This window comes from Ignavibacterium sp., from assembly GCF_025998815.1.
GTDB lineage: Bacteria > Bacteroidota > Ignavibacteria > Ignavibacteriales > Ignavibacteriaceae > Ignavibacterium.
The window spans coordinates 1,903,158-2,133,843 of the sequence record NZ_AP026678.1 but is presented as its reverse complement, the minus strand read 5'-3'; the positions used below and the strand labels follow the sequence as shown (position 1 = coordinate 2,133,843).

Annotated in this window: 223 protein-coding genes, 3 tRNA genes, 2 pseudogenes and 1 riboswitch (2 of these 229 only partly in view); of the genes and pseudogenes, 125 read left to right on the top strand and 103 right to left on the bottom strand. The window is 34.1% G+C overall.

Annotated elements, in window-relative coordinates; genetic code table 11:
- Positions 1-33: the 3' portion of a hypothetical protein gene (locus tag Q0X14_RS09260; protein WP_297837398.1), read on the top strand. 1,071 nt of this gene lie to the left of the window's left edge; the window shows 33 of its 1,104 coding nt (coding positions 1,072-1,104); the start codon falls outside the window, past its left edge; it ends in the stop codon at positions 31-33.
- Positions 34-234: 201 nt separating this feature from the next.
- On the opposite strand, the gene Q0X14_RS09255 is transcribed toward Q0X14_RS09260, so the two are convergent.
- The 4 genes from Q0X14_RS09255 to Q0X14_RS09240 form a co-directional block, all read right to left on the bottom strand.
- On the bottom strand, positions 235-714 hold the full coding sequence (locus tag Q0X14_RS09255; RefSeq protein ID WP_297837396.1) for a DUF2721 domain-containing protein: 480 nt from the start codon (positions 712-714) through the stop codon (positions 235-237).
- Between the two features lie 3 nt (positions 715-717).
- On the bottom strand, positions 718-1,143 hold the full coding sequence (locus Q0X14_RS09250) for a CBS domain-containing protein (protein WP_297837394.1): 426 nt from the start codon (positions 1,141-1,143) through the stop codon (positions 718-720).
- Positions 1,144-1,218: 75 nt separating this feature from the next.
- Positions 1,219-1,950, bottom strand: a complete 732-nt coding sequence (locus Q0X14_RS09245; RefSeq protein WP_297837392.1) for an ATP-binding cassette domain-containing protein — start codon at positions 1,948-1,950, stop codon at positions 1,219-1,221.
- Positions 1,951-2,071: 121 nt separating this feature from the next.
- Positions 2,072-2,764: a DUF4397 domain-containing protein gene (locus Q0X14_RS09240; RefSeq protein WP_297837390.1), complete on the bottom strand. Its 693-nt coding sequence runs from the start codon at positions 2,762-2,764 to the stop codon at positions 2,072-2,074.
- A 171-nt stretch (positions 2,765-2,935) separates the two neighbouring features.
- Here Q0X14_RS09240 and sppA point away from each other — a divergent pair, with 171 nt between their 5' ends.
- Positions 2,936-5,353 carry a signal peptide peptidase SppA gene (gene sppA, locus Q0X14_RS09235; RefSeq protein WP_297837388.1) on the top strand — a complete coding sequence of 806 codons (2,418 nt, stop codon included), beginning with the start codon at positions 2,936-2,938 and terminating at the stop codon, positions 5,351-5,353.
- Positions 5,354-5,795: 442 nt separating this feature from the next.
- Here the strand turns inward: sppA and Q0X14_RS09230 are convergent, their stop codons facing one another.
- The gene (locus Q0X14_RS09230; RefSeq protein WP_297837387.1) at positions 5,796-6,215 is read right to left on the bottom strand and encodes a cytochrome c; all 420 of its coding nucleotides are present in this window, start codon (positions 6,213-6,215) and stop codon (positions 5,796-5,798) included.
- Between the two features lie 26 nt (positions 6,216-6,241).
- Positions 6,242-6,973, bottom strand: coding sequence for an SIMPL domain-containing protein (locus tag Q0X14_RS09225; protein WP_297837386.1), 732 nt, complete (start codon positions 6,971-6,973; stop codon positions 6,242-6,244).
- 93 nt (positions 6,974-7,066) lie between these two features.
- Between Q0X14_RS09225 and Q0X14_RS09220 the strand changes: the two genes are divergently transcribed.
- Together Q0X14_RS09220 and Q0X14_RS09215 are read left to right on the top strand one after the other, a co-directional pair.
- Positions 7,067-9,145, top strand: coding sequence for a thioredoxin domain-containing protein (locus Q0X14_RS09220; protein ID WP_297837384.1), 2,079 nt, complete (start codon positions 7,067-7,069; stop codon positions 9,143-9,145).
- 68 nt (positions 9,146-9,213) lie between these two features.
- A complete protein-coding gene (locus tag Q0X14_RS09215; RefSeq protein ID WP_297837383.1) occupies positions 9,214-10,767 on the top strand; it encodes an RNA polymerase sigma factor in 1,554 nt (517 codons plus the stop codon).
- A 2-nt stretch (positions 10,768-10,769) separates the two neighbouring features.
- Here the strand turns inward: Q0X14_RS09215 and lpdA are convergent, their stop codons facing one another.
- The 5 genes and pseudogenes from lpdA to Q0X14_RS09190 form a co-directional block, all read right to left on the bottom strand.
- Positions 10,770-12,188: a dihydrolipoyl dehydrogenase gene (gene lpdA, locus Q0X14_RS09210; RefSeq protein ID WP_297837381.1), complete on the bottom strand. Its 1,419-nt coding sequence runs from the start codon at positions 12,186-12,188 to the stop codon at positions 10,770-10,772.
- 44 nt (positions 12,189-12,232) lie between these two features.
- Positions 12,233-13,906 (bottom strand): dihydrolipoyllysine-residue acetyltransferase, encoded by a 1,674-nt coding sequence (locus tag Q0X14_RS09205; RefSeq protein WP_297837379.1) that lies wholly within the window; start codon positions 13,904-13,906, stop codon positions 12,233-12,235.
- 168 nt (positions 13,907-14,074) lie between these two features.
- A pseudogene (locus Q0X14_RS09200) lies at positions 14,075-14,418 on the bottom strand (GxxExxY protein).
- Positions 14,419-14,469: 51 nt separating this feature from the next.
- A complete protein-coding gene (gene aceE, locus Q0X14_RS09195) occupies positions 14,470-17,148 on the bottom strand; it encodes a pyruvate dehydrogenase (acetyl-transferring), homodimeric type (RefSeq protein ID WP_297837378.1) in 2,679 nt (892 codons plus the stop codon).
- A gap of 230 nt (positions 17,149-17,378) precedes the next feature.
- Positions 17,379-18,227: a prolyl oligopeptidase family serine peptidase gene (locus Q0X14_RS09190; RefSeq protein WP_297837376.1), complete on the bottom strand. Its 849-nt coding sequence runs from the start codon at positions 18,225-18,227 to the stop codon at positions 17,379-17,381.
- 68 nt (positions 18,228-18,295) lie between these two features.
- Between Q0X14_RS09190 and Q0X14_RS09185 the strand changes: the two genes are divergently transcribed.
- The gene (locus tag Q0X14_RS09185) at positions 18,296-18,850 is read left to right on the top strand and encodes a DUF192 domain-containing protein (protein WP_297837374.1); all 555 of its coding nucleotides are present in this window, start codon (positions 18,296-18,298) and stop codon (positions 18,848-18,850) included.
- A gap of 8 nt (positions 18,851-18,858) precedes the next feature.
- Here the strand turns inward: Q0X14_RS09185 and Q0X14_RS09180 are convergent, their stop codons facing one another.
- The 6 genes from Q0X14_RS09180 to Q0X14_RS09155 all read right to left on the bottom strand — a co-directional run bounded on the left by Q0X14_RS09180 (position 18,859) and on the right by Q0X14_RS09155 (position 23,921).
- The gene (locus tag Q0X14_RS09180; RefSeq protein WP_297837372.1) at positions 18,859-19,443 is read right to left on the bottom strand and encodes a D-sedoheptulose 7-phosphate isomerase; all 585 of its coding nucleotides are present in this window, start codon (positions 19,441-19,443) and stop codon (positions 18,859-18,861) included.
- A gap of 38 nt (positions 19,444-19,481) precedes the next feature.
- Positions 19,482-20,240 (bottom strand): geranylgeranylglyceryl/heptaprenylglyceryl phosphate synthase, encoded by a 759-nt coding sequence (locus Q0X14_RS09175; protein WP_297837370.1) that lies wholly within the window; start codon positions 20,238-20,240, stop codon positions 19,482-19,484.
- A gap of 83 nt (positions 20,241-20,323) precedes the next feature.
- Positions 20,324-20,929, bottom strand: coding sequence for a hypothetical protein (locus tag Q0X14_RS09170; protein WP_297837368.1), 606 nt, complete (start codon positions 20,927-20,929; stop codon positions 20,324-20,326).
- Between the two features lie 14 nt (positions 20,930-20,943).
- Positions 20,944-21,468, bottom strand: a complete 525-nt coding sequence (locus Q0X14_RS09165; RefSeq protein ID WP_297837365.1) for an NUDIX hydrolase — start codon at positions 21,466-21,468, stop codon at positions 20,944-20,946.
- Positions 21,468-21,884, bottom strand: coding sequence for a YkvA family protein (locus Q0X14_RS09160; protein ID WP_297837364.1), 417 nt, complete (start codon positions 21,882-21,884; stop codon positions 21,468-21,470). Before Q0X14_RS09160 ends, Q0X14_RS09165 begins: the two co-directional genes overlap by 1 nt.
- Positions 21,885-21,896: 12 nt before the next feature.
- Positions 21,897-23,921, bottom strand: a complete 2,025-nt coding sequence (locus Q0X14_RS09155; protein WP_297837362.1) for a S9 family peptidase — start codon at positions 23,919-23,921, stop codon at positions 21,897-21,899.
- Positions 23,922-24,065: 144 nt separating this feature from the next.
- Here Q0X14_RS09155 and Q0X14_RS09150 point away from each other — a divergent pair, with 144 nt between their 5' ends.
- From Q0X14_RS09150 to Q0X14_RS09140, 3 genes are read left to right on the top strand one after another with little or no spacing between them, the layout of a single operon-like run.
- Complete coding sequence (locus Q0X14_RS09150) at positions 24,066-24,788, top strand: methyltransferase domain-containing protein (protein WP_297837360.1); 723 nt, start codon at positions 24,066-24,068, stop codon at positions 24,786-24,788.
- Entirely contained in the window at positions 24,785-26,110 is a 1,326-nt protein-coding gene (gene rlmD, locus Q0X14_RS09145) for a 23S rRNA (uracil(1939)-C(5))-methyltransferase RlmD (RefSeq protein ID WP_297837351.1), read from the top strand. The genes Q0X14_RS09150 and rlmD overlap by 4 nt, the downstream gene beginning before the upstream one ends.
- Positions 26,100-26,237, top strand: coding sequence for a hypothetical protein (locus Q0X14_RS09140; protein ID WP_297837348.1), 138 nt, complete (start codon positions 26,100-26,102; stop codon positions 26,235-26,237). The genes rlmD and Q0X14_RS09140 overlap by 11 nt, the downstream gene beginning before the upstream one ends.
- Before the next feature lie 21 nt (positions 26,238-26,258).
- Here Q0X14_RS09140 and Q0X14_RS09135 read toward each other — a convergent pair whose 3' ends face one another.
- The 7 genes from Q0X14_RS09135 to mgtE form a co-directional block, all read right to left on the bottom strand.
- Complete coding sequence (locus Q0X14_RS09135) at positions 26,259-27,224, bottom strand: GDP-L-fucose synthase (RefSeq protein ID WP_297837345.1); 966 nt, start codon at positions 27,222-27,224, stop codon at positions 26,259-26,261.
- Between the two features lie 4 nt (positions 27,225-27,228).
- Positions 27,229-27,693, bottom strand: coding sequence for a hypothetical protein (locus Q0X14_RS09130; protein ID WP_297837342.1), 465 nt, complete (start codon positions 27,691-27,693; stop codon positions 27,229-27,231).
- A complete protein-coding gene (locus Q0X14_RS09125) occupies positions 27,641-28,891 on the bottom strand; it encodes a hypothetical protein (protein ID WP_297837340.1) in 1,251 nt (416 codons plus the stop codon). The genes Q0X14_RS09130 and Q0X14_RS09125 overlap by 53 nt, the downstream gene beginning before the upstream one ends.
- Entirely contained in the window at positions 28,892-30,061 is a 1,170-nt protein-coding gene (locus Q0X14_RS09120; RefSeq protein ID WP_297837337.1) for a DegT/DnrJ/EryC1/StrS family aminotransferase, read from the bottom strand.
- 18 nt (positions 30,062-30,079) lie between these two features.
- On the bottom strand, positions 30,080-30,634 hold the full coding sequence (gene rfbC / locus Q0X14_RS09115) for a dTDP-4-dehydrorhamnose 3,5-epimerase (protein ID WP_297837334.1): 555 nt from the start codon (positions 30,632-30,634) through the stop codon (positions 30,080-30,082).
- Positions 30,634-31,509 (bottom strand): glucose-1-phosphate thymidylyltransferase RfbA, encoded by an 876-nt coding sequence (gene rfbA, locus Q0X14_RS09110; RefSeq protein WP_297837331.1) that lies wholly within the window; start codon positions 31,507-31,509, stop codon positions 30,634-30,636. The genes rfbC and rfbA overlap by 1 nt, the downstream gene beginning before the upstream one ends.
- Positions 31,510-31,580: 71 nt before the next feature.
- The gene (gene mgtE, locus Q0X14_RS09105; RefSeq protein WP_297837328.1) at positions 31,581-32,960 is read right to left on the bottom strand and encodes a magnesium transporter; all 1,380 of its coding nucleotides are present in this window, start codon (positions 32,958-32,960) and stop codon (positions 31,581-31,583) included.
- Positions 32,961-33,094: 134 nt separating this feature from the next.
- Between mgtE and Q0X14_RS09100 the strand changes: the two genes are divergently transcribed.
- Positions 33,095-34,222, top strand: coding sequence for a 4-phosphoerythronate dehydrogenase (locus tag Q0X14_RS09100; protein WP_297837326.1), 1,128 nt, complete (start codon positions 33,095-33,097; stop codon positions 34,220-34,222).
- A gap of 4 nt (positions 34,223-34,226) precedes the next feature.
- On the opposite strand, the gene Q0X14_RS09095 is transcribed toward Q0X14_RS09100, so the two are convergent.
- Both Q0X14_RS09095 and Q0X14_RS09090 read right to left on the bottom strand, forming a co-directional pair.
- The gene (locus Q0X14_RS09095) at positions 34,227-35,027 is read right to left on the bottom strand and encodes an energy transducer TonB (protein ID WP_297837324.1); all 801 of its coding nucleotides are present in this window, start codon (positions 35,025-35,027) and stop codon (positions 34,227-34,229) included.
- Positions 35,028-35,061: 34 nt separating this feature from the next.
- Complete coding sequence (locus Q0X14_RS09090; RefSeq protein WP_297837322.1) at positions 35,062-35,604, bottom strand: hypothetical protein; 543 nt, start codon at positions 35,602-35,604, stop codon at positions 35,062-35,064.
- A gap of 112 nt (positions 35,605-35,716) precedes the next feature.
- Between Q0X14_RS09090 and Q0X14_RS09085 the strand changes: the two genes are divergently transcribed.
- On the top strand, positions 35,717-36,949 hold the full coding sequence (locus Q0X14_RS09085) for a M14 family zinc carboxypeptidase (protein WP_297837320.1): 1,233 nt from the start codon (positions 35,717-35,719) through the stop codon (positions 36,947-36,949).
- A 436-nt stretch (positions 36,950-37,385) separates the two neighbouring features.
- Here the strand turns inward: Q0X14_RS09085 and gdhA (Q0X14_RS09080) are convergent, their stop codons facing one another.
- A complete protein-coding gene (gene gdhA, locus Q0X14_RS09080) occupies positions 37,386-38,729 on the bottom strand; it encodes an NADP-specific glutamate dehydrogenase (RefSeq protein WP_297837317.1) in 1,344 nt (447 codons plus the stop codon).
- Between the two features lie 339 nt (positions 38,730-39,068).
- On the opposite strand from gdhA (Q0X14_RS09080), the gene Q0X14_RS09075 reads away from it, so the two are divergent.
- Positions 39,069-40,259 (top strand): Xaa-Pro peptidase family protein, encoded by a 1,191-nt coding sequence (locus Q0X14_RS09075; protein ID WP_297837315.1) that lies wholly within the window; start codon positions 39,069-39,071, stop codon positions 40,257-40,259.
- 124 nt (positions 40,260-40,383) lie between these two features.
- Entirely contained in the window at positions 40,384-40,683 is a 300-nt protein-coding gene (locus tag Q0X14_RS09070; protein ID WP_297837313.1) for a T9SS type A sorting domain-containing protein, read from the top strand.
- A 449-nt stretch (positions 40,684-41,132) separates the two neighbouring features.
- Here Q0X14_RS09070 and gdhA (Q0X14_RS09065) read toward each other — a convergent pair whose 3' ends face one another.
- Positions 41,133-42,476 (bottom strand): NADP-specific glutamate dehydrogenase, encoded by a 1,344-nt coding sequence (gene gdhA, locus Q0X14_RS09065; RefSeq protein WP_297837311.1) that lies wholly within the window; start codon positions 42,474-42,476, stop codon positions 41,133-41,135.
- A 340-nt stretch (positions 42,477-42,816) separates the two neighbouring features.
- Here gdhA (Q0X14_RS09065) and Q0X14_RS09060 point away from each other — a divergent pair, with 340 nt between their 5' ends.
- Entirely contained in the window at positions 42,817-44,007 is a 1,191-nt protein-coding gene (locus Q0X14_RS09060; RefSeq protein WP_297837308.1) for a Xaa-Pro peptidase family protein, read from the top strand.
- Between the two features lie 194 nt (positions 44,008-44,201).
- On the opposite strand, the gene aat is transcribed toward Q0X14_RS09060, so the two are convergent.
- On the bottom strand, positions 44,202-44,801 hold the full coding sequence (aat, locus tag Q0X14_RS09055) for a leucyl/phenylalanyl-tRNA--protein transferase (RefSeq protein WP_297837305.1): 600 nt from the start codon (positions 44,799-44,801) through the stop codon (positions 44,202-44,204).
- A 97-nt stretch (positions 44,802-44,898) separates the two neighbouring features.
- On the opposite strand from aat, the gene arcC reads away from it, so the two are divergent.
- The gene (gene arcC, locus Q0X14_RS09050) at positions 44,899-45,843 is read left to right on the top strand and encodes a carbamate kinase (protein ID WP_297837302.1); all 945 of its coding nucleotides are present in this window, start codon (positions 44,899-44,901) and stop codon (positions 45,841-45,843) included.
- A 36-nt stretch (positions 45,844-45,879) separates the two neighbouring features.
- On the top strand, positions 45,880-46,812 hold the full coding sequence (gene argF / locus Q0X14_RS09045; RefSeq protein WP_297837299.1) for an ornithine carbamoyltransferase: 933 nt from the start codon (positions 45,880-45,882) through the stop codon (positions 46,810-46,812).
- A gap of 245 nt (positions 46,813-47,057) precedes the next feature.
- Here argF and Q0X14_RS09040 read toward each other — a convergent pair whose 3' ends face one another.
- The 3 genes from Q0X14_RS09040 to nifJ all read right to left on the bottom strand — a co-directional run bounded on the left by Q0X14_RS09040 (position 47,058) and on the right by nifJ (position 53,297).
- Entirely contained in the window at positions 47,058-48,200 is a 1,143-nt protein-coding gene (locus Q0X14_RS09040) for a metallophosphoesterase (RefSeq protein ID WP_297837297.1), read from the bottom strand.
- Between the two features lie 443 nt (positions 48,201-48,643).
- Entirely contained in the window at positions 48,644-49,633 is a 990-nt protein-coding gene (locus Q0X14_RS09035) for a dihydroorotate dehydrogenase-like protein (RefSeq protein WP_297837296.1), read from the bottom strand.
- A gap of 73 nt (positions 49,634-49,706) precedes the next feature.
- Positions 49,707-53,297 carry a pyruvate:ferredoxin (flavodoxin) oxidoreductase gene (nifJ, locus tag Q0X14_RS09030; protein WP_297837293.1) on the bottom strand — a complete coding sequence of 1,197 codons (3,591 nt, stop codon included), beginning with the start codon at positions 53,295-53,297 and terminating at the stop codon, positions 49,707-49,709.
- Positions 53,298-53,584: 287 nt separating this feature from the next.
- On the opposite strand from nifJ, the gene Q0X14_RS09025 reads away from it, so the two are divergent.
- Positions 53,585-53,875, top strand: coding sequence for a hypothetical protein (locus Q0X14_RS09025; RefSeq protein WP_297837290.1), 291 nt, complete (start codon positions 53,585-53,587; stop codon positions 53,873-53,875).
- A gap of 163 nt (positions 53,876-54,038) precedes the next feature.
- Here the strand turns inward: Q0X14_RS09025 and Q0X14_RS09020 are convergent, their stop codons facing one another.
- The 5 genes from Q0X14_RS09020 to Q0X14_RS09000 form a co-directional block, all read right to left on the bottom strand.
- The gene (locus tag Q0X14_RS09020) at positions 54,039-56,228 is read right to left on the bottom strand and encodes a DUF4623 domain-containing protein (RefSeq protein WP_297837287.1); all 2,190 of its coding nucleotides are present in this window, start codon (positions 56,226-56,228) and stop codon (positions 54,039-54,041) included.
- Positions 56,229-56,461: 233 nt separating this feature from the next.
- Positions 56,462-56,707: a GIY-YIG nuclease family protein gene (locus Q0X14_RS09015; RefSeq protein WP_297837285.1), complete on the bottom strand. Its 246-nt coding sequence runs from the start codon at positions 56,705-56,707 to the stop codon at positions 56,462-56,464.
- A 60-nt stretch (positions 56,708-56,767) separates the two neighbouring features.
- Positions 56,768-57,013 carry a GIY-YIG nuclease family protein gene (locus Q0X14_RS09010; protein ID WP_297837281.1) on the bottom strand — a complete coding sequence of 82 codons (246 nt, stop codon included), beginning with the start codon at positions 57,011-57,013 and terminating at the stop codon, positions 56,768-56,770.
- Positions 57,014-57,073: 60 nt separating this feature from the next.
- A complete protein-coding gene (locus Q0X14_RS09005; RefSeq protein ID WP_297837279.1) occupies positions 57,074-57,319 on the bottom strand; it encodes a GIY-YIG nuclease family protein in 246 nt (81 codons plus the stop codon).
- Positions 57,320-57,324: 5 nt separating this feature from the next.
- Positions 57,325-57,411 (bottom strand) — tRNA-Ser (locus Q0X14_RS09000).
- Positions 57,412-57,528: 117 nt separating this feature from the next.
- Here Q0X14_RS09000 and hisN point away from each other — a divergent pair.
- Positions 57,529-58,290, top strand: coding sequence for a histidinol-phosphatase (gene hisN / locus Q0X14_RS08995; protein WP_297837277.1), 762 nt, complete (start codon positions 57,529-57,531; stop codon positions 58,288-58,290).
- Here hisN and Q0X14_RS08990 read toward each other — a convergent pair.
- The 4 genes from Q0X14_RS08990 to Q0X14_RS08975 form a co-directional block, all read right to left on the bottom strand.
- The gene (locus Q0X14_RS08990) at positions 58,283-59,032 is read right to left on the bottom strand and encodes a hypothetical protein (RefSeq protein ID WP_297837274.1); all 750 of its coding nucleotides are present in this window, start codon (positions 59,030-59,032) and stop codon (positions 58,283-58,285) included. The two genes, hisN and Q0X14_RS08990, sit on opposite strands and share 8 nt — an antisense overlap.
- A gap of 84 nt (positions 59,033-59,116) precedes the next feature.
- Positions 59,117-60,289, bottom strand: coding sequence for a hypothetical protein (locus Q0X14_RS08985; RefSeq protein WP_297837271.1), 1,173 nt, complete (start codon positions 60,287-60,289; stop codon positions 59,117-59,119).
- A 15-nt stretch (positions 60,290-60,304) separates the two neighbouring features.
- Entirely contained in the window at positions 60,305-61,255 is a 951-nt protein-coding gene (locus Q0X14_RS08980; protein ID WP_297837268.1) for a hypothetical protein, read from the bottom strand.
- Positions 61,256-61,264: 9 nt separating this feature from the next.
- A complete protein-coding gene (locus Q0X14_RS08975; RefSeq protein ID WP_297837265.1) occupies positions 61,265-62,254 on the bottom strand; it encodes a hypothetical protein in 990 nt (329 codons plus the stop codon).
- Between the two features lie 370 nt (positions 62,255-62,624).
- Here Q0X14_RS08975 and Q0X14_RS08970 point away from each other — a divergent pair, with 370 nt between their 5' ends.
- The 4 genes from Q0X14_RS08970 (at position 62,625) to Q0X14_RS08955 (ending at position 65,445) form a co-directional block, all read left to right on the top strand.
- Positions 62,625-64,100 carry an alpha-amylase family glycosyl hydrolase gene (locus Q0X14_RS08970; RefSeq protein WP_297837262.1) on the top strand — a complete coding sequence of 492 codons (1,476 nt, stop codon included), beginning with the start codon at positions 62,625-62,627 and terminating at the stop codon, positions 64,098-64,100.
- An 89-nt stretch (positions 64,101-64,189) separates the two neighbouring features.
- Positions 64,190-64,423: a hypothetical protein gene (locus tag Q0X14_RS08965; RefSeq protein WP_297837259.1), complete on the top strand. Its 234-nt coding sequence runs from the start codon at positions 64,190-64,192 to the stop codon at positions 64,421-64,423.
- Positions 64,424-64,436: 13 nt separating this feature from the next.
- Entirely contained in the window at positions 64,437-64,973 is a 537-nt protein-coding gene (locus tag Q0X14_RS08960; RefSeq protein WP_297837256.1) for a TlpA disulfide reductase family protein, read from the top strand.
- 73 nt (positions 64,974-65,046) lie between these two features.
- On the top strand, positions 65,047-65,445 hold the full coding sequence (locus Q0X14_RS08955) for a response regulator (RefSeq protein WP_297837253.1): 399 nt from the start codon (positions 65,047-65,049) through the stop codon (positions 65,443-65,445).
- Positions 65,446-65,504: 59 nt separating this feature from the next.
- On the opposite strand, the gene Q0X14_RS08950 is transcribed toward Q0X14_RS08955, so the two are convergent.
- The 5 genes from Q0X14_RS08950 to Q0X14_RS08930 all read right to left on the bottom strand — a co-directional run bounded on the left by Q0X14_RS08950 (position 65,505) and on the right by Q0X14_RS08930 (position 70,350).
- Complete coding sequence (locus tag Q0X14_RS08950) at positions 65,505-66,542, bottom strand: PorV/PorQ family protein (protein ID WP_297837251.1); 1,038 nt, start codon at positions 66,540-66,542, stop codon at positions 65,505-65,507.
- Between the two features lie 268 nt (positions 66,543-66,810).
- On the bottom strand, positions 66,811-67,557 hold the full coding sequence (gene gpmA, locus Q0X14_RS08945; protein WP_297837249.1) for a 2,3-diphosphoglycerate-dependent phosphoglycerate mutase: 747 nt from the start codon (positions 67,555-67,557) through the stop codon (positions 66,811-66,813).
- Between the two features lie 87 nt (positions 67,558-67,644).
- Positions 67,645-68,970, bottom strand: a complete 1,326-nt coding sequence (nhaA, locus tag Q0X14_RS08940; protein ID WP_297837246.1) for a Na+/H+ antiporter NhaA — start codon at positions 68,968-68,970, stop codon at positions 67,645-67,647.
- Between the two features lie 69 nt (positions 68,971-69,039).
- A complete protein-coding gene (locus Q0X14_RS08935; RefSeq protein ID WP_297837244.1) occupies positions 69,040-69,339 on the bottom strand; it encodes an MTH1187 family thiamine-binding protein in 300 nt (99 codons plus the stop codon).
- A gap of 63 nt (positions 69,340-69,402) precedes the next feature.
- Entirely contained in the window at positions 69,403-70,350 is a 948-nt protein-coding gene (locus tag Q0X14_RS08930) for an AEC family transporter (protein WP_297837241.1), read from the bottom strand.
- Between the two features lie 44 nt (positions 70,351-70,394).
- Between Q0X14_RS08930 and Q0X14_RS08925 the strand changes: the two genes are divergently transcribed.
- Positions 70,395-71,027, top strand: coding sequence for a ThaI family type II restriction endonuclease (locus Q0X14_RS08925; protein ID WP_297837239.1), 633 nt, complete (start codon positions 70,395-70,397; stop codon positions 71,025-71,027).
- Positions 71,012-71,923 (top strand): site-specific DNA-methyltransferase, encoded by a 912-nt coding sequence (locus tag Q0X14_RS08920; RefSeq protein WP_297837235.1) that lies wholly within the window; start codon positions 71,012-71,014, stop codon positions 71,921-71,923. The genes Q0X14_RS08925 and Q0X14_RS08920 overlap by 16 nt, the downstream gene beginning before the upstream one ends.
- Here the strand turns inward: Q0X14_RS08920 and Q0X14_RS08915 are convergent.
- The 9 genes from Q0X14_RS08915 to Q0X14_RS08875 are packed head-to-tail and all read right to left on the bottom strand — an operon-like array spanning position 71,916 to position 80,063.
- Positions 71,916-72,539: a class I SAM-dependent methyltransferase gene (locus Q0X14_RS08915; protein ID WP_297837233.1), complete on the bottom strand. Its 624-nt coding sequence runs from the start codon at positions 72,537-72,539 to the stop codon at positions 71,916-71,918. The two genes, Q0X14_RS08920 and Q0X14_RS08915, sit on opposite strands and share 8 nt — an antisense overlap.
- Positions 72,539-72,976 (bottom strand): thioesterase family protein, encoded by a 438-nt coding sequence (locus Q0X14_RS08910; protein WP_297837231.1) that lies wholly within the window; start codon positions 72,974-72,976, stop codon positions 72,539-72,541. The genes Q0X14_RS08915 and Q0X14_RS08910 overlap by 1 nt, the downstream gene beginning before the upstream one ends.
- 13 nt (positions 72,977-72,989) lie before the next feature.
- The gene (locus Q0X14_RS08905; protein WP_297837229.1) at positions 72,990-74,327 is read right to left on the bottom strand and encodes an adenylate/guanylate cyclase domain-containing protein; all 1,338 of its coding nucleotides are present in this window, start codon (positions 74,325-74,327) and stop codon (positions 72,990-72,992) included.
- Positions 74,328-74,331: 4 nt separating this feature from the next.
- Positions 74,332-75,462 carry an ABC transporter permease gene (locus Q0X14_RS08900; protein WP_297837226.1) on the bottom strand — a complete coding sequence of 377 codons (1,131 nt, stop codon included), beginning with the start codon at positions 75,460-75,462 and terminating at the stop codon, positions 74,332-74,334.
- Entirely contained in the window at positions 75,459-76,619 is a 1,161-nt protein-coding gene (locus Q0X14_RS08895) for an ABC transporter permease (RefSeq protein WP_297837223.1), read from the bottom strand. Before Q0X14_RS08895 ends, Q0X14_RS08900 begins: the two co-directional genes overlap by 4 nt.
- Positions 76,616-77,536 (bottom strand): ABC transporter ATP-binding protein, encoded by a 921-nt coding sequence (locus tag Q0X14_RS08890; protein WP_297837221.1) that lies wholly within the window; start codon positions 77,534-77,536, stop codon positions 76,616-76,618. The genes Q0X14_RS08895 and Q0X14_RS08890 overlap by 4 nt, the downstream gene beginning before the upstream one ends.
- Positions 77,533-78,438, bottom strand: a complete 906-nt coding sequence (locus Q0X14_RS08885) for an ABC transporter ATP-binding protein (RefSeq protein ID WP_297837219.1) — start codon at positions 78,436-78,438, stop codon at positions 77,533-77,535. The genes Q0X14_RS08890 and Q0X14_RS08885 overlap by 4 nt, the downstream gene beginning before the upstream one ends.
- 18 nt (positions 78,439-78,456) lie before the next feature.
- Positions 78,457-79,431 carry an efflux RND transporter periplasmic adaptor subunit gene (locus Q0X14_RS08880; protein WP_297837216.1) on the bottom strand — a complete coding sequence of 325 codons (975 nt, stop codon included), beginning with the start codon at positions 79,429-79,431 and terminating at the stop codon, positions 78,457-78,459.
- Complete coding sequence (locus Q0X14_RS08875; protein ID WP_297837213.1) at positions 79,428-80,063, bottom strand: TetR/AcrR family transcriptional regulator; 636 nt, start codon at positions 80,061-80,063, stop codon at positions 79,428-79,430. Before Q0X14_RS08875 ends, Q0X14_RS08880 begins: the two co-directional genes overlap by 4 nt.
- Positions 80,064-80,219: 156 nt before the next feature.
- Here Q0X14_RS08875 and Q0X14_RS08870 point away from each other — a divergent pair, with 156 nt between their 5' ends.
- The 13 genes from Q0X14_RS08870 to menC all read left to right on the top strand — a co-directional run bounded on the left by Q0X14_RS08870 (position 80,220) and on the right by menC (position 98,132).
- Positions 80,220-80,582 (top strand): hypothetical protein, encoded by a 363-nt coding sequence (locus tag Q0X14_RS08870; protein ID WP_297837210.1) that lies wholly within the window; start codon positions 80,220-80,222, stop codon positions 80,580-80,582.
- 94 nt (positions 80,583-80,676) lie between these two features.
- Positions 80,677-81,771 (top strand): M20/M25/M40 family metallo-hydrolase, encoded by a 1,095-nt coding sequence (locus Q0X14_RS08865; RefSeq protein ID WP_297837208.1) that lies wholly within the window; start codon positions 80,677-80,679, stop codon positions 81,769-81,771.
- Positions 81,772-81,774: 3 nt separating this feature from the next.
- The gene (locus tag Q0X14_RS08860) at positions 81,775-82,620 is read left to right on the top strand and encodes a cyanophycinase (protein WP_297837205.1); all 846 of its coding nucleotides are present in this window, start codon (positions 81,775-81,777) and stop codon (positions 82,618-82,620) included.
- On the top strand, positions 82,617-84,029 hold the full coding sequence (locus Q0X14_RS08855; RefSeq protein WP_297837203.1) for a YfcC family protein: 1,413 nt from the start codon (positions 82,617-82,619) through the stop codon (positions 84,027-84,029). Before Q0X14_RS08860 ends, Q0X14_RS08855 begins: the two co-directional genes overlap by 4 nt.
- A gap of 41 nt (positions 84,030-84,070) precedes the next feature.
- Positions 84,071-85,171 carry a T9SS type A sorting domain-containing protein gene (locus Q0X14_RS08850; RefSeq protein WP_297837201.1) on the top strand — a complete coding sequence of 367 codons (1,101 nt, stop codon included), beginning with the start codon at positions 84,071-84,073 and terminating at the stop codon, positions 85,169-85,171.
- 50 nt (positions 85,172-85,221) lie between these two features.
- Positions 85,222-86,082, top strand: a complete 861-nt coding sequence (locus Q0X14_RS08845; RefSeq protein ID WP_297837199.1) for a MurR/RpiR family transcriptional regulator — start codon at positions 85,222-85,224, stop codon at positions 86,080-86,082.
- 21 nt (positions 86,083-86,103) lie between these two features.
- Positions 86,104-88,557, top strand: a complete 2,454-nt coding sequence (locus Q0X14_RS08840; protein ID WP_297837195.1) for a TonB-dependent receptor — start codon at positions 86,104-86,106, stop codon at positions 88,555-88,557.
- A gap of 27 nt (positions 88,558-88,584) precedes the next feature.
- Positions 88,585-91,341, top strand: a complete 2,757-nt coding sequence (locus tag Q0X14_RS08835) for a hypothetical protein (protein WP_297837192.1) — start codon at positions 88,585-88,587, stop codon at positions 91,339-91,341.
- Positions 91,342-91,374: 33 nt separating this feature from the next.
- Positions 91,375-92,367 (top strand): PorV/PorQ family protein, encoded by a 993-nt coding sequence (locus tag Q0X14_RS08830; protein WP_297837189.1) that lies wholly within the window; start codon positions 91,375-91,377, stop codon positions 92,365-92,367.
- A gap of 144 nt (positions 92,368-92,511) precedes the next feature.
- Positions 92,512-94,608 (top strand): Type 1 glutamine amidotransferase-like domain-containing protein, encoded by a 2,097-nt coding sequence (locus Q0X14_RS08825; RefSeq protein WP_297837187.1) that lies wholly within the window; start codon positions 92,512-92,514, stop codon positions 94,606-94,608.
- Between the two features lie 155 nt (positions 94,609-94,763).
- On the top strand, positions 94,764-95,267 hold the full coding sequence (locus Q0X14_RS08820; RefSeq protein ID WP_297837186.1) for a transposase: 504 nt from the start codon (positions 94,764-94,766) through the stop codon (positions 95,265-95,267).
- A gap of 78 nt (positions 95,268-95,345) precedes the next feature.
- Positions 95,346-96,830: a M14 family zinc carboxypeptidase gene (locus Q0X14_RS08815; protein ID WP_297837183.1), complete on the top strand. Its 1,485-nt coding sequence runs from the start codon at positions 95,346-95,348 to the stop codon at positions 96,828-96,830.
- Between the two features lie 195 nt (positions 96,831-97,025).
- Positions 97,026-98,132, top strand: a complete 1,107-nt coding sequence (gene menC, locus Q0X14_RS08810; RefSeq protein WP_297837181.1) for an o-succinylbenzoate synthase — start codon at positions 97,026-97,028, stop codon at positions 98,130-98,132.
- A 35-nt stretch (positions 98,133-98,167) separates the two neighbouring features.
- Here the strand turns inward: menC and Q0X14_RS08805 are convergent, their stop codons facing one another.
- From Q0X14_RS08805 to sufB, 9 genes are all read right to left on the bottom strand, one after another.
- Entirely contained in the window at positions 98,168-99,340 is a 1,173-nt protein-coding gene (locus Q0X14_RS08805) for an ATP-binding protein (RefSeq protein ID WP_297837178.1), read from the bottom strand.
- A 150-nt stretch (positions 99,341-99,490) separates the two neighbouring features.
- A complete protein-coding gene (locus Q0X14_RS08800) occupies positions 99,491-99,955 on the bottom strand; it encodes an Rrf2 family transcriptional regulator (RefSeq protein WP_297837176.1) in 465 nt (154 codons plus the stop codon).
- Positions 99,956-100,010: 55 nt separating this feature from the next.
- On the bottom strand, positions 100,011-100,544 hold the full coding sequence (locus Q0X14_RS08795) for a BrxA/BrxB family bacilliredoxin (RefSeq protein ID WP_297837174.1): 534 nt from the start codon (positions 100,542-100,544) through the stop codon (positions 100,011-100,013).
- An 88-nt stretch (positions 100,545-100,632) separates the two neighbouring features.
- Positions 100,633-100,962, bottom strand: a complete 330-nt coding sequence (locus Q0X14_RS08790; protein WP_297837172.1) for an SUF system Fe-S cluster assembly protein — start codon at positions 100,960-100,962, stop codon at positions 100,633-100,635.
- A 22-nt stretch (positions 100,963-100,984) separates the two neighbouring features.
- Entirely contained in the window at positions 100,985-101,443 is a 459-nt protein-coding gene (gene sufU, locus Q0X14_RS08785) for a Fe-S cluster assembly sulfur transfer protein SufU (RefSeq protein ID WP_297837170.1), read from the bottom strand.
- On the bottom strand, positions 101,443-102,702 hold the full coding sequence (locus tag Q0X14_RS08780) for a cysteine desulfurase (RefSeq protein WP_297837166.1): 1,260 nt from the start codon (positions 102,700-102,702) through the stop codon (positions 101,443-101,445). The genes sufU and Q0X14_RS08780 overlap by 1 nt, the downstream gene beginning before the upstream one ends.
- A 9-nt stretch (positions 102,703-102,711) precedes the next feature.
- Positions 102,712-104,025, bottom strand: coding sequence for a Fe-S cluster assembly protein SufD (gene sufD / locus Q0X14_RS08775; RefSeq protein ID WP_297837164.1), 1,314 nt, complete (start codon positions 104,023-104,025; stop codon positions 102,712-102,714).
- A gap of 11 nt (positions 104,026-104,036) precedes the next feature.
- Positions 104,037-104,801, bottom strand: a complete 765-nt coding sequence (sufC, locus tag Q0X14_RS08770; protein ID WP_297837163.1) for a Fe-S cluster assembly ATPase SufC — start codon at positions 104,799-104,801, stop codon at positions 104,037-104,039.
- A 101-nt stretch (positions 104,802-104,902) separates the two neighbouring features.
- On the bottom strand, positions 104,903-106,351 hold the full coding sequence (gene sufB / locus Q0X14_RS08765; protein ID WP_297837161.1) for a Fe-S cluster assembly protein SufB: 1,449 nt from the start codon (positions 106,349-106,351) through the stop codon (positions 104,903-104,905).
- 176 nt (positions 106,352-106,527) lie between these two features.
- Here sufB and Q0X14_RS08760 point away from each other — a divergent pair, with 176 nt between their 5' ends.
- The 9 genes from Q0X14_RS08760 (at position 106,528) to Q0X14_RS08720 (ending at position 116,107) form a co-directional block, all read left to right on the top strand.
- Positions 106,528-107,613, top strand: coding sequence for a glycosyltransferase family 2 protein (locus tag Q0X14_RS08760; protein ID WP_297837158.1), 1,086 nt, complete (start codon positions 106,528-106,530; stop codon positions 107,611-107,613).
- A 23-nt stretch (positions 107,614-107,636) separates the two neighbouring features.
- Entirely contained in the window at positions 107,637-108,446 is an 810-nt protein-coding gene (locus Q0X14_RS08755) for a methyltransferase domain-containing protein (RefSeq protein ID WP_297837156.1), read from the top strand.
- Positions 108,447-108,463: 17 nt separating this feature from the next.
- Positions 108,464-111,010: a YfhO family protein gene (locus tag Q0X14_RS08750; protein ID WP_297837153.1), complete on the top strand. Its 2,547-nt coding sequence runs from the start codon at positions 108,464-108,466 to the stop codon at positions 111,008-111,010.
- 5 nt (positions 111,011-111,015) lie between these two features.
- Entirely contained in the window at positions 111,016-111,492 is a 477-nt protein-coding gene (locus Q0X14_RS08745) for a hypothetical protein (protein ID WP_297837150.1), read from the top strand.
- Positions 111,489-111,809 carry a nucleotidyltransferase domain-containing protein gene (locus tag Q0X14_RS08740; RefSeq protein WP_297837148.1) on the top strand — a complete coding sequence of 107 codons (321 nt, stop codon included), beginning with the start codon at positions 111,489-111,491 and terminating at the stop codon, positions 111,807-111,809. Before Q0X14_RS08745 ends, Q0X14_RS08740 begins: the two co-directional genes overlap by 4 nt.
- Before the next feature lie 25 nt (positions 111,810-111,834).
- Positions 111,835-113,181, top strand: a complete 1,347-nt coding sequence (locus tag Q0X14_RS08735; RefSeq protein WP_297837146.1) for a flippase — start codon at positions 111,835-111,837, stop codon at positions 113,179-113,181.
- Entirely contained in the window at positions 113,171-113,878 is a 708-nt protein-coding gene (locus Q0X14_RS08730) for an FkbM family methyltransferase (protein ID WP_297837143.1), read from the top strand. The genes Q0X14_RS08735 and Q0X14_RS08730 overlap by 11 nt, the downstream gene beginning before the upstream one ends.
- The gene (locus tag Q0X14_RS08725; protein WP_297837141.1) at positions 113,875-114,783 is read left to right on the top strand and encodes a hypothetical protein; all 909 of its coding nucleotides are present in this window, start codon (positions 113,875-113,877) and stop codon (positions 114,781-114,783) included. Before Q0X14_RS08730 ends, Q0X14_RS08725 begins: the two co-directional genes overlap by 4 nt.
- 64 nt (positions 114,784-114,847) lie before the next feature.
- Positions 114,848-116,107 carry a YCF48-related protein gene (locus Q0X14_RS08720; protein WP_297837138.1) on the top strand — a complete coding sequence of 420 codons (1,260 nt, stop codon included), beginning with the start codon at positions 114,848-114,850 and terminating at the stop codon, positions 116,105-116,107.
- A 19-nt stretch (positions 116,108-116,126) separates the two neighbouring features.
- On the opposite strand, the gene Q0X14_RS08715 is transcribed toward Q0X14_RS08720, so the two are convergent.
- Genes Q0X14_RS08715 through Q0X14_RS08705 form a run of 3 tightly spaced genes read right to left on the bottom strand, consistent with a single transcriptional unit; the run spans position 116,127 to position 119,097 of the window.
- The gene (locus Q0X14_RS08715) at positions 116,127-117,239 is read right to left on the bottom strand and encodes a glycosyltransferase family 1 protein (RefSeq protein ID WP_297837135.1); all 1,113 of its coding nucleotides are present in this window, start codon (positions 117,237-117,239) and stop codon (positions 116,127-116,129) included.
- On the bottom strand, positions 117,233-118,501 hold the full coding sequence (locus Q0X14_RS08710; RefSeq protein ID WP_297837133.1) for a glycosyltransferase: 1,269 nt from the start codon (positions 118,499-118,501) through the stop codon (positions 117,233-117,235). The genes Q0X14_RS08715 and Q0X14_RS08710 overlap by 7 nt, the downstream gene beginning before the upstream one ends.
- The gene (locus Q0X14_RS08705; RefSeq protein ID WP_297837130.1) at positions 118,498-119,097 is read right to left on the bottom strand and encodes a class I SAM-dependent methyltransferase; all 600 of its coding nucleotides are present in this window, start codon (positions 119,095-119,097) and stop codon (positions 118,498-118,500) included. Before Q0X14_RS08705 ends, Q0X14_RS08710 begins: the two co-directional genes overlap by 4 nt.
- A gap of 139 nt (positions 119,098-119,236) precedes the next feature.
- Between Q0X14_RS08705 and Q0X14_RS08700 the strand changes: the two genes are divergently transcribed.
- Positions 119,237-119,611 carry a co-chaperone GroES family protein gene (locus Q0X14_RS08700; RefSeq protein WP_297844734.1) on the top strand — a complete coding sequence of 125 codons (375 nt, stop codon included), beginning with the start codon at positions 119,237-119,239 and terminating at the stop codon, positions 119,609-119,611.
- Between the two features lies 1 nt (position 119,612).
- Here Q0X14_RS08700 and Q0X14_RS08695 read toward each other — a convergent pair whose 3' ends face one another.
- From Q0X14_RS08695 to Q0X14_RS08675, 5 genes are all read right to left on the bottom strand, one after another.
- Positions 119,613-119,762 carry a hypothetical protein gene (locus Q0X14_RS08695; RefSeq protein WP_297837127.1) on the bottom strand — a complete coding sequence of 50 codons (150 nt, stop codon included), beginning with the start codon at positions 119,760-119,762 and terminating at the stop codon, positions 119,613-119,615.
- Positions 119,763-119,921: 159 nt separating this feature from the next.
- Positions 119,922-121,286, bottom strand: coding sequence for a sigma-54 dependent transcriptional regulator (locus Q0X14_RS08690; RefSeq protein ID WP_297837124.1), 1,365 nt, complete (start codon positions 121,284-121,286; stop codon positions 119,922-119,924).
- Positions 121,287-121,380: 94 nt separating this feature from the next.
- Entirely contained in the window at positions 121,381-122,616 is a 1,236-nt protein-coding gene (locus tag Q0X14_RS08685) for a hypothetical protein (RefSeq protein WP_297837121.1), read from the bottom strand.
- Between the two features lie 12 nt (positions 122,617-122,628).
- Positions 122,629-123,228 carry a hypothetical protein gene (locus Q0X14_RS08680; protein ID WP_297837119.1) on the bottom strand — a complete coding sequence of 200 codons (600 nt, stop codon included), beginning with the start codon at positions 123,226-123,228 and terminating at the stop codon, positions 122,629-122,631.
- Positions 123,229-123,239: 11 nt separating this feature from the next.
- On the bottom strand, positions 123,240-123,722 hold the full coding sequence (locus Q0X14_RS08675) for a hypothetical protein (RefSeq protein WP_297837117.1): 483 nt from the start codon (positions 123,720-123,722) through the stop codon (positions 123,240-123,242).
- 229 nt (positions 123,723-123,951) lie between these two features.
- Here Q0X14_RS08675 and Q0X14_RS08670 point away from each other — a divergent pair, with 229 nt between their 5' ends.
- Positions 123,952-126,213 carry an aconitate hydratase gene (locus Q0X14_RS08670; RefSeq protein ID WP_297837114.1) on the top strand — a complete coding sequence of 754 codons (2,262 nt, stop codon included), beginning with the start codon at positions 123,952-123,954 and terminating at the stop codon, positions 126,211-126,213.
- Between the two features lie 40 nt (positions 126,214-126,253).
- Here the strand turns inward: Q0X14_RS08670 and Q0X14_RS08665 are convergent, their stop codons facing one another.
- On the bottom strand, positions 126,254-126,727 hold the full coding sequence (locus Q0X14_RS08665) for a MarR family transcriptional regulator (protein ID WP_297837112.1): 474 nt from the start codon (positions 126,725-126,727) through the stop codon (positions 126,254-126,256).
- Between the two features lie 382 nt (positions 126,728-127,109).
- On the opposite strand from Q0X14_RS08665, the gene Q0X14_RS08660 reads away from it, so the two are divergent.
- From Q0X14_RS08660 to Q0X14_RS08635, 6 genes are all read left to right on the top strand, one after another.
- The gene (locus tag Q0X14_RS08660) at positions 127,110-129,221 is read left to right on the top strand and encodes a BatA domain-containing protein (RefSeq protein WP_297837109.1); all 2,112 of its coding nucleotides are present in this window, start codon (positions 127,110-127,112) and stop codon (positions 129,219-129,221) included.
- A gap of 53 nt (positions 129,222-129,274) precedes the next feature.
- Positions 129,275-130,537 carry a GTPase HflX gene (gene hflX / locus Q0X14_RS08655; protein WP_297837106.1) on the top strand — a complete coding sequence of 421 codons (1,263 nt, stop codon included), beginning with the start codon at positions 129,275-129,277 and terminating at the stop codon, positions 130,535-130,537.
- A gap of 146 nt (positions 130,538-130,683) precedes the next feature.
- Complete coding sequence (locus Q0X14_RS08650; RefSeq protein WP_297837103.1) at positions 130,684-132,207, top strand: aromatic amino acid ammonia-lyase; 1,524 nt, start codon at positions 130,684-130,686, stop codon at positions 132,205-132,207.
- Positions 132,208-132,243: 36 nt separating this feature from the next.
- Complete coding sequence (locus tag Q0X14_RS08645; protein ID WP_297837101.1) at positions 132,244-132,621, top strand: GxxExxY protein; 378 nt, start codon at positions 132,244-132,246, stop codon at positions 132,619-132,621.
- 47 nt (positions 132,622-132,668) lie between these two features.
- Entirely contained in the window at positions 132,669-134,027 is a 1,359-nt protein-coding gene (gene rmuC / locus Q0X14_RS08640; protein WP_297837098.1) for a DNA recombination protein RmuC, read from the top strand.
- A complete protein-coding gene (locus Q0X14_RS08635) occupies positions 134,024-134,452 on the top strand; it encodes a GNAT family N-acetyltransferase (protein WP_297837095.1) in 429 nt (142 codons plus the stop codon). Before rmuC ends, Q0X14_RS08635 begins: the two co-directional genes overlap by 4 nt.
- Before the next feature lie 5 nt (positions 134,453-134,457).
- Here Q0X14_RS08635 and Q0X14_RS08630 read toward each other — a convergent pair.
- A tRNA-Lys gene (locus Q0X14_RS08630) sits at positions 134,458-134,559 on the bottom strand.
- A gap of 5 nt (positions 134,560-134,564) precedes the next feature.
- The gene (locus tag Q0X14_RS08625; RefSeq protein WP_297837093.1) at positions 134,565-135,032 is read right to left on the bottom strand and encodes an EVE domain-containing protein; all 468 of its coding nucleotides are present in this window, start codon (positions 135,030-135,032) and stop codon (positions 134,565-134,567) included.
- A gap of 149 nt (positions 135,033-135,181) precedes the next feature.
- On the opposite strand from Q0X14_RS08625, the gene Q0X14_RS08620 reads away from it, so the two are divergent.
- From Q0X14_RS08620 to Q0X14_RS08610, 3 genes are all read left to right on the top strand, one after another.
- Entirely contained in the window at positions 135,182-135,838 is a 657-nt protein-coding gene (locus Q0X14_RS08620) for a peroxiredoxin (protein WP_297837090.1), read from the top strand.
- 135 nt (positions 135,839-135,973) lie between these two features.
- Positions 135,974-136,171: a hypothetical protein gene (locus tag Q0X14_RS08615; RefSeq protein ID WP_297837088.1), complete on the top strand. Its 198-nt coding sequence runs from the start codon at positions 135,974-135,976 to the stop codon at positions 136,169-136,171.
- 81 nt (positions 136,172-136,252) lie between these two features.
- Positions 136,253-137,281, top strand: coding sequence for a T9SS type A sorting domain-containing protein (locus tag Q0X14_RS08610; protein WP_297837085.1), 1,029 nt, complete (start codon positions 136,253-136,255; stop codon positions 137,279-137,281).
- Positions 137,282-137,378: 97 nt separating this feature from the next.
- Here the strand turns inward: Q0X14_RS08610 and Q0X14_RS08605 are convergent, their stop codons facing one another.
- A complete protein-coding gene (locus tag Q0X14_RS08605) occupies positions 137,379-138,668 on the bottom strand; it encodes an alkaline phosphatase (RefSeq protein WP_297837082.1) in 1,290 nt (429 codons plus the stop codon).
- Positions 138,669-138,824: 156 nt separating this feature from the next.
- Between Q0X14_RS08605 and Q0X14_RS08600 the strand changes: the two genes are divergently transcribed.
- Genes Q0X14_RS08600 through Q0X14_RS08590 form a run of 3 tightly spaced genes read left to right on the top strand, consistent with a single transcriptional unit; the run spans position 138,825 to position 142,328 of the window.
- Entirely contained in the window at positions 138,825-141,338 is a 2,514-nt protein-coding gene (locus tag Q0X14_RS08600; RefSeq protein ID WP_297837079.1) for a glycogen/starch/alpha-glucan phosphorylase, read from the top strand.
- Positions 141,339-141,361: 23 nt separating this feature from the next.
- A complete protein-coding gene (locus Q0X14_RS08595) occupies positions 141,362-141,847 on the top strand; it encodes a VOC family protein (RefSeq protein WP_297837076.1) in 486 nt (161 codons plus the stop codon).
- A 4-nt stretch (positions 141,848-141,851) separates the two neighbouring features.
- Entirely contained in the window at positions 141,852-142,328 is a 477-nt protein-coding gene (locus Q0X14_RS08590) for a TerB family tellurite resistance protein (RefSeq protein WP_297837073.1), read from the top strand.
- Positions 142,329-142,419: 91 nt separating this feature from the next.
- Here Q0X14_RS08590 and Q0X14_RS08585 read toward each other — a convergent pair whose 3' ends face one another.
- Both Q0X14_RS08585 and Q0X14_RS08580 read right to left on the bottom strand, forming a co-directional pair.
- The gene (locus Q0X14_RS08585) at positions 142,420-142,989 is read right to left on the bottom strand and encodes a glutathione peroxidase (RefSeq protein ID WP_297837070.1); all 570 of its coding nucleotides are present in this window, start codon (positions 142,987-142,989) and stop codon (positions 142,420-142,422) included.
- 39 nt (positions 142,990-143,028) lie between these two features.
- The gene (locus Q0X14_RS08580; RefSeq protein ID WP_297837067.1) at positions 143,029-143,373 is read right to left on the bottom strand and encodes a hypothetical protein; all 345 of its coding nucleotides are present in this window, start codon (positions 143,371-143,373) and stop codon (positions 143,029-143,031) included.
- A 166-nt stretch (positions 143,374-143,539) separates the two neighbouring features.
- Between Q0X14_RS08580 and Q0X14_RS08575 the strand changes: the two genes are divergently transcribed.
- The gene (locus Q0X14_RS08575; protein WP_297837064.1) at positions 143,540-146,230 is read left to right on the top strand and encodes a M14 family zinc carboxypeptidase; all 2,691 of its coding nucleotides are present in this window, start codon (positions 143,540-143,542) and stop codon (positions 146,228-146,230) included.
- Between the two features lie 127 nt (positions 146,231-146,357).
- Here the strand turns inward: Q0X14_RS08575 and Q0X14_RS08570 are convergent, their stop codons facing one another.
- The 5 genes from Q0X14_RS08570 to Q0X14_RS08550 are packed head-to-tail and all read right to left on the bottom strand — an operon-like array spanning position 146,358 to position 152,800.
- Positions 146,358-146,651 (bottom strand): PG0541 family transporter-associated protein, encoded by a 294-nt coding sequence (locus Q0X14_RS08570; protein WP_297837061.1) that lies wholly within the window; start codon positions 146,649-146,651, stop codon positions 146,358-146,360.
- An 11-nt stretch (positions 146,652-146,662) separates the two neighbouring features.
- Entirely contained in the window at positions 146,663-149,779 is a 3,117-nt protein-coding gene (locus tag Q0X14_RS08565; RefSeq protein WP_297837059.1) for an efflux RND transporter permease subunit, read from the bottom strand.
- A 12-nt stretch (positions 149,780-149,791) separates the two neighbouring features.
- Entirely contained in the window at positions 149,792-150,835 is a 1,044-nt protein-coding gene (locus Q0X14_RS08560) for an efflux RND transporter periplasmic adaptor subunit (RefSeq protein WP_297837056.1), read from the bottom strand.
- Between the two features lie 24 nt (positions 150,836-150,859).
- The gene (locus Q0X14_RS08555) at positions 150,860-152,173 is read right to left on the bottom strand and encodes a TolC family protein (protein WP_297837052.1); all 1,314 of its coding nucleotides are present in this window, start codon (positions 152,171-152,173) and stop codon (positions 150,860-150,862) included.
- Between the two features lie 24 nt (positions 152,174-152,197).
- A complete protein-coding gene (locus Q0X14_RS08550) occupies positions 152,198-152,800 on the bottom strand; it encodes a TetR/AcrR family transcriptional regulator (protein WP_297837050.1) in 603 nt (200 codons plus the stop codon).
- A 273-nt stretch (positions 152,801-153,073) separates the two neighbouring features.
- Between Q0X14_RS08550 and cfa the strand changes: the two are divergent.
- The 20 genes and pseudogenes from cfa to Q0X14_RS08450 form a co-directional block, all read left to right on the top strand.
- Positions 153,074-154,207: pseudogene (gene cfa / locus Q0X14_RS08545) on the top strand (cyclopropane fatty acyl phospholipid synthase); the annotation flags it as partial.
- A 66-nt stretch (positions 154,208-154,273) separates the two neighbouring features.
- A complete protein-coding gene (locus tag Q0X14_RS08540; RefSeq protein WP_297837047.1) occupies positions 154,274-155,188 on the top strand; it encodes a patatin-like phospholipase family protein in 915 nt (304 codons plus the stop codon).
- 6 nt (positions 155,189-155,194) lie between these two features.
- Positions 155,195-155,962 carry a glycerophosphodiester phosphodiesterase family protein gene (locus Q0X14_RS08535; RefSeq protein WP_297837044.1) on the top strand — a complete coding sequence of 256 codons (768 nt, stop codon included), beginning with the start codon at positions 155,195-155,197 and terminating at the stop codon, positions 155,960-155,962.
- Between the two features lie 5 nt (positions 155,963-155,967).
- Positions 155,968-156,870 carry a cation diffusion facilitator family transporter gene (locus tag Q0X14_RS08530; RefSeq protein WP_297837043.1) on the top strand — a complete coding sequence of 301 codons (903 nt, stop codon included), beginning with the start codon at positions 155,968-155,970 and terminating at the stop codon, positions 156,868-156,870.
- A 109-nt stretch (positions 156,871-156,979) separates the two neighbouring features.
- The gene (locus Q0X14_RS08525; protein ID WP_297837041.1) at positions 156,980-157,411 is read left to right on the top strand and encodes a metalloregulator ArsR/SmtB family transcription factor; all 432 of its coding nucleotides are present in this window, start codon (positions 156,980-156,982) and stop codon (positions 157,409-157,411) included.
- A gap of 21 nt (positions 157,412-157,432) precedes the next feature.
- Positions 157,433-158,734, top strand: a complete 1,302-nt coding sequence (locus Q0X14_RS08520) for a permease (RefSeq protein WP_297837038.1) — start codon at positions 157,433-157,435, stop codon at positions 158,732-158,734.
- A 56-nt stretch (positions 158,735-158,790) separates the two neighbouring features.
- Positions 158,791-159,162, top strand: a complete 372-nt coding sequence (locus tag Q0X14_RS08515; RefSeq protein WP_297837036.1) for a GxxExxY protein — start codon at positions 158,791-158,793, stop codon at positions 159,160-159,162.
- Between the two features lie 62 nt (positions 159,163-159,224).
- Positions 159,225-159,647 (top strand): arsenate reductase ArsC, encoded by a 423-nt coding sequence (locus Q0X14_RS08510; RefSeq protein ID WP_297837033.1) that lies wholly within the window; start codon positions 159,225-159,227, stop codon positions 159,645-159,647.
- Between the two features lie 111 nt (positions 159,648-159,758).
- The gene (locus tag Q0X14_RS08505) at positions 159,759-160,007 is read left to right on the top strand and encodes a thioredoxin family protein (RefSeq protein WP_297837030.1); all 249 of its coding nucleotides are present in this window, start codon (positions 159,759-159,761) and stop codon (positions 160,005-160,007) included.
- A gap of 27 nt (positions 160,008-160,034) precedes the next feature.
- Entirely contained in the window at positions 160,035-161,132 is a 1,098-nt protein-coding gene (gene arsB, locus Q0X14_RS08500) for an ACR3 family arsenite efflux transporter (protein WP_297837027.1), read from the top strand.
- Between the two features lie 24 nt (positions 161,133-161,156).
- Positions 161,157-161,828 carry a hypothetical protein gene (locus Q0X14_RS08495; RefSeq protein WP_297837024.1) on the top strand — a complete coding sequence of 224 codons (672 nt, stop codon included), beginning with the start codon at positions 161,157-161,159 and terminating at the stop codon, positions 161,826-161,828.
- 1 nt (position 161,829) lies between these two features.
- Positions 161,830-162,384: a thioredoxin family protein gene (locus Q0X14_RS08490; RefSeq protein WP_297837020.1), complete on the top strand. Its 555-nt coding sequence runs from the start codon at positions 161,830-161,832 to the stop codon at positions 162,382-162,384.
- Between the two features lie 108 nt (positions 162,385-162,492).
- A complete protein-coding gene (locus Q0X14_RS08485) occupies positions 162,493-162,804 on the top strand; it encodes a DUF2703 domain-containing protein (RefSeq protein ID WP_297837018.1) in 312 nt (103 codons plus the stop codon).
- A gap of 2 nt (positions 162,805-162,806) precedes the next feature.
- Entirely contained in the window at positions 162,807-163,046 is a 240-nt protein-coding gene (locus Q0X14_RS08480) for a thioredoxin family protein (protein ID WP_297837015.1), read from the top strand.
- Position 163,047: 1 nt separating this feature from the next.
- Positions 163,048-163,443: a thioredoxin family protein gene (locus Q0X14_RS08475; protein WP_297837012.1), complete on the top strand. Its 396-nt coding sequence runs from the start codon at positions 163,048-163,050 to the stop codon at positions 163,441-163,443.
- A 152-nt stretch (positions 163,444-163,595) separates the two neighbouring features.
- On the top strand, positions 163,596-164,297 hold the full coding sequence (locus Q0X14_RS08470; protein WP_297837009.1) for a cytochrome c biogenesis protein CcdA: 702 nt from the start codon (positions 163,596-163,598) through the stop codon (positions 164,295-164,297).
- A 72-nt stretch (positions 164,298-164,369) separates the two neighbouring features.
- A complete protein-coding gene (phnD, locus tag Q0X14_RS08465; protein ID WP_297837005.1) occupies positions 164,370-165,248 on the top strand; it encodes a phosphate/phosphite/phosphonate ABC transporter substrate-binding protein in 879 nt (292 codons plus the stop codon).
- 5 nt (positions 165,249-165,253) lie between these two features.
- Positions 165,254-166,780: an ATP-binding protein gene (locus Q0X14_RS08460; RefSeq protein ID WP_297837002.1), complete on the top strand. Its 1,527-nt coding sequence runs from the start codon at positions 165,254-165,256 to the stop codon at positions 166,778-166,780.
- An 83-nt stretch (positions 166,781-166,863) separates the two neighbouring features.
- Complete coding sequence (locus Q0X14_RS08455; RefSeq protein WP_297837000.1) at positions 166,864-167,235, top strand: GxxExxY protein; 372 nt, start codon at positions 166,864-166,866, stop codon at positions 167,233-167,235.
- 106 nt (positions 167,236-167,341) lie between these two features.
- Entirely contained in the window at positions 167,342-168,697 is a 1,356-nt protein-coding gene (locus tag Q0X14_RS08450) for a sigma-54 dependent transcriptional regulator (RefSeq protein WP_297836997.1), read from the top strand.
- Positions 168,698-168,816: 119 nt separating this feature from the next.
- Here Q0X14_RS08450 and Q0X14_RS08445 read toward each other — a convergent pair whose 3' ends face one another.
- Positions 168,817-169,158, bottom strand: coding sequence for a hypothetical protein (locus Q0X14_RS08445; RefSeq protein WP_297836995.1), 342 nt, complete (start codon positions 169,156-169,158; stop codon positions 168,817-168,819).
- Positions 169,159-169,379: 221 nt separating this feature from the next.
- Here Q0X14_RS08445 and tatA point away from each other — a divergent pair, with 221 nt between their 5' ends.
- The 13 genes from tatA to Q0X14_RS08380 all read left to right on the top strand — a co-directional run bounded on the left by tatA (position 169,380) and on the right by Q0X14_RS08380 (position 181,360).
- Positions 169,380-169,538, top strand: a complete 159-nt coding sequence (tatA, locus tag Q0X14_RS08440; RefSeq protein ID WP_297836993.1) for a twin-arginine translocase TatA/TatE family subunit — start codon at positions 169,380-169,382, stop codon at positions 169,536-169,538.
- A 21-nt stretch (positions 169,539-169,559) separates the two neighbouring features.
- Positions 169,560-170,657, top strand: a complete 1,098-nt coding sequence (locus Q0X14_RS08435; protein ID WP_297836991.1) for an outer membrane beta-barrel protein — start codon at positions 169,560-169,562, stop codon at positions 170,655-170,657.
- A 54-nt stretch (positions 170,658-170,711) separates the two neighbouring features.
- Positions 170,712-171,620: a 4Fe-4S dicluster domain-containing protein gene (locus Q0X14_RS08430; protein ID WP_297836989.1), complete on the top strand. Its 909-nt coding sequence runs from the start codon at positions 170,712-170,714 to the stop codon at positions 171,618-171,620.
- Positions 171,621-171,628: 8 nt separating this feature from the next.
- The gene (gene nrfD / locus Q0X14_RS08425) at positions 171,629-172,786 is read left to right on the top strand and encodes an NrfD/PsrC family molybdoenzyme membrane anchor subunit (RefSeq protein WP_297836985.1); all 1,158 of its coding nucleotides are present in this window, start codon (positions 171,629-171,631) and stop codon (positions 172,784-172,786) included.
- Positions 172,783-175,998, top strand: a complete 3,216-nt coding sequence (locus Q0X14_RS08420) for a molybdopterin-dependent oxidoreductase (RefSeq protein ID WP_297836982.1) — start codon at positions 172,783-172,785, stop codon at positions 175,996-175,998. Before nrfD ends, Q0X14_RS08420 begins: the two co-directional genes overlap by 4 nt.
- A gap of 18 nt (positions 175,999-176,016) precedes the next feature.
- Positions 176,017-176,275: riboswitch (molybdenum cofactor riboswitch) on the top strand.
- Between the two features lie 161 nt (positions 176,276-176,436).
- Complete coding sequence (locus Q0X14_RS08415; protein WP_297836980.1) at positions 176,437-176,754, top strand: carboxymuconolactone decarboxylase family protein; 318 nt, start codon at positions 176,437-176,439, stop codon at positions 176,752-176,754.
- The gene (locus Q0X14_RS08410) at positions 176,751-177,275 is read left to right on the top strand and encodes a chromate transporter (RefSeq protein ID WP_297836978.1); all 525 of its coding nucleotides are present in this window, start codon (positions 176,751-176,753) and stop codon (positions 177,273-177,275) included. Before Q0X14_RS08415 ends, Q0X14_RS08410 begins: the two co-directional genes overlap by 4 nt.
- Positions 177,276-177,387: 112 nt before the next feature.
- The gene (moaA, locus tag Q0X14_RS08405; protein ID WP_297836976.1) at positions 177,388-178,383 is read left to right on the top strand and encodes a GTP 3',8-cyclase MoaA; all 996 of its coding nucleotides are present in this window, start codon (positions 177,388-177,390) and stop codon (positions 178,381-178,383) included.
- A complete protein-coding gene (gene moaC / locus Q0X14_RS08400) occupies positions 178,380-178,856 on the top strand; it encodes a cyclic pyranopterin monophosphate synthase MoaC (protein WP_297836974.1) in 477 nt (158 codons plus the stop codon). Before moaA ends, moaC begins: the two co-directional genes overlap by 4 nt.
- Positions 178,834-178,965 carry a hypothetical protein gene (locus tag Q0X14_RS08395; RefSeq protein WP_297836973.1) on the top strand — a complete coding sequence of 44 codons (132 nt, stop codon included), beginning with the start codon at positions 178,834-178,836 and terminating at the stop codon, positions 178,963-178,965. The genes moaC and Q0X14_RS08395 overlap by 23 nt, the downstream gene beginning before the upstream one ends.
- Before the next feature lie 9 nt (positions 178,966-178,974).
- The gene (locus Q0X14_RS08390) at positions 178,975-179,475 is read left to right on the top strand and encodes an MOSC domain-containing protein (protein ID WP_297836971.1); all 501 of its coding nucleotides are present in this window, start codon (positions 178,975-178,977) and stop codon (positions 179,473-179,475) included.
- Between the two features lie 95 nt (positions 179,476-179,570).
- Positions 179,571-180,773, top strand: coding sequence for a gephyrin-like molybdotransferase Glp (glp, locus tag Q0X14_RS08385; RefSeq protein ID WP_297836969.1), 1,203 nt, complete (start codon positions 179,571-179,573; stop codon positions 180,771-180,773).
- Positions 180,758-181,360: a molybdenum cofactor guanylyltransferase gene (locus Q0X14_RS08380; RefSeq protein ID WP_297836968.1), complete on the top strand. Its 603-nt coding sequence runs from the start codon at positions 180,758-180,760 to the stop codon at positions 181,358-181,360. The genes glp and Q0X14_RS08380 overlap by 16 nt, the downstream gene beginning before the upstream one ends.
- Here the strand turns inward: Q0X14_RS08380 and Q0X14_RS08375 are convergent.
- Positions 181,344-181,649, bottom strand: coding sequence for a hypothetical protein (locus tag Q0X14_RS08375; protein ID WP_297836967.1), 306 nt, complete (start codon positions 181,647-181,649; stop codon positions 181,344-181,346). The two genes, Q0X14_RS08380 and Q0X14_RS08375, sit on opposite strands and share 17 nt — an antisense overlap.
- Before the next feature lie 62 nt (positions 181,650-181,711).
- Positions 181,712-183,841 (bottom strand): cation:proton antiporter, encoded by a 2,130-nt coding sequence (locus tag Q0X14_RS08370; protein ID WP_297836966.1) that lies wholly within the window; start codon positions 183,839-183,841, stop codon positions 181,712-181,714.
- Between the two features lie 176 nt (positions 183,842-184,017).
- On the opposite strand from Q0X14_RS08370, the gene Q0X14_RS08365 reads away from it, so the two are divergent.
- The 4 genes from Q0X14_RS08365 to Q0X14_RS08350 all read left to right on the top strand — a co-directional run bounded on the left by Q0X14_RS08365 (position 184,018) and on the right by Q0X14_RS08350 (position 188,388).
- The gene (locus Q0X14_RS08365) at positions 184,018-185,214 is read left to right on the top strand and encodes a DUF4032 domain-containing protein (protein WP_297836962.1); all 1,197 of its coding nucleotides are present in this window, start codon (positions 184,018-184,020) and stop codon (positions 185,212-185,214) included.
- Positions 185,215-185,340: 126 nt separating this feature from the next.
- Positions 185,341-186,636: a phosphopyruvate hydratase gene (gene eno, locus Q0X14_RS08360; RefSeq protein WP_297836960.1), complete on the top strand. Its 1,296-nt coding sequence runs from the start codon at positions 185,341-185,343 to the stop codon at positions 186,634-186,636.
- A 66-nt stretch (positions 186,637-186,702) separates the two neighbouring features.
- Positions 186,703-188,085, top strand: coding sequence for a type I glutamate--ammonia ligase (gene glnA / locus Q0X14_RS08355; protein ID WP_297836958.1), 1,383 nt, complete (start codon positions 186,703-186,705; stop codon positions 188,083-188,085).
- A gap of 108 nt (positions 188,086-188,193) precedes the next feature.
- Complete coding sequence (locus Q0X14_RS08350) at positions 188,194-188,388, top strand: hypothetical protein (protein WP_297836955.1); 195 nt, start codon at positions 188,194-188,196, stop codon at positions 188,386-188,388.
- Between the two features lie 50 nt (positions 188,389-188,438).
- On the opposite strand, the gene Q0X14_RS08345 is transcribed toward Q0X14_RS08350, so the two are convergent.
- Both Q0X14_RS08345 and Q0X14_RS08340 read right to left on the bottom strand, forming a co-directional pair.
- Positions 188,439-189,623, bottom strand: coding sequence for an AAA family ATPase (locus Q0X14_RS08345; protein ID WP_297836953.1), 1,185 nt, complete (start codon positions 189,621-189,623; stop codon positions 188,439-188,441).
- A 29-nt stretch (positions 189,624-189,652) separates the two neighbouring features.
- Positions 189,653-190,195: an O-acetyl-ADP-ribose deacetylase gene (locus tag Q0X14_RS08340; RefSeq protein WP_297836950.1), complete on the bottom strand. Its 543-nt coding sequence runs from the start codon at positions 190,193-190,195 to the stop codon at positions 189,653-189,655.
- A 98-nt stretch (positions 190,196-190,293) separates the two neighbouring features.
- Here Q0X14_RS08340 and Q0X14_RS08335 point away from each other — a divergent pair, with 98 nt between their 5' ends.
- Entirely contained in the window at positions 190,294-191,598 is a 1,305-nt protein-coding gene (locus Q0X14_RS08335; protein WP_297836947.1) for a S28 family serine protease, read from the top strand.
- A gap of 75 nt (positions 191,599-191,673) precedes the next feature.
- Here Q0X14_RS08335 and Q0X14_RS08330 read toward each other — a convergent pair whose 3' ends face one another.
- From Q0X14_RS08330 to Q0X14_RS08305, 6 genes are all read right to left on the bottom strand, one after another.
- Positions 191,674-192,087, bottom strand: a complete 414-nt coding sequence (locus Q0X14_RS08330) for a hypothetical protein (protein WP_297836945.1) — start codon at positions 192,085-192,087, stop codon at positions 191,674-191,676.
- A gap of 17 nt (positions 192,088-192,104) precedes the next feature.
- Positions 192,105-193,295: a glycine C-acetyltransferase gene (kbl, locus tag Q0X14_RS08325; protein ID WP_297836943.1), complete on the bottom strand. Its 1,191-nt coding sequence runs from the start codon at positions 193,293-193,295 to the stop codon at positions 192,105-192,107.
- 35 nt (positions 193,296-193,330) lie between these two features.
- Positions 193,331-194,722 (bottom strand): class II fumarate hydratase, encoded by a 1,392-nt coding sequence (gene fumC, locus Q0X14_RS08320; protein WP_297836940.1) that lies wholly within the window; start codon positions 194,720-194,722, stop codon positions 193,331-193,333.
- Between the two features lie 104 nt (positions 194,723-194,826).
- Positions 194,827-195,582: a DUF481 domain-containing protein gene (locus tag Q0X14_RS08315; RefSeq protein ID WP_297836937.1), complete on the bottom strand. Its 756-nt coding sequence runs from the start codon at positions 195,580-195,582 to the stop codon at positions 194,827-194,829.
- Positions 195,583-195,635: 53 nt separating this feature from the next.
- A complete protein-coding gene (locus Q0X14_RS08310; RefSeq protein ID WP_297836934.1) occupies positions 195,636-196,442 on the bottom strand; it encodes a hypothetical protein in 807 nt (268 codons plus the stop codon).
- A 4-nt stretch (positions 196,443-196,446) separates the two neighbouring features.
- Positions 196,447-197,403, bottom strand: a complete 957-nt coding sequence (locus Q0X14_RS08305; protein WP_297836932.1) for a M14 family metallopeptidase — start codon at positions 197,401-197,403, stop codon at positions 196,447-196,449.
- A gap of 72 nt (positions 197,404-197,475) precedes the next feature.
- Between Q0X14_RS08305 and Q0X14_RS08300 the strand changes: the two genes are divergently transcribed.
- The 6 genes from Q0X14_RS08300 to Q0X14_RS08275 all read left to right on the top strand — a co-directional run bounded on the left by Q0X14_RS08300 (position 197,476) and on the right by Q0X14_RS08275 (position 203,916).
- Positions 197,476-199,122, top strand: a complete 1,647-nt coding sequence (locus Q0X14_RS08300; RefSeq protein WP_297836929.1) for a M1 family metallopeptidase — start codon at positions 197,476-197,478, stop codon at positions 199,120-199,122.
- Between the two features lie 122 nt (positions 199,123-199,244).
- Positions 199,245-199,658: a hypothetical protein gene (locus Q0X14_RS08295; RefSeq protein WP_297836926.1), complete on the top strand. Its 414-nt coding sequence runs from the start codon at positions 199,245-199,247 to the stop codon at positions 199,656-199,658.
- Positions 199,659-199,764: 106 nt separating this feature from the next.
- Positions 199,765-200,790 (top strand): L-threonine 3-dehydrogenase, encoded by a 1,026-nt coding sequence (gene tdh / locus Q0X14_RS08290; protein ID WP_366522804.1) that lies wholly within the window; start codon positions 199,765-199,767, stop codon positions 200,788-200,790.
- Between the two features lie 9 nt (positions 200,791-200,799).
- Complete coding sequence (locus tag Q0X14_RS08285) at positions 200,800-201,525, top strand: hypothetical protein (protein ID WP_297836923.1); 726 nt, start codon at positions 200,800-200,802, stop codon at positions 201,523-201,525.
- Entirely contained in the window at positions 201,473-201,802 is a 330-nt protein-coding gene (locus Q0X14_RS08280) for a hypothetical protein (RefSeq protein ID WP_297836921.1), read from the top strand. Before Q0X14_RS08285 ends, Q0X14_RS08280 begins: the two co-directional genes overlap by 53 nt.
- Before the next feature lie 20 nt (positions 201,803-201,822).
- On the top strand, positions 201,823-203,916 hold the full coding sequence (locus Q0X14_RS08275; protein ID WP_297836919.1) for an alpha-amylase family glycosyl hydrolase: 2,094 nt from the start codon (positions 201,823-201,825) through the stop codon (positions 203,914-203,916).
- A gap of 54 nt (positions 203,917-203,970) precedes the next feature.
- On the opposite strand, the gene Q0X14_RS08270 is transcribed toward Q0X14_RS08275, so the two are convergent.
- Positions 203,971-205,884 (bottom strand): GDSL-type esterase/lipase family protein, encoded by a 1,914-nt coding sequence (locus tag Q0X14_RS08270; protein ID WP_297836916.1) that lies wholly within the window; start codon positions 205,882-205,884, stop codon positions 203,971-203,973.
- 203 nt (positions 205,885-206,087) lie between these two features.
- Between Q0X14_RS08270 and Q0X14_RS08265 the strand changes: the two genes are divergently transcribed.
- The 8 genes from Q0X14_RS08265 to glnA (Q0X14_RS08230) all read left to right on the top strand — a co-directional run bounded on the left by Q0X14_RS08265 (position 206,088) and on the right by glnA (Q0X14_RS08230) (position 213,603).
- Positions 206,088-207,941 carry a peptidyl-prolyl cis-trans isomerase gene (locus Q0X14_RS08265; protein WP_297836913.1) on the top strand — a complete coding sequence of 618 codons (1,854 nt, stop codon included), beginning with the start codon at positions 206,088-206,090 and terminating at the stop codon, positions 207,939-207,941.
- An 89-nt stretch (positions 207,942-208,030) separates the two neighbouring features.
- Complete coding sequence (locus tag Q0X14_RS08260; protein WP_297836911.1) at positions 208,031-209,848, top strand: carbamoyltransferase; 1,818 nt, start codon at positions 208,031-208,033, stop codon at positions 209,846-209,848.
- A gap of 1 nt (position 209,849) precedes the next feature.
- Complete coding sequence (locus Q0X14_RS08255; protein ID WP_297836908.1) at positions 209,850-210,266, top strand: SxtJ family membrane protein; 417 nt, start codon at positions 209,850-209,852, stop codon at positions 210,264-210,266.
- Between the two features lie 96 nt (positions 210,267-210,362).
- Positions 210,363-210,521 carry a DUF5989 family protein gene (locus Q0X14_RS08250; protein WP_014561566.1) on the top strand — a complete coding sequence of 53 codons (159 nt, stop codon included), beginning with the start codon at positions 210,363-210,365 and terminating at the stop codon, positions 210,519-210,521.
- Positions 210,522-210,620: 99 nt separating this feature from the next.
- On the top strand, positions 210,621-210,764 hold the full coding sequence (locus Q0X14_RS08245; protein ID WP_297836900.1) for a hypothetical protein: 144 nt from the start codon (positions 210,621-210,623) through the stop codon (positions 210,762-210,764).
- 1 nt (position 210,765) lies between these two features.
- Complete coding sequence (locus Q0X14_RS08240) at positions 210,766-211,578, top strand: glycosyltransferase (RefSeq protein WP_297836898.1); 813 nt, start codon at positions 210,766-210,768, stop codon at positions 211,576-211,578.
- 124 nt (positions 211,579-211,702) lie between these two features.
- Positions 211,703-212,149: an Lrp/AsnC family transcriptional regulator gene (locus Q0X14_RS08235; protein ID WP_297836895.1), complete on the top strand. Its 447-nt coding sequence runs from the start codon at positions 211,703-211,705 to the stop codon at positions 212,147-212,149.
- Between the two features lie 20 nt (positions 212,150-212,169).
- Complete coding sequence (gene glnA / locus Q0X14_RS08230; protein WP_297836893.1) at positions 212,170-213,603, top strand: type I glutamate--ammonia ligase; 1,434 nt, start codon at positions 212,170-212,172, stop codon at positions 213,601-213,603.
- Between the two features lie 7 nt (positions 213,604-213,610).
- On the opposite strand, the gene Q0X14_RS08225 is transcribed toward glnA (Q0X14_RS08230), so the two are convergent.
- The 6 genes from Q0X14_RS08225 to bshA are packed head-to-tail and all read right to left on the bottom strand — an operon-like array spanning position 213,611 to position 218,865.
- On the bottom strand, positions 213,611-215,119 hold the full coding sequence (locus Q0X14_RS08225) for a hypothetical protein (RefSeq protein WP_297836890.1): 1,509 nt from the start codon (positions 215,117-215,119) through the stop codon (positions 213,611-213,613).
- On the bottom strand, positions 215,116-215,451 hold the full coding sequence (locus Q0X14_RS08220; RefSeq protein ID WP_297836887.1) for an ArsC/Spx/MgsR family protein: 336 nt from the start codon (positions 215,449-215,451) through the stop codon (positions 215,116-215,118). Before Q0X14_RS08220 ends, Q0X14_RS08225 begins: the two co-directional genes overlap by 4 nt.
- Positions 215,452-215,453: 2 nt before the next feature.
- A complete protein-coding gene (locus tag Q0X14_RS08215; protein WP_297836884.1) occupies positions 215,454-216,887 on the bottom strand; it encodes an RsmB/NOP family class I SAM-dependent RNA methyltransferase in 1,434 nt (477 codons plus the stop codon).
- A gap of 4 nt (positions 216,888-216,891) precedes the next feature.
- Positions 216,892-217,317: a hypothetical protein gene (locus Q0X14_RS08210; protein ID WP_297836881.1), complete on the bottom strand. Its 426-nt coding sequence runs from the start codon at positions 217,315-217,317 to the stop codon at positions 216,892-216,894.
- A 1-nt stretch (position 217,318) separates the two neighbouring features.
- Positions 217,319-217,738 carry a nucleoside 2-deoxyribosyltransferase gene (locus Q0X14_RS08205; protein WP_297836880.1) on the bottom strand — a complete coding sequence of 140 codons (420 nt, stop codon included), beginning with the start codon at positions 217,736-217,738 and terminating at the stop codon, positions 217,319-217,321.
- Positions 217,735-218,865 carry an N-acetyl-alpha-D-glucosaminyl L-malate synthase BshA gene (gene bshA, locus Q0X14_RS08200; protein ID WP_297836878.1) on the bottom strand — a complete coding sequence of 377 codons (1,131 nt, stop codon included), beginning with the start codon at positions 218,863-218,865 and terminating at the stop codon, positions 217,735-217,737. Before bshA ends, Q0X14_RS08205 begins: the two co-directional genes overlap by 4 nt.
- Positions 218,866-218,986: 121 nt before the next feature.
- On the opposite strand from bshA, the gene Q0X14_RS08195 reads away from it, so the two are divergent.
- The 10 genes from Q0X14_RS08195 to Q0X14_RS08150 all read left to right on the top strand — a co-directional run bounded on the left by Q0X14_RS08195 (position 218,987) and on the right by Q0X14_RS08150 (position 227,183).
- The gene (locus Q0X14_RS08195) at positions 218,987-219,829 is read left to right on the top strand and encodes a carbohydrate kinase family protein (RefSeq protein ID WP_297836876.1); all 843 of its coding nucleotides are present in this window, start codon (positions 218,987-218,989) and stop codon (positions 219,827-219,829) included.
- A complete protein-coding gene (gene rfbD / locus Q0X14_RS08190; protein WP_297836873.1) occupies positions 219,830-220,750 on the top strand; it encodes a dTDP-4-dehydrorhamnose reductase in 921 nt (306 codons plus the stop codon).
- Positions 220,751-221,014: 264 nt separating this feature from the next.
- Positions 221,015-221,368, top strand: coding sequence for a GIY-YIG nuclease family protein (locus tag Q0X14_RS08185; protein WP_297836871.1), 354 nt, complete (start codon positions 221,015-221,017; stop codon positions 221,366-221,368).
- The gene (locus Q0X14_RS08180; RefSeq protein ID WP_297836868.1) at positions 221,365-221,718 is read left to right on the top strand and encodes a GIY-YIG nuclease family protein; all 354 of its coding nucleotides are present in this window, start codon (positions 221,365-221,367) and stop codon (positions 221,716-221,718) included. Before Q0X14_RS08185 ends, Q0X14_RS08180 begins: the two co-directional genes overlap by 4 nt.
- The gene (locus Q0X14_RS08175) at positions 221,715-221,984 is read left to right on the top strand and encodes a GIY-YIG nuclease family protein (protein WP_297836865.1); all 270 of its coding nucleotides are present in this window, start codon (positions 221,715-221,717) and stop codon (positions 221,982-221,984) included. The genes Q0X14_RS08180 and Q0X14_RS08175 overlap by 4 nt, the downstream gene beginning before the upstream one ends.
- Positions 221,962-222,035 (top strand) — tRNA-Arg (locus Q0X14_RS08170). The genes Q0X14_RS08175 and Q0X14_RS08170 overlap by 23 nt, the downstream gene beginning before the upstream one ends.
- A 113-nt stretch (positions 222,036-222,148) precedes the next feature.
- A complete protein-coding gene (locus tag Q0X14_RS08165) occupies positions 222,149-223,723 on the top strand; it encodes a DUF4301 family protein (RefSeq protein WP_297836863.1) in 1,575 nt (524 codons plus the stop codon).
- A 68-nt stretch (positions 223,724-223,791) separates the two neighbouring features.
- The gene (locus Q0X14_RS08160; protein WP_297836861.1) at positions 223,792-225,114 is read left to right on the top strand and encodes a sigma 54-interacting transcriptional regulator; all 1,323 of its coding nucleotides are present in this window, start codon (positions 223,792-223,794) and stop codon (positions 225,112-225,114) included.
- A 193-nt stretch (positions 225,115-225,307) separates the two neighbouring features.
- Positions 225,308-225,763, top strand: coding sequence for a tetratricopeptide repeat protein (locus Q0X14_RS08155; RefSeq protein ID WP_297836858.1), 456 nt, complete (start codon positions 225,308-225,310; stop codon positions 225,761-225,763).
- Positions 225,764-225,776: 13 nt separating this feature from the next.
- A complete protein-coding gene (locus tag Q0X14_RS08150) occupies positions 225,777-227,183 on the top strand; it encodes a T9SS type A sorting domain-containing protein (RefSeq protein ID WP_297836856.1) in 1,407 nt (468 codons plus the stop codon).
- 387 nt (positions 227,184-227,570) lie between these two features.
- On the opposite strand, the gene rpiA is transcribed toward Q0X14_RS08150, so the two are convergent.
- Positions 227,571-228,236, bottom strand: a complete 666-nt coding sequence (rpiA, locus tag Q0X14_RS08145) for a ribose-5-phosphate isomerase RpiA (protein WP_297836854.1) — start codon at positions 228,234-228,236, stop codon at positions 227,571-227,573.
- A 164-nt stretch (positions 228,237-228,400) separates the two neighbouring features.
- Between rpiA and Q0X14_RS08140 the strand changes: the two genes are divergently transcribed.
- Positions 228,401-228,862, top strand: coding sequence for an Lrp/AsnC family transcriptional regulator (locus tag Q0X14_RS08140; RefSeq protein WP_297836851.1), 462 nt, complete (start codon positions 228,401-228,403; stop codon positions 228,860-228,862).
- Positions 228,863-228,874: 12 nt separating this feature from the next.
- The gene (locus Q0X14_RS08135) at positions 228,875-230,080 is read left to right on the top strand and encodes an aminotransferase class I/II-fold pyridoxal phosphate-dependent enzyme (protein ID WP_297836848.1); all 1,206 of its coding nucleotides are present in this window, start codon (positions 228,875-228,877) and stop codon (positions 230,078-230,080) included.
- A 41-nt stretch (positions 230,081-230,121) separates the two neighbouring features.
- On the opposite strand, the gene Q0X14_RS08130 is transcribed toward Q0X14_RS08135, so the two are convergent.
- Complete coding sequence (locus Q0X14_RS08130; RefSeq protein WP_297836845.1) at positions 230,122-230,505, bottom strand: VOC family protein; 384 nt, start codon at positions 230,503-230,505, stop codon at positions 230,122-230,124.
- Positions 230,506-230,667: 162 nt separating this feature from the next.
- Between Q0X14_RS08130 and Q0X14_RS08125 the strand changes: the two genes are divergently transcribed.
- A protein-coding gene (locus tag Q0X14_RS08125; protein WP_297836843.1) for an AMP-binding protein crosses the window boundary here: on the top strand, positions 230,668-230,686 show its 5' end (the start). 2,456 nt of this gene lie beyond the right edge of the window; only the first 19 of its 2,475 coding nucleotides appear in the window; its start codon is at positions 230,668-230,670; the stop codon falls past the right edge of the window.

Genomic DNA, 230,686 nt, shown 5'->3' with positions numbered 1-230,686 from the left:
TCGTTTGTGTTGCAGTTCCATTTCTGGTATTAAGAAAAACAAAATTCTGCTCATTGAGTATCAAGCATGTTTACTTTTGCAGGGAACGAACTCCTGTTCGTTCCCACGTGATTTTTTCCGTTTCAGACTTAGTCCGATTCTTTCAATTAAATAGTTTAACTAAAAGTTACTCCTTTTGCCTTATACCTTATTTCCTTTTTCCCGTATACCTTCTCCTTTATTCCCACCTAAATCTTACTCCTCAGCCAAAACCTCAAATCTAACTATCTCATATCCTTTGTAGGTTTCGTATGCAGCAAATATTACTCCCGTTAAAACTGATAACATTCCCAAAGAAAATAAAATGGTAATTACGGATGTTAATCTGTTAATACTGAATATTTCTTCTGCTCCTATTGACAGTGATGTTAGAACAAATAAAGCAACTGCTACTGTGTACGACAACACAGCATTCCGTACCAGCTTTACTCTGAAGACGAGTGCATCAAGTTGTTTTGATATGCTTGCGAGACGAACATTTTCGTGGTAATTGAAATTCTTATCATCAAGCTTATGAACAATTTTTCTTCTTTCGTCATTTAATAGCCTGATTCTGTTTACAACCAAAGAATATTTATTGTTCATTCCAAGTAATAAAAGCCCGCAGGCAGATATCATTAATCCAGGTGCGAGCATCAGTTGAATGATTTCTACAATAGAAGGAATTTGATTCATTTTTTATTTTGAATAGATATAATTGTGAAGAACTTCCACAGTGGTTTTACATTGATTTAAATCTATTTCCAGTAAATCTCTTACTGATAAAACACCAACAAGCTTTTCATTGTCAATTACGAGTATATGTCGGGTTTTTGCTTCCTTCATTTTGGCCATTGCCTGTTCTGTTGTTTCATCAATTTTTGCAATCACAAGGTTAGTGGACATCACATCATCAACCAGAGTTGAATTAAGGTCTTTATCTTTAGCAATCACTCTCTTCACCAAATCTCTTTCGGAAAATACTCCAACAAGCTTACCGTCTTTAAGAACAGGAACGAGTCCAACGCCTTTCTCAGCCATGTAATTTACTGCAGCTTTAATTGAAGTCCCGGATTCCACTGTGTAAATATCACGACCTTTGATAATGTCTTTGATAGTTTCCATACATACCTCCTCTTTTTTGATTTCAATATAAGATTTTTACTTAGAAGTGTAAAGAGGTTGATTTATTCTTTTTTACTAAACTTCGGTTCGACGAATGAAATCCATAATAACTTTATCTTTTGAATTTAGAAGTTCATCCGGTTTACCCACAAAATAAATAATTCCATCGTTCATCATTGCAACTTTTTTAGCTACATTTTTTACACTGTACATATCATGTGTAACAACAACCGAAGTTACTTTGAGCTTTTCTGAAAGTTCTTTGATAAGCTGATCAATTGAGTCTGACATTATCGGGTCAAGTCCGGTTGTTGGTTCATCGTACAAAATGTAAGAAGGATTGGTTACCAGTGCTCGCGCAAGTCCGACTCTTTTTTTCATTCCACCTGAAAGTTCTGCTGGTTTAAGATTTAATACACCGCTTAGTCCAACAAGTTCAAGTTTCTCCTCAACAATTTTGCGGACCTCTTTCAGTGTGTAATTATTGTAAGATTCAATTAAGGGAAGAGCAACATTTTCCTCAACAGTCATTGAATCAAACAATGCAGCACCTTGAAATAAAAATCCGAATTTTCTTCTCAACTCATATAATTCTTTTATGCTCAACTCATTTACAATTTTATTTTCCACTTTAACATAACCTTCATCAGGTATAAGTAAACCAACAATATGTTTTATCAACACACTTTTGCCACAACCGCTTCTTCCGATAATTACAATAGTTTCTCCGGGTTCGATTGTTAGATTAACGCCGCGAAGAACTTCTTTTCTTCCGAAATTTTTATGAAGATTGATTATCTCTATCATCAGTTAATATTTTGTTTTGCGGTTCAAAATTATAAACAATAAAGTTCAGTTGAAATTAAGACAAGCAAATAAAAAAGCCGATTCATTTCTGAACCGGCTTTTAATGTGGAGAGAGCAATCACTATTTGTTTACTATTATCTGGGCACCCAATTCCTGAGCTCCGGTTCCACCAAGCAATCCTTTTGCAAATACAGTATAGATTTTTCCTGCCTGAAGAGTAATGTTTGGAAGTTCTAATACTACTGTTTGATTTGTTGCAGCGTCTCTTACCTGAAGATTATAAGTACCTGCATCAAGAGGCGTAAAATTAACAGAGCCCTTGAATGCAACATCTCCAAATACAATTGTACCGTCAGTTAAAGTAATATTAACTGAGGGAGCATTTGGCGATAAATGAATAAACCTTACATGTGCTTTTCCGCTTACAGGAGTAGTCAAATCGTCTTCCAGCACTAATGGTTCGATTGCACTCACCTGATTTACTGCAAATACTGAATAATTTTTATTTGCAGTTAAATTAAGATCTGCTTGAATAACAGTTGTAGTTGTACCGGTTACATTAACCTTTACATTTCTTGTTCCTGCGTCAACTGACAAATAGCCAGTGTTATTGGGGAAAGTCAGATTAGTTCCGACAACGGTATTATCAACTAATAAATCAACTCCCGGTGCATCAGGCGAAGCATGAACGACGAGCACATTAGCTTTCTCTGCAGGTGTTGGAGCTGTTGTGTTTTCGTCGTCGCTGCAGCTTGCCAGCGAAATAGTAGTTGCGAAAGTTAAAAGTACAAATAACATCTTCTTGATTAACATTTTTTCTCCTTTTATGATTATTTAATGTTTTAAATCTGTTTCGCGCGCTACTTACAAAACTTATTTGATTAACTGATAGTTCCTCTTTGTGAGGTCATAAATTTCCCCCTTTAAATTTTGTTGTGAGTATTTTTGGATAGTATTAATTAATCATTATTCCCGGAGAGCATTATGAAAAATTTATTATTATTACTTATTCTTTTAACTGCCACAGGATTCTCACAAATTAATTTTCCGTCTTATTATCATCAGAATGATATGTCTCTTGCTCCTGCATCTGCATTGAAATTTGGACTGTATGGCTGGGATAATCCGGCTTTACTTTCAACTTTACATCAACCCGACTTTTTATTCACCTGGAATGACAGAATAGGTGATTGGAATGATTTTAATAATTGGGGAATCTTTGCTGCATTGCCAAATTTTGGTTTTGCTATGTACAACCAATCACTCAACAAATATCATGTAACTGATTTCAAATTATCAGCTGCTTTCGGAAACAATTCATTCAGTGCAGGTATTGGATACGGTTGGTCAACAGGAAATGTAACATACTTCAATCGCGCTGATGTTTTTTCTTTGGGATTATTATTGCGACCAAATAAATATTTTTCAATTGGTTTGTTAGGTAACCTTCCAACCAATGGCGAAAGAGAAGGAGTAATTGACTTTGCAATCAGACCTTTCGGAAATCAGCTTATTGCCTTTTTCGGTGATTATGTTCTTTCGCGTGATATGGAACCAGAGGAAACTAATTACAGCTTTGGTGCAGCAGCAGAACCAATTGATGGTTTCAGATTGGTAGGAAGGTATTTTGAAGATAAAAAAATTAATGTCGGAATCGAACTCAGTTTTGGTAACTTCGGAATAACAACAGTTTCGCATCTTGATAAAGATGGTAAACAATTTTATAACACACACGGGATTCGTATTGGTGCTTATGACAGAAATATTTTCACAAAGTTTTCATCCGATAATAAAGTCGTTGAACTGAACTTAAATGGTGGATTGAAATATCAGACATACAGATTGTTGGATAATTCAAATTCATTGATTGATTTAATTGATAAAATTGAAACTGCAAAAAATGATAAATCAGTTTCTGCAATTGCAATAAATTTATCCGGTGCAATTATAAACAGAGAGATGTTATGGGAAGTAAGAGAAAAGCTGAAGCAGTTCAGGTTGGCAGGCAAACGAGTTTACATTTATATTGACAGAGCTGCGATGGATGAATATCATTTTGCATCCGTGGCTGATAAAATAATTCTCGATCCAATGGGCTCAATTGCTCTTAATGGTTATTTAATAGGAAGAACTTTTCTTAAAGGAAGTTTGGATAAGATTGGAATTGGATTTCACGAATTAAGATATTTTAAGTATAAGTCAGCAGCAGAAACATATTCGCGGGAAAATTTCAGTGAAGCAGACAGAGAGCAAAGACAACGACTTGTTGATGAATATTATGATGTTGCAAGAAAGGATATTTGTGAAGGAAGAAGTTTCACTCTTTCACAGTTTGATAAACTTGTTGATAGTTTGATAGCTTACCTTCCTGATGAAGCAGTGAAATTAAATCTTGTAGATACTTTGGGAAGATGGAGTGATATGACAAAAATTATTGAATCTTATGAAGGCAAATCAAGATCATTGATAAATCCTGCCTCTCTTGAAAAGTATAATCTTCCAACAGATAATTATTGGAGCGAAAAGCCCAAAATTGCGGTTATCTATGCAATAGGCGGCACATCAATGGATGATGGAATTAAAGCCAGAAGTCTTGTGGGTCAGGTTGAATCAGCTTTTTCTGATAACAATGTAAAAGCAATTGTGCTTCGTGTTGATTCACCAGGTGGTGATGCGCTTGCTGCTGATTTAATTGCAGAAGTTTTGAGAAAGAATAAAGGTAAAAAACCAATTATTGTTACGCAGGGATTTGTTGCTGCTTCAGGTGGTTATTGGCTTTCTATGTATGCAGATACGATTGTTGCTGCTCCAACAACAATAACAGGTTCTATTGGTGTTATAGGTTCATTTTTCTACAACAAAAATCTCAAGCAAGATTTAGGATTGTCAACTGACTTTGTGAAGCGCGGCAAGTTCGCTGACCTTGGGTTTGGGTTTACGCTTCCGATAATTCCGGTTTCTTTGCCAGACAGAGATTTTACAGAAGAAGAATCTCAGATTGTTGAAACTCGGATAAAAACTCTTTACAAAGATTTTGTAAGCCGGGTAGCAACCGGCAGAAAAAAGTCATATGAAGAAATAGAAAATATTGCGCAGGGAAGAGTCTGGAGCGGAAGAGACGGATTAAAAAATGGATTAGTTGATATTATAGGTGGACTGAACGAAGCGATTGAAATGGCAAGATTAAAAGCAGGTTTAACAAAAAACGAATTTGAGTTAAAAGAATATCCACAAAGACCATTTATAAACATCAATCAGTTTTTACCGGATTTATTTCCGATTAAAATAGAAGATAGTTCACCATTGATTGAAGATTTGAAACTTCGATTTAAATATAATGGAGAGCCGATGTTAATGTTGCCTCTTGATGATATGGATTTAATAACTAATTGGGTTTATTAAAATTATTTTTTTCAGTCAATAAAAAAGCGAGCAAGATGCTCGCTTTTATTTTTATACTTTACACTTTGAAGTTCAAAAATTACTTGAGTAAAATTGTCTTTTTAGTTGTTATAAATTTCTGAGCTTGAATTGTTTGATCAAATACTTTCATCTTAAAATAAAATAATTCTAATCCTGCTTATCTTGAAATAATTAATCTAAAGTTTGAATGGAACTTTATTCGATAAGTCAGATTTACTCCTTAGTTAAATATGCTTCGAAGTATAAATCTTTTTTCAAAACATAACCTATGAATTCAATGGGAATCAAGAAAACCAATTCAATCCAAAACGCTTTTGCATTTTTCAGGTTACGCAGAATACTTTCAATATATTTTGCCCACATATTAAATCAGTAATAATCGACCAATAATCCTTTTTAGATGATTTATATTTTTACACACTTATCTGCTTAGTAAATAATCTGCAATTTTGCCTAAGTCTTTAACATCTTTGTTTCCATAAGCAGGCATAATCATGTTTGGGTACTTTTCTTTGTATTCCTGAAATCTTTTCTGGCTCATATAGGAATTTGGATTTCTTAAATAGTTGATAAGATTATCACGACTCCAGAATTGATTTAAATTTACAAGAGCTGGTCCCATTGCAGTACCTTCTAAATTTGCGCCGTGACAATTAAGACAACCAAAATTATTCATTAATTGAGCACCTGAAAGATTTTCATTGCTTTCCTGTTGCATCATTGATGAACCCATTTGAGAAAAATCTTTTTCAGGTTCTTCTTTCTTTGTTGCTTTTTGAATTAAGAAAAGAGCAATAAATAAAAATAAAAATGCTGCTACCCAAATCTGAGGTTTTGTCATACTAGTCCCTGTAATTAGTGTTTGAATTATTCAATTTGAAATGATGCTGTTACTACTCCTACGATTTCCTTTTCAATGGAACTTAAATCATTAATTCCATAATCTGAAACCGCATTTGAAAATTTTGGTGTGATTTGAAGAACTCCCATTCTTGCGCTTCTCATCGGACCCAAATCGCGATCTGTTGCATCAGCAATTTTTTTAGCTCTAACCATTGCATCTTTTGCTGCTTCAGCCTGAATTTCAATCTTTAAGTCAGCAATTTTTGTGTAATGATATTCAGGTGGTTCAACTCTGAAATCAATTCCTTTTTCAATCAGTGATGCAATGTCCAATGATAAATCTTTAATTTTATAAACATCATCAGATTTTAATTCTATTCTCTGATTATAAACATATCCGATTATTTTACTTGTTTGATAACCGTTAGGTCCAATTTCATAAACAGGATAACTATTAATTGTTGAAAACTCTATTTTATCTTTCGGAAAACCTTTTTGTTCAAGATAAGAAATTATAATTGGTTTCTGACGATTCAGTTCACTGTATGCTGATGAAGCTGATAGTGATTGAACGAAAACTGTTCCGCGGAGAATTCCTAAATCAGATACAATCTCTTTCTTAGCTGAGCCAGTTACAGTAATAGTTTGATTGGATTTTTGATTTGATTTCCAGGCAGCAGTAAAAATTATTACACCGATTATAAAACTTATACCAAGTATCCCGAAATCAATAGAAACTTTATTCTTGTTTTCCATAGTTTTAATGAATTATTCGTTTAATATTTGTGTAGAAACATATCAAAAAAGGTAAATTTTAACAACATAAATCAAACTAGTCAGGACAAATTTATGAACAGAAAAGCAAATAAACTTATAAATGAAAAAAGTCCTTATCTGCTCCAGCATGCGTACAATCCGGTTGAATGGTATCCCTGGTGTGAAGAAGCTTTTGAAAAAGCAAAGCGCGAAGATAAACCGATTTTTTTATCCATTGGTTATTCAACCTGTCATTGGTGTCATGTGATGGAAAAAGAATCCTTTGAAGATGAAGAAGTAGCCAAACTAATGAATGATACTTTTGTTTCAATCAAAATTGATCGTGAAGAAAGGCCAGATATTGATGGAGTTTATATGTCTGTTTGCCAGATGATTACCGGTGGAGGGGGCTGGCCATTAACAATTGTTATGACGCCGGATAAAAAACCATTCTTTACAGGAACGTATTTCCCAAAGTACAATCGTTTCGGACGCATTGGAATGATTGAGCTGATTACAAAGTTAAAAGATATTTGGAATAACAGAAGAGAAGAAGTTCTTAACTCCGCAGAAGAAATTACAAAATCAATTAATCAGATAGCGGATAAAAAATCAGAAGAAGAAATTGATGAAAATATTTTTGATAAAGCTTTTAGTGAATATTCAAGAAGATTTGATAAAGACTTTGGCGGATTTGGCAACGCACCAAAATTTCCCACACCCCATAATTTACTTTTCTTGTTAAGATATTATCGAAGAACAAAAAACTTATCTGCACTTGAAATGGTAGAAAAAACTTTGACTCAGATGCGAAAAGGAGGAATCTATGATCATATCGGATTTGGTTTTGCAAGATACTCAACTGATAAATATTGGCTGGTTCCTCACTTTGAAAAAATGTTGTATGATAATGCTTTGCTGCTTATGGCATTTGCCGAAGCTTATCAAATTACCGCTAATAAGTTTTATAAAACAACTTCCGAAGAGATTATTGAATATGTCTTACGGGATATGACACATCCCGAAGGAGGATTTTATTCGGCTGAAGATGCTGATAGCGAAGGTGAAGAAGGGAAGTTTTATTTGTGGACAGAAACTGAATTAAGACAATTGCTTTCAAAAGATGAAGCTGATTTTATTATTAAAGTTTTTAACATCGAACCAAACGGAAATTGGTACGATGAAGCAAGGGGAGTGAGAACAGGGAATAACATTCTGCATTTAAAAAAATCTTATAAAGAACTCGCCGATGATTTATCAATAAGTGAAAATGATTTTATAAAAAATCTAAGTTCAATAAGAAAAAAAATGTTTGAGTGGAGAGAGAAAAGAATTCATCCACATAAAGATGATAAAATTCTAACTGATTGGAATTCATTAATGATTTCAGCTTTGGTTAAATCTTCAATCATTCTTGATAAAAAATATTTTCTTGATACTGCAATAAGAGCTGATAGATTTATAAAAAAATATCTCTATAAAGACGAAAAACTTCTTCATAGATTCAGAGATGGCGAATCAGCGATTGATGGTAATCTTGATGATTATTCTTTTTTCATTCAGGCGCAACTTGATTTGTTCGAAGCAACCTCCGAAACAGAATATCTCCAAACAGCAATCACACTGAATGAAATTTTATCTAAAAAGTTCTGGGATAAAAATCACGGAGGATATTTTTTCACTTCTGAAGATGCCGAGCAATTGATAGTAAGACAAAAAGAAATTTACGATGGAGCAATTCCATCAGGTAACTCAATTCAATTAATGAATCTTGTCAGGTTATATAAAATAACCGGAGATAATCTTTATTTTGATTTGGCACAAAAGCATATTAAAACATTTGCTTCCGATGTAAACAGAATGCCTTCAGTATTTGCGCAATTTCTTTGCGGCCTGGATTTTCTTTTGGGTCCATCTGTTGAAATTGTTATAACAGCAAAAGACAGAAACCTCTCAGATGAAATTGTAAAGAAGATTTCGCGGTTATATTTCCCATCAAAAGTTATTATCAATATGAATGAATTGAACAGACAGAAACTTCCGGAATTAGTACCTTATCTTAAGGATTATAAGATTGATGAGAAACCAACAATTTATCTTTGCAGAGATTTCGTTTGTGAAAAGCCAACCAATAATGTTGATGAAGTCATCCAAAGAATTGCTGAGCTATAATCAATTAGAAATCTATTTATAAATGATTTAATTTTGCATAAGATAAAATCAAAATACAGGATGGCAAATTGATACCAGATAATAAATTTGTTCGCTCATTACTTCAGAATGCCCAGCGTGGAAACTTTACAGCGCTGGAGCAGCTTTTCAGAATGAACATCGGCAAGGTTTACGCAATCGTTCTGAGAATGACGGCGAATAAATCATTTGCTTCAAAAATTACTGTTGATACTTTTATAGAAGCCTGGAAAAAATTAAAATTAATTCGCGAAGACTCACCTTTTACAGGATGGTTAATTGCAATTGCAGTTTATAAAACTCTGGATGTTTTCAGAAATAATAAAGAGGAGTTTGCGAAGAAACCCGATTTAGCTGAGATTGAATCAAAAGATTCATTTGAGAATGACATTCTTCGACTACCTCATCTTGAAAGACTGATATTTGTTCTAAATAAGGTTGAGAAATATTCAATTGATGAAATTGCTGATATGATTATTATGAAAAGAGAGGATGTCGAATTTCATTTAAACCTTGCCGTAGAAAAACTTCATGATAAATATCCCTTATATAAATTTGACAATTCATTTCAGGAAAGGATATCAAAGCTACCAATTGAAATTCAACCCGATAAATCAGTCACGGACGAAATATTTAATTTTATCTATGAAGAACGAATGAAGCTTGCTGAAAAGGAAAATGCAGAAAAACCTAAAGCTGAAGAACCAGAACCTCCGAAGAAAGAAAAAAAGAAAAAGGAACCAAAGGAGCCGAAAGAATCAAAGAAAAAAGTTCAAATACCTGAAGTAACTATTGATGTTAATACCAGCAATGTTAAGAAGTACATTTTCACCGGTCTTGGAGTTATAGTTATTGCAGCACTGGTGTTCTTCTGGTTAAATCGTGCAAAAGGATGGAATATATCTGCTTCGGGAGGAAGCGTTTTGATTAATAATGTTGCAGTGAACAACGAAGAAGAATTGAATCTAAACTCTACTCTTAGAACTGATGAAAATTCAACTGCAAGAATTAATATTCCTTTGGCTGGTGTTATTGAAGTTGAACCAAATACAGAAATTTCCAGAACAAGAAAAGATTTTGAACTAAAGGTTATCAAAGGCAAAATCATAAAAAAAGCTGAGGCACAGGAAAATAAACTATTAATTCAAACTGATTTTGCTGATTTTAACGAAGAGCTTTCGAGTGATTTTGAATTAACTGTAGATGAAGAGTGGAATAAATTATTTGTTTATAAAGGTAATGTAAAAGTTGTTGTTAAAGGTTTTGAATCAGTTGTTCCTGAAAATTTTGCCTGTGATATTAGAAGAGGGAAATTTGCAGTTCCATATAATCCTAATTCTGATAATCAGATAGTTAATCTGATAAGAGAGTACAGTGGTCCTGCTGATCCAAATATGGTTGTGATTGTTGGTCTTGCAACAAAATCAGATGCATTATCTCTTTGGCACATACTTCAGTTATCAAGCGAAGAAAATCGTCCGATTGTATTTAAGAAGCTTAACGAGCTTGTGCCTCCGCCTGATTCAATAACCGGCGAGGGAATACAAAAGCTAAACCGTGAGATGCTTGATCAATGGTTGATTAAAATACTTTCGGAAATCTGATTTTACTTTCTCGGTTTAACATAATAGTGAGCGCTTTGACCAAAGAAAACTTCAGCCGCATCCATAATAGTTTCAGACAAAGTGGGATGTGGATGAATTGTAAGTTTAAGATCAGTTACATTTGCACCCATTTCAATTGCAAGAACACCTTCTGAAATCAACTCACCCGCATTTGGTCCGCAAATTCCGATACCAAGTAATCTTTGAGTTTCCGGGTCAACGATTAGTTTGGTAACTCCATCAGTCCTATCCAATGTAATAGCTCTTCCACTTGCAGCCCATGGAAATTTCGCCACTTCGTATTTTATTCCTTGTTTCTTTGCTTCTTCTTCTGTTAAACCGGCCCAGGCAACTTCCGGGTCAGTGAAAACAACAGCAGGAATTGCCATTGGTTCAAATGCAACTTTATGTCCGGCTATTGCTTCAACTGCAACTCGTCCTTCGTGGCTTGCTTTGTGAGCAAGCATTGGTTCTCCGGCAATATCTCCAATAGCATATATATTTGGGTCAGTGGTTTGCATCTGCTTATTAACTTTTATCCATCCTCTTTCAGTCAAAGTAACTTTTGTATTTTCCAAACCAAGTCCGCGTGTTTCGGGTTTTCTTCCTATTGACATTAAAACATAGTCATAATTTTTTTCAACTACATTTCCTTTTTCATCCTGAATTTTAACACTGATTGCATTGTCAATTTCCTTCATTTCAAGAACTTTGCTACTTGTCATCACTTCCGCAAAAGTTTCTTTAACTCTTTTAACAAGAAAGTTTACTAAATCTCTGTCTGCTCCGGGTAAAATATTTGGCAACATTTCAACAACAGATACCTGTGTTCCAAGTGCCTGATAAACTGAACCGAGTTCAAGTCCGATATATCCTCCACCAACTACCAGAAGTGATTTGGGAATTTCCGGTAAATCAAGGGCTGAGGTTGAATTGAGTAATCTTTTTGATTGAATATTTAGTGAAGGAATGGTTGCAATAACAGAACCAGTTGCAACAATTGCTTTGTCAAAAGAATGTTCAACAGTTTTTCCATCAACAGTTTCAATTTTTAATTTGTTGGAGTTAATAAAACTTGCTCTTCCCTGAATGAAATTTACTTTTCTTTGCTTTGCAATCTGTCCAAGTCCACCGGTTAATTTACTTACCACATTGTTTTTGAAATTTCTGAGTTTGTCTATATCAATTTTTGGTTTTCCGAATTCAACTCCCCAGTTTTTTGCCTGTTCGGCTTCGTGAATAAGTTTAGCTACATGAAGTAAAGCTTTTGATGGGATGCATCCGCGATATAGACAAACGCCGCCAGGATTTTTTTCAAGGTCAATAAGCGTTACATTCATTCCCAGATCGGCAGCAAAGAAAGCCGCAACATAACCACCGGGTCCACCGCCAATTACAGTTAGATTTATTTTTTCAGACATATAATTCCTTATTTATAGTACGCAGATTAATTATAATTCATTAATTACAGAAAAAGCTTCATTGGTTGTTCAAGAGATTCAACAATAAATCTTAAAAACCTTATCGCATCAGCACCATCGATGATTCTATGATCGTAAGACAATGATAAAGGAAGCATTAATCTTGGCTCGAACACGCCGTGTCCATTCCAGACTGGCTCATAAGCACTTCTTGATACACCAAGTATAGCGACTTCGGGAGAGTTTACAATTGGTGTGAAATAAGTGCCGCCAATTCCACCAAGATTGGTTATTGTAAAACAACCTCCCTGTAAATCCTCTAATCCGATTTTCTTTGTGCGGGCTTTTTCAGCCAGAAGATTCATCTCAACTGAAATTTGAGTTAAAGACTTTTTATCAGCATCTTTTATAACAGGAACAATCAATCCGTGTTCGGTATCAACAGCAATTCCAATGTTATAATAATTTTTATAGATGATTTCTTTCTTCTCCATATCAATACTGCTGTTGAACTGCGGGAACTTCTTCAATGCTTCAACGATAACTTTAACAAGAATGCCTGTTACTGTAAGTTTGGTTCCTGATTTCTCAACAATTTTGCTTAATTCTTTCCTTGTCTTTTCAAGATTTGTTATATCGGCTTTATCAAATTGAGTAACATGCGGAATTGTAGCCCATGCATAACTAAGATGTTCGGCTGTTTTCTTTCTGATGTTGCTCATCTCAACTTTTCTGATTTCACCGAACTTTGAAAAATCAGGTAAAGCTTCTGCTTTAATTCCCGGAGTAAATCCGCCTTCAGCTCTCGATTCGTGTAACTTCTTTGAGTAAGCTTTCACATCGTCCATTGTTATTCTGCCGCCCGGACCTGTTCCCGGAACTTTATTAATATCCACACCAATTTCACGAGCCAATCTTCTTACAGAAGGAGCAGCTGGTGCAGCACCTTTAAGAATTGGCGGTTGTTCATCAAGTTCCATTGGATGAAGTGCGGGAAGTTCTCCTCTGACCTCAGTGGTTACCGCCTTTGGAGTTTCTTTTTTCACTTCTTCTGATTTTTCTTCCTGCTTCTGTTCAACTTTGGGTGCTTCGGCAACTTTAACTTCTTGTGCTTCGCTTGTTTCAACTTTAATTATTGTTTGACCTACTTTTGCTTTTTCACCAGCTTTAACAAGAACCTCAACAACTCTTCCACTCACAGTTGATGGTACTTCAATGGTAGCTTTATCGGTTTCGATTTCAACAACTCCCTGATCCTTTTTAATAAAATCACCTTCATTAACAAGCAAATTAACTACATCAGCGCTCTCGATATTCTCACCAAGGTCAGGTAAATGAAACTCAACAATTTCTTTTTTTCCGGATGTTGATGGAGTTGCTGAAGTTTTAGCTTCAGTTTGTTCTTTGGGTTTAACTTCGGTTGGTTTCTCAACTACCATTTCCTCTGATGTGGATTCCGGTTTCTTTTCAGTTACTTCTGATTCTTCTTCAACAATCATTATGATTGAACCAACTTTAATTTTATCACCTGCCTTCACTAACAGTTTGGTAATTTTACCCTCAATGGTTGATGGTACTTCAATGGTTGCTTTGTCGGTTTCAATCTCAACAACTCCCTGATCCTTTTTAATAAAATCACCTTCATTAACTAGAACATTGACAATATCGGCTGATTCAATGTTCTCGCCAAGTTCTGGTAGTTTAAATTCTTTTTGCATCTTTATCCTTTAAATTCTTTTAAAGTTTTAAATAAGACTTATAATTAATAACATCTTTGTGTTTTCTCAGTTTAACTCTGTGAAACCTATAAGATAATAATTACACTGAGTACCACAGAGAACTCACGAAGAAACACTGAGTTAAAGAATGTATCTTTTAATTCCATCCTATAGTTTTAAAACATTAAAGTTAATCAATAATCCGATTTTCTTTTCTGAAAATCTCATATGAGTTAAAACTTGAGCTTTATGAACAGGATTTAAAGCATCAACAGATTTTAATTCAACTATACCTTGTTCTCAATTATTAAATCAGCTCTATACCTACAATCCAGTTTTATCTCTTTATACACAATCGGTATAGGTTCTTGTCTTTCTGCTTTAATCCCTCTATTATTCAATTCATAGTAAAGACATTCTTCATAAGCAGATTCAAGCAATCCTGGTTCAAGCACTTTATGAACTTCAATAGCTGCTCCAATAATCTCTTTTGTAAATTCTTCAAATAACATCTCTGTGGTTCTCAGTGTTTTCTCTGTGCAGCTCTGTGTAACCAAGGCAGCTTAAGAAATCATAGGATTTTTCTTATCAGGATTAATTCCAAGTTCTTTAATTGCTTTATCAAGCACTTTCTCCTGAATTTTTCCTTCTCTGTAAAGAGCCACCAGAGTTGCAAATACAATATGTTTAGCATCTACTTCGAAGAAGTCGCGAAGTGCTGCTCTTGATTCACTTCTGCCAAATCCATCAGTGCCGAGTGAATAAAGATATCCCGGGAACCACTTGGCAATTGAATCTGGAAGCGCTTTAACATAATCTGATGCAGCAACAAAAACCCCTTCTTCTTTTTCAAGAATTTTCTGAATATAATTTTTCTTTGGTTTCTCAAGAGGATGAAGCATATTCCATCTTTCAATATCTAAAGCTTCGCGACGAAGTTCTTTATAACTTGTAACACTCCAAACATCGCAGGCAACACGATAATCATCCTCAAGTATCTGAGCAGCTTTAATTACTTCATTAAGAATTGTTCCGCTTCCAAATAATTGTGCTTTTAGCTTTGAAGATTTTTTATCCGATGAACTGAACTTATACATTCCTTTCAGAATACCTTCCTTAACATCTTTCCCTTTTGGCATTTCAGGCATCGGATAATTTTCATTCATCACAGTTATGTAGTAGAAAATGTTTTCCTGTTCTTCAAACATCCTTCTTATTCCATCACGAATTATTACAGCAAGTTCATAGGCATAAGCTGGATCGTATGCAACAAGATTTGGAACAGGATAAGCAAGTAGATGACTATTGCCATCCTGATGTTGCAATCCTTCGCCTGCAAGAGTTGTTCTTCCTGCAGTTCCACCAATTAAGAATCCTTTTGCACCGATATCGCCTGCAGCCCAAACCAAATCGCCAACTCTTTGCAATCCAAACATTGAATAATAGATGAAGAACGGAATCATATTTATTCCGTGTGTAAGATAAGCAGTACCTGCTGCTATGAATGAAGACATTGAACCTGCTTCAGTAATTCCTTCTTCAAGTATCTGTCCGTCTTTAGCTTCTTTGTAGTAAAGAAGTGAATCAGCATCAACCGGTTCATATAATTGACCTGCGTGAGAATAAATTCCCACCTGTCTGAACAAAGCTTCCATTCCGAATGTTCGGGCTTCATCAGGTACAATAGGAACAATCAGTTTTCCAATTTCTTTATCTTTAAGAAGCTTTGCAAGTATTCTTACAAATACCATTGTTGATGAAACTTCTCTGCCTTCAGTCCCTTTGTAGAATTCTTCAAAGATTGCTTCAGGTGGTGTTTTGATTGGTCGGACATCTGTTCTTCTTGAAGGAACGAATCCGCCAAGCTCAGCTCTTCGGGCTTTAAGATATTTTATTTCGTCACTATCTTCATCGGGTTTGTAGAACGGGTCATTAGCAATTTGCTCATCAGAAATTGGAATACCAAATCTGCTTCTGAACTCTTTCATCTCTTCTTCGTTAAGTTTTTTCTGCTGATGAGTAATGTTTTTGCCTTCGCCTGCTTCACCAAGTCCATAACCTTTAATTGTCTTTGCAAGAATAACAGTTGGTTGTCCGACATGATCAACAGCAGCTTTGAATGCCGCATAAACTTTCTCAGGATCGTGTCCACCTCTTTTCATTTTTCTTAGTTGCTCATCACTCATTTTTTCAACCATCTTCAGCAAGTCAGGATCTTTACCAAAGAAATTCTTTCTGATATACGCACCACCTTCAACAGAATATTTCTGATATTCGCCGTCAACAACTTCACCCATTCTTTTAACAAGTTTTCCGTCTTTATCCATATCAAGTAAAGGATCCCAATCGCTACCCCAGATAACTTTAATAACATTCCATCCGGCACCACGGAAAATTGCTTCAAGTTCCTGAATTATTTTTCCATTTCCACGAACAGGACCATCTAATCTTTGAAGGTTACAGTTGATTACAAAAATCAGGTTATCAAGTTTTTCTCTTGATGCTAATGTAATTGCACCCAGAGCTTCCGGTTCATCGGTTTCACCATCACCAAGGAATGCCCAAACTTTTCCGCCCGGCTTTTTAAGTCCACGGTCTTCAAGATATCTGTTAAATCTTGCCTGATAAATTGCCATAATAGGTCCAAGTCCCATTGATACAGTTGGAAATTCCCAGAAGTTAGGCATAAGCCAAGGATGAGGATACGATGAAAGCCCACCACCAGGTTTTAACTCTCTTCTGAAATTGATCAACTGCTCTTTGGTAATTCTTCCTTCGAGATAAGCTCTTGCATAAATGCCGGGAGAAGCATGTCCCTGGAAATAAATTTGGTCACCATCATATCCATCACCTTTTCCTCTGAAGAAATGATTGAAACCAATTTCAAACAAAGTTGCCACAGAGGCGTAAGTAGAAATGTGTCCGCCAATTCCGTTTTCTTCTTTGTTCGCTTTAACAACCATTGCCATAGCATTCCAACGAATCAAACTTTTAATTCTTCTTTCAATTTCTCTGTCACCCGGGAAAGGTGGTTGTTTTTCTCTGGGAATAGTATTGATATATGGAGTGTTTGCACTGAAAGGAATCTGAACACCTGCTTTATGAGCACGAACCTGTAGTTGTTGCAGTAGTTCAATTACTCTTTCAGGACCTCCGTGTTCTAAAACATAGTCAAGTGAATAAAGCCATTCGCGGGTTTCAATTTCATCAATTTGTGGGTCTCTTTTATACTGATTACTCATAAATCAATCCTTTTTTACGATTTTCTGATTAAACAATTCTATGTTAGAAAAATTCACTTCAATATGATGAAGCGAAGGAAATTTATGCTCAACTTGGTTTGAAAAAATATATCAATCGGCTTTGATTAACAAGAAATGAGCTGTGCGGTGTGACTGAGATTAATTATTATTTCATCGACAAAATTAAAAGTAAAGTCGTCCGGAAATCGATTCCTGGAAATAGTTCCTACTCAGTTTTTCAGAAACCTGTCAAACCATTTTCTTCTCATTTCATCAACTTCCTGACGGTGAGATTTAAGAAAATGATCACCACCTTCAAGCATTACCAATCGGAATGGGAAATTTAATTCGAGAAGTTTGTAGGATAAATCAATTGAATCGTGTGGTAAAACTCTTTCGTCAGCATTGCCGTGAATGATAAGCAGAGGTGTTTGTCGTGAAAGCTTTTCAGGAAAATTAATAATGGACCTTTCTTCACATCTCTTTTTGAATTCCTCATTAGTAAAATTTCCCAAAGAGTATTCATAAAGCCGACGCATAAATTTACTTTCTTCAGCATTGCAACGCAGATTAGCTATACCACCAAGCACAATTGCTGCCTTGAAAATATTTGTTCTGGTAAGAGTCAGGTAAGTCATCATTCCGCCGCGGCTCCAACCTTCAATTCCCCAAACATTTTTATTTGCCTGCGGAATTTCATCTGCAAGCGGAATTAGATTAAGGATATCATTCACATCATCACCACCAAAATCATCGTGACCTTCGCTACCATCATTGCCGCGATACTGAGATGCAAATACACAATAGCCCCAACTTGCTAATTGTCCGAACATTCCTCTTGCGGTGAATTTATCAATTGCGCCGGCATTTCCATAACCGCCTCTGCACCATATAATACAAGGATATGTTTTTGAATTATCATTCGGATAAGCGATATAACCTTTTACTTTTAATCCATCAGAAAGATATGTAATCTTTTCAACTGTAGTTTTATCAAGAACATCAGCGCCCCAACCGCTGATGATCATTTTATTTTGTTGCTCGGGTAAAGAGATCATTTCACGGGATAATATTTGCATAAAACTGATTGCTAAATCTGAGTAATACTTTTTTTATTTTTCACAAACAAATATTCAAAAAAATATATATGGTACAAAAGAACAGTAGAAACTCAAAAAAAAATAAAACGCAAAAGAAGTTTGGCGCAAAGCAGATAGGCATTGTAATCGTTTTAGTTTTAATAGCTGCTTTTTTAATTTTTAACAATTTTATAAAAGACTCAAAGCACGAAATGGAATATTATACATTTACCAAAGAAGGTGAACTTATATTTTCTGATTCACTTGGCAACACAAAAGCTAAAATTGATATTGAAATTGCTGATGATGACTATCAACGCCAACTTGGTTTAATGAACAGAAAAGAGATGACTGAAAATCAGGGAATGCTTTTTATTTTCCTGCGACAGGATTTTCTTTCATTCTGGATGCGTAATACTCTTATTTCTCTTGATATGATTTTTGTAGATGAAAGCAAAACAATAGTTACCATTCATAAAAACACAAGAATACTTTCGGATATAAGTTATCCTTCGTCAAAGCCCGCGAGATATGTTGTGGAAGTTTTAGCCGGATTTACTGATAAACACAATATTCAGGTCGGTGATAAAATTGATTGGATGGAAATGAAACTAAGTCAGTGATAATTTTATCACGAACCATATAATTTATCCTCCACCAATTCACAAATAATGTGTGCAACTGTGATGTGTCCTTCCTGAATTCTCTGTGTGTTGGGTGAAGGAATAACAATCGGAATATCAACCATCGGTTTTAATTTACCGCCGCTTCCACCAAGAAATCCGATTACCTTCATTCCTTTCTGATGAGCCATATCAACTGCTTTGATAACATTCTGAGAATTTCCGCTTGTAGAAATTGCAAGCAGAACATCACCTTTATTTCCAAGCCCTTCAACATTTCTTGCAAAAACATTTTCGAAACCAATATCATTTCCACCTGCAGTAAGATTTGATGTGTCTGTAGTAAGTGCAATTGCAGGTAATGCAGGTCTTTGAATATGATGACTTAATCTTATCATCAACTCAGTTGCAATATGTTGTGAATCAGCAGCACTTCCGCCATTACCGCATAACAATAATTTATTCCCATTCTTAAAACAATCAACAAGCAAATCAACGGCTGAAAGAACTTCATCCATCAGCTGATCTCTCATTTTTAATTTTGTTTCAGCGCTTTCATTTAAAGAATCAGTAAAAAATTTTTTTGCGTCCATAAAAGTCTTTCTTGTTAAAGATTGTGGAGAAAAGTTAATTAAACCAGGATGGAATTTTTAATATGAACTGCATTTGCAAATTCCTTAACTAAATCCCAGTTGTTTTCATCTTCAAAGAAATTTCCGGTTACAATAATCGAAGCACCACATTCAACTTTTTTTCTTGCTGTTGCAGAATCTCTGATTCCACCACCAACAATTACAGGAACAGAACATTGTTCACAGACAGATTTTACCATTTCATCAGGTACAGGTTGCTCTGCACCACTTCCGGCTTCAAGATAAATAAGTTTCATACCAAGATATTCAGAAGCCAAAGCAGTTGCAGCAGCAATTTCAGGTTTGTTGCGTGGAATTGGTAAGCTGCCGCTCATATAAACTGCAGTTGTAGTTGAGCCGGAATCAACCAGAATATAAGCAGTAGATATTGGCTCAATCCCGCTTTTTTTAATTGAAGGAGCAGCAAGAACATGTTTGCCAATCAGATGTTCCGGATTTCTTCCGCTTACAACAGAAAGAAATAAAATTGCATCTGCATTTGGTGAGACTTGTGTAATGCTTCCCGGGAAAATTATCAAAGGAAGTTTTGTGAATAATTTTATTTTGGAAATGAAAGACTCGAAATCACCATTAATCATCAAACTACCGCCAACAAGAAATCCATCCACTCCACTTTTTTCACAATGAATCAGAAATCCCTGAAGTTTTTCTTCGGGAAGTTTATCAGGATCGAGCAGTATTAAATAAGCCGCTCCCTTTTGTTTAATTGTATTTCTAAGATGATTATAAATCTTCATAAAGATTGCATTAGTGCCTGTTCAATATAGAAATTTTGAAGTATAGATAAAAGATTTGAAATAAATATTTGTCACCGATTTTTCTAAAATGGAATCATAAAACCCAGACTTATCGGGAAATAAACCAATCCTTCAGAGGGAATGTGAGACATTTTCCCTTCAATATTGACGCTATAATTCTCATTGATACTGAAGCGAAATCCAAGTCCGAATGAATATTCAAAAAGTGTTTTGCTGTTAGCATATTTAATTCTTGTGAAGTTATCCAACTCATAATAACTGTCTGAATGATGAATAATTCCTGCTTCAGTGCTGATAAAGGTGTTTATGAATTTATAACGACTTGAAAATAGTCTTACACCCAACAAAACTCCGTAGGATTTCAGATTATCACCATTTGTTATAACCGGAATTGAATAACCAACAACAGCGGGGATTATAAATGAGAAACTTTTGGTGTCAAAACTTCGTGATTGATAAAGTATTCTTCCGGTTAAATCTACTGTTTCTGATAATGGATGTGTTATGGCAACAGAGCCTTGAAAACCATCTTTGATGTGTGCGAAAATATTTTCACTATTCAGAGTGTGAATGTATCCGGCACTAAATTCAAGTTTGGTTTGTGAAAGAGAATTTTCAAAAGTGAAGAAAATTAAGCAGAGATTAAGAAGCGCAAAAAACTTTTTCATAACTGCTCCTATAATCATTTTTGAGCTAAATAAAATATGCCTGCAATTGTTTTTGCATCATTTATCTCACCGGATAAAATTTTCTTTTTGATTTCATCCAAAGAAAATTCAAGCAGTTCCATGCCTTGCTCACCTTCCTCACGATTATGGTTGCCGGCAATCAATCCTGTCGCTTTGTATATATGAAGAATTTCAGTACAATATCCGGGCGCTGTATAAATTGCACCAAGCTTTTCGAAATGTTTGGCTTTGTAACCTGTTTCTTCTTCAAGTTCTCTTGTTGCACACTTTAAAGGGTCTTCATTTTTATCAAGCTTTCCGGCAGGAAGTTCAATTAAAGTTTTTTGTAGCGGATAACGAAACTGTTTTACTAAAATAATTTTTCCATCATCTTTTATTGGAATTACAACTGCTCCGCCAGGATGAACAGCAACTTCTCTTATCCCAATATTTCCGCTGTCGTATTGAATTTCATCAACCTGATGATCAAAAACTTTTCCGTGATACTTTATTTCAGATTTTAAAAGTTTGTAATTCATTAAGCTCTGTAGTTTTTATCATAATATGGAATCAGTTCGTGACCGAGAAATTTTAGCAGTGCAGTAATTACGCCGAGATCATCCAGATAACCAATTAAAGGAGCTATATCCGGAATTGTGTCAATTGGTGAAATGAAATAAATCAATCCCATCACAACAATTGCTTTACGATGCCAGCTTACTAAAGGGTCACGCATATAATTGAACAGCGCTATAATATCTTTAGCAAAAGAAATTTTCTTACCAACCCTTTCAAGCTTCGTCCAAAGATTTTCTTCAACATAAGTTGCTTTTTCTTTATAATCTTCTTCAATTTGTTTTTCGCTTTTGCCTCCGATATTGAAGGCACCAAGATCATTTAAGTCTTCGAATATTTCATCATCGGGTGATACGATTTGAATATCTCTCTCTTTCATTTTTTACCTCCATTATTTCAAATGAGTTTTAAACCATTCAAAAACAGTTTCCCACCATAGTTTTGAATTAAGTGGTTTTGCAACAAAGTGAGTTTCGTCAGGGAAATATAAAAATTTACTTTCAACACCAAGTCGCTGCAGAGAAGTGAATAACTGAAATGCCTGCTCTTCTGGAACACGAAAATCTTTTGCACCGTGTACAACCAAGACCGGAGTTTTGCAATTATGAATGTATCTGTGCGGAGACCATTTCTCATAAACTTCTCTTTTTTCCCACGGAGTTCCACCATATTCCCATTCAGGAAACCAAAGTTCTTCGGTTGTTCCATACATACTTTCGAGATTAAAAACTCCTGCGTGCGAAACCAAAGCATTGAATCTGTCTGTATGACCAGCAATCCAATTAATCATATAACCACCATAAGAAGCACCCGCAGCAAAAGTATTTTTTGAATCAATGAATGAAAAGTTTTTAACAGCGTAATCGTAAGAGTTCATCAAATCTGTATAGACTTTTCCGCCCCAGTCGCCGGAAATCTCATCTGTGAATTTTTGTCCGTATCCTGTTGAGCCGCGTGGATTAGGAGCAACTACTACATAACCTTGTGAAGCGAACATTTGATAATTCCATCTGAAATGAAAATTATCTTCCCACGCACCTTGCGGACCACCGTGAATTAAAAATACCATCGGATATTTTTTTGCAGGATCAAAAAACGGTGGCTTAACTAAAATTGATTGAACTTTATCACCATTTGCACCTTCACACCAGAATGTTTCAACTGAATTCATTTCGATTTGAGAAAGTAGATTTTCATTTACCTTTGTTATTTGTCGCAAAGTATTTTTTCCATCGGTGCTGAGAGAATAAATCTCTGATGGCATAGTTGCTCTTTGCTTAAGGAAAAATAAAGTCTTTCCATCATTTGATAATTTTATGGATGTATTGAAGTTGTCCTTATGAAATAGAGTTATTTCACCTTCTTCAACATCAAGCTTGTAGATAGAACTGTTTATTTCATTCTGCGCAGTAAAGTAAATTGTTTTTGAATCCGGTGACCAGATGAATTCTTCCACCGAGCGATCCAAATTTTCTGTAAGATTTTTCATCTTTCCCGTGCTTCGTTCAAAGAGAATTATATCTTTTTTGTCAGCTTCAAATCCGGCTCTTTTCATTGATGTCCAGGCAAGCCATTTCCCGTTCAGTGAATAAACAGGTTGACAATCAACTCCTTTGCTATCGGAAATAAGTTTAGGAGTGCCTGGAGCTGTAAGACTTAAAAGAAAAATTTCTAGGTTTGTACTTGTTGCTTTGCTGAACTCAGGATTAAGTGTGAAAGCAATTTCAGTCCCGTCAGGAGAAAAGTTGTAATCATTTGACGAGCCCAAAGCAAGTGGCGGAACATCTTCAGTGTTGCCTTCGGTTAAATCCTTAAAGTCTCCGGAAGCAACATCAAGTATAAAAAGATGACTTCTTTTATCTCCACGCCAATCATTCCAATGTCTGTACATAAGTTGAGTAAAAATCTGAGCTTTAACTTTACTCTGTTCTTTAGCTTTGTCTTTTTGTTCATTACAGTCCTGTGTAATACAATCAGGATAAACTGATGAAACAAATAAAATCTTTTTACCATCAGCAGACCATTCAAATCCGGAAGCTTCTGAGTAAATTTTTGTAAGTTGCTTTTCATTCGAACCATCTAAATTACATAGCCAGATTTGGCCATCTCTTGTGAAGGCAATTGATTTTCCGTCAGGTGAAAATTTTGGTTCACTTTCATTCTTATCAGAATTTTTCAGTGCTCTTAAATTTTTTCCATCAATATCAATAAGATAAATATCGGAGTTGCCTTTATTAGTGTCGAAACTGTACGATGTCAGAGCAAAAGCCAAAGTTTTTCCATCCGGAGAAACATCATAACTGCCAATTCTTTTCATCGCCCATAAATCGTCGATTGTAATTGCTCTTTTTGATTGCGGGAAAATTGTTATTGAAATGAATATTATCAGAAAAATTAACGAGAGAAATTTTTTCATTTGTGCCTCTGAAGTATGTTGAAATTGCTCTTCAAAAATAGTCTTTGGAATGCCTAATGACAAAGTAATAAATCAGTTTTCAGTTTGTTGTTCATTCAAAAAAACAGATAGAGTAATTTTATTAACTTTACGGAGATAAATTTTATGAATAAGAACCAAAACATATTTCTTCCCGGTGGTTTCAAGCAATTCAGAATTCTGAAATCAAAAATTCATTTAAGTGATAAAACTGTTTTAGTTATCGGTTCAAACAGTGAATTGATTGCAGAAAAAATGATTGATTCCGGTGCGGCTTCAGTTACAGTTATTGTAAATGACTATGAATCATTAATCAACTCACGATTAAATCTTCCAAAGGACTCAAAAGTTTCTGTTAAGATGATGGATTATGAAAACACAGATTTTAATGATGAATCATTTGATTTGATCTATGCTCAGGCGTCAATCTCTCTGACAAACAGAAACAAAATTGTCAAAGAGATTAAAAGAATTTTGAAAAATGAATCGGTACTGTGTGTAAGTGAAATTACAGCTTTGGCCAAACAATATCCTCAATTTGTAAAAGACATTTTCGAATCATCTGATATCTTACCCCTGTATCACGATGAGTGTGCAAAATATTATGAAGAGAGAAACTTCCTTGTCCTATATCAGGAAGATTTATCATCTTCATTGAAAAATTATTATGAGAATGCTGCAAATCAGTTGAAGCAAGCGATTGAAACACTAACAGATAAAGAAAAAAGTTATTACAAAAAACTGCTGAATAAAATCAGTCACGAATCCAATGCATATCTTAAACTCGGAGCTGATAAGTTTATTGGATTGAAGATGATGATATTAAAGAAAACTCAAAACGAAAAATGAAGATTAAAAAAGGCGATATAGCAGAATTTAAAATTGAAAAATATGCATTCGAAGGAAAGGGAATTGCAAAAGTTTCAAAGAATGATTTACTCGGAATAAATGACTCCGATGGTTTTGAAAAAAATTATGTTGTATTTGTGCATTGTTCTTATCCCGGAGATGTAGTTAAAGCAAGATTAACAAAGATTAAAAAATCCTATGCTGAGGCGATTACAACAGAAATCATTTCTGCTTCGCCAGATAGAGTGAAAGCAAAATGCAAATACTTTGGTGTTTGTGGTGGCTGTAAGCAGCAAGACCTTTCATATCAAAAGCAGATTGAGTATAAGCAGAAACAAGTAGAAGAAATATTTTATAAACTTGGTGGATTTAACAATTTCGAAATTGAAAATATTCTCCCTTCGGATGACATTTATTTCTATCGCAATAAGATGGAATTTTCATTCAGTGATAAACGCTGGTTAACTAAACAGGAAATTTCGTCTGCCGATAAATTTCAAAAAGATTTTGCACTCGGACTTCACATTCCAAAGATTTATGATAAAGTTCTCGATATAAACGAATGCTTTCTTCAGTCCGAATTGAGTAATTCAATATTAAATTTTACCAGAAAATTTTTTATTGAAAAAAATGTTTCTGTCTATTCCACAAAAACTCACACTGGATTTTTACGGAACCTTGTGATTCGACAATCCTATCACACAAAAGATTTAATGGTGAATTTAGTAACATCAGATGAAGATGATGAACTTCTTAAAGAATATGTTGAACAACTCGTTAAAAATTTTCCGGCAATCACAACAATTGTAAATAATATCAGCAAAAAATTATCTGCAGTTGCAGTTGGTGATTATGAGAAAGTTTATTTCGGAAGCGGGTTCATATACGATAAAATAGGAAATTACACTTTCAGGATAAGCGCAAATTCGTTCTTTCAAACAAATACCAGACAAGCTGAAAAACTTTATCAAACAGCTTTGGATTATGCTGAATTAAAAGGCGATGAAATTGTTTATGATTTGTATTCAGGTGCAGGAACAATTGCAATTTATATTTCACAAAAAGCAAGAGAAGTTTTTGCATTTGAATCTGTTCAATCCGCAGTTGAAGATGCTAAGGTGAATGCAGAACTGAACAGTGTTTCCAATGTAGAATTCATCACAACAGACCTTTACAAATCATTTTTACCAATTATTCATAAAAAAAATTTTCCGGTTCCTGAAGTAATGATAATTGATCCACCACGAAGTGGAATGCATCAGAATACAGTTGAAGATGTAATTCAACTTTCTCCTAAAAAGAATAGTTTATGTGAGTTGTAATCCAACAACACAGGTTAGAGATATTAAAATGTTTGTGGAAGCTGGTTATAATTTACTTAAGATCAGACCTGTGGATATGTTTCCTCAAACATATCACATCGAGAATGTTGCCTTACTTTCGAAATAAAATTGTTACTAAAGAGATTCACTAAACTTTCGGATTGAAATTATTCAGAAACCAATCGTAGGTTTTATTAATTCCTTCTTCAAGTTCGGTTTTGTATTGCCAGCCAAGAGAATTTATCCGACTTACATCCATTAACTTTCTCGGTGTTCCGTCAGGTTTGGATGTATCGTGCTCAATTCTACCATTGTAACCAACAATCTTTGCAATCAATGACGCCAGCTCTGCAATAGAAATATCTTTTCCGCTTCCAACATTCAAATGAGTGATACCAAGATTATATAATTCTAAAGCTTCGACATTTTCCATCATAAAAAGTATAGCTTCGGCAAGGTCATCAACGAATAAAAATTCACGGAGAGGTTTTCCGGTTCCCCAGATTGTTACAGAAGGCGCGTTCTGAATTTTCGCTTCGTGAAATTTCCTGATTAGTGCGGGCAGAACATGAGAAGTTTGTAAATCAAAATTGTCATTTGGTCCGTATAAATTTGTTGGCATTGCAGATATAAAATTACATCCATACTGTCTGAAATAATTTTCGCATAATTTAATTCCTGCAATCTTCGCAATCGCATAGGGTTCGTTTGTATATTCAAGATATCCGGAGAGAAGATATTCTTCTTTCAATGGTTGTGGTGCAAGCTTTGGATAAATGCAAGAACTTCCAAGAAAAATTAATTTTTCTGCTTTGTTCAGATAGGAAGCATGAATAAGATTAGCTTCAATCATCAGATTATCATAAATAAATTCAGCACGATAAGTATTGTTTGCCAGAATTCCACCAACTTTTGCTGCAGCAACGATTACAACATCAGGTTTTTGCTCATTGAAAAATTTTTCAACATCGGATTGTCTTCTCAAATCAAGTTCACTGAAGGACTTTGTAATAAGATTTTTATATCCATTCTTTTGCAGAGCTCTCATTATAGCTGAGCCAACCATTCCATTGTGTCCGGCAACATAAATTTTTTTGTTTTTATACTTGCTCATTATTTCAAATCCCATAATAAATTGAAAAGTAAAATTCATTCAGATTTGAATCACGATAACTCAAATCTTCCTGTTGTTCTGATAATTTCATCAATTGAAAATTAAATTTTGCAAAAAGTTCATGATAAATTTCATATTTAATAAATCCACCGAAGTAAGTGTAATTCTTTCTGAGTCCGAAAAGAAATGGTGGCTGAGGTTGCGTTTGATATTGAAGATAAGCATTCCCTTTTTCGCCTTTGCGAATATATTGAGCCCAAATGGTTGCCTGCAATCCTCTTAAAAATCTGTAATTTATTGAACCATAAACCAGGTCGCCATTGCTACCCATCCAATGTCCAAGATTATATGATGCATTCTGATATGTTGTTGTTTGAATATAATGCTCGTAAACAAACGGATAAATTCTTGTGTACTCAAGTGTCAGAGTAAGAGTTATCGAAAGGCAAATCAGTAACAGAAGTTCCAAACGAAAAACCAAATTGATTTCGTTGCTTTTCTTTATCAAAGATGTTTGTAATTGTAAGCTCATCAATAAACAAACTTCCATAAAGATGTGTGTTCTTCAAATGATTTCTTGAACTTACAGAAAAGAAAAATTGCGAGTTACTGCCGGCTTCATTTATCTGGCGACTTAAATGATGATCATTCACACGGAAGAAAATCAATGGAAATAAGTAAGAGAATTCGAACTTATCTGAATAAACAATTGATTCACCGAGTGAAAGAGTTAAGCCGTTAGTTGGTTTAATTGAAAGAGTGTGTGAAGCAATATACTTTTCGCGAAAAACAATTCTTTCTCCATTAGTCTGATGAAAATATGTTGCGTTGCTATCAACTACATCAGAAGAAAGAAAGCCGTGAAAATAATTGAAGCTAAACCAATCAACAGGATTAACATCAAGTCTGATGAAGGGAAAGGAAGGCGCTTTTTGTGATAAAACAAGTAAACCGCTTTCACCATAGCCCCATTCCATAAAATCTTTACCGGCTGAAAATTTTCCCCACAACCAATCAACTCCAATGTTTGTGTTGACCTCACTGTATTCAATTTTATCTGGTGGAAATCCGAATATTGTTTGATCATTTCTTACATGAAATCCGGTTTCAGGAGTGAAAGTTCTCCATTTATCAATTGTGTTTCCTTTTTCTGTATTGTCAATAAATCTGAAGTTAAATCCGATGTTATCTGAGAGATATCCATAAAACGAAATTCCATTCCAGATGTGAATTAATCTTTCATTATCTCTTGAGCCAATCTCAGCTCCGATGATTGGTGAAAGATTAAAACTAAAAAGATTATCACGATAAGAGAATAAACGATATCTGCCGTAGGAATCTTTACTGATGCTTGAAATTTTTTCTTTGTCAACCTTAGTATTGCTTAACAAATCAAGTTCTCTTCCGAAATCGGTCAAATAAAAATTTAATTCATCAACTTCAAGTGAAGTTAATTTATTTGTGTCTTGTTTCAGTAAGGATAATTTTTCTGCAATATATTTTCTGCTCAATGGTCTTATCTGATCATCAAGCTCAATTATTCCTTTCTGACTAAGCCGGCTTAAAAAAGAATAGACATCACTTCCTAAAGGTTCGTAAACAACCTGTGAGAAAGTAACTGAATAAAATGATAAGATGAAAAAAACTTTTATTAAAAGATTCTTCATTTAGTTTTCATCAAAAAATTTTTTTATAGTCGAAACAACATATTGTAATTGATCGTCAGTCAACTCGGGATAAATGGGAAGAGCAATTGATGTATTTGCTGAGAATTCAGAAACAGGGAAGTCACCTTTCTTATAACCAAGATCAGCAAAACATTCCTGTAAGTGGAAAGGAACCGGATAATAAATTTCAGTTCCGATTTCATGCTTGGTCATAAATTCTCTTAAAGCATCGCGTTTCTCAACACGAATTTTGTATTGATTGTAGATATGATAATTTCTGACACCGGAATTTTCATAGACTGCTTTTGGAAGCAACACTTTATTCCTGCTGTCGAATTTTGTTCTGCCTGGTTCTTCTGCAAGCCCTGCTTCAATAAAAAGTTGATTATATCTTTTTGCATTCTGCTGTCTTTTCTCTGACCAAGATTGCAGATGTGGAAGTTTAACTCTGAGAACTGCTGCCTGAAGAGCATCTAATCTGAAATTTCCACCAATCACTTTGTGATAATATTTTGGTTCGCCACCGTGAACTCTTTTAATTCTGATTATCTCAGATAGCTTATCATCGTTAGTTACAATTAAACCACCATCACCATAACCACCAAGATTTTTACTTGGGAAAAACGAAAAGCATCCAATATGTCCGATGGTTCCAACAAATCTTCCGTCTTTATATTGAGTGCCAATTGCTTGTGCGGCATCTTCTATCACATAAAGATTATGAGCGTTGGCTATTTTCATTATCTCATCCATTTCAGCGCTTTGACCAAAAAGGTGAACAGGAATGACAGCTTTTGTTTTTGGTGTTATCTTGCTTTCAAAGTCTTTGGGATCAATATTAAAAGTGACAGGATCGTTTTCAACAAAAACAGGTGTAGCAAATAATCTTGAAACAACTCCTGCAGTTGCAAAGAATGAGTAAGTAGGAACAATGACTTCATCACCGGGTTTGATGTCTAATGCCATAAGAGCAAGTAAAAGTGCATCTGTTCCGGATGAAACTCCCCAGGCATGCTTTACATTCAGATAATTCTGAAATTCTTTTTCCATTTCAGAAAGTTCCGGACCCATAATAAAGTATTGTGATTCAGCAACTCGTATTATTGCTTCATCAAGCTCTTTTTTGAGGGATTGGTATTGTGGCTTTAAATCAAGAAGTGGTACTCGCATAAAATTTCCTTTTCGAATTTATTTTGAATAAAAAAAATCTTTTTCAATTTCATTAAAAAATTTTGCAGCTAAATCTTTTTCAGAAACAATTGGATTATCAATTAGCCAATTAATCGCTAAGTGAGTGTCATCAAATCTAATTGCTCGTTCATGATCCTTGCTGTAGTATTGAGTACACTTGTAGTAGAAAATTGCTTCATCGGAAAGGACTGAAAATCCGTGAGCAAAACCTGGAGGAATCCAGAGTTGTGTGTGATCATCTTCCGATAAAATTGCCGAATAATATTTCCCGAAGGTTGGTGAGCCGAATCTGATATCAACTGCCACATCAAGTACTTTTCCGTAAATAACCTGACAAAGTTTTCCTTGTGCCATCTCGCCAATCTGATAGTGTAATCCTCTTATTGTTCCTTTTCTGGATTTTGAGATGTTGTCCTGCACGAAATTATAATCTATTCCATGCTCACGAAATTTTGATAAGCGAAATGATTCCAGAAAATAGCCGCGTGAATCTCCAAACACTTTTGGTTTAATTACAAGAAGTCCGTCAATAGGTGTTTTAATTATTTCCATTAAGACTCTTTCAGAATTTTTTCAAGATAATTTCGGTAGAGGGATTTGGGAATTGAATCAACAAGTTTTTCAAATTGCTGTTTATTAATAAAACCTTTATTGAAAGCAATCTCTTCGATGCAGGCAACTTTTAATCCCTGACGGTCTTCAATTACACCAAAAAAGTTTGATGCCTGAAGTAATGCTTCAGGAGTTCCTGTATCCAGCCAGGCAATTCCTCTTCCAATCTTTTCAACATACAACTGACCTCTTTCAAGGTATGTTCTGTTCACATCAGTAATTTCAAGTTCTCCGCGAGCGGATGGTTTAAGATTTTTTGAAATCTCAACAACCTGATTGTCATATATATAAAGTCCGGGTACTGCATAATTCGATTTAGGATTCAATGGTTTTTCTTCAATCGAAATGGCTTTACCATTTTTATCAAATTCCACTATGCCGTATCTCTGTGGATCTGTTACCTGATAACCGAAAATTGTAGCACCGGTTTCTTTTTTAAGCGCTCTGTAGAAAAAGCTGAGATCACCGTAAAAAATATTGTCGCCAAGAATCAAAGTAACATTATCATTACCAATAAATTCTTCTCCCAGGATAAAAGCTTCAGCAATTCCGTTTGGTGCGTCCTGAACCTTATATGAAATATTTAGTCCTAAGTGATTTCCATTGTCAAATAGTTGCTGATAAAGCGGAATAGTTTCTTTGTTTGAAATTATCAAAATGTCTTTAATTCCTCCCAACATCAGAATAGAAAGTGGATAGTAAATAAGAGGTTTGTCATAAATAAGTGCAAGCTGTTTGCTATAAACTTTTGTGATTGGATAAAGTCTTGAACCGGAACCTCCGGCAAGTATAATTCCTTTATTTGTTTTTTTCATAGAGAATTTTCAGTTGTTATTAATAGCTTTGGCAAATATAAAAATATTCCGAATAGGTTTTTATGAGGTATTTACAGTAATCTTCCACCAAGAATAAACATTGCAACTGTAAAGTAAATAACAATTCCTGTTACATCCACTAATGTTGCAACAAATGGAGCTGATGAAGAGGCAGGGTCAAAGCCGAGTCGTTTTAATATGAAGGGAAGCGTAGAGCCGGTGACTGTTCCCCAAAGAACAACTCCAATTAAAGAAAGAGAAACAGTTATGGCAACATAAAACCAATGTTCGCCGTAAATATGTGAAGCCATTTGCCAAATATAAATTCTGATAAAACCGATTGTAGCCAGAATAAGTCCCAGAGATAATCCTGTTAAAAGTTCTCTTCTGATAACAAGAAACCAGTCTTTCAGAGTAACTTCTCCCAAAGCCATAGCGCGAACGACAAGAGTAGCTGCCTGAGAACCAGAATTACCACCACTTGAAATAATCAAAGGAACGAATAAGGCGAGCACAACTGCTCTTGCAATTTCTTCTTCGAACACAGCCATTGCAGATGCTGTAAACATTTCTCCAATAAACAGAACCGAAAGCCAGCCGGCTCTTTTCTTAATCATTTTCAGAATTGGAATAGTCGGATAAGGTTCATCTAAAACTTCAACTGCTGCCTGCTTCTGAATATCTTCAGTTGTTTCTTCAACAGCAACATCCATTACATCATCGAATGTAACTATTCCGATTAAGTTTCCGCTATGATCAACAACAGGTAAAGCCACTCTGTCATACTTCCGAAACATTTCAACAGCTTTTTCCTGATCGTCATATACATTAAGCGAAACATAATTTTCATCCATCAGGTCAGCTATTCTCGAATCGAGTGGAGCAAGAAGGATTTCACGGATTTTAATATCATCAATTAGTTTTCCTTTATCATCAACCACATAGAGAATGTTTAATGTTTCTTTGTTCTTTCCATTTTCACGAATGTAATCTAAAGTTTGTTGAATCGTCCAATCCGGTTTTACAGCGATGTAATCCGGCGTCATTAATCTTCCGACGCTGTTTTCCGGATATCCGAGTAGTGTTACTGCAAGTTTTCTTTCTTCAGGTGAAAGAAGCTGAATTAACTGTTTTGTAGCAGATGCAGGAAGTTCTTCAAACAAAGCTGTTCTATCATCCGGATCCATTTCATTCAGAATTGCTGCTACCTCTTCGTTACCCATTGCCTTAAGCAAATCCATTTGAGTGTCAAAGTCGAGATACTCAAAAGTATCAGCAGCTAATTCGGTATGAAGAAGCCGGAAAATTATTACTCTTTCTTTTTCATCGAGGTCAATCAGAAGTTCAGCAATATCGGCTGGAGTCCAATCCTGAAGAATTTCCTTTAAGATGCTAAGTTTTCTCTCCTCAATGAGAGACTTTATTTCTGGTTGTAACAATCTGCTTAGCATCTGGAAATCCTTATTTTTGGATTGAAAGTTTACATATTTCGTGGCTAAAGATTTTTCTTATTGGTGTGCAAAAATAATTTTAACTTATTCAAATCACAATTGTAAATTTATGTATATTCTCTTGTGATATAAAAATGAAATTAGTTGTTGATGAAAATATTGCCTTTGCCAGAGAAGCTTTTTCACATTTTGGTGAAACAGTTCTTCTTGCCGGAAGAGATATTACAAGAGAAGTATTAAAAGATACCGATATCCTGATTGTTCGATCTGTAACTAATGTTGATGAAAACCTTCTTGATGAAACTGCAGTTAAATTTGTTGGTACTGCCACAATTGGTACTGACCATATTGATTTAAATTATTTAAAATCCCGCAACATCACATTTGCAGACGCAAAAGGTTGCAATGCTTTTGCAGTTGCAGAATATTTTCTTACAGCTTTAATGAAAGTTTGCAGCGAAGAAAAAATTTCTCTCCAGGATAAATCAATTGGAATAATTGGAGTTGGAAATGTTGGAAGTAAAGTAGCAAAATTTTCTGAATTACTTGGATTAAAAGTTCTGAAAAACGATCCACCACTTGAAAGAAAGAATCCGCAAGAAAAATTTTACTCCCTTGATGAAGCTCTGCAATGCGACATTGTAACACTTCATGTTCCTTTGACTATTGAAGGGGATGATAAAACATATCATTTGTTAAATGAAGATAATCTTAAGAAATTAAAAGACGGCGCAATTCTTATCAATACTTCACGAGGCGCTGTAATCGATAATGTTTCCCTGCGAAAAATCATTACAAATAAAAATCTTAATCTAATTCTTGATGTGTGGGAAAATGAACCTGATGTTGATTTGTCGTTGCTTGAAAAAGTTAAAATCGCAACACCTCATATTGCCGGCTACAGTTTGGAAGGAAAAATTAACGGCACAATTATGATTTTTAATGCATTGAATAATTTTCTTAAATCTGATTATAATTTTGATTTTGTGCTGCCGGAAGTTGAGAACAACATTTTACCGTATACTAATAATCATTTTGATGAAGGAGAGTTTTATTATTTACTAAGCAGAATTTATAATATTGAGGCGGATGATTTACAGATGAAAAAAATGCTTTACTTCGGCAGGGAAGACCGGATAAAATATTTTGATACGCTCAGAAAATATTATCCGCTGAGAAGAGAATTCAATAACTATTTTATTAAAACCAATTCATTGGAGATGAAAAAAATATTTGAAGGAATGAGATTTAAAATTATTTAGCAACTTAGCGATTCAATTTGAATTCAACCGGGATTGTCATTTGAACTTTAACTCGCTTGCCTTTCATTAGTCCGGGTTTAAATCTTGTATAGTAAACTGCCAGGCGAGCAACTTCATCACAACCATAACCAATGCCTTCAACAACCGTTGCGTTGGAAACTTCTCCGTCTTTTTCAATAAATGCGAGAACTTTAACAGTTCCTTCTATTTTTTTTCTTCGTGCCTCTTCAGGATAAGTAAGTTTCCTGTAAATGGTATTCATTCCACCAATTGGTTCGGGCATTACTTCAGCATTAACAAAATAAGCGGGATCGTCATCAAAATTTTTTTCGTCAATTTGCTCAGGCGGCATATCATCAGATTTTTTCTTTTTCTCTTCCTGCCTTTGTTTCCATTCTTCAAGCAACTTCAGATAATCTTCATATCTGTATTCACCAATAAGAGTAAACTCCTGATCTTTCCGGAATCCCTCAGAGAAAAAAACATCTTCAATGTGAACTCCTGATGAATCAAAATATGAAGCAGGACCTTCTCTTCTTCCATTTTCTATATTGAACATTTCTTTAAGATTTCCATTCGGATAGTAAATCTTCACAATTCCTTCAACTTTATCCTTCGAGTAATTTCTTTCTTCTTTAATGTTTCCATTCTCATAATAAAATAGTGCAGTTCCTTCCCGAACTCCATTATAAGTGTGAATGATTGATTCAATTTTCCCGTCAGGAAAATAATTAACAATGCTATCCTGCTGAGGAAAGACATTTAATCCGAATAAGAATAAAAATGTTGTAAGTATTAACTTCATCTATTAGAAAAATTTTTCGGGGCAAAGATAAGATTTAATCCTTAATTATTAGAGGCAGTAAAACAGTAAGAATAAAAATCAGAATGGCAATTCCATAGAATATATAACCGACGACAAAATCATATTCAAGTATTCCAAGTTCACCAAGCATATAATGCCAGTCGTGATAAACTTTATTACCGCCAAGCAGCGGAAGTTTTCTTGCCTGTGCGTCAGCAGCATAAACACTTATGTTGATGAAATTTTGTCCTAACCAAAGTAATCCGAATTGAATTCCGGTTCTGTAGTTATTTCTGAAAAAAGTAAATGCAATTAATGAAGGAAGAATTATCTGCATCAGTGTTCCACCAAGTGTATAAATAAACTTACCGAAAAACATAAAGAACAAATGACCTGCTTCGTGAATTACCAGATCAACATTATCAATTAAACCGTACTTACCGCGATTTAATGTCCAGTAAATAGCGATTGGTAAAATTATTATTGACGGAAGCCACTTTTTAATTTCCGAAGTCTGAGAATAAGGTTTAGCTTTTCTTAAACTTTGCTGAAGCTCTTTATTGAATTCGTCTGACATTAAAATTTATCCTTATAATTCTCATTTAAAAATACTCATAGTGTTTGTTTAGATGAAAAGACAAGTTAATTTTTAGTTGATATTATTTCGGGATAATAAAAGGAAAATAATAATGACGAAACTGATTACAATTCACTTAATGTTTTTCTTTATTTCTTCGTTTCTTTATTCACAGGACTTACAACTGGTTGACGGAAATTTTGTTAAAATGGATAAATGTGGATTTCCTCCTGAGTCAGAGAGTCAAGTTAACTCCATAGATAATTGGGGTTACAGTTATGATAGTCTGCTGACTGATCTTGAAATCTGGCGACAAAGTCCTTATGTGAAAATTGACTCGATAGGATTAAGTGTGCAGGGCAGACCATTGTGGCAATTAACAATTACATCCGACCCGAATAACATTGCTGGTAAAAGAACTGTTTACATTCATGCAAGAACCCACCCTCAGGAGACGGAGGGATTTTGGGTGACTAAAGAAATAATAAAAATACTATTGACCGAAAATTCATTTGCACAAACTGTGAGAGAAAATTGTGTGTTCTATATTGTGCCTATGTATAATCCTGATGGAGTTGAGCTTGGATATCCAAGAAGAAATGCCAACAATGTTGATCTTGAAAGTAATTGGTTTACCTTTCCCAATGAGCCTGAAGTTGCTGCATTAAAAGCAAGATTCACAGAACTTATGGCATCACCAAATCCTATTGAAGTTGAACTCAATATGCATTCATCATCGTTGTGTAAAAGATATTTTGTTTATCACGATTCAACCGGAACTTCGCCACAGTTTGCGGTTATGCAGCAACAATTTATTGAAGGAGTCAGATCCTATTATCCGACAGGGATAGAACCGTGGAATTATTATGTAAGCTGGACTGGTGGGAATCCAATGAAATATCCTGAAAGTTGGTTCTGGTATTATCACGGTGAAAGTGTTATGGCTTTAACTTATGAAGATATGTATCAATGCAGTGGCACTGGTAATTTTAATGTTACTGCCAAGGCTATCCTTCGCGGAGTAATGGATTATATGAATATTCCAACCGAAGTTGAATTATCAGACAATTCAATTCCGAGTGAATTTACTCTTGAGCAGAACTACCCAAATCCATTTAATCCTACTACGAAAATCAGTTGGCAGTCGCCAGTAAGCAGTTGGCAAACAATCAAACTATACGATTTAATGGGAAGAGAAATTGAAACAATTATTAATGGATATTTTGAAGCTGGTTATCATTCAACTTTATTAACTGTAAATTCTTCATTATCCAGCGGAGTATATTTTTATCGATTGCAAGCGGGTAACTTCACACAAACGAAAAAGATGATATTGATGAGATAAAAATTTTTGTGTTCCTTAGTGAAGTACTTTGTGAAGTTAGTGGTAAAAAAATAAATCAACCACCAAGTCGCACTAAGTATAACACAAAGTATCACAAAGAATTTCATTTACCTACAACCCACTTCCCAAAAACAATTTCCCGATAACAACTAAGTATAAAAGTATTTACAGTAAACTTTAACGGCAGTAATCTTGTCTGGACACTAAACGGAAGAACATCAACGGCGAGCAGTAACTCAGCGCCGTGTAATTAAGATAATGGTACACTGATTTATTAAGATCAGTTAAGATCATAACCGATCATAAAGATCTTAGCGTTCCTTGTGGTGAAAAAGAAATTTAACCAAAATGAGCACTAAGGTTATCGAGAAGATTTTTACAAAACAAAAAAGGCGACTCGTGAGAATCGCCTTTTATTTGATCCAATCAAAATTTATTAAACAAGTCCCTGATCAATCATTGCATCAGCTACTTTTAAGAATCCTGCAATGTTTGCACCGTTAACATAATTACCCGGAGTTCCATATTTCTCTGCAGTTGCCAGACAAGTATTATGTATTCTAATCATTATTTCATGAAGTTTTTTATCAACTTCTTCCCGACTCCAAGGTAATCTCATACTGTTCTGTGTCATTTCCAAGCCACTGGTTGCAACACCACCAGCATTAGAAGCTTTGCCAGGTGCATAAAGAATTCCGGCTTCCATAAATACTTTATATGCTTCAATTGTAGTTGGCATATTAGCACCTTCGCATACACAAATGCAGCCATTCTTTACAAGTTCTCTTGCATCCTTTTCAAGGATTTCATTCTGAGTTGCGCAAGGCAAAGCAACATCAACTTTTACTTCCCAGGGTTTTTTACCGGGGAAGAACTGAACTTTGAATTCTTTAGCATAATCTTCAACTGCATCTTTATTGCTTGCTCGAAGTTTAAGCATATAATCAATTTTTTCCCCTTTAACTCCATCAGGATCATAAACATATCCATCTGGTCCGGAAAGGGTTACAACTTTTCCACCAAGTTCAGTTACTTTCTGAACAGCGCCCCAGGCAACATTACCAAAGCCGGAAACTGCAACGGTTTTTCCTTCAAAGCTTTGTCCCTTTGTTTTAAGCATTTCGTTAGCGAAATAAACGACACCAAATCCGGTCGCTTCAGGACGAATCAGAGAGCCACCCCAATTAATTCCTTTTCCTGTTAATACGCCTGTAAATTCATTTGTTAATCTTTTATACTGTCCGAAGAGATAGCCAATTTCTCTTGTTCCAACCCCGATATCACCAGCAGGAACATCTGTGTTCGGACCAATGTGACGGAAAAGTTCTGTCATAAAGCTCTGGCAGAATCTCATTATTTCATTATCAGATTTTCCTTTAGGATCGAAATCACTACCGCCTTTACCACCACCCATCGGAAGTGTTGTAAGAGAATTCTTGAAAACTTGTTCGAAAGCTAAAAACTTTAAGATGCCCAGAGTGACCGAAGGGTGAAATCTCAAACCACCTTTGTATGGTCCGATTGCACTATTCATTTCTATTCTGTATCCACGGTTGATATGAATTTGTCCCTGATCATCCATCCATGGAACGCGGAACATTATAACTCTTTCAGGTTCTACCATTCTTTCTACTATTTTAAGTGAGCGATATTCAGGATGTCGCTGAAGAACCAAATCAAGTGATTCAAGAACTTCCTCAACTGCCTGATGGAATTCTGGTTCGTTTGGATTTTTGGCTTTAACATCAGCCAATATTTTCATTACATATTCAGAAGCCATATTAACCTCTTATTTTTTATGTTAAACATTGTTGTGATTTTTTGAATTGATTATCTGGAGAAATGTCGGAAGTCGTTGTGAAATGATGAATGACAACAGAAAATTTTAGCATTGGAATTTCCCCTGATATTTGTGTTCTTTTACTGCTGTCATTATAAATAAACTAAAATTATTTGTATATCAAAATTAGATTTTGCAGCTATAAAAACCTAAGAAAAGTAACATTATACTCTGCTCTGTGTGATTATTTTCAAGTTTATTTTTAGTTAAACTGATAGCAAGTGGTCAGTTAAATCAATAATTTTGAATCAGCAAATTATCTAAATTATTGAGGTTAAAATGTCAAACCAGATTATAAAAGAAAAAATCCAGCAGGCAATTGAAATTCTTAACGAAAAAAATATTGATATGTGGATGACTTTAGTCCGCGAAACAAAAGTAACCAAAGATCCTATGATTGATATGATTGTTGGCGAACATTCAACCTGGCAATCTGCTTTTATAATAAACAGAGATGGTGAAACAGCCGCGATTGTCGGAAGCATTGAGGAAGAAAATATCGTTAAGACAGGATTATATCAGAAAGTAATTGGATATGTTAAGTCTGTTAAAGAACCTTTGCTCGAATATTTGAATGGTAAAAATCCAAAAAGCATCGCGATTAATTACTCTAAAAATTCTGTTCTGTCAGATGGATTAACTTATGGAATGTTTCTTTTGCTAAATGATTATTTAGATGGAACTGAATTTAAGAACAGATTAGTAAGTGCTGAAGAAATTATCTCAGCTCTCAGAGGTAGAAAATCAGATTCTGAATTGTCTATAATGAAGGAAGCAATAACAGAAACTCTGAAAATTTTTGATGCTGTTACAAAGTTTATTAAGCCGGGACTAACAGAAAAAGATGTTGCTGAGTATGTGAAGAAATTAATGAAAGAAAAAGGATTTCAACCAGCGTGGGATGAAGAAACCTGTCCAGCTGTGTTTACAGGACCAAATCCGGCAAGTGCTCATTCAGGACCGACTGACAGAAAAATTGAAAAGGGACACCTGGTTAATATGGACTTTGGAATTAAGTACAAAGGTTATTGTTCCGATTTACAAAGAACCTGGTATGTTTTACGTGATGGAGAAACAAAAGCACCGGCAGAAGTTCAAAAAGGATTTGAAGTGATTCGTGATGCGATACAAAAAGTTTCAGATGCAATTAAACCTGGTGTAACTGGTGTTGAAATGGATGATATTGCCAGAAATTATATTACTGATAAGGGTTATCCTGAATATCCGCATGGACTTGGTCATCAGGTGGGAAGAGAAGTACACGATGGCGGGGCAGGACTTTTTCCTCGTTGGGAAAGATATGGTAACACTCCATTTATGAAATTAGAAGAAAGACAAGTATTCACGATTGAACCGCGTTTACCGGTTGAAGGTTATGGTGTTTCCACAATTGAAGAAGAGGTTGTAATAACCAAAGACGGATGCGAATTTCTTTCTCCACCGCAGAAGGAATTGATTTTAATTAAATAAAACTTAATAACCTTTTAACGATTGAGTCATTACTTGAATATTCGATCCCATAAATTTTCATTGGATTGAAATATTGAATGATTTTATTTATGAACGAATGACTACATTCGGTAGGTAAAATTGAATGGATGAATTAAATAAAAATTATTCCATATACCTTATTCCCTTATACCTTACCTCTATATACCTCATACCTAAAAACTATAAAATTGCATTTGTCATTCCGAGCGGAGCGAGGAATCTTGTAACATTAAAAGTTTACGACATCCTTGGTAACGAAGTAACAACATTAGTAAACGAACAAAAAGAACCCGGATATTATGAAGTAGAATTCAATGCAACCGACTTATCCAGCGGAGTATATTTTTATCGATTGCAAGCGGGTAACTTCACACAAACGAAAAAGATGATATTGATGAGATAAAAATTTTCGTGTTCCTTAGTGAAGTACTTTGTGAAGTTAGTGGTAAAAAAATAAATCAACCACCAAGTCGCACTAAGTATAACACAAAGTATCACAAAGAATTTCATTCACCTACAACCCACTTCCCAAAAACAATTTCCCGATAACAACTAAGTATAAAAGTATTTACAGTAAACTTTAACGGCAGCAACCTTGTCGGACACTGAACGGAAGAACATCAACGGCGAGCAGTAACTCAGCGCCGTGTAATTAAGATAATGGTACACTGATTTATTAAGATCAGTTAAGAACATAACCGATCATAAAGATCTTAGCGTTCCTTGCGGTGAAAAAGAACTTTAACCACAATGAGCACTAAGGTCATCGAGAAGGTGCGCGAGAAGATTTTTTACAAAACAAAAAAGGCGACTCGTGAGAATCGCCTTTAATTTGATCCAATCAGAATTCTATTAAACAAGTCCCTGGTCAATCATTGCATCAGCTACTTTTAAGAATCCCGCAATGTTTGCACCGTTAACATAATTACCCGGAGTTCCATATTTCTCTGCAGTTGCCAGACAAGTATTATGTATTCTAACCATTATTTCATGAAGTTTTTTGTCAACTTCTTCCCGACTCCAAGGTAATCTCATACTGTTCTGTGTCATTTCCAAACCACTGGTTGCAACACCACCAGCATTAGAAGCTTTGCCAGGTGCATAAAGAATTCCGGCTTCCATAAATACTTTATATGCTTCAATTGTAGTTGGCATGTTAGCACCTTCGCATACACAAATGCAGCCATTCTTTACAAGTTCTCTTGCATCCTTTTCATGGATTTCATTCTGAGTTGCGCAAGGCAAAGCAACATCAACTTTTACTTCCCATGGTTTTTTACCGGGGAAGAACTGAACTTTGAATTCTTTAGCATAATCTTCAACTGCATCTTTATTGCTTGCTCGAAGTTTAAGCATATAATCAATTTTTTCGCCTTTAACTCCATCAGGATCATAAACATATCCATCTGGTCCGGAAAGGGTTACAACTTTTCCACCAAGTTCAGTTACTTTCTGAACAGCGCCCCAGGCAACATTACCAAAGCCGGAAACTGCAACGGTTTTTCCTTCAAAGCTTTGTCCCTTTGTTTTAAGCATTTCGTTAGCGAAATAAACAACACCAAATCCGGTCGCTTCAGGACGAATCAGAGAGCCACCCCAATTAATCCCTTTGCCTGTTAATACGCCGGTAAATTCATTTGTTAATCTTTTATACTGTCCGAAGAGATAACCGATTTCTCTTGTTCCAACTCCGATATCACCAGCAGGAACATCTGTATTCGGACCAATGTGACGGAAAAGTTCTGTCATAAAGCTCTGGCAGAATCTCATTATTTCATTATCAGATTTTCCTTTAGGATCGAAATCACTACCGCCTTTACCACCACCCATCGGAAGAGTTGTAAGAGAATTCTTGAAAACTTGTTCGAATGCTAAAAATTTTAAGATGCCCAGAGTAACTGACGGGTGAAATCTCAAACCACCTTTGTATGGTCCGATTGCACTATTCATTTCTATTCTGTATCCGCGGTTGATATGAATTTGTCCCTGATCGTCCATCCACGGAACGCGGAACATTATAACTCTTTCAGGTTCTACCATTCTTTCTACTATTTTAAGTGAGCGGTATTCAGGATGTCGCTGAAGAACCAAATCAAGTGATTCAAGAACTTCTTCAACTGCCTGATGGAATTCTGGTTCGTTTGGATTTTTGGCTTTAACATCAGCCAATATTTTCATTACATATTCAGAAGCCATATTAACCTCTTATTTTTTATGTTAAACATTGTTGTGATTTTTTTGAATTGATTATCTGGAGAAATGTCGGAAGTCGTTGTGAAATGATGAATGACAACAGAAAATTTTAGCATTGGAATTTCCCCTGATATTTGTGTTCTTTTACTGCTGTCATTATCAATAAACTAAAATTATTCGTATATCAAAATTAGATTTTGCAGCTATAAAAACCTAAGAAAAGTCTAATTATACTCTGCTCTGTGTGATTATTTTCAAGTTTATTTTTAGTTAAACTGATAGCAAGTGGTCAGTTAAATCAATAATTTTGAATCAGCAAATTATCTAAATTTTTGAGGTTAAAATGTCAAACCAGATTATAAAAGAAAAAATCCAGCAGGCAATTGAAATTCTTAACGAAAAAAATATTGATATGTGGATGACTTTCGTCCGCGAAACAAAAGTAACCAAAGATCCTATGATTGATATGATTGTTGGCGAACATTCAACCTGGCAATCTGCTTTTATAATAAACAGAGATGGTGAAACAGCCGCGATTGTCGGAAGCATTGAGGAAGAAAATATCGTTAAGACAGGATTATATCAGAAAGTAATTGGATATGTTAAGTCTGTTAAAGAACCTTTGCTCGAATATTTGAATGGTAAAAATCCAAAAAGCATCGCGATTAATTACTCTAAAAATTCTGTTCTGTCAGATGGATTAACTTATGGAATGTATCTTTTGCTAAATGATTATCTGGATGGAACTGAATTTAAGAACAGATTAGTAAGTGCTGAAGAAATTATCTCAGCTCTCAGAGGTAGAAAATCAGATTCTGAATTGTCTATAATGAAGGAAGCAATAACAGAAACTCTGAAAATTTTTGATGCTGTTACAAAGTTTATTAAGCCGGGACTAACAGAAAAAGATGTTGCTGAGTATGTGAAGAAATTAATGAAAGAAAAAGGATTTCAGCCAGCGTGGGATGAAGAAACCTGTCCAGCTGTGTTTACAGGACCAAATCCGGCAAGTGCTCATTCGGGACCGACTGACAGAAAAATTGAAAAGGGACACTTGGTTAATATGGACTTTGGAATTAAGTACAAAGGTTATTGTTCCGATTTACAAAGAACCTGGTATGTTTTACGTGATGGAGAAACAAAAGCACCGGCAGAAGTTCAAAAAGGATTTGAAGTGATTCGTGATGCGATACAAAAAGTTTCAGATGCAATTAAACCTGGTGTAACTGGTGTTGAAATGGATGATATTGCCAGAAATTATATTACTGATAAGGGTTATCCTGAATATCCGCATGGACTTGGTCATCAGGTGGGAAGAGAAGTACACGATGGCGGGGCAGGACTTTTTCCTCGTTGGGAAAGATATGGTAACACTCCATTTATGAAATTAGAAGAAAGACAAGTATTCACGATTGAACCGCGTTTACCGGTTGAAGGTTATGGTGTTTCCACAATTGAAGAAGAGGTTGTAATAACCAAAGACGGATGCGAATTTCTTTCTCCACCGCAGAAGGAATTGATTTTAATTAAATAAAACTTAATAACCTTTTAACGATTGAGTCATTACTTGAATATTCGATCCCATAAATTTTCATTGGATTGAAATATTGAATGATTTTATTTATGAACGAATGACTACATTCGGTAGGTAAAATTGAATGGATGAATTAAATAAAAATTATTCCATATACCTTATTCCCTTATACCTTACCTCTATATACCTCATACCTAAAAACTACAACCTGAGAGATAAGCTTTTTGCAGAAGTGAGCTGTATTCTTCCCACGAAATCTCGATTGCTCCAAACATTCTCAGATGCTCTGTCATATACTGAACATCAAGCAGAACAAAATCTTTCTCTTTGAGATGATTAAGCAAAGCAATTAAAGCGGCTTTAGACGCCTGAGAGACTTTGGAAAACATCGACTCACCAAAGAATGCACCACGGAATGTAATACCATACAAGCCACCAACAAGCTTTCCATTCTGATATGTTTCAACTGTATGGAGATAACCTCGCTTGTGTAATCTCCGGTAAGCCACAATAAGCTCATCCGAAATCCAGGTTGATGGTCTATCTGCACAACCTTTTATAACGCTTAAATAATCATTGTCAAATTTTATTTCAAATTTCTGCTTTTCAATTGTTTTCCGTGCAGAGCGTGGAATATTAAAATTATCAAGAGGAATAATCGTTCTGATTTCTGGCATATACCAGTTTATTTGTCCGGAATCATCTGCCATCGGGAATGCACCGCTTGCATAAAGCCGGATCATATTATCCGGTTGTAACATTGATTTCAGGAGTTCATTGTTCTTTTCGACCATATCAAATCTGATTTTATTTCAGTTCAAGCTTATTTAAGTTTACAATGTAATTCTAAAAAAATTTTGTCAATGTTGCTAATGAATAAAAAGGATTTTTATGCGCAAAACAGCTGTGGTTGCATTAGGCGGCAATGCACTCCTTCGCGGAAACGAAATCGGAACAATCCAACAGCAGGAAAAAAACACTTACGACACTTGTATTAACCTCATTAAGCTTCTTAAACAAGATTATAACTTAGTAATAACTCACGGTAATGGTCCTCAGGTTGGTAACATAATGCTTCGTAATGAAGCTGGTTACAACACTTATAAGATTCCCAAAATGCCTCTGGATATTTGTGTGGCTGATTCGCAGGGTGGAATCGGTTATATGATTGAACGGCAGATGAAAAATATTCTGACCGAAAATAAATTAAGAAAAAATGTTGTAACACTTGTTACTCAGGTTCTTGTTGACAAAGATGATCCTGCTTTTGAAAACCCATCTAAACCAATTGGTCCTTTTTATCTGAAAGAAGAAGCTGATCTGCTTGCAAGAATTAATAATTTTGTGTTCAAAGAAGATGCCCGTAAAAGAGGTTGGCGAAGAGTTGTTGCATCACCTCAGCCAAAAGATATAATCAATAAAAAAATAATTAAAGAACTTGTTAGAAAAGGAAACATAGTTATTGCCGCTGGTGGAGGCGGAATTCCTGTTTATCAGGATAAAAATAAAATGCTTCACGGAGTTGAAGCCGTAATTGATAAAGACCTTGCGTCAGCTTTACTTGCGAATGAAATTGAAGCTGATGAATTTTTTATCTTAACTGATGTCCCAAAAGTTTATATTAATTTTAATAAACCTAATCAGCAGCAACTGGATTTCATTAAAGTTTCTGACGCAAAAAAATATTATGAGGCAGGGGAATTTGGTGCCGGAAGTATGGGACCAAAAATTCTTGCGGCATTAAGTTTTGTTGAGAATGGTGGAAAAGAAACTGTTATTACTGAATCAACTCAACTTGGTGATCCGGCTTGTGGAACGAGAATAATTCCGGACTAATTAAGAAATTTCAAAAAATAATTATGGAGATTTAATATGGCTGTTAATATGAAAGGTAAAGATCTCATTTCAATCGCAGATCTTACACTTGAAGAAATTTATGAGATTTTTGATGTGGCTCATTCATTAAAACAAAAATTATATACCAATGAACCACACAGATATCTTGAAGGCAAAACACTCGGAATGATTTTTACAAAACGCTCAACAAGAACACGTGTATCATTTGAAACCGGCATCTATCAACTTGGTGGACTTGGAATGTATTTCGGTCCCAATGATTTACAGCTTGGTAAAAGTGAAAGTATTGCAGATACAGCACGAGTTCTTTCAAGATATCTTAATGGAATTATGATTCGTACATTCGACCACAATGATGTGGTTGAACTTGCAAAGTATGCTGATATCCCCGTTATCAATGGATTGACCGATTTGCTTCATCCTTGTCAGGTTCTTACTGATCTGTTTACAGTACTCGAAAAGAAAAGAAAACTTCAGGGACTTAAACTTGCTTACATAGGCGATGGCAATAATATGGCTCACAGCTTATTGAACGGATGTTCAAAAGTAGGAATGAATATCGCTATAGCTTCACCTTCCGGTTATAAACCAAATAAAGAAATTGTGGCTAATGCTAAAAAGTTCGCTGCATATATGGGAAGCAAAGTTGAGATACTTGATGATCCGATCGCAGCAGTTAAAAATGCTGATATTGTTTATACAGATGTTTGGGCTTCAATGGGTCAGGAAGAAGAAGCTGAAGAGAGAAAGAAAAAGTTTGCTAAGTTTCAGGTTAATCCGAAGCTTGTGAAACACGCTAAAGAAGATTATTTGTTTATGCACTGCCTACCTGCACACAGAGGAGAAGAAGTAGTTGATGAAGTTGCCGATTCACCTAATTCAGTAATCTTTGATGAAGCTGAAAACAGATTGCATGTTCAGAAAGCTATAATGGCTTTAGTAATGTAATTTTATCTAAAGGTCATCCTTCGATAAACTCAGGATGACTTTTACTTCAACAGAGCATTTTATTAGGCTGTCCTTTTAGTAATTATCTTTGTCATACTTAGTTCATCGAAGTGTGACAAAGAACAGATAAGTTGAAAATCATAATATTCAACATGACACTTTTAGATTTTAAGGACAGCCTCCTTTAATAATAAGGATTTATAATCTGAGTATAAAGACTTTGGTTATAAATTATTCTTGAAAATTTATTCGAATTTTATTTTAAGATTTACAATTTCACTGCTGCTGCCGGTTCTGACAGGTGGTCCCCAGGTTCCCGCACCTGAGGAAACATAAAAATGTGTGTTTCCCTTTTTCTTATATCCCCAACTAACTTCATAAATCATTTTAGTGATAAGGTTTGCAGGCCAGATTTGTCCATGGTGTGTATGTCCCGAAAGCTGAAGATGAATATTATTTCTTTCAGCTTCTTCTAAATTGAATGGAGTGTGGTCAAGCAAAATTATCGGATAATCTTTTGGAATTTCAGAAATGATATCTTCCAATGATTTTCTTTGTTTACCAGTAAACTGAGGCATTGATCTGTCTTCTCTTCCAACAACATAAAAACTGCTATCAATAAAAATATAATTATCTCTGATAGTTTTAATTCCGAGATGCTCGGCATAAAGAACTGATGCTTCGACCCCGTTTATAAATTCGTGATTACCGTTAATTGTATAAACTCCATATTTACTTTTCAGTTTATGAAATGATTTTCCGATTTCTCTTGCTTCAAGAATTTCTGCTTTATCATCAACTATATCACCGGCAAGAAGGACAATGTCAGGATTGAGTGAATTCATTTTATCAATTATTCGTGTAAGTAACCTTTCTCCATCAATTGGTGAAAGATGAATATCACTTGCCATCACAACATTAAGTTCACTAAGCTTGCTTTGACCTTTTGGAATTGTAAGCTCCAATGTTCTTATCTCAATATTCCTTTTATTAAGGTTTCCGAGAAAAACAATAATGCTTACAACTGCAATTAAAACAAGCGCAGTATATCTTTTGATGTTATCACTTCCACTTCTGAATATTTCCGGAAGGAAAAGAAATTTAGAATCGAAGAATCTGATAATGTCAACTAAAAGTAATGAAAGAATAAAGTAAACCAGAAATGCAAACCAGATTGCGCCAACTCCAAGCCAGATATCGTAAAGAAGAGGTGGAAGAACCTTATATAAAAATTTTGCAAATACATATCCATAAGCAATTAAAACAAACAAAATCAAATAGATTATCTTGACTAATGGATAATTACCAATTGCCTGCCAACCACGAATGAAAACATAATAATTAAGTGATGTATAAACTGTAAAGAATATTATAAAAAATAATGACATAATACTTTTTTGTTTTTTGATTAAACAAAAGATATTGATATAAGTTCAAATGAAAATGGGTATGAATCACAATTACAAAATTCTTATTCGAATTCAACTTCAACTTAAGTCGGCTTGATTATTTATGTATACCATTATGGTATACAAACAGGATGGATAAAATTTATGATAAATGTAGGGGTTTTGATTGGGATATTGGTAATCCCAACAAAACTATATTAAACATAATGTGACAAATAATGAATGTGAAGAGATTTTCTTTATTGAACCTACTTCAAGTTCTCGCCAATAAAAACGATATTCCATACCAGTCACTGATTAAAAAATCATTCTTAAGGAAAGGGTTGAAAGAGAGTTGAAAATATAATTCTGAAAATGATTAATTGAATTCAAAACCTGTCAGGCTAATTAAGTAGTTAGCCTGACAAGTCTGAAAAATTGTGTTATTTATATGAATGTAAAACTTTCATATAGTTGGCGCGTTCGAATTTAGATGGATCATCAACATTCATATAACTCATACTTCCACGCATCATACTCAGTGACTCATACTCGTGTTCTTCCATCCAGGTTTTCATACCACTGATTACATCAGCAATATGACCAATTCCGAATTTCAAAAGAGCAGCAAGCATTTGAGTTGCCTTTGCACCTGCCATTGTCAGTTTAATAACATCTTCAGGATGATAAACTCCGCTTGTTGCAGCCAAATCTGCCTGAACTTTTCCATAAAGAATAGCAATCCATCTTAATGGTAATCTCATTGCCATTGGAGTACTAAGCAAAACATTTGGTTCAACTTCCAGTTTTTCCAGATTAATATCCGGCTGATAAAATCTGTTGAACAAAACAAGTCCGTTTGCACCAGCTTTTGCAAATTGGTTAGCCATATATGAAGTTGAAGTAAAGAATGGATGCATCTTTACAGCAATTGGAATTTTAACAGCTGAACGAACTGCTTTAACTATATCGATATACATTTGTTCTATAAAATTACCAGAGCGTTCAACATCTGTCGGAAGTAAATAAATGTTCAGCTCAAGTGCATCTGCACCAGCTTGTTCAATTAACTTTGCATACTCAGTCCAACCACCAACAGATTTTCCGTTTAAGCTTGCTATGATTGGAATGTTGACTGCTTCTTTGGCTTTGCGAATATGCTCAAGATATTCATCTGGTCCGGTTTTAAATTCAAATGGTTCAGGGAAGTAAGAAGTAGCTTCAGCATAGCTTTCAGCGTGAACAGAAGTATGATAATCTAATTCAATTTGTTCGTGCTCAATTTGTTCTTCGAATAGAGAATATAGAACAACAGCACCTGCACCGGCATCTTCCATCTCGCGGATGTTTGATATTTTTTCTGATAATGGTCCGGCTGAGGGAATAATCGGAGATTTTAATTTGAGTCCGAGATAATTAGTTGATAAATCCATTTTCTTTCCTTTTGATTTTACTATAAACTTTTTTAATAAGCGCAGGAAAAAATCCTGCGCTCTCAATTGCTTATCATTGAACTGCTTCTTTCTGTGGATCCCAGGCAGCTAATCTTTCATATTCTTTCCATCGTTTGATTACATCTTCCTGAGCTTCCTGAATCAGCTTTGCTGCTAAGTCGGGATGAGATTTAGTCAACATCTTATATCTTGTTTCCATATAAGCATAATCTTTCAGAGGAATCTTTAATCCTTTAGAATCAAGTTTGAAAGGATTCTTTCCTTCTTTTGCCAATTCGGGATTGTATCTGTATAATGGCCAGTAACCTGAATCGACAGCAGCTTTCTGATTATTCATTGCTGTTGCCATATTTATTCCGTGTGCAATGCAATGGCTGTAAGCAATAATGATTGATGGTCCGTCATAAGCTTCAGCTTCAAGAAATGCTCTTAATGTATGCTGATCGTTTGCACCCATCGCAACTCTTGCTACATAAACATTTCCGTAAGTCATTGCCATAAGTCCGAGATCTTTTTTACCTGCTGGTTTACCGGCTGCAGCAAATTTAGCAACAGCACCACGAGGGGTAGCTTTTGAACTTTGTCCGCCAGTGTTGGAATAAACTTCTGTATCAAGAACGAGAAGATTAACATTTGCACCAGTTGCGATTACATGATCAAGTCCGCCATAACCGATATCATAAGCCCATCCATCACCACCGATTATCCAAACAGATTTTTTAACAAGATAATCTGCAATACTTAATAGATGATTCAAATCGGATGCTTTTCCATTAGCACCAGCATTGATCATATCACTTAATTTTTTCTTTAAAACTTCTACTCTTTCTCTTTGTTCGTAAATACCAGCTTCATCTTTTTGATCAGCATTGATTATTGCAGTAACCAATTCATCACCAATTTCAGAAGCATACTTCTTAAGTAAGTCAATTGCCTGATGCTGGTGTTTATTTATTGCCAATCTGAATCCTAAGCCGAATTCAGCGTTATCTTCAAATAGTGAATTTGACCAGGCAGGTCCTCTTCCTTCTTTGTTCACTGACCAGGGAGTTGTTGGAAGATTTCCGCCATAAATGGATGAGCAACCTGTTGCGTTTGCTATAATTGCTCTGTCACCAAAAAGCTGACTTACTAATTTTACATAAGGAGTTTCGCCACAACCAGCACAAGCTCCTGAGAACTCAAATAATGGTTCAAGGAATTGTGAGTCTTTAACTTTTGATACCGCAACTTTTCTTCTGTCTAAATCAGGAATGTTAATAAAGAAGTCCCAATTAGCTCTTTCTTTTTCACGAAGAGGAAGTTGCTCTGCCATATTGATGGCTTTGAGTTTTGTTTCCTTTTTATTCTTAGCCGGACAAACATCAACACAAAGTCCGCAACCGGTACAATCTTCTACTGCAACCTGAAGTGTGTAAAGTAATCCTTCTCCGTAATCCTTTGCTTTGAACTTAGTTGATTTGAAAGTTTCTGGTGCGCCTTCGAGATACTTTTCTTCATAAACTTTTGCTCTGATAGTAGCGTGCGGACAAACCATTACACATTTGTTGCATTGAATACATGTTTCAGGATCCCATACGGGAACTTCGAGAGCAATGTTTCTTTTTTCCCATCTTGCACTTGCTGAGGGATAAGTACCATCAACAGGCATTTTGCTTACAGGAATCAAATCGCCTTTACCAGCAATTATTTTTCCAAGAACTTCTTTGACGAAATCGGGAGCATTTGGAGTTACTGGTGGTTGTAGCTGAGCTTTGCTTGTAATTTTATTCGGAACAGGAACTTCAAACAGATTATCAAGAGTTTTATCAACTGCATCAAAATTCATCTGAACAATTTTATCTCCCTTAGCTCCATAAGTTTTCTTAATAGAATCTTTAATTAAGCCAATCGCCTGTTCTTTAGGAAAGATGTTTGATATTGCGAAGAAACAAGTTTGCATTATTGTATTAATTCTTACTCCCATTCCGGTTTCGTCAGCAACTTTATACGCATCAATAACATATAATTTCATTTTCTTTTCAATCAAATCTTTCTGAACTTTTTCAGGTAGTGAATCCCAAACTTGTTCTTTCGGAACTTTAGTATTCAGAAGAAAAGTTGAACCTTCGACTGCATCTTCAAGCATATCCATCTTTTCTAAGAACACCTGCTGATGACATGCAATAAAATTTGCTTTGTTAATCAGATAAGTTGATTTGATTGGCTTTGGTCCGAATCTTAAATGTGATACAGTTACAGAGCCGGATTTTTTTGAATCATAAACAAAATATCCTTGCGCAAAGTAATCAGTTCCTTCGCCAATAATTTTAATTGAGTTTTTATTTGCACCGACTGTTCCATCTGCACCAAGACCATAGAACTTTCCACGGAAAGTTTCGGGTGCTTCAACAGAAAAGTTGGGATCAAAATCGAGACTTGAGTTTGTTACATCGTCTATTATTCCAACTGTGAAATGATTTTTTGGTTTATCTGAAGCAAGATTATCAAATACAGCTTTTATCATTGCAGGGGTGAACTCTTTTGATGAAAGGCCATATCTTCCGCCAACAATTTTCGGATAAGAAAATCCAAGCTCACCATTCATATATTTTTCTGATATTGCATTGATAACATCCTGATAAAGAGGTTCACCTGCAGAACCTGGTTCTTTTGTTCTGTCTAAAACAGCTATTGACTTTGTTGTTTTTGGTAATGCTTTTATGAAGTGATCAATTGAAAACGGTCTGTATAATCTTACCTTGATTGCCCCAATCTTTTCACCTTTTGCAACAAGATATTCAACTGTTTCTTCAACTGCCTGAGTACCAGAACCCATAAGAATAATTATTCTTTCTGCATCAGGGGCACCAACATAATCGAACAGATGATATTGTCTGCCTGTAAGTTTAGCAAACTTATCCATTTGCTTTTGAACTATGTTCGGACAAGCAGCGTAAAATGGATTAACTGTTTCTCTTCCCTGAAAGTAAACATCAGGATTTTGCGCAGTTCCTCTTATAAATGGATGATCAGGCGATAAAGCTCTTTTTCTGTGTTCAATTACAAACTTATCATCAATCATAGCTTTCATATCGTCTGCAGTAAGCTGTTCAATTTTCATAACCTCGTGAGAAGTTCTGAAGCCATCAAAGAAATGAAGGAAAGGAATTCTTGATTCAAGAGTAGCTGCCTGTGCAATTAATGCAAAATCCATAACTTCCTGAACTGAACCAGAAGAAAGTAATGCAAAACCTGTTTGACGAACACTCATTACATCTGAATGATCACCAAAAATTGATAGCGCTTGTGCAGCTATTGAGCGTGCAGAAACATGAAAAACTGTTGGTGTAAGTTCACCGGCAATTTTGTACATGTTTGGAATCATCAACAGCAAACCTTGTGAAGCAGTAAAGGTTGTAGTTAATGCTCCACTTTGTAGTGCACCGTGAACGGCCCCGGAAGCACCGCCTTCACTTTGCATTTCTGTAACCTGAGGAACAATTCCCCAAATATTTTTCTTTCCAACAGCAGACCAGGCATCGCACCATTCTGCCATGTTAGAAGATGGAGTAATAGGATAAATTGCTATTACTTCATTCGTATTGTATGCCACATACGCTGCGGCTTCATTACCATCGATTGTAACTTTTTTTCTATCCATTTTTTTACCGTTAAATTTTAATATTAGTTAATTTCAGCTTGAATGATTCCTTCAGCTTACCCAATAATAATACCAGCAATATTTGGCAAAAAACGGAGATTTTGAATATTCTTTAAGAAGTAAATTTCATTACTGAAAATCATCTACTTTTATTTTTTCCAATTTTAAGAAAATAACTGATGATGTAATGAATATTGCTCATAATGAAATATTGAGGATTTTTTTTGCTATAGAGAAGATTATAAGATAAATTTAGATGTGAATTAACAATTTATGAGGAGGTCTCTATGGATCAAATGAACCAGTTTAATCAGAACGCTTTTCAGCAACAATATAGACCAATGACACTTGGAGATTGGCTTATTACACTTTTGATTCAGGCAATTCCATTAGTTGGTTTTATAATGTTATTTGTGTGGGCTTTCGGAGGTGATACTCATCCAAGTAAGAAAACCTGGGCACAGGCATCACTTCTTTTTGCTTTAATTATGCTTGTGCTTGTAATAATTTTCTTTGCTGCGATGTGGAGTTTCTTTATGTCTTTCTTCAGTGGTTATAATATGAATTATTCAAGTTGACTCAATTAATTTATCAGCATTTATAATATTAAGGCGAGTTAATTGCAACTCGCCTTTTAAATTTTAAAATGACAAAAAGCATTTTGTATAAATAAAAATTTATTCAAAAAAAGAGCGGACAAATTGTCCGCTCTTTCTATTTAACACTTTTGATTTCAGTATTTTACTTGGTCAATACCATTTTCTTTGTCATCACAAAATCACCAGCAGTTAATCTGTAAATGTAAGTTCCGCTCGCAAGGTTTGAAGCATCGAACACAACATTATAAACTCCCGGCTCAGTGAACTGATTATTTACAAGTGTCATAACTTCTTCACCAAGAGTATTATAAATAATCAGACTTACATTTACAGGATTAGCAATTGAATATCTGATAGTTGTTGTTGGATTAAATGGATTCGGATAATTCTGTGCAAGATCGAATTTGGCCGGGATATTGACATCAACCTCTACAATATCTGAATACTTGAAAGTACCATTAAAATCAATCTGTTTCAGTCTGTATCTGACGACACCTGTTCCAGGGGTGTTATCGGTAAAGGTATAAAATTGTTTTTCAGTCGTAGTTCCCTTACCGTCAACAAACCCGATTTGTTCAAATTCACTTCCCGAGGATTTTTCAACAGCGAAACCTTTGTTATTGGTCTCGGTAATTGTTGCCCAGCTTAATATAACTTTACCGTTAGAAACCGATGCTACAAATGAACTCAACTCAACAGGAATAGTTCCAGCCGGCAAAATATCCGTTGCATAATATCGTGGTAACAACTGATAGCCATCATTTAATACTGTTGATCCTGATGAAAATTGAGAACCAAGTCCAATTATATCAACAGGCCATGTTGGTTCAGGATTGTTATCTAAGTCAGTGTCCGAATCAATTCTTAAATCAATAGTATCAGTACCATCAGTTACAACCAATGTTGCACTACCATTGGATGGCCAGTTACCACTAACTTTATTTACAGAAACAAAACCAATTAAAGTACCTTCATAAGATTCAGGATTCTGCATGTATTCAGCCATAGTCAGCACTACCGGATCAGGAGTTGGATTGCCGGAGTTGACATAAATTATATGACTTGAAGAGAAAGGTTGAATTTGCGTTAAACCTCTGAATTGGCCAACCACACCTTGCATATAAACACTATCGCCCAAATTCAGTGTTGGAGATGTCGTACCTCCCAGGAACTCCGTAATTCCAGCTGTACCATCCCAAACATAATAAGAATGATTTGTGGTTTGATAATTTGGAGAAATTATAATACCACCAATTGTCACAGTATCACCAAGTCTGTCAGGAATGAGATCATTATTAGTATCTTCTCTAACTACAGCAATTGGTAAAGTTAATGGAGCGATATTTATTTCATAAGCACCAAACCCATTGTTGGTGGCTAGTACAAAAACCTGATATTTAAGTTCACTAACTTTTCTAATTTCCACATCACCAGTACCATTTCCATTACTATTTGAACCAAGCGGAGGTGTAACCCCGTAAAGCTCAGCATTGGCAGGTATACCGAACGGAACTCGGACGATACGTGCATTCTGGTTACCCGTGCCATATGCAAAAGTCGCAACATATTCATCGCTAAGAATATTACCTAAAAATCTGATTGCATTGGATCCTGTTGCAACTACGCTGCCTGGTATTGTTCCTAGTGAAGTCCCGTTTGCATCAAATTTAATTGGGTTTGTGCCATTAGCATTATAATAAAAAGCTGAATCTATCGGTCCAACCGATGGTGAAGAACCGGTGGATGAAATATTTATTATTTCTGCGTTAAAAGTATTACCATTATCAGTTGTGGTAAATTTATATACCTCAGATGAATTACCTGAAGCAGCCCAAATCGTTAATGAATTATCTGATGCCGAACCTGTTACAGTAAATTTATCACCCAATCTTACAGCAGAGGCAGCCGTGTAATTTATTGCGACAACAGGAGAATCTGCTTCAGTGGTGTATTTATACACCTTGAATGGAGAAGTAGAGGCACCTGTGGTTAAATTGCAAACAAAAATTAGCCCATCATCGGAAACACCAGCATCGTTTATTGGAAAAGCACCACCAGAAATACCGGCGGTAGATAAAGTACCAACTGAGTCACCATTAAGTGCATTATAAACATAGATAAAATTACCTCCATTTCTGCTGACAATATATAACCTGTGGTTTCCGTTTACCACTCCATAGCCCATGCCTCTTTCTGTGCTACTGGCACTGGAAAACCAAGTTGGCAAAGTTGAATTTGCTGCAGACTTTTCCCACAGCACGCTAACCTGAGCAATCGATATATCTGCCAAGATTAGGAAAAATGAAATCAAAAGAGTTGTTAGTTTTTTCATAAGAACCTCGCGATTTGTTGAATGGAAGTATAATTTATAAGATTTAATTTCTACGCTAAAATAATAAAATAAAAAATAGAATTCTACCAAGAATCTTTAAATAATCATTAAGAGTTGGGTGGTGTAAATTTCATAATAATCGGATTTGAATAATTGAGTTTATTATTACAGTTCTTTGCGGAGAGGGAGGGATTCTCCGAAGGATGCTTTGCAGAACCCCCGGAGGACGTGAATCAGGGAATAATATTATTAGCCCTCAACCACTCTTTACCATCTTTTGATTTGAAAAATAATTCTCTTCTGTAAGCTTCAGAACGAGTTTCAAAGGACTCAAAATAATGAATAATCCAGGGTCTAAAAGCTTTGGTTGATTTAACTTTACCAATATTATGGTAGTTTAATCTCTCAGAGAGATTCTGGGTATGACCATAATAAAATCTATTGGTCTTAATACTTTTAAGAATATAAGTAAAATACATATTTGCGGAGAGGGAGGGATTCTCCGAAGGATGCTTTGCAGAACCCCCGGAGGATGTGAATCAGGGAATAATGTTGTTGGCTCTTAACCATAGTTTACCATCTTTAGATTTGAAAAATAGTTCTCTTCTGTAAGCTTCAGAACGAGTTTCAAAGGACTCAAAATAATGAATAGTCCAGGGTCTGAAAGCTTTGGTTGATTTAACTTTACCAATATTATGGTAGTTTAATCTCTCAGAGAGATTCTGGGTATGACCATAATAGAATCTATTGGTCTTAATACTTTTAAGAATATAAGTAAAATACATATTTGCGGAGAGGGAGGGATTCTCCGAAGGATGCTTTGCAGAACCCCCGGAGGACGTGAATCAGGGAATAATGTTGTTGGCTCTTAACCATTGTTTACCATCTTTAGATTTGAAAAATAGTTCTCTTCTGTAAGCTTCAGAACGAGTTTCAAAGGACTCAAAATAATGAATAACCCAGGGTCTAAAAGCTTTGGTTGATTTAACTTTACCAATATTATGGTAGTTTAATCTCTCAGAGAGATTCTGAGTATGACCATAATAAAATCTATTGGTCTTAAGACTTTTAAGAATATAAGTAAAATACATATTTGCGGAGAGGGAGGGATTCGAACCCCCGGAGGACGTGAATCCTCAACGGTTTTCAAGACCGCCGCATTCAACCACTCTGCCACCTCTCCAGCAATTTTTGGAAGTAAAATTCGGATTGCAAAATTTTGTAAGAACTATTCTTTAATTTGGGCTTCAAATATATGAATACTTATTTTTTCAGCCAAAGAAATTTAATTGGTTAAATCATGATCTTTCTTAAAGAATTTAAACCCTTTTGCAAATTACTCGCAGATAAAAGTGCCGAGATAATTCGAAAATATTTCAGATATCCTTTGAATATTGAAAATAAAGCCGACCTTTCACCGGTTACCATTGCTGATAAAAAGGCGGAAGAACTGATGCGTAATTTAATCTACAAGGAATTTCCGGATCACGGGATAATTGGCGAAGAGTTCGGTAATGAGAAATCTGATGCTGATTTTGTCTGGGTTTTGGATCCAATAGACGGCACTAAAAGTTTTATCTGTGGTGCTATGTCTTTCGGGACTTTAATCGCTTTGCTTTATAAAAATGAACCTGTTATTGGTGTAATAAATCAACCAATATTGAATGAGTTTTTAATTGGTGATAACAGAATATGCTTATTGAATGAAAGTAAAGTCAGGGTCAGAGAAAAAGATAATCTTTCTGAAGCTGTTCTTTTAACAACAGATCATCTGAATATTAAAAAGTATCAGGATGCTGAAAAGTTTGATAAACTTATCAATTCTGTCTGGCTATATAGAAATTGGGGTGATTGCTATGGTTATTATTTACTTGCAACAGGATTTGCAGATATTATGATTGATCCAATTATGTCTGTCTGGGATACAATGGCATTAATTCCAATCATCAAAGGTGCCGGTGGAATTATAACCGATTATAATGGTAATGATCCTGTAAATGGGAATAGTATTATTGCAGCATCTCCTCAACTACATTCAAAAGTACTTGATATTCTTAAGTAAAGAGATAGATAAGTAAACAGATAATTGAAGTAACTAAAACTATTGGTTTGTCTTTTCTTTTTGTGAATACATAAATTGTAACTCCAATCCAAAGAAAAGTGATAACTAAAAAATTGATAGGAAAAAGATTCTGAATCGGAGGAATCGATTTGTTTATGTATTCAAACTTATAAGAAAGATATAAAGGGTTTATCATCATAGTAAATGTGAGCAATACAATTGATGTGATTACCAGAAAATTTTTTGTTCGTCTGTTAGTTTTAAATTGTTCGAGGCCAGACCTTATAATCAATATTAATCCTGAATAAAGAAATAATACATACAACCAATTAAGCATCTTCGGAATTTTCCCGAAGAAAATAAATTTAGCTTCACCTTCTTTAGGAATTCGATAAACTCTGTCCTTACCATTTAGAATCAATGAGTAATTGAAATTATTTCCAACATCCTTTTTTCTGATTTCTGCAAATAAAATTCTATCATCCTCATTCAATTTGATCGTGTAATTTTTCACTTCTTCTGAATTTATTATCACTTGACCATTAAGATTTTTAAAATCAGTTCTTACTAATAATTTATAAACATCGCCATATTCAACCTTATCAAGTTTGTAAGATATCTTCTCACCATCAATTGAGAATGTTCCTGTTATTGGATAATATTCACCGAATACAGATTTGAAATATGATAGAAGAAATATTATGATGATGGAGCTAAGCCAGAGTATAATTGATTCTTTCATAACCTAAAAATTTTTTTCAAACAAACATAAATAAAAAACCCCGTTTGAGAACGGGGTAAAAGAAAGATACTATTATCCGCTAACTTAGAATGATGTACCCAATTTGAATCTTAAGTTCACAAATATTTTTGTGAATCCAATACTTCCAGCATCAGTGCGTGAAATACTTGCAGCAGGTCCAATTGCAAATGCACTAAATCCCCAACCTTCCATTATCTTCTGCACAAGCAGAGTAATGTTATATTGAGGTTGTCTGTATTTGCCACCAGGCATTCCATCAAATGCTAAATCGAATGTGCTTCCTGCAAGAGACATTTCTCTGAATCCAAAACCGAAATGCCATTCATCAAGATATTGAGCAACATATACTTTCCCTCTTGTTGAACCAAGAATAGAAACCGGATATCTGAATTCCCAATTCAGGAAAGACTGTTGATCGTGAATCACTCTTGCCTGATATTTAACAGAGCCATCGTCATTATAAACAATTGTTCCTTCTGACTCTTTTATGTAACTGTTATACTTTGCAGTTCCGATTTTTGTTGTTGCCTTCAGATAACCGAATTCAAAAAAGTTTCCGAAAGGAATTGTATATGAAATGTGAAATCCTTCGCTGAATATCAGATTGTTATGATTTTGTTCTTTTATTGGTTCAATCATTGCGTCAACATGACTGAATATACCAGCGCGCACACCAAGAATATGGAAATTAGCTTCAAAGAAGTTTGTTTCAAGCGGACCAGAATAAGGAGTTCCGATTCCGAATGATAAACCAACATCCTGTTTTAATGATACTCCAAGTCTTTCTCCGCCCTGAAGCTGAAGGAAAGGATTTATGTAACCAAGCGTTGGAGAAATCTGAGTTTTCGTTGGTGGCTGAAGAACTTTACCAAATCTGATTTTTTCAACTACACGTGTAAATACACTTGCATAATGAATATCTTCTTCAAGATTAATCTTGAAAGGATAAGTAATTATTCTTGCCCGCATTTCAGGAGATAATGCAAGCAATGGATATAAGGCGCCCTTAATTGAAATAGTTTGATTATTAGCATCTCTCAGGTCAACTATTATTTCTGCTTTTGGATCAGGCGGATCAATAAACAGAGCTTCCTGAATCTGAATGAATAAACTATCATCAAGAGGCTCCATCTGATAATACCTGATTTGTTCATCTTCCTGCTGAGCAAATGACAAACTCAGAAAGAAGGATGATACCAGAAACAGTACAGCAGAAATCAGAACAGTTTTTTTCATATAAGTTACACCTGATTATTTTGAAAAATCTGTAAAGAAAAACGAATCACCGACCTGAACCCGGTCTTTAGTCCTATCATCGACTGCTGTGAAGAAAAAGTTTACCTTATATCTTCCGTCTGATTCTCTAAGGTTTCCGTTTTTGTCCAGCCAATCATCAAATGCTGATAGTGTTGAAGCAATTTTCAGAGAGACATTGTAGATTAAATTACCGTTACTATCCTTTACCGGACCCGAAACACTGATTGGTCCGTTCCAGGTAATTTTAAGCTGGTCCGGTCTGTTATCAATCACAGTTACTTTGAATACAGTAATCCTTTGCAACTCCTGGACATAAATATCTCTGGCGTTCATCTTGGTAGTTACTTTTTCAATTTTAATTTCGGGTGGTTTATTCGGAACAACTTTTATTCTGTCTTCCTGCGAACCGAATTTAACTACAACTTCTGTTTGATCAGTCAGATCAAATTTTCGTTCTTGACCAGCGGGAATTACAACAATTGGTTTACTTCTGTCTCGCGGATCATAAATCTCAACGGGAACACTACCGGTATTTGAAGCAACATTCCAGGTATATTGAATAAATGTTTGCTTATTCGAAATTGGCATCGGCATCAGAGTCTGTTCTTCAACTACTTGTTTTTCTTCTTCTTTTGGTGGGGGTAATTCCTGAAGTTTGGTTTGAACTTCCTGAAGTCGTTGATTTAATGAAGCTAGTTTCTTCTTAAGTTCTAAATTTTCTACAGGGAGATTTTCATCAATTTTTATATCAAACTTTAAACCAAGTGCATATAAAGAATCAATTAATGTTACTAGCGAATCCCTTACTTTTTTATCAACGGTTTCTTCTTCGAGTGCAACACGACGCAAATCGAGGTCAGCACCTTTAAGAGCAAGCACTGTAATCACAAAAATGTAAAGCACCTGGTAAATAACGAATTTACTGTCTCTGTTTTTGTTAATCATTTTACGCTCTTATTTCTTAACTACAATTGATTCTAAATATTTTAATCCTGTTAGTGTTTTTTCATCTGATAATGAGTTACTTGCCTGATGAATTGAATTTGCCAGTGTACTTAATTCCTGAATCTTCTGGCTGCTTACTGCGTCAATCTGATTAATCTTTTCTGCAAGCATTGATATTGAAGCAAAATTCTTATGCATAATTTCACTCAGCTTTGCTGAGTGCTCAACAAGAAGTTTATATTTTTCAAGATCGGCAAGGGAAAGATTTGCATTACCAGCATTGTTCCCACCAGTAACCTGATTTAATTGTTTCATCAGATTTTTAGAATTCTCAATCTGAATTCTTGAAAAATATTTTTCACGAATATCTTCTACATGATTTACAACATTCTGAAACTCAACACCAAGTTGATCCAAAACAGGTTCAAACAATTTTCCAATTGCAAGCACTATCAATGCTTTAACTTCAAATGGAACTGAAAGACCCAAAAAAATCTCTTCACCGAGTTTAATACTGATAAGCAATATTGCAGCACCAATCAGTGGAAGAGCGGTTGAAATACTGTCAATTACACTTGTGTATGAATTAATTATCCTATCGATTGTTGCACTTGCTGGTGTTCTTATAATTTCCAGCTTCAATTTGTTGTAAGCAAGAAATGCCATAAAGACAAAAAATGCATAAGTTAAAACTGGAAGCCACCAGAAACTGTATGGCGAAATAGATTCCTGTGCAGGTTGCCAGGTAGGAAATAATGCACGCGCCAAGTCCACAGTCACATTACCAAGAATTGGGACTGTTGATAAATCAAGAAAGAATGAGAGTATAAGAGCAGCAAATGAAATTAAAGCCGGCTTGAATACAACAGCAAATTGAATATTTTTTACAGCAGACTTAGTATACTCTTCAAGCTCTCTTTCCAGCTCATTATTGGTTATGTCGGGATTTAAAAAATCTCTTGTGTTGTCCTTTGGTGGTTTAATAGTTTGGGTTACCATCTTTCTCCTCTAATATGTTTTAATTAAGATTATATCTCTGTTACAAATATTTTCACCGGAAAAATCTTTTCAGGCATTTGTAAAGTCAAGTATCATACCATCTGAGTAAAATTAATTTGCTTCTGAAAGTTCTCCGGCATAATTGATTTTGAGTTGCTTACAAACTTTTTAGTATTATCAGAAAAAAACAAGAATAAAATGGATGTAATTAGAAGAATAATTTTACCGCTTGATGTAAAATTGTAATAATAAATTGAATATGACAACTATTTGTAAATATTACAGGAAAAATATTCGTGATGTAATTTTATTTTACTTCACAAAAATTAGTTTGTTTATTAGTTATTTTTGGATAGAAGATTTTTAAGTTATGAATTACTTCAATCCAAGAATATTAGAAATAAATACGAGAGTCTGGTTAAAGAAAAAGAAGCTCACCTCAGTTGCAGAAATTTCTGAATCACAGATTGATGAATGGAAAGACCTCGGCTTTGATTATATATGGTTGATGGGAATATGGAAAACCAATAAAGATATCATAGCTCAATACTGCTTTGAACCGGATCTCGTTTCTTCATATACAAACGCTCTTAAGGATTGGAGAACCGAAGATATAATCGGCTCTCCTTATTCAATTGATTGTTATGAAGTAAATCCTGATTTGGGTACTGAATCTGAATTATTACAATTAAGAGAACGATTACATAAAAAAGGAATAAAATTAATTCTTGACTTTGTTAGTAATCATCTAAGTGTTGGTTCTCGCCTGGTAAAAGAGAAGAAAGAAATTTTTCTTCCGGCTGATGAATATCTTTTCAGAAATGATCCATATACTTTCTTTAAATCTCCTTACAATTCAAAAGAATACTTTGCACACGGAAGAGATCCTTTATTTCCACCCTGGAAAGACACAATACAAATTAATTTTTACAGTAACGAAGCAAGAAATTTTTTGATCGAAACATTAAATAAAATTTCTGACTTGTGTGATGGTGTTCGATGCGATATGGCAATGCTTTCATTGAATAATATTTTCTATAACACCTGGGTTGGTGCATTAAAAAAATATGGTTATGAAAAACCCGGCAAAGAATTTTGGTCAGAAGCTATAAATGCTGTTAAATCTGAAAAACCAGAATTTGTTTTTATAGCAGAAGCTTATTGGGATCTTGAATGGCAGTTGCAGCAACTTGGGTTTGATTTTACTTATGATAAAAGATTATTAGACCGATTAGCCGGTAATGATATTAAAAGTGTAAAAGATCATCTTCACGCTGAAAAAGATTTCCAACAGAAGTCTGTTAGGTTTATTGAAAATCATGACGAAGACAGAGCTGCTTCAAAATTTGGGAAGGACAGATCACTTGCTGCCGCGACAATCATTAGCACAATTCAGGGAATGATTCTTTATCACGATGGACAATTTGAAGGTAAAAAAATTAAGATTCCTGTACAGCTTGGTCGCGAACCATTTGAAAAAGAAGATGACCGAATTAAAAATTTTTACTATAAGCTTTTGCGAATAACAAAATACTCGGCATTCAGAAAAGGTGAATGGAGTATGCTTGATTCAATTCCGGCAGCTACTTCAGACTACAGTTTCGAAAATATTTTAATCTGGCAATGGAAGTATGAAAACAATCTTTTTATTGTAGCTGTGAATTATGCTAACTCAACATCCCGGTGTCGGGTTAAGTTTGAGACACCCAAAGATAAAATGATCCTGAATCTTAATGATATTCTTAATTCAGTTAGTTATGAGAGAAGTATTGAAGAGATAAACGAAAGAGGACTGTATATTGAATTAAAACCATTCAGCAGCCACATTTTCTCCATAAATATTTGATATTGATTACCAAATTTTACCTTTTCATAAATCATAATATTATTAAATTACGCAACCAAAATTTCAAATAAACATCTTATTAAATGCAAATGGCAAAGCAAAATAAAAATCAAAATAAAGAGCGAAAAATTGGTTCTCAGGTAGTTGAGAAAAAATCCTGGTGGAGCGATAAGAAAAACAGAAGCAGATTCTGGACAGCACTTGTGCTTTTGATACTTTTATATTTCTTTATTGTTAATAACACAAGAGAAGAACCAAAAGAAGGACCTTATCCTCCGGGATATCAACCGCAAACAGAAAATACAATTAATTCAAATAAGTAAAGGATATCTTAATATGAAAAACATTCTGATAGTAGCTTTTATTCTTTTAGCTTTCATTTTTCCTTCACAAATAGTTAAAAATACTGAAGCAAAATCTTTAAATGATAAAATAGCTTCTTTGTTATCGAGTGATAAAAAAGCTGCAGATTTTAAGCTTAAAACTCTTGAAGGTAAAGAAGTTAAGCTTTCTGATTATCGTGGTAAAGTTGTTATTATTGATTTCTGGGCAACCTGGTGTCCACCTTGTCGTAAAGGAATTCCTGATTTAATTTCTCTTCAGGATGAGTTTAAAAAAGATCTCGTTGTGATTGGAATTTCTTTGGATCAACAGAACACTATTAAAGACCTAAAACCATTTATTGAGAATTATAAAATAAATTATCCTGTTGTTCTTGGAGATGAAAAAGTAGTTAAAGATTACGGTGGAATAAATGCAATACCAACTTCATTCATAATTGACCAAAAGGGAAATATAGTTGATTCGCATGTTGGCCTGGTTCCAAAAACAGTTTATGTTGACCAGATAAAAAGTTTATTAAAAAAGAAGTAGTTAACTTTAAGCTGCCTGACAAAATTCAGGCAGCAGCATATTGTTTAGTACATAATCAGATTATTAAACCATTATGAACGGGGGAATCAAAACATACTCAGTTCTGGTCGTTGAAGATGACCCGGAAAACTTAAAGTTTTTAAAAACACTTCTTTCCAGATATTTCAATGTTCTTGTCTGCAAATCTGAAACAGAGTTTTTCAGCTCGGCTATTTCAAATCGTTTTGACTTAATACTTATGGATATTTCTTTATCCGGTGAAAAATCAGGATTGAAACTTATTAAATCGTTGAGGGAGATTCCAATATTTAAAACAATTCCAATAATCTGTTTATCGGCACATATTGCAGAATCAGATAAAATGGAAGCTTTGGAAGCAGGAGCAAATTATTATTTACGAAAGCCAGTTCAAAATAAAATTCTGATTGACACAATATTCAATTTGATTGAACAGAATTATAAAAGAAAATAGAAGTAAAATAAAAAACCCGACTAATTATAGCCGGGTTATGAAAAGTCTAAATCAAAATTTTATAAACCGGTTCTTAAAAATCTTGGCTCTTCAAGGGTTAGCATAATAGAAATTCTATGTGAATCTGGCAGACGGTCAATTTCAGATTCACTGAATCTTGCAAATGAATAATCTATGTTTAACTTCGGAAGTTTTACTCCGGCACCAACAGTGAACTGCTTAACATCATTATAACCACCACGGACATAAATCAAATTCTTAAAAGTATATTCAAGTCCGGCGTGCATATCAAAACTTACCGGACCAAGATTAAACTGAGAGGCGAATCTTCTGTTTTCAAAACGCACATCGAAATCAAGAGCAGGCATAATGTAACCGCCAAGAAATTCAGTTAATTTGTAAGCTCCACCGATTTTAAGAGTAGGTGATACCAACTCATTTCTTCCGGTACTCCATGCAACAAGTGTTGTTGTAGCATCCTGAAGATTTGCACCAAGAAAAAGATTTTCCATCGGTGTGTAGAAAGCACCGACATCAAAACCGATTCCTGTAGCACTGTATTCTGCTAAAGTTCTTCTGATAACTTTTGCATTAACACCCCAATAAAAATTTGATTCCTGTCTTTTTGCAAAGGTTAAGTAAAATGCCCAATCCTGATTGCTGAATTCAGTAATTCGTCCGTAGTCAAGTCTGTCATCTCTGATGTCGATTACTCCGTCACCATTAGCGTCATAAAGTGCATTTCGTGTATCGGGAATTCCATCAACACCTAATCTCATAACGCTTAAACCAAAGCTCATATCTGTGCTGAATGGAATTGCTACTGCTCCGTAGTCATAGTTAACAAGGTTGCCGAATTGTTCGGAGTGCATCAATGCAATCTGAGGATAATTTAAATTTGCTAATCCTGCAGGATTGTAATAACCGGATGTTACATCATTTGCAACTGCCACAAATGCACCACCCATTCCTAAAGCTCTTCCGCCAACACCCAAAGCCATAAATTCTCCTGCATATTTAGCGAAAACGGTTTGCGCATTAATGGTTGCAAATGTAGAGAAAAACAGAATTAAGATTAAAATTATTTTTGAGCGCATAAATACTCCGCTATTTATAAGATTTTCGTGTTGAGAAAATCAAGAAATTGAGTTTTAATGTCAAGTCTATTTTATCGGCAATTTTCAAAAGAAAAAACTGATTAAGAGCAGATTCACTTTTACAATAAAAACCTTTCTCAGATAATATGAGAAATTTTATTTGAAGTAAAAATCTTTTGCGACATCACTTTGGACAATGCAAAAATTATATCACAAAAAAACCTGACGCCGATAAATCGGGTCAGGTTTAACAGAAATATCTAAAACGCTATTTAACTTTTCCTTGAGCAGCGACTGCTGCAGTAGCTTTTGCGATTTCCTCCTGATCACCAAGATAATAATGCTTAATTGGTATTAAGTTTGCATCCAACTCATAAACCAATGGAATTCCTGTTGGAATGTTCAACTCAACTATTTCACTATCCGGAATGTTATCAAGATATTTTACTAAAGCACGCAAACTGTTTCCGTGTGCAGTAATCAAAACTTTTTTACCAGATTTTACCATCGGTGCTATTGTCCCTTCCCAATAAGGAACGAAGCGTGCTACAGTATCTTTCAAACATTCTGTTAAAGGTAATTCAGATTCTGAAAGTTCTTTATAGCGTGGGTCGTGTCCGGGATATCTTGGATCAGATTTTTCCAAAGCAGGTGGTTGAATGTCATAACTTCTTCGCCAGATTTTAACTTGTTCTTCACCGTATTGTTTAGCTGTTTCTGCTTTGTTTAATCCTTGCAGAGCTCCATAATGTCTTTCATTCAGTCTCCAGTGCCTGATAACAGGAATCCACATTAAATCCATTTCATCAAGAACAATCCATAAAGTTCTTATTGCTCTTTTTAATACTGATGTGTAAGCAATATCAAAAGTATAACCTTCGGATTTAAGAACTTCACCAGCTTTTTTAGCTTCCTCTTTCCCTTTATCGGAAAGATCAACATCTGTCCATCCGGTAAAACGGTTTTCTTTGTTCCAGATACTTTCTCCGTGGCGTAATAAAACTACTTTGTACATATTTCACTCCCGAAAAAATTTCAAAATATTTTTACAAAAAATATTACAGATAAAAATCAGTTATATTGTTATAAGTCATATTTTAGGTTAAACTTTTGTCAATCCAATTTTAACAACTATGAACCCAACAATTCCAGCAATCAATGAAGCTGTCAAAACACCTACTTTAGCAATATTCAATAGCTCTTCTGTTGGAAATGCTAAGTTTGCAATGAATAAGGACATTGTAAATCCAATGCCTGCAAGAATTCCTGCTCCATACATTTTAGTATAATTAACACCTTCAGGTTTGGATGCAAGTCCAAGTTTAATTGCAAGAAGCGAAAAACCGAAAATCCCGAATTGCTTTCCCAAAAAAAGTCCAAGTATAATGCCTATACTTATTGGATTTGTTAAAGCATCCGTAAAGCCAGAACCAATTGTAACTCCTGCGTTTGCAAGTGCAAAGACAGGCATAATAAAGAATGCAACCCAGGGATGAAGAAGATGTTCAAATCTTTGTAATGGAGTTAATATTTTTTCACAGTTTCCCTCAATTGACTGTACGAGTGTTAATCTGTTTTCATTTGTCAAAACATTTTCACCGTGTTCACCTGATTTTTCAAATTCATCTAAAAGTTGTTTTGTCTCAGTGGTAAACTTGCGGGTATTGATTCTTGAGGAAACAGGAATTGTAAATGCTAGTAACACTCCGGCAACTGTTGCGTGAACGCCTGATTCAAGAAATGCCAGCCACAAGGCAATTCCCATAATTGTATAAACAATCAAGCTTCTTACACCAAGCCGATTAAAAACTATTAACAATAATATTATAGCTGCGCCGATAATTAACGCAGTGATAGAGATTTCAGCAGTGTAGAAAATTGCAATAACTAATACTGCTCCGATGTCATCCACAATTGCAAGAGCCAGAATAAATATTTTTAATGAGAAAGGAAATTTTGGACCGAGTAGTGCCATAATACCAACAACAAAAGCAATATCGGTTGCCATTGGAATTCCCCAACCAGCAGCGCCTTCTTTTCCACCATTGAAATAAAAATAAATCAAAGCAGGTAATATCATTCCACCAAGAGCACCAGCAACAGGCAAAGCTGCTTTCTTGGCTGAAGAAAGTTCTCCAACCAGTAGCTCTCTTTTAATTTCAAGTCCCACAACAAAAAAGAAAATTACCATTAGTCCATCATTAATCCAGTGATGGAGTGAATGCTTTAATACATATCCACCAAAATCAAAAGTTAGATATGTATGCCAAAGATGATGATAAGAATCTGCAAAGGGTGAATTTGCCCAAATCAATGCAATGATTGTGCAGATAATCAGAATAATTCCGCCTGATGTTTCGGCATGCATAAATTCTTGTATTGGACTTAATATTTTTTCAATTGGAGATTTTTTTTCATTATTTATCATTATTTCCTCGATTGTTTAATTATTACTACTAACTTTAAACTCATTTAGTTCAATTTTGGGAAAAATTAATTAACTAATCTTCTCTTCAACGCTTTTAATTTTTTCTTCCATTGTTTGTTCACGATCTGTTCTGGTTCCTATTCTTACATTTGTTGAAATTCTTGGAACTCCCATTTGATGAAGGTGTTCGTGACATTTCTTAATTGCATTGAATACTTCATCCCATTCACCTTCTATGTTTGTTCCGTTTGCGTGAAGAGTTGACTTTAGTCCTGCAGCTTTAAATATCTTTTCACATTCTGCTACATATTTAGAAAGTGATAATCCCACTCCAAGGGGAATTATTGCAACATCAACAATTACTTTCATTTTTCTGCTCCGCTTGTTAATACAAATTTAAATAAATATTGGATTGGATGGGAATAAAAAGATTTAAATCAGTCCCGCTGTTTTCAGAATTAAAATTCCTACTGCGATTGTAAACACTGAACCAAGTGTTGAAATGAGAATTATATTCCCGGCAAGCTTACTGTTTGCACCCATTGCTTCAGCCATAATGAAACTTACAATTGCAGTCGGACACGCAAAAAGTATAAACATTATTCCAAGATCAATTCCTCTGTATCCTATAAAATAAGCTGTTGAAGTTAGAATTAAAGGAATAAGAATTAGTTTAATGAAGGATGAAGTGAATGCAAGGGTTGATGCTTTTTTAATTTGTTCGAGATTTAATGAGCCACCAATTCCAATCAATGCAAGTGGAAGTGCGAGGTCTGATAAAAAATTTCCTGTTGTAATTATTATTGACGGAAGTTTAATTGCAAAGTAAGAAAATGGAAGTCCTACTATTACAGCAACAATCAGTGGATTTAAAAGTATTTCTTTTATGATTGGATTAAAGCTTAATTGATTTGTTTGTCGAAGCGGAACAGTCAGAACAATTACTGCAAGAACATTGTATAGCGGAAGAATAAATGCAAGAATTATGGCAGCTTTACCTAAAGCAGATGTTCCGAATAAATTTGAGATTATGGCGAATCCAACTATTGCAAAATTACTTCTGAAAGCACCCTGAATAAAAACACTTCTGTCTCTTCCATCTTTAATGAAAGGAATACTAATCAACCATATTAAAATAAAACTCGCAATTGTTCCGATATATATAAAAATTATCTGTGGAAAGTTTATCGCTTTACTTAAATCCATTTCAGCAATCTGCATAAAAACCAATGCCGGAAGGGAGACTGAAAAAACAAATTTAGAAGTTACATCAACAAAGTTCTCATTGATGATTTTCATTTTTTTAGAGAAATAACCAAGTGCAATAATTAAAAATACCGGGGCAACAATGTTAGCTGTAAAAAGTATGTTGTTAATCATTAAATATAATTTTGTTATCTTTAACTAAACAAAAACGGTTTTTGATGAAACATCCAATTGAAGAAATTTTTGAAGACAAAATATTAATCAAAAAAATTCAGGCAAAATTACCTAAACTTTTCCAAATTGCTGAATTGGAAAGTCAAAGAGCTGGTAAGATTGGGATGGAAGTAGGATCCGTGAGAGAAAGAATACTTGTTGCATTATTGATATATAAATTTGGTGAAGAAAATGTTAACAATGAAATTCCTATAACCGAATCGGAGACCGATGTAATTGTAAAAGGTTTCCCTTTATCGATAAAGACTAAAACGGGAAATAGTCTATCAGGAATAAAATCAATTTGGACTGTTGACCAGGAAAGTATAAAATCATATTTAAAAAATTATGAACCTCATATGGCAATTCTGCTAGCACAAATTAAATGGAATGATAGGGGAAACTTATTTTTTATTCCTCTTGAGACTCAAATTAAAGTATTCAAATCATTAAATAGAGAAAAATTTTTTAAGATTTACAGAAAAGGAACAAATCCTCGAGGAGTTGAATATTCTGAAAAGGCAATGATAGCGATGATAGAAGATAAATCGACAAGATCAATCGATATACAATGGAAGAAAGAAGACATTTATTATAATCCTTTCAAAAGATGGGTTGAATTATGGGCTCAGGAATGAAAGTAAAAGTTAAAAGTACAGTAACATCAAAATTCGGAACATCGGGAAGAATCAATCACGATTCATCAGCATTTTATAACAGTAGATTATATGAAGAATTAAAAACAGATTTTGATCTCGAATATTTTGAAAATCAAATCAGTCCCGACAAACTTAATAAGGTTTATTGTAAATCCAGTGAAGAGATGCATGAATTACCTGATAATTCAGTACATCTGATGATAACTTCTCCTCCTTATAATGTGACCAAGGAGTACGATAAGGATTTATCTCTAAGCGAGTATTTAGATTTATTAAACAGGGTCTGGAAGGAAACTTACCGGGTTTTAGTTCCTGGGGGAAGAGTTTGTATAAATGTAGCCAATCTTGGTAGAAAACCATACATACCTTTACATAGTTATATTATTGACTCAATGCTGGAAATTGGTTTTTTAATGAGAGGTGAAATTATATGGGACAAGGGCTCAAGTTCCAGTGCTTCTACAGCTTGGGGTAGTTGGTTATCTGCAGCAAATCCTGTTTTGCGTGATATTCACGAATACATTTTAATATTCTCAAAAGGGAATTTCACTCTTCCAAGTAGAAATAAAAAAAGTTCGATTACTAAAAACGAATTTTTGGAATACACAAAGAGCATCTGGAAATTCTCAGCTGCTTCGGCAAAACGAGTGGGACATCCAGCGCCTTTCCCCGAAGAACTTCCAGCAAGACTTATAAAATTATATTCCTTTGAAGATGATGTTGTTTTAGACACATTTGTTGGAAGCGGTACAACATGCATTGCTGCATTAAAATTAAAAAGAAATTATCTGGGTTACGACATAGTTGAAGAATATGTTAAACTAGCAAATAAAAAACTGGAGGAATTGAAAAAGCAGGGTAATTTATTTAGGTAATTTTCTCTGCTATTCCTTCATACATATAGCCAACAATTTTAGGGTCACGTTTCATATAATAATTTTTCATTTCAATTATACTTAATCCCGATAAAGAAATAATTGAGGAAATATTTCTGTTCAGATTACATCCTCCAGCCCAAATGTTCTGAATTGGATTTAATATATGCTGAAGTTTTTGTGTAAAAGGTTTGTCTGCAAGTCCGTGTTCGAGAAAATAATATCTTCCTTTGGGTTTAAGCACTCTGTAAATTTCCTTAAGTGCTAACTCAACATTTTTAATGCTGCAAAGTGTGTAAGTTGAAACCACTGCATCAATACTGTTTTCTTCGAAAGGTAACTTTTCAGAGCTTTGATGTATGAGTTGAACTCTAATCTTACTGTTAGATATTTTTTTCTCTGCTTGCTTTAGCATTCCTTCATTCGCATCAATGCCGATAATGTGTTTTACATTCTCGGGATAGAATTTAAGATTTATCCCGGTGCCAAATCCAATTTCAACAACATTTTCTTCAGTTACTTTACTTAATAAATTTTTCCTCCCTTCATTAATTTGTTCTGAATCCATTGAGAAGTCATAGAGGAATGGAATAATTACTTTGGAATAGAAACCCATTATTCTGCTTTCAGTCTTTCAATTAGTTGAACGAATTTTTCAGGAACAGAAGTCAATTTATTTTTCTTATAATCAAAGAAAGCAATTCCTGTTTTACCAATTGCAATAACATTCCTATTTAGCTTGTTGGTTGCACGATAGAAAAAATCACAGCCGACTTTATGAAAATCATCAACAGTAAGTTCAACTGATAGAATATCACCATAATATCCTTGCGATTTGTACTGAATTGCCGCATCAGTCATTATGATGCTGCTACCATCAATATCAGTTTCCGAGTAACCAAATTGATTTAAGAATCTTATTCTTGCTTCCTGAAAAATTGAAAGAACAGAATCGTTTCCAAGATGCCCACCGTAATTGATGTCTGATATTCTCAAAGGAATATCAGTTTTGAAAATAAATTTTTCCGGCAAATCAATTTTTATTCTTGGCATATTTAAAATTCAATTAAATGATTTGATAAACTTCGATTGGTTCTGACTGACCTTTAATTTTAACCTGAAAATGTCTGACAGGTTTTAATCCATCCAGATTAATTCTTTCGAATACAGCTCTTGAAATCAGAAGTTCTGAATTAAATTCTTTATTGAGTTGTTCTAATCTGGCTGCGACAATTACAGCTCTTCCTGTAATGGAATATTGTTTCCGGTTTTCAGCTCCGACATTTCCTGTAACTACTTCTCCTGCATTAAGCCCGATTCCAATTTTAGTTATGGGTATATCACCATTTTCATTTTTTTCTCTGATAACTTTATGAATCTCAATTGCAGCGTTCAAAGCGAGCTGACAGTCATTTTCGTGTTCGATTGGTGCGCCGAAGATTGCCATAAATCCATCACCCATTATCTGAGTTACAATTCCTTTATGCTTATTTACAATTTCAATCAGCGGTGCGAAAACTTTATTCTGATATTCAATAATTTCTTCCGGTGATTTATTCTCAGCGAACAAAGAAAAATTTCTGATGTCAAGAAACATAATGCAGGCAAACCTGGTTCTGCTTACAATTTCAGTTTGATTATTTAATATATCTTCAACAATCTCTTTCGATACCATTTGTCCGAAGATGTGTTCAATTTTATTTCGCTCTTCTCTCGTTTCAAAATATCGTAATAAAATCTTCTTTACCTGATTTGTTACCATTGCAGCAATAAAACCACTTAGTGCAAATAACAAAGCTTTACCTAAATACATCGGAAAAAATTGTAAAACGGGAGAAATATTTTTTGTTGTGGAATTATCAAGTAAAATCAAAGAAAGTATTGTGAATTCAATAGCTGCAATTAGTCCGCTGAAAATACTTAAGTGTGCATCAAGCTCAAGAGCTGAGAGAAAAATTATAATAAAATAAATTGATGAAATCGGAGTAAGTAATGGATACACGGATGGAATGAAGAATGAATAAAAATATAAAACAATAGTTGGTATACTTATCTCCAGAAAGATGTTTACATATCTAAAAAAGTTAAACCAGCCAAAACCAAATTTAGTCCAGTGTTTTACAACTTTGTTTAAGATTATTGTTCTAAGCAGTAAGAACAAAATCATTCCGGCAGTAATCAGGAAAACAAAAGTGCTGCTGTAGGTTGGTTTGAATTCTTCGCTATAAACCAAACCGATAATAATTATTACGATCAGCATTACAGTAAGAACAAATGCAAGAATTTTTGCGCGGAGTTTCTCACTGCTAACAAGTTCCTGAATTAATTTTTCATCCGGAATTTTTTTATCAATTCCCAGATGATCAAGCAATCTGTTAAGTAAAAAGTCTTTATAAGAAGCCATCAGTTTAATCTAATCTTCTTTGAAATCTTAGTGAACTGAGAACGAGAATAAAAATACCCATTATCAAAAGTACGAGAGCATTGATCCAGAGTTCAGAAAATCCAAGCCCTTTTGAAATTACTCCACGAATTATATTAATAAAATATTTAAGTGGAATTATATACGAAATATACTGAATTATTTCAGGCATGTTTTCTATCGGAAATGCAAAACCAGATAAAAAGACCATCGGCATCATTACAGCAAAAACTGCGATCATCATTGCCTGCTGTTGTGTTTTTGAAATAGTAGAAACAAACAATCCTAATCCAAGAGTTGATAGTATGTAAAAAAATGCGGAAAGAAATAAAAACGGAATGCTGCCTTTAACCGGAATATCAAAAACAATTCGCATTGCTGTTAATACAATTACAATAGATAGGAATCCTAACAAGATAAATGGTACCAGTTTTCCAATAATTATTTGATAAGGTTTTAATGGAGTTACGATTAATTGCTCCATTGTACCGATTTCTTTTTCTTTGACAACTGCGAGTGAAGTTAGTAGCAATGTAACAACACTTAACAATAATCCCACGATGCCGGGAACCATATAATTTCTTGTTTTTAATGTTGGGTTGTACCAAACTCTGATTTCAGGAGAAATACTACCAACCGGGATTATAAGATTTCCACTTTTCTGCATCAATTGGAATGAAATATTTTTAGCAAATTGTAAAATGATCTGCTGAAGATATCCTGCTGCAATTGATGCTGTGTTACCATCAGCCGCATCAAAAATCGCCTGGAGTTTGGCTGTTTCTTTTCTATTTAAACTTTTCTCAAAATCGTTTGGGATAACTAAAGCCACAATAGCTTTGTTGTAATCTAAAGACTTTGTTACTGATTTGTAATCATTCACATAATCCTGAATTACAAAGTAACCTGATGAGGTTAATTCTTCCACAAGTTTTCTTGAAGTTGAAGATTTATCCTGATCAAAAACAACCAGTTTGATTTTTTCGATATCAAGATTTGCAGCATAACCCAAAAATATTAATTGAATAACAGGTGCAATAAGAATTATCCCAAACATTTTTGGATCTCTTTTGAACTGCCGAAATTCTTTTTTTATAAAATTCAAAATTGATTTCATATTGATTCCATTTTCTTTCGGCTTATGATTGTTCCAAGAGTTAATGGAATTAAAGCGAAAATAAGCAGATAAATTATTTGCATAAAATAAGATTCAACACTAACACCTTTGAGCATTATGTTCCGAAGAATTACGATGAAAAACTTTGCAGGTGTAATGTTAGTCAAAATCTGTACTGCGAAAGGCATATTATCAATCGGGAAAATAAATCCCGATAAAATTACTGATGGTAATAGTGAAATAAATGTTCCCAAAGTAAAAGCAATCTGTTGTGAATCAGAAATAACTGAAATAAAAATTCCAAGACTTGCTGATGAGAATAAAAACAAAAGAGTTGTAAGAAATAACTCGAGAAAACTTCCTTTCACTTCAACTCCAAATAAAATATAACTTGCTAATAGAATAAATGCTGCATTAACAAAAGCAATGATCAGATAAGGAATAATTTTCCCGATTAAAAGTTCAAGTGAATTTAATTGCGAAACATTTAATTGTTCCTGTGTTCCTCTTTCTTTTTCACGAACAAGTGTTAGAGAAATAGAAATGACAGAAGTGATTAATAAAATCATCGAAATCAATCCTGGTACAAGAAATCTCGTTGTCTGTAAAGATGGATTGTACCAGAAAATTGGTTCAACAGCAATTGGTTGCTGAGTATTAATTCCCAATCGTGAATAAACTTGCTGTGAAATGTTATTACTCATTTCAAAAGTTGCCATCGAAACATAATTTTTTATTATTGAAGCTGTGTTTCCATCCACACCATCAATAAGAAATTGCAGAGTTACATCCTGTCGAGAAAATATTTTTCTTGAAAAGTCATCAGGAATTACAAGCACACATTGTGCGGCTTTTACATCAAGTATTTTGTCTGATTCCTGAATGCTGTTCAGATACGCAACAACATCAAAGTATTCGGAATTCTTTAATGAGTTTACAAGTTCCCGACTTAGGTCAGATTTCTCCTGATCGTAAACTGCTAATTTTATATGCCTCACATCAAAGTTAATTGCATATCCGAAAATCACCAGTAAAAACACCGGAAAGAAAAATATTACAAACAAAAGTCTGAAATCTCGTTTAAGTTGTCTTACTTCTTTCTTTGAAACTGCAGCAATGAAGTAAAGAGAATTTAAAAATTTATTTATGATATTCATTTCTTATCTACCAGATGAATGAATACATCTTCAAGTGTTGGCATTACTTCATCAATTCTGTAAACAGTAATTGAGTGAGATGTCAAAAGATTTATTATCTGTTCATTACTAAGAAAATTATTATTAACACTAATGTGAATGTTATTACCAAAAATATTTGACTCATCAACAAAGTTTTGTTTTGATAGTATCTCAATTGCGTCTACAACTTTATCACATTCAACTTCAAATATTTTTGATGTTATATATTTTGCTTTTAGTTCTTTCGGATTACCTTCTGCTATAAGTTTTCCGGCATCAATCAAAATGATATTATTGCAATACTCTGCTTCTTCAAGGTAATGAGTTGTTACTACGATTGTTGTTCCATCTTCCGAAAGAGAGTTAATAAGCTCCCAAAAACTTCTTCTTGCGATTGGATCAACTCCGCTTGTTGGTTCATCAAGGAAAACAATCTCAGGTCTGTGAATAACTGCCGTACCAAGTGCAAGTCTTTGTTTAATTCCACCCGGAAGTGAATCGGTTAGAAAATTTTCTTTACCAGTTAAATCCGCAACTGAAAGTACCCATTTTTTTCTTTCTTCAAGTTCTTTGTTTGTTAATCCATAAATTCCACCAAAGAAATTAATGTTTTCTTCTACAGTAAGATCATTGTAAAGAGAAAACTTCTGCGACATATAACCAATTTGCTGCTTAACTTTTTCGGGCTGATTCATAACACTGTAACCACCAACAATTGCATCGCCTGAAGTAGGTTTTAATATTCCGCATAACATTCTTATTGTTGTTGATTTGCCGGCGCCATTTGCACCGAGAAACCCGAATACTTCACCTTTTTTAACAGTAAATGAAATTTCGTTTACTGATATAAAGTCACCAAATTTTTTAGTAAGATTTTTTACTTCTATGCTATTCATTTGTTTATCAGATGGATAAAAACATTTTCAAGTGAAAGGTTAACTACACGATAACTGATTAATTCAATTCCATTCGACGAAAGAATTTGTTTTACCTTTTTGATTACCTCTTCAGTTGATTCTGCAATAAGATTTATTCTGTCACCGAAAATCTGGATTTCAAATCCTTCCATTGCTTTAAGAATTTTATAAGATAGTTTTATATCACTTGTAATTATTTCAACTGATTTCTTACCAACAGAATTTTTTATTCTCTCTGGTGTATCAAGACTAATGATCTCTCCTTTGTGCATCAAAGCGACACGATTACATCTTTCTGCTTCGTCCAGATAAGGTGTGGTCATCAGAATTGTAATCCCTTCTTTAATTAAACTTGAAAGTATTTTCCAGAAATCTCTTCGTGAAACAGGATCAACACCTGTGGTAGGTTCATCAAGAAAAAGTATTTTAGGTTTATGAATCAAGCTGCACGCAAGCGCCAGCTTCTGTTTCATTCCACCGGAAAGCTGATCTGCCAATCGATTTCGAAACGGAGTTAATCTTGTAAAATCCAAAAGCTCATCTCTTCTTGAATGAAAATTTTTCACATTATGAATCTGTGCAAAGAATTCGATATTCTCATCTACAGTAAGATCACCATAAAGACTAAACTTTTGAGAAAGATATCCAATGTTGTTTTGAATTTCTTTTCTGTTATCTAGAATATTTTTCCCGAAAAGATTTACCTGACCGTCATCAGGATTCAAAAGTCCGCATAGAATTTTGATAGTAGTTGTTTTACCGGCTCCATCAGGACCAACAAGTCCAAACATTTCACCTTCTTTTACTGTAAGCGATAGGTTATTAACAGCGATTAATTCTCCGTAGGACTTAGTCAAACCTTTAATTTCTATTATATCCATTTTAAAAATCTTAAGATTTCACTTTTGCAATTTGATAATCGCGTCTGCCGGAATACCGGATTTCAGTTCATAATCAGGATTATCAATTTTTACTTTAACTGCAAAGACAAGTTTAGTCCTTTCTTCTTTCGTCTGAATGTTTTTGGGAGTAAACTCTGCTTCAGGTGAGATAAATATTATTTTACCTTTATAAGATTTATCGGGAAAAGCATCCACTTTAACATCAACTGCCTGACCAAGTTTTATCTTTGGGAGATCTTTTTCATTAACATAAACCATCAATTCAACCTGCGTTAAGTCGGATATTTTTATAAGTGAAGACAGATTTGTAACTGTTTCGCCCGTCTCAACAAACCTTTTAACAACTACACCACTGATAGGTGCAGTAACAAAACAGTCATTTAAATTCTTTTTAATCAGTTCAACATTGGCTTTAAGTCTTTCAACATTAGCCATTACCTGCTTAAGTTCTTCGGGTCGCGAAATGTTTTGAATCTTTGAGTAATTTTCTTTTGAGGAATTAAACTGAGCAAGTGCTAGTTCATACTTTGCAACTGCATCTTCATATTGTTTTTTACTTATGGATTTTGTCTGATAAAGATTTTCAAATCTTATTTTGTCATTTTGTGCCGTCTGAAGATTTATTTCTGATTGTTTCAATAGTTGTTCTGCTTGCTGAATATCTTCTTTCCGTGCACCGTTTCTGACCAATTCGTATTGAGCTTCTGCTGATAATAATAATGCCTCTGCTTCCCGCAATTTTATTTTATAAATAATCGGATCAATAATTAATAATGTATCTCCGACTGAAACTTTATCTCCCTCATCTTTGAATATTGAAATTACTTCTCCGTTTACCTTTGAAGAAACAGTTACATTCGTTGCTTCGATAGTGCCTGTAACTTCTATTAAATTTTGATTGTCTTCAGTACTACATCCAGCAAATAAACTAACAGTTAAATAAAACAGAAATAAAAATTTTATGTTTTTCATTTGATTACCTTTGGAAAAATTTTGTCAAAAATCTTCTTGCCTTTTGGAGTTAAAATCCCATTAAATAAAATCTCAAAAGAATGAATAAAAGCTTCTTTATAGTTAAACTTTTGGTGATAAAGAAAATCAGGATGAACGACTGAACGAATGGTATTTACAAAAATGTGAATGATAAGCTCAATTGGTTTCTCAATTATGATTCCTTCAATCTGACCTTGTTTTATAATACTACCTAAAGCTGTGAAAGCTCTTTTTGTTCTGAACTCGTCTATTTCTTTCCACAATTCAGGTGTATGAATTTGAAGGTCTTTCAACCATTTTTCAGAAAACTTTACAACAACGCCAGCCATTACTTCAAATAACATTATCACTTTTGTTAATGAGTCATTCTCTGATTTTATAATCTTTTCAATTTTATCGCTCACTTCATTCATAAGTTTTAAAGCCACAGCTTTAACCAGATCGTCTTTACTTGAGAAGAATTTGTAGATTGTCTTTTTGCTTATTCTTAATTCACTGGCAATCTGGTCAACGGAGACAAAGTAAAAACCATCCTGCAAAAATTTTGAAGTGCAAAACTGAATTATTTTATCCTGCTCAGCGGAGTTTTCCGTTTTTTTAATCCTAGCCATTGGAAACTATTTTCGTTTTATTAGTTTCCAAATTAAATCAGTGTTGAATGAAAAACAAGTCTTTAGTTGAATTAAAAAAAGATTGAGACAAACATCACTTGCTTGAAGCTGAAATAAATTATTTCTATAATTGAACAGAATATTTTTGAGGGTGCTATGAAATATCATTTTATCTTTTCCTTCATTCTTTTTCAGTTAATAATTTCTTTCTCTGTTTTTTCACAATCAAAAGTTGATACGGATATTGAAGCTGCATTGACAAATGCCCGTAAAGGGATATTCTGGGGATTGATGAATATTCCGGTGAAGAAAGCGAAGCTTGAGAAATCATTGATAAATAATGATATGTTGATAGCCAAAGTTAAAATTGCAAAAGAACTGAATGGTGTAAAAATCGAATCAACAGGTTATAACAACACAAATGAAGTAACAATTGTACTTTATCGGTCTGCAGATAGTTTAATAAAAGATGGATATATCAAAAAAGGCGATCTGGAAATCTATTCTGATGATGAGTAATTATTTTAAAGAAACCACTTGACTTATTAATTAATTTTTTGTAACTCTGTAACAGAAATTACAATATTTGTTAAAATTGTAAGCAGAGTTACAAATGAATCCTTCCCGTTTGATAGAAATTTTTCTTCAGGTAATCAGAATAAATGCATTGAGCGCTAATGAAAAACCTCTGGCTGATTTCATTAATTCCTTCCTCTCGCAACTCGGTTACAAAGTTGAATTCGATGATTCTGCAAAATTCACAAACAGCAACACTGGTAATTTAATTTGCAAAGTTGGGTCCGGTGGCGATTTTGTTCTTACAGCTCATATGGATACTGCTCGACCAACTGAAAATGTAAAACCAGTAATCAGGGAAGACCGTATTACTTCATCAGGTGATACTGTGCTTGGTGTTGATAATCGTGAAGGAGTTGCAGTTCTTCTTTATACTCTTGAAAAAATCGCTTTAGATAAAATTTCCGTGAAGGATTTTACAGTCGCATTTACTACCTGTGAAGAAACAACTTTATTTGGTTCAAAATATCTTGGACTAAACGGAAACATAAAAAAGGGATTTGTATTTGATTCCGGTTATCGCCCAGGGAGTTTTATTTATTCAGCTTGCGGTGCAATCGGATTTAATCTTAAGATCTTTGGAAGAGCATCACATTCCGGAATCGCACCTGAAAAGGGAATCAATTCACTTCTTATAGCTGCTAATGCAATAACAAAACTTCCACTTGGAAGAATTGATGAAGAAACTACGATGAACATCGGGACATTGAAAAGTGGTTCGGCTGTAAATGTTATTCCCGAATTAACTGAAATGGTCGGTGAAGTTCGTTCATTCAATCTTGATAAGGCAGAAAAATATTTCAGACAATTGGTTAACACTTTTGAAGATGAAGCTAATAAACTAAACGCTCGTATTGAATATGATTATTTCTGGGATTTCAAACCTTATACTATCAAAGAAAACTCTGATGTTTATAAAGAGATTGTAAAAGCACTAACTAAAGTTGGGTTAGTACCCAATCCCAAAATTTCTCTTGGTGGTAGTGATGCAAACTCACTTAACGCAAATGGAATTGAATCTGTGAATATTGGGATTGGTGCACAGAATCCTCATTCAAATGATGAGTTCGTTTATATCGAAGATTTAATCAAGTCAGCAGAAATAGCGCTTGAACTAGTTAAGAAGGATTGACCTATGAAAAAAATTTCTTTGATAATTATAATTGTTTTTTCTTCAATTATTCTATCTCAAAATAAAGGTTACCTGGTAATAATTGGCGGCGTTCACACGATTGAAACTTCTAAGAAATTTATTGAACTTGCTGGTGGTAAAGATGCTCGGATAGTTATCATTCCAAACGCCGGGTCAAATCCAATTAAAAACAGCGAACTTCATAAAAAAGAATTCGAAGAGCTTGGTGCAAAGGCAGATTATCTTTTATTTACAAAAGAAACTGCTGATGCTGACTCAAATATTAAGAAAATGAATTGGGCTAATGCTGTCTATTTTCTTGGAGGTGATCAAAGCGATCTTACGCGAGATATGCTTGGTACAAAACTTCTTGACAAAGTTTTTGATATTTATAATAATGGAGGTGTTGTTGGTGGCTCAAGTGCTGGTGCTGCAGTTATGAGTGAAGTAATGATAACCGGCAATGAATTGATGAATAAAGATTCAACTTCGGCATTCATTTCAATTCAAAAAGGGAATATTGAAACAAGCAAGGGATTTGGATTCATTAAGAATGCAATTATTGATCAACATTTTCTTAAAAGGAAAAGACACAACAGATTAATTACACTTATGTGTGAACATCCTGATTTGCTTGGAATTGCTATTGATGAATCAACTGCGATAATAGTAAAACCAGATGAAACATTTGAAGTAATTGGTAACAATCAGGTTTTGGTTTATGATCCTACTGAAGCAAAAAATATCAGAGAGGATAAAAGAGGAAATCTCGGAATTACAGGAATGAAAATGCATCTTCTGATAAGTGGTGATAAATTCGATTTAAAATCAAAAAAAGTTATTGAATGACAGAACAGAAGAGAAAATTCCGTCTTAGAGTACCAAACACTTATTTGTTGATTTTCTCACTATTGGTACTAATTGCAGCATTGACCTGGATTATTCCTGGTGGAAAATATGAACGAATGCTTCTTAATGGAAGAGAAGTTGTAGTTCCGAATTCCTTCAAATATGTTGATAGTCATCCACAGGGAATTTTTGATTTATTCATCTCACCACTGAAAGGATTTGTAGAAGCAGGACTCATTATCGGCTTTGTTCTTATCGTTGGTGGTGCATTCAATGTTCTTGCAAGAACCGATGCAATAAACTCATTCATTAACAAACTTGCAAAAGCATATAAGACATCAAAGTTGTTACAAAATCTCTTCATTCCGGTTTTATTGCTTATGTTTTCTCTTGGCGGTGCAACTTTTGGAATGAATGAAGAAATAATTCCTTTTGTTTTAATAATCGTTCCGATTTGTCTTGCACTTGGATATGATTCAATTGTTGGTGTTGCAATTCCGTTGATTGGCGCTCACATAGGTTTTGCTAGTGCATTCTTAAATCCTTTTAATGTCGGTATTGCTCAGGGTATCGCGGAAGTTCCTCTCTTCTCCGGAATTGGTTACAGAATGATTTGTTGGGCAGTATCAACATTTGTAGCAATACTGTTTCTTTTATGGTATGTAAACAGATTGAAAAAAAATCCTCGAATCAGTCCAATGTATGAAGAAGATGAGATCAGAAGAAAGAACGAACACTTTGATGTAATTTATAATAATGATAATCATTTCTCGCTAAAGCATAAAGCTGTTCTCATAACATTTGTTTTATCATTAGTGCTACTTGTAGTAGGTGTTGTTGAATTTCACTGGTACATTGAAGAAATAGCCGGAATGTTTTTTATAATGGGAATTGTAGTTGGAATTATTGGTGGATTAAAAAGTGATGATTTAATTAAAGCGTTTGTAGATGGTGCTAAAGATCTTGTCGGAACTGCTTTAATAATTGCTTTGGCAAGAGCAACCCTTGTCTTGTCGAGAGATGCAAACATTATTGATACAATTCTTTATGGATTATCTCCGTACATTGAATCTTCTTCACCGATTTTTGCTTCACAAAAAATGTTTATAGTACAGGCAATAATTAATTTTTTCGTTCATTCAGGAAGTGGACAAGCAGCACTTACAATGCCTATTATGGCTCCGCTTTCAGATCTTGCAGGTGTAACCAGACAAACAGCAATACTTGCTTTTCAGTTTGGTGAATACACGAACATTATAATTCCTACATCAGCAGTAACAATGGGAGCTTTATCAATGGCTCGCGTTCCCTGGGATAGATGGGCAAAATGGGTTTTACCTTTAATGATTGTTCTTTTTATTCTTGGTTTTATTTTACTTATTCCACCAAACTTATTCGGATGGCATTAAAAAGGATTTAATATTTTATCAACAACTAAAAGAGGTGCACTATGAAAAACTTTACTTTTTTCCTTCTTGTTTTTTTGATTGGCTTTGCTGATGTATTCGCGCAAGCAACATTCAGCACCGGCCAGATTGATGTGAATGTAGGCACTTACGGAAGAATCAGATTGTTAACAACCGGCGACCAGGTTAGACATTTACAAAGAGCTTCAGCCCTTGTTGGTGTTGGACCAAATGCAGTTTGGGATTATCAAAATGATGCTGATGTTGAAGTTCCAACTACATTAGTAACTAATCCACAACTTAGTGATTATGAAATTACCGGAAGTTATAACAATGCTTATAGCGGACTATCTCCAGACGTTTTAATTAATTACAATATTTATGGTTGGAATAATACTGAGTATATGATTTTAAAGATGACAGTTAAGAACAGGGAAACTTCAGCAATTAATGCTAAAATTGGTTTGGATATTATTCCAGAACTCGATCAGACATATGGAAATGATACAGTAACATATTTGCCAGCAAATGGAATTATCAGATTTCATAGAGGCAGTGCAAGGAATATGGGATTAAAACTTCTTTCTCACAATCTTCATTCATTAATTTCTTTTGAGTGGTTTAACGGATATACAGCAGATACAAACTATTGGAACTGGTTAAATTATGGTTCAATTCAAAATCAATATCCAGGCGGTGTTGAAGGACCTGTTACAATTCCGTCTCAATCTTTTGTTAATCTAAATCCAAATGATTCAATAGCTGTTTTTTACGCTTTTGCAATTGGTGAAAACGAAAACGAAATTATTGCAGCAATTTCGGAAGCACAAACAAAATATAGCACTGTTCTGAGTGTAGATAAAAAAATTTCTGAAATTCCAACAGGTTATTCCTTAGAACAGAATTATCCAAATCCATTTAACCCGAATACTAAAATTCAGTTCTCGGTGAATAAAGCACAATCTGTCTCTCTTAAAGTTTTTGATGTACTTGGTAATGAAATAGCAACTTTAGTTAATGAAGAACTAACCCCTGGCATTTATGAATATAACTTTGATGCATCCAATTTGAGCAGTGGAGTTTATTACTACAAACTTCAATCTGGCAATTATTCTGAAACTAAGAAAATGATTCTGATGAGATAAAATATAACTGTCACGCTGAGTTAATCGAAGCGTGACAGTTTTTAATAATTATGGTAAGTCGTTATAAAGAAATACGAGAAAAAATTCAAAGCAAGTTTGATTCTCTTCCAAACAATCAACGGAAGGTTGCTGATTTTGTAATTGATAATTTTGATAACATCCCTTTTGTTGATGTTCATGAGGTTTCAAGACTTGTTGGAGTAAGCGTCGCGTCTGTAATAAGATTTGCGCAAAGTGTTGGATTTACAGGATTCAGCGAACTTCGTGATGCTGTTTCAGATTCACTCAAAAAACATCTGAAGAAAAAAGAAATATTTCCGCTGTTTGAAAAAAGTAATCTTGAAAATGATTTACTCACTTCGGTTGCAAATATGGATGTTAAGAATATTAACGATACTCTATCCATAATTGATCGTGAAGTGTTTAATCTTGTCATTGAAGAAATTGTTAAATCTAACAGAGTCTATACCGCCGGACTGGGAATATCTTATCTTCTTGCAGAAATTCTTTCTTATCAGCTAACTCAGGTTGGAGTTGATGCTTCAGTATTAAAACATACACACACTTTGTTTCATGAGCAGATTTTATATATGAACAAAAATGATCTGTTAATGTGCTTTTCATTTCCACCATACTCAAAAGAAACTGTGGATGTTGCAAAATATGCCCATCAGAACGGAATAAAAGTGATAAGCATTACGAACAAATCAACATCACCAATAGCTGTATTCTCAAAGGCGGTGCTTACAGTAAAAAGTGAGAACATGCTTTTTACAAATTCATTCGCTGCTATTTCAGTAATAATAAATGCAATCGCAACTGCTTGTGCTGTTAAGAATAAAGCAAAGGCGAAAAAAGTTCTTAAAGAGAGTGAAAAAATAATGATCGAACAGGATCAGGTTATTTTATAATTATCTGATAAGGAGTCAGATATGAAAAAGATATTATTAATTATTCTTTTGTTTTCATTTCATCTGTTTGCTGGAACAACAGGTAAATTAGCCGGTGTGATTAAAGATGCTGATAACGGCGAACCACTCGTTGGTGCAAATGTTCTGATTGAAGGGACTTCATTTGGTGCAGCCACTAATGCAAATGGAGAATATGTTATCCTCAACATTCCACCCGGAAGATACAATGTGCGAATTTCTTTCATTGGTTATGAAACTGTTTTGATGCAGAATGTTGCAATCATAGTTGATCAGACCACAAACTTGTCTGTGAATTTAAAACCGCAGACAGTTCAGGTCGGAGAAGTTGTTGTAACTGCAAAAACTCCTCTGATACAAAAAGATTTAACAAGCTCAATATCGGTTATTAGTCGTGATGAAATTGAAGCACTTCCTGTTTCAACTTTTACTGAGTTACTTTCACTTCAGGCAGGAGTTGTAGGAAGTGGTTCAAATCTGCATGTTCGTGGTGGAAGAGCTAACGAAATTGCATATATGATTGACGGAATGCTTGTGGTTGATCCATTGCTCGGTGGACTTGCAACACAGGTTAATAATGATGCAATTCAGGAAATGAGTTTACTAAGCGGAACATTTAATGCTGAATATGGAAATGCCTTGAGTGGTGTTGTCAACATCGTTACTCGTGATGGTTCTGATAGACTTTCCGGGAAGTTTGAATACAGAACTTCAGAATTTGGAATAGAAAGATATCAGAGTTTACACGAATCAAGAGTTAACGGAAGTTTGAGCGGTCCGCTTCTTACTAATGATTTAAAGTTTTTTATTTCTGCCGAGCAGGATAAAAGAGGAAGTTATCTTCCATTTGGATATAATAACGACAGGACTTTTTTTACAAAGCTAACAACCACTGCTATTCCTTATGTAAAAGTCTCGCTCTCAAATCGTGGTAGTTTGGGAAGAAGACAAAACTATAGTCACGAATTCAAATATATTCCTGAGCAATATCTCAGAAGAAGAACTGATAGCTGGCAGACAGGACTTTATATTACACATACTGTTCAGAACAATTTCTTTTATGATTTAAAGTTTTCTTACTTCAATCAGGGTTTTTATTCCGGAATTGATAAAGATACATCGCAATACCTTTCAACATCACAAAGAGAATATCTGCCAATCGGAACTGGCTTTGAATTTTTTGCCAAAGCAGATCCACTTGAATTGATTGATAGCAGAACAGTTACTCTTGACGGAAAACTTGATGCAGTATGGCAGTTTAATAATACAAATGAAGTTAAGTTCGGAGCATCATACAAAAAGCATCGTTTAAAATATTTTTATGTGTATGATCCTAAAAGAAATTTTCCTTATAAGAATGATTATGTAACAGAACCCTTTGAGTTAGCCGGATATATTCAGGACAAAATTGAATTGCCGTATCTGGTAATTAATCTCGGATTGCGTTTCGATTATATGAACGCAAATATCACTTTCAGAAACAATCCGCTCGATCCGAATTCATTGGTAAAAGCTAAATCAAGATCACAACTTTCTCCAAGAGTTGGAATTGCTCATCCAATTTCTGACAGAACGAAACTTCATTTTTCATACGGACACTTTTTCCAGAATCCTGATTTTCAATATCTGTTCGAGAATAACCAATATGATTTGAATGTGAGAGAACCTTTGATTGGGCAGCCCGGACTTGATGCACAAAGAACAATTTCTTACGAGGTGGGAATTGCTCATCAGTTTTCAGATAGAATAGCAATCAATCTTACAACCTATTACAAAGACATAACTGGTCTTATCGGAACAAGATATTATTTCCCGTTTCAGGATGGAAGATATATTGGTTATACACTTTATGTTAATGAAGATTATGCAAATGTAAAAGGTTTCGAAATTAATCTTGATATAAGACCTGACAGATATTTCTCTGGCGGACTGAGTTATACTTATTCAGTTGCAAAAGGAAGTGCATCTTCAGAAACAGAACAATATCCGGGCACGCAGGAATCAACACTTCTCTATTATCTGGATTTTGACAGAACACATGTTCTTAATGTAACGGGAAGTTACACAATTCCCGAAAATGAAGGACCCGTTTTATTTGACAAACACATTTTTGACAGAATGGATTTCAGCTTTGTGTTTAGAGCAAGTTCAGGTGCTCCTTACACTCCTGGTGGAAGAGATGTTGGTTTTGTTATAAAGAATTCTTTAAGACAACCGGGAACATATACTTTGGATTTAATGATCGGAAAAGAATTCGAAATTATGAACCAATTGAAAGTCAGGTTGTTCGCAGAAATTCTAAATGTGACTGATCATAGAAACATACTTTATGTTTACAGAGATACCGGTGAACCGGATTTTACTTTTGAAGGAAATCATTCGGTTGAATGGATGCGTGATCCTTCAAACTTTGGTCCACCAAGATCAATTAGACTTGGAACAACAATCAGATTCTGATAAAATATTAAGCAAAGGAATTTGAAGATGAAAAAAATCATCATTCTATCTGTTATAATTTTTCTAACACAGAACATTTTTCCTCAAAGCAAAAAAGAAATTGAAGAGCAACTTTCCCGAAGTAATCTTGAAAAAGTTTTTGGAATAGTTGATCGTGCTGCAGGAATACACAATGCAAGTAACATCGGACTGTTTTTCGAGAATCGTGGCAAACTTTATCCGAGAAGAATCACACAAGGACCTTCGGGCGAATTTCCAATCAACAGTACAAAACACTATATCTATCGTGTTAATCCCTGGGTTGGAATTCCCGGAAATGTTGTACAAGGTTTGCATACAACAAATGAAGAGTGGGAAGCCATTGGTGGTTATCATAATCCTGATTTGGCTCAGATAGCATTCAGTGATAATCCACAAACCTGGCATCCAGTAAATGGTTGGCCAGTTAAAGATGAAAACGGGAATAATCTTTTTCTTTCAGATCAGGATAGTTATTGTGTTTACAGTGATAGTAATAATTCGAGAGAAATTTTGGGACTTCAGGTGATTCAAACTGGTTATGCATATGGAATTCAATTCGCAAAAAATATTCTTTTTTACAAATTCCAGATTGTAAATAATGGACAACGCGATTTAGATAGTTTGTACTTCGCTTTATACAGCGATATTGATGTTGGAAATGTCAGTGGTGGTGTTCCTGAATACGGTGATGATAAAATTGATTTTATCAAAGAAAGAAATCTTGTTTACTTTTTTGATGATGGAGTTTCATCTGAATGGCCTGGTGGCAAAACAGGTTTCTTTGGAATTGCAATGTTAAAAACTCCCAATGTAAATGGTCAAATGCTTGGCATTACCGATATGCATTACAATTTATATGATGATGATCTTGATATAGATTCAGTTCAGTATGGAATCATGTCAAGCAGTCCGTCTTTATATAATTCATCGCTTGGTCCAAGATATTTCCATATCGGAAACAATACCAATCTTCATTATGATGATCCTGCAACTATTCCTGCTTCAGGTTTAGATTTGGTCGCTACATTATCATCAGGTCCATACAGATTAAATCGTGGTGACACACTAACTTTTGTAACAGCTTTTGTTGCAGGTGAAACAAAAGACGAAATGCTTGCTGCTGCAACTGCTGCTCAGCAAACTGTTGATGCAAACTTTAATCTTCCCAAACCACCTGAAAGACCAAAATTATTTGGTGCAGCCGGTGATAAATCAGCAACTCTTTATTGGGATGATCGCTCTGAAAAATCTCCCGATGCTTCCTCAGGTGAATATGATTTTGAAGGATATAGAATTTACAGAAGCAAAGACAAAGGAATTAATTGGGAAAGAATTGCTCAGTTTGATGTTCGCAACGGTTTAGGTGAAGATAAAGGAATTCAATACAGTTATACTGATACAACAGTAATTAATGGCTTTGAATACTGGTATTCAATCACTGCTTATGACAGAGGAAGTAACATAGTTCCCAGTCTTGAAAGTCCGATTGGAAACACACTTGCTGCGGAAAACACAATCGCACTTACTCCAAGATCAAATGCTTTGGGAAGAGAGCCGGTTTCAGGTTACGATATTCAGCAGTTGAACGGAAATTCAAATTATGTTCTCAATGTTCAGCCGATTGATAACGAAGAACTTGCTGGTGGAAATTATGATGTTACATTCTCATATCTTCCCAAAGTTGAAGAGGGAAATGCAAAAACCCAAATTACAGTTACAATCTCAGATTCAAATCAGACAAAACCACTTAAATATGGTTTTAAGTTTAATTCAGCTAATAACTTTGATTTAATAAATCTTTCTACTGGTGAAATCATTCGTGCTGGTTATAATTATCCTTCAGGTGGAAGAGAGGTTTTGATTGGCGGACATGGTTTAAGAGTTCGATTTACAGATGCCCCAGGTGCAACTGCTGATGAAAGACCTGAGCAGGGCGATTTGTTTACTGTTTCTTATGCTGTTAATGTAGTTAAAAATCAAACTCAGAGTGTGGTTGAAGAACGACCGTTTAATCTTAATCAGATTCAGTCAACAACTGATGGAGTAGTTTTTTCACTTAATAAACCTGATATAATTAAAAGCGTTTCCAGAATAGGTGGAACTGATAATCTTACAATTGATTTCACTGTTGTTGCGGAGACATTAATTCAGCAATCACTTTATTTTGTAAATGTAATAGGAAACGGAATCTCGGATGGAAATCCATTTATAATAATAAATGTTATAAACAACTCAACTCCCGCTGATACAATTATTGCTGCAGACAGTGTATTCAATCTCGGAACATTTACATTCAACGGAATTCAGGGAAGAGTTCAGTTTCCTGCATCTTTAATTCCTTCTGCAGGAAACAGATTTTCTGTAGAAGTAATCAAACCTGTTGAACCGAATATGAAAGATAGTTATTCATTTAAGATAAAAGGTCCAACTATTAAACCTGAACTTATCAGAGAAAATATCAGTAAAATAAGAGTTGTTCCCAATCCTTATGTAGCATCATCTCTTTATGAACCGGAATTTGGTGAGTTAAGAAGAGAACCACTGAGACAGATTCAATTTGTTAATCTTCCACCTGAATGCACAATTTATATTTTTACTGTTGATGCTGATTTGGTGAAAACTATTTATCACAATTCAAATAATGGTACTGAAGTATGGGATTTAAGATCTGAAGGCGGAAGAGAAATTGCTCCGGGAGTTTACATCTATCTTGTGAAATCCGGAGACATTGAATACAAAGAAAGATTTGCAGTAATTAAATAATTATACAATTACTGATTTATTCAGGAGAATAAAATGAAAAAGATTTTTATAATATTGATGATTTTATTTAATGCAATCAGCTTTGCACAGAATCCAAACCTTGGTACAAGCGGAGCGCAATTTTTACAGATACCAGTAAGTGCCAGATCAGAAGCACTTGGCAATGCAATCGTCGGCTTAGCTGATGATGCAGGTTCTGTATTCTATAATCCGGCTGGAATAGTTAAAGTTAAAAACATTGAAGTGTTTTTCTCATATGCAAAATGGTTTGATTTGTTTGACCTGAATGCTGCCTCAGTTGTTTATAACGCCGGTGATTTTGGTTCGCTTGGTGCAAGTATGATTTTATTCACTACAGGTAAAATGGAAATTACAACTGAAGAAAATCCAAACGGCACCGGAAGATATTTTGATGCAGGTGATTTGGCATTGGGAATCACTTATGCAAGATATCTTACTGATAGGTTTAATGTCGGATTAACAATTAAATATGTTCATCAGCAAATCTGGAATGAAACAGCAAACGGTTTTGCATTCGATATCGGGACTCAATATCTGATTGATTTTCAGAATCTTACAATTGCTATGAGTATGACAAACTTTGGTGGGGATATGATGTTTGATGGTCCGGACCTGGATGTTGTGCATCTTAAAGATCCCAACTTTCCTATTAGCAGATTAACTCCTGCACGATTAAAAACTGATGAGTATCCTTTACCATTACATTTTCAGGTAGGAATTGGTTTCGATATTTATCAGACGGATTTTATGAAGATACGCGGTGGCATTGATGCTACACATCCGAATGATAATAAAGAACGTGTTCACTTCGGTAGCGAAATATCATTCTTCGATAGATTATATATTCGTGGTGGATATAAATTAAACTATGATGATCAGAAGTTCAGCTTTGGTGCAGGTGCAAATGTTCCGTTCTCAGATACATTTGTTTACTTTGATTATTCGTACTCAGTTTATGATTTGCTTCCAAGTGTGCACAGAATTTCATTAAAATTAACTATGTAGAAGGCGATAAATCCGTAAAAACATAATAGCACGCAGATGACACAGATTAAACTGATTTTCGCAGATAGAATTTCGTGTTAATCAGTCAAATCACGTTTATCTGTGTGTTAATCAAGATAAAATCTTACTCGACATTTAATGATAATGCAACTGAAAAATATCATCACTCTCATTTTCACTTTTAATCTTATTATCACTCTTCCTCTCTTTGCTCAGGGCTATGTTTGCGCAATTGGCGGTGGATCAGAAAATTATAATGATTGGAGCGATGCACCATACAGTTGGATTGTTCAGAAAGCTGATAGTGGAAAAATAATAATCATTGATGTTACTGATGCTACAAGCTGGCTTCCAAATTATTTTATGTCACTTGGTGCGGATACTGCTTATAACAAAACCATCGCAACAACCTCTGCAGCAAATCTTCAATCAACTTATGATGAACTGTTAACTGCAAAAGCAATTTTCATTCGTGGTGGTGATCAGTGGGATTATATCCGTTTGTGGAAAGGAACAAAGGTTGATTCTGCAATTCAATATGTCTTTAATAACGGTGGAGTAATTGCAGGAACAAGTGCAGGTGCAGCAGTACTTGGCGATGTTGATTTCAGTGCGCAGAACGGTTCAGCTTATCCTGATGAAGCTTTGCAAAATCCATTCTACAACCGGATGAAATTTGAAAATAATTTTCTGAAACTCGTACCAAATGTTTTGTTCGATACTCATTTTATTGAACGAGGACGACACGGAAGATTAATTGCGATGATTTACAATCAGTATTTCAACTTTGGTATAGATTTAATTGGTGCCGGTATTGATGACAGAACTGCAATTTGTATTTCGCCAGATGGAGTTGGAGAAGTGATGGGAAGTGGTGCTGTTTCAATTTTTTATAAAGATAATCTTACGAAATATTCACCATTCACATCCGGTAAGTACACAATTGAAAATTTAAAAACTCACATTCTCACCAAAGGATGGAAATTTAATTTCATCACTAAAGAAATTACTTTCATTCCGTCTTCAGCAAAAGATGTTGATACAAACAGAAGCTGGCAATTTCCTTTAACTGATTTTTATTTAACCGGAAGTAACAACATTTCTTCTTTACTCAATACAAGTTTTTCTGAATTTCTTTCCGCAGTTAATAGTAGTAATGTAGTTATTATCAGTCATCCGGGATTTAGTATTTCACTCTCGACAATAACGAGTTATCTGAGCAGTAATAGTTTCAACTACTCAGTTGTTAATATCACCAACTCTAATCTTAACGATGCAAATGAAGCAGCTAAAATCAGCGTTGGAACTTGCTTTGTTTTTGCCGGAGATTCATTAAATGTTTTATCATACCTGAACCAAACAGGTAATCTTGTTCCCGATGCATTCCAATTATCAGTACAATACGGTAAACCAATTTTCTTTTTTGGTAATGCAGGAAAAATTTCCGGAGAAAAGTTTGTCGGGAATACAGACACAGATGTTTATGCGTCATATCGCGGAAAGATGAAATTAAATGAAGGAATAAATCTTTTCGGTGATTTAATCTTTCAGCCAATGCTTTTTGATGATTCGGATTTTTACGAAAACAGAATGAGTTCAGTTTTGTTGGGAATGATGAGAAGCAGAAAAAGACTTGGACTTTATTTGAACAGCAGCAGCTATGTTAAAATTTTATCCTCAGATAAAAGTGTGAGCGGCGTTTCCGCAATTCCTTATCTGATTGTCGATGCACGGGAAGCTACAAAAGTTGATTCATCAACTTACAGAGCGATCAACAGTATTGGACCCAGACAAGTTGTTGCATTTGATCATCTAAGATTTTCTCTTACGAATTATCCGCAAATAAAATATTTAACAGAGCAGGGAAGATTTGATTTTCTTACTGAGGTTAATGAAGCAACATCGGACATTCAACCAAAAGAATTTATTCTTTATCAGAATTATCCAAATCCGTTTAATCCAGAAACAAAAATAAAATTCAGTATTCCAAATGTCATCCTGAGTTTATCGAAGGATGACAGAGACGATGTCACTCTTCGACAAGCTCAGAGTGACAGAAAAGTCTCTTTGAAAATTTATGATGTACTTGGTGGTGAAATTGCAACATTAGTTAATGATTATAAACCCGCCGGCACATATGAAGTCGAATTTGACGGAACGAATCTTTCCAGTGGAATTTATTTCTATCGATTATCAATCGGAAATTATTCAGTAACAAAATCAATGGTATTATTGAAATAAAAATGTAGGGACAGGGCTTGCCCTGTCCGAATAATTGAAATGATAAGAAGAGAAACGGGTGAGGCAAGCCTCACCCCTACGAGAAGCAAATAAAATAAAATTAGGGATAAGGCTTGCCTTGTCCAAATATCTCCTTACAGTTAGAAAAATGAAATATGAATGGTAGTAAAAAAGAATACCCACAGCGGAAAAGAAACAGGTTAAGAGAATTTGATTATTCGAATGACGGATATTACTTCATTACAATTTGTGTTGATGAAATGGTAAATTGTTTTGGAAAAGTAGAGTCATCAGATGTTATTCTAAATGACTATGGTAAAGTTATAAAAACAATATTAACAGGTCTAAGTACGAAATATAAATGCTGTGAAATTGACTATTATATAATAATGCCAAATCATATTCACTTTATTATGATAATAGATAATTCAAATAAAAATCTTACTTGTAGTGTCCCTAAGATTGTAGGTGCTTTTAAGTCGGTTACTACCATTGAGATACATAAAATGGGTTTGGAAAACTTTAAATGGCAAAGAAGTTACTATGATCGGATAATCAGAAATGAGAGCAAATTGTTTTACATCCGACAATATATAGAACAGAATCCTTTAAGATGGGAATTAGAAAAGGACAATCCAGAAAATTTAGAATTAATGTAGGGACAAAGCTTGCCTTGTCCAAAGAAAGAGGAGGGAAGGGCAAGCCCTTCCCCTACAAAAAAATATAAGGTAATTCATATGAAAAAAATATTTGTTATAATCACCTTAACATTTAACCTCATTGTTGCACAACAAACACCGCTCGAAAAATCAAACTTCACAAAACTTACCTCGCACGATGAACTAAAACAGTTTATTCAGGAGGTTGATTATAATTCTGATTTGATAAAAACAGAAGTACTTACTAAATCAATCGAAGGCAGAGAGCTTTTTGCAGTTTATTTTTCGAAAGATGAATTTGGTGTTGATAAAACCAAATTGAAAGTTTTAATCTTTGCACAACAGCACGGCAATGAGCAGTCGGGAAAAGAAGCCGCACTTCTTTTAATTAACGAATTACTTAAACCCGAAAATCAATACTTGTTTGATAAAATTGATTTTGCACTTGTGCCTCAAATGAATCCGGATGGTTCTGAAAAAAATCAAAGACGAAACGGAAACGGAATGGATTTAAATCGTAATCATCTGATTCTGACAGAGCCGGAAACAATTGCACTTCACAAGCTATTCGATAAATATCTTTTCGAAGTTACAATGGATGTACACGAATATTGGCCCTTTGGTGAAGAATGGAAAAAACTTGGCTTCAGGAGAAACTTTGATGTAACTGTTGGTGCAGTAACAAACATTAATATCTCTGAGAAAATCAAAAAGCTTTCTTATGAAAAATATTTTCCTTTCGTTTTTGATTTTGTAAAAGAAAAAGGTTATACAGCATTTCATTATTTGCCTGGTGGTCCTGTTGGTGTCGATTATCTTCGCTATAGTACTTTTGATATAAACGATGGACGACAAAGTTTCGGAATTCAGAATACTCTATCTTTTATTCAGGAAGGAATGAACGGAGAAAATTACAGCACAGACAATATTGAGAGACGAGCAAGAAGTCAGATGGCAGGAATGCTTGCTTTGTTAAAGTTTAGTTATGATAACAAAGATGAAATTAAAAAACTTATTGCTGATGAAAGAGAAAAACTAATTGAAAATAAAGTCGATGATAAGGTTGCAATTCAACTTGATCATTTTTCAGATGGAACTGAGCTTAAATTGAATCTGCTTTCTTATTACTCAAATAACGACACAATTGTAGCGGTAAATGATTTCAGATCAGTTGTCAAATCTCTTTATGATGTTGAAAGACCGAAAGGATATTTAATACCAAAACAGTTTACTGATCTGAAAAACTGGATGGATAATCATAATCTTCTCTATGAAGAAGCTAAATCAGTTAAATGTGATAAGATTGAAGAATATTTTATTGACTCGATTGGCACAATTGATTTTGAAAGAGATACGATAATCAATCCCTATATTTCTGTTAACGAAATAAAAGATAAAATTGATTTGGATAAATATTATTTTCTTCCGGTCAGTCAATTAAAAAATAATATGATTGTCATTGCACTTGAACCAAAATCAATGCTGGGATTGGTAACTTATAAACAGTATGAGTATTTATTGAAGCCAAAAGAAAAATATAAAATTCTGAGAGTTATAAATTAGTATATTGTAGGGACAGGGCTTTCCCTGTCCGAATAAATTGCTTGTCCGAATAATTGAAATGATACGGAAAGAAACGGGTGAGGCAAGCCTCGCCCCTACGAGAAGCAGATAAAATAAAATGTAGGGACAAGGCTTGCCTTGTCCGAAGAAAGTGGCGGGAAGGGCAAGCCCTTCCCCTACAAATATGGAACAAAAATGAAAATTGAAAAAATTGAACTTCGTCATATTAAAATGGAATTGGTTTCACCATTTACAACTTCAATGGGAACAGAATACGATGAAGAACATATTATTGTTCGTGTTGATGGTGAAGGACTAACCGGTTGGGGAGAATGTGTTGCCGAAGGAACACCATTTTATTCATATGAAACAGTTACAACTGCCTGGCATATCTTACAGGATTTTTTAATTCCGTCAATTCTTGGAAAAAATATTTTAAGCATTGGCGATGCAATAAAAGCTTATTCAAAAGTTCGCGGACACAGAATGGCAAAAGCCGGACTTGAAGCAGCTTTGTGGGATTTGTTTGCTAAGTCAAAAAATATTTCTCTCTCAAAAATGATGGGCGGAACAAAAGAAAAAATTGATGTCGGTGTAAGTATTGGCATTCAAAATTCAGTTGAGGAACTTATCAAAAAAATTGAAGGATACCTTTCAGAAGGTTATAAGAGAATTAAGATTAAAATTGCTCCTGGAAAAGATATTCAATTTGTAAGAGCGGTTCGAAAAGAGTTTCCTGATATTTTATTCCAGGTTGATGCAAACTCTGCTTATAGTTTGGATGATATCGAATTATTAAAGCAAATGGATGATTACAATTTACTATTGATTGAACAGCCGCTTGGGTATGAAGATATTTATGCACATTCCAAATTACAGAAGCAATTAAAAACGTCGATTTGTCTTGATGAAAGCATTCACTCGCTTGATGATACTCGTGCAGCAATTGAATTAGATAGTTGCAGGGTTATAAACATTAAACCCGGTCGCGTTGGTGGATTTACAGAATCAAAACTAATACACGATTACTGCGCATCTGAAAATATTCCTGTTTGGTGCGGTGGAATGCTGGAAAGCGGAATCGGACGAGCAGGAAATGTTGCACTTGCATCATTACCGAATTTTACTTTGCCCGGAGATATTTCTGCAAGTAAAAGATATTACAAAGAAGATATAGTTGAACCTGAATTTGTAGTCAATCCGGACGGAACGATGAATGTTCCAACCAAACCTGGAATTGGTGTTGAAGTGAATATGAAAATGCTTGAAAAAGTGACGGTTAGAAGAGCTGAATTTAACTGATAAAGAATTTTCACATCATTAATTCCGGCAGCTCTTTATATTAAACCACTTAAAAACTTACTAGCTGAAATTATTCTTATTCCTTCTTTTATAATATCAATATTATCTTCTTTTACAACCTGGTAATTAAATGGAATTTTAAGTCTCTCTTTGAAGTAAAAAATATTTGGAGAAGGGGTTTTATCATTGAGTTTTGTTTCAACAGAAAACCAAGGTTTGTTGTCAATCGTAACTAAAAAATCAACTTCTTTTTTATCAACATTTCTTAAGTAAAATAGATTTGTTTTGTATCCTTCACTCTCATAGAGATAGTGAACAAATTTTAACAAATGGGAAGCTATCAGATTCTCAAATTTAGCCCCCTCATTTTCAACTTCAGACCAATCAATCAAATACAATTTACATTCTTTTTTGATTGATCTGATTTTTCTGGAGGTAAATGGATAAACTCTAAAGCTGTAATAAAATGCTTCTAACACATTTAACCAATTGGTAATTGCACGATGGCTGACTTCTAAATCTTCGCTAAGATTGTTTATAGAAATGGGACTTGCTGCTCGCGATGGAAGAATATCTCTTAAAAGCATCATAGAATTGATATCACGAAGATTCTCAATATCTCTTATATCTTCCCTGAATAATCTTTCGGATTTTTCATTATGCCAACGTCTTAAAACTTTACTGTCCTGCGAGAGTAATGGTTCGGGGAAACCACCGAATGTAAAAAGTTTTTCAAAACCTGATTTATAAAATGATGTCTTGAACTGAAGTCCTTCAAATGGCTTAAATTCATTATGAATATTTTCTAACTCAGCTAATGAAAACGGATGTAGTGTGTAATAATGATATCTACCAAGTAATGAATCTCCACCTTTTCTGAATATATTTAATCGGGCAGAGCCGGTTACAATTATTTTATATTTTGTTTTATAAGTATCGTAAATGCCTTTAATGAGGTTTTTCCATTTTTTGTATTTGTGAATTTCATCGAAAATCAGAAGCGAGGATTCCCCGGGCAGTTCGTTCGAAATAATTTTTTTACGATCAGGTGTGTAGTCCCAATTGTAATAAAATGATGTATCGAATTTTTTTGCTACTAATTCCTTTGCTAAAGTGGTTTTACCAACTTGGCGTGCACCACCGACAAACACCATTTTATTTTTAAGGTCTGTTAATATGTTCCTGCTGAGATATCGATCTATTTGCATTTTAGTCTCATTTTTAGGTTCGAATAATTTTGCTTTAAAGCAAAAATCTTAGCGAAAATTTTTGCTTACAGGCAAAAATATTAGAAAGGTATTAGAATAGAAAATTGTCAGGTGAGTTATTGTATTGTAGTGAAAGTAAAAACAGAAAGATTATTTGTCCAGTTCTTCGGCAATGCCTGAAACAATAATCTCTACCTGCTGTTCACTTCCAAGCAAATCCTGTAAAGTAATTTTACTTAATAAACCATCAAGCATTGTTTGAATTGTTTTCCAAAGAGAGCGAATTGAACAATCAATTGAGTTGGTGCAAATGTTTTCAACACCGGAGTGTAAGTCACAAAAAGATGATTCATAAAGTTTACCACCAAGTGCAGTTAAAACTTCGCCGACTAAAATTTCTTTTGCGGGACGAGTTAGTTTGTAACCGCCAGTTTGTCCACGCGAGCTTTCAACAAATCCGGCAAGACGAAGAATGCGCAGAATCTTCGCAACATTGGCTTCGCTCAATCCTTCAAGCTCACTAAGTTCGGGAATAGTCATCCCGTTATCGGAATGATCTTTCCCGATTCTCAGTAAAAGTCTTAAACCATATTCTTCTTGTGTACTGAATTTCATTTTATTCTTTTCATGAACCGTCACTCTTCGACTGGCTCAGAGTGACATTGTAGTGTCATCCTTTAAATAACGGTATTTTTGAGCCGCACTGCTTTGCGTGCTGAACCTGTGCAAATTGTTCGGGTGTAATTGACGGACCTTTTGCACTGCAATACTTATTAAAAACCTGAACTAATGTATTTGCTATTTGCTCTGCGGTAAAACCTTCAATATCCATTCTTCTCATAAAGTAAATTAACTCACCATTCTTAAAGAGCGCAACGCTTGGTGATGAAGGCGGAAATCCTTTTATGTATTGTCTGATTCTATCTACCGCATCTCTTTCTTGTCCGGCAAATCCAGTGTAAAGTTTATCAGGAATTATATCATTCTGTAAAGCAAGTGAAACTCCGGGACGAGCACTTCCGGCAGCACATCCACAAACCGAGTTAATCATTACCAAAACGGTTTTATCATCTTTAACATTTATCGCTTCATCAACCTGTTCGGGTGTAAGAAGTTCTTTAAAGCCGACAGCAATCAATTCATCACGCATTGGTTGTACTGCATCCTGATCGTACATTGGTGGTCGTGAAACTATGTTGAACATTTGGTCTCCTTTTTAAAGTTTATTTTTAAGTATAAATCTCTCTTTAAGATTAAGTTATCAGAATTCTTGAAATTAAATCTGAATTGATTTATAAAAATCCTAATTCCAGTTTTGCAACCTCAGACATCATATCTTTATTCCATGGTGGATTCCAGACTACTTCAACTTTAACATCATTTACCTGTGGAATTGATTTGACTTTCCCTTCAACTTCCAATGGCAGTGATTGAGCCGCAGGACACATTGGCGATGTTAAAGTCATTTTAATCTTCACATTGTTATTATCATCAATTGCAACTTCGTAAATTAAACCAAGCTCAAAGATGTCTACAGGAATTTCGGGGTCGTAACAGGTTTTCAATGCCTGAATTATTTTATCCTCGAGTTCTTGTTTAGTTATTTTTTCTTTGTCAGCCATTTATCCTAATCTCTATTAAGTTTTACTCTGTAGAAACACTTTCATTTTTTCCGTGTAATGCATTAATTAAAGTATGCCAGGCAAGCGAAGCACACTTAACTCTTGCCGGAAATTCTCTAACACCTGCAAATACAGCCAGCTTACCAAATTCATCAACGCTGAAATTATCACCAAGTTTATCTGTAACTAAATCATGAAATTTATGGAAAAGTTTTTCAGCTTCTTCAACTGTTTTTCCTTTAAGCATTGATGTCATTAAGGATGCAGATGCTTTTGAAATTGCACAACCAGAACCCTGAAAAGCAATATCTTTAATAACATTGTTTTCATCAATAATTAAATAAACTGTTACATTATCACCACACAGAGGATTATGTCCTTCTGCATGGTTTGTCGCATTTTCAATTTTTCTGAAATTTCTTGGAGCTTTATTGTGGTCTAAAATAACCTGCTGATAAAGCTCTCTGAGTTCCTGTTGCATTATCCAAATACCTCAAGAATTTTTTTAAGTCCGTTAACTAAAACATCAACTTCTTCAAATGTATTATACATTCCGAAAGAAGCTCTTGATGTTGCCGGAATTCCGAATCTGTCCATTATGGGTTGAGTGCAATGATGCCCGGTGCGGATTGCAACTCCTTCAAAATCCAGAAATGTTCCCACATCGTGCGGATGAACATTCTCAAGCACGAATGACAAAACACTTATTTTATTTTTTGATGTTCCTATTATTCTTAGACCTTTAAGCTCAGAAATTTTTTCGGTAGCATATTCAAGTAAGTCATTTTCATGTTTGGCAATTTTTTCTAATCCAACTTTTTCTACATAATCGATTGCGGCGCCAAGCCCGATTGCTCCGGCTATGTTTGGAGTTCCTGCTTCAAATTTGTAAGGCAGTTCGTTGTATAAAGTCTTTTCAAAAGTTACTTTAGAAATCATATCGCCACCACCTTGATATGGAAGCATTGAATCAAGATGATTAACTTTGCCGTAAAGAATTCCTATACCGGTGGGACCATAAAGTTTATGACCACTGAATGCCAGAAAATCACAATCAAGTTCCTGAACATCAATTTTGAGATGATTTACTGCCTGAGCTGCATCAAGTAAAACAGGGACATTGAATGAATGAGCCAGATCAATAATTTTCTTAACAGGATTTACAGTTCCAAGTGAGTTAGAAGCATAAACAATCGAAACAAATTTTGTTTTTTCATTCAGCATTTTTTCAAATTCATCAATGACAAGTTCTCCATTATCGTCAATCGGGATTATTCTTAATTTAGCTTTTCGTTCTTCGCAGATCATTTGCCAGGGAACAATATTGGAATGATGTTCCATATGCGAGATGATTATTTCATCACCTTCATTAAAGTTTTTTCTTCCGTAAGATTGAGCTACAAGATTTATTGATTCTGTAGTTCCTCTGGTAAAAATTATTTCGTTCTTTCCAAGTGCATTGATGAACTTTTTAATTTTTATTCTGGAACTTTCATAAGCTTCGGTTGCTTCCTGACTTAGAGCATGAACACCACGATGAATGTTGGCGTTCATAGTGTAGTAATATTTCTCGAGCTCTTTAAGAACCTGTAAGGGTTTTTGAGTTGTAGCTGCATTGTCAAGATAAACAAGCGGCTTGCCGTGAACAATTTGTTTTAAAATAGGGAAGTCTTCTCTGATGCGATTTACATCGTAAACCGAATTAACAGAAGGCAAAGCAGCATCAGACCTGATAGACATTATATTTCCTTATTGATTAAATCTTTTTGTTATAATCTCTTCAAGATATTCTCTCAGAGCTTCAATTTTAATTGTTTTGATTACATCACTAGCGAATGCGTGAATAAGCATTGCTGTGGCAGCTTCTTCACCAATACCTCTGGTCTTTAAATAAAATTTGGCATCTTCATCAAGTTTACCAACGGTAGCACCGTGAGAGCATTTAACATCATCAGCAAAAATTTCTAGCTGAGGTTTTGAATTCATCACTGCATCATCTGAAAGAAGTATTGAATTATTTTCCTGAAAAGCATTTGTTTTTTGCGCATCTGGTCTTACCATTACTTTACCATTGAATACACCACGAGCTTTATCTTGTAGTATTCCTTTATAATGTTCGTGACTGTTACAATGTGGCATTGCGTGGTCAATCATTGTGTGTGCATCAAAAAATTGTTCGTCTTTAATCATAAACAATCCGTTGAGCATTGACTCACCACCTTCGCCATTAAATCTCGTTGTAAATTCATTGCGGGAAAATTCTGCACCAGTTGAAATCAAATGAGATGAAAAATTACTGCTTCGTTCCTGATCAACTTCCATTCTGCCGATATGGAATGCTTTCGGGCTTTCTTCCTGAAGTTTAATATGATCTACAACTGCATTTTCACCAACAAAAATTTCTGTCACCGAATTACTTAGATAGATTCCATTATCATCGGATGCATAATGTTCTATAATTGTAACCTGAGAATTATTCTCAGCTATAAAAAGATTTCTCGGTTGTGTAATAAATTTTTCTTCTCCTGCAATGTTCAGAAAAATTATATGAACCGGATCTTCAATTACCATCCCTTTTGGAACTAATATAAAAGCTCCATCTTTTGTATAAGCTGAGTTAAGAGCAGTAAAAAGATTGTTTGAATCTTCAGCATATTTGCCGAAGTGTTTTAACAAAGCCGGATGATTATTTTTTATGGCAGAAGAAAGATTAATAACTTCTACCTTTTCCGGCAACTCATTTAATCTTGAAAGATCTTTCCTGAATTCTCCATTAATAAAAACAAGAAGATGATGCTCAAGTTTATCAAATAAGAACTTACCGACAATTTCCGGAGCTGCATCTGTTTTAGGAGGAACAACACTGAAATTGTATTTAACTACAGGAGAAATGTTAGTGTATTTCCATTCCTCGTCTTTTACAGTTGGAATATTTAATGAAGAAAATTTTGATAATGCATCTTTTCTAATTTTATGAAAAGATTCAGTCTTTTCTCCATTGAGACTTTTTTCAAATGACTGAAAATTTTCTATAAACCATTGTTTGAAATCTACGTTACTCATTGGTTCATTCCTTAAACAGTTACTTCTGATTTACCGTTTTTAATCCAGTCATATCCTTTTTCTTCGAGCTCTAATGCAAGTTCTTTTCCTCCGGATTTAACAATCTTACCCTTGTAAAGAACATGAACAAAATCAGGAACAATGTAGTTAAGTAATCTCTGATAGTGAGTTACAACTATAATCGCATTCTCCTTCGAACGAAGTTTATTTACTCCATTTGCAACAATTCTTAATGCGTCAATATCCAAACCCGAATCTGTTTCATCAAGGATTGCGAGCTTCGGATTTAATACTGCCATCTGGAAAATTTCATTCCGTTTTTTCTCTCCACCGGAAAATCCTTCGTTAACAGATCTGCTTAAAAATTTTTGATCGAGTTCAACGAGTTTGCTTTTCTCTTTAAGTAATTCTAAAAACTCCATCGCATCAAGTTCTTCTTCACCACGGTATTTTCTTATTTCGTTTACTGCGGTCTTCAAAAGATTCGTATTACTTACACCCGGAATTTCAACCGGATACTGAAATGCAAGAAACACTCCTTCTCTTGCTCTGTCTTCCGGTGAAAGTTCAAGCAAGTTCTTTCCGTTATACCAGATTTCACCTTCAGTTACCTCATATTCTTCTTTTCCTGCGAGTACTGATGCAAGAGTTGATTTACCAGAACCATTTGGACCCATAATCGCATGAACTTCACCAGCATCGACTTTAAGGTCAATTCCTTTTAAGATTTCATTGCCATCAATGCTTGCGTGTAAATTTTTTATTTCTAATAACATTTTTTCTCCTTATTTATTTTCAAACTTGTCAAGCTGAACTCGTTTCAGCTTATAATTTATTTCCAGAGATCCCGAAACAAGTTCGGGATGAAAAACACTCTCTATCCTACACTACCTTCTAAACTTATGCTTAATAATTTCTGAGCTTCTACTGCAAATTCCATTGGAAGCTCTGCAAGAACTTCTTTTACATAACCATTCACAATCAGATTAACAGCATCTTCAGTAGATATTCCTCTTTGATTAAGATAGAATATCTGATCTTCACCAATTTTTGAAGTAGTTGCTTCGTGCTCGACTTGAGCAGAAGAATTGTTAATCTCTAAATACGGGAAAGTGTGAGCTCCGCATTTATCACCAATTAAAAGAGAATCACATTGTGAAAAGTTTCTGGCATTTTCTGCCTTCTTTGTAATCTTGACCAATCCGCGATAACTATTATTACTTCTTCCGGCAGAAATTCCCTTTGATACAATTGTGCTTTTGGTGTTCTTTCCAATATGAATCATCTTTGTGCCGGTATCAGCTTGCTGATAGTTATTGGTAACAGCAACCGAATAAAATTCACCAATCGAGTTATCTCCCTGAAGAATACAGCTTGGATATTTCCAGGTAATTGCAGAACCGGTTTCAACTTGTGTCCAGGAAATTTTTGAATTAACACCACGACAAGCTCCTCGCTTCGTAACGAAATTATATATTCCACCTTTACCTTCTTTATCTCCAGGATACCAATTCTGAACCGTTGAATATTTTATGGTTGCATTATCAAGAGCAATCAACTCAACAACTGCAGCGTGCAATTGATTTTCATCCCTCATCGGAGCGGTACAACCTTCAAGGTAACTTACATAAGCTCCTTCGTCAGCAATTATCAAGGTTCTTTCAAACTGTCCGGTTTCAGATGCATTGATTCTGAAGTAAGTAGAAAGCTCCATCGGACAACGAACTCCCTTTGGAACATAAACAAATGAACCATCGCTGAATACTGCTGAGTTAAGTGTTGCATAGAAATTATCTGTATAAGGAACAACACTACCTAAATATTTTTTAACAAGTTCAGGATGTTCTTTTATTGCTTCGGACATTGAGCAGAAAATAATTCCAAGTTCTTTTAGCTTATCTTTGAAAGTTGTTGCAACAGAAACGGAGTCAAAGACCGCATCAACTGCAACGCCAGCCAGCATCATCTGTTCTTCTAAAGGAATACCGAGTTTGTTATAAGTCTCACGGATAGCAGGATCAACTTCATCCAAAGAATTGTATTTAGGTTTTTTCTTTGGTGCTGAATAGTATGAAATATCCTGATAATCAATCGGAGGATATTTCACATTAGGCCATCTCGGTTCTTCCATAGTTAACCAATGTCGAAAAGCTTTCAGGCGCCATTCAGTCATCCATTCGGGTTCCTCTTTTTTAGCTGAAATCTGTTTTATAATATCCTCATTCAGCCCTTTTGGAAGTCGGTCTTCCTCAACTTCTGTTACAAATCCATATTTATATTCTTTATTGGCAAGTTCTTCTATTTTTTGAGTTTCTGTTGTACTCATATTTTCTCCTTAGAAGGAATCATTATTAATTGTGTTTCAAAGCTACTTAATCTGTACAAATTTGTCAAGATTCATTGACATAAACCACAAATTTGATTTCCAAGTTCAAAATTCATTTAAATTGTTTTTATTCGCTTATTCGGTTAATTTTGGACAAAAATTAAACAGAATTAGACTTGAACGAACAAAACGAAAATAAGGCAGATAATCAACAGGGTGAAGGTTCTAATAAACCTTCATCAACCTGGAGAAAAAGTCGCAAGAGATTTTACCCAAGAAAAACTTTTACCTCTGCGGCTTCGAAAGGTCAGACTGAAGGAGCACCTAAAACTTCATTTAAGAAAATATCTTTGGTTATACCACTTTTTAATGAAGAAGAATCGCTTGTTCCTTTGGCAAATGAGATTCGGAAAGCATTAAAACCACTTAACACCCAATACGAAGTAATTCTTGTTGATGATGGTAGTACGGATAATTCTTTAAATGTTATTAAAGAAATTGTAAGAACAGATAAGAGATTTAAATATATCAGCTTCAGAAAAAATTATGGAAAATCAGCTGCACTTCAAATTGGTTTTAAAGCTGCCAGCGGGGATGCAGTGATTACTCTTGATGCTGATTTACAGGATGATCCGCACGAGATACCAAACCTTCTTAAAAAATTAGATGAAGGATTTGATTTGTGTTCCGGTTGGAAGAAACAAAGGTTTGATCCGTTTATTAAAAAATACTCTTCCAGATTTTTCAATTTTGTCACAAGATTGATGAGCGGAATTAAAATTCATGATTTCAATTGTGGATTAAAAGCATATCGTAAAGAAGTTGTTGAGAATATCAGAGTTTATGGTGAGCTTCACAGATATATGCCTGTACTAGCAAACTGGCAGGGCTTTTCAGTAACAGAAATTCCGGTAAAACACCATCCAAGAAGATACGGCAAAACTAAGTTTGGTATTTCAAGATTCTTTAAAGGGTTTATTGACCTGATAACAGTTATGTTTGCAACCAGATACATTAAAAGGCCAATGCATTTCTTCGGATTTTTCGGTGCGCTTTCTTTTCTGATTGGTTTTATTGTTAATGCTTATTTAACTATTGAATGGATTAGTGGTAAACCATTGAGTAATCGTCCAATGTTGTTCCTTGGAATGCTTATGATTATTGTTGGCGTTCAGTTCTTTTCAGTTGGATTGCTTGGCGAGATGATTGTCCACAACACTGAGAGCGAAAGAGAATATATAATCAAAGACCAAAATGTTTAATCAAAATTATTTTCCTGCCTGAAATGCACTACGATCCTATCAAAAATGTATTTGCATCTGTAATCAGAAAGATTCCTTTTTTAAGAGTAGTTTTTTATAAAATTCTTGACCTGATGTTTCTGCGCTCCTGGTATGTGAGAAGAGAGTTAAAACAATTACGAAAAAATTTTAGAGATAAGAAAATAAAAATACTTGATGCCGGAACAGGATATGGGCAATATGCATACTTTATGGCAAAACATCTCTCGCCTTGTGAAATTAAAGCTGTGGATATAAAAGAAGATTGGATTATTGATTGCAAAGAATTTTTTAAACAAAGAAAAGTTGAAAATGTTGAATTCGGAATTGAAAACCTTACTAAGATTAATTATAAAAATGAATTTGATTTAATAGTTTGTGTTGATGTAATGGAACATATTCCCGACGATGTAAAAGTATTTAAGAACTTTTATACTGCATTGAATGAGAATGGTTACTTGCTGATAAATACCCCTTCAATTTTTGGTGGGAGCGATGTTCACGAAGAAGATGAAGAAAGCTTTATTGGCGAACATGCAAGAGTTGGATATTCAAAAGAAGAGTTGGAATCAAAACTTCATCCGATAGGTTTCAGTACATATAAATCCAGATACACTTATGGCTTTTGGGGAGATAAAGCGTGGCGATTGGGAATAAAATATCCGATGATTTTATTAAACTTAAGTAAGTTATTTTTTATCGTGCTTCCTTTTTACTATTTAATTACTTTCCCGTTCACACTTATAATGATGTATTTAGATTTCACAAACCAGAATAAACTTGGCTCGGGAATTAATTTTATCGCAAAGAAATAAATAATCACGGAGTTTAGATGACCAAACAAAAAAAATCCACCAGAGAAACTAAATCTCAATCAGAAAGTTTTTTGGCAAAATTTAATCTGAACGAAATTATCCCGCAGAAACATCACCCTTGGATAGTTTTATTAGTAATACTTATTCTTTTTCTGATTTTTCTGAATCCACTTTACTTTGGAAATAAGACTTTTCAATCTGGTGATATTGTTGTTATTGAAAGCATGAAATCATACCTTGAAAAAGATAGAGATGGTTATACTTTATGGAATCCTTATATTTTTACAGGAATGCCAGCTTATGCACTTGCCACAGGTTTCAAATGGTTTAATTTGATTTGGTTATCGCTCGAAATGGTCCATAAAATTTTTATGCTTCCCTTTAGTAATGATTATGTTCGCTGGACACTTTATTTAATCATACTAGCATATACGAGTTTTTTCTTTTTTTACAACAAAACAAAGAATACCTTACTTAGTCTCTTTGTAGGAATTGCAACTTCCTTCAGCACCGGTTTAATAGTATTTCTTTACATCGGTCATGTTACAAAATTAACTTCATTGGCTTTTTATCCGGTTATCTTTCTTATTCTTTATAAGTTTCAAAGAGAAATTAAGGTTAGAGACTTCTTTTTACTTGTAATAATCTTGAATATGTTTTTACTTGGTTGGCATGTGCAGATTATCTTTTATACTTTGTTCGCAATAGGAATCTATTTTCTTTATTTCTTTATATACTCATTAAAGAAAAAGGATGGTCATCTCAGAACTCAAATTCTGAAATCTGCTTTTGTGTTTTTCTTTGCTGGAATAATAGCGGTTACAATTCAATCCGACAATCTAACCCAGGTTTTTGAATATACTCCATATTCAACCCGTGGGACTGAAAGTCTTCTTGAAAAAGAAGCTCCTAAAACAGAAAAAAGTGAATCTGATTATTACAACTATCACACAGAATGGTCATTTTCACCTGAAGAAGTTCTTACATTTTTTGTCCCCTCTTATTATGGATTTGGAAATTCTAAGTATAAAGGTCCACTAACCAATAATCAGGAAGTTGAGGTAAATACTTATTTCGGTCAAATGCTTTTTGTTGATGTTGCAATGTATATGGGTGTATTAGTTTTTCTTCTTGGTTTGTATGCAATGATTGCTCTCAGAAAAGATCCTTTCGTTCAGTTTCTAACAATATTAACATTAATCTCGCTTCTTATTTCATTTGGAAAAAACTTCCCTTTGCTTTTCGATTTGATGTTTTATTACTTCCCATACTTCAACAAGTTTCGTGTGCCTTCGATGATACTTGTGCTTGTTCAGTTGAGTATGCCGGTTTTAGCCGGATTGGGACTTATGAAATTAATTTCACTCCGCGAGGAGAAAAATGAAAAGATAAAAACCATCATCCGTAATATTTCACTCGCAGTATCCGGAATTTTTATTCTTGTTCTTCTATTGAATGCTCCTATATCAAACTGGTTTATTGGTAGAGTTAATGATTATGCTGCATCAATTCAGCAAAGCAAACCTCAGCTTGCACAGCAATATCAGGTTTTAGCTGATTACACTGCGCAAATGTTTACAACTGATTTGACCTTTGCATTTTTGTTCATTGCAATAGGTGTCTGGAGTATCTACCTCTACATAAATAAAAAATTTAGTGCTGATGTTTTGGTGGGAGTTTTTATCATTCTTACAATAGTTGATTTATGGCGAATTGATTCAAGAGGAGCCAAGTACACTGATAATCCTGATATAAAAAGTTTGTTTACAAAACCAGATTATATTTCTTTTATCGAACAGCAGAATGAAAAAGAACCTTTCAGAATTTTCAATTTAAAGCAAGATGGTTCAATTGGTTCATTCAGTAACAACGCAAATTTTCACGCATATTTTTTAATCGAAGATTTTTATGGTTACTCTGGTATCAAACCAAGAGCATATCAGGACTATATGGATGTTGTTGGACCAGCTAATCCTGCTTTGTGGAATATGCTTAATGTTAAATATATAATTGCTAATCAGCCAATTGGATTGCCCGGATTAAAACCGGTATATAATTCAGCAAATACAGTTGTAATGTTGAATGAAAATTATTTGCCACGAATGTTTTTCATAAATAAAATTGACAAGCTATCTGCCCTTGAATATCTGAACAAAATAAAGTCCGGGGAACTAGATCCGACTAAGGTTGCAATTGTTGAAAATGAAAATTTGAGTGTTGATGCGATTGATTCGACTGCATCAATAAAATTATTAAAATATGATGAAGCTTTAATAGAAGCAGAAGTTAATGCTTCGGGAAACAATTTTATTTTCATTGGTAATAGTTATCATCCTGGTTGGAAAGCTTACATAAACGGAACAAAAACAGAAGTCTATAAAGCAAATCACGGTTATCTTGGGATTGTGGTTCCTAAAGGTAAGAATAAACTAAAGATTGAATACGCACCTGAAAGCTTTTTCATTTCCAGAAACATAGCATTAGTATTAAGCTCTCTTGTGATTTTGGGATTGTTTATTTTAATTGGTAAAGAATATTTCACAAAGATTAAAAAAGAAAAATAATACAAATGAAAAATCTTAAGTTAATTCTTATAAGAAGATTTCAAAAAGCAGAAAAGCATTTTGAAGCATTAACCGATTATAAGAATTCAATCGACCAAATTTTGACTTCAAAAAATATTTTTGCTGTCGATATCTTCAATAACCTAAGTGTAACTGAAAAAGCTTTGCTGGATGCTTACTTAAAAAGATTTTCTTCTCTCCAGGATTTTCTTGGAGCAAAAATATTTCCACTTGTTTTCGAACTAGCTGGTTTTCCATCAACAAAAATGAGTGAAGTCATTTCTAATGCAGAGAAAGAAGGAATAATAGATTCAATAAGTGATTGGATAGAACTCAGACAAATCAGAAATGAACTGGAACATGAATATCCTGATGAGCTAGTTGAGGCATTGAATGATTTGGAATTTTGTGTAAATAGTTATTCGAAGATTTCTAAATACTTTCAGAATGTTAAAAATTATTCTGAAAAGCTGTTAAAATGAGATTGTCAAAAAAAATTCTTGTGGAAATCTTAGATGAATTGACAAAGAATTTTCCCGATTCTGAATTTTATCTTTTTGGTAGTCAGACTGATAAAATAAAAAAGGGAGGAGATGTTGATTTGGCCATCAAATCTAATCTATCAAAAATTGATTTTGAGAATAAGAAAAATTTATTCCTCTTTAAAATGGAAGAAAAATTTCCTGAGCTTGAGTTTGATATAATCAATCTTAATGAACCTCTTGATGATCTTTTTTACAAAGAAATCGAACAAACCAAAATACTGATCAATCAATTAACAAAGTCTGCAGATATATAGAATTAAAATTTTAAATAATTTTTCATTGAGCGATAATAATATAAATACCAGGATTAACTTCGGTTCTGAAACTTTTAAAAGATATTTTGCAAACACCAGCTGGATGTTTGCAGAAAAAATTTTCAGAACTTTAATTGCATTTTTTGTCGGAATTTATGTGGCACGATATCTTGGTCCCGGTGAGTTCGGACTTCTCAACTATGCGATAAGCTTTGCTGGTTTATTTACTTCATTTGCAAACCTTGGTATGGATAGCATTGTTGTTCGCGAATTAGTCAAATCACCAGAACGAAGAGATGAAATACTTGGTACAGTTTTCAGGTTAAGATTAATTGGTTCCTTCGTTACCATTACACTCGTCTCATTAACTGCTTTCCTTGCCAACGAATCATCTTTCAACCTTATGTTGATTGTGATTATTTCTTCGGCAACAATTTTTCAGTCATTGGGAGTTGTCGAACAATTTTTTCAATCAAGAGTTGAAGCAAAGTATAATGTTATTGCTCAGTCAAGCTCTTTTTTCATTTCTGCGGTCTTAAAAGTATTACTAGTAGTTTTTAATCAACCATTGCTTTATTTCGCAATTGTTCAAACACTCGAATCAGTCTTCCTTGCAATAGGTTATTACTTTGTTTATAAAAAGAATAAATTTTCTTTTGCCAAATGGAGATTTGCGAAAACAGCAGCCATTGAATTATTTAAAGATTCCTGGCCATTAGTTCTTTCAGGAGTTGTAATTGCTATCTATATGAAGATTGATCAGGTAATGATTAAAAATTTCATGTCGGCAAAAGATGTTGGATATTATGCTGCGGCAGTAAAACTTTGTGAAGCCTGGTATTTTGTTCCTATGGCAATAAGTACATCAGTGTTTCCCGCAATTGTAAATGCAAAACAAACAAGTGAAAAACTTTATTTAAGTCGTTTGCAAAAACTCTATGATTTTCTGGCTGCAATTTCGATTGCTATAGCAATTCCCGTTACACTTTTATCAGATTTTATTATTCATATTTTATTTGGTCCGGCATACAAACCTGCAGCTACGGTATTGACTATTTATATTTGGGCAGGAGTAGCAACATTTCTTGGAGTTGCAAGCAGTCAATATCTTATTAGCGAAAATTTGACAAAACTTTCTTTTTATAGAACTTTGATAGGAATGATTGTAAATGTAATTATGAACTGGTTTTTAATTCCATTGTACGGAATAAACGGAGCAGCAATTGCAACATTGGTATCGTATTCAGTTGCAGTTTTTTCAATCTATTTTGATAAAAAATCAAGGCATCAATTTTTTATGATGTTTAAATCTGTTCTTATGATTAACTCATTCAAATTTCTAAAAAATTACCTTGTAAAAAATGGAGCTTAAAAATTTACTACCAGAAAAAATTTACAGACAAATGATTGATTTATATAATGAATCTATTTCTGGTTATAGAAATTTATCTTATTCGCAAGAAGGGGAAGACTTAATTCTCCGTAGAATTTTTGAAGAAAAGGATAAAGGATTTTATGTTGATGTCGGAGCACATCATCCTAAGAGATTTTCAAATACATATTTGTTCTACAAAATGGGTTGGAGAGGAATAAATATTGAACCCAGACCCGGGAGTAAAAAATTATTTGATAAAATGAGAAAATATGATATCAACATTGAAGCAGCTATTTCAGATGTTCCTACAAAGTTAACTTATTTTATTTTTGATGAACCTGCGTTAAACAGTTTTGATAAAGATTTAAGTATTCAAAGATCTAATGAAACTAAGTATAAGATTATAAAAGAGGTTACATTAGATACAATTCGTTTATCAGATATACTTAACAAATATCTTGATTCTAAACAGAAGATAGATTTTTTATCAATCGATACTGAAGGATTTGACCTTTCAGTACTGAAATCGAATGATTGGGAAAAATATAAACCTTCGGTAATACTTTGCGAAGACGCAGAATTTGATTTTGCAAATCCGCAAAAATCCAGAGTTTTCAACTTTCTGGTTGAGAAAAATTATCAGCTCTTTGCGAAAACACCAAGCACATTAATTTTTAAGAATCGTGTAGTATGAAATCAGAAAGCCAGTTTTCAACTCCAATTCTTTTCATAATTTTCAACAGACCTGATACGACTCAAATTGTATTCAATAAATTAAAACAATTAAAACCTAAGAAATTATACATTTCAGCAGATGGTCCGAGAAAGAATAAAGATGGGGAAGCCGAAAAGTGTAAACTTACAAGAGAAATTATTAATCAGGTTGATTGGGAATGTGATGTCAAAAAACTTTTCAATGATGAAAACCTTGGATGTAAAAAAGCTGTTAGTAATGCAATAACATGGTTTTTTGAAAATGAAGATCAGGGAATTATTCTTGAAGATGATGTTGTTCCAGCTAAATCATTTTTTGATTTTTGTTCATCTTTACTTGCATACTATAAGGATGATTCTGATATAATGCACATAAGCGGAAATAATTTTTTTAGTGAAAGAATAGACATTCCATTCAGTTATTACTTCTCAATTTATCCTCACATTTGGGGTTGGGCTACCTGGCGTCGTGCTTGGAAATTATTTAATGCTCAGATACCTGACTTTCCGGAATATAAATCAAATAATTCAATAGACTCAATTTTAAAGGATAGGAGAGAAAAAAAATATTGGCTAAGAAAATTTGAACTTGTTTATAACAATCAGGTGGATACCTGGGACTATCAATGGCTTTATACAATTTGGAAAAATAAAGCTCTCTGTATCACACCAGTAAAAAATCTTGCTACAAACATTGGATTCCGGGATGATGCAACACACACTGTAAATAAAAATTCTAAATTGGCGGACATTCCGGTAGAAGAAATTAATAACATAGTCCATCCGGATAAAAAAATTATTTCGCAAAGTTTTGATAAAATCACTTTTCAAGAAATTCACTACCTTTCTTTGCTTGATAAAATTAAGATAAAGCTTGGTTTCTGAGATTATCTTGCTATTGATTTATATCTGAATTTGATTTAGGTTTTAGCAAAAGAAAGAGGTTAACATGAAAACCTTATATATTCTTACTATACTAATTCTTTTTATTCCTTCAGTAATACTTTCCCAATGGTCTCAACAAAATTCAGGAACAACAAAAAGATTGTTAAGTTGTTTTTTTATAAGTGAGAATGTTGGTTGGGCTGCTGGGGATCAGGGAACGATATTAAAGACAACTAATGGTGGCGCAGAGTGGGTTCCACAAATGGTTCCTTCTGATTATAATGTTCATTCAATTGTATTTGTTGATTCATTAAATGGTTTTGCTGTACTATACAAATTCTTAGGTTCAAACCGTCTATCTCAAATAATTAAGACCACAAATGGTGGAAATAACTGGAGTATTATAGGTCAGTATCTTGATTTTGTACTTATCAGCATTAGCTTTGCAGATGCCTACAACGGAATTGCCGTTGGCAGCGATGGTGTAATTTTAATTACTACTGATAAAGGAAACTCATGGTATTTTTATGATCCTCTCTTCGCTGCCTGGTATACTGCAACTTATTCAAAATCGAGTAACCTTTTCTGGGTTGGCGGGAATACATATGGATATATGCTTCGCACCACTGATTTGGGTTCGAGATGGTCCTATATAGCAATTCCGATTGAAGCACCAATAAACTCAATCTATTTTACTGATTTCTTCAATGGTTGGGCTTGCAGTGAATCTGGTAATATTATGAAAACCATTAATAGTGGACTTGATTGGGAAGTTCTTAATTTTAGTACTTCTAATGCTTTAAATGATCTTTACTTTTTTGATAAAGATAGAGGTTGGATAATTGGTTCGGGGGGAAAAATATTTTATACATCAAATTCCGGAAATAACTGGATTAACCAGTCAAATTATTCTAATGATTTTTATTGTATTCATATGGTTGATTCTTTGACGGGATGGATAGTAGGTAGTGGTGGAATGATACTTAAAACTACAAACGGTGGTGGTGGAGCCATTAGTGTTGAAAACCAATCCAAAGAGTTAAGGGATTATTACCTATTTCAAAATTATCCTAATCCATTCAACCCGGTTACTACAATAAGCTGGAATTCACCAAACTCTGGTAATGCTTTGTTGGAAATTTTTGATGTTCTTGGAAATAAAGTTGACGAAATATCTGTTGGTAGAATATCAAGTGGCTATAATGAAATTACTTATGATGCCAAAAATCTTTCAAGTGGAGTTTACTTTTATCAACTTTCGGCAAAAGATGATAAAAATAAAAGCAATTTCATTTCAAGAAAGAAGATGACTTTAATTAAATAAGTATAAAATAAATTAAAATCTATTTCAGAGAATTTTTATAAACTTCATAAGTTTGAAGTGCTGAAGTTTCCCAGTTAAAATATTTTAACCGCTCAGCTCCCAATGTTTTTAATTCTTCTCTTCGTTGTTTATCATTAAGTATTTTTCCAACAGCAGAATATATAGAAGATTTATTTGTTGGCTCGAAATATTCTGCTGCATTTTCAGCTATTTCAGGAAGCGAACTGGAATTACTACAAATTACTGGACAACCGCAATAAAATGACTCAAGTACTGGGATACCAAATCCTTCATAAAGTGATGGGAATATAAACGCTAAAGCATTAGTATAAAGCATTCCCAGGATATCATCATTCACTGGAATCTGTTTAATCTTTGATTCAATATTTAATTCTTTAAAGAAATTAATTTCTTTTTTGGAAAAATTGCCACCACCAGCACAAATCAGGTACAAATCCTTTTCATGTTTTAGCAAATCAGCAATTGCATCTGTCATAAAAGTGAAATTTTTGTAGTACTTTCTGCTTCCAACATATAGTAAAAACCTTTTTGGAAGGTTCAATTCCGTTTCAAGTTTTTTTGAACGATTGTATTTAAGAGAATTTGCATGATATATAACAAAAATTTTTTTCTCATCGGCATTTAATATTCGTACGAGATCATTTTTAGTGTTTTCAGAAACACAGATGATTTTTTTTGCTTCTTTTACTAAAATTCTCTTGTGTTGAGAGGTTTTATCCCACCTGCTCACTGCATTTGGAAATAGTTCATGTATCATATCATGAACGGTTAATACAAAAGATTTACCCGAAAGATTATCCAAAAAATAAGGATCATAATATGTGGGATGGAATACATCATAATTTTGCTGAGCGAGTTTTAATTTGGAAAGGTTTTTATTTATGGCACTTAATAGAGAAGTTTTTCCTTTGAACTTTAACCGTGGTAAAAATTTTTTAATATCTTGCCTATCTATTTCATTCAGATATTGGTTATTTGAATACTTGATTGAGAGATCTGTTTCTGCAAAGTATAAAGAATTTAGATGCTTAATTAACTCCACAAAATAGCGTGATACACCTCCATATTCCTGATAGGAAAAACATTGATGATCATATAAAACTTTTAGCATATTATTCTCACCAACTCTTCTGCTATTACGTTTCTGTCAAATTGTTTTATGAATTCTGAGTTTACTTCTGAGTTCAAATCTTTATTAAAAATTTCTTTCACTTCTTCATCATATCTGAATAATCTTCCCAATCCTGATTTATTTAATAACCTTTCAACCTCTTTATTGTCATTCCCAAATGCAATTATTGGTTTCCCAACTCTCAGATATTCAAATAATTTTCCGGGAACATGTCTTTTTTCAGTTGTGCAGACCAGCAAATAATCTGCTTTGAATAACTCCGCAAGCATTTGATGGTATGGCAGGAAACCTTTGTATTCAGTAATTGGTTCCAATCCGTTATCTCTGATTGATTGTTTAATCAATGGCGAAACAGTGCCAAAAAATCTTATTCTGAATTTTTCTCCCGAATCAATTCTTCTTTTAATTTCTTTCCATAGCATTTCGGGATTCTGGTAATCGAAAATATTACCTGCGTGCACAATAACTTTAAATTTTAAAAAGTCCCCTTCCTTAGGAAGGGGATTTAGGGGAAGGCCTCTGAAATCTTCTTCATTAAATCCCCAATAAAGTACGTGAGATTTCTCTTCAATGAATTTATATTTTCTCACATAATCTTCCTTCATCGATTCTGTTACGAAGATAATCTGCTTTGCTTTTTCAAGAACTGATTTTTCAAAATGATTGTCGATACACAAAGTCACTTTACTTCGTTTAAAGTTTCTGTAATATGAAATATCAACCCAAGGATCTATAAAAACAGGAACGAATGGAATATTAAAATCTTCAGATAATTTTTCCCCAACAAGGTGTGTTGTATGTGGCGGACCAATTGAAACTATTGCATCAATTTTTTCTTTTCTTAAATATTTTTTTGCTTCACGAACCGCTGGAAAATACCACCCAATTCTTGCGTCGGGAATAAAGAGATTCATTCTTATCCAAATAGAAATTTTATGAGCAAGACTTTTATTTTCCAATGATATTGTTTCGGAAGCGATAAGTTTTTCATCAGGTTTTTTTCCGATGAATCTTCTGTAAAGATTAAATGGCTCGACTGCTTTGGCATTAATTATTGTCCACTCAGGATTTACTTTTTTAAGGAGACTATCATCTCTTTGAGTGAAAGTTTCATCTTTTGTTGTAAGAACAACCGGCTGCAATCCGAACTCCTGAATATGGTTCATAATGTCCAAAGGCCAATGAAGTGAAGCTTTCCCTGAGGGAGGCCAATAATATGTAATGAACAAAACTTTTTTCATTTCTTTTTCCCAACAAACCGAATTACATCAGCTTTACCTTTGTGAAAATTTCCTTCGTTAAGTTCAGTTGTTGTGCTTTCTATAATTAAAATATCGAGATGTTTAAATGATTCGAGAATATCTTTTTCATCATACAAAAGATTTATGTCTTTTGGTCCACCTGAGTTATTATTGATTTGCAATTTGTTGAAAGCTTCTAAAATTATTTTTCCACCAACTTTTAATGAACTAATAATTTTTTCATTAACTGTTTTTCTGATATCTGACGGTAAATGGACGAAAAACAAACCAACTGCATCATAATAATTTTCAGGATAATGAAATTCAGTAAGGTCAGAAACAAAATAGTTTATATGGACTGATTTTAATTCTGCAAGTTTTAATGCTTTTTCTTTTGCAGCATAGCTGAAATCAACAGCATCAACCAGCCAACCTTTTGAAGCTGCGTAAACAGCATTTCTACCTTCTCCTTCACCGGGAAGCAGAAGCTTTCCTGTGTCCATTAAATCAATTTGTTGTTTGAAGAATTCATTCGGTTCAGTTCCATAAATGTATTCTTCGGTTGAATATCTTTCATCCCAAAGGTTTTTACTCATAAATATTATTTTAGTTATCTCACTGGCAAATTTATCAAATATTGTTTGTAATAGGAATTTGTAAGTGTTAGAATTCTTTTGTCACAGCAAAAGCGATAAATGTTTTTTATTTTTGTATCAGAAATTAGGACAAAATGAGATGAATGTGGATATAAAAAATATTCAGAGATTTATTGTAGTTGGCGATAGGGTGCTGATTAAACCCGAAAGTGAAGAAAGCAGAACTGCGAGCGGACTTTATTTACCTCCGGGTGTTACTGAGAAAGAAAAAATTCAAAGTGGCTATGTGATTAAAGTTGGTCCTGGCTATGCAACTGCTGCACCACCTGAAGATGAACCCTGGAAATCAACTGAAGAGAAAGTTAAGTATATCCCTTTGCAGGCAAAAGAAGGGGATTTGGCTATTTTCTTACGAAAAGAAGCTTATGAAATTGAATTTGATAAAGAAAAATATTTGATTGTACCTCACTCAGCTATTTTATTGCTGATAAGAAATGAGGACCTTTTCGAATAAATCAGAATATCGTTACAGCTATTGAGAAAAAGAGACTGGCTGCAATAATAAGTCTCATGATTATTGAAAAATCATTTTGTCTTTCTTTCGCATAAACTTTTCCAATCTCAAAATCTTCTTTTATTTGCATTTGACTATAAGTTGTATTCATACGAAACTCCGTTTTAGTTTATATAGAATAATGCAAAAGCTGTGCAAATTATTTTTTTGACGAAATGTTTTGTTTAGAGATTGAAATTAAAGTAGTCGTATACATCAAATTTTTTAGGCGACAAATTTGACGCCTGCAATGTCGGAAATGCAAGAATTGTCAGAGTGATTCTTTAATTTTTTTGAGCTTTCTTTGAAGTGACCTTTCGCTTAATCCAAGAATTGTTGCTGCTTTAGTTACATTATTATCAACCTGAGCAAGCACATAAAGGATGTGATTCTTTTCCATCTCTTCGATAGAAACAAGGTTTGTTAATGATTCCTCGGCTTTTTTTGCCATAAAATCTTTTGGTAGCTCTACTGATTCAAGTTTCTGGTTATCTTCACTTTTCATAACCGAATTGAAGATAATATTTTCAAGCTCTCTCACATTGCCAGGGAAAGTATAATGCCTTAACTGATTGATTACTTTTCTTGATAGTCCGAGAATATTTTTATCATACTTCTGGTTAGCAATCTTTATAAAATGATTTGCAAGAAGAATTATATCTTCACCTCTCTTTCGTAATGGAGGAAGATAGATGTATCCGCGATTTAATCTGTAATAAAGATCGGCTCTGAAATTGCCTTTTTGAACTTCTTCAAGCAAATCTTTATTCGTTGCGGCAATAATTCTAATATCAAGTTTAATCGGCTGAGAACTTCCTATTCTGTAAATCTCGTTATACTGAATAACCCTTAAAAGTTTTCCCTGAAGTTCTTTTGGAAGTTCACCAATCTCATCAAGAAAAATTGTTCCGCCATTCGCAGCTTCAAAGTAACCTTGTTTATCGCTGATAGCACCAGTAAATGATCCTTTCAGATGACCGAATAATTCGCTTTCGAATAGTGTTCCCGATATAGAAGCCATGTTAACAGCTACAAAAGGTTTATCTCTTCGGGAAGATAGCTGATGAATTTTTTTTGCGATTAAATCTTTTCCCGTTCCGGTTTCACCAGTGATTAAAATTATTTCATCAGTTGGAGCAAAAATTTCAACAAGGTTGAAAACCTTAGTCATCAATTCTGAACTTGCAATAATCTCTTCATATCTTTGTTTCGGTTCGGTTTTAACTTCGATGAGATTATTTCTCAGAACATCTCTTTCTTTTTCAAGAAGCTTATAATTAAGTGCGCGTTTAATGGTAAGAAACAGTCTGTCGGTTTCAGGAGGTTTTACAATAAATTCATAAGCACCAAACTCAACAGCTTTCATTGCAAGGTTTTTGTCATCAACAGCAGTTATGATAATTACGGGAATATCAGGATGTTTTGGGTAGATTCTTTCGAGAAGTTCAAGACCGCTCATTTCAGGCATGTAAATATCAAGCAGAATTAAATCAACATCCTGACTCTCAAGAATTTTTTCTACATTCAAAGGGTTAGATTCTGCAATAACATTTTCATAACCCTCTTGTTCGAGGATTGATTTTAGTAATTCAAGGTAAGAAACTTCATCATCAACAACAAGAATAGTATTCTTCACAGCAAAAATTCCTTTTAGTTTGCAAAGGATAAAAAAAATACAGTGAAAGAATAAACTTTCACTGTATTAAAATCAAATAATAATTTTAGATTGGTTACTCATACCAGGAAACAATTTCAAAACCTCCTGTGCCCGGGAAAAAAGGTGGAGAAGCTGTCATAAATCTTGTATCGTATCGGTATGACTTACTGAAACCGGTTTTTATTACTCCGCTATTAAATGTTCCTACTGCCTGTCTTGTGTTCTGAATAATTCCACCAAGAAGATTTATTGTCCCGCTGACAGGCCTGGTATTATAATTTTCAGCTCCAAATCCACCGTTCTGTACATAGATGGAAGCGTTGATGTTTATATTATCTCTGTTTGGAGTATTGTCAGTTATCCACACATTGCTTTGTGCAACAATTCCAAGCATATCGGTTGAAGTTGGATCGGTTCTCGGATCTTTTGAATATACAATATCATCATCTAACCAGATTGTTCCTTTACCACTGGAAGTTCCAGAGCAGGCAATAGTATAAGCACCTTTAACAGTTCCCTGAATTCTCGCAATTCCATTATCCACATAAATTACACCGTTAGGTGCAGCGGTTGGTAAATGAACGCTGTCATACGGAGTCATAGTAGAATAACGATAGAGTAAATAATCACCATTAAACTTTAAGTAAACTGTTCCCTGACCAGAATTATTCCCATTAAAATATAATCCATTATTTTGTGCTGGTGTTTTAAGCGCAGTTACACCATTTGTAGGAAGAGACAAGTCTACTCCTTGCTCATAACCAGCATAAAAGTATGGTTTATCAGTAGCTTGATTTGTAAAGTACTGAATTCCACCTTTTGAACTTGCTTTACCATAGAATACCGGGTGATTAGCAGCTCTTAATTTATCCTGAGTATGAAATGGTCCCCAAACTGTATCTTTATTCATCCACCAAATATTAGTTCCTTCATAAATAGAGTAATAAGCAAATTTAGAAAACTTACTCGGTGCAAATGTTACGTCAACACGACTCGTATCCTTTCTAAAAATTCCAACAGAAGTAATTCTTTTAATGTTTTTGTAAGCATCAATTGTTTGAACAGTAACATTCAATTTACCATTCTGATAATCAACATTATTGTAACCAGCATTCCAGGTTGAGTCAAGGAATAACTGATTAGCTGCCATATTAGCGCCGCTGATGGCTATATTGTGAGAAGTTGTTTTATTAAAGTAATCGACATAGTTATCTGTTACTCTTCCGGAAACAGTATTAAAATTATTTGCAACAACCATAAACAGCATTGTGAATCCGGAAATAAGAATCAACATTGCTTTACCACTCATAGCATTTTCCTCCTATCTGTTTTTTAAATTTCTTGCCACTAGTCTGATTTGTCTCCAATAAGCTGAGGAGTATTGTTCATCATAAGCATAAACGCTTTCTACTCTAACATTTATTTCATAAGAACTGATGATGCCCGGATTTGTAATCGGCAAATGAACAGTATCACCAAGTGCATCAAAATAGATTAGATAGAACTGAGTAATGCCAAGGTTGACCTCGGTTGGAGTTGTTGTATTTACAACCCTGTAAAGCAATCTATCGCGTGGATTAGGTGTACTTGTTAAATCAGAAGTTGGACCAAGGTAGTATCTTATTGAATCTATGTCACCATCATTATCAATGTCAGTATAAAATTTAATACTTGATGAATCGGCCTGAGCAATGGCTTTTGATGGATCAGGGAAATTTTGCCAATTAGCACAATATCCCATTTTTCTGAAATCGTATTCGATTACTTGTGCAATGGTTGCTAAATTTTGCTGAAGAGAAAGTTCTCCAGAGTAATTATAAGTCTTTTCTGCTGCAGAGTCACTTAATCTTAAAACGGTTGTTAATAATATTCCGCCCATGACAATTGAGGCGAGAATATCTAATATTGTACTATATCCCATTAAATCTGCTCCTATCTGAAATACCAATAACTATAGATTGTGGATAACTCTAAAGTATCCTTGGAGAAATCACTCGAAATTTTGACAGTTAATTTTTTATGCCAGGTTCTGTTCGTTGAAGCGGCATTTGGATTTGTTGGGTTTATATATGTAACAGAACATTGAGTGTGAAAAGGAATCGTATAGATAGTATCGTGTTGTACATAGTTATTAAAATCATCAAAATCATCAAACACACCTGGAGTTTCCTGACCAAGTGAAAGTACTGGAGTAAGAAGAGTTAAGCTATTTACCGGATCAACTTTGGTTTTATCATCAAAGGCAAGTTTACTGGCTTCTTCTATTAATGATGTTCCTATTGAAGTGGCGAGAATTCCAATTTTGGAATCCATAACTGTTTCATCTGTGGAAAGAATATTATTATTCATCCGTAAAACAGATAGAGATAAAATTGTCAAAGCCCCAATTGCGAATAACGATTGGCCTAAATTCATTTCTTGACTCTCTCAAAATTATTATCAATAACTTAAACAAATTTTATTCCTCATATATTGTATTATAAATGTGTAATTTTCTTAAGTAATCTTTTATTATGCTTGCATAACATTAAAGTAAGAGAAATTTTTACCTGTAAATTTTTACTATGAAACATTTCAGCATATAACAGACTAAATATTTTTTTATTTTTGTAATAATTAAGTAATAAAAATTGAAAGGCTTATTATGACAGCAAACTTTGATATGATCAAAAGGGTATACTCGACTTACCGAGAAAAATTGGCTGACGCAAGAAAAGTTTTAAATCGTCCGATGACTTATGCAGAAAAAGTTTTATATACTCATCTTTGGGAAAAACCAACCCGCGAGTTTGTTCGGGGAAAAGATTATGTTGAATTAGCACCTGACCGGGTTGCGATGCAGGATGCAACAGCTCAAATGGCTTTGCTTCAGTTTATGTCTTCCGGAAGAAAGAAAACTGCGGTTCCATCTACTGTTCATTGTGATCATTTAATTCAGGCACAGGTTGGTGCAAAGGATGATTTGCTGAGAGCAGAAGAAGAAAATAAAGAAGTTTATGATTTTCTTGAAAGCATATCACGAAAGTATGGAATCGGTTTCTGGAAACCTGGAGCAGGAATTATCCATCAGGTTGTGCTTGAAAATTATGCATTCCCTGGTGGAATGATGATTGGTACAGATTCTCACACACCAAACGCCGGTGGACTTGGAATGATTGCAATAGGAGTTGGAGGAGCAGATGCTGTTGATGTTATGGCAGGAATGCCCTGGGAATTAAAATGGCCTAAACTAATTGGTGTTAAACTTACGGGTAAGCTTAATGGTTGGACTTCACCAAAAGATGTTATTCTTAAATTAGCCGGAATTTTGACGGTCAAAGGTGGTACAGGTGCAATAGTAGAATATTTTGGCGAAGGAACGAATTCAATTTCCTGCACAGGTAAAGCAACAATTTGTAACATGGGAGCTGAAATTGGTGCTACAACTTCAGTATTCCCATTTGATGAAAAAATGTCTTCCTATCTCAGAATAACAAAACGGGCTGATGTTGCAACACTTGCCGAAGGACTTGCTGATGAACTTTGTGCTGATAAAGAAGTTTTGGAACATCCCGAAAAATATTATGACCAGATTGTTGAAATAAATCTTGATGAACTTGAACCACATTTAAATGGACCATTTACTCCCGATAAAGCCTGGCCGATTTCAAAAATGAAAGAAGCTGTTAAGAAAGAAAATTATCCTGATAATATTTCAGTTGCTTTGATAGGAAGTTGTACTAATTCAAGTTATGAAGATATTGACAGAAGCGCTAGTATTGCTAAGCAAGCACTTTCAAAAGGATTGAAAGCAAAGTCACAGTTTACGATTACTCCTGGTTCTGAGCAAGTCAGAGCAACTATTGAAAGAGATGGTCAACTAAAAGTTTTAACGGATATAGGAGGATTAATTTTAGCCAACGCTTGCGGTCCTTGTATCGGAATGTGGAAGAGAATGGATATCAAGACAGGTGAAAGAAATACAATTGTTACTTCTTTCAACCGAAACTTTGCAAAGAGAAATGATGGCAATCCTGAAACTCTTGCATTCGTTGCTTCACCTGAAATTACAACAGCACTTGCAATTGCCGGCAGATTATCATTCAATCCTTTAACTGATGAACTTGAAAATGAAAAAGGAGAAAAAGTCAAACTTGATCCTCCTGTTGGTGAAGAGCTTCCTCCAAAGGGATTTGATGAAGGAAGTAGCGGATTTATCCCACCCGCGGAAGATGGAAGTTCAATTGAAGTTAAAGTTGATCCAAAGAGTGATCGTTTGCAACTTCTTCAGCCATTTGAACCTTGGGATGGAAAAGATTTTGTTGATTTGCCAATATTGTTAAAGGTATCGGGCAAATGTACAACAGACCATATTTCGATGGCTGGTCCATGGTTAAAGTATCGCGGACATCTCGATAACATTTCGAATAATATGTTTCTCGGTGCTATTAATGCATTTACAGGTGATGCAGGGAAAACAAAAAATATTTTTACGGGTGAATACAAATCCGTTCCGGAAGTTGCCCGTGAATACAAAGCCAAAGGAATTGGCTGGGTTGTAATTGGTGATGAAAATTATGGCGAAGGTTCTTCGCGTGAACATGCTGCAATGGAACCAAGATATCTTGGTGGTAAAGCAATTATTGTAAAAAGCTTTGCAAGAATTCACGAAACAAATCTGAAGAAACAAGGAATGCTGCCTCTGACTTTTGCAGATCCGAAAGATTATGATAAAATAAAAGAAGATGATAAGGTCACGATTTTTGTATCTCAGCTTCAACCTGAAAAACCAATAAAAATGTTAGTCAATCATTCTGATGGAACCCAGGATGAAATCTGGTTAAATCATACAATGAATGCTTCTCAGATTGAGTGGTTCAAAGCGGGAAGTGCATTGAATCTTATTGCGAAGAGCCAGAAGAACTAATTAAAAATTGGAAGGGAATCCAATCAGATTCCCTTCTTTACTATTCTTTCAGTGAATCACTATAAATCTTTTCAAGAAGTTCAGAAAGCCTTCTCTTTTCTTCTTTAGATAAATGTGATGAAATCAGTTTATTCAAATCATCAATATCAGGTCTTATCTTATCTAAAAGTTTAATCCCTTTTTCAGTAATCCTTGTGAGAGATAACCTTTTATCATTTTCTGAATAAAATCTTTCAACCAGATTTTCCTTTACTAATCTGTCGACAAGTCTTGTAACATCCGGCGCTGGCTCAATCATTCGCGAAATAATTTCACATCTTGGATAACCCTCAGGATAAGCACCTTTGAGAATTCTGAGAACATTGTACTGAGGTGAAGTAAGAGCATATTTTGAAAGCACAGCGTCGTGTTTTGATCTCAAATAATTTGCTGTAACGAAAATATTCAGTATTACTTCAAGATCATCTGAATCAAACTTTTTTGTTTTTAATCTTTGTTTTAGAGCTTCTCCCATCGTGTCCACTTAATTTATTTGTGTTATGACACAAACATAAAATATTTCTTACAGAATGAGGAGGGGAAATTTGGGTATATAGAAGATGGTATGAGTTATAAGGAATAAGTTGTACGGTATAAGGTATAAGGTATAAGGGTATAAGGTGTAAAGTAAAAGAACTTAGGATGAAAATATGAAATATTATTCAGAAGGGGAATGAGATTAGTTTGAAAAATTCCAGTTCAAGAAATTTGATTTTATAAAGAACAACTTTTAAATAAACTTAATCCTTTTACCCTATACCTTATTACTTATGCTCTCTTCCTCCTACCTTTACACCACAAAACAGTATAGCATTCTCAAGTCATTATTGTTATTTTCCAATAAATAAAAAGGAACTTTGTTTGAATATATGACTTTTCTTAACCCGGCAGTCTTAATTGGATTACTCGCAGCTGCAATCCCTGTTATTATTCATTTATTAAATCTCCGGAAGCTAAAAAAAATTGAGTTCAGCACTCTTGCTTTCCTTAAGGAATTACAAAAGAATAAAATCAGGAAAATAAAAATCAAGCAGTGGCTATTGTTGGTACTTCGTGTACTCATAGTTCTTCTGATTGTATTTGCATTTGCTCGTCCGGCGTTGCGCGGATTAAGCATTGCCGGAACAACTTCAGCAGCAAAGACAACAGCAGTTCTTATAATTGATGATTCATTTAGTATGTCAGTATTAAGTCAGAGAGGTTCTTATTTTAATCAGGCAAAAGATTTTGCAAAACAAATTATAGAACAGTTAAAAGAGGGAGATGAAGCTGCACTGATATTTATGAGTGATGAAAATCAGCAACCGAAGCTCACGAACAATTTTAATTCTCTTATAGAAGAATTAAATCAAAAAGAAATTTCTTTTACAAAACCCGATTTGAATAAAGTAATTACTCTTGCAGCACAATTGGTAAACAGGAGTAACAATTTTAACCGCGAGATTTATCTGTTTACCGATTTTCAAAAAAATATTTTTCCTTCGGAAGAAATAAAATCTGATTTAAGCGAACTTCTTAACGAAAACATAAAACTTTATTCATTTTCACTTTCTGATAAAACTGTTTTTAATCTTGGTGTTGATGAGTTAAAAGTTAACAATCAGATTTTTGAAAAGGATAAACCAATTACATTTCTTGTTTCGGTTAGTAACTATTCACAGCAGAATGTTCAAAACGGAGTTCTTTCTTTATTCCTTAATGGCAAACGAGCTGCACAAAAAAGTTTTGATGCAGATGCAGGAAAATCTGTCGTAGTTGATGTTGATGCTTTATCAGATGCAACCGGATTTATTGATGTAGCTGCTGAAATTGAAACCGACGATATAGAACAGGATAACAGAAGATTTAATTCTGTCTTTATTCCTGATAAGATTCCAACTTTAATTATATCTGATGAAAGTGCTTCTTCAAGATTCTTAAAATTAGCTTTGCAAACCGTGGGCAATGATAAAATTAAATTCGATGAAAAGAATTCAAATCAGCTTGCCGCTTTACAATTGAAAAATTACGATGTGATTTTTCTTTGTTCAGATAATGTTTTTCAGAATATTGAAAAGTTAAATCAGTTTGTGAAAGATGGTGGAAGTCTTGTTGTTATACCTTCTGTCAATGCTGACCTGAATAAACTCAACAGTAACCTGCAGAAATTAAATCTACCATTAGCTTCCGGATATGCAGGAAAAATGAATGATAAATCACTTTCGGTGCAATTTGATAAGATAGAATTTAATCATCCTATATTTCTTAATCTCTTCAGGAAAGATGACAAAAAAAATATTGAGTCTCCTTTAATCAATTACTTTATTAAATATTCTACCCAGGGGAAAGGAAGTAGCATTATAACTTTAACAGAAGGTTCTTCTTTTCTGAGTGAATATAAATTGGGCAAAGGAAAAATATTTTTCTTCAACACAGCTTTTGATGCCGGCTGGAGTAATTTTGCACTCAAAACTATTTTTGCACCACTTGTTGTCAAAATGGTTTTTTATCTATCGCAAAAAGAAAATTTACAGAATAACCTGATTGCTGGCGAAACAATTTCAATAGATTTGAATAAGATTAATTCCGCGCAAATTAAAGTTGTAAGACCTGACAGTTCAGCAGACTTTATTAACATTGATTTGGTAAACCAAAAATTTGTTGAATACACTAATACTGATCTTGCCGGATTTTATAAAATATTTTCCGGAAATGAGCTAATTGATAACATCGCTGTTAATAACGAAAAATCAGAATCAAACCCGGTTTATGCGGATGAAAAAGATTTTGAAAAATATCTTGAACAGTTAAACTTTAAAGGTAATCTTATAGTTGTTGATAAAAATAAAAATCCGTTAGAAACAATTAATCAGGCAAGATTTGGCTCAGAATTATGGCGGGCATTTTTACTCATCGCAATAATTTTAGCAGTAATTGAAATGACAATTGCCAGAAATGTTAAAAAGGATTTGGAAGGAATAAATAATTGAATTCAAAAATTTTTTAACAACAAGAAACAGGAGACACACTAAGATTATATAATATGATTGAAGTAACCAAAAAAACTGTTGAGCGTGCAATGTTGATTGCACTCGATACAAAGGAATTTAGTAAAGAAACAATTGAAGAACATATTGAAGAGTTAGAGGAATTAGCTTCAACAGCCGGAGCTGAAACTATATTCAAAATAATTCAATCGAAAAGAGGAATTGATCCTGCGTTTTATATCGGTAAAGGCAAAGCAGAAGAACTTGCGCAGCTTATCGAACTGAATGAAATTAATATCGTAATTTTTGATGACGATCTTACTCCGGTTCAGGTTAGAAACCTTGAAAAACTTTTTAACAGAAAAGTAATTGACCGAAGCGGATTGATCCTTGACATTTTTGCATCCCGCGCAAAAACAAAAGAAGCCAAAACTCAGGTTGAACTTGCTCAACTTCAGTATATGCTGCCGCGATTAACAAGAGCATGGACACACTTATCTAAACAGTATGGTGGAATTGGTACAAAAGGTCCTGGTGAAACACAGATTGAAACTGACAGAAGATTAATCAGAACAAGAATCAGTTTGTTGAAAAATAAACTCGAAAAAATTGAAGCTCATCGATTAACTCAAAGTTCAGGCAGAAAAGGATTTCTCAGAATTGCTATTGCGGGATATACTAATGCTGGCAAATCAACTTTGTTTAATCTGCTTACTGAAGCAAATGTTTTTGCTGAGAATAAACTTTTTGCAACACTTGATTCAACAACACGTGCTTTGGAGATTGACGAAACACATAAAATTCTTATTTCTGACACAGTTGGATTTATCAGAAAACTTCCTGCTCATTTAATTGCTTCTTTCAAAAGCACTCTCAATGAAGTGCGTGATGCCGATATTATTTTGCACGTGATTGATATTTCTCATCCGTATTTTGAAGACCATATTAAAGTAGTTGATGAAACTCTTAAGGAATTTGGGAGTGCAGAAAAAAGGGTAATTAAAGTATTTAATAAAGTCGATATTGTTTCAGATAAATCACTTATAGATTTTGTAAAAAATGTTTATAAAGAAAGCGTGATAATATCTGCTTCAAGAGGAATTAATATTTCTTCGCTTAAGTCAATGCTTAGAAATATTCTCAATGAAAATGTTGTTGAAGAAAAAATTGAACTTCCGCTAACTGCATCAAAGAAAGCTTCACAAATTCACGAATATGCTGAGGTTCTTAAAACTGAGTATGATGATGATAAAATTCAAATAATCTACCGAACATCCAGAGAGAACTCAGAGAAAATCAAAAAAATAATTGCTCATTAAAAATTATTTTTATTTAATTAACTTTAATCAAACCTTGCTGTGAGTTTTTTCTCCGGTTCTGCTTTCTGCGTGTGAAAATATCTTCTTCTTTCTGACTAACTATGTTTAATTTTACATACTAAATTTTATTATTCTCAGGAGGAACAATGTCAATCGTTCTTGATGGTTCAAATCTCACAATAGAAAAACTCGTCGCAATAGCTCGCCACAAAGAAAAAGTCGAACTTAGTCCTGAAGCACTTGAAAGAATAAAAGTTTGTCGTGCAATGCTCGAAGAAAAAATTAAAACTCACGAAATAATGTATGGAGTAAATACCGGCATAGGTGAATTTTCAGAAGTAGTTTTAACTGATGAGCAGGTTAAAGACTTCCAGCGATATTTAATTTACAATCACTCTGCAGGTATCGGTGAGCCTATGCCTATTGAATATGTTCGTGGTGCAATTGCAAGCAGAATAAATGTTCACGCTCACGGTAATTCTGGTTGCAGACCTGAAATTACTTTGACTCTCGTTGAAATGCTGAATAAAGATTGTATCCCTGTTGTTTGTCAGAAAGGTTCAGTTGGTGCTTGTGGAGATTTAGCTCCGATGTCTCAGATTGCCTTGCTGATGTTAGGTGAAGGAGAAGCTTTCTACAAAGGTGAAAGACTCCCTGGTAAAGTTGCTTTTGAAAAAGCCGGAATAGAAATTCCCGGACTAAAAGCAAGAGATGGATTAGCTACAATCAACGGTTCAAATTTTATTACTGCAATAAGTGCTCTGCAGCTTTATGATATAAATCGTTGGTTAAAGCAAGCAGAAATTGCTGCAGCAATGACGCTTGAAGCACTTCACGCAAATATGAAACCTTATGATGTCCGACTTCATAAACTAAGAGGATTTCCCGGCGCAGTAAGAAGTTCACAGGCGATAAAGAAATGTATCGAAGGAAGTGATCTTCTTACGGGAAAATTAAAACAAAAAGTTCAGGATGCTTATTCAATGCGCTCAACACCACAAGTTATCGGAGCAGCACACGATGCGGTTGCATTTGCAAGAAAACAAGTGGAAACAGAATTAAACGGAGTTGGTGATAATCCGATTTTTATTCCTGAAGATAAAGTAACATTAACCGGTGCAAACTTTCAGGGAACTCCTGTTTCTCTTCCGATGGATATGGTTGGCGCTGCAGTTACAATGGTAAGTGTTCTTTCTGAAAGAAGAATGAACAGACTTAACAATCCTGCTCTCAGTGTTGGACTTCCCGCATTTCTTACAAAAGGTGCTGGAATGTTTTCTGGATTAATGTTGAGTCAATATACAGCAGATATGATGATTGTTGAACAAAGAATACTTTCGATGCCTGCTTCAATTCAATCTATTCCTGCGGCTGCCGATCAGGAAGATTTTGTTTCGATGGGAATGAATACTGCAATCAAAAATGCTCAGATACTGGATAATGCTTATGGAATACTTGGAATTGAATTTATGGCTGCTGCTCAGGCACTTGATTTCAGAGACCATCAAACAGGTAAGGGAGTTGCAAAAGCAAAGGAAGTAATTCGTAAGTATGTTGATTTCCTAGATGTTGATCGTCCGCTTTATCCTGATCATAATAAGATGAAAGAACTTGTTAAATCCTGTGAGATACTAGAGGAAGTTGAAAAAGTAGTGGGTTTTCTTGAGTAGAATTTCACGCAGAGACGCAAAGCCGCAGAGAGTTATATGAATGAAAATGACATTTCTAAAATAATCGTTGATTGTTGTTTTAAAGTTCATACTCAATTAGGACCCGGTCTTTTGGAATCTGTTTATGAAGAGGTTTTAGCTTATGAATTAATGAAGAGGGGATTAAATGTTGAAAGACAAAAAGCAATCCCAGTGCTTTATGATCAAATAAAAATGGAATTAGGTTTTAGAGCTGATTTAATTGTTGAAAATAAAGTTATTATTGAATTGAAATCAGTTGACACACTTGCTCCTGTTCATTCAAAACAATTACTGACTTATTTAAGGTTAGCAAATTTAAAACTTGGTTTACTAGTAAATTTCAATGAAGCATTAATCAAAGACGGAATAAAAAGAATAGTAAACAATTTGTAAATCTTTGCGGCTTAGCGTCTTTGCGTGAAACATAATTAAGGTAAGTCATGGAAATAATTTTTCTTATCATCGGTTTAGTTATCGGATTTGTTATTGCTTTTCTTTTTTTACGAAGCAAGAAGACAACCCCGATAGAAGAAGTAAACAGACTCAACGAAGAAATTAATTCACTGAGAATTGAGAACGGAAAGTTGAGCGAACGGATTAAGATTCTTGAAGAAGACAAATCCAATCTTCAATCAGAACTAAAGATTGAAAGAGAAAAATCAGAAAAGCTAAATTCCGATAACTCAGCACTTAAATCCGATTACTCTAATCTTCAGGAAAAGTTGAATGAACAAAAAACCGAGATTGAAGAACTTCAACAAAAGTTTGTGAAGGAATTTGAAAATCTTGCAAACAAAATCTTTGAAGAAAAGTCTGCTAAGTTTACAGAGCAGAATAAAGAAAAGATAAGTGAAATCCTCAATCCGCTTAAAGAAAAAATTTCTGAGTTTGAAAAGAAAGTAGAGCAAACAAACAAAGAAAGTATTGACAGATTATCTTCGCTTCGGGAACAATTGTATTCGCTTAAAGAGTTAAACAACCAAATGACTCAGGAGGCAAAAAATCTTACTGAAGCACTAAAAGGTCAAACTAAAACTCAGGGTAATTGGGGCGAGTTTATACTTGAAAGTATTCTGGAGAAATCCGGATTAGTAAAGGGAAGAGAATATGTTGTTCAGGAAAGTTTAGTCTCGGAAGCCGGAAAAAGATATCAGCCTGATGTGATTGTAAATTTGCCGGAGAATAAAAGTATTGTTATTGATTCAAAGGTATCATTGATTGCTTATGAAAGATATGTTTCATCAGAAAATGAAAATGAAAAAGAAAAGGCTTTGAGAGAACATATCATTTCAATTCGTTCGCACCTAAAAAGTCTTAGCTCAAAGAATTATCAGTCACTTTATCAGTTAAATAGTTTGGATTTTGTTTTAATGTTTATGCCAATCGAGCCGGCATTTGCACTTGCAGTTCAGCAGGATGCTTCCTTATTCAATGATGCATTTGAAATGAATATAGTAATCGTAAGTCCATCAACATTGCTTGCTACACTCAGAACTATTGCGAGTATCTGGCGACAGGAAAATCAAAACAGAAATGCACTTGAAATAGCACGGCAAGCAGGTGCCTTGTATGATAAGTTTGTGAATTTCTACAATGATCTACTTGATGTGGGAAAAAAACTCGATTCAGCAAAAGACAGCTATGAAGAAGCAATGAAGAAAATACACGATGGAAGAGGAAATCTTATTGCTGGAGTTGAGAAGATGAAACAGCTTGGAGCCAAAGCAAGCAAATCTTTACCAACAGCAGCATTAAATCGTGCTAACATAGATGAGAACAATTTGCTAAGTAACGAATGATTATAAAATCACCACAAACCAGACAGGAATTTTTTGACTATTACGATTTAAGATGGCGCATACTTCGCGCACCCTGGAATCAGCCAAAAGGAAGTGAACAGGATGAACTTGAAGGACAGGCAATTCATATAATCGCAGTTGAGGAAGGCAAAGTTGTTGGATGTGGTCGTGCTCATTTTAATTCTGATGAAGAAGCTCAGATAAGATATATGGCTGTTGAAAATCATTGGCAGGGAAAAGGTATTGGTAAACTGATTTTAGATGAGCTTGAAAAGAAAGTTATTGAGAAGGGTGCAAAAAAAATTATTCTTCACGCAAGAGAAAGTGTTGTTAAGTTTTATGAAAAGAATGGATATCGAATTGTTAAACCTTCACACACTTTGTTTGGTACCATCCCTCATTACTTAATGGAAAAGAAATTTTAGTTATGTGGAGCCGATCGGGATCGAACCGACGACCTTCCCGATAAAATCGGGATGCTCCAACAACTGCCTGTCCGCCGAAATAAAATGAAGGCGGAAGCTACAGCCCCATAATTTAATTTCCCATTTTATTTATCTCATCAAACTCTTCTTTTGTTAATGGCATAACAGATAATCTGTTTCCTCTCTGAATCAGTTTCATATTTTTGAGTTTAGGATTTGATTTGATCTCATCCAAAGTTACAGGATGTTTGAATCCTTTCTTCAATTTAATATCAACCATAAACCAGGTCGGATTTTTCGGATCAGCTTTTGGATCATAGTGATTATTCTCCGGGTCAAATTGAGTGAAATCAGGATAACCTTCACGTACAACTTCACAAACTCCCATCACAGCAAGTGGCTCTGTGTTACTATGGTAGAATAAAACCAAATCACCTTTTTTCATTTCATCTCTTAAAAAATTTCTTGCCTGATAATTTCTTACTCCATCCCAATAGGTTGTTTGGTTTTTACTTTTCTTTAAATCATTCCAAGAAAAAACATCGGGTTCAGTTTTAACCAACCAGTATTTAGTTGCCATAAAATTCTCCTCTGTTATTTGATTTCCGTCAAAAGTTTATTGATGTGTTTCAATATCATCTAATTAAAAAATAAGTTTAAAAGAAACTTTTCTTCATTTAATGAATCTTACATATCAAAATTAATAAACTAAACTGAAAGGGAAATACGATGGAACAGACAACCAGAAAAGGCATTCCATTGATTGGAGAAAAAATGCCAACATTGGAAGTTCAAACAACTCACGGAATGAAAAAAATTCCCGAAGATTACAGAGGCAAATGGATTGTGTTGTTCAGTCATCCGGCTGATTTCACACCTGTGTGCACAACTGAATTTGTGGCTTTTGCAAAAAGAAATGATCAATTCAAGAAACTCAATGCTGAATTGATTGGATTATCAATTGATCAGGTATTCTCACACATTAAATGGGTAGAATGGATTCAGGATAATCTGAAAGTGAATATTCCTTTCCCGATTATCGCTGATGATATGGGTAAAGTTGCTGAATCACTTGGAATGATTCATCCCGGTAAAGGAACAAATACTGTTCGTGCTGTTTTCATAATTGATCCTGAAGGTATCATAAGATTAATGATTTATTACCCACAGGAAGTCGGAAGACAAATTGATGAAGTTCTTCGAGCATTGAAAGCTCTTCAGATATCTGATCAGAATAAAGTTGCTATGCCGGAAAATTGGCCTAACAATGAACTGATTGGTGACAAAGTAATTATTCCACCACCAAAAGATATGGCAATGATTGAAGAAAGAAAGAAAGCCGAAGGATATGATTGGTGGTTTAAATTCAAATCATTGAATAATTAAGCATTTCCTTAAAAATTTAACCGATCTTCCACAAAGAAGGTCGGTTTTTTATTTAACAATATCTTAATTAAAAACTATTATCTCTGAGCAAAAACTTTATTATATTTATCTCAGATAAAAAAATATGAGGCAAAAATGAAAAAACTATTACTGATTCTTTTACTTGTTACTCCACTTTCCTTCGCTCAGCTTTTGTTGGAGGAAAATTTTGATTACGGAACAACTGACAATCCTGATATTACAGCATTAACTTCAAATTGGGTAAGACATAGTGGAACTCAAGGACCTTCCTATGTTGCTGCAGGTTTGAATTATGTTGGCTATCCTTCCTAAGGAATTGGAGGTGCTCTTTCTTTCACTAATGGTTCTTCAGGAGTTAATGATGGGGATGTTAACAGAAAGTTTTCTGATTCCGTGACAACAGCTCAAAATGTTTATGCTTTCTTTATGGTAAATCTTGCTTCTGCACGAACAACATCAGATTATTTCTTTCACCTTGGTCCTTACACTATCGGAACTACATTCAGAGGTAGAGTTTATGCAAGAAATTTCGGAAGTGGATATGTAGTCGGTTTAGCGAAATCCAGTGAAACACTGACTGAAGATTCATCTGTAGTTTTTAATTACAACCAAACTTACCTTTTTGTATTAAAGTACATTTTTAATCCTACTGCTGTTGATGATGATCAATGTGTATTATATGCTTACGATAATACTTTCCCATTAACTGAACCAGGTTCACCAATTTTGACGATTGGTCCCATTGGGACTGGTGTTGGATCAGATCCTGCAAACATCGGAGCAGTTGCAATCAGACAAGGTACAAATTCTCCAACCGGATTAGTGGATGGAATCAGAATAGCAACTAACTGGAACTCAATCGTACCTGTTGAACTTACTTCTTTCAATGCAACAGTTAACGGAACAAATGTATTACTTAAATGGACAACAGCAACAGAAATCAATAATGCCGGCTTTGATGTTGAAAGAAGAACTTCAAACAGTGACTGGAGAAAAATTGGTTTTGTTCCAGGCGCAGGCACAACCTCCGATAAACAGAATTATATCTTCAGTGATAAAAATCTTGGTAAAGGAAAATATCAGTACAGACTAAAGCAAGTTGATTTTGACGGTACATTTGAGTACTCTAAAGTAATTGAAGTCGATATTACATCGCCTGCAAAATTTGAATTAGCTCAGAACTATCCTAATCCATTTAATCCAACGACAGCAATAAGTTACACTATTCCGCAATCAGGTAATGTTAAGTTAGCAGTTTATAACTTACTTGGACAGGAAGTTGCCGTACTTGTGAATGATTTCAGAGAAGCAGGAACTTATGATGTAGAGTTTAATGCAAGTAATCTGAATAGTGGAGTATATCTCTATAAGCTTGAAGCAAATGGTCTAACATTCACAAAAAAGATGACACTGCTTAAATAAGATTTTCTCTCGTAGAGACTTGCCATGGCAAGTCTCTACAGAATTTTAATTAAAATAATTTATTTATTTCGTTAAGGATAAAACCTTCAGCTTCAATTTAATCCAACCACTTTCCAAATAATCCCATATACATAAATCTGTAGATATCGGTATTATCAATTTTACCTTTCATTTTTTCTGAATGTATTCCATGTGCTCTTGCAACAACTCCACCTGAAACATCACCAAAACAACTCCAACCAATTCCGAACGGAAAACGATTTCCATTTTTATCTGGTGCAGAAATAAATGGAAGAGTTCCTTTACCTTCTCTACCATCAACGGGAGAACCATTTGCATCTCTTTCCGGCAAAGGATTGTTATCAGATAGATTTTCAATTTCATATCCAAGTACTTCCATTCCACCTGCCTCGCTATCAGATGCAGTTAAAAGTAATGTGTTTGGATTTTTATTTATGAATTCAAGAGCGAAACCAATTGCTTCATCAGCATTGCTCAAAGCTTCAAGTTTTCCATTTGCGTTATTCCTGTTACCAAAGTTATCCGTGCCTTCTTCTTCAACAACAAGAAAGAACTGACCTTTGCGAGATAAGAATTCAAGTGCAAACTTTGTCATCTCTGCAACAGTCGGTGCAGTTGGATTATAGTTGGGTAAATCTTTCTCTCTCAATTCTTCTTCGGTTTTGTCATTAAATGTACTTCTTGATGCAAACACACCAAGAATTTTCTTCTCATCGAATGAAGTGTTTAATAATTCGTCTTTTGTGTAAACAACTTTATATCCTTTTGATGTTGCCCATTCGATAAGATTCAACCCGTCTTTTCTTTTACCACTTTGTGAATGTCTTCCTTTTGTACCTTCAGGTAAAAGAAAATCTTCTCCACCACTGAAAATTAAATCGGCTCCGGATTGAATAACATCTTTAGCAATCTCGTTGTAATTTCCTCTTTTAACATTACTTGAAACAAACACAGCAGTTCCTGGTTCTTCAATAGAACCTGAATTAATTATTCCTGTGAAAATGCCTTGCTGCATTGCTTCTTTCATTATGCTTAATCTTTTTCCAGAACGTGCAACAGGAACTTCATTATCAATTAAACCGAAATCATCAACATCAGCTTTAACGCCGTAGGCATGAATAGTTGCTCCGGCATTTGATGACGCAGTTATTCTGTTTCTTATATGACCCTGGTATAAACCGATTGAGTTCATTTTATCCCAATTCAAATCATTGTCAGGTCCGACTTTAAAAATTCTTAATGCATTCCAGTCACTTAAACCGGTTCCATCCGGATGAATAAAAATTACATTTCCTTTTTCGGAACTTATCTGTGCGAAATTTATCGCAGCAGTAATTAACACAAGAGTAAAAATTTTTTGTAACATTTTCCTACCGATGTTTTAATTTGATGAATTATTTTCTTCATAAATATAAAATATTGAATGTTAAGTTGATGTTAAGAATTGTTTTGTATTCTTTTACAGTGGAATTAAATTTGTGCCGCTGTTTTCATGATTAAACATTGAGGAGAGATTTACTAAATGGCGAAAAAAAATAACGGCAAAGTTGCTAATGGTTCTATTTTTTTTACAGACAAAGAAGACCCTGAAAGTTTTTCAATTTCAAATCAGTTCGCCGAGCATCTTGAATTTACACTCGTAAAAGATCGAATTACAGTTACAAAAGATGATGCTTATTATGCTCTATCTCTTGCTGTTCGTGATAGAATGGTAAGAAGATGGCTTCGTACTCAAAGAGAATATCACATCAAAGATACCAAACGAGTTTATTATCTTTCCCTCGAATATTTAATGGGAAGATTGCTTGGCAATGCACTCATAAATCTTGATTATTATGAAGAGTGTCGTGAGCTTCTGAAAAAAGATGGATACAATTTAGAAGAGATAAAAGAATATGAACACGATATGGGTTTAGGTAACGGAGGTTTGGGAAGATTAGCTGCTTGTTATCTTGATTCAATGGCGACACTTCAACTTCCTGCATTCGGTTATGGAATCAGATATGAGTATGGAATCTTTTCTCAGGAAATTGAAAACGGCTATCAGGTTGAATATGCTGACTACTGGCTGAAGAATGGAAACCCCTGGGATATTTTAAGACGCTCACTTCAATACCGCGTTAAGTTTTATGGAAGAGTAGAAAAGAAAGTTTATCCTGACGGAACATATTATTTTGATTGGGTTGATACAGATGATGTTCTTGCTGTTGCTTACGATGTCCCTGTTCCTGGTTACAAAGTAAAAAATGTGAACAACCTTCGTCTCTGGCAGGCAAAAGCAGTTACCGATTTTGAATTTTCAGAATTCAATCGTGGTGATTATGTTGAGGCGGTTGCAAAGAAAAATGATTCAGAAACTATTTCCAAAGTTCTTTATCCCAACGATACTTATGTCGAGGGGAAATTTTTAAGACTTAAACAACAATACTTTTTCGTTTCGGCAACATTGCAGGATATTATTCGCAAGTTTAAAATCAATCATGATAATTGGGAAGATTTTCCTGAAAAAGTATGTATTCAGTTAAATGATACCCATCCTGTTATTGCAATACCTGAATTGATGAGAATACTGATTGATCAGGAAAGACTTGGCTGGGAAAAAGCGTGGAATATAACAACAAGAACTTTTGCTTATACAAATCACACTGTTGTACCAGAAGCACTTGAAGAATGGAATGAGAAAATATTCGGAGAACTTTTACCAAGGCACCTTCAGATAGTTTATGAAATCAACAGAAGATTTCTTGAAGATGTAAAGAAAAACTATTCAACCGATGAAGCCGTTCTTGATAAACTTTCAATAATTTCATCCGGTCCGGAAAAGAGAGTTAGAATGGCAAACCTTGCAATAGTTGGAACATTTGCAGTTAATGGTGTTGCTGAGCTTCATACACACATTCTGAAAACAAGAATATTTCCTGACTTTCACAAAATATATCCGAAAAAATTTCTTTGTGTAACGAATGGCATTACACCAAGAAGATGGATTCGTGCAGCTAATCCGGAACTATCAAAACTGATAACATCAAAAATCGGAGAAGAGTGGGTAAAAGATTTATCACAACTTAAGCAGCTTGAACAATTTGTTGATGATGCTGCATTCAGGAAAAAATGGCGTGAAGTTAAAATGCATAACAAACGGCTTCTGATTGATTATATCAAGAATGAAAATAACATTGATGTAAATCCTGACTCAATTTTTGATGTGCAGGTTAAAAGATTTCACGAATACAAAAGACAGCTTTTGAATGTACTGCATGTAATTACTCTTTATAATCGTATAAAAGATAATCCGAAAATTAAAATGGTTCCAAGAACTGTAATTTTCGGAGGTAAAGCTGCACCAGCTTATTATGCCGCTAAAATGGTAATAAAATTAATCAATTCTGTTGCTGATGTTGTGAACAATGATCCTGATGTTGGCGATAAACTAAAAGTAGTTTTTCTGAAAAACTATTCGGTTACGCTTGCAGAAAAAATTATTCCAGCATCGGATTTGTCAGAACAAATTTCGGTTGCAGGACTTGAAGCATCTGGAACGGGAAATATGAAATTTGCTGCAAATGGTGCGTTAACAATCGGAACAATGGATGGTGCTAATATTGAAATTCGTGAAGAGGTTGGTGAAGAAAATATTTTCATATTCGGTTTACTTGCTGAAGAAGTTGTTGAGCTAAAAGCAAAAGGATATAATCCGAGAAAATATTATGAAAGCAATCCTTCATTAAAACGAGTTATTGATATGATTGCTTCAAATTATTTCAATCCAAAAGAACCCGGAATTTTTAATGATATGATTAACGGTTTAATGAATGTTGATTACTATTGTGTCTTCGCAGATTATCAATCATATATTGATACTCAGGACAGAGTTGCACAGGAATTTCTTAATCAGGAAGAGTGGACTAAAAAATCAATTTATAATGTTGCACGAATTGGTAAGTTTTCAAGTGACAGAGCTGTAAGTGAATATGCAAAGAAAATATGGAATGTAAAGCCGGTTAAACTCAATAACGGAAATTCAAATCACGATTAAAAAGAAAGGGAAATTATTTTTTAATGGCGTATGAAATAAATCCAAAAGTAAAAATTGGTCACATTCATCTCACCGTTTCTAATTTAGATAAAGCATTATCATTTTACAGAGACTTACTTGGATTTCAGGTAACAGCACGCTTCGGAGCGTCTGCAGTGTTTCTTTCTTCAGGTGGATATCATCATCATATTGCATTAAACACCTGGGCTGGCGAAGGTGCACCACAACCACCAAAAGGAACTACTGGTTTATATCATTTTGCAATTTTATATCCTACACGAAAAGAACTTGCTCAGGCATTTAAAAAAATCTGGGAAGAAAAATATCCGATTGAAGGCGCATCCGACCACGGAGTTTCCGAATCTGTTTACTTAAAAGATCCTGACGGAAACGGAGTTGAGTTATATGCCGACAGACCTTTTGAACTCTGGCCAAGAGATGAAGACGGGAATATTTTAATGATTACAAAACCACTCGATTTACCAAATCTTTTATCAGAACTGGAATAATAAAATGTTAAGTGTATTAAGAAAATTTTTATTTGAAGAAGAAGATCAATCTTCTCAGAGTTATCAGAAAACTGATAATGCTGATGAGAAGAAACTTCAGGTTGCTGCCTGTGCATTATTTATTGAGCTTGCCAAAGCTGATGGAAAATTCACAGATGAAGAAAGAAGTTTTATAATCAATCATATGAAAAACTGTTTTAACATTGATGATGATTATGCCAATGAACTTTTGGAGCTTGCAGAAAAAAGAGTTAAGGACAGCGTAAGCATTTATGAATTTACAGGCGAAATAAATGAACACTTTACTCAGGAACAAAAAGAAAAACTAATTGAAAATTTGTGGCGATTAGTTTTCACGGATGAAAAGATGCACACTTATGAAGATCATCTGATGAAAAAAGTTAGTTTGACGCTGAATATTGAGCATAAAAAACTTATAGAGAAAAAGTTGGTAGTGAAATCAGAGCTTGGGTTGGTTTAAAATAGAAGTCACTCCAGGAATAGTTATTTGAAAAGCAGCGCCGCGCATCAAAACACTGCTTTCATTTATCCGGAGTGACCAATCTCAGAGTTTATTTTTTCAATTCACTTTCAATTAACGAAACTAATTTTTCACTTGTAGGTTCAACAGAGCTTGGGAATCTCGCTATAATTTTACCATTCTTTCCAACAACAAATTTTTCAAAATTCCATTTGATATCGCCTTTGCCTGTAACCGGATTATCTGTAAGTATTGCGTAAAGCGGCGATTTGTTATTTCCGTTGACATCAATTTTATCAAACAACCTGAAAGTTACATTGTATTTTGACGAACAGAAATTTTTTATCTCTTCATTTGAGCCAGGTTCCTGATTCCCGAACTGATTGCAAGGGAAAGCAAGTATTTCAAATCCTTTATCTTTATAAGTTTCGTATAAATCCTGAAGTCCTGAATATTGCTTCGTGTATCCACAGAAACTTGCAACATTAACTATCAATAAAACTTTATCTTTATAGTCAGTTAGATTTATTTCTTTTCCATCAATATCTTTAACCTTAATTGAAAGTATATCGTCTTTCACTTTTACTCCCTTTTGATTTTGTGGTTCTATTGTTGAAACAAACATTATTAGAAATAATAATGCTATTAGAACTGTTTTCATAAGAATTCCTTTCTGTTATAAAACTGAATTAAAGTGAAATTAGTTCAATTCTGTGTTGGATTTATTATTTCTGTATAGATCCATTACAAGACAGGAAGAAGTTAACATTTGCAGACTTTTCCTGTAACTGAAAAATTTAACTCCCGCAAACTGACCAAGAAAATATGATGCAATAACTATAGGATAGGTATAAAGTTCAAAACCAATATTTGAATAAATTCTCAACAGAACAACAAATGGTACAGGTATATGAATAGCAAGTATCCACTGAAATGATTTCTTCCGGACATTTGCACGCCAATATCCGAAAGGAATATTAATTAAAAAAGTTAATATGGCTACAATTACTAAATGCATATCATTTGAAAAATTTTGGGCAAACATAATCAAACTATTTGTAGTTTTACAATGGACTTAAAACTAACTTATGCTTGACTTTGAAATAAAAAATTCACTTTTTCGAACAGTAAAATTCTGAACCTCTCGGGCGGGAAAATGCACTAAAAATCTGATTAATTTATTTAGAATTACAAAATTGTAAGGATCAATTATGAAATATTTAATTACCGCTTTTTCAATTGCTTTAACCATCTCAGTTTCAGCTCAGAACTATAAACAGGTTAAAATCTATCTGAATGATTTTTACAATCTTTCAAAATTGTTAGAACTGCAAATTCTCGATGATCATTTTCAGTATGAAAAAAATAATTCCGTTGTTTGCTTCATCTCAGAGCGTGAGTTTGAAAAACTCCATAATTCAGGATTTAATTATGAAATACTGATTGATGACTGGTTTGAATACTACAAATCGTTTGCGGTTCTGTCAGAATCAGAAAAGCAGAATTTTATTACAGAGAGTAAAGAAAAATTTAATGTTGATGGATTCGGATTTGGGTCAATGGGTGGATATTATACATTCAATGAAATTGTTGCACAGCTTGATTCCATGTACAATCAATTTCCTAATATCATAACTCAAAAATTTCAGATAGGAACAAGTCAGCAGGGAAGACCAATTTGGGCAGTAAAGATCTCTGATAATCCAAATGTATCTGAAAATGAACCCAAAGTTGGTTATGATGCTCTTATTCATGCAAGAGAACCTCAGTCAATGGCTTCGATGATGTACTTTATGTGGTACTTACTTCAGAATTATGGAACTGATTCAGAAGTAACTTACCTTGTTGATAACAGAGAGATGTTCTTCGTTCCTTGTTTTAATCCGGATGGTTATGAATACAACCGGCAGACAAATCCAAACGGCGGAGGAATGTGGAGAAAGAATCGAAGAAACAATGGTGATGGAAGTTATGGAGTTGACTTAAACAGAAATTTCGGTTATATGTGGGGCTATGATAACAATGGATCAAGTCCGACTCCCAGCTCTGAAACTTACAGAGGTCCTTTTGCATTTTCAGAACCAGAAAGCCAGGCAATAAGAGACTTCGCTATTCTGAATAATTACAAAACTCATTTTAATATGCATTCGTATCAAAATGCCTTTTTATATCCCTGGGGTTATATCAACGCATTAACACCCGATTCGGCAATTTATCGTGAATTTGCAAGCGATATGTCAGGTTTCAATCAATATGTTTATGGAAACAGCGGACAGATTCTTGGTTATAACTCAAATGGTTCTGTGAGAGACTGGATGTATGGTGAACAAATCACAAAACAAAAAACATTCGGTTATACAGTTGAAATTGGTTCATCAAGCGATGGATTCTGGCCTCCGCAAAGCAGAATTTTTCCTCTTGCTCAGGGAATGCTAAGACCAAATCTTTACAATGCATGGGTTGCAGGCGATTATGTTGTTTTGAATAACTATTCTTTTTCACAACAATATTTTAATCCCGGTGATAATGTTCAACTTACGGTTGTAAATCTTAAAAATAAAGGTTTATCGCCTGCATCAAATATATCATTAACTCTGAGCAGCGATAATTCGGAAATTAATGTTACAAACAATTCTATTCTTGTAGGTAATGTTCCTGCAAGAACAGTTCAAACCGTTAATCAATCATTCTCATTTACAATTGGAAATCTTCCTCCCGAAACTGAAGTTAATTTGATTGTTACAACTTACACAAGTTCAACAGCAATGAGTGTTGATACAATTAAAATAATAATCGGCACTCCTACATTATTGTTTGCCGATACAACGAATAACATCAATACATTGTGGACTTTAACTGCTACTCCATCAAATCCAATTTGGGGCACTACAACTTCAACTTTTGTATCTGCACCAAACTCCTACACTGATAGTCCGGTTGGAAATTATGCTAACAATGCAACTGTAACGATGACATCTAAATATCCGGTTGATTTAAGTTCATATTCAAATCCTAAATTAAAATTCTATACTAAGTTTGATATAGAAAACAATTATGATTATGGCCAGGTTAAAATTTCCACGAACAATGGAATCAGCTGGATACCGCTGCAGGGAGTGTACACAAATCCCGGAACCGGAAGTTTTCAACCAAACGGTGAACCGCTTTATGATGGAATTCAATCTTCGTGGGTTGCAGAAGAAATATTTCTGGCCGGATTAACTTCAGCACAAAATAAACTAAGATTCGAACTCAGAACAGATGTATCTGTTACAAAAGATGGTTGGTATCTCGATGATATATCGGTTTTTGTTTATCAGGTTATTCCGGTTGAGTTATCATCTTTTGATGCAAGTGTTTCTCAGAACAAAATACTTTTGAACTGGACCACTTCGAGTGAGATAAACAATAGTGGTTTTGAAGTTCAAAGAAAAATTTTGAATAGAAATTCAGACTGGCAAAAGATTGGTTTTGTTAAAGGTTCCGGAACAACAACTGAAAAAAACAACTATTCTTTTACAGATAATAAACCTTTATCAGGGACAATCCTTTACCGGTTAAAACAAATAGATTATGATGGAACTTACAAAATCTTTCCTTCGGTAATGGTTGATTATGATATTCCGGATGAATTTGTATTACATCAAAACTATCCCAACCCATTCAACCCATCAACAAAAATCAGTTGGCAGTCACCAGTAGGCAGTTGGCAAACACTAAAAGTTTATGATGTGTTGGGAAATGAAGTTGCTACACTTGTAGATGAGTACCGAGAAGCAGGAAATTATGAAGTTGAGTTTCAGACAACAATAGGCGATAGGCAGTTGGCAAGCGGAATATATTTTTATAAACTTCAGATTGGAGAATTTGTACAAACCAGGAAGATGATATTAACAAAATAGTCCTAGTAAAAACTGTTACTATCAACTTGAATGGCTGGATGCTTACCTTAGGTAGGTAAAATTGAAAGACTGAATTGTAGAGACTTGCCATGGCAAGTCTCTACATAAGTAAGTCTCTACAGAAACTTTAAACCATATTTTCAATATTCCATACAAAAGCGTGAATGCCTTGTTCTTCGGCTTCTTTGTTTATTTCTTTGACTTTTTCTAATAGCGGCTCAACAAGTTCTTCTTTAATTACTGTAAGCACGACAGCATTCTGACTTGGCCAGATGTGTGTCCCTAAATGCGGTTCACCTTTTTCACTGCCTTGTCCGTGCACATTCAGGAATTTTGTATATCCGCGGATGGATAATTCTTCAAGCGCTTCGTTCACTTCTTCAGTAATTCCGTGGTTATAAACTATCATTACTGCTTTCATAATATTTCTCCTTAATCAATTTCTTTCTTTTTTCTTTTGAATCTTGTTTCGAATACCGAATAAAGTACGGGAACCAAAACAAGAGTAATCAATGTCGAGAAAAGCAATCCACCAATTGTTGAAATACCAAGTGGTCGCCAAACTTCAGAACCATCTCCTGCACTAACGGCAAGAGGAATCAACCCAAGTAAAGTTGTAAAGGTTGTCATCAATACAGGACGTAATCTGTTTCTACCTGAATAGACAATTGCTTCTCTAAGTTCATAACCTCTCGCTCGTGTTATATTGGTAAAATCGACAAGCACAATTGCATTCTTCACAACGATACCAACAAGAATAATACTTCCCAGAAATGCAATTACGCTGAAAGTTGTACCGGTTGCAAACAATCCGATGAACACTCCCGAAAATGCAAACGGAACAGAGAACATTATTATAAAAGGATCAACTAATGATTCAAATTGTGCTGCCATTACCATATAAACCAATACGATACTTAATGCAAGTAGCAGCAATAAGTCTTTGAAAGCATCACTTTGCTGTTCAACCTGTCCTGCAAATTCTATTGTCGTATTTGGAGGAAGTTCAATCTTTGAAACGAAGTTTCTTATATCTCCGGCAACTTCTCCAAGAGATCTTCCGCTTATATCAGACAGAACTCCGATAACTCTTTCCTGTTCTTTTCTTTTGATTGTCGGAGGCGAATATTCCTGAACAATCCCTCCAACATCTTTTAGTCTGACAGTAGTACCGAGTAAAGTTTTGATTGGAAGATTTTCTATTTCGGCAATACTTGATTTTTTATCCGGAGGTAAGCTTATGAAAACATCATATTCATCGCCAAGTTCGCGATATTTTGTTGCAACGATTCCGAAATAATTATTTCTTAATGTATTTCCAACCAATGCAGTATTCAATCCTGCAAGGGCAAGTTTTTCTCTGTCGAGAACAATTTGTAATTCTGGTCGAGGATCACCAATATCAATTCTAACATCGCGTGTGCCTTCAAGTTTTGTCATATAATCTCTAAGCTGATTTGCAATCTTGTATGATTCTTCAAGATCGGGTCCGACAATATCAACTTCAATCGGGGCACCTGTTGCACCGGTTAAAAATGCACCTGCACCGGCAGTGTTTACGCTGAAGCTTTTTATTCCTACAAATTCTCTTAATCTTTCACGAAGCGCATCCGCCATTTCAAAAACAGTTCGTTTGCGGTCTTTAAGTTTGGTCGTTCTTATCTGAAATCCTGCAATGTTTGCACCTTCATTCTGACCGAAAAGAATTGATGAAAATCCTGCATCATTAACACCAGCGCGAACTGAAACAAACTCAACTTCCGGAAAATCTTTTTTGATTATGTCTTCAACTTTCTTCACATATTCAAGAGTTTCTTCAAGTCTTTTACCAGGTTCTATCTCAAGAAATATCTGGAACTGTGATGAATCCGATTTCGGTATAAATTCAGTTCCGAGCATTGGAATTAGTAAGATCGATCCGACAAAGATTAACAGAGCAGTGAAAACAACTGTTTTCTTGTGATTAAGCGCCCACTCAAGAATTCTTTTATAAATATCATCCACTGAATTAAAAAATCGTGCAAGTGATGAATCAATTTTCTTTAACAAAGGATTTGTAATTGGTTTAGCTTCTTTTCTTGATTTAAGAAGTTTGGATGCTAACATTGGAATCAAAGTTAAAGCAGCAAGCAATGATACAAGAATCATTACTGTTACAAGAAATCCAAGCTGATTGAAAAGAATTCCTGCTATACCAGAAATAAACACTAACGGGAAGAATACAGCAACGATTGTAAATGTAGCCGCTGCAACTGCCAATCCAACTTCTGCAGAACCAAAAACTGCTGCTTCTCTTGGACGCGCACCTTGTTCAACGTGTCGTGATATATTTTCAAGTATTACAATTGCATCATCCACAACAAGACCAACCGCAATTGAAAGCGACGAAAGCGAAATGATATTGATTGTATTTCCTGTAAAGTAGAGATAAATAAATGCACCAATCAAAGAAACAGGAAGCACAAGCACAATGATAATTGTTGCACGCCATTGTCTTAAGAAAATCAGAATAACAAACACAACGAATATCGCTCCCAACAACACTGCTTCCGTAAGATTTGCAACCGACTGAATAATAAATTCAGATGAATCCTGAATAATATCAATCTTAACATCCGAAGGAAGATTTTTCTTTAGTTGCTCAAGTTTTGCTTTAACATCTTTAACAACCTGTACTGTGTTTGCACCTGATTGTTTCTGAACAATTATCTGAAGCCCTTTTCCACCATTCAATCTTACATTGATAGTTCTGTCTTTCAAACTGTCAATAACTGTTGCAACATCGCGCATATAAACAAGCTTACCACCTTGCTGAGCAACAACAAGATTTTTAATTTCATTTGCACTTGCAAACTCAGCAGGCAAACGGAGATTGTATTCCATATCTCCCATTTTTATTGAACCAGAAGGTAGATTAATATTTTCTGCCAGTAGAACTTGTGCAATCTGTGCAGCAGAAATGTTATATGCTTCTAACTTTCTTTCATCAAGATGAATTAAGATTTGTCTGATTGGTCCGCCAAATGCCTGAACAGTGCCGACGCCAGGCACTCTTTTAAGTGGGTCAATAATTTCATTTTCAACTAACTTGTTTAATCCTATATAACTTTCTTCAGCTTGAACAGCAATAAACATTATAGGAAATATGTTCGTGCTGAATTTGAATATTATTGGATTTTCAGCATCATCAGGCAACAATCGTTTCGTAAACTCAAGTGCTGAACGAATATCATTCGATGCTTCATCAAGATTAGTCCCGAATTCAAATTCAAGTTGAACAACCGAAATGTTATCAATTGAAACCGAGCGAATTTTTTTAAGATTAGTAATTGAGCTAAGTCCGCTTTCAATTTTCTTAGAAATATTTAACTCAACATCCTGAGCACTAGCACCGGGATATTGCGTTAGCACACTTATTACAGGCGGTTCAATTTCAGGAAACAGATCTATCGGTAATCTTTGAAACGAAACGAATCCAATAATAACAATAGCTATAAAAAGCATTATTGTTGTTATTGGTCGGCGTACAGATATTTCAGGTAAATTCATCGTTAACTCTCCTTATTCTGCTTTGACTTTAATTTCAACTTTACTTCCATCTTTCAGCAATCCTTGCCCACGTGTAACAACATAATCGCCTTCATTCAAACCGGAAGTAATTTCAACAAGTGAGTCAAATTCTTTTCCAAGAGTGAGTTCTACTCTTTTAGCAGTGTTATCTTTTACAATGAAACCATAATATGCAGTTGAGCCAAGCTGCTTTAATGCCGCAGAACGATTTACGATTATTCCTTCGGTTTTACCAATAAGAATCTTTGCGCGCACATACATTCCGGGTTTTAGTTTTTCATTCGGATTAGGAATTTTAACTTCGACTTCAAAAGTTCTGCTTGATGGATTAACAGCCGGGTTTATTCTGTTGATTGTTCCTCTAAATGTTTCATCGGGAAAGATGTCTGATTTTATTTCTACTGTCTGATTAAGTTTAACATCTTTTAAGTTGCTTTCACTTACATTGAGAATGAGTTTCAATGGATTGATTTGCATAAGCGAAACAATTGTTGGTGCACCAACACCACCAGGAGCTAAAAGAAATACTTCACCTTCATTTAATCTTTTTGCAGTAACAACGCCGCTAAACGGTGCACGAAACTGAGTGTTGGTTAATAAAAGCTGATAAGCTTTTTCTGAGGTTTCATAAGCAGCTTTAACCTGATCAAACTGAGATTGAGAAATTGAGCCGGATTCATAAAGTGGCTTCAATCTGTCGTAATTATCCTTTGCAACCTGATATTGAATTTTTGACTGCGCAAGCTGAGTATCATCCATTTCAAAAAGTAAATCACCTTCTTTTACTCTTGAACCGGCATCAACATAAATTTTCTGAACTCTTGCTGTTGTCTGTGCAGCAAGATTAGCTTCTTTCCAGGCCATAAGATTTCCCACCAACTCAATTTCCCGATCAATCATTGACTTTTTAACTAATGTTACTTCAACAGGAATCGTTTCATCTGTTTTATTCTGATTATTATTTTCCTTCTTACCACAACTAACTACAATTAAAGCTGAAAGTAAGATTATCAAAAGTGATTTTGCTTTATTCATCTTAATATTCTCCTTAAAAATTTCTTATTTAATTCTTCCAAGTACAGTTTCAAGATCTGCTTCAGCAACTTTGAAATCGTATATTGCCTGAAGCCGGTTTAATTTTGCCTGACGCAAAGCGAGCTCTGCATCATTAACTTCGAGTTGAGTTCCAACATTGTTTTCCAATCTTCGTTTTGCAATCTCATAACCTTCCTGAGCGGTTCGCACAGTTTTATTTTGTCCCTGTATTCTTATCAAAGCTTGTTGAACTCTGTAAAGAACACTTAATGCTTGTGTCTTTATTGCTTCTGTCAGATTTCTTTTTTGTTCAACTGCCTGATTCAATCCAATCTCTGCCTGACTAACTCTTGATTGTGTTTTAAATCCATTGAATATAGGAACCTGTAATTGCAATCCGAGCACAAATGTTTTAACCCAACGATAATCAGAAAACTTAAAATCATTTGCCTGAGTTTGATACTGATAATTTCCAAAACCAGCTAAACTTGGGAAATAAGCTGCCTGCTCAAGTGAAACATTTCTGTCATTCAACTGAACTTGTTTATCAAGTATTGCAAGCTGAGGATTGTTTTGCAGCAACTCTTCAATAATTTCCTGTTCAGTTGGAAGTTTATAATTTTCATCAAACTCCATTTCGCCAACTATATCAATATTCTGATTAGCATCAAGTCCGATTGTAACTTTTAAAGCTTCAAGGGATAGTTTATAATTATTCTCCATCTGCAACACGACTGGCTTCAGATTTTCAACTTGTACTTCAGCACGCAACACATCGTAATCGGATAAAGTTCCTGCTGCATTTAACCGTTTAATGTTCTCGAAATTATCTTCAGCATTTTTCAAACTTTGTAGCATCACATCTTTGGTTTCTCTTGTAAGAATTACAGCAAGAAAAGATTTCTTCACATCACCGACAATTTTGTTTTTTACACTTAAATAATTTTGCTCTGCAATTGCGAGTGCGTCAGAAGCAAGTCCGATTCCTTCATAAAGTGGAAGTGCAAATAATGGCAATGATAGTTGTGCAGCAGCAGTGTAAGAGTTATCTGAACCAATTTCGAGTGTTGGACCGAATGGTGAACCCGGTGGAAGGAATATAACTGGTTTGTTAATGTATCTTTGATACTGACCACTTAAATCAAGTTTTGGGAAAAGTCCGCTTCGTGCCTCACGAAGTTTTTGTTCTGATTTTTCCACTTCCATTTTTGCAATCTTAAGCTCTGAGTTTTTTTCGAGAGCAAGATTAATTGCTTCATCCATCGTCAGCGTTAAATTTTTATTTTGTGCAAACGCCGAAAATGAAAAAGCCAACAATAGAACAAATAGTTTTTTCACGATTAATCCTCCGTAAATAAATTTTTAAACTTTTAAGCCGTCAAAAATCAGTTTGATTGCAAAGATCATATCATCAATTGCTTTTGAGAAATCGATCTTCTTGTTAATTGAAAAGGATGCGAAATAAAATTCACGATGTCTTAAAGCTTCAGATAAAGTAAGAATGAGTTCTGCAATACGATGAGTGTCGCATTTTTTTATTTCTTTTTTCTTTATGCCTTCGTCGAGTACTTTTTTCAGCATTTCAATTTCTTTTTTATGAATTATCTGAATTTGCTCAAACATTTTGCTTTTCATTTCGAAAAGAACACTGGTTGAAATTTCGTGAAGTTTAATTGTCTCGGCTACATATTCAAACTTTGCCCTCTCGTAATTAATGATTTTATTGATTGTCGAATCATCACTTTTCAAAGCATCTTCTATCAGCAAACAGAAATTATCTCGCTCGTGGTTCATTACATCCTCGATTAAGGCATCCTTATTGGAATAGTAGTAATAGAGAGAAGACTTTTTCATTCCCAATGCCTGGGCAATATCATCAAGAGTTGTTTTGGCAAATCCGTTTTTTGCCAAAAGTTCCCGGGCAGTTTTAAGTATAAGCTCTTTCTTTGCGTCGATAGTATTCATATCTCTCAAACTTTTTAATTGAATGTTCGAAACTTAGAAACAATAAAATGAATATCAATAGTTCCATTTCTCATAAAAATATTTTTGTGAGCTTTGTCAAGGAATTTTAATCCATTTAAGAATACTTAAAATCTTTTTCCCTATAAGGAATGACTTTGATTTATCTATCTATTAAAAATTCAAATTGTTAAGTTTCGGGTGGAAGTATTTCCGAATTATTGAAATTGTTCTTTAAGTGGCTTTACTGATTCTCTCAAAACCCAAAAATGTAAGGAGGTTGAGATGAGGACAGAAAAATATAAATCGTTGGTCAATGAACTTTTATCACTTGCCGAAATTGAAATTAACGGCAGAAATCCCTGGGATATTCAAGTTCACGATGATAGATTTTATAAACGAACAGTTACGGAAGTTGAACTTGGACTTGGTGAGTCTTATATGGATGGTTGGTGGGATGTTGAGCAACTTGATGAAGTGATTTTCAGAATTATTCGTGCTGATTTACAGAACAAAGTAAAACGCAATCTGAAGATTGCTCTGCAACTTGCCGGATTCTATTTAATTAATATGCAGGCACGACACAGAGCTTTTATAATCGGTGAAAAGCATTATGATTTGGGGAATGATCTTTTTCAGAACATGCTTGATAAACGAATGAATTACAGTTGTGCTTATTGGAAGAATGCAACAAATCTTAATGAAGCCCAGGAAAACAAACTCGAATTGATTTGCAAAAAACTTTATCTCAAACGAGGTATGCGGGTCCTGGATATTGGTTGCGGTTGGGGAGCTTTCGGAAAATATGCTGCAGAAAAATATGGAGTTGAAGTGCTTGGAATAACTGTTTCAAAAGAACAAGTATCGCTTGGAAAAGAATTATGTAAAGGCTTACCTGTAGACATTAAATTAATGGACTACAGAGATCTAAATGAAAAATTTGACAGAATTGTTTCGGTGGGAATGATTGAGCACGTCGGATACAGAAATTACAGAACATACTTTAAGATTGCAGAGAATTGCTTAAATGAAAATGGATTGTTTTTACTCCATACAATAGGCGAAGTACGCTCCGTTAAAAATACAGACGCCTGGACTCATAAATATATCTTCCCCAATGGTATGCTTCCATCCATTGCACAGTTAGCAAAAGCAGTTGAAGGTTTATTTGTAATTGAAGACTTGCATAACTTTGGTGCCGATTACGATAAAACTTTGATTGCCTGGTACAATAATTTTAACTCGAACTGGCATAAGTTGAAAGAAAAGTATGGAGAAAGATTTTACAGAATGTGGAAATATTTTTTGTTATCTAGTGCCGGGGCATTCAGAGCGAGGAATAAAAATCAGCTTTGGCAAATTGTTCTTTCAAAAAAGGGAGTGCCCGGAGGTTATATTTCAGTGAGATAAAAATTTTATTTTATTTCTGTTGATAAAAATGATGGATTATTTTTTTTATAAATAAAGAAAAAAATTATGTCAAAATTTGGTTTGGCACTTGGTGGCGGCGGTGCAAGAGGTTTAGCACACATCGGAGTTCTTAAAGTTTTAGAACAAAAAGGAATAGAAATTCACTCAATTACCGGCTGCAGTATGGGAGCTATTGTTGGTGGTCTTTATGCTTATTTTGGAAGTATTAGGCAAGTTGAGGATTTCATCCTGGATATAATTAATCATCCGAAATTTCTCGAACTTGGAATTGATAAGCTGAGTGAAAATCATAAACCTGATAAAAATTATTTCGAACAGTTCTTTGATTATATTGGAACAAGAGTGCAGGCGTTAAGAGCATTAAACAGACTCTCATATTTTGATGAAGAATTAGCCGACGAAATGTATAGTGTTATTCCCGATGTTCCTGTTGAAAATTTTAAGATAAAATTTTCTGCAATAGCTACCGATTTAATTTCCGGAGAAGAAATTAATTTTACCGAAGGAAGTTTAAGGAAAATTATTAAAGCCAGTTCTGCAATACCCGGAATATTTCCTCCGGTAAAGTATAATAATTACTTTTTAATTGATGGTAGCGCATCTGAAAGTGTTCCTGCGGGAAAGGTAAGAGATATCGGAGCTGACAGAGTTTTGGCAGTCGATGTTACCCGTGAACTTAAAATAATTGAAGAACCTAAAAATGTTTTCGAAATTTTATATCGCGCAGAAGATATTAGTTCATATCATCTTTCGATGATCAGACTGGAAGAAGCGGATCTTGTTATTTCTCCTGATGTTAAGAAACTTAGTTGGGCAGATTTTGATGAAGCTGAAAAAATTATTGCAGCAGGAGAGAAAGCAGCGAATGAGAATATTGAAAGTATTCTGAAGTTATACAAAAGGAATTCATACATAGTTAAACTGGAACACAAGTTGAAAAAAATTGTGGGTGAAATTTAGTATTCAATGAAGGTTAAAACTCCAATAATTGTAGCACATCGGGGCGCATCTTACAAAGCTCCTGAAAATACGATACCGGCATTTAAAGTTGCTTTTGATGAACAAGCTGATTTTATTGAGGGAGATTTTTGGCTTACTGCTGACAACGAAATAGTTTGTATTCACGATTCGAATACAAGCAGAGTTGGAAATAAAAACATCAAAGTTACAATCTCAACTCTTGATGAATTAAAGAAAGTTGATGTTGGGATCCGGAAAGGGAATCAATTTGCCGGAACAACAATTCCAACTTTACAGGAAGTTCTTGAAGTTATTCCGGAACAAAAAGGGCTGCATCTTGAAATAAAAGACAATAGAGAAAATTTTTTAATCAGATTAAAAGAAATTCTGAATGGGAATAATATTCATAAAAATCGAATCAGAATTATTTCTTTCCATAGAAATATTATCAGAACAGCAAAAAAATATTTTCCGGAATTCAAAGCTTATTTGATTTTTGGTTGGTATTTTTCCAAAGGGAATTACTTTAAATCACTTTCGAAAAAACTGATAATGAAAAAATTAAGCACACTAAATTGTGATGGAGTGGTTTTATTTGCAGATTCTTATATCGACGAGGAATTTATTAGCAAATTGAAAGCAGAAAATTATGATGTTTGTACATACAATGTTGAAAATGAAAGTAAAGCTCAGAAGTTAGTTAGTTATGGTGTTGATTCGATAACAACTAATTCACCTTTGATGATAAGAAATGCAATCAGTAAAATAAAATAGTAACAATGTCACACAATCACTCACATAATTCAAACGAAACTTCAGAAAAGAATTTATTCATAACAATCACACTCAACTTTTTTATAACGATTGTTCAGATAATTGGTGGAATTATTTCAGGTAGCTTGTCTTTGATTTCTGATGCAATGCATAATTTCTCCGATGCGGTTGCAATCATCATTACCTTTATTGCACTTAGATTGAGTAAGAAACCCAAAACACCAAAATATACATTTGGATTAAAGAGAGCAGAAATAATTGCAGCGGTTGTAAATGCAAGTACTTTAATTATTATTTGCTTTTTCCTTATAAGAGAAGCAATTGACAGGTTAAATAATCCTAACGAAATTGCCGGCAATCTGATGCTTCTTATTGCAGTGATTGGATTTATTCCAAATGTAATCGGAGCTTTATTGCTTAAAAAAGGTTCGGAAAAAAATATTAACATCAGAGCAGCTTACTTCCATTTGTTGAGTGATGCTGTTTCAAGTATCGCAATCATAACCGGAGCTGTATTCATAATTGCTTATAAAGTTTATTGGATTGATCCAATCCTTACAATCCTGATTGCTTTATATATTCTATTTGAAGCTTACAAAATTCTTAAAGAAGCAATTGACATTCTTATGATGTCAAATATCGAAGGTATTGACCTGGAAGAAATAAAATCAATTGTTGAGAAAATTCCTGGTGTAAAAAATATCCATCATATACATCTGTGGAAACTGAATGACAATGACACACATTTCGAAGCCCACATAGAGGTTGAGGATATGACAGTTAGCAAAACTTCTGAGATACAAAAAATAATTTCAGCAGAGTTGCATGCACGATATGAGATTAACCACACAACCTTACAATTCGAATGCGAGCTTTGTGATAAGTTTGATATACTTGCTCAGCACTAAAATCTTTGAATCTTCATTAAACAGATTGCTTTAAATCACTGCAGCAATAATTAATTTCTGATAAATCATTTTTTATTTGGAGCATATGCAAAAATCGGCATATATTTGTATGCAAAAATTGGCATATAAAGAAAACATGGAAAGAACAATAGAAAAATTCAAAGCCCTATCAGATGAAACCCGACTTCGGATATTAAACTTATTTCTGAAAAGTGGAAAAAATCTTTGCGTTTGTGAGCTGATGGATGCACTGCAACTTCCACAGTATGCAATTTCAAAAGCGCTTAACATTATGAGGAATGCTGATCTGTTCACGACTGAAAAAGAAGGTACATGGGTTTATTATAAACTGAATAAAGACAACCAGGAAAATAAAAGCCTTTTCAATTTTATTAAGAGTAACTTATCATCAAATTTATTAAATCAGGACGAAGAGCGATTGAACAAAAGATTGATGCTTCGTGAGAAAGATAAATGTGTTGTAGGGATTATTCCCGAAGAGGAACTGCTAAAACTTATTAAAGAAAAAACAGAAGACTAATTTTTTGTAAGGGGTTACAAAGTGGACTGGAAAGAACAATACAAATCGTTTTTGTGGATAACAGGATTTTTTCTGTTTGCTTATTTCATGCCAATTGAAACAGAAACATTCCGTAATTCTGTAATTGATGCTTTTGCTCTAGCAAAATGGTATGCTCAGGAACATGTGCTTTTATGTCTTGTGCCAGCGTTCTTTATTGCTGGGGTAATTGCTGTTTTCATAAGTCAGGCATCAGTCGTAAAACATTTTGGTGCTAAAGCAAAAAAATGGAAAGCATATCTTATCGCTTCAGTATCAGGAACTATTCTGGCTGTTTGCTCTTGCACAGTTTTACCATTGTTTTCAAGTATTCATAAAAGAGGTGCCGGTCTGGGACCTGCAATTGCATTTCTTTACTCAGGACCAGCAATAAATATTCTTGCCATTATTTTAACTGCAAAAGTTCTTGGTCTTGAACTCGGTATCGCAAGAATAATTGGTGCAGTTTCATTTAGTTTGGTAATTGGTCTGATTATGGCTTTTATTTATAGTAAAGAAGAAAAAGAAAGAGCAGATGCACAACTTGCTATGCCGGAAGTTGAAGAACCAAGACCTTTATGGCAAACTACAATTCATTTCTTCATTCTTGTTGCAATACTTGTTTTTGTAAATTGGGGAAAACCTCTCGAAACCGAAGGCTTTTGGTATTTTATGTATGCTAATAAATGGTTCATCACAGCATTGTTCGGAATTGGTTTTGCCATATCACTTGTCTATATAATTGGAGTAAAGAAGTTATATGTATTGTTGGGAGTTATTGCCGTATTAATTTCTGCGATATTCTTTTATAATAATCCAACAATACCTTTTGTGATCGGAGTAGTTGCAACAACTTTAGCTTTAACTTTTACAGAAGGTGAACCTAACCAATGGCTCGGTGAAACCTGGGGATTTACAAAACAGATTATGCCACTACTTGGTGCAGGTGTACTTGTAGCGGGTTTCCTTCTTGGTTCTGCAGAAGGGAATGGAGGGATAATTCCTAAAGAATGGATTTATACCTTGGTTGGTGGAAATTCATTGTTCTCAAATTTCTTTGCATCAATTACCGGCGCATTTATGTATTTTGCAACTTTGACGGAGATACCGATTCTTCAAGGTTTGATAAATAATGGAATGGGAAAAGGTCCTGCGCTAGCGTTATTACTAGCCGGACCTGCTTTATCATTACCAAATATGTTGGTAATTCGTGGAGTGATTGGTACTCAAAAAACAATCGTTTATGTTTCTCTTGTTGTAATTATGGCAACATTAAGCGGGTTAATTTATGGAGCTATTTTTTGATCATTAAAAATTACACGGAGAACAACAGAAAATTCACGGAGAACCACGGAGATAAAATGCAATATGAAGATTTAACAAGTATTATAATTGGTTGTGCAATTGAAGTCCATAAAGAGTTGGGTCCAGGTCTATTAGAATCAGCATATGAAGAATGCCTGGCTTATGAGTTAGTTAAAAAGGGCTTGAAAGTTGAAAGACAAAAACCAGTACCAGTTGTTTATAAAGAAATTAAACTTGAATGTGGATATAGAATTGATATCCTCGTAGAAGATAAAGTAGTGCTTGAATTGAAAACAGTTGATGAATTTAATCCTGTTCATGAAGCACAAATATTAACTTATTTAAAATTTTCTGAGAAAAAAGTTGGACTATTAATAAACTTTAATGTTTTAAGATTGAAAGATGGTATTAAAAGATACATTAAATAACTCTGAGGCTCTCCGAGTATGCTCAGTGGTTCTCTGTGTAACAAATCGCTAAAGGAGAATAAATGAAAAAAAGAATTTTAATACTGTGCACAGGCAATTCCTGTCGCAGTCAGATGGCTGAAGGATTTCTTAAATCATTCGATAAGGAGCTTGAGGTTTATTCTGCGGGAACTAAACCAGCAGACAGAGTAAATCCAAAAGCCGTTCAGGTTATGCGAGAAATCGGAATTGATATTAGTAACGGCAAACCTGAAGATGTGGTAAAATATATCAATGACTCATTTGATTTTGTTATAACTGTTTGTGACAACGCAAAAGAAACCTGTCCGGTTTTTATTGGTAAAGTTGGTAAACAATTGCACATTGGATTTGAAGATCCTGCAGATGCAACAGGATCTGAAGAAGAAATTCTTTCAGTATTTAGAAAAGTTAGAGATGAAATCAAAGAGGAGTTTTATAAATTCTACATAAATGAATTAAAATAACTCAGTGGTTCTCAGTGACTTCTCCTATGTCCTCTGTGTAATTTTTATGTCACACGGAGAGACACAGAGATTTCACAGAGAACCACGAAGAAAAATTAAGAAGGAGGAATTATGTTAGACATTAAAGTTCTTGGTCCGGGTTGTGCAAATTGCATTAAGCTGGAAAATCTTGTAAAGGAAGTTGTATCTGAAAACAATCTTCCAGCTAGTATTGAGAAGATAACTGACAAAGAAAAATTTATGGATTACGGTGTTATGATTACACCAGGACTGGTAGTCAATGGGAAAGTATTAGCGATGGGTAAAATTCCCACTAAATCAACTTTAGAGCATTGGTTGAAAGACCATTTAAACAAGTAATAAATAAATCATCTGAAGGGTAAATAGATGGACACATCTGTTTCAAAAAAATTATCATTCTTTGATCGTTATTTAACACTTTGGATTTTTATCGTAATGTTTCTTGGCGTTGCAGCCGGATCAATATTTCCGGGTATTGCTGGTTTCTGGGATTCACTTAGCGTAGGCACTACAAACATCCCAATTGCAATCGGATTAATATTAATGATGTATCCACCGCTTGCAAAAGTGAAGTATGAAGAACTGCCAATAGTATTCAAAAATGTTAAACTGTTAACCATTTCTTTAATCCAAAACTGGATTGTTGGACCGCTGGTAATGTTTTTTCTTGCACTTATTCTTTTGCCAGATAAACCCGAAATGGCAATAGGAGTTATTCTTGTAGGATTAGCAAGATGCATCGCTATGGTTTTAGTCTGGAATGATTTGGCAAACGGCGATTCTGAACTTGCAGCCGGACTCGTTGCTTTCAATGCAATATTTCAAGTACTTCTCTATTCCGTTTATGCTTATATTTTTATAACAGTTCTTCCTCCGTTGTTTGGAATGCAAGGTGCGCTTGTTGATGTTTCCATCTGGGAAATTGCTGTAACTGTTTTAATTTATCTGGGAATCCCCTTTGCAGGCGGCGTATTAACACGTTTTACTTTAGTAAAAACAAAAAGCAAAGAATGGTACCACACAAAATTTATTCCTAAGATTTCAATTCTAACACCAATCGCTTTGCTGTTTACAATTTTTGTGATGTTTTCTTTAAAGGGTGAAAAGATCGTCGAACTTCCTCTCGATGTTCTGAGAGTTGCGATTCCATATACATTTTATTTTACTATAATGTTTTTTGCTACATTCTTTTTTGTTAAGAGACAAGGTATATCTTATGAAAAAACAACTACGGTTGCATTCACCGCAGGCAGCAATGATTTTGAGTTGGCCATTGCAGTAGCTGTTGCTGTATTTGGAATTAATTCACCGGCGGCTTTTGCAACTGTAATTGGTCCTTTAGTAGAAGTACCTGTTTTAATAATGCTTGTGAATGTAGCACTTCGGTTTAAGAAAAGATACTTTGCTGCTGAGACAAAAAATGTTAGTATCGAAAGTAAAACTATACCTGAATTTGATAAGTAAAATTTTTTATCAAGGGGAATGAAAATGAATCTTTTTAGTAGTGCAGTTACTTCTTTTGTGATAATCATAAATTTATCAGCTTTTCCTCAATATTTTGAAACGCTGGAAGAATCTGCCAATAATTATTTTATTTCAATTTCGAAAGCCGACCAAAACTCTGATGCTGAGTTTAATAATTTAAATAATATTCTCTTTACGCAAATTGCAGAAGAAACACTAATCAAAACTTATCAAACTTCATTAAAAGATTTAGATAGCTTGAGAAATCATTTGAAAGAATATGAATCAGCATTACGAAACATTTCATCTGACTCGGCATTTGTATTATTTAATCAATGGTATCTCCATTTCTCAAACACTTTCTATAATTATGCTGAAGAAAAATTCTTTTCATCGGACAAGGTAAAATTACTTTTATTCAGTGCATCTGTTTCTTGTGCCTGCACACTTGAAATGTGCCGTAAGCAAACTGCCGATTTAATAAACTTTGCTAAACAAAACGGATATGATTTCTGGATAGTTGATTCCTATGAAAACAATCAATTGCAAATTGAATATGAAACTTTATTTGCACCTTCTGTAATCGTATTTGATGGAAATAACAAAGTGCTTCATAAGATTGAATATGATGAAAATATGATAACAAAGCTTTCCAAATATTTTCAAGAGAACAATAAAAATAATTTAAGAGGATAATATGAACTGGTTACATAACATTGAACAAGCAAAAGAAGAAGCTTTAAAATCAAAAAAACTTATCCTTCTTCAATTTGAAATGGATGGTTGCGGCGGCTGCAAAAAACTTGAAGCAACAACTTACAAAGATCAAAAAGTTATTGATGAAATTAATGAGTGGTTTGTGCTGCTGAAGCTTGATTTGATAAAAGACAGAGAAGTTAGAAAAATGCTCGGCGCTTACTGGACGCCTGCAATGTATTTTCTTGATCAAAACGGAAATTCATACTATCACTTTAACGGTTATCTGCCAGCTGATGAATTCCGGGCAATGATGAGATTGGGAATTGCAGAAACGATTATGCCTCGTGGCAGATATGATGATATCATCAAAATCATTGATAAAGATATTGACGATTTAGTTAATACATCTTTCTATCCGAAACTTTTAGTAGCAAGAGAAACCGCCCGTTATATCAAAATAAAAGATAATTCACGGCTAAGAAAAACATTAAAGGAAATACAGAATACACATCCTCAATCAACCGAAGCCAAAATGTATTTCTGGGATGAGTAATATACTCAGCGGTTCTCCGTGTCTTCTCCGTTGTTCTCAGTGAAACTTATTACACGGAGAGCCACTGAGATTTCACAGAGTGCAATAGAGAAAGGAGAAAGCTAGCAAATGAGAGTAAAACTTGAATTTCAATATTTTGAAGGATGTCCCAATCATATAAAGATGCAAAACAATCTTGCTGAAGCGATAAAGGGATTAGAAGATAAGATTGAAATTGAAAAGGTTCTTGTAGAAGATGAAGTATCAGCAATGCAGGTTAAGTTCCGAGGTTCACCTACTTTATTAATTAATGGTGAAGATCTTTTAGGAATGCCTGTACCGGAGGAGCCATCACTTGCCTGCCGTTATTATCCAAAAGGAATTCCAACATCAGAAGAAATAAGAAAAGCAATACTACAAAAAATAAATAAGGAGAATTAAATATGATCTCAGTTAAAGTTCTTGGTCCTGGTTGTAAAAAATGTCAGACACTGGAAGCAAAGGTTAGAGAACTTGTCACAAAAAATAGTATTGATGCTATCGTAGAAAAAGTAACTGATATTCAGGAAATGATGAATTATGGAATAATGATGACGCCCGGATTAGTAATTAACGAACAAGTTAAAAGCTTTGGGATAATTCCCAAGGATGATCAGATTTTAAAGTGGTTGAACGGAGGTTAAAATGAAAAATTTAATTTCAATAATATTACTGGTTACATTCATTTTTGTTCAGGTTTCTGCAGCTCAATCAAAAGAAAATAAAAGTCGAACTTCGAAGAGTTCAAAAACAAAAGTTACTTTTATTGAACTTGGTTCTGTAAATTGTGTTCCTTGCAAAATGATGCAACCGGTAATGAAGGCAATCGAAGAAAAATATGGTGATCAGGTGAAAGTTGTTTTTTATGATGTCTGGACGAAAGAACAAAAACAATATGCACAGATTTATAAAATAAAATTAATCCCCACTCAGGTTTTCCTGGATGAAAATGGAAAAGAATTTCATCGTCACGAAGGATTTTATCCCGAAGCAGAGATAGATAAATTACTTCAGGGGAAAGGATTGAAACCTAAAAGTTGAAAGGTATGAGGAAATAAAGGTATAAGGAAATAAAGGTATAAGGTAAAAGGAATAAGGATTTGAGTTAGAACTTCAAAGAATCAATTACATTAAATCAAAGTTTATTTCCTTCATAACCTGATAAAATTAGGTTCTAAGAAAAAAGTATTACAATGTTAGATAGTATATTTATAACACTTTACGAAGCAATGACAGGTGCAGCTTGGATTGCAGTCCTTGCATCTTTAGGATGGGGAATATTGAGTATCCTTCTTTCGCCTTGTCATCTTTCAAGTATTCCTTTAATAGTTGGTTTTATTACTTCTCAAGGAAAAATTTCTTTGTCAAGAACTTTTTATATCTCGCTGATTTTTTCTTCAGGTATTTTAATTACAATTGCTTTAATTGGAATTATAACTGCTTCATTAGGAAGACTAATGGGTGATGTTGGCGTAATTGGTAATTATCTGGTTGCAGGAATCTTTTTTCTTGTTGGACTTTATCTTTTAGACATTATCAAAATTGACTGGAATAGTGCCGGCTTAAGACAAACAAAATCTAAAGGATTACTTGCCGCACTTATTTTAGGACTTCTCTTCGGAATTGCATTAGGTCCCTGCACATTTGCATATATGGCTCCCGTGCTTGGGGTTGTATTTCAAACTGCACAAACAAATTATCCGTTCGCGATTATTTTACTGCTTGCATTTGGGATTGGACATTGTTCTGTTATTGTTGGTGCCGGAACTTTAACCGGTAAAGTCCAGAAATATCTTAACTGGTCTGAAAGTTCTAAAACAATTTTATGGATTAAAAGAATTTGTGGTGTACTTGTTATCATTGGCGGTTTTTATCTAATCTATACAGTTTCCTGATTCCTACCTGATATATCGAATTATTACTTCTGTAATTTTTATATTTGTTACAGAAATAATCCCGGTATTAAAATGAAATTTGTCTTTAGCATACTTTTTTTCTCCTTCTTTTTTATAATCTCTTGCGGTGATAAACAAAATTTAAAGGAAGTCGAATTAGAAAATAATCGTGATTCGAAAATTCAGGAAGTAAAACAAGATACTATTCCTGTTATTTATGTTGCTGTTTCAACAATGATTTCTCCACTGGAAACCTTTAATCTTTACAAAGATGTAATGGATTATATCTCAAAGAAGTTAAATGTTCAAATTGAATTTAAACAAAGAAAAACCTATCGGGAGGTGAATGAACTTCTTGCCGAAAACAAACTTGATTTTGCATTCATCTGCACAGGAGCTTATCTCGAAGCAATGAATAAAGTTCCAATAGAGTTATTAGTTGTGCCGGTAGTAAATGGTAAACCTTATTATCAGGCATATATTTTAGTTAATGAAGAAAGTAATATCAATTCTTTCGATGAGTTAGAAAATAAATCATTTGCTTTTACTGATCCTCTTTCAAATACAGGGTATTCTTACGTTAAAAATATTCTGAGAGAAAAAGGAACTACACCAGAAAAGTTTTTCAGTAAAACGATTTTTACTTATGCACACGATTATTCAATTCAGGCGGTTAAGAGGAAATTAGTTGATGGTGCAACCGTAGATGGATTAGTTTTCGAATACTTAAAGAATTTTCAACCGGAAAAAATAGAAGGGATTAGAATTGTTCAAAAGTCAGAAGACTTTGGAATCCCTCCTTTTGTAGTTCAAAAAAATCTCGACAAGAATCTTAAAGAAAAATTAAGAAGGGTTATGCTTGAAATGCATCAGGATGCGGAGGGTAAAAAGTTACTGAGTAAAATAATGATAGATAAGTTTATATTAGCGGCAGACTCTCTTTACAGATAAGAAAAATGAAAACATTTAGATTCAGATTACCTCTCTTCTGGAAATTTTCTATCGCAATTATCACAATTGTTCTGATTTTTGGTTCAATTAATTCAATTCTAATTTATAATAATGTTCAAACGGCACTTCAGGCTGAGACTGAAAAGCGAGCTTTATTTATTGCAAGAAGTATTTCAAATCAAATAACATCTCATATTTTATTTGAAGACTTTATCTCACTTCAGAATACAATCAACAGCATAAAAGAAATTGATGAAAACATTTTTTACATCTTTATTACGGATAATAAAAATAATGTACTTGTTCATACCTTCACCAATGAATTCCCTTTAACTTTGATTGAAACAAATTCACTAAAAGAAAACCAATCATTTAATACACAACTTTTATTACTTAAAGATTTTAACAATGAGGTTATTCTTGATGTAGCAACTCCTATACTTGATGGGAAAATTGGAACTGTCAGAGTTGGATTAAAAGAAACTTCTATTATTGCAGATGTTCAAAAAACGGTTAATATTTTCTGGATAATGGTAGCTGCATTTCTTTCTGTTGGAATAATCGGCGCTCTGATTTTTGCTAAGTTTATCACTAAGCCGATTATTACAATTCAAAATGTAGCTGATAACATTGAATTAGATCAGATTGGGAAAAAAGAAATTCCTCAAATAAAGATTCGTGATAAATTTCTTAACCGTATTAAAATGCTTTTCAGAGCAGAGGATGAAATAGACATTCTTGCTGATAAATTTAATCAAATGATTCTTCGTTTGGATAAAGCTTATCGTGATTTGCAAAATGCACAATCGACAATCATTCAATCTGAAAAACTTGCAACAGTCGGAACATTAACTGCCGGGCTTGCTCACGAAATAAATAATCCGGTTGCTGGTTTACAGAATTGTATAAGAAGAATTCAAAATGATCCTTCCAATCTTGAGCAGAATATTAAATACATTAAAATGATGGAAACTGCCGTTGATAAAATAGAAAGAGTTGTTGGTAATCTTCTTAACTTTACGAGAAAACAAAGCGGCGACTTTATAAGTCTTTCAATTAATGAAATTGTCGAAAATTCTTTATTGCTTGTAAGTCACAGATTAGAAAAACTCAGGATTTCAATTACTAATAACCTTTCTGCTGATTTACCAAAGATTAAAGGCAATAAAAATCAGCTCGAACAGGTTTTCCTTAACTTGTTGATTAATGCTATTGATTCAATTGAAGAAAAAAATCAGTTTGATCCAGATTGTGAAAAGAGGATAGTATTTTTTGCTCGAAAAGAGAATGATTTTCTTATAGTTAATATTCAGGATACAGGAAAAGGAATTCCGAAAAATTTATTAGAAAAAATTTTCGATCCGTTCTTTACAACTAAATCACCGGGGAAAGGAACAGGGCTTGGATTATCTGTGGTGTATAACATTATTGAAACACACAACGGAAAAATTTATTTTGAAAGTGAAGAAGGAAAAGGAACAACAGTGAATTTATATTTGCCAATTGATAATAAACTTAGTGCACCTTTGTGATGCACTTAGTGTTCCTTTGTGGTTAATTTTTTACCACGAAGAACACAAAGGATTTTCACGAAGGAACGCGAAGGAGATAAAAAATGAATGAAGAAGAAATTTTTAAGAAAATTTTAGACTGCTCATTCAAGGTTCACACTGCATTAGGTCCCGGATTATTGGAAAGTGCTTATGAAGAATGTTTGTGCTATGAGCTTGGAAAGTCAGGATTAAATTATGAAAAGCAAAAACCTCTACCACTAGTTTATGAAGAAGTAAAACTTGATGCAGGGTATAGAGTTGATATATTAGTTGAAAACAAAATTATTGTTGAAATAAAATCTGTTGATGCATTAGCAGATATTCACCTTGCACAAATTCTTACTTATCTCAAATTATCAGGTTGCAGGTTAGGATTATTAGTAAACTTTAATGTAAAACATTTAAAAGTTGGAATTAAAAGAGTAATCTTTTAATAACCTTAGTGCACCTTTGTGATGAACTTGGTGTCTCTTCGTGGTTAATTTTTTACCACAAAGAACACAAAGGATTTTCACGAAGGAACACAAAGGAAAGGTAATTATGAAAAAATTAAATATCTGTATTGTAGAAGACGAAGAAATTTTAAGGGTATCACTGAAAGATGATTTACTCGATGCGGGATATTCTGTAACTGATTTTGAAAATCCAATCAAAGCTCTTGAGCATTTCAAAAAAAAGAACTGTGATGTTATCATTTCTGATATTCGCCTTCCGGAAATGAACGGACTTGAACTTTTATCAAAAATAAAATCAATTAATCCAAATGTGTTCGTAATAATGATGACAGCATTCGGGAGCGTTGAAACGGCAGTTGAAGCTATGAAAAAAGGAGCTTTCGATTATATCACAAAACCATTCGATAAAGAGGAACTTCTTTTAATTCTTGATAGAATTAAAGAACTTAAATTACTTCAATCAAAAAATTTAGATTACCAAAATTACTTTCAGGATCAGTTTAACTTTGATGCATTCATCGGCAATAGCCAATATGTGAATGAACTAAAAGAAACTCTTAAAATAATTTCCCAAACCAACTCAACAGTTTTAATCACTGGAGAAACAGGAACAGGCAAAGAACTAATTGCAAATCTTATTCATTATAACTCACCAAGAAAAGAAAAACCACTGATAAAGGTCAGCTGCGGAATTTTATCAAAAGAAGTTATTGAGAGCGAATTGTTCGGACACGAAAAAGGTGCATTTACCGGCGCAGATAAACTCCGCATTGGGAGGTTTGAAAAAGCTGATCAGGGAACGATTTATCTGGATGATATTGATGATGTTCCCCTCGAAACACAAGTTAAATTATTGCGTGTTCTGCAGGAACAGGAAATAGAAAGAGTTGGCAGCAGTGAATCAATTAAGATTGATGTGCGTGTAATTGCATCAACCAAAGCTGATTTGAGCAAGCTGGTTAAGGAAGGAAAGTTCAGAGAAGATTTGTTTTATAGATTAAATGTTCTTCCAATTCATCTCAAACCTTTGCGTGAAAGGAAGGATGACATTATGCCGTTGTTCAATTATTTCTTAAATCAATTTTCTTATCAAAAAAATTATATAATAGAAGAAGCTGTTTATGAAGTTTTAAGAAATTACGAGTGGCCCGGGAATGTTCGTGAATTAAAAAATATTACCGAACGACTTTCAATTCTTTGTTATGATTGTAAAATTACAACAAGTAGACTTCCACAGGAATTGCTTTCTACAAAAATCAATTTAGAAAGCATAACTGCTAATGAAGATAAATCCTTGAATGAAATTCTTGAAGAAGTTGAAAAATCATTAATTCAAAAAGCATTGTTAAAGTCAGGCAACAACAAAGCAAAGGCAGCAGAGCTACTAGGACTGCCGCCTTCAACACTGAAAAGTAAAATTGAAAAGTATGGAATTAATTAATCCTTAGTGCTCCTTTGTGAAAACCCTTTGAGTTCCTTCGTGGTTAAATATTTATTACCACAATCCGTCAGTCGGCGGATCACGAAGGACAACACAAAGATTCACAAAGAAAAGAGAGGTTATTTAAGTTCTATCCTAAAATAATTTCCGCTCGTTACTTCAAATTCTTTACTGGATAAGTTACCATTCAAATCAAAGTAATAAATTTTATAATTGCCCTCGGTCAGTTTAATTTTTGCTGCTTTGTCAAAAACCTCACCGGAACTTAAGATTTTATTACCGTTTTCATCAGTAATAAAGAATGATGTAAAGAATGTTCTGTAAATTCCATCATCGTAAATTTCTTTGGCTGGTGTGACAACTTCAACAATGGAGTAAATATTTTTCTCACCATTTGAAGCAAAAGCGCTCAATGATACGAGAGTTAAAAACAAAATCGAGGTTAAAAGAATGTTTTTCATAATTCTCCTTTTTTTGTTCCGAACATACTTCTCCATTGTTAAGTTATTATTAAAATAATGTTAATAAATTATTAAGAAACGAAAACTCGGCGAATGCGACAGGATTTCGTCGCTGAAAAATTTATAAGAGCTAAAAATTCTTTTATTTTGAATCGAAATAGCACAATTTAGTAGAGGCACTTTGATTGCATAATACTATTAACAATTAAATGGAGTTAAAAATGTTCGGAAATTTAGGATTCACTGAAATACTGTTAATAGTAGCAGTAATTACTTTTTTATTTGGTGCTAAAAGAATTCCTGAAATAGCTAAAGGAATTGGTAAAGGTATTCACGATTTTAAAAAAGAAATTAAATCAATTGAAGAAATCACGAAATAAATCATTAAGAAGGAGAGAAAAATGAAAAAAGTTCTTTTTGTAGCAACCTTGATATTCACCTCTTTGAGTTTGCTATATGCTCAGGAAGTTACAAATAAGGGAAGAATATCCGGTTATATGTTCGGAGATTATTTTTATAATGTTACAAGAGATACCGGTTTATCATCATTACCTAATGTAGTAAATGGTGGGAAAAAAGATTTAAACGGATTTCAGTTACGCAGAATTTATTTTACTTATGATTATGATATTTCTGAATCATTCTTAACACGATTCAGATTAGAAGCAGACCAGGAAGCGAATGCTAGCAATGGGAAGATTGGTGTTTTTGTTAAAGATGCTTATCTACAATGGAAAAATATTTTTAAAGGAAGCGATCTCATTTTCGGTATATCTCCTACACCTGCCTTTGAAGTTTCAGAAGGTATTTGGGGCAACCGGTTTCTTGAAAAAACTATTATGGATTTAAGAGGCATAGTCTCTTCGAGAGATCTTGCTATTGCTTTAAAAGGTAAATTAGACAGTAACGGAATGTTTAAGTATTGGTTAATGATTGGCGATGGAACAGGTAATAAACCCGAAACAGATAAGTACAAAAGATTTTATGCACACATTCAGTATTCACCAATTAAACAATTTACTGCCACACTTTATGCTGACTTAAAAGCTCGTCCGAATATTAATGATCCGGCAAGCACATCAAATCCACCAGCAACCATTGCAAATAACGACTTAACATACTCTCTGTTCCTTGGTTATAAAGAAAAAGATGCATATTCATTCGGTGTTGAAGGCTTCTTAAACACAAGACAGAATGGAATGGTAAATGGAACAGATGTAAAAGATAAAACAGGAATGGGAATCTCTGCATTTGCTTCATACAACTTCTCAAAAGAATTAGCAGTTATCGGAAGATATGATTATTACGATCCTAATACTGACTCTAATGCAAAAGGTGATATGAGGAATTGGTTCATCTTCAGCTTGAATTATAAACCGGATGATAAAGTTACGATCAGTCCTAATGTTATAATAGAAACTTATGAATCAATTCCAAATGGAAGAAGCATTGATGCATCAATTACACCAAGAATAACATTCTTTTATTCATTCTTATAAAAAATTGCAACACAGACTATTAGTCTGTGCTACGAAAATAAACGGAGAAAAATAATGGCAGAAGAAAAAAAGCAAGAAGGTTTATTAAACAAAGAAATATCCCGAAAGGATTTCTTAAGAACTGCCGGAGTTGTTGGTGGCGGTGTCGCAGTTTCAGTTGCTGCGGTTACTGTTTCTCGCTTGAGTCCTCCACCTGAGGTTCCCACTGGCAAAGAAACTATTCGCGATATTCCTGATTTCAAAACAGTTGAAATAAATGAAAAATCTGATGTGTTATTAAGAATGCAGGCAGAGTTGAAGAAAGCCTTAGCAAAACCGGTTGAAGAAAGAAGATGGATGATGGTTATTGATACAAGGAAATGCGTTGGCTGCCACGCTTGCACAGTTGCTTGTATCGCTGAAAATAAACTTCCTCCTGGAGTTGTTTATCGTCCTGTTGTGCAGGAAGAATTTGGTGAATATCCCAATACTCAATTGAGATTTTTCCCGAGACCTTGTATGCAATGTGAAGAACCGTCTTGTGTTGCTGTTTGTCCTGTTAATGCAACATGGAAAAGACCTGATGGAATTACACAAATTGATTATGACAAATGTATCGGCTGCCGTTATTGCATCTCAGCGTGTCCCTATGGCGCAAGAACAAGTGATTTCGGAGAATACTATACTGAAGATACACCAGAACTTCAACCTTATGAATTGCTTTCTAGCAATGAGTATGGTAAAAGCTGGAACCGTGAAGGGCACAATTCACCAATGGGTAATGCACGCAAATGTCATTTTTGTCTGCACAGATTGAATGAAGGTGAATTGCCTATGTGTGTATCAACCTGCATTGGTCGTGCAAATTACTTCGGCGATGCTAATGACCCTGATTCTCTTGTCTCAGAAAAGGCTCGTCAGCCTAATCAGGTTAAACTGCTCGAGGAAAAAGGTACTAAACCATCAGTAATTTATTTGGTGTGAGGTTAATTATGTTAGAAAGAACTTATAAAAATTTATCAAGAATCTGGATGGTAGTTTTTACTATCGGATTCATAGCATTAATTCTAAAATTCATTACCGGTGAAAGATTAGCTGGCTATGGAAGCTATATTCCGTGGGGTTTGTGGGTTGCACTTTATTTTCATTTTGTTGGAATTGCCGGTGGCGTCTTTGCACTGGGAACCCTGGGTTATATTTTTAATTTAACAGGATTCAGAGAAAACTTCAGAGTTGTAATTATTGTTTCCGTTGCATCTGTAATCACAGGTTTGTTTGCTATTTGGTTAGATCTCGGACAGCCTTTCAGATTTACAAGAATACTTTATGCTCCAAACTTCGGTTCAATGATGGCATTCAATGCCTGGATGTACACATTTTTTATCATTACTGCCGGGGTGATTTTTTATCTGACTTTGAATAAAGAAAAACAAACAGATTTTCACGATAAGAAAAGATGGATTCTTCCTTTAATGGCTTTGGGGTTTTTATTTTCTATTGCATTCCCAAGTCAAAGTGGAGCCTTTTTTGGTGTTGTGGATGCAAAACCATTCTGGAGTTCTCCATTGCTGCCAATTTTATTTTTGGTTTCTGCAATCACATCCGGAGGAGCTGTGTTGCTGCTCGTTTACACATTTTTACATTACGAAGAATTCGATTTAACACATCAACCATTCAAGATGCTCAGATACACAATAATTGGTGGAATTATTTTTTACTTTGTCGCAGAATTTGCAGAGTACAGTTTAGTCTTTTGGTCACCCAATTCACACATTCGGGAAGCTGTTGAACTTATTTTGTTTGGTCCTTTCTGGTGGGTTTTCTGGCTTGTTCACTTAGGTGGAGCATTAGTAGCACTTTATCTTTTATTAAAGGGTAAAACATATCAGACGGTTGGAACCGGAGCTTTTATTGTTGCTGTAACTTTTGTTTCTGCAAGATTAAATATTTTAATTCCGGGACAAGCCGTAGCAGAACTTAAAGGATTAAAAGAGGCTTTCTATCACGAAAGATTAAGGTTCGATTACTCGGCAACATTGAATGAATACCTTATTGCTCTGTTCATCGGTGCATTTGGTGTTGCGTTGGTTTATTTCGGAATAAAACTTCTTTCGCAATTCACTAAAAAGAAATTAGGAACAGAATTATGAAACAGGAATTAATAGATAAATCAAGAAGAAGTTTTTTAGCAAAAGGAGCTTTACTTGGCGGTGGTGCTCTCGCATCAATCTTTGCTGGCGAAAAAGCTTCAGCTCAAACTCAGCAAATGATTATTAAAAGTAAAAGACCGGATGTTGATTATCCGTTCAACGATCCCGAAAATATTATCTACTCGGTTTGCTTGAATTGTAACACCGGTTGCGGAATAAAAGCTAAAATTCAGGATGGAGTTCTTGCAAAGATTGATGGCAATCCGTACAACCCTTGGACAATGGTTCCTCATCTTTCAATGAAGACTGACATTGATGAAGCAGCAAGAATTGACGGCGCTCTTTGTCCTAAAGGTCAAGCCGGTGTTCAAATTGCTTACGATCCATATCGGATTAGAAAAGTATTAAAACGCGCAGGCAAAAGAGGTGAAAACAAATGGATTACAATTCCATTTGAGCAAGCGATTCAGGAAATTGTTGAAGGCGGAAAATTATTTGCGAATGTTCCCGGAGAAGAAAATCGCGTAGTTGAAGGTTTGAAAGATATTATGGCTTTGCGTGATCCTGAAGTTGCCAAAGCTATGGCCACAGATATTAAAGCTATTTGGGATGAAAAAGATAAAGCAAAGAAACAAGAACTTGTTAAAGCTTTCAAAGAAAAACATAAAGATAATCTTGATAAACTAATTGATCCCGATCATCCTGATTTGGGACCAAAAAATAATCAATTCGTTATGGCTTTTGGTAGATTGAAAAACGGAAGAAAAGACTTCTTCTCTCGTTTTCAATCCGCTTTCGGGACAACAAACTTACACGGACATACAACTGTTTGTCAGGGCTCATTATACTTTACCTGCAAAGCAATCAGCGAACAATATCAAGGCGGAAAATTCACTGGCGGTCAAAAATTTTACTGGCAGGCAGATCTTGAACACGCGAAATATGTTTTGTTTGTCGGCGCTAACCTATTTGAGGCTAATTATGGACCAACAAACAGAACAGTTCGTTTAACAGAAAACCTTGCAAAGGGTTATACAAAAATTGCAGTTGCTGATCCAAGATTTTCTAAACTAGCAAGTAAAGCTCATAAATGGTTACCAATTAAACCAGGTACTGATGCTGCTCTTGCTCTTGCGATGATTCAATGGATAATTAATAACAATCGCTTTGATGAAAAGTTCTTACGTAATGCAAACAAAGCCGCAGCTATTGAAACAAATGAAACAAGCTGGACAACCGCTCCATATCTTGTTGAAATTAAAGACGGCGAACCCGGTAAATTAATTCGAGCTGCCGATTTTGGATTGAAAGCTCCTGAGAAAAGAAAGTATGATGACCACGATTATGATGAAAAATTTCTTGTTGTTATGGTTAATGGCAAACCGACCTGGGTTGATCCAAATGATGAAAAGAATCCGGTTTACGGTGATTTATTCGTTGATACAGAATTAACAAATAAAGAAGGTAAAAAAGTAAAAGTAAAATCCGGTTTGCAGATTCTTAAAGAATCATCGGAAGAAAATTCAATCAGTAAATGGTGCGAAATTGCAGGTGTTAATGAGAATGATGTGATTGAAGTTGCAAAAGAGTTAACAAGTTATGGTAAACAAGCTGCTGTTGATATTCATCGAGGTCCGGCACAACATACAAATGGTTTCTATAATGTTTTAAGCTGGATGTCTTTAAATATGTTAATTGGGAATTACGATTGGGCTGGTGGAATGTCTAAAGCTGCTACTTATAAATATGATGGTTCGAAAGGCGGTCTTTTTGATCTGAAAAAAACGAAAGGTAAAATTCCTGCATTTGGTATCAGCTCAATTCGTCACGGTGTTGATTATGATAAAACAACAATCTTTGAAGGCTATCCTGCAAAACGAAACTGGTATCCTCTTTCATCGGACATTTATGAAGAAATTATTCCAAGTATTGGCGATGCTTATCCATATCCAGTAAAAGCTTTGTTCTTTTATATGGGAGCTCCTACTTATGCGCTTCCAGCCGGACACACAAACATTGAGGTTCTTGCAGATGTTAATAAGCTTCCTTTGTTCTTCTGCAGCGATATAATAATTGGTTCAACATCAATGTATGCTGATTATATCTTTCCTGACCTTTCATATCTTGAAAGATGGGAGTTCCAGGGTTCGCATCCGAATATGCCTGCAAAAGTTGAAAATGTTCGTCAGCCGGTTATTTCTCCTATTCCCGAAAAAGTAAAGGTATATGGCGAAGAAATTCCTTGCAGTCTTGAAGCATTGTTTATGGCTTTGAATGAAAAACTTGGATTAAAAGCATTTGGTAAGAATGCTCTTGGCGAAGGATTGGATATAACCAAACCTGATGATTTTTATCTGAGAGCAATTGCAAATCTTGCTTATACCGAGTCTCCCGTGCCAGATGCAAACGAAAGAGAACTTGAAATATTTTCAAAAGCCCGCAGACATCTTGATAAATCTGTGTTTGATGAACAGAGATGGAAAAAAGTTGTTGGCGAGGAGAATTGGCGTAAAGTGGTTTATATTCTGAACAGAGGCGGTAGATTTGAGGAATACGATAAATCTTTCGATGGCGATAAACTTAAACATCGTTATGCAGCGTTGCTTAATCTTTATCAGGAAAAAACGGCAACGAAGAAATATGCTGCAACCGGAAAGCATTATTATGGATATGCAAAGTATCTCCCAATAATGAACTACGCTCATGAGAGTGTTGATAAAATCTCAGAAGGTTACGATTTACACTTAATCACACATAGAACTGTTACTCAGACAAAATCTAGGACAATCGCTGCATATTGGCTTTTACCAATTATGCCTGAAAATGGAATTCTCATTAATCCTAAGGATGCCGCTAAACTTGGCATTAGTAAAGATGATAAAGTAAGAGTTGTCAGTGCAACTAATACTGAAGGCAAATGGAACTTTAAAAATGGAAAAACTAAAGATATAGTTGGTAAAGCAATTTTAACTGAAACAATGAGACCTGGAGTGGTTTCTTTTGTACTTGGCTTCGGACACTGGGCAACTGGCTCTGAAGACTTTGAAGTTGATGGCGAAACAATTAAAGGTGATCCTCGCAGAGCAAAAGGTTTACACGCGAACGCTGCAATGTGGACGGATTCATCATTACGAAATAACACCTGTATGATTGATCCTGTTGGTGGTAGCGTTTCGTTTTATGATACGATGGTTAAACTTGTAAAAGTTTAATAACTTTAATTAGTTCTTTAAAATATTTTTCTCCGAGTTGATGAGTCTAAAAAGATTTGTTTAACCACAAAGAACACTAAGTTCATCACAAAGGAACACAATGAAAATACTTTGTGTCCTTTGTGTCCGTCAGCTGACGGATCTATTGTGTGACTTCGTGGTAAAAATAACTTCAAGATTTATCAACCGACAGGGTAAATCCGGAAACGGTTTTGCCTGCCAGTTCGTCGATTTAATTCGATGGGACGCTTTGCAAAGGAGAGTTTACTTTTTTGATTTAAATTGATAATCACAATTTAAACCCCGCAAGTGCAAAGCGGGGTTTTTTATTCCCTTTGTGGTTAAATCTTTTTTACCACAAAGGGAACTAAGTTCATCACGAAGGAACTCGAAGTGGATATAAAAAATTTTTATTCAATAAAAATATTGGAGATTACAATGTCACAAATACCAAAACGATTTCAGAAATTCACAGAGGATTATCCCAATGTTGCAAAAGCATACGAAGCACTTGGCGATGCGGTTCACGCAGCCGGACCGTTGGATGAAAAAACCCGTGCACTCATTAAACTTGCAATTTCAACCGGTGCGCGATTAGAAGGAGCGGTTCATTCACACGCACGCAAAGCTTTGAAAGCTGGATGCACACCAGAAGAAATGAGACAAGTTGCATTACTTTCATTACCTACAATCGGACTTCCATCAATGATGGCTGCGCTAAGCTGGATTGATGATATTATCGAGAGTAAAAAATGATTGAAAGTCTGGTCAATCTTTTCTGGGCGTTCATCAAAGTTGGTTCATTCTCTTTCGGTGGAGCTTATTCATTAATTCCGTTGATTGAAAAAGAAGTTGTGAAAAATCATCAGTGGTTAACTCACGATGAATTTCTAAAAGTGCTCGGAATGGTTGAAATTTTCCCCGGAGCAATTTCAATAAAGTTTGCAACTTATACCGGTTACAAAACTGCCGGAATTCTTGGAGTTGTTGCTGCGAATCTCGGCAACATTTTTACACCGGCTATATTAATTCTGTTGAGTACTTATGTCTATTCGATCTATGAAAAAAATATTCTGGTAACGAAAGCATTCAACGGAATTAAGTACGCTGTAATCGGAATGATTGCGGCAATTATGTATCAGTATGCTGTTAAGAACGGAAATCATTTGCAGGAGTTTGTGTTACTTGCAGTCGGTGCTGCATTAATAATCTTTTTCAAACTTCATCCGGCGTATGTTGTGCTGATTGCAGCTATTATTGGGATAGTTATTTTATGAAGGAAAGACATTTAACCACGAAGTATCACAAAGGATGGCACGAAGTATCACAAAGAAAAATCTTCGTGTTCCTTTGTGAAGAACTTTGTGCTCTTTGTGGTAAAAAAATAATATGAAATTAAGAGACAACTTTAACAGAATTCACGATTACGTTCGCATTTCACTGATTGACAAATGCAATCTCAACTGCATTTACTGCAATCCATCGAACACACTTGCAAAGTATGAATCGAACAAATCAATTCTCTTTTATGAAGAATTATATCGCTTAATTAAAGTCCTTGTCAAAGATTTGGAAGTTAAGAAGATTCGTTTCACTGGCGGCGAACCGCTAATCAGAAAAGATATAATGAAATTTTTTGAAATGATTTCTTCTCTCAAACAGCAATATGATTTTGAAATTGGAATTACAACCAACGGAACTCATTTGCTTGATAAACTTGATGGGTTAAAAAAGTATGGAGTTGAGCGACTCAACATCAGTCTCGACACTTTGAACAAAACAAAATTTATTGCAATAACCGGTAAAGATTTTTTTGATGAAACAATTACTGCCATTCGAAAATCAATTTCACTTGATTTCAAATCAGTAAAGGTTAATGCTGTTATAATCAAAAACATAAACGATGATGAATTGATTAAGTTCGTAGAATATTTCAAATCATATCCAATCACACTTCGGTTTATTGAGTATATGCCATTCACTGGAAATCAATGGGATGATTCGAAATTTTTAAGCTGGAGTGAAATGAAATCTCAGATAGAAGAAAAATATTCTCTGACGGAAATTGAAAGCGATGGAAAAATCTCAAAAGATTTTTTTGTTAATGAATCCAAATTAAAAGTCGGATTTATCAGTTCAATCTCAGATCATTTCTGCGATAGTTGTAATCGTCTGCGCATTACAGCAAGCGGAAAAATTAAAAACTGTCTCTTCTCAAATCCATCTGAAGTAAGTTTAAAATCTTTATTAGCAGATGAATCAATTTCAGATGACGAAATTGTTAGGTTTATTCAAAGTACACTGCAGTCAAAATGGTTGAAACATCCGAGTGCGGATGAATTGGCAACACTAAATCAAAATAATATGATGAGTATCGGCGGATGAAAAAATTATCACATGTAAACAGCAAAGGCAAAGCAGAAATGGTTGATGTTTCTGAAAAAGAAATTTCAACCAGAACAGCGGAAGCTTTTGCTGAAGTGAAAGTATCGAAAGAAATTATTAATGCAATTAAAAACAACACAGTTCAAAAAGGGGATGTCCTTTCAATTGCAAAGTTTGCCGGAATTCAAGCTGCTAAAAAAACAAGCGAATTGATTCCGCTTTGCCACAATATTTTTATTTCCAAAATAGATGTTGAGTTGAAGCTGAACTCAAAAAATAAAACTGTCGAGATAAAATCTTTTGCAAAAACAAATGCACAAACGGGAATTGAGATGGAAGCATTGACAGCAGTATCAATTGCAGCTTTAACTGTTTATGATATGTGTAAAGCGATTGATAAATCAATGATAATCAGCGAAATTAAATTGCTGAATAAGACTGGAGGTAAAAGTGGGAATTATTTTACTAAATAACTTCGTGTTCCTTTGTGTTGTACTTGGTGTCCCTTTGTGGTGGATTAAAAGATTTAACCACGAAGTACCCAAAGGTATTCACGAAGTATCACAAAGAGAAAAAATTTAAAGGTTAATTATGAATAATTATGATATAAAAGAATCCCTGATCGAATTGAAGAGTACAAATCAATCGGGAAAAATAATCGCGATTTCTATCAGCAAGAAGAAAGGAATTCCGAAAACGAATATTCAATCGGCAAAATTGATTGAAAACTTTGGAATTGAAGGTGATGTTCACGCCGGCAACTGGCACAGACAAATAAGTTTTCTTGCATTGGAAAGTATTGATAAAATGAGAGAAAAAGGATTACCAAATCTTCGTCCCGGTGCGTTTGCAGAAAACATTACAACAGAATTCCTTGAACTTCCAAAGTTAGAAGTTGGAACAAGAATGAGAATCGGGAAAGAAGCCGAGCTTGAAATAACACAGATTGGGAAAGAATGCCACAGTAAGTGTGCAATCTTCTTTAAAGTTGGTGATTGTGTAATGCCGCGCGAAGGAATTTTTGCAAAAGTAATTCGTGGCGGAGAAATTTTTATTGGTGATGAAATTAGAATACTTAGTGCGACTTTGTGATGCACTTAGTGTTCCTTTGTGGTTAATATTTTTTACCACGATCCGTCAGCTGACGGAACACAAAGGATTTTCACGAAGGAACGCAAAGGAGAAATATGATAAATTATAATAAAGCACTTGAAATAATTAAACACGAAATTGAAAAATTAACTCTTCACACAGAAGAAGTTGATATTTATGAATCATTCAATCGTATTCTTGCAGAAGATGTAATTGCTGATGTTGATTTGCCTCCGTTTGATAATTCGGCAGTTGATGGATATGCTATCAAATATTCTGACAGAAAAGAATGGAAAATTATTGGGGAAATTTCAGCGGGAAATTATTCTGCTTTCAATCTTACTGAGAATGATGCAGTTATGATAACAACTGGCAGTAAACTTCCGGCAAATGCTGATACTGTAATTCCAATTGAGGATGTTGAAGTAGAAGGTGATTTACTAAAACTGCAACCGAATGCTTTCATCAAAAAAGGAATGAACATTCGCACACAAGGAAATGATTTGAGGAAAAACGAAATTGCAATCCATAGCTTCACAAAAATTGATGCAAAGACAATTGCTGTACTTGCAAGCTGTGGAAAAGATAAAGTGAAAGTCTTTTCAAAATTAAAAGCTGCAATTCTCGCAACCGGCGATGAATTAATTCCAATCAATGAAAAACCAGAGGGCGACAAATTAAGAGTCTCGAACATTTATTCTCTTTATTCTGCAATAAAAGAAATGAATCACACGGTAATCAATCTTGGTTTCACGAAAGATGATAAAGAAATTATAACACAAAAAGTAAAAGCCGCTTTGGAAATGGACATTAATTTGTTCATAACAACTGGTGGAGTGTCAGTTGGCAGATACGATTTTCTGAAAGAAGTTTTTGAAGAACAAGGTGTGAAAGAAAAATTCTGGAAAGTGAACATCAAACCCGGTAAACCAATTTACTTTGGAGTTTATGAAAAAGATGAACGTAGAATTTTAGTGTTTGGTCTGCCCGGCAATCCGGTATCATCGCTGGTTAATTTTTATGTATTCATCAAACCGGCGATTGATTTTTTATTTAAACAAAATGAAATGAATTTATTGACGGCTACATTGCAGAATGATTTAAAGAAAAAAGATGGAAAGCGCCACTTCTCACGCGGAATTTTATTTGAAGAAAACGGCGAGTGGAAAGTCACTTCAGAATTTTCGCAGTCATCCGGAAATCTTGTTGAGATGAGTCGTGCGAATTGTCTGATAGAAATTGAAGAAGATAGAATGAATCCAAAAAAAGGAGAAAAAGTGAAATGTATTCTGATATAACCGGAGTCATTCTTGCTGGTGGTAAAAGCTCTCGAATGGGAACGAACAAATCGTTTCTTAAGATTGGTAACCAAACAATCATCGAAAGAATTTCTGATCTGATGAAATCCATTTTTTCAGAAGTTATAATAATTACGAACTCGCCTGACGAATATAAATTTCTTAACATTCCAATTTTCGAAGATATTTATAAATGGAAAGGACCGCTCGCAGGAATTCATTCGGCACTTGTTCACTCAGCAACGGAAAAAATATTTGTGCTTTCTTGTGATGTTCCTTTAATGAGTCGTGAGATGGTTGAATACATTGTTAATTACAAATGTGAAAAACCGATTGTCTTTTGCGAAGCTGCCGGTTATCATCAGCCGTTGGTTGGAGTTTATTCGAAAGTAATTTTGAGTGAAGTTGAAAATTTTATTTCAACTACTGAGGTTAGTGATAAGTCATTCCATCATTTTCTGAAAACTGTTGAAGCAGAAATCATCCATCCCGAAAAACTTTCCTTTTATAAAGATGAATTATTTTTCAATGTGAACAGACCGGAGGATTTTGAAAAACTAAAAAAAATTTTCATTCATAATAATTAATCTTACAACCGCAGCCATCCCATTTTCTATCGTAAAAATCCATCCTCTCTTTGAAGAATTGTTCCGCATCTTCTAAGGAATTCATTTTTCTCAAAAGTATTTCATTCTTATCAGATACTTCCTGAACGAAAATTTCGTCATTGTACTTTAAAATCCGGATGAAATCAGAAAGACAGGTATCAGCTTCTTTAATTATAGTTGAACAAGCGAGAAAAATATCAAGCTCTTCTTTAGTTAGTTTTATAAACGGATTTGCTTTTACAGATGAAACAATCTCATCAACTGACATACAAACTCCCTAATTTTTACTCTCAGTTTGATGAAGGATATAAAATGAAGTTTCAAAAAACATTATTGCGAGTTGAATACTGCAACAGGGCAGGAACAATTGTTCAGTATTCTTTCAACGCGAGGACCAAGATACAATTTATCAGTACCTGGTTTAATTTCAGTCCCTAAGACAACCAAATCAAATTGATATTCATTAGCAGCTCTTAAAATTACATCTTCCGGATTTTCGCCCACTTCAATTCTTGTAAAAGTTTTAATCTGAAACGATTCTCCTATTTCTTTAATCGAATCCAATATTGCTTTTGCGTACTCATATTGACGCTCAAACATTGTGTGGTCGGGTATCAATTGTTCATTGTGTAATTTTCTTTCTATAACTCTTAGAAGATGCACTTCATCGGTTTCCGGATCTGAAAAAGAGAAGGCAAGTTCAGCAGCTCTTTTCGAAGCCAATGAACCATCAACGGGAACAAGTATCTTCCTTAAGTTTTTATCTTGAAATTTGACGGAGCTGCTGATTATCAATGAATAACAAGGCGCTAATTTTATCAGGTTATCTATAAATGGATTTATAACAGAATCGTTAATGTTCATCTTTTCGGTTGCGCCGACGACTAACAAGTCGTAGCCATTCTTTAAATTCTCTAAAATACTTTCCAGTGGTTTTTCTGAAACAATTATTTTTTTATCTACTTTTAATGTTTCAAGTTTTGATTGAAGGTTGTTAAGGAAATTTTGTGCAGTGGTTTTGTCATTTTCAGATACTACAGTCAACAAAGTAACCATGAGAGATTTTTTGGAGTTTATTTTTTCCAGAAGCTTGGTCTCAATAGTTTTTATATTGGCTACATTAAAATCACTTCTTAATCTTACAGGAACTAGTACACGATTAATTTTGGAAAGGATGCTTTTCTGAAAAGTCTCTTCCTTTTTTAACCTTAATATTTCTTCTTCACTTGGTTCAATTTTTTTAATTACAAACTTCATCAAAATTGGGGCTGAAAGGGAACTGATAACAGAAGCAATAATAATTGCGGAAAAAATTTCCTGTGATATTATTCCGGTTGCTAATCCGATTGTAGCAATAATTATTTGAATAGTTCCCCTCGTATTCAGGCTTATACTTAGACTTAATGCCAACCAATGCTTGAACTGCGATAGGAAACGCGCACTTAAATAAGCACCGATTGCTTTTCCCAATGATGCAAAAAGAGTAATCAATAAGCTGAAAATTAATATGTTAAGGTTAGCAAAATCTCTTATGTCAACTTTTAAACCAGCAGAAGCAAAAAAGATTGGTGCAAATACTGAGAAAGTTACACTTTCAACTTTATCGATTGTATCATCAAGCACTCCGGGAATTTGGGAAAATATTAATCCGGCAATAAAAGCTCCTAACACAGGTTCAAGATTCAATAACTGAGCAATCAATCCAAAAAGAAAAATTGTCAAAAAGGTTAGTGAGAGAAATTTATACTTTAGCTTCAGAATATTTTGTGTAAGAGTTAGAAATTTGCTTACCAGATATTTCCCCAAAATTGTTCCAACAGCAATAAATCCTATTACCTTTATTGCTGAATATAAAATCGAGTTGAAAGAAAATTCAGTTGCAGTAACGAAACCTAAAAGCACAGAAATAATTATCCATATAATTGTTTCATCAATCATTCCTATTGCCACCGCAAGCTGGCCAAAGTCTCTTCGTATGAAGTTTAAATCAATTAATACTTTAGCAACAACAGATATTGCAGATATGGCTAAAGTGGATGATACAAAGAGAGAGAGAAATAAATTTTTTTCAAATCCGGAAAGAAGATTTGGTGATATGAATTGAACAAATATAAATGTAAATAGAAAAGAGGTGCTAAAAGATAAAATAGTAATGATAAATGCATTTTTTGAATAATGTCTTAATAGCTTAACATCAGTTTGCAATCCTGCAATGAATAGTAAAAGCATTGAGCCAATGAGTACAAATACATCAAGGTAATTAACAGAGTTTTGATTCGGTAAAAAATAATCCCTGTAAAACTGAAAATTCCCCAGTAAGGATGGTCCTAAAATTATTCCTGCAAAAATTTCACCAATAACTATTGGTAAGTTAAACCTCTGAGCAATTTCAGCTAATATTTTTGCCAGAGATAACAGAGCAAATAATTGTAATAATAATGTCAGAATTTCTGTGTGCAAAATTTACCTTAAATTATTCGTTTCAAAAATAAGTTTTTAATTCCTTAATTTCATTTTAATAATCAGACTTAAAAAGGAGATTTTTATTTTTCACAATTATTTAATTCTTCATCAAATTATCTTTTATTTCTTTTGAATATATTGCAAACGAATTATGAATAAAACAAAAGTATTAAATGGATAAGAAAAATCTTGTTATAAATTTGAATCCTGAGTATCAACAGGAACTGATTGATTTGCCATGGAATCAACCACTTGAAAAGTGGGATTCCAGTGAAATAAAATTTCTTGATGTCAGAAAAGGAGTTTCGAAACATCTGATTCGATTTATAAGAACAAAAAATTTTTCTTTTGCAATTAAGCAGACAAATCCAATAAGTGCTTATTTTGAAAATGAATCACTGATTAAGCTTTTACAGAATGGAATACATGCATTGCGTCCTGTTGGATATGTTTTTTATAAAAAGAATTTATTTATGAAAAATTCCGATCCTGATAATGTGCTGGCTTTTCTGATTACATTACTTGAAGAAAAATCAATTCCGCATTCAATCCTGTTCGGTTGGGGCTTTACTGAGCATAACCGAAAACTAATTTATGAAGCTTCAGCAGAGCTTATCGCAAATTTGCATTTCAACAATATCTATTGGGGCGATGCTTCTTTAGCAAATATTCTGGTAAAGTTTATAAAGCTTAAAGATGAAAATGGCAGAACATTTACAGAACTGAAAGCATTTCTTGCTGATGCTGAAACAGTTAACTTTTTGAAAAATATTTCTGAGAATCAGAAGCAGGATGATTTAAATAAATTTATTCAATCCATAGAAGAAGTAAATGATGCTTTAACAGGAAAAAAGAACTTAACCATTATTGAAGAGGATAAAAAATTTTTTCATAAAAGTTATTCTGAGCATTTATCTCTTCTTATTAAAACAGAAAATTTTGAAAAACTAACCGGATTAAAAGTTAAAAAGCATTTCTATAAAATTTCTGATCAGTATTCACTCGATTCAATAATTAAACAAATTGAAGAACACAAATGGTACCTGAGTGAGAAAGCTTCAAGAGAAATTGATATGAAAGACGCTGCTCAAGACTGGATTAAAAATATTTATGAGCCAACAATTAACGAATTCAATCAGCTTAAACTGTTTGATTTATTTCCCAAAACAAATTCTCTAAAACTTTATGTTGATATAATGGCGCACAAATACTATGTAAGTCTTGAACAGAATAAAGATGTGGGAATATCATTCGCTATAAAAAGTTATTGCGAGAGATACTCAAATCAGGAACAGTCTTCAATAACCAGATTGGTTGATAATCTTATTAAACGATTAGCAAAGATTTTTCCACAAAGATATAATCTTTAAAATTAATTTGTTGATGTGTCTGATACCACTTACTTAAGTGCTTTTCGTTTCTATTCTAAACAGTCTTTCGGTAATTTTGAAAAGCAAAAAAAATAAATTTGAACAAACAGAAACAGGAGAATTAAAATGACTACCATAGTTGATATTTGGGCAAGAGAAATACTCGATTCAAGAGGAAACCCTACAATTGAAGTTGAAGTCGCACTTGAAAGTGGAGTTGTGGGAAGAGCAGCAGTTCCAAGTGGAGCTTCAACCGGTGAACACGAAGCAGTTGAACTTCGTGATGGAGATAAAAATCGTTACAATGGAAAAGGTGTTCTTAAGGCAGTTGAAAATGTAAACGAAAAAATTGCAGAAGAATTAATTGATTTTGATGCCACTGATCAGGTTGCAATTGATAATCTTTTAATTACTCTTGACGGAACTGAAAACAAGTCCAATCTTGGCGCAAATGCAATGCTTGGTGTTTCGCTCGCTTGCGCAAAAGCATCAGCAGAATTTTTTGGACTTCCGCTTTACAAATACATTGGTGGAGTGAATGCAAAAACTCTTCCTGTTCCTATGATGAATATTCTTAATGGTGGAAAGCACGCTGATAATAATGTTGATTTTCAGGAATTTATGATTATGCCTGTTGGTGCTCCAAATTTTGCTGAAGCATTAAGAATGGGTGCTGAAACATTTCACGCTTTGAAGTCAGTACTTAAAAGCAAAGGATACAATACAGCCGTTGGTGACGAAGGTGGATTTGCACCTAATCTAAAATCAAATGAAGAGGCTATTGAAGTTATTCTCGAGGCAATAAACAAAACAGGTTATAAAGTTGGTGATGAAATTGCTATCGCACTGGATCCTGCTGCCAGCGAATTCTTTATCAAAGAAAAAAATGCCTATCATCTTTTCAAATCTGCCCCCGATAAAATTATTCCTATTGAAAAAATGGTTGATTACTGGGCTGATTGGGCAAGTAAATATCCAATTGTTTCAATTGAAGATGGACTTGCAGAAGATGATTGGGATGGTTGGAAGTTGTTAACCGAAAAACTTGGAAACAAAATTCAGCTTGTGGGAGATGACTTGTTCGTTACTAACACAGAAAGACTTGCCAAAGGAATTGAACTTGGTGTTGCAAATTCAATCTTGATTAAAGTAAATCAGATTGGAACTTTGACTGAAACTCTGGATGCAATTGAACTTGCAAAAATTAATGGCTATACCTCTGTGATAAGTCATCGCAGCGGTGAGACCGAAGATACAACTATTGCAGACATCGCTGTTGCTACTAATGCAGGACAGATAAAAACAGGTTCGGCTTCAAGAACAGATCGTATCGCAAAATACAATCAGCTATTAAGAATAGAAGAAGAACTTGACACAACTGCTGTATTTCCGGGATTATCAGCTTTGAATTACAACGGTTAAAATTCTTAAGCCCGACTGAATATGGTCGGGCATTTTTGTCTTTAAATAAAAATTTCAGGTGCATCTATGAATAAAAAACAAATCCAATACTGCAAAGAGATAATTAAAAAGAATAAAATTGAGTTTATTGATCTTAAAGCAAACGATTTAACAGGAAGACTTCATCACATTACTCTTCCTTATTATGACAATATTCTTGAAAAGTTAGTAACCGAAGGAGTTGGTTTTGATGGTTCGAGTTATGGTTTTAAAAAAGTAGAAAACAGTGATATGATTCTTGTCCCTGATCTTGAAACTGCCCGTATTGATCCTTTTCGTGATGCCCCAACACTTAGTTTTTATTCTCACATCGTTCTTACTGATCAGAAGAGAACTCCATTTAGTCAGGATGGAAGATATCTTGCTAAAAAAGCCGAGGGTTTACTTAAAGAAATCACCGGAGCTGATAAGTCTTGGTGGGGTCCAGAATTTGAATTCTATATTTTTTCCAAAGTTGAATATGATACAAGAACAGCATCTTCATATTACCGTGTTGAACACGCCGAAGAATTTTACAAAAAAGCTTATCACGCAGCAAATCCATTTGATGAATATGATGATTTCAGAGATGAAGCTTGCAAACTTCTTAAAGCACAGGGAATAAATGTAAAATACCATCATCACGAAGTCGGTGAAAGAGGTCAGCAGGAAATTGAAACTTACTTCGCTGATTTATTAACAACTGCTGATAACATAATTACAACAAAATACATTCTTTTCAACTTTGCAAAGCAAAAAGGTCTTTACATAACTTTTATGCCCAAACCAATGTATCAGCAGGCAGGTAACGGAATGCATCTTCATTTCTACATAACTAAGAACGGAAAAAATCTTTTTTACAAAAAAGGTGAATATGGAAATTTCAGTGAGTTGGGAAGATATTTTATCGGTGGCATGTTGAAACACGCACCAGCATTATCAGCATTTACAAATCCAAGCACTAATTCTTATAAACGACTTGTTCCCGGATTTGAAGCTCCTGTTGCCTTGACTTATGGAATGGGAAATCGTGCAGGTGCAATCAGAATTCCAAAGTATGTTTCAAATCCACAGGAAACCAGATTTGAATATCGTCCACCTGATGCAACCGCAAATCCTTATCTTTGTCTTGTTGCAATGTTGCTTGCAGGAATTGATGGAGTAGTAAACAAAATTGATCCGGTTAAGGAAGGGTTTGGTCCGTATGATAAAAATTTTCTTGAAGGAGATGATGTTCATAAAATTCATTTTCTTCCTCGCAATCTTGCAGAAGCACTTGATGCTCTCGAAATAGATAATGATTTTTTGAGGCGTGGTAATATTTTTACTGATGAATTACTGCAGCAATGGATAAAAACCAAAAATGAGGAAATTCATTCAATTGGTACGATGCCTCATCCATTTGAATATAAAATGTATTTTAATTTATAATTCCAAACTTTGCGCTCTCAGCGTTACTACGTTGAATTAAACTAAACCAAATTTCAACTTACGACGCAAAGCCGCAATTAAAAATTCATTAAAATAAATGGAGTAAACATGAAGGAAGAAAAAGAATTAAATCATTGTTTAAACTGTAATGTTACTGAAAATGAAATACCTTTAGTGAACCTGAATTATGCTGGTAAGAAAGCATTTATATGTTCGAGATGTTTACCAATTCTTATTCACTCACCGCAAAAATTAACTGGTAAACTTGATGGGGCTGATAAAATTCCCTCTGCAAATCATTAATTCATTTTACTCAGTGGGTTGAGTAAATTTACTCAATCCATTGAGTATCTTTAGAATAAATCAACTATATCCATTTTTAGAAATTCCTGCCACTTTAAACCATCATCAGAAATTAGAAGCGATTTTTTGGTACTAAACTTCTCAGAAAAGTTTATTAGTCCCTTGTGCGATTTCGCTTTCCCTAATTTGACTTCTATTGGAATAATAGTCTTATTTTTCTGGATCAAGAAATCTATTTCGTCGTTCACCTCACGCCAGTAGAATACATTAAAGTTATTTACTCTTGCCGAATTAATTAAATAAGCTCCGATAGCTTGCTCAACTTTTCTACCCCAACGCACCAGATTATTTTTAACCGATTCGAAAGATAACTCATCATAAACCGAAGAAAGGGAAGTGTTATAAACAATCCATTTAGGTGGTGAAGATTTAGATTTGATTTTAGAGCCCGAAAACTTTTGTAATCCACTCAATAACCAAACTTCATCCAATAATTTTTGATATTGCGCTAAAGTTGTAGTATTGCCGGCGTCGGTTAATTGACCTAGAATTTTTGTGTAAGATAGAATCTCTCCACTGAATGCGCAGCCAAGCTCGAAAAGATTTTTGAGTAAAGCCGGTTTTTGTATGTTGGTAAGTTGAAGTATGTCCTTAGAAATAGTTGGCTCAATAATAGAATTCCTAATGTAATCTTTCCATCTGGTCTCATCAGATATCAAATGTTCAGCGCCAGGATAAGCACCGAAATAAACATATTGTTCAGGAGTAAATCCAAAGGCATCGTGCATTTCAGAAAGTGACCAATGCGGGAGTTGAATAATTTCAAATCTACCCATCAAAGATTCGCTTAAACCTTTGTTCACAAGAAGAGTTGAAGAACCAAGTAAAATAACTCTTAAATTAATATTTTGCCTTCGATCCTTATCCCATTCTTTCTTAATGTATTCACTCCAGTTATTTATTTTTTGAACTTCATCAATAATAAATAAAAATATTTTTGACCCGGAATTTTTAAATTTTGCTCGTGATATTTCCCATTGTTGAGATATCCAAAAAGAATTAGATGAAGGCACAGCATCTGCTGAAACAAAATGAAAAGGAATATTCACCTTTTTTGTTAGTTGATTGGCGAGCGTTGTTTTTCCAACTTGTCTCGGACCTGTAATAACCTGAATTAGATTTTTTCTCTCAAATATTCTTTTTTCTAAGATTTCAAGTTGTTTTCTCTGGTACATAATTTACTCAATTGACTGAGTAAATTTACTCAATCCATTGAGTAAATTTCAAACGGAATTTTTTCTGATTTCAAGGTAGCTTCATAAACTTTATAAGTTCTTTCATCAAAGCAAGCAAAGATTACTTTTTCAATTGTATCATCATTTTCTAAAAATTTTATAACTCTTTTTACTGCAATATTAGTTGCACGCTCCAGAGGGAAACCATAAACTCCTGTTGAGATTGCAGGAAATGCGATTGTCTTTATTTTATTTTTTACAGCAAGTTTTAGTGAATTTAAATAACAGTTTTCAAGCAAGCTGTCTTCATTGCTTTTGCCTCCCTGCCAAACAGGTCCGACAGTGTGAATAATATATTTTGCAGGTAGTTTGAAACCGGGAGAAATTTTTGATTCACCCGTTTCACAACCACCGAGCTTTCGATTGAATTCGAGTAATTCAGGACCAGCAGCCCGATGAATCGCTCCGTCAACTCCACCACCACCAAGCAGTGAACGGTTTGCTGCATTTACGATTGCATCAACTTTTAATTTTGTGATATCACCTTTATATAATGAAATTATTGCTTTCATATCTCTTCGCGTGTTATAAAAAAATGTTATGAAGATTTCTTAAGTTAGCTCACAAAATTTTTACGGTTAAAATTATCTAAATAAAAGGAGAAGTTAAATTGAAATCTCTTCGCATTATTTCAGCTTATTTTTTGATGATATTTATATTAATCAGCTGCAGTGCAACGCAACAAACTACTCTTCAAGAGAGTAAACTTTATAAGTGGTTATTATCGCAGCCGGATTTAACAGTTAAAAAACTTGAATCGAATGAAATGTTTAGTGAGATTTATGAAATTTTTATTGAACAGCCAATAGACCATTTCAATCCGAATAGTCCGAAATTTAAACAGCAGTTTTTCTTATCACACAAAGATGAAGACCTGCCAATGGTAGCTGAGCTTGATGGTTACTCAGTTGGAAACAGACCCAATGAATTAAGCAGACTATTAAATTGCAATCAGATAATTGTTGAGCACAGATATTTCGGTGAATCAGTGTCGGAACCGTTTGATTGGAAATATCTTGATATTAAACAAGCGGCGGCAGATCATCACAGAATAATTCAGAAACTGAAAGAGTTTTATAAAAGTAAATGGATAACAACCGGAATAAGTAAAGGTGGTTCAACTGTTATTTTTCACAAAAGATTTTATCCTAATGATGTTGATGCAACTGTTGCTTATGTTGCTCCAATCAATCGCTCACCTGAAGACCAAAGAGTTTATGAATGGTTAAAAAATGTTTCTACCGAAGAATGCAGAAAAAAAGTCCACGACTTTCAGGAAATGATTCTTAAAAAGCGAGATGTTTTTTATCCGATGTTTTTACAAAATGCTGAAAAAGAAAATTTGAGCTATAATATTGTTGGAAGTGAAAAAGCTTTTGAATACTCCGTGTTGGAATATTCTTTTGCATATTGGCAATGGAGTGATGGTGATTGCAGTAAAATCCCTGATTCAACTTTTTCAAAAGAAGAGATATTCGAGCACTTCAAAAAAAACAGTGGTGTAGATTATTTCTCGGATAAAGATATAACTTCAATCTATCCGTTTTTCTATCAATGTTATACTGAGTATGGTTATTATGGTTATGATGTTGAACCATTTAAACAATATCTGAAATACGCCGATGGACATACTCCGTTTTTCATTCCCGATAATCTTCAATTAAAATTTAATCCCGAGCCGATGAAAGACATTTCTCATTGGGTAGAGAATGAAGCGAACAATTTTATTTTCATTTATGGTGGAAATGATCCGTGGACTTCAACAGGAGTTTGTCTTACAGGTAAAACAAATTCATTAAAAATGGTTCTTCCAAATGGTTCGCATAGAACAAGAATAAAAAGTTTTCCGGAAAACGAAAGGGAAATGATTTATAATAAACTTGAAGAATGGCTTGATATTAAAATTGAAAGATGAATATTCAATTAGTTTAAAGAACAAATCAGGAGCGAACAGATTACAGTAATTTGCTCGCTCCTTTTTTATTAAAGATTAAAGAAATTTCAGGTCAGTTACTTCTGTTGAAAATATTTTCCACGAATCACCATCCAGCTTTAGTGTATGAATCCCAAAAGTCCGGTTGTTCTTAAATTCCGGTCCTTTAATCTTTGTAGTTAATTGCACAAACTCGACTTTGGCTTCTTTATCCTTTTGTTCAATTACTTTTATCTCTTCTATCTTATAGCTTAAATCATAAGTCTCAAAGATTTTTTTAACCAGGTTTTCCGTCATTTTGTACGATTGACTTTCAGGATGAATAGTTGACATTACACCATCAAAATTTTCTTCATTCATAAATTCAGCATTGGCTTTGACGGCAGCTTCAGGTGTTTTGTAACTTTTCTCATCTGAACAAGCAAGAAACAAAAATGTTACGGCTAGTAGAACCACTGTTAAATGTTTCAAGAAATCTCCTTTCAATTTTATATACCCATTTCTTTTTTTACTTCAGAGAATTTTTCAACCGCAAAATCCAAATCTTCTTTTGAATGTGCTGCAGAAATCTGAACACGAATTCTTGCAGTTCCTTTTGGAACAACCGGATAGAAGAAACCAATCACATAAACACCTTTATCAAGAAGTTTGGCTGCCATTTGCTGAGCCAGAACTGCATCACCAAGCATTATCGGAACAATTGGATGAACGCCTTCTTTAATATTAAATCCTGCAGCTTTAATCTTATCACGGAAATATTTTGTATTCTCTTCAAGCTTATCCCGTAAATGAGTTGTTGAAGAAAGCATATCAAGCACCTTAATTGAAGCGGCTACAATTGAAGGTGCAACAGTGTTTGAAAATAAATAAGGTCTTGAACGTTGTCTGAGTAAATCAACAATTTCTTTTCTTGCAGAAGTATAACCACCACTTGCGCCGCCCAGAGCTTTTCCCAGAGTTCCGGTAATTATATCAACTTTTCCCATTACATCATTGTATTCGTGAGTACCTTTACCATGCTTACCCATAAATCCAACTGCGTGACTATCATCAACCATTACCATTGCACCATACTTTTCAGCAAGATTGCAAATATCTTTTAATGGTGCTATGAAACCATCCATCGAAAAAACACCATCTGTAGCGATAAGAATATTTTTAGCGTTATTTGCTCTGGCTTCATTCAATTTTGCTTCAAGATCATTCATATCGCAGTTTTTGTAACGATAGCGTTGCGCTTTGCATAATCTTATTCCATCAATAATGCTTGCGTGATTTAATTCATCACTTACAACTGCATCTTCTTCACCAAGGAGAGTTTCAAACAATCCACCATTTGCATCAAAGCATGATGTGTAAAGAATAGTGTCTTCCTGTCCAAGAAATTCAGAAATTTTTCTTTCAAGCTCTTTGTGAATTTCCTGAGTGCCGCAAATAAATCTGACTGATGAAAGTCCAAATCCCCATTTGTCCAGACTATCTTTCGCTGCTTTAATTAATTCCGGATTATCTGCCAATCCAAGGTAATTATTAGCACACATATTCAATACACTTTGTGTGTGCATCACTTCGATATGAGCTCGTTGAGGAGAAGTTATGATTCTTTCTTTTTTATAAAGACCTTCTTTCTCTATGCTTTCGAGAATATTTCTATAATATGATTTTGTTTCTGAAGTCATTTAGTCCTCGCTATCTGATTTGGTTTTGAATTTAATTATGCTTTCGGACCAATCATTTTTTCCGGACGAACTATTTCATCAAATTTTTCCGGAGTAAGTAAACCTAATTCTACTGCTGCCTGTTTTAATGTTTTATTTTCTGCGTGGGCTTTCTTTGCAACTTTAGCTGCATTGTCATAACCAATCACAGGATTTAAAGCTGTTACAAGCATCAGAGAATTTTCGACATGCTTTTTGATATTATCCACATTAGCTTCAATTCCAACAACACAGTGATCAGTAAAGCTTTCGCAAGCATCGGATAATAATCTGATTGAATTAAGTACATTGAAAATTATTACCGGTTTAAAAACATTTAACTCAAAGTTTCCACTCGCACCACCAATATTAACAGCAACATCATTTCCGAAAACCTGTGCACAAACCATTGTCATTGCTTCACTTTGAGTTGGATTAACTTTGCCTGGCATGATTGAGCTTCCGGGTTCATTTTCCGGAAGATGAAGTTCTCCCAAACCACAGCGTGGACCAGAGCCGAGCCATCGGATATCATTTGCAATTTTCATAAGCGAAGCAGCTAATGTTTTTAACACTCCGTGAAATTCAACTAAAGCATCGTGGGTTGCAAGTGCTTCGAATTTATTTCTGGCTGTTACAAAGGGTAGTCCGGTAATCTCAGCAATTTTCTTCGCTGAAAGTTCTGCAAATTTCGGATGAGTATTTAAACCTGTGCCAACTGCAGTTCCACCCAAAGCCAGTTCATATAATCTCGGAAGTGCAGCATCAATTCTTTCCAATCCATTTGTTAGCATCTGAACATAACCACCGAATTCCTGACCAAGTGTAAGTGGAACAGCATCCATCAAATGAGTTCTTCCAATCTTTATTATATCTTTGAATTCTTCTGATTTTTTCTGAAGAGCATCGCGGAGTTTTGTAACCATTGGAATTAAGCGATGATGAATTTGCTCAACTGCTGCGATGTGCATTGCGGTTGGAAAAGTATCATTTGATGATTGTGCTTTGTTTACATCATCATTTGGATGAATTGGCTTTTTACTTCCAAGTTCACCACCAGCCATTTCGATTGCACGATTTGCAATTACTTCATTAGCATTCATATTTGTTTGGGTTCCGCTACCTGTTTGCCAAACTACAAGAGGGAAGTGTTCATCAAGTTTTCCTTCAATTACTTCTTCAGCAGCTTTAATAATCAAGTCAGCTTTTTCTGCGGGAAGTGTTCCCAACTCTTTATTAGTCATTGCAGCCGCTTTTTTAAGAATGCCAAGTGCACGAATCAATTCTCTTGGAAATCTGTCGCCACCAATTTTGAAGTTCATTAAAGATCTGGCGGTTTGTGCACCGTAATATTTATCGGATGGAACTTGGATTTCACCCATTGTGTCTTTTTCAATGCGGTAGTTCATTGCGGTTCTCCCTGAATGGTTAAAAAATTACTGTAATCTGTTATTCAAAATTACAATAATTTAGAGTGAAGATGTAATTTCAAAATTTAATTGATATTCAATAATCAAAAATCATAAGTTATCCCCACTTTAGTAGCAGTATCCAGTTTTTTTCGACCATCGGGTGGAAAGTTGTCGAACCTTGCACTAAATCTCATTATAAGTTTGAATGAATCATCAATTTTTGTCTCGAGTGAATTTTCTGTAATAAGCTTAGTATCGGAAAAATCTTTTAACAATGGTTGATAGTAAGAAGTTGATAAAAATTTTGCATTATCTGATATAGAGTAACTCAGACTAAGATATGAGCTAAATCTGAAATCTTTAACTGTTGCAGGATGATTTGAGTTGGCCGGCAGATTATATTCTTCAAATTCCATCATGCCTGAAAACCCAAACCTTAATTTTATTTCATCGCTGGTTAAAATTTTTATTCTTGTCCCGATACCTAATAGTTCCCGGTTAAGCAGTAACCGGCTTTTATCAAAATTATACTGAGTAAATGCTTCAAGTTGCATTATTTTGGATATACCAGTCACAAATCTAAGATGAAATAATGCAAGGTTTGAAAACCTCTGATTATCTTTCCAACCAACATCAGAACTGAAAACAAAAAAAGAATAGGAATTGCCAAAGTTATAATTTACTCTGCCATTAAAAGAAAATAGTTGGAGGTCTGTATTGCCTGTTAATGCAGTAAAGTCAAGCCCTAAATTGCCTGCAAAACCAACGGAATCATAATCTTTTCTGAATGACTCTGTGTTTACCTGAGCAATGGTAATTGTGGAAATTATTAAGAACAGTATTAAATTTTTTTTCATAAAATCATCTCTAAATTAATTAATGAATCAATACTTAAATTTTTATAACAGGTTCAATTCTGAGTGAATCTCATTACCGGATAAAGATTTAAATGTTTGTCCCAATAAGGAGATTTTTTATAAAAGAAATTCAATCTTTCAAAAGGATTTTTTCTGAATGACTCATCTTCAGCAAGTTTATTTTCAAATTCTTTTTTAAGCTCGGGATTTTCTTTCAACATTTCTTCTGCAATTTTTTCCATTACATAATTTTCAAAGTATTCTTTCTGCTCGAAAATCTGGTTCATAAATCCCCATTGCACAAATGAATCTTCACATTTTGGTTCAAGCAAGTGCGCAATAATTCTGATTGTTCTTTGATTAGTCGGAATTATAAAACTACCAGCAGGAATTAGCAATTCTTCCTCAAACTTTTCAATATCAAAAGAGACTCGCTGTCTTCCTTCATAAGAATTATTAGCAAACTTCACATTATTGAATTTATATCTTTCAACCACAACAGTAGTATCATAATCTGATTTAAAGTATTTAATTCCGTGAAAAGCCATTCTGTCAACTAAAGCAGACCACTCAGCGGGAATAATATAATAATCAGGTAACTGAATTGAGTCGGTTGGAAATACATCATGATAATATTTTACTTTAAATTCTTTTGGAACATTAGTGTAAACAATTTTTTCTGTTCCGGATATTTCAGATTGTTCTTTTTTATATTCATAACCTTTGAACAGTACTTCATCATACTTTTCTGACAGATTAAATTTTACAGGAAGAAAATTTTTAGCGTAGTAGAAATTCATAACAGAATTTTTATCAGCGCTCTGATTCAACGAAATCAATTCAGAAGAATTGTTCTTCAAAAACTCAAAAGTGGTTTTCAAGCACAGCTTTTGTTGCAAAAACTCGTTCTTTGTAAGGTTTAATCATATGAGTTTCTACCAGAAGCGAAGGACGATTTCTCAATGCGAAATATCCTGTTGAAAATCTTGGTGAAGATGCCCAATCAGTTATTCCTGAGTCAAGTCCTTGTGACCAGTTCTTCATTGACACATAAGGGAAAATGAGAAAACCTTTTTCTGTTACTTTGTTTTCAAGGTATGGAACAAACTTTTCTGAAAGCCAGCTTCCGATTTGCGAATCAATATTTGAGAATCTTTCAACCTGATAAGTTACACTGTATTGATAATCAGCTCCATCAGTTGTGTGAGTGTCGATTATGAAATCCGGATTCCAGGTTGAAATGAGAATGAGCATTGATTGCATTTCTGGTGAATCTGCTTTTATCCAATCACGGTTAAGATTATAGTTTTGTGCAGTAGTCCTCCAACCCATTTCTTCCGGACCGTTTTGATTTATTCGGTTGTATTTACTTTTCCTTTCGTGACCATCAACACTAAAGATTGGAACTACAAGCAGATTGATGCTATCAAGAAGATATTCTTTCTCTTTTGTTATAAGAATTTCCCGTAACAAAATCATACTTGCATCTTTACCTTCAATTTCACCGGAGTGAATTCCATTTATAATCAGTATAGTTGCTTTCTCTAAAGGTTTTTTACCTTCTGCAATTCTTTGTTCGATTGAAGATTTATCTTCCTTTGTAACAAGCAGACAATTCAAATCTCTGCCCTGTGATGAACGTCCAAATCCAAACAAATCAGCATAATCAGAAGCTTCATCAAGTCTTTTAAAGTAATTCATTGTTTCATTGTAGTCAGATGTTGATATAAATCCGGAACGTTCAAATAATGTTGTCCAATTATTTTGTGCAAATGATGCCGTATAAACGAGCAAAACAAATAGAATAACTTTAATCTGCATTGGTCTTCCTTTTACTTTTTGAGGACTTTAATATTTTATATAAGTTCGCTGCGAAAATAAATAAAGATTCAGATGAAAACTTTTTTTAAAATATTTTTAATCGTTTTTAATTCTGCACTGTTTATCATTCCGCAAAGCGAATTAGAAAAAGATTTCGATATTCTGAAATATACACTTGAAGTTGACTTTTATAACAACTATTCCGAACCATTTCCACATTCATTTAATGGAATGTTAGAGATAGAGTTCAAAGCTTTGAATGATTTAAAACAGATAAGATTAAATGCAACATCGTTTTCACTTATGATAAATAAGATTGAAGGAAAAGATTTTTCATATAAACATTCAGCAGACACATTATTTATAAATTTCAGTAAAACAGTAAAGAAAAATTCATCAGAGAAAATTAAAATTTATTATACGCACAACGATGTTATTGATGGTGCTTTCTTCGTTAAAGATGGGATGTTATTTACAAATAACGCTCCTCAACGTGCAAGAAGATGGTTGCCTTGTTTCGATCATCCATCGGACAAAGCATTGTTTGAACTGAAAGCAAAAACTCCTGCAAATGTATTGCTTGGTTCTAATGGTTTACTTGTTGATTCAGTGAAGAATGAAGATACAATTTATTATAACTGGAAAACAGAATATCCTCTCTCAACTTATCTGATTGTAATCAGTTCAAAAAAGAATTATCAGATGGATGAAATAAACTGGAAGAGTTTAAATGGGAAGAATATTCCGGTTCGGTTTTATTGGAATGAAGGTGAAAATCAGTCCGCAATAAATCACATTAAGGATATCACACCTGCAATGATGAAATATTTTTCTGAACTATTGTGTGATTATCCTTTTGAAAAAAATGGTTATGCAACATTGAATGAACTTTTCATATTTGGTGGAATGGAAAATCAGACGCTTATCAGCTTGTGTCCTAATTGTTGGAATGAGGATTTAATTGCACATGAATTTTCGCATCAATGGTTTGGAAATATGATTACATTAAAAACATGGTCTGATGTCTGGCTTAACGAAGGCTTTGCAACTTTTGCTGAAGGATTATGGATTGAACATAGATTTGGAAAAAAAGCTTATAATGAATACATAAAAATTCAGGCAGAAAGATTTTTTCGGGCAGAAAATAAATTTCCGATTTTTAATCGTGAATGGAGAAATAAAATTCCGGACATAAACATTTTATATAACGGAGAAATTATTTACGCAAAAGCAGCAGCTGTGCTACAAATGTTAAGGTATACTTTAGGCGATTCAATTTTCTTTGCTGCATTAAAATCATACACAAATGATAAATCGTTACAATATGGAAATATTTCAACTGAAGAATTCATAGCAAAATTTATGAATTATACTGGCAGAGATATTGGTTGGTTCTTCAATCAGTGGTTAGCAGGGACGCATTATCCGATTTACAAGAACTATTATTTAATAACTCAGGAATCTTCCGATTATTTTGTTGATTTAGTTTTCACACAGGAAAACAAAGAAAATATTTATTACAAGATGCCATTCGAAGTACAAATACTTTTTGATGATGGAACTTCCATTAAAGAAGTTGTTTTTAATGAGATGAATAATCAGAACTTTCAATTCATTTATCAAAAGAAACCGATAAAAATTTATTTTGACCCTGAAGAAAAGATTTTGTTAAAAGAAATGTTCGTGGAAGAATTGGAAAATGTAATTATTGACGAATAGCATTAATACAAGTCACTATATTTTGTATAGTAATTAAACTTCAAAAAAATATATTTGAAGTGAAAATAATTTTAATTGTTACGATAATTAAATTACTTAATAATTAAACTCTGTGGGATAAAATGCAAATACCAGTTCAGGACCGAAGCAATTACCTCAAAGGGCTATTCATAACCGCAAAATTAGATAAACAACTTAATCAGACTGAAAAAGATATCCTTAAAAAAATTTCTGATAAGCTTGGTTTTGCCAATGATTTTTATGAAGAAACAATTCGGGGACTTCTTGCCAATAAATATATAAGCGAAGAACCAATTAAATTCTCAGATAAGAAAATTGCCGAGTCATTTGTTAACGATGCTATTAAACTTGCCTGTGCTGATGGAAATGTAACTGACTCAGAAAAAAACTGGATTAAAAAAACTGCTGAAATAAATGGTTTGGATACTGAACAAGTTGAAACTAAAATAAAATTATATATTGAAAGACCTTCCTTGATTAAAACAAATGACTTTGCACTGATGTCAATCATTTAATTACTTAATTCATATCTTACTTTGTCCTTTAGATTAGCATCTCTAATTTTGATAAGAGAATTACAAATTTTTATACTTATTCTGAAGGAACCCACTTATGAAAAAAATGAAAGCCCTTGTTAAAAAATATGCTGAACCGGGAATCTGGATGGACGAAGTTCCTGTTCCTGAATACGGACCCAATGATGTTCTTATCAAGATTCATAAAACATCAATTTGCGGAACAGACATTCACATTTATAACTGGGATGAATGGGCTCAAAAAACTATTCCTGTACCTATGGTTGTTGGTCACGAATATGTCGGAACAATTGAAGCATACGGAGATAATGTCCACGATGTTCAGATTGGTGAATTAGTGAGTGGTGAAGGACATCTTGTATGTGGACAGTGCAGACATTGTCGTGCTGGAAGAGGTCATCTCTGTCCAAACACAAAAGGAGTTGGTGTTAATCGTCCCGGTTGCTTTGCCGAATATCTTGTTATTCCTGTTACGAATATCTGGCATTGTGATCCAAAAATTCCTAAAGATGTTTTATCCATTTTTGATCCTCTTGGCAATGCTGTTCATACAGCGCTTTCATTTGATTTACTTGGTGAAGATGTTCTTATCACTGGTGCCGGACCAATTGGAATAATGGCAGCTGCAATTGCAAAACACGCTGGTGCAAGAAATGTGGTTATAACTGATTTGAATCCATATCGTCTTGAGCTTGCAAAGAAAGTTGGTGTAACCCGTGTAGTTGATGTTTCAAAAGAAAAATTATCAGATGTAATTTCAGAGCTTGGAATGGTTGGTGGTTTTGATGTTGGCTTGGAAATGAGCGGAAGTCCAAAAGCATTTAACGATATGATTGATGCAATGTACACAGGTGGGAAAATTGCTTTGCTCGGTATTCTTCCTTCAAATGCCGCAATTGATTGGACGAAAGTAATATTCAAAGGAATTACAATTCGCGGTATTTATGGTAGAATGATGTTTGAAACCTGGTACAAAATGCAGGCAATGATTCAGAGTGGTTTGGATGTTACTCCTGTTATTACTCACAAATTCAAAATTGATGACTATAAGGAGGGATTTGAGATTATGAAATCAGGTAATTCAGGAAAAGTTATACTCGATTGGATTTAATTACACTTTATGAATTTTGATGGAATAGTTTCGCTTTTTATAGCTTGTATTGAATGGATTCTTCTGATTAATCTTTTGATCTTTTCGAAGAAGGATAAGACTAATGTAATTGCGCTGATAATGATTACTCTTCTTGCAGGTTATCAGACAATGGAATTTATCATTTGCAATCTTGGTTTTACCAAGCCGGTATTTCCATACATAGCATTTCTAATAATAAGTTATCTTCCACCTTTAAATCTATTATTGGTTTTAAATCTTACACAGAATAATAGCTTAGGGCGGAAGAATATTTTATTATTCAGTCCTGCATTATTCTTTTCAATTTTTTATCTGTTTAAATTGGATCAGTTTCAGATAGCTAAATGCACAGTGCTATATGCATCTTATCATTATCCTTTGGGTGATTTGTATGGATTTTTTTATTACATACCTATTCTTATTTCTATACTGATTCTGATAAGATCAATCCCAAAAGCTGATGATAAAAGAAAGAAACTGATATTTAAAGTGCTTTTATATTCTACAATTTTTATTAGTCTTCCTGTGATTGTTGGCTTTAGTCTTATGTTTGCAGGTTCATACACAATTATCTCCTCAATGGAAAGTATTATGTGTAAATTTGCTTTTGTATATGCACTTAGTTTAAGCTTTCTTATTTTATATAATTCACCATTCAAAGATGAAAGAAACTATTTTAAATATCTATCTGGTTATAAACAGTGGAATAGTTAAAGAGTTCCGTGCAATTGCTTATGACGAAGAAGGAAGCGATGATGAAAAAATTGCTTTTCTTAAATCAAGAGCAAAAGAGGATTTTGAGCGCTCAATTCATTTCGATGCTCCTACTGATAAAAACGGAAACTTTATGTCTTACAACAAATTCTACAAGCTTGAAAAAAGAGGATTGCAGTTTCAACTTTTTGAAGAAATTTTTGAAGCATTCAAAGTACCGGATAAACCTTTGGTTTGTGTAACTCCGGTTGTTGATGGAGAGATTTATTCACAATAGAAAATTAAACCGGATACCAAATGAAAAAATCATTTTTAATTTCGATAATCTTATTGGTTTCAATAACATTTACAGGTGCTAAATTGTTTATAAGCGACAAAACAAAATCAACTTTAATTGAATCGCATCTCTCACTCCTCGAAAGACAAAAAATTTCAGATAGATATTACTCAGATAAAAAACTTGGTGCTTTCTATGAAAATGGTAAAACATATTTCCGTTTGTTTACACCAAATGCGGAAAAGGTTTCTCTGATAATATTCGATAAAGTTGATGATGAGAAAGGAAAAATTTATGAAATGACTCGTGATGAAAATGCTGTTTGGGAAACTTCGCTTGAAGGGAAATACTTTGGTAAATATTATAATTTTATTGTTCAGCATAAGAATCAAAATCCTGTTTTATGTCTTGACCCTTATGCAAAAGCAGTTGCAAGTTTTAACACTTATTTCACACCGAGGAAGGGAATTATCATAGAAGAAAATAACTATGATTGGGGAAATGATGAATGGAGAAGAAATGATTGGAGAGATTTGATTATTTATGAAATGCATGTGCGTGATATGACAGAGCATCCGTCAAGTGGAGTTGAAGAGAGAGGAACATATAAAGGTCTTGTTGAAAAAGGTAAAACAGGTGGTCTTTCATATATTAAAAAATTAGGTGTTAATGCTGTTGAACTACTTCCTTCACAGGAATTTGCAAACATTGAAATACCATTTAAGAAAGAATCGAGAGGAAAATTAAACACGTGGAATCCATATGAGCGCAATCATTGGGGATATATGACTGCTGCTTTTTTTGCACCGGAATCTTATTATTCGGAAAATACAAGAAACATAAAATGGAATTCCTGGAGTGGTGCAGATGCAAAAGCTGTTACTGATTTTAAAGATATGGTAAAAGCTTTTCATCAGGAAGGTATTGCTGTAATAATGGACGTTGTTTACAATCATCTTTCGGAATATGAATTTGGTAATCTGAAGGAAATTGACAAAGAATATTATTTCAGATTAAATGAGCAAGGAGATTTTATTGCTGAAAGCGGTTGTGGAAATGATTTACGAACCGAAGCACCAATGTTAAGAAGATTAATAGTTGAAAGCGTTCTTTACTGGATGAAAGAATATCACATTGATGGTTTCAGATTTGACCTTGGGAAATTAATTGATTGGGAAACAATTGAGACTATAATCTACGAGGCAAAGAAAATTAATCCAGATGTTGTTTTTGTTTGTGAACCCTGGGGCGGAGGTTATGATCCTGCCGGATTTTCATTGCGTGGTTGGGGTGCTTGGAATGATCAGATAAGAAACGGAATAAAAGGTGAAAATCCTTTTAATGGTCTTGGATGGATTTTTGGTCAGTGGTATGGAAATAATAATCCACTAAGAATTAAAAGTTATGTTAACGGAACTTTAGTTGTTGATACACTTGGTCTTTTCCAGAAACCACATCATTCAGTTAATTATCTTGAATCACACGATGGTTATACATTCGGTGATTTTATCAGATTAGGAACCAAATCTGTTACAAGAGATGAAATTATAAAAGATGTTGATTCATTTGTAAAGCTAACGCCGCTTCAGATGAAGTTAAATAAACTTGGAGCATTATTTCTTTTCACATCAAGAGGAATAACAATGATTCATAGCGGTCAGGAGTTTGCAAGGACAAAAGTAATACCTGCAAATATCGATGTTCCTGATCAGCATAAAGGTATGATAGATCATAACAGTTATGAAAAGGACAATGAAACAAACTATATCAATTACAAACACGCTGAAATAAATAAAGAGTTGTTTGATTATTACAAAGGACTAATCGAGCTGAGAAAAAAATATCACTCATTCAGAAGAGCAAAGTATGAAGATGTAAAATTTCACGAAGTGAAAACCAATCCCTTCGCAATTTGTTATGAAGTAAAATATAAAGATGAACATTTCTTTGTTGCAATGAATGCTAATCCTGAAATTACTCAGCAATTTAGTTTGCCAAAAGGTGCATGGGAAGTTTTGGTTGATAATTCAAAAGCTGGTGTTAAACCAATTAAAGTTGTGAAGAATAAAGTAGATTTAGAACCAACTTCGGGAACAGTGCTGAAGAAAAAATAAGAATTTAATTTTACTTCTCTGTCACTCTTAGTTTATCGAAGAGTGACAGAAATACTAATTTTGTTTCAATCCTTTAATCTGATTATAAAAATTAATTGCAAGTGGATTTTTAGGATTCAACTGTAAACTTCTTTCAAGCGATGTTATTGCCAGATCAAAATTGCCATTCAAGTAATAAGCACCGGCAAGATTGTACCAAAGCTGGTAATCGGCTTCTTTGTATTGAACTGCTTTTTGTAGGTATGGCAATGATGTTTTGTGATCATTTAATTTAAGATAAACCTGACCAAGCCACTTATTAGAAAAGAAATCTGATTTTATTTCGTCGAGTTTCTTCAAATAAGGAATTGCTTTTTCAAGATATCCTTTATCAATAAGATAAGCTGCGAGAGTTCTGTAAGGAACATCGTAATAAGGGCGTTCAGCAATAATCACATCCATTTCACGAATGAATTTTTCTATTTCATTTCTGTTCAGATAATATTCTGCTAATTTACTGTGAGCTGTTTCCCATTTCAGTTGTTTGTTAAAAATTTTTGCTGCAATTGTATCAACGATTGTGCTCATCTTATAATTTAACATTTTGTAATTCGGAGTTCCTTTTGGAACGAATGGATATTGCCCTGTAAGAACAATTATTGAAAAGTTTGCCAGCGTTGAATCAAGAGCCGTAAAAGGAAAGTTTGCTTTCAGAATACTATCTGCTTTTTCTTCTGATAATTCAGCTCGTTTTCCTTTGGGAAGTAAATTTATTTTCTTCATTTCATCATAAAATGTATCTGCAATCAATCTGTAGCCATCAATATTCGGATGAAGATGATCTACAGTCAGATTATAACCAACTAATTCATTCGGACTCAATTTTCTGAAGACGGAATCAATATCAACAACAGGAATATTATATTGATTTCCAATTTCAGAAATAATATCATTAATTTTTTGCGGAGCTCTGAATCTTAAAGCATCATATTCTTTTGCAAGCAAAAATAATTTTTTCGCTTCTTCTATATTTCCTTTATTTAATTCCTCATTTGCTTTGTTAAAAACTTCTTCCGCCGAGGGATATTTTTCAGTTTTAACCGACACAAAAGGTTTTTGTTCACGAAGATTGCAGGTTAATTTTCCGACTATCACGGGAACATTTTTATCACGAATCATTTCAACAATATCACGAAGATTTCCTTCAAACTGTTTTATTCCTGCGTGATACTCATCAGAATCATAAGTGATTAGTGAGTTTCCAATCATTTGTGACATCAAAGTTTCATTGCTTGCTTCAGCTACTTCATCAGTTTTGTTGAACAATCCATAAACCCAACTGATTGCATCACGAAGCAATTGTGTGGTTTTGAAATTATAAAGCCACAAATAAAGATTCACAAGGAATCTTGAACTGCCGATTGAAACAGTTGAACCGACACCAAGCGCGCCATAGTATTCATTATGTCCGGCATAAATTAAAACCAAATTAGGATTTTGCTCTAATAATGCCGGAACAAAATCACGAAGTGTATATGAGTTGATTGCTGATATACCAAGATTTATTACCTCAATATTATTTCCCGGATAAAGCAACTCGAGTTTTCGTTTTAGTTGCCGCGGAAATGAAGCATTTGGAACATAAGGCCAGCCGGCTGTGGAGCTTCCTCCAAGTACAAAAACTCTGAATGCATTTGGTTTTTTATCTTTATCAAAACCATCAGGCAATGCTGAAGGGACTGAGCGTGTTCCGTAAAAATATTTGTATGGTATTTCCGGATTAAGAAAAAGTTTATCAGGATGATAATCGGTTACAACTTTGAATACTGTAAAGTCGTGTCCATAATCGAATATTCTGAGTCCAAGTTCAAGTAAAACAAAAAACAAAACCGGAATTAGAAATAAAACGATATAAAACCATTTTGGTGGTTTCTTCTGCTTTGAATTTGTTTCGGAGTATTTCTGATCTTCTAAAGTTTTTTTCTTCATTTGTTATATAAAGTTTTTATAACCTGTTTTTAATGAATTAGAAATATATATATCAAATACTTATCACACTTTGATGAACTGAGCGTGACATAAAAAGTAACTTTGGGAAAGAACCAAGCTCAGTGTAACAGAAATATTATTTCCTTTAAGAGCCGAGCCAAAATTAGTAAATTCGTATAAATAATTTGGTTAAAATTGTTAATATGAAATTAAGCTATATTCTTTTTATTGTTTTTGTAATTCTGATTCAATCCGAATCATTTACCCAATCTTTTAATTCTCCGTATGTTGCACGAGTTGGCAGTAAGGTAATCAGTGATTCGGAATTTCTTGAAAGGTATGAATTTACACCTGGCTTCAGACGACATATTAAACAGATGGATGATTCAAACAAACTTGAATTCCTTTTTACTTTGATTGCCGAAAAACTCTTTTCGCTCGAAGCAAGAAATCTTGGATTTGATACAACAGAAGTCATCCAGTTTTCACGAAAAGCATTCGAAAAAATGTTTGTGAGAGATAAATTATTTCAGGAAGAAATCCGCAATAAAATTTCTGTAACAGAAAAGGAACTGATAGAAGCAACGCTTAAAAACAATTCCAAGCTTTATGTGAATTTTCTTTTCTCTCAGGTTAAAGATGAGATTGAACAATTATATAAGTATCTGACTCAAGGAATTTCTTTTGATTCAATTCTTAACGAAAGTCCCGAATATGAAGAACAGAAAGAACCAATTGAAGTTCTGTTCGGACAAATGGAAGAATCAATTGAAGATTCTTTATATAAAATGAAAGTCGGACAGTTTACAAAACCAATACTTACTCCTGATGGATGGTACATTTTTAAGCTTGTGAACAAATCTCAGAATTTCTTTTTAACCGATGAAGATAAAGAGAATGCAAAGAAGACTGTCATAAGAATAGTTGAAAACAGAAAACTAATTAAACGACAGAAAGAATTTTATGCGGAATATTTTCGTAATAAAAAAGTTGATGTAGATGCAAAGTTGTTCGAAATGCTTGCACAAAAAATTTCATCAATCTTTGAATACAAAAGAAAGAATTTTACCTATCAACCAAACCAACCAACATACATTGATGCATTTGATGTTATTAAAATTGAAAATGAATTTGGTGAAGAAAATCTTTCAAAACCGTTCATAAAATTTGATGAAAATCCGATCACACTTAAAGATTACATTCGAACACTTGCTTTCGATGGGTACAATTCAAAAGAGTATAAAATTAATTTTATTCGTGCTTCACTTGATTTTCAGACGAAGCGATTTATAGAGTATGAATTATTTTATCGTGAAGGATTAAAGCGAGGTTATCACAAACTTCCTGAAATACAAAATGAAGTTGAAAGATGGCTTGATAATTATTTGTTCCAAATGCTTCAAAGTCAGATTTTGGATTCAATTCAGGTTAGTGATGAAGAACTGCGCGAATATTATGAAAGGATGAATCAGCCAAAAGAATTTCCAACGGTTGTAAACATAATTGAAGTTTTAACTGAAGACCTCAGCATTGTTGATACAGTTTTAACCGAGTTAAAGAAAGGAACTGATATAAGATTACTTGCAGCGAAGTATAGTATCAGAGATTTTACAAAAGGCAGAAACGGAGAGTTCGGAAAATTTCCCGTTACATCCTATGGCGAAATAGGAAAGATTGCTGCTACAATGCAAGTTGGTGACATTTATGGGCCATTAAAAGTTCCGGAAGGTTATTCAATTTTCAAGTTGATTGAGAAAGACACAGCTTATGTTGAAAAGCCAAAATCATTTGAGCAAGTAAAAGAACAATACCGACAAGATCTTGCATTTCAAAAAGCCCAAATGAAATTGACGGACTATACTTATAATCTTGCAATGAAGTATAATGTAGAGTTAAATATCCCTGAACTTGACAAAATACAAGTCACACGACTGCCAAGTTTTGGCATACGCAATCTCGGATTTGGCGGTAAGATAACAGCGGTTCCGATTCTTGCGCCGAATGTAGAATGGGCATACAGATGGATTCAACGGCAGAATAAAAAGATAATTCCATAGATTGAGAATGTAGAGACAGGGCTTGTCCTGTCTCTACATTAAATATTGTAAGTTTACATATAACTTTCATAAAAAATATTTTAAACATTATGTACATTCTCGGCATATCAGCATTTTATCACGACAGTGCTGCCTGCATTGTTAAAGACGGAGAAATTATTGCAGCAGCACAGGAGGAACGATTCACGCGTAAAAAACACGATCATAACTTCCCTCAGAAAGCAATTGAATATTGTCTGAAGGAAGCCGGCATCACTACCAAACAACTTGATTTGATCGCATTTTATGATAAGCCTTTTCTTAAGTTTGAAAGATTGTTAGAGACCTATCTTGCATACGCACCAATTGGATTCAAATCTTTCATCAAAGCTATTCCTTTGTGGATAAAAGAAAAACTCTGGATGAAAGAGATGATAAAAGATAAACTTGGTTATGAAGGTAAAGTAATTTTCCCCGAGCATCACGAATCGCATGCTGCAAGTGCATTTTATCCTTCACCATTTCAGAAAGCGGCAATTATAACAATGGACGGTGTTGGCGAATGGACAACTACATCTTTTGGCTTTGGAGATGGGAATGATATCCAACTTCTCGCAGATATAAAATTTCCACACTCACTTGGATTACTTTATTCAGCTTTTACTTATTACACAGGATTTAAAGTTAATTCAGGTGAATACAAAGTAATGGGACTTGCACCTTACGGCGAACCAAAGTATAAACAACTGATTTATGATCATCTAATTGATGTAAAAGAAGATGGCTCATTCAGAATGAATATGGAGTATTTCAATTACTGTCAGGGCTTGACAATGACAAACGAAAAATTCCATAAACTATTTGGCGGACCACCAAGAGTGCCGGAAACAAAATTAACGCAGAAAGAAATGGATTTGGCTCGTTCACTTCAGGAAGTAACTGAAGAAATTGTTTTGAAGATTGGAAATCATGTTTATAAAGAAACCGGATTGAAAGATGTTTGTCTCGCCGGCGGAGTTGCACTTAATTGTGTGGCAAACGGAAGATTACTAAGAGAAGGTCCGTTTAAAAACATCTGGATTCAACCTGCTGCCGGAGATGCCGGCGGTGCACTCGGTGCAGCATTGATTGGATGGTATAAATACTTTGGTAATCAGAGGACTGCTGATGGAAAAACAGATCGACAAAAGGGTTCATATCTCGGACCACAATTTTCGGATCAAGAAATTTATTCTTTCATCCAATCGAAAAATCTCAATGCGAAAAAATTAAGTGAAGATGAATTGATAAATACAGTCGCTGATCTGATTGCTAGTGAAAAAGTAATCGGTTGGTTTGACGGCAGAATGGAGTTTGGTCCTCGTGCATTAGGTGCAAGATCAATAATTGGTGATGCCCGTTCACCTAAAATGCAAGCAACAATGAATCTCAAAATAAAATTCAGAGAAGGATTCAGACCATTCGCACCGTCCGTTCTTTATGAAAAAGTTAGCGAGTATTTTGAGATTGATAAGGAATCACCATACATGCTTTTGGTTGCCGATGTTAAAAAGGAGAGAAGAAGAAAAATGACTGAAGAAGAAAAGAAACTTTGGGGGATAGATAAACTCAATGTTGTTCGTTCAGATATTCCTGCAATAACTCATGTTGATTACTCGGCACGTTTGCAGACTGTTCATAAAGAAACAAATCCACGCTATCATAAATTGATAGAAACATTCAAGAAAAAAACAGGTTATGCTGTTATAATTAATACATCATTTAATGTGAGAGGCGAACCAATTGTATGTACTCCTGAAGATGCTTACAAATGTTTTATGCGAACCAATATTGATTATCTTGTTCTTGGAAATTATTTACTTGCAAAGGAAGACCAAACTCCTTTGAAAGAAGACATTGATTGGCGAAAACAATTTCAATTGGATTAATATGTTGAAAGAAGAATTAAAACACATCGATACATCAGAAAAAGCGGTTAAAAAAACCGGAATTACAGTTGGAATTGTATTGATTGCAATTTCATTTATCCTCTGGTGGCTTGGGAAAAATTCATTTGTCTATTTCTCGGCAATCGGAGGAATTTTTATTATTCTATCATACATTGCAAATCCCTTACTTAAACCATTTCATAAACTGTGGATTGGACTTTCGCTAATACTTGGATTTGTAATGTCGCGTGTTATTTTAACTATACTATTTTATTTGGTTGTTACTCCAATTGGGTTATTAGCAAAGTTAGTCGGGAAAAAATTTATGCCTTTGGGATTTGATAAGAATGAAAAAACATATTGGGAAAAAAGAGAAAATACAATCAAACAAAAAATTGATTATGAAAGACAGTTTTGAGTGAATGGTTGAATAATTGAATGAATGATTGATGGATTGAGATTTAATTGATTAACTAATAATTAGATTTTATTACTAAAGTTAAAGGAATAGAATATGAGTAAGCTTTCAATTTTATCAGAACTTTGGCAATTTCTTAAAGTAAGAAAAAAATGGTGGCTTGTTCCAATCATTGTGTTTCTTGTTTTACTCGGAGCTTTGATTGTTTTAACACAAGGTTCTGCATTAGCACCATTTATTTATGCAATATTTTGATTCAGTAATGCTCTTATTTTAGTAAATGGTATGAGTTAACACAGAATTTTCGTAAATACAAAAAGCCCTCTCCTTAGGAGAGGGTTTGGGTGAGGCTCAATGAAAAACAAAAAAAAAGAAAAAATAAAAACCCGTATTCCTGTTCCCCAAAAGCCGCCTAAGGTTGAAGAAAAACCAAAAGCATACAAACGAGTAAATGCTAAGAAAGAATCAAAAAAGAAAATTGATGAGGAACTGAAATAGAATGTATGATGTATCTGTTATTGTTTCTTTCTATAATAAAATCGATTATTTAAAATCAGTTCTTGCCGGATTTGAAATTCAGGGTCATAAAAATTTTGAGTTAATAATTGCTGATGATGGTTCAGAAGAAAATGTAGTAAAGGAGATTGAATCATTTGCCTCTGATTATCCATTTAGAATTAAACACATCTGGCAGGAAGATAAAGGATTCAGAAAAAATAAAATTCTTAATCAGGCAATCCTGGCTTCCGAAAGTGAATATCTCATTTTCATTGATGGCGATTGCGTCCCGCATTCTTCTTTTGTTGAAGGGCATCTGGAATACAAATCTCCGGGACTTGCACTTACAGGCAGAAGAGTTAATCTTTCACAAAAGATAACTGAATTAATAACACCACAAAAAGTAAGAGAAAGATTTTTTGAGAAAAATTTTCATTTGCTTGTTGAGGATGGCTTATTCGGTAAGTCTTTCGATGTTGAAAAAGGTATTTACTTAAGAAATAAATTTTTGAGAAATTGGTTCAATAGAAAATCACGCGGACTTTTAGGTTGTAACTTTTCACTTTACAAAAAAGATATGCTTGCAATTAACGGATTTGATGAAAGATATGAAGCTCCATCAATCGGAGAGGATTCTGATGTTCAGTTTCGATTAGAGTTAAATGGAGTAAAAATTAAATCATTAAATCATATCGCTGTTCAATATCATCTTTATCACAAACTACAGGAAAGACCACCACAAAACCTGACACTGTTTGAGAATGTTAAAAAAGATAAGACATTCTTCACTCCCTACGGAATTCAAAAACCTTAAAATATCATAGAAAATTAAGTATAAACCTTAATAAACAAGATGGAATGAAATTTCTACCTAAATTATTTTGGCATTTAGGTAATTTCATTTATATTCGCCCTCAGGTTTTTTAAGGAGAAATATTATGATTGATGAAATTGATTTAAGGATTCTCAGAACACTACAAAAGAATGGACGAACAAAGCGAAATGAACTTGCTGATTTAGTCCAGCTTTCAGTTCCATCTGTAAGTGAAAGATTAAACAAGTTGGAAAGCAAAGGTTATATCGAAGGTTACTTTGCTAAATTAAATCGTAAAGCTTTCGGATATGATATTACGGCTTTCATACAGGTGATGATGGAGTCATCAAAAAATTATAAAACTCTTATTACAAAAGTTGAAAAAATGCCACAAATTCTGGAATGTCATGCTGTGCTTGGTGAAGGATCGCATTTACTAAAAGCTGTAGTTCAAAATACCGAAGCTCTTGAAAAGCTACTCAGCGAAATTCAATCATGGCCAGGAGTAACTGCAACCAAAACAACTTATGTATTATCAACTGTAAAAGAAACTTTTGAAATCAACATTTAATAAAAAATAAAGGAGCAATTATGGCAAAAGGTTCTTCTTCAGGACCTGTAGAAAAGGTACTGAAATTCATCAAGGATAATGGGATAAAATTCGTTGATCTTAAGTTCATGGATTTTCCCGGACAATGGCAGCATTTTACAGTTCCTGTAACACAATTTGATGAGGGATCATTTGAAGACGGATTCGGTTTTGATGGTTCATCAATTCGAGGGTGGAAACCAATAAATGAAAGTGATATGCTTATCATTCCTGATCCTAACACAATGTTCGTTGATCCTTTCATTGAAGCGCCAACTATTAGCTTAATATGCGATGTTTATGAACCTGCAACAAAAGAAAAATATACAAGATGTCCTCGCAATATTGCACAGAAAGCAGAATCATACCTTATATCTACAGGAATTGCTGATACAGTCTATTACGGTCCCGAAGCAGAATTTTTTGTTTTTGATGATGTAAGATTTGATTCAAGACCAAATGGAAGTTTTTATGTTGTTGATTCAATTGAAGGAAGATGGAACAGTGGAAGAGAAGAGAATCCAAATCTTGGTTACAAACCAAGATATAAAGAAGGATATTTTCCTGTTCCTCCAACCGATGCTTTGATGGATTTAAGAAATGAAATGGTCCAGAATCTTATCAATTGCGGAATTGATGTTGAAGCTCAGCATCACGAAGTTGCAAGTGGAGGTCAATGTGAAATTGATTTAAGATTTGCACCCTTAGTAAAAGCTGCTGATCAGCTTCTGATGTTTAAATACATTGTGAAGAACACAGCAAAGAGAAACAATAAAACTGTTACTTATATGCCAAAGCCAATCTTTGGTGATAATGGAAGTGGAATGCATGTTCATACCTCTTTATGGAAAAAAGGAAAACCGTTGTTTGCTGGTTCAGGTTACGCTGGCTTGAGTGAGATGGCTTTATATTTTATTGGTGGTCTTCTTAGACATGCTCCAAGTTTACTTGCTTTTACAAATCCAACAACCAATTCATACAAAAGGTTAGTGCCCGGATTTGAAGCTCCTGTTAATCTTGCATATTCACAGAGAAACAGAAGTGCATCAATCAGAATTCCGATGTACTCTTCTTCACCAAAGTCAAAGAGAATTGAATTCCGTTGTCCCGATCCTTCTGCAAATCCATATCTTGCTTTTGCAGCTATGTTAATGGCTGGTTTGGATGGAATTATGAACAGAATTGATCCTGGTGAACCATTAGATAAAGATATTTATGATATGCCACCAGAAGAGTTAAAAAATGTTCCTTCAACACCAGAAAGTCTGCAGGATGCTTTAAGGGCGTTGGCAAAAGATCACGAGTATTTACTAAAAGGTGATGTATTTACGGAAGATGTAATTGAAACCTGGATAAAATATAAGTTGGATAAAGAAGTTAAACCAATGGCACTTCAGCCACATCCATTTGAGTTTGGATTGTATTACGATGTTTAAAGTTTAATCACCAAAATATTTTATATAAAGTTACAGTCCTCGGTTCCGGAGAATTTATTCCGAAGCCGGGGACTTTTTTCTGATACAAAATTTTGTAATTAACATTCTGTGGAATAACTTCCGAAATGTCGGCTTCTTCTCTTAAAATCAGATAATCAGGTTTTTTTGCAAAAACATACTCAGCATAGTTGGGATAGTTGAATCTATCGCTCTCAACCAGCCCTGCTAAATCATAGACTTTTGCTGAAGAGAAAGTACCAACAATTCCTACATCAGTAAGCGCAACTGATTTGTTTGTTATTGAAGTATCTTCTTTGATTATTTCGGAAATCTTTTTAAAAGTATTTTGAAAGCCCTGAGCGAAATTATTGCTTGATGGTATGACTGTATTAAATAATATGAAATTGTTGATTGCTAAAATGATGGTAAGATACGACACAAGAACAAATCTGTAAATTTTTTCATTCAGGATTGTGTTAAGATTATTCAGTAATATTCCCGTTAGAAGAATTATAGCTGGAACGAACATTAAAGAATATCTTGAAAGTATAGTAACATTTTTTAATATATAAAAAAGATAAAATCCGACTATCCATAATAAAATTGTTATCAGTTCCGGTTTTAAAATGATAGTGAAATACTTTCTTGAAATGTTTTTAGCAGAATCTTCCTTTCTAAACTTTATGAAAATTAAACTTAGAATAATTATTACAAGTATTATAAACTCAGGAAAGTTGCCTGCGACAAGAACTTTTATATTTCTCAATAACTTCTCTGGTTCGATATGAAAAAAACTATCTTTTGCTTTTGCTCTGAAAGTATTCGGAATAATTGTACCGAAATGAATAAACGCATAAACAAACCAGGCAGAAATAACTATCAAGAACTGAGTTACAAATGATATGATAAACCTGAAATTCTTTCTAACTTTCAAAAAGAAAAGAAGACTAAAAACAAACACAACTAGAAATTCAGGTCGAAGCAGAAATGATAATCCAATGAAAGTTCCATAATAATTTATTGAATCATCTTTTGATTTAAATAAGTAAATCATACAAATTATAAGAAAACTCATCGTAGCAGAAGCTTCCATTCCGGAAATTGACCACTTAATGAAGAAAGGATTTAGAGCAAGACTTAAGATTAATAAAAATCTCAGATTAACATTTAAATCAAAAAGCTTTAATAAATAATTAAGAAGTAATATTGTTAAGATTGTAAATATGCCACTGAGAATTCTGATACTTGATTCAGGGTTGCTGGTGATTAGTGAGAACAATGAATTTATAATAACCCAAAGAGGAGAAGTGCTTCCATATGTTTCTGTACCAGTAAAAGAAAATTTACCTGTTTCCAAAAGTCCTTTTATAAATCCGATGTGTATATATGTATCATCGCCCATAAATTCAGGCATAAAGAGCAAAGCAATTATAACTGGTACGAGAGAAAGAATTGGGAAAATAATCCTTTCACTTTCTTTGAATTTTTCTATGAAGAAAAGTTCAAAGAATTTCATTTAATCCACTCTTTCCAAACTTCGGGTTTATAGCCGACAGTTACGAATCTCTCATTCCGGACAATTGGAGTTTTTAACAATAAAGGATCGTCTAATAATTCTTCTTCGATATTAAACTTCATATACTGCATTCCGCGTTCTTTGTATCGTTTGCTTTCTGTATCAATCAGATCTTCAAAAGGAATTACTCTGCAAATATTTTCGAGCTCACCTTTTGACAATCCTTTTTCAGTTAAATCTCTGAAATGAAAAGTAATTCTTCTTTCCTTAAAAAATCTTTCTGCCTTTTGTGTTTCTTTACACTTTTTGGTTCCAATTATCTGAATATTCATAATTACATCACTTCAAATTTTTGAGTTCGTTTTGTTCTTGGGAATCTGCTCTTAAGACCTTCATCAGTTTTGATTGCTGTACCAAGCACTATGTTGTTATACTTAACAGCATATTGTCCTGTTATCAGTTCGTTGTTTCTTATTTTCATACCTGTAAGATAAAGTTCTAATTCCTGTTTGTCTTTAATTTCATAAATGAATTTTTTTATTGCATCACCCAACACTTGAGCACCATTTGAATGCAGTGTGATTCTCTGTTTCTTGTCAAGACTTCCGAACTTTGTTCCGATTCTGTTAAATAGCGATAGATTATCATCAAACCATTCACTATTTATAATGTAAATATCTCTTCCTTTGAATATAAATTTGAAATCATCAAAAACACTTTCATCTATTCCGAAATGATCTGTCAGATAGTTGCGATATGGAAGAAATTCTTTGTGATTCGGTTTTACCATTTTGATATCAGAAACCGATGATTGAATTTTATCCATTGGTTCAGTTTCAGATTTTTTTTTCAACTTAACCAGAAAGAAACCATCAGATTCAATTTCCCATGGTAAAATCCGTACAGCTTTTTCAATTTGTGAGTTTAGTTTTATTCCATCATACTCAGTAAAAGCTTTGTGGGTTTTAACCGGCAATTCAACATCTACAATTTCAACCGGATAATTTTTCAGAATTGTATCAATTACCATCTCATTTTCTTCAACAGATAATGTGCAAGTCGAATAAACTATTTCACCACCAACTTTTGCCATTTTGATTGCAGCCACCAGAAGTTTAGTTTGAAGATCATGTAATCTGTTTGCGTGGACCAGTGACCACCACTTACTGACTTCTTCTTTTTTCTGAATAATACCTAATCCACTGCAAGGAGCATCAACCAGAATTTTGTCGAAATAGTTATCATAAACTTTACTAAGTAATTCGCCTTTAAAGTTCAGGATTCCGGTATTAATTATGTTTAATCTATCAAGATTGAAAACCAGCGATTTTATTCTGTTGATATCAATTTCATTTGCTATCAGAGTACCTCTGTTGTTCATCATTTCTGCCATTTGAGTTGTCTTTGAACCAGGTGCTCCGCATAAATCCATAACCAAATCTTTCTGAGTTGGATTTAATGCTATCGGAGGAAGCATTGATGATAAACCCTGTATATAATAAAATCCTAAAATTTGCTCTACTGTTTTACCAATTAAATCATCTTCATCAGATACTACTTTAAGTGCTCTTGAAAAATTTTTTACTGGTTCGGTTTTGATTTTATATTTTTCAATCAAAAGATTTTGCAAAGCATCAACAGAAATTTTATTCGTATTTACTCGCAGATAATCTTTAACAGGTTGTTGGATGTAATGCTGATAAGCTTCTGCACTTTCCTTCCCATATAGTTTTTCAAAATATTCGTATGCTTTAGAAGTTTTTTCCATTTGTTTAATATCGAACAAGATTGATTGTCTTTAAAATTTCAGAAACAGAATTAGTCTCTTTAATATCTGAAAACTTTTTCTTAAAATCTTTAGAAATCTCGTTTATTATACTGTCAATATATAGCTCATATCTTTTAACGATAATTGGAATCAAATTTTTTTGAACAGGAAATTTAATTTCAGACTTTCTTAGTTGAGAAGCATAAACATAATACTTGGCTTCGGAATAATTTTCTGCCTGTGCAACTACTTCACCATCTGTAGTTATCACTTCGAAAGTTCCGAATAATTCAGAACCTGGAATTAAAGTTTTGGCAGGAATTTTTATTGATGTGACTTCGGTACTCTCAAGAAAATCATCCGGAAAAATTTTTATTCCATCAGAGGTAAGTTTTTTAATCCAGAATTCTAAAAATTCTTTTTTTGTCAATTTACTTTTTATGTTTCAATAAGAATGCTTTAACTTCTTTTCTTAATGAATCTTCATCTTTGTAGGACTTAACAGTAAGATTTGGGTTAGTGCATCCTGAAATCATTGAAGAAATTTTTTGTACAGATTCATTATACAATGCAAGAACAGGAATTTTCTTTACAAACAAAGCATAAGCAATTTCGAAACCTACACCCAGACTGGCTCCGGATACTTCAGCTACCATAGCATCACTTCCGTCAATCCACTTAACATCTCTTGTATAAATCTGTTTGTCTGTTAAAGGAATTGATGAAGTAAATTTTGAATTCATTTCAGAGAGGGCTGTAATTCCCAGATTTTCAACATATTGAATAATCTCAAGATATGATTTCAAATATGTTTGATCTCCGCGAATAGGTCCGGCACAATAGACTATCATGATTTTTGACTCAAGACTTTTTTATAATATTCTTCATACTGAGGAATAACAATTGATTTATCAAATTTAGTAACAGCACATTTCCTTGCATTTGCAGAAAACATATCATACTTCTTTTTATTTGTTAAAAGATCAAGTGCATACTTTGCCATTCTATCTACATCACCAATTTCAGCAATATATCCACATTCATTATGTCTTATTAACTCAGGCAAACCACCAACGCTTGAACTGATAACCGGCAAGCCACAAGACATTGCCTCCAAAGCTGCCAATCCAAAACTTTCAGATTGTGATGGTATCAAAAATAAATCAGAAGCGTTCAATATATCAACTATTGCCTCCTGCTTTCCGAGAAATTTTACTTTGTCCATAAGGTCTAATTCACGGGCTAATCTCTCGCATTCTGACCTGTCAGGTCCATCACCAATTAAAAGTAATTTAGCAGGAATTTCTTTCTGAACTTTCTCGAAAATCCTTATTGTATCCGGAACTCTTTTTACAGCACGAAAATTTGAAATATGTACAAGAATTTTTTCTCCGTTTGGCGCAATGTGTTTTCTATAAACACAATTTGGATTGGGTTTATAAATTTCAGTATCAACAAAATTTGGAATAACCTCTATTTCTTTTTCAATTTCATAATTCGTTATCGTCTTCTCTTTTAGATATCTCGATACTGCAGTTACTCCATCACTTTTCTCAATGCTGAATTTCACCAATGGCAGAAATGAAGGTTCTAATCCAACAAGTGTTATATCAGTTCCGTGTAATGTTGTAATTATTTTTAAATCGCAATAACCTTTTAACATTTCCTTAGCCAGATATGCTGAAGTAGCATGCGGAATTGCATAGTGAACATGAACCAAATCGAGCATTTCAAATTTTGCGACTTCAGTCATTTTGCTGGCAAGTGATAAACTATAAAGAGGAAATTCAAAAAGCGGATAATTACTCATCTCAACTTCATGGAAGACAATGTTCTCGATGTATTTATTCAATCTGAAGGGCAGTGCATAACTTATAAAATGAACTTCGTGTCCGCGCAGTGCCAGTTCTTTACCAAGCTCTGTTGCGATTACACCACTTCCTCCATAAGTAGGATAACAGGTAATACCAATTTTCATCCGCATCTTTCAATTATTTCAGCCGTAAATATAATTCATTTGTTTCTATTATCGAATAAAAGAGATCAATGGTTAGTCATAGCATTTAGTTTATTTGCTTTAAATTTGTTTTGAGGATATTATGAAAATATTGTTAATCGGACATTCGGTTTTTGATACTGTTTCCTTTGGTGGAAATAAAACGCATTCTCCGGGAGGAATCTTTTATTCGGCGAATCAAATTTTAAGATTATCATCACCTGATGACGATTTGTATCTCTGCACTCAGATTGATGATAATACTTCCGAATATTTTATGCCTGTTTATTCCAAATTTAAACTTGATTTTCTGGAAAAAGTAGAAGCAATTCCTTCCGTTACGCTTCTTCTTGATGATAAATCTGAGCGAAAGGAAATTTATTCAAACATATCATCCAAATTGAATATTGATAAAATAAATTTTTCTGATTTTGACGCGATCTTAATCAATATGATTACAGGAACAGATATCACGCTTGAAGACTTGGAATTGATACGTGCAAAGACTAATGCCATCATTTTTTTTGATGTTCACACTTTATCAAGACCAATGAATGAATTTGGGGAAAGAATTTTTTCTCCAATAAAAGATTTCCAACAATGGGCAAAGAATGTTGATATTCTTCAGGCAAATGAAAATGAATTTGCTATGGTTGGGAATAATCAGTCGGAATATGAACAAGCAAATTTTCTACTTGAAAATGGTGTGAAAATTATTTTAGTAACAAAAGGTAGCAAAGGTTCAAAAGTTTTTTTAAAGAGTAATAAAGAAATTTCATCTTACTTCGTATCATCGAACAAAATTTTATCAAACAATTCAGTTGGTTGTGGTGATACTTTTGGGGCAACTTTCTTTTATAATTATATTAGAACGAAAAATGTATATCAATCATTATCTTTTGCTGCGTACAAAACAGAAGAATTTTTAAAAGAGAGAAAGCTATAGATGTTACCTGAATTAGTAGTTAAAAACAGGATACTTATTTTTGGTTCAAATGGAATGCTTGGACAGCGACTAAGTGAATATTTCAGAAAGAATTCACTTGAGTTACTCACTTCATCTGCAGAGGAAAAATCATTTATTGACAATCTTGATTATATTCAGTGTGATATAACAGATAGAAATAAAACAAAAAACCTGATTTATGATTTTTGTCCGGATTTTATAATCAATGCTGCCGCATTTACAAATGTCGATTTATCAGAAACTGAAAGAGAAACTGCCTGGAAAGTTAATGTTAAAGCTGTTGAATATATGGCTGAAGCAGCGAGAATAATTGATGCTCACATAATTCATTTTTCAACTGATTATATCTTTGATGGGAAGAATGGACCTTATCTTGAGTCTGCAATGCCAAATCCTCTTGGTTATTATGGCAGAACGAAACTTGCAAGCGAAAATGTTCTGAAACTTTACGCGGTTAAGCATACCATTATAAGAACTAATGTGCTTTATGGTCCGGCAAAATTTGGAAGACCAGATTTTGTAAAATGGGTTGTTGAGTCATTGAAAAATAAGAAAAAAATCAGAATAGTAACTGATCAGATTAACAATCCGACTTATCTTGATGACTTGGTACAAGCTGTTGATAAAATTATTGAGTCCAAACGAGAAGGTATTTACAACATTGGTGGGCAGGAGTTTTTATCACGATATGAATTCACTCAAATTATCGCCGACTATTTTTCGCTTGATAAGTCGCTCATAGTTCCTATCACAACTGAAGAGCTAAAACAACCAGCTAGAAGACCTTTGAAAAGTGGTTTGATAACGATTAAAGCACAATCAGAACTTGGTTACAGACCTCATACGTTAGAAGAAGCTTTGGGTGAAATGAAGAAAGAAGTTTTTGAAAATATCCTTTAAATAATTCAATTCTGATTTTTATCTGAAATACTGAAATTATACTTTATTATCTGATCTATGGGCTAAAGTCGAATTCTAAAACTTCTTTCTCACAGTCAAGTTCAATAATTTTGCAAAGCGGTTGAATTATTTTTTAAGTTCTTTGATAAAGTATGTATTTGCCCCGGTAGCTCAGCAGGATACCTGCCCGACTTGACACAAGCTCAATTAGATAGTTTTATATAATCAAGTCGGTCAAGGCGGGGAGCAGCAGTTTCCTAAACTATGAAATATCACATATACATATTAAAAAGCTTAGCATTTGATAAAACTTATATTGGTTATACGAATGATTTAAAACGTAGACTGAATGAACACAATTCTGGTAAATCAACTTACACTAGTAAATTCAAGCCGTGGAAAATTATTTACTATGAAGAATGTCTTGATGAATTGGAAGCCAGAAGAAAAGAGAAATATTATAAGTCAGCAGCCGGTAGAAGAAAGATTAAAAAAATATTGAATGAAAATTGCCCCGGTAGCTCAGCAGGATACCTGCACGACTTGGCACAATCTCAATCATATAGTTTATATAATCAAGTCGGTCAAGGCGGGGAGCAGCAGTTTCCTAAACTATGAAATATTACATATACATATTAAAAAGCTTAGCGTTTGATAAAACTTATACTGGTTATACGAATGATTTAAATCGTAGACTGAATGAACACAACTCTGGAAAATCAACTTACACAAGTAAATTCAAGCCGTGGAAAATTATTTACTATGAAGAATGTCTTGATGAATTGGAAGCCAGAAGAAAAGAGAAATATTATAAATCAGCAGCAGGTAGAAGAAAGATTAAAAAAATATTGAATGAAAATTGCCCCGGTAGCTCAGCAGGATACCTGCCCGACTTGGCACAAGTTCAATTATATAGTTTATATGATCAAGTCGGTCAAGGCGGGGAGCAGCAGTTTCCTAAACAATGAAATATTATATATACATATTAAAAAGCTTAGCATTTGATAAAACTTATATTGGTTATACGAATGATTTAAATCGTAGACTGAATGAACACAACTCTGGTAAATCAAATTACACTAGTAAATTCAAACCATGGAAAATTATTTACTATGAAGAATGTCTTGATGAATTGGAAGCCAGAAGAAAAGAGAAATATTATAAGTCAGCAGCCGGTAGAAGAAAGATTAAAAAAATATTGAATGAAAACTGCCCCGGTAGCTCAGCAGGATAGAGCAGCAGTTTCCTAAACTGTTGGTCGGAGGTTCGAATCCTCTCCGGGGTACAAAACAGAAATTCATTTTGCAGTTTCCTAAACTGCTGGTCGGAGGTTCTCCGAAGGATCCAGTGGAGAATCCTCTCCGGGGTACAAAATTTTTAATATTAAATCGAGGGAATATGGATGACTTTATTAACAATCAACTTGAGATACTTTACTCTTCACTGAGTGAGAGTGAAGCACGCCTTCATCCCCCTTCAAAAGTTAAATCGCAAATACAAACAATTATTAACGGATTAAAACCACTTAATTTATTAAGACCTTGCAAAATTGGGGATGGAATTATCAAGATTGACGAATCGAAAGAAAAACATTTGATAGATTTATTTGAGAGGGCTTGTTCAGCAGGAAGATTTATTAAATTTGTTCCCGCCAGCGGAGCTGCAACAAGAATGTTCAGCAAACTTCAGACAACAATAAACAAGTTTAGTAATTTCAATCTCGATATTCTCAAAGTCTTATCGGTTGAAGATAAAAATGTTGAAGCAACTTATAATTTTCTGATAAACATAAAAAAATTTGCATTTTATGATGATCTGAAAACATTCATCGCAAATGATATTGATGCAGTTGTTAAGGAACAGCCAAGAATAATTATAGAAAAAATGCTTTTAGCCGACGGACTTAACTATTTAAACAAACCTAAAGCTGTATTAAAATTTCATAAATATAAAACAGATAACAGAACTGCATTTACAGAGCATCTGATCGAATCTTATTATTATCAAAAGGATTTTCAAAATAAAATTAAATTGCATTTTACTATTTCAGAAGAACACAGAGAATTATTTAATGATGAGTTTCAGAAATTTTTAAATGCAAATTATTTCTCTGATGCAGAATATCAGGTAGATTTTTCTTATCAGAAAAAATCAACTGATTCAATAGCACTCAATGTGAATAATGAAATTTATTTTGATGAACAGATGCGTCCCATTTTCCGACCTGCGGGACATGGTGCTTTACTTGAGAACCTCAATGACTTAAAAGCCGATCTTATCTTCATTAAAAATATTGACAATGTTTGTGTCGATAGATTAAAACCAATAACTATAAAATATAAAAAACTACTCGCTGGATTTTTGTTGCTTATTCAGAAGCAGGTTTTTGAATATTTAAATCTTCTTGAACAGGAAAAAATTCCGGATAATAAATTTGATGAAATGATAAAATTCTGTGAAGCATTTTTGAATATTCCAAAACCTGATGGATTTAACCTCTGGGATAATAAAAAGAAAAGAAATTTTTTATTTACGAAATTCAATCGTCCTATAAGAGTCTGTGGTGTAGTTAAAAATGAAGGGCAACCTGGTGGTGCTCCTTTCTGGGTTAAAAGTGATGACAACGAAATTTCTGTTCAGATTGTTGAAGGCGCGCAAATTGATTCAAGTAATGAGGAGCAAAAACTAATTTTCAATAATTCTACTCATTTCAATCCTGTTGATTTGGTATGTGCAGTTAGAGATTATAAAGGCGACAATTTTAATTTAATGAATTATGCTGATCCGAAGTCGGCAATTATAGTTCATAAGTCAGTTAATGGTAATGAAATTAAATCACTTGAGTTGCCTGGTTTGTGGAATGGTGGAATGTCGAACTGGATTTCTGTTTTTGTTGAAGTTTCGATCGAAACTTTTAATCCGGTTAAGGAGATAAATGATTTGCTAAATGCTGGTCACATTGAAGAAGTATGAAAAAATATACTTGTAATGAAAGTTGATAAAACTATTTTTGCAGAAAGCAAAGAAAAGAAAGTATTAAGATGCCCACTGAAAATAAATTTAACGAAGAAATTTTAAACTCAATTGCAGAAGGCGTTATCACGGTTGATAAAACATTTAAAGTAAATTTTATCAATCGTGCTGCAGAAGAAATTATGGGTTATAAAAAGGATGAAGTTCTTGGGCAATTCTGTAAATACATTCTTAAGTGCGATTTATGTCAAACGAAATGCCCTATCGGAATTGTTTTAGAATCCGGTACAAATTTATACGATTACTCATCGGTTATTTATGATAAAAACGGAAACAGAAAACCAATCAAACTTAATGCTGCCATATTGAAAAGCTCAGATGATAAGCCGGTGGGTGGAGTTATTTCATTCAGAGATGTATCAGAACTTGAAAGAATTAAACAAGATTCGAATGTTATCACAAACTTCTTTGGAATTGTTGGTCACGGAAAAGCTATGCAGGAAATTTTCAAATTGATAATGGAAATTTCAGAATCAGATGCAACTGTTTTGATACTTGGTGAATCAGGAACCGGCAAAGAACTTATTGCAAATGCTATTCAGGCAACAAGCACACGGAAAGATAAACCATTCTTGAAAGTGAACTGTTCTGTATTTCCACAAAATCTTCTTGCAAGTGAGTTGTTCGGGCATGTTAAAGGAGCGTTTACAGATGCAGTAAAAGACAGACCTGGTAGATTTGAATTAGCTGATGGCGGAACAATTTTTCTTGATGAAGTTGCTGAGATGCCACTTCAGACACAAATTCAATTATTGAGAGTTCTGCAGGAAGGAACTTTTGAAAGAGTTGGTGAATCGATTACAAGAAAGGTTGATGTAAGAGTTATTGCGGCAACGAATATCGAAATTCAAAAAGCATTGAAGGAAGGGAAATTAAGAGAAGATTTGTATTATAGGTTAAATGTTATTCCTATTTCCATTCCGCCGCTAAGAGAAAGAAAAGAGGATATTCCTCATCTGGTCAAACATTTCATTGAGACATACTCAAAACTTTATAGAAAAACAATTCCCGATATTTCAGACAATGCACTTGAACTTCTGATGAAATATTCCTGGCCTGGTAATGTACGTGAACTTGAAAATGTAATTGAGTATGCCGTGGTAAGAACAAAAAATGAAAATCAGATTGATATAATAAATCTACCCACTAATATTAAAGACCAACAGATAGAACAAAATCCTCATCGCAAAATATTCCGTAATGAAAATGCTGCTACATTGTTTAGCGTACTTGAAAAGCACAAATGGAATAAAACAAAAGCGGCAAGAGAACTCGGAATTGGCAGAACAACACTTTGGCGAATGTTACGAGAACTTAACATAGAGGAGTAATTACCGTTTCATTCCGATTATGAAACAATCCGTTTCATTTCTTTAACTTTTTGAAAAATAATAAAATATCAAAACTGTTTCATCTTGCCGTTTCAATTGAAACAATTTCAACTGTTAGACACTTTGAAAATTTGCTAAAAATATTAGTTTAGTATGGCAACATTATTGCCTTTTATTAAACGCTATGAGCGAAATGTTAGGCAATCAATATTTTCTTTCCAGAAACTTTTCAAAAGCAAAAGAAGCTTATGAAAAAGTTTTAGAATCTGAACCTCACAATGATTTCATTCGAAAACGGTTACTGATCTGTTACACTCAAACTGGTGAAATAAATAAAGCATTTGAATTATTCTATGAAATTTTGAAAAGAGATATTGAGCTTATCACTAATACTGACATTGTTGCTGATGATTGTCCTTGTCCTGAATTAGTGAATAAGTATGGTAACATTAAACCAACAGATGAATGCTCTCGCGACTCAAGAATAATGCTTGGTATTCTATGGCTCTTTTGTAGTATTGAAAAATCTCTTGAATTTTTTGAAAGCTTATTATCAGAAGAAAAATCAGATATGCGTTTCCTTGAAGTAAGAAATATTATTAGAGAAAAATTAAATCAAACTAAAGAACATTATTCACAAAATAATTAAATCGGAGCTCTATATGAAAAGAATAAATTTACTCGTTATTGTGATATTTGTTTTCGGTATAGTAGCCGAAGTTTTACCTCAGGGTAACTTTGCTACTAGTCTGCATAGTACCAGAAAAGGTAAGATACACTGGTACAACAAAGTAGAGAACGGCGGAGTTGGTGGTTTCGAAGTGCTTACAAATGTTCCCATCACTCAATTAGGTTGCGTTGAATGCCACGATGCAGTGGACGCAAACGGAAATCAATATCCTGCTAATTATACACCAAGCTGCGTGGATTGTCATGCAACAAATTCAACCTGGGCAGTAACTCAGAACGATTGTCTTGGTTGTCACAGCAGAGAAAAAACCATTATCAATATGCAGCTACCTGATGTTCATAGAACAGCTGGATTTACTTGTTTAACTTGCCACAAAAAAGAGGAATTACACGGTGATGATGGTGTGGCTTATAATTCAATGATGGAACCCGGTGCAATTCAAACTGATTGTTCTAATTCTGGTTGCCATGCTGGATTTACACATCCAAATCCAGGTGTAGATCCTCACGGTGGAAAATTGCATTGTACAAGTTGCCATGCTCAAACAAATTTGGCCTGCTATAGTTGCCACTTCGAAAGTCAGGTTCAAACTCATCTAAAAAGACCATATAAACAAATTACAGGATTCATATTCTTAGTTAACAGAACAAAAGATAATAAAGTACATCCGGCAACATTCCAGGCAATTACTTATGAAGGTAAAGCCGGAGTTGCTTTCGGTCCTTCTGTGGCTCATACTATTGTAAAAACTGGTGCAAGAACCTGTAATGATTGTCATGCAAATTTTGGAGGACAAATTCCTGCAATCCAGGATTTCAATTCTGATGGAGTTATTAAATTTGCTACCTGGAACGCTGCAGATAGTACGCTAAGCTGGCATCAGGGAATAGTGCCACTTCCTGCAAATTATCAGAGTTCATTGAAGATGGATTATCTTACTTACAACGGAAATGTTTCTGATCCAGTACAACCTTCAAAGAATTGGTCGGTTGTTAAAGATGTTGCTGACATGTTCCAGATTATGTACTGTACTCCATTAACAAAGCAGCAGATGGCAAAAATCGGAATGGACACAACACTTGTAAGTGTTGAACCAATTAACAGTCAGATTCCAAGTTCATTTGCACTTGAACAGAATTATCCAAATCCATTCAACCCAAGCACAACAATCAGATATTCAATTCCAAACAGTGCTTTTGTTGAATTGAAAGTTTACGATGGACTTGGAAACTTAATTCAAACACTGGTTAGTGAAAATTTATCAGCTGGAAATTATGAAGTTCAATTCAACGGGGCTAATCTTGCCAGTGGAATTTACTACTATCAGATTAAAGCTGGTGAATTTTCAGCAACTAAGAAACTAGTTTTGATGAAGTAGTAATTATTTTATTTTCAGGGAAGAGTGGGTGCCAGAGTGAGGCACCCATTTTTTATGTAAAAAAGTTATGTAAAATTTACCAACCGTTTGCTTTCTTTGAGTTCATCATCAAATTTCACTTCATTTTGGCAATTGGCTTTCCTAAAGCTCGTGGCATTTACATTGTAAAATTTTCCGAAATATTTACTTAATAATAACACAACAATTATTGGAGGACTGAAGAATGGGAATTGCTGAAATTGGGGTGATAGCATTTTTAGTTATGCTCCTCGTTTTCGGATTTATCAACTCCAGAAAAGTTGCACAGGAACTTAAGAAAATGGGGGTTGATAAGTAAGAAGAAAGGGCTGTCTCAAAGTTTAGCAGTGAATCGAGAGGCAGCCCATTCTATTTTTCTAAAACTTCTGTTCTATCGTTGTAACCAATTATTAAATAATCTGCAACATCAATAAATAATCCCACTTCAACTACACCAGGAATCATCTTCAATTCTTTTTCTAATTCTTTTGGATTTTCAATTTCTCCGATTTTACAATCAATTATAAAATTCCCGCTATCCGTAACGAAATTCTTATTATCCAATTTTCTTATTGATGGGTTTAATCTCATTGATTCAAATTTCATTAAAAGTTTTCTTGAAGCAAAAGGAATAACCTCGACCGGAAGAGGAAAATTTCCAAGCTTATTAACCAGTTTTGAATCATCAACAATCCAGATGTTTTTTTCTGAATTATATGCGACTATCTTTTCATAAAGTAAAGCACCACCACCACCCTTTATACCTCGCAAATAAGGGTCGACTTCATCAGCTCCGTCAACTGTTAAATCTATTTTACTAACACTATCAAACTCGTGAATTATTATACCAAACTTGTTTGCGAATTTGGTTGTTCGGTTTGAGGTAGAAATACATTTAATGTTTAACCCGGCTTTAATTTTTTTACTTAATTCTTCAATCATTACTTCGACTGTTGATCCTGTTCCCAAGCCGAGTACCATTCCATCACTTATAAATTCAGTTGCTTTTTTTGCTGCATTAAGTTTTTTATTCATAATTCTTCCTGATTATTGATACAAAAATTCGGATTAAAAGCATTTATTCAAAACTAATTAATTTTTAACAAATATTAGCTAAATATCAAATAATACCGAATATAATTTGATAAATTACTTTTATAATTTATTTTATAAGGCGAATAATAAATATTTTTTATAAAATGAAAATAGATTCAATCGACAAACAAATTTTAACCATTCTTCAACAGGATGCTCAGATTACCAATGTTGAGCTTGCAAAGAAAGTTGGGATAAGTCCACCATCAATGCTCGAAAGAGTAAAACGACTTGAGAGAAACGGAATAATAAAGCGATATGTTGCAATTGTCGATCCGGCAAAAATCAGTAAAGGTGTTTTTGCAATGGTATCAGTTTCTCTTTCAGCTCATCAGCTTTCTTCCGTTGATCAGTTTACCAGAAATATCAAAAAGCTGGACGAAGTTCTGGAATGTTATCATGTTGCCGGTGAGGAAGATTTTATACTAAAAGTAGCAGTAAGCTCAATTGAGGAATACGAGAAATTTATTCTGAGTAAGTTGACGAAAATAAATGGAGTAAATAAAATCAATACAAAATTTGTTCTTTCAACAGTTAAGTATAATACAAAAATTAAAATTGAGTGAAAGGAAACTACTATGCATCATTTCGATCCTAGTATTGAAATTCAGGATTATCTGGTTTTTGGAGAGTACGGAGATGTTAATCCTTCAATTACCGATTCTTCAACTTATACATTTCTAAATCCAAAGACGATGAAAGAATTATTTGAGCACGAAATTGAAGGGTGTTTTTTATATTCTCGTCATTGGAATCCCACAAATAAATATCTTGCTGAAGCATTAGCAAAATTGGAAGATACAGAAGCTGCAATTGTCACATCTTCGGGAATGGGAGCGATTAGTTGTACAATGCTGCAACTTTGTAATGCAGGAGATGAAATTGTTTCGAGCAGAACTATTTATGGTGGGACTTACGCTTTGTTCAAAAATTTTCTTCCACGATTTGATATCAAAACAAATTTTGTTAATACACAAGACCTTAATGCAGTTGAAAATGCAATCACTGAAAAAACAAAAGTAATCTATTGTGAAGCAATTAGTAATCCACTATTAGAAGTTGCTGACATTCCAAAACTTGCCGAGATTGCTAACAAGCATAACATAAAACTTGTTGTTGATAATACATTCAGTCCCATTTTCATTACGCCATCACATCTTGGAGCTCATATAGTAATTCACAGCCTGACAAAATTCATTAACGGAACGAGTGATTGTGTTGCCGGTTGTGTTTGCAGCACTAAAGAATTTATTTCTCAACTTACTGATATAAATTCCGGTGCTTCTATGTTGTTAGGACCAGTACTCGATAGTTTTAGAGCTGCTAGCATAATGAAGAATCTTCACTCGCTTCATATACGCATGAAAAAGCATAGTGAAAATGCACTTTATCTTGCTGAACATTTGGAGAAACTTGGCTGTAAAGTTTTTTATCCGGGATTAAAATCTCACAGCGGGTATAATCTATTGAATGAAATAATGAATGAGGGTTTTGGTTATGGTGGTATGCTTGCAATTGATGCCGGAACTGCAGAAAAAGCCGATGAACTTATGGCAATGATGCAACAGGAAAAAGTTGGTTACCTGGCTGTAAGTCTTGGTTACTTTAAAACGCTTTTTTCTTCTCCAGGTCATAGCACTTCTTCTGAAATACCTGAAGAAGAAAGAAAAGCTATGGGTTTGAGTGATGGACTTGTAAGAATTTCCATCGGTCTTGATAATAATATTGAAAAAACTTTTCAGAGAATTAAAAAGTGTTTACAGACAGTCGGTCTTTGTAAATAAATTCTTTTGGCTGATCAAATATTTTGGTCAGCCATTGTTCTTTATTCGGGTTTAAACAATGCACAAACAGCACCTGCAGGATCTTGTATAACACAAAATCTTCCATAGTTCAAAATTGTTTTTGGCTCAACTAATACTCTTCCACCAAGTTCTAAACAAGTTTGTGCACTTGTATCAACATTCTCAACAGTAATATAAATAAGCCACTGTGGAGGAAGTTTGGCATTAATTCCTTTAGCGTTACAGATTCCTGCTGCAATCTTGTTACTTTCAGGTGCAATCATACTGTAATCATCATAATCTCCCATTGAAACGGGATCAGCTTTCCATCCAATCACTTTCTCATAAAAAGTCTTTACCTCTTCTGCATTCGGGACAGTTAAATCACACCATGTTATTGAACCGATTTCTGGCTTTGAATTCATAATTACTCCTGAAAAAATTATTTATTGTGAAATCTGATATAAAAATAATCAAAAAAAAATGTTACATACCTCTTAAAAAGTTATCTTGAGAGATGATTTATCATCAGGCAATAGTGAGAATATTTTGATATTTTTAAGTAACAAACAATTAGAATTATTAAAATGTTTTTAAAGGATTACA

Excerpts from the sequence above, each read along its gene's own strand:
- Q0X14_RS09255 (WP_297837396.1), bottom strand. The coding sequence starts at position 714 with ATGAATCAAATTCCTTCTATTGTAGAAATCATTCAACTGATGCTCGCA.
- Q0X14_RS09250 (WP_297837394.1), bottom strand. The coding sequence starts at position 1,143 with ATGGAAACTATCAAAGACATTATCAAAGGTCGTGATATTTACACAGTG.
- Q0X14_RS09245 (WP_297837392.1), bottom strand. The coding sequence starts at position 1,950 with ATGATAGAGATAATCAATCTTCATAAAAATTTCGGAAGAAAAGAAGTT.
- Q0X14_RS09240 (WP_297837390.1), bottom strand. The coding sequence starts at position 2,764 with ATGTTAATCAAGAAGATGTTATTTGTACTTTTAACTTTCGCAACTACT.
- sppA (WP_297837388.1), top strand. The coding sequence starts at position 2,936 with ATGAAAAATTTATTATTATTACTTATTCTTTTAACTGCCACAGGATTC.
- Q0X14_RS09230 (WP_297837387.1), bottom strand. The coding sequence starts at position 6,215 with ATGACAAAACCTCAGATTTGGGTAGCAGCATTTTTATTTTTATTTATT.
- Q0X14_RS09225 (WP_297837386.1), bottom strand. The coding sequence starts at position 6,973 with ATGGAAAACAAGAATAAAGTTTCTATTGATTTCGGGATACTTGGTATA.
- Q0X14_RS09220 (WP_297837384.1), top strand. The coding sequence starts at position 7,067 with ATGAACAGAAAAGCAAATAAACTTATAAATGAAAAAAGTCCTTATCTG.
- lpdA (WP_297837381.1), bottom strand. The coding sequence starts at position 12,188 with ATGTCTGAAAAAATAAATCTAACTGTAATTGGCGGTGGACCCGGTGGT.
- Q0X14_RS09205 (WP_297837379.1), bottom strand. The coding sequence starts at position 13,906 with ATGCAAAAAGAATTTAAACTACCAGAACTTGGCGAGAACATTGAATCA.
- aceE (WP_297837378.1), bottom strand. The coding sequence starts at position 17,148 with ATGAGTAATCAGTATAAAAGAGACCCACAAATTGATGAAATTGAAACC.
- Q0X14_RS09190 (WP_297837376.1), bottom strand. The coding sequence starts at position 18,227 with ATGCAAATATTATCCCGTGAAATGATCTCTTTACCCGAGCAACAAAAT.
- Q0X14_RS09185 (WP_297837374.1), top strand. The coding sequence starts at position 18,296 with ATGGTACAAAAGAACAGTAGAAACTCAAAAAAAAATAAAACGCAAAAG.
- Q0X14_RS09180 (WP_297837372.1), bottom strand. The coding sequence starts at position 19,443 with ATGGACGCAAAAAAATTTTTTACTGATTCTTTAAATGAAAGCGCTGAA.
- Q0X14_RS09175 (WP_297837370.1), bottom strand. The coding sequence starts at position 20,240 with ATGAAGATTTATAATCATCTTAGAAATACAATTAAACAAAAGGGAGCG.
- Q0X14_RS09170 (WP_297837368.1), bottom strand. The coding sequence starts at position 20,929 with ATGAAAAAGTTTTTTGCGCTTCTTAATCTCTGCTTAATTTTCTTCACT.
- Q0X14_RS09165 (WP_297837365.1), bottom strand. The coding sequence starts at position 21,468 with ATGAATTACAAACTTTTAAAATCTGAAATAAAGTATCACGGAAAAGTT.
- Q0X14_RS09160 (WP_297837364.1), bottom strand. The coding sequence starts at position 21,884 with ATGAAAGAGAGAGATATTCAAATCGTATCACCCGATGATGAAATATTC.
- Q0X14_RS09155 (WP_297837362.1), bottom strand. The coding sequence starts at position 23,921 with ATGAAAAAATTTCTCTCGTTAATTTTTCTGATAATATTCATTTCAATA.
- Q0X14_RS09150 (WP_297837360.1), top strand. The coding sequence starts at position 24,066 with ATGAATAAGAACCAAAACATATTTCTTCCCGGTGGTTTCAAGCAATTC.
- rlmD (WP_297837351.1), top strand. The coding sequence starts at position 24,785 with ATGAAGATTAAAAAAGGCGATATAGCAGAATTTAAAATTGAAAAATAT.
- Q0X14_RS09135 (WP_297837345.1), bottom strand. The coding sequence starts at position 27,224 with ATGAGCAAGTATAAAAACAAAAAAATTTATGTTGCCGGACACAATGGA.
- Q0X14_RS09125 (WP_297837340.1), bottom strand. The coding sequence starts at position 28,891 with ATGAAGAATCTTTTAATAAAAGTTTTTTTCATCTTATCATTTTATTCA.
- Q0X14_RS09120 (WP_297837337.1), bottom strand. The coding sequence starts at position 30,061 with ATGCGAGTACCACTTCTTGATTTAAAGCCACAATACCAATCCCTCAAA.
- rfbC (WP_297837334.1), bottom strand. The coding sequence starts at position 30,634 with ATGGAAATAATTAAAACACCTATTGACGGACTTCTTGTAATTAAACCA.
- rfbA (WP_297837331.1), bottom strand. The coding sequence starts at position 31,509 with ATGAAAAAAACAAATAAAGGAATTATACTTGCCGGAGGTTCCGGTTCA.
- mgtE (WP_297837328.1), bottom strand. The coding sequence starts at position 32,960 with ATGCTAAGCAGATTGTTACAACCAGAAATAAAGTCTCTCATTGAGGAG.
- Q0X14_RS09100 (WP_297837326.1), top strand. The coding sequence starts at position 33,095 with ATGAAATTAGTTGTTGATGAAAATATTGCCTTTGCCAGAGAAGCTTTT.
- Q0X14_RS09095 (WP_297837324.1), bottom strand. The coding sequence starts at position 35,027 with ATGAAGTTAATACTTACAACATTTTTATTCTTATTCGGATTAAATGTC.
- Q0X14_RS09090 (WP_297837322.1), bottom strand. The coding sequence starts at position 35,604 with ATGTCAGACGAATTCAATAAAGAGCTTCAGCAAAGTTTAAGAAAAGCT.
- Q0X14_RS09085 (WP_297837320.1), top strand. The coding sequence starts at position 35,717 with ATGACGAAACTGATTACAATTCACTTAATGTTTTTCTTTATTTCTTCG.
- gdhA (WP_297837317.1), bottom strand. The coding sequence starts at position 38,729 with ATGGCTTCTGAATATGTAATGAAAATATTGGCTGATGTTAAAGCCAAA.
- Q0X14_RS09075 (WP_297837315.1), top strand. The coding sequence starts at position 39,069 with ATGTCAAACCAGATTATAAAAGAAAAAATCCAGCAGGCAATTGAAATT.
- Q0X14_RS09070 (WP_297837313.1), top strand. The coding sequence starts at position 40,384 with ATGGATGAATTAAATAAAAATTATTCCATATACCTTATTCCCTTATAC.
- gdhA (WP_297837311.1), bottom strand. The coding sequence starts at position 42,476 with ATGGCTTCTGAATATGTAATGAAAATATTGGCTGATGTTAAAGCCAAA.
- Q0X14_RS09060 (WP_297837308.1), top strand. The coding sequence starts at position 42,817 with ATGTCAAACCAGATTATAAAAGAAAAAATCCAGCAGGCAATTGAAATT.
- aat (WP_297837305.1), bottom strand. The coding sequence starts at position 44,801 with ATGGTCGAAAAGAACAATGAACTCCTGAAATCAATGTTACAACCGGAT.
- arcC (WP_297837302.1), top strand. The coding sequence starts at position 44,899 with ATGCGCAAAACAGCTGTGGTTGCATTAGGCGGCAATGCACTCCTTCGC.
- argF (WP_297837299.1), top strand. The coding sequence starts at position 45,880 with ATGGCTGTTAATATGAAAGGTAAAGATCTCATTTCAATCGCAGATCTT.
- Q0X14_RS09040 (WP_297837297.1), bottom strand. The coding sequence starts at position 48,200 with ATGTCATTATTTTTTATAATATTCTTTACAGTTTATACATCACTTAAT.
- Q0X14_RS09035 (WP_297837296.1), bottom strand. The coding sequence starts at position 49,633 with ATGGATTTATCAACTAATTATCTCGGACTCAAATTAAAATCTCCGATT.
- nifJ (WP_297837293.1), bottom strand. The coding sequence starts at position 53,297 with ATGGATAGAAAAAAAGTTACAATCGATGGTAATGAAGCCGCAGCGTAT.
- Q0X14_RS09025 (WP_297837290.1), top strand. The coding sequence starts at position 53,585 with ATGGATCAAATGAACCAGTTTAATCAGAACGCTTTTCAGCAACAATAT.
- Q0X14_RS09020 (WP_297837287.1), bottom strand. The coding sequence starts at position 56,228 with ATGAAAAAACTAACAACTCTTTTGATTTCATTTTTCCTAATCTTGGCA.
- Q0X14_RS09015 (WP_297837285.1), bottom strand. The coding sequence starts at position 56,707 with ATGTATTTTACTTATATTCTTAAAAGTATTAAGACCAATAGATTTTAT.
- Q0X14_RS09010 (WP_297837281.1), bottom strand. The coding sequence starts at position 57,013 with ATGTATTTTACTTATATTCTTAAAAGTATTAAGACCAATAGATTCTAT.
- Q0X14_RS09005 (WP_297837279.1), bottom strand. The coding sequence starts at position 57,319 with ATGTATTTTACTTATATTCTTAAAAGTCTTAAGACCAATAGATTTTAT.
- hisN (WP_297837277.1), top strand. The coding sequence starts at position 57,529 with ATGATCTTTCTTAAAGAATTTAAACCCTTTTGCAAATTACTCGCAGAT.
- Q0X14_RS08990 (WP_297837274.1), bottom strand. The coding sequence starts at position 59,032 with ATGAAAGAATCAATTATACTCTGGCTTAGCTCCATCATCATAATATTT.
- Q0X14_RS08985 (WP_297837271.1), bottom strand. The coding sequence starts at position 60,289 with ATGAAAAAAACTGTTCTGATTTCTGCTGTACTGTTTCTGGTATCATCC.
- Q0X14_RS08980 (WP_297837268.1), bottom strand. The coding sequence starts at position 61,255 with ATGATTAACAAAAACAGAGACAGTAAATTCGTTATTTACCAGGTGCTT.
- Q0X14_RS08975 (WP_297837265.1), bottom strand. The coding sequence starts at position 62,254 with ATGGTAACCCAAACTATTAAACCACCAAAGGACAACACAAGAGATTTT.
- Q0X14_RS08970 (WP_297837262.1), top strand. The coding sequence starts at position 62,625 with ATGAATTACTTCAATCCAAGAATATTAGAAATAAATACGAGAGTCTGG.
- Q0X14_RS08965 (WP_297837259.1), top strand. The coding sequence starts at position 64,190 with ATGGCAAAGCAAAATAAAAATCAAAATAAAGAGCGAAAAATTGGTTCT.
- Q0X14_RS08960 (WP_297837256.1), top strand. The coding sequence starts at position 64,437 with ATGAAAAACATTCTGATAGTAGCTTTTATTCTTTTAGCTTTCATTTTT.
- Q0X14_RS08955 (WP_297837253.1), top strand. The coding sequence starts at position 65,047 with ATGAACGGGGGAATCAAAACATACTCAGTTCTGGTCGTTGAAGATGAC.
- Q0X14_RS08950 (WP_297837251.1), bottom strand. The coding sequence starts at position 66,542 with ATGCGCTCAAAAATAATTTTAATCTTAATTCTGTTTTTCTCTACATTT.
- gpmA (WP_297837249.1), bottom strand. The coding sequence starts at position 67,557 with ATGTACAAAGTAGTTTTATTACGCCACGGAGAAAGTATCTGGAACAAA.
- nhaA (WP_297837246.1), bottom strand. The coding sequence starts at position 68,970 with ATGATAAATAATGAAAAAAAATCTCCAATTGAAAAAATATTAAGTCCA.
- Q0X14_RS08935 (WP_297837244.1), bottom strand. The coding sequence starts at position 69,339 with ATGAAAGTAATTGTTGATGTTGCAATAATTCCCCTTGGAGTGGGATTA.
- Q0X14_RS08930 (WP_297837241.1), bottom strand. The coding sequence starts at position 70,350 with ATGATTAACAACATACTTTTTACAGCTAACATTGTTGCCCCGGTATTT.
- Q0X14_RS08925 (WP_297837239.1), top strand. The coding sequence starts at position 70,395 with ATGAAACATCCAATTGAAGAAATTTTTGAAGACAAAATATTAATCAAA.
- Q0X14_RS08920 (WP_297837235.1), top strand. The coding sequence starts at position 71,012 with ATGGGCTCAGGAATGAAAGTAAAAGTTAAAAGTACAGTAACATCAAAA.
- Q0X14_RS08915 (WP_297837233.1), bottom strand. The coding sequence starts at position 72,539 with ATGGGTTTCTATTCCAAAGTAATTATTCCATTCCTCTATGACTTCTCA.
- Q0X14_RS08910 (WP_297837231.1), bottom strand. The coding sequence starts at position 72,976 with ATGCCAAGAATAAAAATTGATTTGCCGGAAAAATTTATTTTCAAAACT.
- Q0X14_RS08905 (WP_297837229.1), bottom strand. The coding sequence starts at position 74,327 with ATGGCTTCTTATAAAGACTTTTTACTTAACAGATTGCTTGATCATCTG.
- Q0X14_RS08900 (WP_297837226.1), bottom strand. The coding sequence starts at position 75,462 with ATGAAATCAATTTTGAATTTTATAAAAAAAGAATTTCGGCAGTTCAAA.
- Q0X14_RS08895 (WP_297837223.1), bottom strand. The coding sequence starts at position 76,619 with ATGAATATCATAAATAAATTTTTAAATTCTCTTTACTTCATTGCTGCA.
- Q0X14_RS08890 (WP_297837221.1), bottom strand. The coding sequence starts at position 77,536 with ATGAATAGCATAGAAGTAAAAAATCTTACTAAAAAATTTGGTGACTTT.
- Q0X14_RS08885 (WP_297837219.1), bottom strand. The coding sequence starts at position 78,438 with ATGGATATAATAGAAATTAAAGGTTTGACTAAGTCCTACGGAGAATTA.
- Q0X14_RS08880 (WP_297837216.1), bottom strand. The coding sequence starts at position 79,431 with ATGAAAAACATAAAATTTTTATTTCTGTTTTATTTAACTGTTAGTTTA.
- Q0X14_RS08875 (WP_297837213.1), bottom strand. The coding sequence starts at position 80,063 with ATGGCTAGGATTAAAAAAACGGAAAACTCCGCTGAGCAGGATAAAATA.
- Q0X14_RS08870 (WP_297837210.1), top strand. The coding sequence starts at position 80,220 with ATGAAATATCATTTTATCTTTTCCTTCATTCTTTTTCAGTTAATAATT.
- Q0X14_RS08865 (WP_297837208.1), top strand. The coding sequence starts at position 80,677 with ATGAATCCTTCCCGTTTGATAGAAATTTTTCTTCAGGTAATCAGAATA.
- Q0X14_RS08860 (WP_297837205.1), top strand. The coding sequence starts at position 81,775 with ATGAAAAAAATTTCTTTGATAATTATAATTGTTTTTTCTTCAATTATT.
- Q0X14_RS08855 (WP_297837203.1), top strand. The coding sequence starts at position 82,617 with ATGACAGAACAGAAGAGAAAATTCCGTCTTAGAGTACCAAACACTTAT.
- Q0X14_RS08850 (WP_297837201.1), top strand. The coding sequence starts at position 84,071 with ATGAAAAACTTTACTTTTTTCCTTCTTGTTTTTTTGATTGGCTTTGCT.
- Q0X14_RS08845 (WP_297837199.1), top strand. The coding sequence starts at position 85,222 with ATGGTAAGTCGTTATAAAGAAATACGAGAAAAAATTCAAAGCAAGTTT.
- Q0X14_RS08840 (WP_297837195.1), top strand. The coding sequence starts at position 86,104 with ATGAAAAAGATATTATTAATTATTCTTTTGTTTTCATTTCATCTGTTT.
- Q0X14_RS08835 (WP_297837192.1), top strand. The coding sequence starts at position 88,585 with ATGAAAAAAATCATCATTCTATCTGTTATAATTTTTCTAACACAGAAC.
- Q0X14_RS08830 (WP_297837189.1), top strand. The coding sequence starts at position 91,375 with ATGAAAAAGATTTTTATAATATTGATGATTTTATTTAATGCAATCAGC.
- Q0X14_RS08825 (WP_297837187.1), top strand. The coding sequence starts at position 92,512 with ATGCAACTGAAAAATATCATCACTCTCATTTTCACTTTTAATCTTATT.
- Q0X14_RS08820 (WP_297837186.1), top strand. The coding sequence starts at position 94,764 with ATGAATGGTAGTAAAAAAGAATACCCACAGCGGAAAAGAAACAGGTTA.
- Q0X14_RS08815 (WP_297837183.1), top strand. The coding sequence starts at position 95,346 with ATGAAAAAAATATTTGTTATAATCACCTTAACATTTAACCTCATTGTT.
- menC (WP_297837181.1), top strand. The coding sequence starts at position 97,026 with ATGAAAATTGAAAAAATTGAACTTCGTCATATTAAAATGGAATTGGTT.
- Q0X14_RS08805 (WP_297837178.1), bottom strand. The coding sequence starts at position 99,340 with ATGCAAATAGATCGATATCTCAGCAGGAACATATTAACAGACCTTAAA.
- Q0X14_RS08800 (WP_297837176.1), bottom strand. The coding sequence starts at position 99,955 with ATGAAATTCAGTACACAAGAAGAATATGGTTTAAGACTTTTACTGAGA.
- Q0X14_RS08795 (WP_297837174.1), bottom strand. The coding sequence starts at position 100,544 with ATGTTCAACATAGTTTCACGACCACCAATGTACGATCAGGATGCAGTA.
- Q0X14_RS08790 (WP_297837172.1), bottom strand. The coding sequence starts at position 100,962 with ATGGCTGACAAAGAAAAAATAACTAAACAAGAACTCGAGGATAAAATA.
- sufU (WP_297837170.1), bottom strand. The coding sequence starts at position 101,443 with ATGCAACAGGAACTCAGAGAGCTTTATCAGCAGGTTATTTTAGACCAC.
- Q0X14_RS08780 (WP_297837166.1), bottom strand. The coding sequence starts at position 102,702 with ATGTCTATCAGGTCTGATGCTGCTTTGCCTTCTGTTAATTCGGTTTAC.
- sufD (WP_297837164.1), bottom strand. The coding sequence starts at position 104,025 with ATGAGTAACGTAGATTTCAAACAATGGTTTATAGAAAATTTTCAGTCA.
- sufC (WP_297837163.1), bottom strand. The coding sequence starts at position 104,801 with ATGTTATTAGAAATAAAAAATTTACACGCAAGCATTGATGGCAATGAA.
- sufB (WP_297837161.1), bottom strand. The coding sequence starts at position 106,351 with ATGAGTACAACAGAAACTCAAAAAATAGAAGAACTTGCCAATAAAGAA.
- Q0X14_RS08755 (WP_297837156.1), top strand. The coding sequence starts at position 107,637 with ATGCACTACGATCCTATCAAAAATGTATTTGCATCTGTAATCAGAAAG.
- Q0X14_RS08750 (WP_297837153.1), top strand. The coding sequence starts at position 108,464 with ATGACCAAACAAAAAAAATCCACCAGAGAAACTAAATCTCAATCAGAA.
- Q0X14_RS08745 (WP_297837150.1), top strand. The coding sequence starts at position 111,016 with ATGAAAAATCTTAAGTTAATTCTTATAAGAAGATTTCAAAAAGCAGAA.
- Q0X14_RS08740 (WP_297837148.1), top strand. The coding sequence starts at position 111,489 with ATGAGATTGTCAAAAAAAATTCTTGTGGAAATCTTAGATGAATTGACA.
- Q0X14_RS08730 (WP_297837143.1), top strand. The coding sequence starts at position 113,171 with ATGGAGCTTAAAAATTTACTACCAGAAAAAATTTACAGACAAATGATT.
- Q0X14_RS08725 (WP_297837141.1), top strand. The coding sequence starts at position 113,875 with ATGAAATCAGAAAGCCAGTTTTCAACTCCAATTCTTTTCATAATTTTC.
- Q0X14_RS08720 (WP_297837138.1), top strand. The coding sequence starts at position 114,848 with ATGAAAACCTTATATATTCTTACTATACTAATTCTTTTTATTCCTTCA.
- Q0X14_RS08715 (WP_297837135.1), bottom strand. The coding sequence starts at position 117,239 with ATGCTAAAAGTTTTATATGATCATCAATGTTTTTCCTATCAGGAATAT.
- Q0X14_RS08710 (WP_297837133.1), bottom strand. The coding sequence starts at position 118,501 with ATGAAAAAAGTTTTGTTCATTACATATTATTGGCCTCCCTCAGGGAAA.
- Q0X14_RS08705 (WP_297837130.1), bottom strand. The coding sequence starts at position 119,097 with ATGAGTAAAAACCTTTGGGATGAAAGATATTCAACCGAAGAATACATT.
- Q0X14_RS08700 (WP_297844734.1), top strand. The coding sequence starts at position 119,237 with ATGAATGTGGATATAAAAAATATTCAGAGATTTATTGTAGTTGGCGAT.
- Q0X14_RS08695 (WP_297837127.1), bottom strand. The coding sequence starts at position 119,762 with ATGAATACAACTTATAGTCAAATGCAAATAAAAGAAGATTTTGAGATT.
- Q0X14_RS08685 (WP_297837121.1), bottom strand. The coding sequence starts at position 122,616 with ATGAGTGGTAAAGCAATGTTGATTCTTATTTCCGGATTCACAATGCTG.
- Q0X14_RS08680 (WP_297837119.1), bottom strand. The coding sequence starts at position 123,228 with ATGGGATATAGTACAATATTAGATATTCTCGCCTCAATTGTCATGGGC.
- Q0X14_RS08675 (WP_297837117.1), bottom strand. The coding sequence starts at position 123,722 with ATGAATTTAGGCCAATCGTTATTCGCAATTGGGGCTTTGACAATTTTA.
- Q0X14_RS08670 (WP_297837114.1), top strand. The coding sequence starts at position 123,952 with ATGACAGCAAACTTTGATATGATCAAAAGGGTATACTCGACTTACCGA.
- Q0X14_RS08665 (WP_297837112.1), bottom strand. The coding sequence starts at position 126,727 with ATGGGAGAAGCTCTAAAACAAAGATTAAAAACAAAAAAGTTTGATTCA.
- hflX (WP_297837106.1), top strand. The coding sequence starts at position 129,275 with ATGATTGAAGTAACCAAAAAAACTGTTGAGCGTGCAATGTTGATTGCA.
- Q0X14_RS08650 (WP_297837103.1), top strand. The coding sequence starts at position 130,684 with ATGTCAATCGTTCTTGATGGTTCAAATCTCACAATAGAAAAACTCGTC.
- Q0X14_RS08645 (WP_297837101.1), top strand. The coding sequence starts at position 132,244 with ATGAATGAAAATGACATTTCTAAAATAATCGTTGATTGTTGTTTTAAA.
- rmuC (WP_297837098.1), top strand. The coding sequence starts at position 132,669 with ATGGAAATAATTTTTCTTATCATCGGTTTAGTTATCGGATTTGTTATT.
- Q0X14_RS08635 (WP_297837095.1), top strand. The coding sequence starts at position 134,024 with ATGATTATAAAATCACCACAAACCAGACAGGAATTTTTTGACTATTAC.
- Q0X14_RS08625 (WP_297837093.1), bottom strand. The coding sequence starts at position 135,032 with ATGGCAACTAAATACTGGTTGGTTAAAACTGAACCCGATGTTTTTTCT.
- Q0X14_RS08620 (WP_297837090.1), top strand. The coding sequence starts at position 135,182 with ATGGAACAGACAACCAGAAAAGGCATTCCATTGATTGGAGAAAAAATG.
- Q0X14_RS08615 (WP_297837088.1), top strand. The coding sequence starts at position 135,974 with ATGAAAAAACTATTACTGATTCTTTTACTTGTTACTCCACTTTCCTTC.
- Q0X14_RS08605 (WP_297837082.1), bottom strand. The coding sequence starts at position 138,668 with ATGTTACAAAAAATTTTTACTCTTGTGTTAATTACTGCTGCGATAAAT.
- Q0X14_RS08600 (WP_297837079.1), top strand. The coding sequence starts at position 138,825 with ATGGCGAAAAAAAATAACGGCAAAGTTGCTAATGGTTCTATTTTTTTT.
- Q0X14_RS08595 (WP_297837076.1), top strand. The coding sequence starts at position 141,362 with ATGGCGTATGAAATAAATCCAAAAGTAAAAATTGGTCACATTCATCTC.
- Q0X14_RS08590 (WP_297837073.1), top strand. The coding sequence starts at position 141,852 with ATGTTAAGTGTATTAAGAAAATTTTTATTTGAAGAAGAAGATCAATCT.
- Q0X14_RS08585 (WP_297837070.1), bottom strand. The coding sequence starts at position 142,989 with ATGAAAACAGTTCTAATAGCATTATTATTTCTAATAATGTTTGTTTCA.
- Q0X14_RS08580 (WP_297837067.1), bottom strand. The coding sequence starts at position 143,373 with ATGTTTGCCCAAAATTTTTCAAATGATATGCATTTAGTAATTGTAGCC.
- Q0X14_RS08575 (WP_297837064.1), top strand. The coding sequence starts at position 143,540 with ATGAAATATTTAATTACCGCTTTTTCAATTGCTTTAACCATCTCAGTT.
- Q0X14_RS08570 (WP_297837061.1), bottom strand. The coding sequence starts at position 146,651 with ATGAAAGCAGTAATGATAGTTTATAACCACGGAATTACTGAAGAAGTG.
- Q0X14_RS08565 (WP_297837059.1), bottom strand. The coding sequence starts at position 149,779 with ATGAATTTACCTGAAATATCTGTACGCCGACCAATAACAACAATAATG.
- Q0X14_RS08560 (WP_297837056.1), bottom strand. The coding sequence starts at position 150,835 with ATGAATAAAGCAAAATCACTTTTGATAATCTTACTTTCAGCTTTAATT.
- Q0X14_RS08550 (WP_297837050.1), bottom strand. The coding sequence starts at position 152,800 with ATGAATACTATCGACGCAAAGAAAGAGCTTATACTTAAAACTGCCCGG.
- Q0X14_RS08540 (WP_297837047.1), top strand. The coding sequence starts at position 154,274 with ATGTCAAAATTTGGTTTGGCACTTGGTGGCGGCGGTGCAAGAGGTTTA.
- Q0X14_RS08535 (WP_297837044.1), top strand. The coding sequence starts at position 155,195 with ATGAAGGTTAAAACTCCAATAATTGTAGCACATCGGGGCGCATCTTAC.
- Q0X14_RS08530 (WP_297837043.1), top strand. The coding sequence starts at position 155,968 with ATGTCACACAATCACTCACATAATTCAAACGAAACTTCAGAAAAGAAT.
- Q0X14_RS08525 (WP_297837041.1), top strand. The coding sequence starts at position 156,980 with ATGCAAAAATTGGCATATAAAGAAAACATGGAAAGAACAATAGAAAAA.
- Q0X14_RS08515 (WP_297837036.1), top strand. The coding sequence starts at position 158,791 with ATGCAATATGAAGATTTAACAAGTATTATAATTGGTTGTGCAATTGAA.
- Q0X14_RS08510 (WP_297837033.1), top strand. The coding sequence starts at position 159,225 with ATGAAAAAAAGAATTTTAATACTGTGCACAGGCAATTCCTGTCGCAGT.
- Q0X14_RS08505 (WP_297837030.1), top strand. The coding sequence starts at position 159,759 with ATGTTAGACATTAAAGTTCTTGGTCCGGGTTGTGCAAATTGCATTAAG.
- arsB (WP_297837027.1), top strand. The coding sequence starts at position 160,035 with ATGGACACATCTGTTTCAAAAAAATTATCATTCTTTGATCGTTATTTA.
- Q0X14_RS08495 (WP_297837024.1), top strand. The coding sequence starts at position 161,157 with ATGAATCTTTTTAGTAGTGCAGTTACTTCTTTTGTGATAATCATAAAT.
- Q0X14_RS08490 (WP_297837020.1), top strand. The coding sequence starts at position 161,830 with ATGAACTGGTTACATAACATTGAACAAGCAAAAGAAGAAGCTTTAAAA.
- Q0X14_RS08485 (WP_297837018.1), top strand. The coding sequence starts at position 162,493 with ATGAGAGTAAAACTTGAATTTCAATATTTTGAAGGATGTCCCAATCAT.
- Q0X14_RS08480 (WP_297837015.1), top strand. The coding sequence starts at position 162,807 with ATGATCTCAGTTAAAGTTCTTGGTCCTGGTTGTAAAAAATGTCAGACA.
- Q0X14_RS08475 (WP_297837012.1), top strand. The coding sequence starts at position 163,048 with ATGAAAAATTTAATTTCAATAATATTACTGGTTACATTCATTTTTGTT.
- Q0X14_RS08470 (WP_297837009.1), top strand. The coding sequence starts at position 163,596 with ATGTTAGATAGTATATTTATAACACTTTACGAAGCAATGACAGGTGCA.
- phnD (WP_297837005.1), top strand. The coding sequence starts at position 164,370 with ATGAAATTTGTCTTTAGCATACTTTTTTTCTCCTTCTTTTTTATAATC.
- Q0X14_RS08460 (WP_297837002.1), top strand. The coding sequence starts at position 165,254 with ATGAAAACATTTAGATTCAGATTACCTCTCTTCTGGAAATTTTCTATC.
- Q0X14_RS08455 (WP_297837000.1), top strand. The coding sequence starts at position 166,864 with ATGAATGAAGAAGAAATTTTTAAGAAAATTTTAGACTGCTCATTCAAG.
- Q0X14_RS08450 (WP_297836997.1), top strand. The coding sequence starts at position 167,342 with ATGAAAAAATTAAATATCTGTATTGTAGAAGACGAAGAAATTTTAAGG.
- Q0X14_RS08445 (WP_297836995.1), bottom strand. The coding sequence starts at position 169,158 with ATGAAAAACATTCTTTTAACCTCGATTTTGTTTTTAACTCTCGTATCA.
- tatA (WP_297836993.1), top strand. The coding sequence starts at position 169,380 with ATGTTCGGAAATTTAGGATTCACTGAAATACTGTTAATAGTAGCAGTA.
- Q0X14_RS08435 (WP_297836991.1), top strand. The coding sequence starts at position 169,560 with ATGAAAAAAGTTCTTTTTGTAGCAACCTTGATATTCACCTCTTTGAGT.
- Q0X14_RS08430 (WP_297836989.1), top strand. The coding sequence starts at position 170,712 with ATGGCAGAAGAAAAAAAGCAAGAAGGTTTATTAAACAAAGAAATATCC.
- nrfD (WP_297836985.1), top strand. The coding sequence starts at position 171,629 with ATGTTAGAAAGAACTTATAAAAATTTATCAAGAATCTGGATGGTAGTT.
- Q0X14_RS08420 (WP_297836982.1), top strand. The coding sequence starts at position 172,783 with ATGAAACAGGAATTAATAGATAAATCAAGAAGAAGTTTTTTAGCAAAA.
- Q0X14_RS08415 (WP_297836980.1), top strand. The coding sequence starts at position 176,437 with ATGTCACAAATACCAAAACGATTTCAGAAATTCACAGAGGATTATCCC.
- Q0X14_RS08410 (WP_297836978.1), top strand. The coding sequence starts at position 176,751 with ATGATTGAAAGTCTGGTCAATCTTTTCTGGGCGTTCATCAAAGTTGGT.
- moaA (WP_297836976.1), top strand. The coding sequence starts at position 177,388 with ATGAAATTAAGAGACAACTTTAACAGAATTCACGATTACGTTCGCATT.
- moaC (WP_297836974.1), top strand. The coding sequence starts at position 178,380 with ATGAAAAAATTATCACATGTAAACAGCAAAGGCAAAGCAGAAATGGTT.
- Q0X14_RS08390 (WP_297836971.1), top strand. The coding sequence starts at position 178,975 with ATGAATAATTATGATATAAAAGAATCCCTGATCGAATTGAAGAGTACA.
- glp (WP_297836969.1), top strand. The coding sequence starts at position 179,571 with ATGATAAATTATAATAAAGCACTTGAAATAATTAAACACGAAATTGAA.
- Q0X14_RS08380 (WP_297836968.1), top strand. The coding sequence starts at position 180,758 with ATGTATTCTGATATAACCGGAGTCATTCTTGCTGGTGGTAAAAGCTCT.
- Q0X14_RS08375 (WP_297836967.1), bottom strand. The coding sequence starts at position 181,649 with ATGTCAGTTGATGAGATTGTTTCATCTGTAAAAGCAAATCCGTTTATA.
- Q0X14_RS08365 (WP_297836962.1), top strand. The coding sequence starts at position 184,018 with ATGGATAAGAAAAATCTTGTTATAAATTTGAATCCTGAGTATCAACAG.
- eno (WP_297836960.1), top strand. The coding sequence starts at position 185,341 with ATGACTACCATAGTTGATATTTGGGCAAGAGAAATACTCGATTCAAGA.
- glnA (WP_297836958.1), top strand. The coding sequence starts at position 186,703 with ATGAATAAAAAACAAATCCAATACTGCAAAGAGATAATTAAAAAGAAT.
- Q0X14_RS08350 (WP_297836955.1), top strand. The coding sequence starts at position 188,194 with ATGAAGGAAGAAAAAGAATTAAATCATTGTTTAAACTGTAATGTTACT.
- Q0X14_RS08345 (WP_297836953.1), bottom strand. The coding sequence starts at position 189,623 with ATGTACCAGAGAAAACAACTTGAAATCTTAGAAAAAAGAATATTTGAG.
- Q0X14_RS08340 (WP_297836950.1), bottom strand. The coding sequence starts at position 190,195 with ATGAAAGCAATAATTTCATTATATAAAGGTGATATCACAAAATTAAAA.
- kbl (WP_297836943.1), bottom strand. The coding sequence starts at position 193,295 with ATGACTTCAGAAACAAAATCATATTATAGAAATATTCTCGAAAGCATA.
- fumC (WP_297836940.1), bottom strand. The coding sequence starts at position 194,722 with ATGAACTACCGCATTGAAAAAGACACAATGGGTGAAATCCAAGTTCCA.
- Q0X14_RS08315 (WP_297836937.1), bottom strand. The coding sequence starts at position 195,582 with ATGAAAAAAAATTTAATACTGTTCTTAATAATTTCCACAATTACCATT.
- Q0X14_RS08305 (WP_297836932.1), bottom strand. The coding sequence starts at position 197,403 with ATGCAGATTAAAGTTATTCTATTTGTTTTGCTCGTTTATACGGCATCA.
- Q0X14_RS08300 (WP_297836929.1), top strand. The coding sequence starts at position 197,476 with ATGAAAACTTTTTTTAAAATATTTTTAATCGTTTTTAATTCTGCACTG.
- Q0X14_RS08295 (WP_297836926.1), top strand. The coding sequence starts at position 199,245 with ATGCAAATACCAGTTCAGGACCGAAGCAATTACCTCAAAGGGCTATTC.
- tdh (WP_366522804.1), top strand. The coding sequence starts at position 199,765 with ATGAAAGCCCTTGTTAAAAAATATGCTGAACCGGGAATCTGGATGGAC.
- Q0X14_RS08285 (WP_297836923.1), top strand. The coding sequence starts at position 200,800 with ATGAATTTTGATGGAATAGTTTCGCTTTTTATAGCTTGTATTGAATGG.
- Q0X14_RS08280 (WP_297836921.1), top strand. The coding sequence starts at position 201,473 with ATGAAAGAAACTATTTTAAATATCTATCTGGTTATAAACAGTGGAATA.
- Q0X14_RS08275 (WP_297836919.1), top strand. The coding sequence starts at position 201,823 with ATGAAAAAATCATTTTTAATTTCGATAATCTTATTGGTTTCAATAACA.
- Q0X14_RS08270 (WP_297836916.1), bottom strand. The coding sequence starts at position 205,884 with ATGAAGAAAAAAACTTTAGAAGATCAGAAATACTCCGAAACAAATTCA.
- Q0X14_RS08265 (WP_297836913.1), top strand. The coding sequence starts at position 206,088 with ATGAAATTAAGCTATATTCTTTTTATTGTTTTTGTAATTCTGATTCAA.
- Q0X14_RS08260 (WP_297836911.1), top strand. The coding sequence starts at position 208,031 with ATGTACATTCTCGGCATATCAGCATTTTATCACGACAGTGCTGCCTGC.
- Q0X14_RS08255 (WP_297836908.1), top strand. The coding sequence starts at position 209,850 with ATGTTGAAAGAAGAATTAAAACACATCGATACATCAGAAAAAGCGGTT.
- Q0X14_RS08250 (WP_014561566.1), top strand. The coding sequence starts at position 210,363 with ATGAGTAAGCTTTCAATTTTATCAGAACTTTGGCAATTTCTTAAAGTA.
- Q0X14_RS08245 (WP_297836900.1), top strand. The coding sequence starts at position 210,621 with ATGAAAAACAAAAAAAAAGAAAAAATAAAAACCCGTATTCCTGTTCCC.
- Q0X14_RS08240 (WP_297836898.1), top strand. The coding sequence starts at position 210,766 with ATGTATGATGTATCTGTTATTGTTTCTTTCTATAATAAAATCGATTAT.
- Q0X14_RS08235 (WP_297836895.1), top strand. The coding sequence starts at position 211,703 with ATGATTGATGAAATTGATTTAAGGATTCTCAGAACACTACAAAAGAAT.
- glnA (WP_297836893.1), top strand. The coding sequence starts at position 212,170 with ATGGCAAAAGGTTCTTCTTCAGGACCTGTAGAAAAGGTACTGAAATTC.
- Q0X14_RS08225 (WP_297836890.1), bottom strand. The coding sequence starts at position 215,119 with ATGAAATTCTTTGAACTTTTCTTCATAGAAAAATTCAAAGAAAGTGAA.
- Q0X14_RS08220 (WP_297836887.1), bottom strand. The coding sequence starts at position 215,451 with ATGAATATTCAGATAATTGGAACCAAAAAGTGTAAAGAAACACAAAAG.
- Q0X14_RS08215 (WP_297836884.1), bottom strand. The coding sequence starts at position 216,887 with ATGGAAAAAACTTCTAAAGCATACGAATATTTTGAAAAACTATATGGG.
- Q0X14_RS08205 (WP_297836880.1), bottom strand. The coding sequence starts at position 217,738 with ATGATAGTCTATTGTGCCGGACCTATTCGCGGAGATCAAACATATTTG.
- bshA (WP_297836878.1), bottom strand. The coding sequence starts at position 218,865 with ATGAAAATTGGTATTACCTGTTATCCTACTTATGGAGGAAGTGGTGTA.
- Q0X14_RS08195 (WP_297836876.1), top strand. The coding sequence starts at position 218,987 with ATGAAAATATTGTTAATCGGACATTCGGTTTTTGATACTGTTTCCTTT.
- rfbD (WP_297836873.1), top strand. The coding sequence starts at position 219,830 with ATGTTACCTGAATTAGTAGTTAAAAACAGGATACTTATTTTTGGTTCA.
- Q0X14_RS08185 (WP_297836871.1), top strand. The coding sequence starts at position 221,015 with ATGAAATATCACATATACATATTAAAAAGCTTAGCATTTGATAAAACT.
- Q0X14_RS08180 (WP_297836868.1), top strand. The coding sequence starts at position 221,365 with ATGAAATATTACATATACATATTAAAAAGCTTAGCGTTTGATAAAACT.
- Q0X14_RS08175 (WP_297836865.1), top strand. The coding sequence starts at position 221,715 with ATGAAATATTATATATACATATTAAAAAGCTTAGCATTTGATAAAACT.
- Q0X14_RS08165 (WP_297836863.1), top strand. The coding sequence starts at position 222,149 with ATGGATGACTTTATTAACAATCAACTTGAGATACTTTACTCTTCACTG.
- Q0X14_RS08160 (WP_297836861.1), top strand. The coding sequence starts at position 223,792 with ATGCCCACTGAAAATAAATTTAACGAAGAAATTTTAAACTCAATTGCA.
- Q0X14_RS08155 (WP_297836858.1), top strand. The coding sequence starts at position 225,308 with ATGTTAGGCAATCAATATTTTCTTTCCAGAAACTTTTCAAAAGCAAAA.
- Q0X14_RS08150 (WP_297836856.1), top strand. The coding sequence starts at position 225,777 with ATGAAAAGAATAAATTTACTCGTTATTGTGATATTTGTTTTCGGTATA.
- rpiA (WP_297836854.1), bottom strand. The coding sequence starts at position 228,236 with ATGAATAAAAAACTTAATGCAGCAAAAAAAGCAACTGAATTTATAAGT.
- Q0X14_RS08140 (WP_297836851.1), top strand. The coding sequence starts at position 228,401 with ATGAAAATAGATTCAATCGACAAACAAATTTTAACCATTCTTCAACAG.
- Q0X14_RS08135 (WP_297836848.1), top strand. The coding sequence starts at position 228,875 with ATGCATCATTTCGATCCTAGTATTGAAATTCAGGATTATCTGGTTTTT.
- Q0X14_RS08130 (WP_297836845.1), bottom strand. The coding sequence starts at position 230,505 with ATGAATTCAAAGCCAGAAATCGGTTCAATAACATGGTGTGATTTAACT.